This window comes from Marinobacter guineae (assembly GCF_002744735.1).
GTDB lineage: Bacteria > Pseudomonadota > Gammaproteobacteria > Pseudomonadales > Oleiphilaceae > Marinobacter > Marinobacter guineae.
Window position 1 is genome coordinate 1 of the sequence record NZ_KZ319339.1, and the last position, 230,686, is coordinate 230,686.

201 protein-coding genes, 4 tRNA genes, 3 pseudogenes and 1 riboswitch (1 of these 209 cut by a window edge) are annotated in these 230,686 nt (G+C 55.7%); of the genes and pseudogenes, 99 read left to right on the forward strand and 109 right to left on the reverse strand.

Annotated features, from left to right (window positions below):
- Positions 1 to 43 precede the first annotated feature (43 nt).
- Positions 44 to 520: pseudogene (locus CLH62_RS00005) on the reverse strand (cupin domain-containing protein); the annotation flags it as partial.
- Positions 521 to 587: 67 nt separating this feature from the next.
- Complete coding sequence (locus tag CLH62_RS00010; protein ID WP_099616123.1) at positions 588 to 1,118, reverse strand: isochorismatase family protein; 531 nt, start codon at positions 1,116 to 1,118, stop codon at positions 588 to 590.
- 50 nt (positions 1,119 to 1,168) lie between these two features.
- Here CLH62_RS00010 and CLH62_RS00015 point away from each other — a divergent pair, with 50 nt between their 5' ends.
- Both CLH62_RS00015 and CLH62_RS00020 read left to right on the forward strand, forming a co-directional pair.
- Complete coding sequence (locus CLH62_RS00015; protein ID WP_099616124.1) at positions 1,169 to 1,375, forward strand: DUF2905 domain-containing protein; 207 nt, start codon at positions 1,169 to 1,171, stop codon at positions 1,373 to 1,375.
- Positions 1,376 to 1,503: 128 nt separating this feature from the next.
- Positions 1,504 to 1,594 (forward strand) — tRNA-Ser (locus CLH62_RS00020).
- A 154-nt stretch (positions 1,595 to 1,748) separates the two neighbouring features.
- On the opposite strand, the gene cydB (CLH62_RS00025) is transcribed toward CLH62_RS00020, so the two are convergent.
- The 6 genes from cydB (CLH62_RS00025) to CLH62_RS00050 form a co-directional block, all read right to left on the reverse strand.
- A complete protein-coding gene (gene cydB, locus CLH62_RS00025) occupies positions 1,749 to 2,750 on the reverse strand; it encodes a cytochrome d ubiquinol oxidase subunit II (RefSeq protein ID WP_099616125.1) in 1,002 nt (333 codons plus the stop codon).
- Between the two features lie 2 nt (positions 2,751 to 2,752).
- On the reverse strand, positions 2,753 to 4,186 hold the full coding sequence (locus tag CLH62_RS00030) for a cytochrome ubiquinol oxidase subunit I (protein ID WP_099616126.1): 1,434 nt from the start codon (positions 4,184 to 4,186) through the stop codon (positions 2,753 to 2,755).
- A 34-nt stretch (positions 4,187 to 4,220) separates the two neighbouring features.
- Positions 4,221 to 5,981: a SulP family inorganic anion transporter gene (locus CLH62_RS00035; RefSeq protein ID WP_099616127.1), complete on the reverse strand. Its 1,761-nt coding sequence runs from the start codon at positions 5,979 to 5,981 to the stop codon at positions 4,221 to 4,223.
- Between the two features lie 12 nt (positions 5,982 to 5,993).
- The gene (locus CLH62_RS00040) at positions 5,994 to 7,256 is read right to left on the reverse strand and encodes an NAD(P)/FAD-dependent oxidoreductase (RefSeq protein WP_099616128.1); all 1,263 of its coding nucleotides are present in this window, start codon (positions 7,254 to 7,256) and stop codon (positions 5,994 to 5,996) included.
- 63 nt (positions 7,257 to 7,319) lie between these two features.
- Positions 7,320 to 7,736: a protein tyrosine phosphatase family protein gene (locus CLH62_RS21295; protein WP_099616129.1), complete on the reverse strand. Its 417-nt coding sequence runs from the start codon at positions 7,734 to 7,736 to the stop codon at positions 7,320 to 7,322.
- A 13-nt stretch (positions 7,737 to 7,749) separates the two neighbouring features.
- Positions 7,750 to 8,616, reverse strand: a complete 867-nt coding sequence (locus CLH62_RS00050) for an MBL fold metallo-hydrolase (RefSeq protein ID WP_099616130.1) — start codon at positions 8,614 to 8,616, stop codon at positions 7,750 to 7,752.
- Between the two features lie 304 nt (positions 8,617 to 8,920).
- Between CLH62_RS00050 and hemG the strand changes: the two genes are divergently transcribed.
- From hemG to CLH62_RS00080, 6 genes are all read left to right on the forward strand, one after another.
- Positions 8,921 to 10,330, forward strand: coding sequence for a protoporphyrinogen oxidase (hemG, locus tag CLH62_RS00055; protein WP_099616131.1), 1,410 nt, complete (start codon positions 8,921 to 8,923; stop codon positions 10,328 to 10,330).
- Between the two features lie 5 nt (positions 10,331 to 10,335).
- Positions 10,336 to 10,737, forward strand: coding sequence for a NifB/NifX family molybdenum-iron cluster-binding protein (locus CLH62_RS00060; protein WP_170005735.1), 402 nt, complete (start codon positions 10,336 to 10,338; stop codon positions 10,735 to 10,737).
- Positions 10,738 to 10,902: 165 nt separating this feature from the next.
- Positions 10,903 to 11,529, forward strand: coding sequence for a peroxiredoxin (locus CLH62_RS00065; protein WP_099616133.1), 627 nt, complete (start codon positions 10,903 to 10,905; stop codon positions 11,527 to 11,529).
- A gap of 170 nt (positions 11,530 to 11,699) precedes the next feature.
- Complete coding sequence (locus tag CLH62_RS00070) at positions 11,700 to 12,245, forward strand: rhodanese-like domain-containing protein (RefSeq protein ID WP_228152732.1); 546 nt, start codon at positions 11,700 to 11,702, stop codon at positions 12,243 to 12,245.
- Between the two features lie 94 nt (positions 12,246 to 12,339).
- Positions 12,340 to 13,959, forward strand: coding sequence for a tetrathionate reductase family octaheme c-type cytochrome (locus CLH62_RS00075; RefSeq protein ID WP_099617565.1), 1,620 nt, complete (start codon positions 12,340 to 12,342; stop codon positions 13,957 to 13,959).
- Complete coding sequence (locus CLH62_RS00080; RefSeq protein WP_099616134.1) at positions 13,956 to 14,558, forward strand: cytochrome b/b6 domain-containing protein; 603 nt, start codon at positions 13,956 to 13,958, stop codon at positions 14,556 to 14,558. Before CLH62_RS00075 ends, CLH62_RS00080 begins: the two co-directional genes overlap by 4 nt.
- Positions 14,559 to 14,569: 11 nt before the next feature.
- Here the strand turns inward: CLH62_RS00080 and CLH62_RS00085 are convergent, their stop codons facing one another.
- The 5 genes from CLH62_RS00085 to CLH62_RS00105 all read right to left on the reverse strand — a co-directional run bounded on the left by CLH62_RS00085 (position 14,570) and on the right by CLH62_RS00105 (position 18,540).
- On the reverse strand, positions 14,570 to 15,532 hold the full coding sequence (locus tag CLH62_RS00085; RefSeq protein ID WP_099616135.1) for an SLAC1 anion channel family protein: 963 nt from the start codon (positions 15,530 to 15,532) through the stop codon (positions 14,570 to 14,572).
- 71 nt (positions 15,533 to 15,603) lie between these two features.
- Positions 15,604 to 16,047, reverse strand: a complete 444-nt coding sequence (locus CLH62_RS00090) for a DsrE family protein (protein ID WP_099616136.1) — start codon at positions 16,045 to 16,047, stop codon at positions 15,604 to 15,606.
- 163 nt (positions 16,048 to 16,210) lie between these two features.
- Complete coding sequence (locus CLH62_RS00095) at positions 16,211 to 17,119, reverse strand: MBL fold metallo-hydrolase (protein ID WP_099616137.1); 909 nt, start codon at positions 17,117 to 17,119, stop codon at positions 16,211 to 16,213.
- Positions 17,120 to 17,584: 465 nt separating this feature from the next.
- The gene (locus CLH62_RS00100; RefSeq protein WP_099616138.1) at positions 17,585 to 18,187 is read right to left on the reverse strand and encodes a DUF938 domain-containing protein; all 603 of its coding nucleotides are present in this window, start codon (positions 18,185 to 18,187) and stop codon (positions 17,585 to 17,587) included.
- Positions 18,188 to 18,264: 77 nt separating this feature from the next.
- On the reverse strand, positions 18,265 to 18,540 hold the full coding sequence (locus CLH62_RS00105) for an acylphosphatase (protein WP_099616139.1): 276 nt from the start codon (positions 18,538 to 18,540) through the stop codon (positions 18,265 to 18,267).
- 84 nt (positions 18,541 to 18,624) lie between these two features.
- Here CLH62_RS00105 and CLH62_RS00110 point away from each other — a divergent pair, with 84 nt between their 5' ends.
- Positions 18,625 to 19,398 carry a fructosamine kinase family protein gene (locus tag CLH62_RS00110; RefSeq protein ID WP_099616140.1) on the forward strand — a complete coding sequence of 258 codons (774 nt, stop codon included), beginning with the start codon at positions 18,625 to 18,627 and terminating at the stop codon, positions 19,396 to 19,398.
- On the opposite strand, the gene CLH62_RS00115 is transcribed toward CLH62_RS00110, so the two are convergent.
- Positions 19,395 to 20,342, reverse strand: a complete 948-nt coding sequence (locus tag CLH62_RS00115) for an AEC family transporter (protein ID WP_099616141.1) — start codon at positions 20,340 to 20,342, stop codon at positions 19,395 to 19,397. The two genes, CLH62_RS00110 and CLH62_RS00115, sit on opposite strands and share 4 nt — an antisense overlap.
- Before the next feature lie 270 nt (positions 20,343 to 20,612).
- Here CLH62_RS00115 and CLH62_RS00120 point away from each other — a divergent pair, with 270 nt between their 5' ends.
- Complete coding sequence (locus tag CLH62_RS00120) at positions 20,613 to 22,673, forward strand: sensor domain-containing diguanylate cyclase (protein WP_099616142.1); 2,061 nt, start codon at positions 20,613 to 20,615, stop codon at positions 22,671 to 22,673.
- A gap of 18 nt (positions 22,674 to 22,691) precedes the next feature.
- Here CLH62_RS00120 and CLH62_RS00125 read toward each other — a convergent pair whose 3' ends face one another.
- Entirely contained in the window at positions 22,692 to 25,022 is a 2,331-nt protein-coding gene (locus CLH62_RS00125) for a xanthine dehydrogenase family protein molybdopterin-binding subunit (protein WP_099616143.1), read from the reverse strand.
- Entirely contained in the window at positions 25,019 to 25,480 is a 462-nt protein-coding gene (locus tag CLH62_RS00130) for a (2Fe-2S)-binding protein (protein WP_099616144.1), read from the reverse strand. Before CLH62_RS00130 ends, CLH62_RS00125 begins: the two co-directional genes overlap by 4 nt.
- A 161-nt stretch (positions 25,481 to 25,641) precedes the next feature.
- Between CLH62_RS00130 and CLH62_RS00135 the strand changes: the two genes are divergently transcribed.
- The gene (locus CLH62_RS00135) at positions 25,642 to 26,046 is read left to right on the forward strand and encodes a DUF1330 domain-containing protein (protein WP_099616145.1); all 405 of its coding nucleotides are present in this window, start codon (positions 25,642 to 25,644) and stop codon (positions 26,044 to 26,046) included.
- Positions 26,047 to 26,057: 11 nt separating this feature from the next.
- Here CLH62_RS00135 and CLH62_RS00140 read toward each other — a convergent pair whose 3' ends face one another.
- Both CLH62_RS00140 and CLH62_RS00145 read right to left on the reverse strand, forming a co-directional pair.
- Complete coding sequence (locus CLH62_RS00140) at positions 26,058 to 26,387, reverse strand: branched-chain amino acid transporter permease (RefSeq protein ID WP_099616146.1); 330 nt, start codon at positions 26,385 to 26,387, stop codon at positions 26,058 to 26,060.
- The gene (locus CLH62_RS00145) at positions 26,380 to 27,084 is read right to left on the reverse strand and encodes an AzlC family ABC transporter permease (RefSeq protein ID WP_099616147.1); all 705 of its coding nucleotides are present in this window, start codon (positions 27,082 to 27,084) and stop codon (positions 26,380 to 26,382) included. Before CLH62_RS00145 ends, CLH62_RS00140 begins: the two co-directional genes overlap by 8 nt.
- Before the next feature lie 168 nt (positions 27,085 to 27,252).
- On the opposite strand from CLH62_RS00145, the gene CLH62_RS00150 reads away from it, so the two are divergent.
- The 5 genes from CLH62_RS00150 to pgsA all read left to right on the forward strand — a co-directional run bounded on the left by CLH62_RS00150 (position 27,253) and on the right by pgsA (position 32,381).
- The gene (locus CLH62_RS00150; protein WP_099616148.1) at positions 27,253 to 28,872 is read left to right on the forward strand and encodes a methyl-accepting chemotaxis protein; all 1,620 of its coding nucleotides are present in this window, start codon (positions 27,253 to 27,255) and stop codon (positions 28,870 to 28,872) included.
- A 77-nt stretch (positions 28,873 to 28,949) separates the two neighbouring features.
- Positions 28,950 to 29,201: a hypothetical protein gene (locus tag CLH62_RS00155; protein WP_099616149.1), complete on the forward strand. Its 252-nt coding sequence runs from the start codon at positions 28,950 to 28,952 to the stop codon at positions 29,199 to 29,201.
- A gap of 100 nt (positions 29,202 to 29,301) precedes the next feature.
- Positions 29,302 to 29,961: a UvrY/SirA/GacA family response regulator transcription factor gene (gene uvrY / locus CLH62_RS00160; RefSeq protein WP_099616150.1), complete on the forward strand. Its 660-nt coding sequence runs from the start codon at positions 29,302 to 29,304 to the stop codon at positions 29,959 to 29,961.
- Positions 29,945 to 31,807, forward strand: coding sequence for an excinuclease ABC subunit UvrC (gene uvrC / locus CLH62_RS00165; protein ID WP_099616151.1), 1,863 nt, complete (start codon positions 29,945 to 29,947; stop codon positions 31,805 to 31,807). Before uvrY ends, uvrC begins: the two co-directional genes overlap by 17 nt.
- A gap of 7 nt (positions 31,808 to 31,814) precedes the next feature.
- Complete coding sequence (pgsA, locus tag CLH62_RS00170; protein ID WP_099616152.1) at positions 31,815 to 32,381, forward strand: CDP-diacylglycerol--glycerol-3-phosphate 3-phosphatidyltransferase; 567 nt, start codon at positions 31,815 to 31,817, stop codon at positions 32,379 to 32,381.
- On the opposite strand, the gene CLH62_RS00175 is transcribed toward pgsA, so the two are convergent.
- The 4 genes from CLH62_RS00175 to CLH62_RS00190 are packed head-to-tail and all read right to left on the reverse strand — an operon-like array spanning position 32,326 to position 35,874.
- Positions 32,326 to 32,967, reverse strand: coding sequence for an ABC-type transport auxiliary lipoprotein family protein (locus CLH62_RS00175; RefSeq protein WP_099616153.1), 642 nt, complete (start codon positions 32,965 to 32,967; stop codon positions 32,326 to 32,328). The two genes, pgsA and CLH62_RS00175, sit on opposite strands and share 56 nt — an antisense overlap.
- Positions 32,964 to 33,902 carry an MlaD family protein gene (locus CLH62_RS00180; RefSeq protein ID WP_099616154.1) on the reverse strand — a complete coding sequence of 313 codons (939 nt, stop codon included), beginning with the start codon at positions 33,900 to 33,902 and terminating at the stop codon, positions 32,964 to 32,966. The genes CLH62_RS00175 and CLH62_RS00180 overlap by 4 nt, the downstream gene beginning before the upstream one ends.
- Positions 33,903 to 33,907: 5 nt before the next feature.
- Entirely contained in the window at positions 33,908 to 34,705 is a 798-nt protein-coding gene (locus CLH62_RS00185; protein WP_099616155.1) for an ABC transporter ATP-binding protein, read from the reverse strand.
- 2 nt (positions 34,706 to 34,707) lie between these two features.
- Entirely contained in the window at positions 34,708 to 35,874 is a 1,167-nt protein-coding gene (locus CLH62_RS00190; protein ID WP_170005736.1) for an ABC transporter permease, read from the reverse strand.
- A 225-nt stretch (positions 35,875 to 36,099) separates the two neighbouring features.
- Between CLH62_RS00190 and CLH62_RS00195 the strand changes: the two genes are divergently transcribed.
- The 10 genes and pseudogenes from CLH62_RS00195 to CLH62_RS00240 all read left to right on the forward strand — a co-directional run bounded on the left by CLH62_RS00195 (position 36,100) and on the right by CLH62_RS00240 (position 51,671).
- Positions 36,100 to 36,175: transfer RNA gene (locus CLH62_RS00195), tRNA-Gly, on the forward strand.
- A 53-nt stretch (positions 36,176 to 36,228) separates the two neighbouring features.
- Positions 36,229 to 36,302: transfer RNA gene (locus CLH62_RS00200), tRNA-Cys, on the forward strand.
- 173 nt (positions 36,303 to 36,475) lie between these two features.
- The gene (locus tag CLH62_RS00205; protein WP_099616156.1) at positions 36,476 to 38,191 is read left to right on the forward strand and encodes an NADH-ubiquinone oxidoreductase-F iron-sulfur binding region domain-containing protein; all 1,716 of its coding nucleotides are present in this window, start codon (positions 36,476 to 36,478) and stop codon (positions 38,189 to 38,191) included.
- Between the two features lie 12 nt (positions 38,192 to 38,203).
- Positions 38,204 to 41,095 (forward strand): formate dehydrogenase subunit alpha, encoded by a 2,892-nt coding sequence (gene fdhF / locus CLH62_RS00210; protein WP_099616157.1) that lies wholly within the window; start codon positions 38,204 to 38,206, stop codon positions 41,093 to 41,095.
- Between the two features lie 18 nt (positions 41,096 to 41,113).
- Positions 41,114 to 41,624: pseudogene (locus CLH62_RS00215) on the forward strand (AAA family ATPase); the annotation flags it as partial.
- A gap of 276 nt (positions 41,625 to 41,900) precedes the next feature.
- Entirely contained in the window at positions 41,901 to 43,490 is a 1,590-nt protein-coding gene (gene dptF / locus CLH62_RS00220) for a DNA phosphorothioation-dependent restriction protein DptF (RefSeq protein ID WP_170005737.1), read from the forward strand.
- Complete coding sequence (gene dptG / locus CLH62_RS00225) at positions 43,487 to 44,830, forward strand: DNA phosphorothioation-dependent restriction protein DptG (RefSeq protein WP_099616159.1); 1,344 nt, start codon at positions 43,487 to 43,489, stop codon at positions 44,828 to 44,830. The genes dptF and dptG overlap by 4 nt, the downstream gene beginning before the upstream one ends.
- Entirely contained in the window at positions 44,811 to 49,934 is a 5,124-nt protein-coding gene (gene dptH, locus CLH62_RS00230; RefSeq protein ID WP_211285607.1) for a DNA phosphorothioation-dependent restriction protein DptH, read from the forward strand. Before dptG ends, dptH begins: the two co-directional genes overlap by 20 nt.
- Positions 49,924 to 50,484, forward strand: a complete 561-nt coding sequence (locus tag CLH62_RS00235) for a hypothetical protein (RefSeq protein WP_099616161.1) — start codon at positions 49,924 to 49,926, stop codon at positions 50,482 to 50,484. The genes dptH and CLH62_RS00235 overlap by 11 nt, the downstream gene beginning before the upstream one ends.
- Complete coding sequence (locus CLH62_RS00240) at positions 50,481 to 51,671, forward strand: DGQHR domain-containing protein (RefSeq protein ID WP_099616162.1); 1,191 nt, start codon at positions 50,481 to 50,483, stop codon at positions 51,669 to 51,671. The genes CLH62_RS00235 and CLH62_RS00240 overlap by 4 nt, the downstream gene beginning before the upstream one ends.
- A 288-nt stretch (positions 51,672 to 51,959) precedes the next feature.
- On the opposite strand, the gene CLH62_RS21610 is transcribed toward CLH62_RS00240, so the two are convergent.
- The 6 genes from CLH62_RS21610 to CLH62_RS00270 all read right to left on the reverse strand — a co-directional run bounded on the left by CLH62_RS21610 (position 51,960) and on the right by CLH62_RS00270 (position 60,015).
- A complete protein-coding gene (locus CLH62_RS21610; RefSeq protein WP_099616163.1) occupies positions 51,960 to 52,313 on the reverse strand; it encodes a DndE family protein in 354 nt (117 codons plus the stop codon).
- Position 52,314: 1 nt separating this feature from the next.
- On the reverse strand, positions 52,315 to 54,309 hold the full coding sequence (gene dndD / locus CLH62_RS00250) for a DNA sulfur modification protein DndD (protein ID WP_099616164.1): 1,995 nt from the start codon (positions 54,307 to 54,309) through the stop codon (positions 52,315 to 52,317).
- Positions 54,309 to 55,829, reverse strand: a complete 1,521-nt coding sequence (gene dndC, locus CLH62_RS00255) for a DNA phosphorothioation system sulfurtransferase DndC (RefSeq protein WP_099616165.1) — start codon at positions 55,827 to 55,829, stop codon at positions 54,309 to 54,311. The genes dndD and dndC overlap by 1 nt, the downstream gene beginning before the upstream one ends.
- A complete protein-coding gene (gene dndB / locus CLH62_RS00260) occupies positions 55,826 to 56,905 on the reverse strand; it encodes a DNA sulfur modification protein DndB (RefSeq protein WP_228152733.1) in 1,080 nt (359 codons plus the stop codon). The genes dndC and dndB overlap by 4 nt, the downstream gene beginning before the upstream one ends.
- Positions 56,906 to 56,995: 90 nt before the next feature.
- A complete protein-coding gene (locus CLH62_RS00265) occupies positions 56,996 to 59,593 on the reverse strand; it encodes a DNA phosphorothioation-associated putative methyltransferase (RefSeq protein WP_099616167.1) in 2,598 nt (865 codons plus the stop codon).
- A 38-nt stretch (positions 59,594 to 59,631) separates the two neighbouring features.
- Positions 59,632 to 60,015, reverse strand: a complete 384-nt coding sequence (locus CLH62_RS00270; RefSeq protein WP_099616168.1) for an HIT family protein — start codon at positions 60,013 to 60,015, stop codon at positions 59,632 to 59,634.
- A 285-nt stretch (positions 60,016 to 60,300) separates the two neighbouring features.
- Here CLH62_RS00270 and CLH62_RS00275 point away from each other — a divergent pair, with 285 nt between their 5' ends.
- Positions 60,301 to 60,660, forward strand: a complete 360-nt coding sequence (locus tag CLH62_RS00275) for a hypothetical protein (RefSeq protein ID WP_099616169.1) — start codon at positions 60,301 to 60,303, stop codon at positions 60,658 to 60,660.
- A gap of 44 nt (positions 60,661 to 60,704) precedes the next feature.
- Here CLH62_RS00275 and CLH62_RS00280 read toward each other — a convergent pair whose 3' ends face one another.
- Entirely contained in the window at positions 60,705 to 61,436 is a 732-nt protein-coding gene (locus CLH62_RS00280) for a DUF429 domain-containing protein (protein ID WP_099616170.1), read from the reverse strand.
- 228 nt (positions 61,437 to 61,664) lie between these two features.
- On the opposite strand from CLH62_RS00280, the gene CLH62_RS00290 reads away from it, so the two are divergent.
- Together CLH62_RS00290 and CLH62_RS00295 are read left to right on the forward strand one after the other, a co-directional pair.
- Positions 61,665 to 62,291 carry an SOUL family heme-binding protein gene (locus tag CLH62_RS00290; protein ID WP_211285609.1) on the forward strand — a complete coding sequence of 209 codons (627 nt, stop codon included), beginning with the start codon at positions 61,665 to 61,667 and terminating at the stop codon, positions 62,289 to 62,291.
- Between the two features lie 53 nt (positions 62,292 to 62,344).
- A complete protein-coding gene (locus CLH62_RS00295) occupies positions 62,345 to 63,685 on the forward strand; it encodes an NADH:flavin oxidoreductase/NADH oxidase family protein (protein ID WP_099617568.1) in 1,341 nt (446 codons plus the stop codon).
- Here CLH62_RS00295 and CLH62_RS00300 read toward each other — a convergent pair.
- Entirely contained in the window at positions 63,672 to 64,490 is an 819-nt protein-coding gene (locus tag CLH62_RS00300; RefSeq protein ID WP_099617567.1) for an SDR family NAD(P)-dependent oxidoreductase, read from the reverse strand. The two genes, CLH62_RS00295 and CLH62_RS00300, sit on opposite strands and share 14 nt — an antisense overlap.
- A 168-nt stretch (positions 64,491 to 64,658) precedes the next feature.
- On the opposite strand from CLH62_RS00300, the gene rhuM reads away from it, so the two are divergent.
- Positions 64,659 to 64,976 (forward strand): RhuM family protein, encoded by a 318-nt coding sequence (gene rhuM / locus CLH62_RS00305; RefSeq protein WP_099616173.1) that lies wholly within the window; start codon positions 64,659 to 64,661, stop codon positions 64,974 to 64,976.
- A gap of 114 nt (positions 64,977 to 65,090) precedes the next feature.
- Here the strand turns inward: rhuM and CLH62_RS00310 are convergent, their stop codons facing one another.
- Both CLH62_RS00310 and CLH62_RS00315 read right to left on the reverse strand, forming a co-directional pair.
- Entirely contained in the window at positions 65,091 to 65,624 is a 534-nt protein-coding gene (locus tag CLH62_RS00310; protein ID WP_099616174.1) for a CIA30 family protein, read from the reverse strand.
- Positions 65,625 to 65,703: 79 nt separating this feature from the next.
- Positions 65,704 to 66,447 (reverse strand): ZIP family metal transporter, encoded by a 744-nt coding sequence (locus CLH62_RS00315; RefSeq protein WP_099616175.1) that lies wholly within the window; start codon positions 66,445 to 66,447, stop codon positions 65,704 to 65,706.
- A gap of 87 nt (positions 66,448 to 66,534) precedes the next feature.
- On the opposite strand from CLH62_RS00315, the gene CLH62_RS00320 reads away from it, so the two are divergent.
- From CLH62_RS00320 to CLH62_RS00335, 4 genes are read left to right on the forward strand one after another with little or no spacing between them, the layout of a single operon-like run.
- Positions 66,535 to 67,317, forward strand: coding sequence for a hypothetical protein (locus CLH62_RS00320; RefSeq protein WP_099616176.1), 783 nt, complete (start codon positions 66,535 to 66,537; stop codon positions 67,315 to 67,317).
- Positions 67,310 to 70,249 carry a coiled-coil domain-containing protein gene (locus tag CLH62_RS00325; protein ID WP_099616177.1) on the forward strand — a complete coding sequence of 980 codons (2,940 nt, stop codon included), beginning with the start codon at positions 67,310 to 67,312 and terminating at the stop codon, positions 70,247 to 70,249. Before CLH62_RS00320 ends, CLH62_RS00325 begins: the two co-directional genes overlap by 8 nt.
- Positions 70,242 to 71,669, forward strand: coding sequence for a hypothetical protein (locus tag CLH62_RS00330; RefSeq protein WP_099616178.1), 1,428 nt, complete (start codon positions 70,242 to 70,244; stop codon positions 71,667 to 71,669). Before CLH62_RS00325 ends, CLH62_RS00330 begins: the two co-directional genes overlap by 8 nt.
- Positions 71,662 to 72,255, forward strand: a complete 594-nt coding sequence (locus CLH62_RS00335; RefSeq protein ID WP_099616179.1) for a condensin complex protein MksE — start codon at positions 71,662 to 71,664, stop codon at positions 72,253 to 72,255. Before CLH62_RS00330 ends, CLH62_RS00335 begins: the two co-directional genes overlap by 8 nt.
- Positions 72,256 to 72,268: 13 nt before the next feature.
- Here the strand turns inward: CLH62_RS00335 and CLH62_RS00340 are convergent, their stop codons facing one another.
- Positions 72,269 to 73,741: a DUF3336 domain-containing protein gene (locus CLH62_RS00340; RefSeq protein ID WP_099616180.1), complete on the reverse strand. Its 1,473-nt coding sequence runs from the start codon at positions 73,739 to 73,741 to the stop codon at positions 72,269 to 72,271.
- Between the two features lie 105 nt (positions 73,742 to 73,846).
- Positions 73,847 to 73,945, forward strand: a riboswitch (glycine riboswitch).
- 171 nt (positions 73,946 to 74,116) lie between these two features.
- Here CLH62_RS00340 and CLH62_RS00345 point away from each other — a divergent pair.
- Positions 74,117 to 75,334 carry a D-amino acid dehydrogenase gene (locus CLH62_RS00345; protein ID WP_099616181.1) on the forward strand — a complete coding sequence of 406 codons (1,218 nt, stop codon included), beginning with the start codon at positions 74,117 to 74,119 and terminating at the stop codon, positions 75,332 to 75,334.
- Between the two features lie 31 nt (positions 75,335 to 75,365).
- Here the strand turns inward: CLH62_RS00345 and CLH62_RS00350 are convergent, their stop codons facing one another.
- The 5 genes from CLH62_RS00350 to CLH62_RS00370 form a co-directional block, all read right to left on the reverse strand.
- Positions 75,366 to 76,925: an FGGY-family carbohydrate kinase gene (locus CLH62_RS00350; RefSeq protein WP_099616182.1), complete on the reverse strand. Its 1,560-nt coding sequence runs from the start codon at positions 76,923 to 76,925 to the stop codon at positions 75,366 to 75,368.
- Positions 76,915 to 78,513, reverse strand: a complete 1,599-nt coding sequence (locus CLH62_RS00355) for a glycerol-3-phosphate dehydrogenase/oxidase (protein WP_099616183.1) — start codon at positions 78,511 to 78,513, stop codon at positions 76,915 to 76,917. Before CLH62_RS00355 ends, CLH62_RS00350 begins: the two co-directional genes overlap by 11 nt.
- Before the next feature lie 8 nt (positions 78,514 to 78,521).
- Positions 78,522 to 80,126, reverse strand: a complete 1,605-nt coding sequence (locus CLH62_RS00360; RefSeq protein WP_099616184.1) for an FAD-binding oxidoreductase — start codon at positions 80,124 to 80,126, stop codon at positions 78,522 to 78,524.
- 129 nt (positions 80,127 to 80,255) lie between these two features.
- Positions 80,256 to 80,915, reverse strand: coding sequence for a transglutaminase-like cysteine peptidase (locus CLH62_RS00365; protein ID WP_099616185.1), 660 nt, complete (start codon positions 80,913 to 80,915; stop codon positions 80,256 to 80,258).
- Positions 80,916 to 80,923: 8 nt separating this feature from the next.
- Positions 80,924 to 81,574 (reverse strand): type II secretion system protein N, encoded by a 651-nt coding sequence (locus CLH62_RS00370; RefSeq protein WP_099616186.1) that lies wholly within the window; start codon positions 81,572 to 81,574, stop codon positions 80,924 to 80,926.
- Positions 81,575 to 81,740: 166 nt separating this feature from the next.
- On the opposite strand from CLH62_RS00370, the gene gspE reads away from it, so the two are divergent.
- The 11 genes from gspE (at position 81,741) to gorA (ending at position 91,625) form a co-directional block, all read left to right on the forward strand.
- Entirely contained in the window at positions 81,741 to 83,249 is a 1,509-nt protein-coding gene (gene gspE, locus CLH62_RS00375; RefSeq protein WP_099616187.1) for a type II secretion system ATPase GspE, read from the forward strand.
- A 3-nt stretch (positions 83,250 to 83,252) separates the two neighbouring features.
- On the forward strand, positions 83,253 to 84,464 hold the full coding sequence (gspF, locus tag CLH62_RS00380) for a type II secretion system inner membrane protein GspF (RefSeq protein ID WP_099616188.1): 1,212 nt from the start codon (positions 83,253 to 83,255) through the stop codon (positions 84,462 to 84,464).
- A 68-nt stretch (positions 84,465 to 84,532) separates the two neighbouring features.
- On the forward strand, positions 84,533 to 84,985 hold the full coding sequence (gene gspG, locus CLH62_RS00385; RefSeq protein WP_099617569.1) for a type II secretion system major pseudopilin GspG: 453 nt from the start codon (positions 84,533 to 84,535) through the stop codon (positions 84,983 to 84,985).
- A 6-nt stretch (positions 84,986 to 84,991) separates the two neighbouring features.
- Entirely contained in the window at positions 84,992 to 85,522 is a 531-nt protein-coding gene (gspH, locus tag CLH62_RS00390) for a type II secretion system minor pseudopilin GspH (RefSeq protein ID WP_099616189.1), read from the forward strand.
- On the forward strand, positions 85,519 to 85,890 hold the full coding sequence (gspI, locus tag CLH62_RS00395; protein WP_099616190.1) for a type II secretion system minor pseudopilin GspI: 372 nt from the start codon (positions 85,519 to 85,521) through the stop codon (positions 85,888 to 85,890). Before gspH ends, gspI begins: the two co-directional genes overlap by 4 nt.
- The gene (gene gspJ, locus CLH62_RS00400) at positions 85,887 to 86,654 is read left to right on the forward strand and encodes a type II secretion system minor pseudopilin GspJ (RefSeq protein WP_322868501.1); all 768 of its coding nucleotides are present in this window, start codon (positions 85,887 to 85,889) and stop codon (positions 86,652 to 86,654) included. The genes gspI and gspJ overlap by 4 nt, the downstream gene beginning before the upstream one ends.
- Before the next feature lie 6 nt (positions 86,655 to 86,660).
- Positions 86,661 to 87,668: a type II secretion system minor pseudopilin GspK gene (gene gspK / locus CLH62_RS00405; RefSeq protein WP_099616191.1), complete on the forward strand. Its 1,008-nt coding sequence runs from the start codon at positions 86,661 to 86,663 to the stop codon at positions 87,666 to 87,668.
- A 2-nt stretch (positions 87,669 to 87,670) separates the two neighbouring features.
- The gene (gene gspL / locus CLH62_RS00410; RefSeq protein ID WP_099616192.1) at positions 87,671 to 88,975 is read left to right on the forward strand and encodes a type II secretion system protein GspL; all 1,305 of its coding nucleotides are present in this window, start codon (positions 87,671 to 87,673) and stop codon (positions 88,973 to 88,975) included.
- Between the two features lie 4 nt (positions 88,976 to 88,979).
- Positions 88,980 to 89,510: a type II secretion system protein GspM gene (gspM, locus tag CLH62_RS00415; protein ID WP_099616193.1), complete on the forward strand. Its 531-nt coding sequence runs from the start codon at positions 88,980 to 88,982 to the stop codon at positions 89,508 to 89,510.
- Positions 89,511 to 89,565: 55 nt separating this feature from the next.
- Positions 89,566 to 90,237 carry a GNAT family N-acetyltransferase gene (locus CLH62_RS00420; RefSeq protein ID WP_099616194.1) on the forward strand — a complete coding sequence of 224 codons (672 nt, stop codon included), beginning with the start codon at positions 89,566 to 89,568 and terminating at the stop codon, positions 90,235 to 90,237.
- A 26-nt stretch (positions 90,238 to 90,263) separates the two neighbouring features.
- Positions 90,264 to 91,625, forward strand: a complete 1,362-nt coding sequence (gorA, locus tag CLH62_RS00425) for a glutathione-disulfide reductase (RefSeq protein WP_099616195.1) — start codon at positions 90,264 to 90,266, stop codon at positions 91,623 to 91,625.
- A gap of 49 nt (positions 91,626 to 91,674) precedes the next feature.
- Here the strand turns inward: gorA and CLH62_RS00430 are convergent, their stop codons facing one another.
- The 3 genes from CLH62_RS00430 to CLH62_RS00440 are packed head-to-tail and all read right to left on the reverse strand — an operon-like array spanning position 91,675 to position 96,786.
- Positions 91,675 to 93,618 (reverse strand): ATP-binding protein, encoded by a 1,944-nt coding sequence (locus tag CLH62_RS00430; RefSeq protein ID WP_099616196.1) that lies wholly within the window; start codon positions 93,616 to 93,618, stop codon positions 91,675 to 91,677.
- The gene (locus tag CLH62_RS00435; protein ID WP_228152734.1) at positions 93,611 to 94,591 is read right to left on the reverse strand and encodes an ABC transporter substrate-binding protein; all 981 of its coding nucleotides are present in this window, start codon (positions 94,589 to 94,591) and stop codon (positions 93,611 to 93,613) included. Before CLH62_RS00435 ends, CLH62_RS00430 begins: the two co-directional genes overlap by 8 nt.
- Positions 94,592 to 94,626: 35 nt before the next feature.
- Positions 94,627 to 96,786, reverse strand: coding sequence for a TonB-dependent receptor plug domain-containing protein (locus CLH62_RS00440; protein ID WP_228152735.1), 2,160 nt, complete (start codon positions 96,784 to 96,786; stop codon positions 94,627 to 94,629).
- 132 nt (positions 96,787 to 96,918) lie between these two features.
- Between CLH62_RS00440 and CLH62_RS00445 the strand changes: the two genes are divergently transcribed.
- Entirely contained in the window at positions 96,919 to 97,569 is a 651-nt protein-coding gene (locus tag CLH62_RS00445) for a molecular chaperone DnaJ (RefSeq protein WP_099616198.1), read from the forward strand.
- A gap of 14 nt (positions 97,570 to 97,583) precedes the next feature.
- Here CLH62_RS00445 and CLH62_RS00450 read toward each other — a convergent pair whose 3' ends face one another.
- The 4 genes from CLH62_RS00450 to CLH62_RS00465 all read right to left on the reverse strand — a co-directional run bounded on the left by CLH62_RS00450 (position 97,584) and on the right by CLH62_RS00465 (position 101,833).
- Complete coding sequence (locus CLH62_RS00450; RefSeq protein ID WP_099616199.1) at positions 97,584 to 98,579, reverse strand: bile acid:sodium symporter family protein; 996 nt, start codon at positions 98,577 to 98,579, stop codon at positions 97,584 to 97,586.
- 3 nt (positions 98,580 to 98,582) lie between these two features.
- Positions 98,583 to 99,260, reverse strand: coding sequence for a FadR/GntR family transcriptional regulator (locus CLH62_RS00455; RefSeq protein WP_099616200.1), 678 nt, complete (start codon positions 99,258 to 99,260; stop codon positions 98,583 to 98,585).
- Positions 99,261 to 99,339: 79 nt separating this feature from the next.
- Positions 99,340 to 100,830 carry a flavin-containing monooxygenase gene (locus tag CLH62_RS00460; protein WP_099616201.1) on the reverse strand — a complete coding sequence of 497 codons (1,491 nt, stop codon included), beginning with the start codon at positions 100,828 to 100,830 and terminating at the stop codon, positions 99,340 to 99,342.
- A 91-nt stretch (positions 100,831 to 100,921) separates the two neighbouring features.
- Positions 100,922 to 101,833: a LysR family transcriptional regulator gene (locus CLH62_RS00465; RefSeq protein ID WP_099616202.1), complete on the reverse strand. Its 912-nt coding sequence runs from the start codon at positions 101,831 to 101,833 to the stop codon at positions 100,922 to 100,924.
- Between the two features lie 113 nt (positions 101,834 to 101,946).
- Here CLH62_RS00465 and CLH62_RS00470 point away from each other — a divergent pair, with 113 nt between their 5' ends.
- Together CLH62_RS00470 and CLH62_RS00475 are read left to right on the forward strand one after the other, a co-directional pair.
- The gene (locus CLH62_RS00470; RefSeq protein ID WP_099616203.1) at positions 101,947 to 103,566 is read left to right on the forward strand and encodes an NADH-quinone oxidoreductase subunit L; all 1,620 of its coding nucleotides are present in this window, start codon (positions 101,947 to 101,949) and stop codon (positions 103,564 to 103,566) included.
- On the forward strand, positions 103,563 to 106,028 hold the full coding sequence (locus CLH62_RS00475) for a YbcC family protein (protein WP_099616204.1): 2,466 nt from the start codon (positions 103,563 to 103,565) through the stop codon (positions 106,026 to 106,028). The genes CLH62_RS00470 and CLH62_RS00475 overlap by 4 nt, the downstream gene beginning before the upstream one ends.
- A 33-nt stretch (positions 106,029 to 106,061) precedes the next feature.
- Here CLH62_RS00475 and CLH62_RS00480 read toward each other — a convergent pair whose 3' ends face one another.
- The gene (locus CLH62_RS00480; protein ID WP_099616205.1) at positions 106,062 to 106,334 is read right to left on the reverse strand and encodes a YebG family protein; all 273 of its coding nucleotides are present in this window, start codon (positions 106,332 to 106,334) and stop codon (positions 106,062 to 106,064) included.
- A gap of 132 nt (positions 106,335 to 106,466) precedes the next feature.
- The gene (locus tag CLH62_RS00485) at positions 106,467 to 107,435 is read right to left on the reverse strand and encodes a beta-ketoacyl-ACP synthase III (protein WP_099616206.1); all 969 of its coding nucleotides are present in this window, start codon (positions 107,433 to 107,435) and stop codon (positions 106,467 to 106,469) included.
- 178 nt (positions 107,436 to 107,613) lie between these two features.
- Between CLH62_RS00485 and CLH62_RS00490 the strand changes: the two genes are divergently transcribed.
- The 3 genes from CLH62_RS00490 to CLH62_RS00495 all read left to right on the forward strand — a co-directional run bounded on the left by CLH62_RS00490 (position 107,614) and on the right by CLH62_RS00495 (position 108,674).
- The gene (locus CLH62_RS00490) at positions 107,614 to 107,865 is read left to right on the forward strand and encodes an HP1242/YdcH family protein (protein ID WP_099616207.1); all 252 of its coding nucleotides are present in this window, start codon (positions 107,614 to 107,616) and stop codon (positions 107,863 to 107,865) included.
- 170 nt (positions 107,866 to 108,035) lie between these two features.
- Entirely contained in the window at positions 108,036 to 108,188 is a 153-nt protein-coding gene (locus CLH62_RS21050; protein WP_170005738.1) for a DUF1127 domain-containing protein, read from the forward strand.
- Between the two features lie 234 nt (positions 108,189 to 108,422).
- Entirely contained in the window at positions 108,423 to 108,674 is a 252-nt protein-coding gene (locus CLH62_RS00495) for a hypothetical protein (RefSeq protein WP_099616208.1), read from the forward strand.
- Between the two features lie 3 nt (positions 108,675 to 108,677).
- On the opposite strand, the gene CLH62_RS00500 is transcribed toward CLH62_RS00495, so the two are convergent.
- From CLH62_RS00500 to fabG, 3 genes are all read right to left on the reverse strand, one after another.
- Positions 108,678 to 109,571 carry a peptidoglycan-binding domain-containing protein gene (locus CLH62_RS00500; protein WP_099616209.1) on the reverse strand — a complete coding sequence of 298 codons (894 nt, stop codon included), beginning with the start codon at positions 109,569 to 109,571 and terminating at the stop codon, positions 108,678 to 108,680.
- A 109-nt stretch (positions 109,572 to 109,680) separates the two neighbouring features.
- Positions 109,681 to 111,681, reverse strand: a complete 2,001-nt coding sequence (locus CLH62_RS00505) for a methyl-accepting chemotaxis protein (RefSeq protein WP_228152736.1) — start codon at positions 111,679 to 111,681, stop codon at positions 109,681 to 109,683.
- Positions 111,682 to 111,952: 271 nt separating this feature from the next.
- A complete protein-coding gene (gene fabG / locus CLH62_RS00510) occupies positions 111,953 to 112,696 on the reverse strand; it encodes a 3-oxoacyl-[acyl-carrier-protein] reductase (RefSeq protein ID WP_099616210.1) in 744 nt (247 codons plus the stop codon).
- Positions 112,697 to 112,979: 283 nt separating this feature from the next.
- Here fabG and CLH62_RS00515 point away from each other — a divergent pair, with 283 nt between their 5' ends.
- The 5 genes from CLH62_RS00515 (at position 112,980) to CLH62_RS00535 (ending at position 119,580) form a co-directional block, all read left to right on the forward strand.
- Positions 112,980 to 114,440, forward strand: a complete 1,461-nt coding sequence (locus tag CLH62_RS00515; protein WP_099616211.1) for a malate:quinone oxidoreductase — start codon at positions 112,980 to 112,982, stop codon at positions 114,438 to 114,440.
- 40 nt (positions 114,441 to 114,480) lie between these two features.
- Positions 114,481 to 116,217, forward strand: coding sequence for an isocitrate/isopropylmalate family dehydrogenase (locus CLH62_RS00520; protein ID WP_099616212.1), 1,737 nt, complete (start codon positions 114,481 to 114,483; stop codon positions 116,215 to 116,217).
- 155 nt (positions 116,218 to 116,372) lie between these two features.
- On the forward strand, positions 116,373 to 117,737 hold the full coding sequence (egtB, locus tag CLH62_RS00525) for an ergothioneine biosynthesis protein EgtB (RefSeq protein ID WP_099616213.1): 1,365 nt from the start codon (positions 116,373 to 116,375) through the stop codon (positions 117,735 to 117,737).
- A gap of 16 nt (positions 117,738 to 117,753) precedes the next feature.
- Complete coding sequence (gene egtD, locus CLH62_RS00530; protein ID WP_099617573.1) at positions 117,754 to 118,668, forward strand: L-histidine N(alpha)-methyltransferase; 915 nt, start codon at positions 117,754 to 117,756, stop codon at positions 118,666 to 118,668.
- A 360-nt stretch (positions 118,669 to 119,028) separates the two neighbouring features.
- Positions 119,029 to 119,580: a PRC-barrel domain-containing protein gene (locus tag CLH62_RS00535; RefSeq protein WP_099616214.1), complete on the forward strand. Its 552-nt coding sequence runs from the start codon at positions 119,029 to 119,031 to the stop codon at positions 119,578 to 119,580.
- A gap of 21 nt (positions 119,581 to 119,601) precedes the next feature.
- Here CLH62_RS00535 and CLH62_RS00540 read toward each other — a convergent pair whose 3' ends face one another.
- From CLH62_RS00540 to CLH62_RS00555, 4 genes are read right to left on the reverse strand one after another with little or no spacing between them, the layout of a single operon-like run.
- On the reverse strand, positions 119,602 to 120,333 hold the full coding sequence (locus CLH62_RS00540) for a response regulator (RefSeq protein WP_099616215.1): 732 nt from the start codon (positions 120,331 to 120,333) through the stop codon (positions 119,602 to 119,604).
- Complete coding sequence (locus tag CLH62_RS00545; protein WP_170005739.1) at positions 120,330 to 121,922, reverse strand: DUF4118 domain-containing protein; 1,593 nt, start codon at positions 121,920 to 121,922, stop codon at positions 120,330 to 120,332. Before CLH62_RS00545 ends, CLH62_RS00540 begins: the two co-directional genes overlap by 4 nt.
- A 7-nt stretch (positions 121,923 to 121,929) precedes the next feature.
- A complete protein-coding gene (locus tag CLH62_RS00550; RefSeq protein ID WP_099616217.1) occupies positions 121,930 to 123,300 on the reverse strand; it encodes a TrkH family potassium uptake protein in 1,371 nt (456 codons plus the stop codon).
- Positions 123,297 to 123,950, reverse strand: a complete 654-nt coding sequence (locus CLH62_RS00555) for a potassium channel family protein (RefSeq protein ID WP_099616218.1) — start codon at positions 123,948 to 123,950, stop codon at positions 123,297 to 123,299. The genes CLH62_RS00550 and CLH62_RS00555 overlap by 4 nt, the downstream gene beginning before the upstream one ends.
- A gap of 262 nt (positions 123,951 to 124,212) precedes the next feature.
- Here CLH62_RS00555 and CLH62_RS00560 point away from each other — a divergent pair, with 262 nt between their 5' ends.
- A complete protein-coding gene (locus CLH62_RS00560; RefSeq protein WP_211285613.1) occupies positions 124,213 to 125,667 on the forward strand; it encodes a TrkH family potassium uptake protein in 1,455 nt (484 codons plus the stop codon).
- 270 nt (positions 125,668 to 125,937) lie between these two features.
- The gene (locus tag CLH62_RS00565) at positions 125,938 to 127,278 is read left to right on the forward strand and encodes a PQQ-dependent sugar dehydrogenase (protein WP_099616219.1); all 1,341 of its coding nucleotides are present in this window, start codon (positions 125,938 to 125,940) and stop codon (positions 127,276 to 127,278) included.
- Positions 127,279 to 127,489: 211 nt separating this feature from the next.
- Here the strand turns inward: CLH62_RS00565 and CLH62_RS00570 are convergent, their stop codons facing one another.
- From CLH62_RS00570 to CLH62_RS00585, 4 genes are all read right to left on the reverse strand, one after another.
- Complete coding sequence (locus CLH62_RS00570; protein ID WP_143752341.1) at positions 127,490 to 127,993, reverse strand: hypothetical protein; 504 nt, start codon at positions 127,991 to 127,993, stop codon at positions 127,490 to 127,492.
- A gap of 40 nt (positions 127,994 to 128,033) precedes the next feature.
- A complete protein-coding gene (locus tag CLH62_RS00575) occupies positions 128,034 to 130,730 on the reverse strand; it encodes a cation-translocating P-type ATPase (protein ID WP_099616221.1) in 2,697 nt (898 codons plus the stop codon).
- Positions 130,731 to 130,856: 126 nt separating this feature from the next.
- Complete coding sequence (locus CLH62_RS00580; protein ID WP_099616222.1) at positions 130,857 to 131,159, reverse strand: hypothetical protein; 303 nt, start codon at positions 131,157 to 131,159, stop codon at positions 130,857 to 130,859.
- Positions 131,160 to 131,352: 193 nt separating this feature from the next.
- Complete coding sequence (locus CLH62_RS00585) at positions 131,353 to 133,308, reverse strand: winged helix-turn-helix domain-containing protein (protein WP_099616223.1); 1,956 nt, start codon at positions 133,306 to 133,308, stop codon at positions 131,353 to 131,355.
- Positions 133,309 to 133,508: 200 nt separating this feature from the next.
- Between CLH62_RS00585 and CLH62_RS00590 the strand changes: the two genes are divergently transcribed.
- The gene (locus tag CLH62_RS00590; RefSeq protein WP_228152790.1) at positions 133,509 to 134,096 is read left to right on the forward strand and encodes a DUF1326 domain-containing protein; all 588 of its coding nucleotides are present in this window, start codon (positions 133,509 to 133,511) and stop codon (positions 134,094 to 134,096) included.
- A gap of 16 nt (positions 134,097 to 134,112) precedes the next feature.
- Complete coding sequence (locus CLH62_RS00595; RefSeq protein ID WP_170005740.1) at positions 134,113 to 134,871, forward strand: DUF2182 domain-containing protein; 759 nt, start codon at positions 134,113 to 134,115, stop codon at positions 134,869 to 134,871.
- A gap of 80 nt (positions 134,872 to 134,951) precedes the next feature.
- Here the strand turns inward: CLH62_RS00595 and CLH62_RS21615 are convergent.
- Positions 134,952 to 135,077: pseudogene (locus tag CLH62_RS21615) on the reverse strand (hypothetical protein); the annotation flags it as partial.
- A gap of 90 nt (positions 135,078 to 135,167) precedes the next feature.
- Between CLH62_RS21615 and CLH62_RS00600 the strand changes: the two are divergent.
- From CLH62_RS00600 to CLH62_RS00615, 4 genes are all read left to right on the forward strand, one after another.
- On the forward strand, positions 135,168 to 135,578 hold the full coding sequence (locus CLH62_RS00600) for an ACT domain-containing protein (protein ID WP_099616226.1): 411 nt from the start codon (positions 135,168 to 135,170) through the stop codon (positions 135,576 to 135,578).
- A gap of 1,423 nt (positions 135,579 to 137,001) precedes the next feature.
- The gene (locus CLH62_RS00605) at positions 137,002 to 137,754 is read left to right on the forward strand and encodes a VIT1/CCC1 transporter family protein (protein WP_099616227.1); all 753 of its coding nucleotides are present in this window, start codon (positions 137,002 to 137,004) and stop codon (positions 137,752 to 137,754) included.
- A gap of 286 nt (positions 137,755 to 138,040) precedes the next feature.
- Complete coding sequence (locus tag CLH62_RS00610; protein WP_099616228.1) at positions 138,041 to 139,684, forward strand: tetratricopeptide repeat protein; 1,644 nt, start codon at positions 138,041 to 138,043, stop codon at positions 139,682 to 139,684.
- Between the two features lie 475 nt (positions 139,685 to 140,159).
- Positions 140,160 to 140,564: a serine hydrolase gene (locus tag CLH62_RS00615; protein ID WP_228152737.1), complete on the forward strand. Its 405-nt coding sequence runs from the start codon at positions 140,160 to 140,162 to the stop codon at positions 140,562 to 140,564.
- Positions 140,565 to 140,781: 217 nt separating this feature from the next.
- Here the strand turns inward: CLH62_RS00615 and CLH62_RS21550 are convergent, their stop codons facing one another.
- Entirely contained in the window at positions 140,782 to 142,341 is a 1,560-nt protein-coding gene (locus tag CLH62_RS21550; protein WP_211285614.1) for an NAD(P)H-dependent oxidoreductase, read from the reverse strand.
- A gap of 264 nt (positions 142,342 to 142,605) precedes the next feature.
- Here CLH62_RS21550 and CLH62_RS00625 point away from each other — a divergent pair, with 264 nt between their 5' ends.
- The 3 genes from CLH62_RS00625 (at position 142,606) to CLH62_RS00640 (ending at position 147,318) form a co-directional block, all read left to right on the forward strand.
- Positions 142,606 to 143,346 (forward strand): tyrosine-type recombinase/integrase, encoded by a 741-nt coding sequence (locus CLH62_RS00625; protein WP_099616230.1) that lies wholly within the window; start codon positions 142,606 to 142,608, stop codon positions 143,344 to 143,346.
- Positions 143,347 to 143,498: 152 nt separating this feature from the next.
- Positions 143,499 to 145,775 (forward strand): DUF2254 domain-containing protein, encoded by a 2,277-nt coding sequence (locus tag CLH62_RS00630; RefSeq protein WP_143752342.1) that lies wholly within the window; start codon positions 143,499 to 143,501, stop codon positions 145,773 to 145,775.
- Positions 145,776 to 146,562: 787 nt separating this feature from the next.
- Positions 146,563 to 147,318: a Crp/Fnr family transcriptional regulator gene (locus CLH62_RS00640; RefSeq protein ID WP_099616232.1), complete on the forward strand. Its 756-nt coding sequence runs from the start codon at positions 146,563 to 146,565 to the stop codon at positions 147,316 to 147,318.
- On the opposite strand, the gene CLH62_RS00645 is transcribed toward CLH62_RS00640, so the two are convergent.
- Entirely contained in the window at positions 147,309 to 149,273 is a 1,965-nt protein-coding gene (locus tag CLH62_RS00645) for a hypothetical protein (protein WP_099616233.1), read from the reverse strand. The genes CLH62_RS00640 and CLH62_RS00645 overlap by 10 nt on opposite strands.
- Positions 149,274 to 149,525: 252 nt before the next feature.
- Here CLH62_RS00645 and CLH62_RS00650 point away from each other — a divergent pair, with 252 nt between their 5' ends.
- Entirely contained in the window at positions 149,526 to 150,833 is a 1,308-nt protein-coding gene (locus CLH62_RS00650; RefSeq protein WP_099616234.1) for an ATP-grasp domain-containing protein, read from the forward strand.
- A gap of 102 nt (positions 150,834 to 150,935) precedes the next feature.
- Here CLH62_RS00650 and CLH62_RS00655 read toward each other — a convergent pair whose 3' ends face one another.
- From CLH62_RS00655 to dctP, 4 genes are all read right to left on the reverse strand, one after another.
- Positions 150,936 to 152,210: a hydroxymethylglutaryl-CoA reductase, degradative gene (locus CLH62_RS00655; protein WP_099616235.1), complete on the reverse strand. Its 1,275-nt coding sequence runs from the start codon at positions 152,208 to 152,210 to the stop codon at positions 150,936 to 150,938.
- A gap of 24 nt (positions 152,211 to 152,234) precedes the next feature.
- Positions 152,235 to 153,557, reverse strand: coding sequence for a TRAP transporter large permease (locus CLH62_RS00660; protein ID WP_099616236.1), 1,323 nt, complete (start codon positions 153,555 to 153,557; stop codon positions 152,235 to 152,237).
- A complete protein-coding gene (locus CLH62_RS00665; protein WP_099616237.1) occupies positions 153,554 to 154,081 on the reverse strand; it encodes a TRAP transporter small permease subunit in 528 nt (175 codons plus the stop codon). The genes CLH62_RS00660 and CLH62_RS00665 overlap by 4 nt, the downstream gene beginning before the upstream one ends.
- A 65-nt stretch (positions 154,082 to 154,146) precedes the next feature.
- Positions 154,147 to 155,202: a TRAP transporter substrate-binding protein DctP gene (dctP, locus tag CLH62_RS00670; protein ID WP_099616238.1), complete on the reverse strand. Its 1,056-nt coding sequence runs from the start codon at positions 155,200 to 155,202 to the stop codon at positions 154,147 to 154,149.
- Between the two features lie 216 nt (positions 155,203 to 155,418).
- Here dctP and CLH62_RS00675 point away from each other — a divergent pair, with 216 nt between their 5' ends.
- Entirely contained in the window at positions 155,419 to 156,801 is a 1,383-nt protein-coding gene (locus CLH62_RS00675; RefSeq protein ID WP_099616239.1) for an aminotransferase-like domain-containing protein, read from the forward strand.
- Positions 156,802 to 157,052: 251 nt separating this feature from the next.
- Positions 157,053 to 157,427 carry a c-type cytochrome gene (locus CLH62_RS00680; protein WP_211285616.1) on the forward strand — a complete coding sequence of 125 codons (375 nt, stop codon included), beginning with the start codon at positions 157,053 to 157,055 and terminating at the stop codon, positions 157,425 to 157,427.
- Positions 157,428 to 157,513: 86 nt separating this feature from the next.
- On the opposite strand, the gene CLH62_RS00685 is transcribed toward CLH62_RS00680, so the two are convergent.
- The 12 genes from CLH62_RS00685 to soxC all read right to left on the reverse strand — a co-directional run bounded on the left by CLH62_RS00685 (position 157,514) and on the right by soxC (position 166,601).
- On the reverse strand, positions 157,514 to 158,449 hold the full coding sequence (locus CLH62_RS00685) for an MBL fold metallo-hydrolase (protein ID WP_099616241.1): 936 nt from the start codon (positions 158,447 to 158,449) through the stop codon (positions 157,514 to 157,516).
- 43 nt (positions 158,450 to 158,492) lie between these two features.
- Positions 158,493 to 159,230: a thiol:disulfide interchange protein DsbG gene (dsbG, locus tag CLH62_RS00690; RefSeq protein ID WP_228152738.1), complete on the reverse strand. Its 738-nt coding sequence runs from the start codon at positions 159,228 to 159,230 to the stop codon at positions 158,493 to 158,495.
- A gap of 53 nt (positions 159,231 to 159,283) precedes the next feature.
- Positions 159,284 to 159,799 carry a GlcG/HbpS family heme-binding protein gene (locus tag CLH62_RS00695; RefSeq protein ID WP_099616243.1) on the reverse strand — a complete coding sequence of 172 codons (516 nt, stop codon included), beginning with the start codon at positions 159,797 to 159,799 and terminating at the stop codon, positions 159,284 to 159,286.
- Positions 159,800 to 159,827: 28 nt separating this feature from the next.
- Positions 159,828 to 160,289 carry a DsrE family protein gene (locus CLH62_RS00700; RefSeq protein ID WP_099616244.1) on the reverse strand — a complete coding sequence of 154 codons (462 nt, stop codon included), beginning with the start codon at positions 160,287 to 160,289 and terminating at the stop codon, positions 159,828 to 159,830.
- A gap of 3 nt (positions 160,290 to 160,292) precedes the next feature.
- On the reverse strand, positions 160,293 to 162,050 hold the full coding sequence (soxB, locus tag CLH62_RS00705) for a thiosulfohydrolase SoxB (protein ID WP_099616245.1): 1,758 nt from the start codon (positions 162,048 to 162,050) through the stop codon (positions 160,293 to 160,295).
- 85 nt (positions 162,051 to 162,135) lie between these two features.
- The gene (locus CLH62_RS00710) at positions 162,136 to 162,441 is read right to left on the reverse strand and encodes a hypothetical protein (protein WP_099616246.1); all 306 of its coding nucleotides are present in this window, start codon (positions 162,439 to 162,441) and stop codon (positions 162,136 to 162,138) included.
- Between the two features lie 25 nt (positions 162,442 to 162,466).
- Positions 162,467 to 163,306, reverse strand: coding sequence for a sulfur oxidation c-type cytochrome SoxA (soxA, locus tag CLH62_RS00715; protein WP_099616247.1), 840 nt, complete (start codon positions 163,304 to 163,306; stop codon positions 162,467 to 162,469).
- 51 nt (positions 163,307 to 163,357) lie between these two features.
- On the reverse strand, positions 163,358 to 163,669 hold the full coding sequence (soxZ, locus tag CLH62_RS00720) for a thiosulfate oxidation carrier complex protein SoxZ (RefSeq protein ID WP_099616248.1): 312 nt from the start codon (positions 163,667 to 163,669) through the stop codon (positions 163,358 to 163,360).
- Between the two features lie 25 nt (positions 163,670 to 163,694).
- Entirely contained in the window at positions 163,695 to 164,183 is a 489-nt protein-coding gene (gene soxY, locus CLH62_RS00725; protein WP_211285618.1) for a thiosulfate oxidation carrier protein SoxY, read from the reverse strand.
- A gap of 19 nt (positions 164,184 to 164,202) precedes the next feature.
- A complete protein-coding gene (gene soxX, locus CLH62_RS00730) occupies positions 164,203 to 164,556 on the reverse strand; it encodes a sulfur oxidation c-type cytochrome SoxX (protein ID WP_099616250.1) in 354 nt (117 codons plus the stop codon).
- Positions 164,557 to 164,608: 52 nt separating this feature from the next.
- Positions 164,609 to 165,286 (reverse strand): c-type cytochrome, encoded by a 678-nt coding sequence (locus CLH62_RS00735; protein ID WP_099616251.1) that lies wholly within the window; start codon positions 165,284 to 165,286, stop codon positions 164,609 to 164,611.
- On the reverse strand, positions 165,270 to 166,601 hold the full coding sequence (soxC, locus tag CLH62_RS00740) for a sulfite dehydrogenase (protein ID WP_099616252.1): 1,332 nt from the start codon (positions 166,599 to 166,601) through the stop codon (positions 165,270 to 165,272). Before soxC ends, CLH62_RS00735 begins: the two co-directional genes overlap by 17 nt.
- 394 nt (positions 166,602 to 166,995) lie before the next feature.
- On the opposite strand from soxC, the gene CLH62_RS00745 reads away from it, so the two are divergent.
- Positions 166,996 to 167,865, forward strand: a complete 870-nt coding sequence (locus CLH62_RS00745; protein ID WP_211285619.1) for an MBL fold metallo-hydrolase — start codon at positions 166,996 to 166,998, stop codon at positions 167,863 to 167,865.
- A gap of 7 nt (positions 167,866 to 167,872) precedes the next feature.
- Here CLH62_RS00745 and CLH62_RS00750 read toward each other — a convergent pair whose 3' ends face one another.
- Genes CLH62_RS00750 through CLH62_RS00760 form a run of 3 tightly spaced genes read right to left on the reverse strand, consistent with a single transcriptional unit; the run spans position 167,873 to position 169,619 of the window.
- On the reverse strand, positions 167,873 to 168,481 hold the full coding sequence (locus CLH62_RS00750) for an ATP-dependent zinc protease family protein (protein WP_099616253.1): 609 nt from the start codon (positions 168,479 to 168,481) through the stop codon (positions 167,873 to 167,875).
- Complete coding sequence (locus CLH62_RS00755) at positions 168,478 to 169,053, reverse strand: acyl carrier protein phosphodiesterase (protein WP_099616254.1); 576 nt, start codon at positions 169,051 to 169,053, stop codon at positions 168,478 to 168,480. Before CLH62_RS00755 ends, CLH62_RS00750 begins: the two co-directional genes overlap by 4 nt.
- Before the next feature lie 23 nt (positions 169,054 to 169,076).
- Positions 169,077 to 169,619: a porin family protein gene (locus CLH62_RS00760; RefSeq protein ID WP_099616255.1), complete on the reverse strand. Its 543-nt coding sequence runs from the start codon at positions 169,617 to 169,619 to the stop codon at positions 169,077 to 169,079.
- A 251-nt stretch (positions 169,620 to 169,870) separates the two neighbouring features.
- Between CLH62_RS00760 and CLH62_RS00765 the strand changes: the two genes are divergently transcribed.
- Positions 169,871 to 171,283 carry a TrkH family potassium uptake protein gene (locus CLH62_RS00765; RefSeq protein ID WP_099616256.1) on the forward strand — a complete coding sequence of 471 codons (1,413 nt, stop codon included), beginning with the start codon at positions 169,871 to 169,873 and terminating at the stop codon, positions 171,281 to 171,283.
- A 10-nt stretch (positions 171,284 to 171,293) separates the two neighbouring features.
- Here CLH62_RS00765 and glgP (CLH62_RS00770) read toward each other — a convergent pair whose 3' ends face one another.
- The 6 genes from glgP (CLH62_RS00770) to glgC all read right to left on the reverse strand — a co-directional run bounded on the left by glgP (CLH62_RS00770) (position 171,294) and on the right by glgC (position 179,578).
- Positions 171,294 to 173,816, reverse strand: a complete 2,523-nt coding sequence (glgP, locus tag CLH62_RS00770; RefSeq protein ID WP_228152739.1) for an alpha-glucan family phosphorylase — start codon at positions 173,814 to 173,816, stop codon at positions 171,294 to 171,296.
- 36 nt (positions 173,817 to 173,852) lie between these two features.
- The gene (locus CLH62_RS00775) at positions 173,853 to 174,623 is read right to left on the reverse strand and encodes an SDR family NAD(P)-dependent oxidoreductase (protein WP_099616258.1); all 771 of its coding nucleotides are present in this window, start codon (positions 174,621 to 174,623) and stop codon (positions 173,853 to 173,855) included.
- Between the two features lie 22 nt (positions 174,624 to 174,645).
- Positions 174,646 to 175,005 carry a PilZ domain-containing protein gene (locus CLH62_RS00780; protein WP_099617577.1) on the reverse strand — a complete coding sequence of 120 codons (360 nt, stop codon included), beginning with the start codon at positions 175,003 to 175,005 and terminating at the stop codon, positions 174,646 to 174,648.
- Between the two features lie 100 nt (positions 175,006 to 175,105).
- Entirely contained in the window at positions 175,106 to 176,599 is a 1,494-nt protein-coding gene (malQ, locus tag CLH62_RS00785; protein ID WP_099616259.1) for a 4-alpha-glucanotransferase, read from the reverse strand.
- On the reverse strand, positions 176,596 to 178,323 hold the full coding sequence (locus CLH62_RS00790; protein ID WP_099616260.1) for a glycoside hydrolase family 57 protein: 1,728 nt from the start codon (positions 178,321 to 178,323) through the stop codon (positions 176,596 to 176,598). Before CLH62_RS00790 ends, malQ begins: the two co-directional genes overlap by 4 nt.
- A complete protein-coding gene (gene glgC / locus CLH62_RS00795; protein ID WP_099617578.1) occupies positions 178,313 to 179,578 on the reverse strand; it encodes a glucose-1-phosphate adenylyltransferase in 1,266 nt (421 codons plus the stop codon). The genes CLH62_RS00790 and glgC overlap by 11 nt, the downstream gene beginning before the upstream one ends.
- A gap of 190 nt (positions 179,579 to 179,768) precedes the next feature.
- Between glgC and glgB the strand changes: the two genes are divergently transcribed.
- The 3 genes from glgB to glgP (CLH62_RS00810) are packed head-to-tail and all read left to right on the forward strand — an operon-like array spanning position 179,769 to position 185,700.
- The gene (gene glgB / locus CLH62_RS00800; protein ID WP_099616261.1) at positions 179,769 to 181,655 is read left to right on the forward strand and encodes a 1,4-alpha-glucan branching protein GlgB; all 1,887 of its coding nucleotides are present in this window, start codon (positions 179,769 to 179,771) and stop codon (positions 181,653 to 181,655) included.
- The gene (gene glgA / locus CLH62_RS00805; RefSeq protein WP_099616262.1) at positions 181,652 to 183,115 is read left to right on the forward strand and encodes a glycogen synthase GlgA; all 1,464 of its coding nucleotides are present in this window, start codon (positions 181,652 to 181,654) and stop codon (positions 183,113 to 183,115) included. The genes glgB and glgA overlap by 4 nt, the downstream gene beginning before the upstream one ends.
- Before the next feature lie 32 nt (positions 183,116 to 183,147).
- Entirely contained in the window at positions 183,148 to 185,700 is a 2,553-nt protein-coding gene (glgP, locus tag CLH62_RS00810) for an alpha-glucan family phosphorylase (protein ID WP_211285621.1), read from the forward strand.
- Between the two features lie 18 nt (positions 185,701 to 185,718).
- Here glgP (CLH62_RS00810) and CLH62_RS00815 read toward each other — a convergent pair whose 3' ends face one another.
- Positions 185,719 to 186,378 (reverse strand): alpha/beta hydrolase, encoded by a 660-nt coding sequence (locus tag CLH62_RS00815; protein ID WP_099616264.1) that lies wholly within the window; start codon positions 186,376 to 186,378, stop codon positions 185,719 to 185,721.
- A 36-nt stretch (positions 186,379 to 186,414) separates the two neighbouring features.
- Positions 186,415 to 187,611, reverse strand: coding sequence for a 1-acyl-sn-glycerol-3-phosphate acyltransferase (locus CLH62_RS00820; protein ID WP_099616265.1), 1,197 nt, complete (start codon positions 187,609 to 187,611; stop codon positions 186,415 to 186,417).
- Positions 187,612 to 187,828: 217 nt separating this feature from the next.
- Between CLH62_RS00820 and recQ the strand changes: the two genes are divergently transcribed.
- Complete coding sequence (recQ, locus tag CLH62_RS00825; protein ID WP_099616266.1) at positions 187,829 to 189,697, forward strand: DNA helicase RecQ; 1,869 nt, start codon at positions 187,829 to 187,831, stop codon at positions 189,695 to 189,697.
- Positions 189,698 to 189,700: 3 nt separating this feature from the next.
- Here recQ and CLH62_RS00830 read toward each other — a convergent pair whose 3' ends face one another.
- On the reverse strand, positions 189,701 to 190,255 hold the full coding sequence (locus CLH62_RS00830; RefSeq protein WP_099616267.1) for a PaaI family thioesterase: 555 nt from the start codon (positions 190,253 to 190,255) through the stop codon (positions 189,701 to 189,703).
- A 192-nt stretch (positions 190,256 to 190,447) separates the two neighbouring features.
- Here CLH62_RS00830 and CLH62_RS00835 point away from each other — a divergent pair, with 192 nt between their 5' ends.
- Positions 190,448 to 191,389, forward strand: coding sequence for a hypothetical protein (locus CLH62_RS00835; RefSeq protein WP_407657749.1), 942 nt, complete (start codon positions 190,448 to 190,450; stop codon positions 191,387 to 191,389).
- 21 nt (positions 191,390 to 191,410) lie between these two features.
- On the opposite strand, the gene CLH62_RS00840 is transcribed toward CLH62_RS00835, so the two are convergent.
- Positions 191,411 to 193,297, reverse strand: a complete 1,887-nt coding sequence (locus tag CLH62_RS00840; protein WP_099616268.1) for a methyl-accepting chemotaxis protein — start codon at positions 193,295 to 193,297, stop codon at positions 191,411 to 191,413.
- Positions 193,298 to 193,490: 193 nt separating this feature from the next.
- On the opposite strand from CLH62_RS00840, the gene CLH62_RS00845 reads away from it, so the two are divergent.
- From CLH62_RS00845 to selD, 4 genes are all read left to right on the forward strand, one after another.
- Positions 193,491 to 195,011, forward strand: a complete 1,521-nt coding sequence (locus CLH62_RS00845) for a bifunctional GNAT family N-acetyltransferase/carbon-nitrogen hydrolase family protein (protein ID WP_099616269.1) — start codon at positions 193,491 to 193,493, stop codon at positions 195,009 to 195,011.
- A gap of 173 nt (positions 195,012 to 195,184) precedes the next feature.
- A complete protein-coding gene (locus tag CLH62_RS00850; RefSeq protein ID WP_099617579.1) occupies positions 195,185 to 195,583 on the forward strand; it encodes a hypothetical protein in 399 nt (132 codons plus the stop codon).
- Positions 195,584 to 195,624: 41 nt separating this feature from the next.
- Positions 195,625 to 196,293 (forward strand): helix-hairpin-helix domain-containing protein, encoded by a 669-nt coding sequence (locus CLH62_RS00855; RefSeq protein WP_099616270.1) that lies wholly within the window; start codon positions 195,625 to 195,627, stop codon positions 196,291 to 196,293.
- Positions 196,293 to 198,569, forward strand: coding sequence for a selenide, water dikinase SelD (gene selD, locus CLH62_RS00860; RefSeq protein ID WP_099616271.1), 2,277 nt, complete (start codon positions 196,293 to 196,295; stop codon positions 198,567 to 198,569). Before CLH62_RS00855 ends, selD begins: the two co-directional genes overlap by 1 nt.
- Here the strand turns inward: selD and senB are convergent.
- Positions 198,566 to 199,540 carry a selenoneine biosynthesis selenosugar synthase SenB gene (gene senB, locus CLH62_RS00865; RefSeq protein WP_265734796.1) on the reverse strand — a complete coding sequence of 325 codons (975 nt, stop codon included), beginning with the start codon at positions 199,538 to 199,540 and terminating at the stop codon, positions 198,566 to 198,568. The two genes, selD and senB, sit on opposite strands and share 4 nt — an antisense overlap.
- Before the next feature lie 202 nt (positions 199,541 to 199,742).
- Between senB and CLH62_RS00870 the strand changes: the two genes are divergently transcribed.
- From CLH62_RS00870 to CLH62_RS00880, 3 genes are read left to right on the forward strand one after another with little or no spacing between them, the layout of a single operon-like run.
- A complete protein-coding gene (locus CLH62_RS00870; protein WP_211285623.1) occupies positions 199,743 to 200,618 on the forward strand; it encodes a putative selenate ABC transporter substrate-binding protein in 876 nt (291 codons plus the stop codon).
- A complete protein-coding gene (locus CLH62_RS00875; protein ID WP_099616273.1) occupies positions 200,618 to 201,268 on the forward strand; it encodes a phosphonate ABC transporter ATP-binding protein in 651 nt (216 codons plus the stop codon). The genes CLH62_RS00870 and CLH62_RS00875 overlap by 1 nt, the downstream gene beginning before the upstream one ends.
- 16 nt (positions 201,269 to 201,284) lie before the next feature.
- On the forward strand, positions 201,285 to 202,751 hold the full coding sequence (locus CLH62_RS00880; RefSeq protein ID WP_099616274.1) for a PhnE/PtxC family ABC transporter permease: 1,467 nt from the start codon (positions 201,285 to 201,287) through the stop codon (positions 202,749 to 202,751).
- Between the two features lie 18 nt (positions 202,752 to 202,769).
- On the opposite strand, the gene CLH62_RS00885 is transcribed toward CLH62_RS00880, so the two are convergent.
- Complete coding sequence (locus CLH62_RS00885) at positions 202,770 to 203,081, reverse strand: hypothetical protein (RefSeq protein ID WP_099616275.1); 312 nt, start codon at positions 203,079 to 203,081, stop codon at positions 202,770 to 202,772.
- An 83-nt stretch (positions 203,082 to 203,164) separates the two neighbouring features.
- Complete coding sequence (locus CLH62_RS00890; RefSeq protein WP_099617581.1) at positions 203,165 to 203,638, reverse strand: hypothetical protein; 474 nt, start codon at positions 203,636 to 203,638, stop codon at positions 203,165 to 203,167.
- Between the two features lie 132 nt (positions 203,639 to 203,770).
- On the opposite strand from CLH62_RS00890, the gene CLH62_RS00895 reads away from it, so the two are divergent.
- Genes CLH62_RS00895 through CLH62_RS00905 form a run of 3 tightly spaced genes read left to right on the forward strand, consistent with a single transcriptional unit; the run spans position 203,771 to position 205,995 of the window.
- A complete protein-coding gene (locus CLH62_RS00895; RefSeq protein ID WP_099616276.1) occupies positions 203,771 to 204,691 on the forward strand; it encodes an ABC transporter ATP-binding protein in 921 nt (306 codons plus the stop codon).
- A 27-nt stretch (positions 204,692 to 204,718) separates the two neighbouring features.
- Complete coding sequence (locus tag CLH62_RS00900) at positions 204,719 to 205,480, forward strand: ABC transporter permease (protein WP_099616277.1); 762 nt, start codon at positions 204,719 to 204,721, stop codon at positions 205,478 to 205,480.
- Positions 205,477 to 205,995 (forward strand): DUF192 domain-containing protein, encoded by a 519-nt coding sequence (locus CLH62_RS00905; RefSeq protein ID WP_228152740.1) that lies wholly within the window; start codon positions 205,477 to 205,479, stop codon positions 205,993 to 205,995. Before CLH62_RS00900 ends, CLH62_RS00905 begins: the two co-directional genes overlap by 4 nt.
- A gap of 12 nt (positions 205,996 to 206,007) precedes the next feature.
- Here CLH62_RS00905 and CLH62_RS00910 read toward each other — a convergent pair whose 3' ends face one another.
- On the reverse strand, positions 206,008 to 206,799 hold the full coding sequence (locus CLH62_RS00910) for an enoyl-CoA hydratase (RefSeq protein ID WP_099616279.1): 792 nt from the start codon (positions 206,797 to 206,799) through the stop codon (positions 206,008 to 206,010).
- A 378-nt stretch (positions 206,800 to 207,177) separates the two neighbouring features.
- Here CLH62_RS00910 and CLH62_RS21055 point away from each other — a divergent pair, with 378 nt between their 5' ends.
- Genes CLH62_RS21055 through CLH62_RS00920 form a run of 3 tightly spaced genes read left to right on the forward strand, consistent with a single transcriptional unit; the run spans position 207,178 to position 209,085 of the window.
- Positions 207,178 to 207,321, forward strand: a complete 144-nt coding sequence (locus CLH62_RS21055) for a hypothetical protein (RefSeq protein WP_170005741.1) — start codon at positions 207,178 to 207,180, stop codon at positions 207,319 to 207,321.
- 28 nt (positions 207,322 to 207,349) lie between these two features.
- Positions 207,350 to 208,228: a DMT family transporter gene (locus CLH62_RS00915; RefSeq protein ID WP_099616280.1), complete on the forward strand. Its 879-nt coding sequence runs from the start codon at positions 207,350 to 207,352 to the stop codon at positions 208,226 to 208,228.
- A 53-nt stretch (positions 208,229 to 208,281) separates the two neighbouring features.
- Positions 208,282 to 209,085 carry an enoyl-CoA hydratase-related protein gene (locus tag CLH62_RS00920; RefSeq protein WP_099616281.1) on the forward strand — a complete coding sequence of 268 codons (804 nt, stop codon included), beginning with the start codon at positions 208,282 to 208,284 and terminating at the stop codon, positions 209,083 to 209,085.
- Here the strand turns inward: CLH62_RS00920 and CLH62_RS00925 are convergent.
- Together CLH62_RS00925 and CLH62_RS00930 are read right to left on the reverse strand one after the other, a co-directional pair.
- A tRNA-Leu gene (locus tag CLH62_RS00925) sits at positions 209,086 to 209,172 on the reverse strand.
- 88 nt (positions 209,173 to 209,260) lie between these two features.
- Positions 209,261 to 209,890: a class I SAM-dependent methyltransferase gene (locus CLH62_RS00930; RefSeq protein WP_099616282.1), complete on the reverse strand. Its 630-nt coding sequence runs from the start codon at positions 209,888 to 209,890 to the stop codon at positions 209,261 to 209,263.
- Positions 209,891 to 210,074: 184 nt separating this feature from the next.
- Between CLH62_RS00930 and CLH62_RS00935 the strand changes: the two genes are divergently transcribed.
- The 4 genes from CLH62_RS00935 to cydC are packed head-to-tail and all read left to right on the forward strand — an operon-like array spanning position 210,075 to position 215,825.
- Positions 210,075 to 211,502 carry a cytochrome ubiquinol oxidase subunit I gene (locus tag CLH62_RS00935; RefSeq protein WP_099616283.1) on the forward strand — a complete coding sequence of 476 codons (1,428 nt, stop codon included), beginning with the start codon at positions 210,075 to 210,077 and terminating at the stop codon, positions 211,500 to 211,502.
- Positions 211,503 to 211,504: 2 nt separating this feature from the next.
- Complete coding sequence (gene cydB / locus CLH62_RS00940; RefSeq protein ID WP_099616284.1) at positions 211,505 to 212,506, forward strand: cytochrome d ubiquinol oxidase subunit II; 1,002 nt, start codon at positions 211,505 to 211,507, stop codon at positions 212,504 to 212,506.
- A complete protein-coding gene (gene cydD / locus CLH62_RS00945) occupies positions 212,507 to 214,219 on the forward strand; it encodes a thiol reductant ABC exporter subunit CydD (protein ID WP_099616285.1) in 1,713 nt (570 codons plus the stop codon).
- Entirely contained in the window at positions 214,212 to 215,825 is a 1,614-nt protein-coding gene (cydC, locus tag CLH62_RS00950; protein ID WP_099616286.1) for a thiol reductant ABC exporter subunit CydC, read from the forward strand. Before cydD ends, cydC begins: the two co-directional genes overlap by 8 nt.
- 20 nt (positions 215,826 to 215,845) lie before the next feature.
- On the opposite strand, the gene CLH62_RS00955 is transcribed toward cydC, so the two are convergent.
- Both CLH62_RS00955 and CLH62_RS00960 read right to left on the reverse strand, forming a co-directional pair.
- On the reverse strand, positions 215,846 to 217,087 hold the full coding sequence (locus tag CLH62_RS00955; RefSeq protein ID WP_099616287.1) for a saccharopine dehydrogenase family protein: 1,242 nt from the start codon (positions 217,085 to 217,087) through the stop codon (positions 215,846 to 215,848).
- Between the two features lie 34 nt (positions 217,088 to 217,121).
- Positions 217,122 to 217,538: a hypothetical protein gene (locus CLH62_RS00960; protein ID WP_099616288.1), complete on the reverse strand. Its 417-nt coding sequence runs from the start codon at positions 217,536 to 217,538 to the stop codon at positions 217,122 to 217,124.
- A gap of 207 nt (positions 217,539 to 217,745) precedes the next feature.
- Here CLH62_RS00960 and CLH62_RS00965 point away from each other — a divergent pair, with 207 nt between their 5' ends.
- Complete coding sequence (locus CLH62_RS00965) at positions 217,746 to 218,075, forward strand: hypothetical protein (protein ID WP_099616289.1); 330 nt, start codon at positions 217,746 to 217,748, stop codon at positions 218,073 to 218,075.
- A 12-nt stretch (positions 218,076 to 218,087) separates the two neighbouring features.
- On the forward strand, positions 218,088 to 218,561 hold the full coding sequence (locus CLH62_RS00970) for a hypothetical protein (RefSeq protein ID WP_211285625.1): 474 nt from the start codon (positions 218,088 to 218,090) through the stop codon (positions 218,559 to 218,561).
- A gap of 10 nt (positions 218,562 to 218,571) precedes the next feature.
- On the opposite strand, the gene CLH62_RS00975 is transcribed toward CLH62_RS00970, so the two are convergent.
- The 3 genes from CLH62_RS00975 to CLH62_RS00985 form a co-directional block, all read right to left on the reverse strand.
- On the reverse strand, positions 218,572 to 219,411 hold the full coding sequence (locus tag CLH62_RS00975) for a putative RNA methyltransferase (protein WP_099616290.1): 840 nt from the start codon (positions 219,409 to 219,411) through the stop codon (positions 218,572 to 218,574).
- Positions 219,412 to 219,520: 109 nt separating this feature from the next.
- Positions 219,521 to 220,462: an electron transfer flavoprotein subunit alpha/FixB family protein gene (locus tag CLH62_RS00980; RefSeq protein ID WP_099616291.1), complete on the reverse strand. Its 942-nt coding sequence runs from the start codon at positions 220,460 to 220,462 to the stop codon at positions 219,521 to 219,523.
- Entirely contained in the window at positions 220,463 to 221,212 is a 750-nt protein-coding gene (locus CLH62_RS00985; RefSeq protein ID WP_099616292.1) for an electron transfer flavoprotein subunit beta/FixA family protein, read from the reverse strand.
- A gap of 417 nt (positions 221,213 to 221,629) precedes the next feature.
- Between CLH62_RS00985 and CLH62_RS00990 the strand changes: the two genes are divergently transcribed.
- Positions 221,630 to 223,282: an electron transfer flavoprotein-ubiquinone oxidoreductase gene (locus CLH62_RS00990; protein WP_099617583.1), complete on the forward strand. Its 1,653-nt coding sequence runs from the start codon at positions 221,630 to 221,632 to the stop codon at positions 223,280 to 223,282.
- 120 nt (positions 223,283 to 223,402) lie between these two features.
- Here CLH62_RS00990 and CLH62_RS00995 read toward each other — a convergent pair whose 3' ends face one another.
- From CLH62_RS00995 to CLH62_RS01025, 7 genes are all read right to left on the reverse strand, one after another.
- Entirely contained in the window at positions 223,403 to 223,864 is a 462-nt protein-coding gene (locus CLH62_RS00995; protein ID WP_099616293.1) for an FKBP-type peptidyl-prolyl cis-trans isomerase, read from the reverse strand.
- 199 nt (positions 223,865 to 224,063) lie between these two features.
- On the reverse strand, positions 224,064 to 224,630 hold the full coding sequence (locus tag CLH62_RS01000; protein ID WP_099616294.1) for a DUF1285 domain-containing protein: 567 nt from the start codon (positions 224,628 to 224,630) through the stop codon (positions 224,064 to 224,066).
- Between the two features lie 24 nt (positions 224,631 to 224,654).
- Positions 224,655 to 225,551 (reverse strand): radical SAM protein, encoded by an 897-nt coding sequence (locus CLH62_RS01005; RefSeq protein ID WP_099616295.1) that lies wholly within the window; start codon positions 225,549 to 225,551, stop codon positions 224,655 to 224,657.
- A gap of 46 nt (positions 225,552 to 225,597) precedes the next feature.
- Positions 225,598 to 226,047 carry a phosphohistidine phosphatase SixA gene (gene sixA / locus CLH62_RS01010; protein WP_099616296.1) on the reverse strand — a complete coding sequence of 150 codons (450 nt, stop codon included), beginning with the start codon at positions 226,045 to 226,047 and terminating at the stop codon, positions 225,598 to 225,600.
- A 24-nt stretch (positions 226,048 to 226,071) separates the two neighbouring features.
- Positions 226,072 to 227,139: an NAD(P)H-dependent glycerol-3-phosphate dehydrogenase gene (locus tag CLH62_RS01015; protein ID WP_099616297.1), complete on the reverse strand. Its 1,068-nt coding sequence runs from the start codon at positions 227,137 to 227,139 to the stop codon at positions 226,072 to 226,074.
- 65 nt (positions 227,140 to 227,204) lie between these two features.
- Complete coding sequence (locus tag CLH62_RS01020) at positions 227,205 to 227,696, reverse strand: STAS domain-containing protein (RefSeq protein ID WP_099616298.1); 492 nt, start codon at positions 227,694 to 227,696, stop codon at positions 227,205 to 227,207.
- 14 nt (positions 227,697 to 227,710) lie between these two features.
- The gene (locus tag CLH62_RS01025; protein ID WP_099616299.1) at positions 227,711 to 228,919 is read right to left on the reverse strand and encodes a PP2C family protein-serine/threonine phosphatase; all 1,209 of its coding nucleotides are present in this window, start codon (positions 228,917 to 228,919) and stop codon (positions 227,711 to 227,713) included.
- A 114-nt stretch (positions 228,920 to 229,033) separates the two neighbouring features.
- Between CLH62_RS01025 and CLH62_RS01030 the strand changes: the two genes are divergently transcribed.
- Positions 229,034 to 230,518: an HD domain-containing protein gene (locus tag CLH62_RS01030; protein ID WP_099616300.1), complete on the forward strand. Its 1,485-nt coding sequence runs from the start codon at positions 229,034 to 229,036 to the stop codon at positions 230,516 to 230,518.
- A gap of 6 nt (positions 230,519 to 230,524) precedes the next feature.
- Here CLH62_RS01030 and CLH62_RS01035 read toward each other — a convergent pair whose 3' ends face one another.
- Positions 230,525 to 230,686 carry the 3' portion of an NAD(P)/FAD-dependent oxidoreductase gene (locus CLH62_RS01035; protein WP_099616301.1) on the reverse strand. It continues 864 nt past the right edge of the window, so only the last 162 of its 1,026 coding nucleotides appear in the window; the start codon falls outside the window, past its right edge; the stop codon is at positions 230,525 to 230,527.

Genomic DNA, 230,686 nt, shown 5'->3' on the forward strand with positions numbered 1-230,686 from the left:
CCGTCCAATAGCACTAGATTCAAGATGGGGTCACCGGACGGTTACGAAACACTTCCTTTGGTGGCCATTTCACCAGAGCGACGTGCTCGTGCTCGAATTCATGCAGGGGCATGACCTGGAGACCTCCAATACCGGGGAGCCAGGGCGTGCCGGTGGTGTCGATGCGCACGGTTGACTGATCCCGCTCATCAAACTGATGCAATTTTACCAGCAGGGTACAACCATCCTTACTGAACGGGGCGTGGCCGCTTCCCGGCGGATTACGCAGGTAGGTCCCGGCCGGGTAGTCTCCTGTTTCATCCGAAAACACGCCTTCAAGAACCAGGATTTCCTCGCCAAGGGGGTGTTCGTGCCGCTGGAATGAGGCGCCTGGCTCATAACGAACCACACTGGTCGCATGGCCGCGCTCCGCTTCCTCTCGGGCGAGGGGTTTTCTGAGCACGCCGCCGGCAGGGCTGGGCACCCACTCCTGTTCGGCTGTCCGGATTACGACTTTCTGTGAAAAGTCCATATTGAGCATCGGAAACCTCAAAACGACCTGTGATTTGGAACCTCTGTTTACGTCGGCATCGTTGTGCCGGATGTATTCACTTGATCAGTGCCTGAATGTTTTTGAACTGTGGATGCCTGCAATGGCGCATCCACTCAAAGGCGACCATCTCAAGAGTCACAAGCCGCGCTCCGCTCTCGCTCAGGCGGTCTAGAGCCACATCGCGGTCAAATTCGTTCCGGGAACCAGTCGCATCGGCCACCACCCAGACCTTGTATCCGGCGTCCAGGAGGCTCAGCGCGGTTTGCATCATGCAGACATGGGTTTCGCAACCACCCACCACGATATGTTGCCGGCCTTCGGGAAGAAGATCCACGAGTCCGTCGGGGCAGGCGTCGAAATGGTACTTTGCCAGGATCTGATCACAAAGCTCCCGAACGGGCTCGACATTAGGGCCGAGTTTGTCGGGCAACTGTTCGGTAGCCACCACCGGAACCTCGATCAGGCCAGCAATAGTCGCGAGCGTGATACAGCGGTCAACCACCTCTTCCCCGTGGCTTATGGCCGGCATGAGTTTCTCCTGAACGTCGATCAGCAACACCATTGATTGCTCGGCTTTCATCAGCATTGTTATTCTCCTCGTGTCTAAGCCCGCTTCGCTGGATAAAGGTACGCATTATGGCACGCCGGTTCATTATTGCCGGCATCATACTGATTGTTGTCGGGGCTATCCTCCATTTCGCACCCGGTATCCTGAGCTGGTTCGGGAAATTACCCGGCGATATCAATATTCGTTCGGAAAATAGCCGGGTGTTTATCCCGATTACCTCCATGATCATCATCAGTGTTGTGTTAACCATAGTCCTGAATCTGTTTAACCGGTAAACAGAAAGCGAGGCGATTCCCGAAATTTTTTGACGATTTCACTTAAGGGAGTTGCCAAGCGCCCCCAAAACCATTAAAGTTTGCGCCCTCAAATGAGCGACGACATCGCTGATTTGAAACAGTTTATTGGAGAGGTGGCCGAGTGGCTGAAGGCGCACGCCTGGAAAGTGTGTATACGTTAATAGCGTATCGAGGGTTCGAATCCCTCCCTCTCCGCCAATATAAAACCCCAGCAGAAATGCTGGGGTTTTTTATTGGCCGATTGGCAGGGTAGAAAGAACCCTCGCGGGTTCCACCGAAGCCTGCACCGCAGGCTGAGGAACGTCGGAGCTATGCGACGACGGCCCCGGAGGGGTGAGGGCCGCAGGCCGAATCAGTGGTATCCCTCCCCGGCGTGTACCTTGCCCCGGAACACCCAATAGGTCCAGGCGGTGTAGGCCAGCACGATCGGAATCACGAACAGCAGCCCCAACAGCAGGAACAGCTGGGATTCATAGGCCGAAGCGGCATCCCAGAGCGTGTATTCCGGGGGAACCACATAAGGCCAGCGGCTGACCACCAGACCCAGATAGGTGGTGATGAACAGGCCCATCGTTGCTACAAACGGCATGCCTTCCTTGCGATCACGTACCGAACGGTAGATCTGGAGCGCACACAGCAAGGTCAGCACCGGCAGGATCCAGATCACGGTCAGATTCGAGAACCAGCGCTCGCGAACCAGCTCATCCACAAACGGGGTCCAGACACTGATAATGCCGAATACCACGAGTACCGCCGCCAACAGCGGCAGGGTGATTCTGTACGCCCACTGCTGCAGGTAACTCTCGGTTTTCATGATCAGCCAGGTGGAACCCAGTAGGGCGTAGCCGGCCAGCATTCCCAGACCGGTGAGCACGGTGAATGGCGTGAGCCAGTCCAGCGCTCCGCCAACATAAACCCCGTTCGCGGTCTCAAAGCCCTGAATATAGGCCCCCACCACGGCGCCCTGGGCAAAGGAGGCAACAGTAGAGCCGCCGGCAAAGGCCCAGTTCCAAAGGTAACGGGACGTGCGGGCCTTGAACCGGAACTCGAACGCCACGCCCCGAAAAATCAGCCCGGCCAGCAGCAGGAACACGCCGATGTACAGTGCCGGCAGGAAGATTGAATACACCATCGGGAAGGCCGCAAGCAAGCCAGCGCCACCCAGCACCAGCCAGGTCTCGTTGCCGTCCCACACCGGCGCCACCGAGTTCATCATGGTGTCCCGGCCTTCCTCGCTCGGGGCGAAGGGGAAGAGAATCCCCACGCCCAGATCGAAGCCATCCATCAGCACATACATGATGATGCCGAAGCCGATAATGAATGCCCAGATAAGGGGCAGATCGAACAGTTCCATAGTTAGTGCGCTCCCTGTCCTGCGGTGTTGCCTGAAATTTCGCCTTCTTCTGGTTCCAGGGGTACATGGGCGGCGGAGAAGGGACGCTTGGGACGTTCCGCTTCGTGCTCGTCTTCATCGTGACGATCCTCAAGACCGACGTAGAGTACCCGCATCAGGTAGTACACGCCGGCAGAGAACACCAGAGCGTACACCACGATATAGCCGATGAGCGTGAACAGTGCCATACCACCGGTCAGTGACGGGGTAAGCGCCTCCGCCTGGGTCATCTGGCCGTAAACCAGCCAGGGCGCCCGGCCGGCTTCAGTGACAAACCAACCAGTGAGCACTGCAATGAAAGGTCCGATGGTCATAAAGCGCATGCTTTGCAGGAACCAACGCTTACGAAAGTACCTCCCCCCAGGACGAAGAACCAATCCGGTGAGAGCAAAGAGAACCATCAGCATGCCGATGCCAACCATAATCCGGAAGGACCAGAACACGATTGCCACCGGTGGCTGCTCGTCAACAGGAACCGCGCTCACTCCTGGCACCTCACCGTCCCATTCATGGGTCAGAATGAAACTGGCCAGGCTGGGAATACCAATCTCGTAAAGGTTCCGCTGGTTCTCCTGATCAGGAATGGCAAACAGCAGCAACGGCACATTGCGGGAGGTGTCCCAGTTACCTTCCATCGCCGCCACTTTGGTTGGCTGATGCTCCAGAGTGTTCAGGCCATGGAAATCGCCTAGCACGACTTGTGCTGGTGCGATAAACAGCAGTAGCCACAGGCACATGGATAACGCTTTACGGTTAGCCTCGACCTCGCGACCCCGAAGGAGATACCAGGCACTCACACCGGCCACCACAAAGCCGCCGGTCAGGAAGGAGGCCAGACCCATGTGGGCAAAACGATAGGGGAAGGAGGGGTTGAAAATTGCTTCGCTCCAGGACGTTACGTAGAACACGCCGTCGCGCAGCTCGGTACCGGCTGGAGTCTGCATCCAGCTGTTGGCCGACAGAATCCAGAAGGAGGAGATAAAGGTACCCAGCGCAACCATGATGGCGGCAAACAGGTGAACGCCGGCGGGCACCTTGTCGCGACCGAACAGCAGCACGCCGAGGAACGCCGCCTCCAGGAAGAAAGCCGTCACCACCTCATAACTCAGAACAGGACCCAGGAAGTTGGCAGAGGCCTGGGCGAAGTTACTCCAGTTGGTTCCGAACTGGAACGACATCACGATGCCCGATACCACCCCCATGCCGAACACCACGGCAAACACCTTGGTCCAGAAGGCAGAGAGCTTCACCCACACCGGATTCTCGGTTTTGAAGGCCAGGCCTTCGAGTACGGCGATGTAGGAAGCGAGGCCGATGGTAAACACCGGAAAAATGGCGTGAAAGGAAACTACAAACGCGAACTGGATTCTTGAAAGAATCAGGGGATCTAATTCCATAGCGCGTACTCCAGTAGACACATAGGTGGTCAGACTATTGGGTTGAGGTTGCAGCCGGGTGTAGCTTGTCTCTTCCCCAATATGGTGAATGGGCGAGTGCTTTCCACGCGTGGTAAGTACTCATGAAAATTTGTCCAGACAACTCTTCGCAGAAATGCGTTCGGCTCAGGCTATCCATAACCGGCCCCTTTACCTCAGCAAGATGAAGCGCGATGCCCGAGTCCCTCATCCGTTTGTTGATTGCCTCCAGGCTCTCCAGTGCGGATGCGTCAATCACGTTTACGGCCTGGCACGTGAGAACCAGATTCCTTATTGCTGGCTTGCTGGCAATGAGCTCCAGGATGGTTTCTTCCAGATAGCGGGCATTGGCGAAGTAAAGACTCTCATCGACACGAAGAACGATCGTTTCATCATCTGTCTCGACGCTGTGACGCTCAATATTCCGGAAATGTTCGGTACCGGGTACGAGACCAACCACGGCACTGTGCGGGCGACTGGTACGGTACAGGTAGAGACCAATCGAGAGCCCGACACCGGCAAGGATGCCAGCTTCGACGCCCTCAACCAGCGTCAGCAGAATCGTTGCGAACATCGCCACGAAGTCGGCTTTCGAATAGTCAAAGGTTCGACGGATAGCCCCGAAATCGATCAGGGTGCTCACGGCAATCATAATGGTGGCTGCCAGCGTTGCCTTGGGTAGGTAGGCAAGCACGCCCGTGAGCGTCAAGGTGGCCAGGGCAATGCCGACTGCCGTGAACATGCCGGCCAACGGTGTTTGTGCACCTGCCTCGAAGTTCACAACAGAGCGTGAGAAACCACCGGAAACTGGAGACCCACCGCTGACGCCAGCGCCCACATTGGCTAGTCCGAGTGCAATCAGCTCAGAGTTCGGATCAATTCTCTGGCGTCTTTTTGCGGCGAGGGTCTGAGCAACGGAGACAGATTCCACAAACCCGACCAGGCTGATCAAAATGGCGGCCGGAACCAGAGTCGCCCAGATGTCGAACTCGAGAGGTGGGAGGCTGATTTCGGGAAGCCCGCTTGGCACCTGGCCAACCAGGTTTACACCGTCACTCCCGAGGTTGAATTGCCAAGCCAGGGCAGTTGTAACGATGACCGCTGAAACAGGTGCCGCTTTTGCAACCAAATCCGCAGCCCGCTGAGACAGGCCAAAACCCGAGAGGGTTTGTTTCAGGTATTTCCGGCAGAGGAATAGATAGAGCAGAGTGCCACCACCGATTGCCAGCGTAACGAAATTCGTTGCGGGCAAATCTCTGAGGAGGCCGTTTATCATTTCTATGAGATTGTGGCCGCCACCTTCGATACCCAGAATATGGCCAAGCTGACTACCGGCAATGAGAATGCCCGATGCTGTTACAAAGCCGGAGATTACGGGATGGCTCAGGAAGTTGGCCAGGAACCCGAGTCTTAATAGGCCCATTGCGAACAGGATCAGCCCAGAAAGGGTGGCCAGAACCAGTGCTGCGCCAACGTATTCCGGGGATCCAATCGCGGCGATACCACCAAGCGCCGAAGCTGTCATCAGAGACGCGACCGCCACGGGGCCTACTGCGAGAGTTGCACTGGTACCGAACAGGGCATAAACCACCAGGGGAATCATGCTGGCGTAGAGGCCAACTTCAGGCGGAAGTCCAGCCAACAGGGCATACGCTAAAGCCTGAGGGACGAGCATCAGCGTTACGATGATCGCCGCAAGGCCATCGCTGATCAACGCATCTGAACCATAGCCTTTCAGCCAGTTGATGATTGGCAGGTAGGCACCAGGATTTTTCACAATTTACCTCCCTTACGCTTCACGGGTGGCCGGCGCGGCCATCCATTCGCGACCTTTTAGCATCCCGTTCCAATAGAGCCAGGGAAGCTGTTTGGCTTTCAGGAACCAGGCCATCCGTGTCGCTTTGGTGCCATCATTGATCCACTTCGGGAAGCTGGGCTGAAGCGTGCCGCCGTAGCCAAATTCAGCAAGAACGATGCGGCCCCTCTCGACGGTCAGCGGGCAGGACCCGTAACCGAGATAGGCTGCGGTTAGTGGCCGATCATGAAGAGAATGCACGACATTCTGCGCAACAACCGGGGCTTGCTTTCTTACCGCCGCCATCGTTTTGGAGTTAGGTGTACCACTGGCGTCGCCCAGTCCGAAAATCGTCGGAAACCGTTTGTGCTGAAGTGTTTCCGAGTCGAGGTCTAACCAGCCTTCAGAATTGGCCAGGCCGGATTCCTCGATGAACGAAGGAGCACATTGAGGAGGCACGACGTGAAGCATGTCAAAGGGAACCTCGATAGGGTGCTGACCGTCGACGGTTGTTTTCAGGAATTGGGCAATTCGTTTGGGGCCGTCAACGCTCAGTAGCCGCTCGTCAAAGCAAAGATCGATCCCGTAAAGATCGATGTATCGTTGAAGTTCGGGGACGTAATCTTCAACGCCAAAAAGCACCTTCCCGGCGGAATGATAAGAAACATTGATGCTGTCCAACCGATGGTTGCGGCGCCAGTGGTCCGCCGACAGGTACATTGCCTTTTGCGGCGCACCGGCGCATTTAATGGGCATCGGGGGTTGCACGAAAACAGCGTTACCTTTCTCCAGCTGTTGCACCAAAGACCAGGTATAGGGAGCGAGATCGTAACGATAATTAGAGGTGACACCGTGTTGACCAAGGGTGTCCTCAAGGCCCTCAACGGCACCCCAGTTGAGAACCAATCCGGGGGCGATTACGAGCCGACTGTATCCGACCGAATAGCCGTCCGAAAGCAAGACCGTTTGCGTGTTGGGCTGCACGAATTTGGCAGACGCCTGATACCAGCTGCAGCCTTTCGGTATGACCGATTCTGCGGTTCGACGAGTGCTTTCGGCAGAAAAAACGCCACCGCCGACCATGGTCCAGCCTGGCTGATAATCGTGAGTTTCGCTGGGATCAATAACCGCGATATCCAGGTCTCCCTGGCGTTTCAGCAGGCTTGAAGCGGTCGCAATGCCGCCTGCTCCGGCACCAATAATGACAACGTCGTGGTGTCTGTGATTTGTCGCGGACTTGGGTTTGGAAAAAGACATGTAGAGTTAATCTCCGTTCGCTTCGGGGACCTCCTTGTCCGCATTAGTAAGTCATAATTGGCATCATTGCCCCAGAAGATCTTTGATAGGCTGCGGATCATGTCCGGCTTCATGGGCCGCTGTCAGAAGATCCGGGATGTTGCACTGTGGGCTCATTGCGCGGCTCTGGGCCCACATGTGGACCGCTCGGCGACCGGTCCTGCAGAAAGCCAGAATCGGCGAGGCTGATGTATCGAGGGCTTTTCCAAACGCCTCGATATCGCGCTGCGGATACTCACCCGATGCGACGGGAATGCTCACCCATTCAAGTCCGTGGGCCTCAGCTGCTTCTGCATATGCCCGTTCACCCTCGTAATCCTCTTCACTCTCCCTGCGATTGCAGATGACGGTTCGGAATCCTTGCTCTTTGACTTCGCGCATGTCGGCCGGATAGACCGCATCTGCAACAGCGAACTCGGGTTCAAGAAAATGAATTTTCATCTCAGTGCTCCGTTTAAAACAAATTAATGGGGACCTTCAGATAGACCTGGCCGTTTTCTTCAGGAGTCGGCATTTCACCCGCTCGCATATTGACCTGAACAGACGGCAGGATCAGGCGAGGCATGTTCAGCGTGGCATCTCGCTCTGAGCGGAGAACAACAAAATCCTGCTCGCTCATACCCTCGCCAACGTGGATGTTATTAGCCCGTTGCTCAGCTACGGTCGTCTCGTGCACAAACTCATCACGACCCGCCGCTTTGTAGTCATGGCAAAGAAAAATGCGTGTCTCTCCCGGCAACGCCAGTACTTTCTGGATCGACCGATACAAGGTGTGGGCATCGCCTCCCGGGAAATCACAGCGAGCCGTTCCGGAATCCGGTGCAAAAATGGTGTCGCCAACAAAAGCCGCGTCGCCGATTACGTAGGTCAAACAAGCCGGAGTATGGCCAGGCGTGTGCAATATCCGGGCGTCGAGAGCTCCAATCTGGAACGTATCGCCTTCCTTGAACAGACGATCGAACTGACTGCCGTCGCGGGCAAACTCCGTTCCGGCATTGAACGCTTTACCGAAAACTTCCTGGACCTCGACGATTTTCTCGCCAATGCCTGTCTTTCCACCAAGCTGGTCGTGCAGGTAGGGCGCCGCTGAGAGATGGTCAGCGTGCACATGGGTTTCGAGAATCCATTCAACGGTCAGATGGTTGTTCCTGACATACTCGATAATCTCATCGGCGGAGCGAACATCCGTTCGCCCTGCCGCGTAGTCAAAATCCAGAACAGAATCGATGATGGCGCAAGCCGAACTGTTCGGATCCTGAACGATGTAACTGAACGTGTTGGTTGGTTCGTCAAAGAAGTGAGTAACTAAAGGATGCCGCATGGTCTTGACCTCCACTAAGGGGCTTGTTGAACCGTGCAGCTAAAGTAACAATTTAATGGTTATAAGGATAGCTCCAAAAGGTATATCAATATTAATTGATGCTATAGCGTTAAGTGATTGCTTGTTAATGCGCTGATTTTATTTATTATTTTCCGGGGATGTCCGGAGTGGGGCGATCGAAAGTGACTTTGTCACTGAAAGGGTGTTTTGCGCGCGATAGGGTCATGTTCCTCTCATTCTTAGTGATTGATTGGGACGTTTAACGATCACACATGCTGAACCTGGATGGTTCATAGGGAGTTGTATGCGCGGCGACACCCAGACCGAACAACAGTCAGTTCTGATTGTTGGCGGTGGTATTACGGGGCTCTCACTGGCACTTGCGCTTGGGCGCCAAAAGAAAAGCGTGACCCTGGTTGAAGCAGACGAGCAACTAGGCGGTAATATCCGGTCGGTCAAGGAACAGGGATGGCACATGGAGCTCGGCCCGAACACACTTATGGCCAAGCCGTCACTGCACCATCTGCTAAAATCCTTGGATCTCAGTGACAAAGTTATCTTTCCACCTTTGACCAGCCGCAAACGTTATGTTGTCAAGGACGGGGTTCCCGTTGCGTTACCAGCTGATCTGAAATCTGCGTTAAGCAGCCCTCTCATTGGCATCGAAGGCTGGCGTCACTTGATTAGTGAACCTTTTCGCAAGGTAGCCAGCAGCGAAGAAACTCTGGCAGCCTTCGTTCATAGGCGCCTCGGTCAAAATATTCTCAATCACTTTGTCGATCCCTTTGTCTCAGGCGTTTATGCCGGATCGCCAGAAAAGCTTTCAGCTCAAGCCGCCTTCCCTCGGTTACATCGCCTGGAACAGAACAATGGGTCCCTGCTTCTAGGCGCAATCTCTCTAATGATAAATAGCAGAAAACAACGCATTAAGGATCGCGAAAGTGGGTTCCCCGACGCGTGGCGTGGAAAGATTGTGAGCTTTCCAGGCGGGCTTTCCACATTGGTTGAGGGAATCAGGGAGGAGTTGAGTCGGCTCGACAACGTCAGAGTGATAACCGGCTGTCGAGTGGAAAAGGTTGAGCAGAATGATCGAATGTGGCGCGTGGTCGACCAGCGGGGTCAAATGCGCGTTGCCCATCAGCTGGTATTGGCAACGCCAGCTCACGTCAGCGGATCACTCCTGGAACCGGTTAGCCCTGAACTTCGGTCAGAACTGGCCAGTATCGTCTACCCATCACTTGCTGCTGTTGCGTTGGGTTTCCCAGACGAGTCCATCAAACACCCACTCGACGGCTTTGGAATGCTCATTCCAAGTCAAGAAAAGAAGCAGACGCTCGGAGCTTTGTTTTCCTCCACACTTTTTCCGAACCGGGCGCCAGAGGGGCATGTGCTTTTCACCTGCTTTATCGGTGGTCGCAGGAACCCGATGGCTGTCGAAAACTCAGATCAGCAGTTGGTAAATTTAGTCAGCGAGGAACTGCGCGAGATGCTTGATATCCAGGCCCGCCCGGTCTTTACCAAGGTCGCACGATGGGCTAACGCCATTCCGCAATATGACGTTGGGCATTTAAGCCGTATAGCCAAGATTGACGACATTGCGGAGCGCTACAAGGGGCTTCATTTAATGGGTAACTGGCGAGACGGTATTAGTGTCGGTGACTGCATTGATAGCGGTTTTTCCATGGCGCATAGATTGATAACTGCTGAGCGATGATATCTGTGGAACGGTTGATTCGCCGTTTGGAGCTTCTGCAACCAGCATTAAATCCTGAGCTTAAACTCTCAAAACACCCGAATCGTGAGGATCTGATGAAAATAGCCGTAACAAGCCAGAATCGAAAAACCGTCACCCAGCATGCCGGCCGATGCAGGAAATTCTTTATCTTTCACATTGTAGAAGGGCAGGTGGCTAAAAAGGAGCTTCTCGAACTTCCCAAAGAGCAGTCATTCCGGGAGAGCTCGTCGCAGCTACCGCACCCATTGGATGATATTGATGTTCTAATCACCAGGGGGATGGGCTCTGGGTTGGCAATGCGCCTTAACGAAAAGGGTATTGAAAGTGTAATCACCGAAGATGAAGACCCAGAGAAGGCCGTTCGAAGCTATCTGACTATTTCATAGATAGGTTTTTGTTGCCTTACTTCTCCGTGAAGCCTTTTCTATTTGTTAAGCCTATTCGTTCTATAGATATAACCATATGGGCTAACGCCCTCCGGACGGGTTATTGTTATTCCGACATCAAGAGGCAACCCGCCTCCACCAGCAAAACCCGAGAGGAGATTCATCATGAGTTTATTGCTTGGCTCTACCGCCCCGAACTTCACCATCGACAGCACCGCCGGCCAGATCAACTTCCACGACTGGGCAGGCGATTCCTGGGTATTCTTCTTCAGCCACCCGGCCGACTTTACTCCGGTGTGCACCACCGAGATGGGCCGCACAGCTCAGCTGGCGAAAGAATTCGAAGCCCGCAACGTGAAGCCCCTGGGTCTGTCCACCGATACCGTGGAAGAGCACGTAAAGTGGATTGAAGACGTCAACGACACCCAGAACTGCAACCTGCAGTTCCCGATCGTTGCTGACGCTGACCACAAAGTGGCCGAGCTGTACGAAATGATCCACGCCGGCGAGAGCGAAACTGCCGCTGTACGCAGTGTGTTCATCATCGACCCGAACAAGAAGATCCGCCTGACCATGACCTACCCGATGGCGGTGGGCCGTAACTTCGACGAGATCCTCCGGGTTATCGATGCCCTGCAAACCGCTGATGCCAATAAAGTTGCCCTGCCGGCAGACTGGCGCAAGGGCGACGACGTGATCATTCCCCCCTCCATTTCCAACGAGGAAGCCAAGGGCCTGTTCCCGCAGGGCTGGAATGAAATCCGTCCGTACCTCCGCACCACCAAGTTGTAATCTGGTTCGCAGGTAGAAAAAGGGGGCTTGCCATTCGGCGGCCCCCTTTTTGCGTTTTGATCTCGATCAAGCCAACGCTTATATGCTTATAACTCTTATTGAGAGTAGCGGTCATACAGGCGTATGTTGAAGTAAGAACAGGGGACACCCGAATTCAGGAGGAAACCATCATGAAACAGATACTGACAGCTGTGCTTGCCACTTTCGCCATTGCCCTCAGCGCCCAGGCGGAAGAAGCACTTTCCCTGACCCCACAGGAAACCTATGACATGGTTCAGGAGCAGGGGGACGAACTCCTGTTTGTGGATGTCCGGGATCCGGTTGAAATCATGTTTATCGGATTCACCGATGCCGTTGACAAGAACATTCCGTTCAAGTTGGTGGACCGCTCGGCATTTCTGGCTGATAAAGGCCGGTTTGCCATGAACACCAATCCGGAGTTCGCGGCAGACGTGGAAAAAGCCCTTAAAGAAAAAGGCCTTAGCAAGGATGACCTGGTCATTACCATGTGCCGTTCCGGCTCAACCCGGGGCAAGCCCAGCGCGGAATATCTGCTGGAACGGGGCTTCACCAATGTGAAATACATTGACCACGGCTTCCAGGGCAGTGGCGCCAAAGAAGGCAAGAAAAAAGGCATGAGAATTGTGAATGGCTGGCAGAACGACGGCCTGCCATGGTCCATGACACTCAACCCGGAGAAGATCTATCGTCCGTAATCCGGATCGTCGGCCTTACCGACTCTGAAGTCGCGTTTGCAGGGAGTCTTTGTATATTGATTTGGTCCTTGAACAGGGCCAGGGAGTCAGAGACGTGAAGAATTTTGCATGGAACCGCTCCATCAACCGTTTTAGCGGGCTCTCTGCCCATGTGGCTCTGGCCGGAGCGTTGGTTTGCTCCGGCTTTTCTGTTTATGGGGCTCAACGCCCACCCGCCACTGCCGATCACAGCAAATTCGAGGCCCTTCAGGGCCCTTTCGAGAATGCACAGGAGGTAACCGAAGCCTGCCTGGGCTGCCATACCGAAGCGGGCGAACAGATCCGTGCAACCACCCATTGGACCTGGACCTACGAACATCCGGAAACGGGCCAGACCCTGGGCAAGAGCAAGGTGATCAACAGCTTTTGCGGCATGGCGATCACCAACGAGCCCCGTTGTACCTCCTGCCATGTGGGCTACGGCTGGGAAGACATGAGGCAACCACCACCCACCGCGGATAACGCCGTTGATTGCCTGGTGTGTCACGACACCACTGGTGACTACTGGAAGTTTCCCACTCTGGCCGGGCACCCCACCTACACGCCCCGGGAATGGCCGAAGGGCAGTGGTAACATGGTCCAGCCGCCAGATCTGGAAATGATTGCCCAGAATGTCGGCGCCAGTGGTCGGGCCAACTGCGGTAACTGCCACTTCTATGGTGGGGGCGCAGACGGCGTGAAACACGGCGATCTGGACTCCTCTCTGGTGGATCCACCCCGCTCCCTGGATGTGCACATGTCCCCGGACGGGCTCGATTTTGACTGCGCCGATTGCCATACCAGTTGGGGGCATGAGGTGGCGGGCAGCCGCTATCAGGTCAATGCCGCCGATACCCTGGGTATCGATGTACCGGGCCATACCGATCTCAGCCGTGCAAGCTGCCAGTCTTGCCACGGCGATTCACCGCACCCGCAGCAAAAGCTGAATGATCATGTGGACACCCTGGCGTGCCAGACCTGCCATGTACCCGAATTCGCCCGGGGCGGCGTCCCCACCAAAGTCTGGTGGGACTGGTCTACCGCCGGCCGGCTGGATGAGGACGGTCAGCCGATTACCGAATACGACGATCATGGTCATCCCAGCTATCTGAGCGAGAAAGGTGACTTCCGCCACGGCGAAAATGTCGTGCCAACCTACGCCTGGTTTGACGGCACGGTGAAATACACCCTGGTGGATGAAAAACTCGATGTGGCTCATCCTCCGGTTGAAATCAACCGCATTGAAGGCAGCCCTGAGGATCCGGGTTCCCGCATCTGGCCGTTCAAAGTCATGCAGGGCAAACAGCCCTACGACACCGAACGGAAAACCCTGCTGGCCACCCACGTTTTTGGTGCCGATGACAGTTCATTATGGAGCAATTTCAGCTGGCCCAAGGCACTCAAGGCAGGCAGCGAGATGTCGGGCATGCCCTTCAGCGGCAGCTACGACTTCATCGAAACCACCATGCATTGGCCCATCACCCACATGGTGCCACCGGCTGAAATGGCGTTGGATTGTGCCTCCTGTCACGCCCGTAACAGTCGTCTGGCCGGTCTTCCAGGCATCTATATGCCTGGCCATAGCGGTAACATCTGGCTGGACCGTGTCGGCTGGTTACTGGTGGCCATGACCCTGATCGGCGTTGTGCTGCATGGTCTGGCAAGGATTCTTCTGAAGGGGAGGGAGAAGTCATGAGCCGGGTAATGATCTACAAACGTTTCGAGCGTTTCTGGCACTGGTTCCAGGCACTGTTGATCTTCACGCTGCTGTTTACCGGCTTCGAAATTCACGGCACCTACTCGGTGATCGGTTTCGGTGAAGCGGCCCGGCTGCATACCCTGGCTGCCTGGGCGCTGATTGTGCTGTGGCTGTTTGCCATCTTCTGGCACATCACCACCGGCGAATGGCGCCAGTACATTCCCACAAGGAACGGCCTGTTTGCAGTCATGCGCTACTACCTGATCGGGACTTTTACTGGTGAGTCGCACCCCTACCGGAAGACCACCAGAGCCAAGCACAATCCGCTGCAGCGTTTGGCCTATTTGTTTTTCAAACTGATGATTACACCGGTCATCTGGCTCAGCGGGCTTCTCTATCTGTTCTATAACGACTGGCCCGTAACCCTGTCAGGCGCACTGGAGCTGGAAACGGTGGCTCTGGTTCATACCGGAGCGGCTTTTGCCATGCTGATTTTCATCATTGCTCATGTGTACATGGCAACCATGGGTCCGAAGCTCGCCAGCCTGATCAAGCCCATGGTCACCGGCTACGAAGATCTTGAAGAACACCGATAGAAAGTCTGCGGCTATTCTTCAATGCAGATCGCCCTGCGCTGAACCGCTTGGGCGGTCTTGCCGAGAAGAACTGCGATAAGCACCGTAAGCAGGCCAAGAAGTAAAACACCAAGCCCTTTGAAGAACACGAGTTGAAGCTCCTCGTACATTACGAAAGTGGCGATCGTCATGGCTGCCATTGGGAATGAGTACGCCCACCAGGAAAGAAAGAATTCTAGTCGGAGGAACCTGGAGGCCTGGGTAATCAGCATCAGGGTCAGAAAGATCGCAACGTAGTAAAGCACCCGTCCAAAGGCGTTCACTTCGCCAACCAGCTGGAACCAGGAAATAAAACCCACGGCAGGCGGGGCGATCAAAATGAACAAAGTGGGCAGGAGTTTGGCCGGAAGCGGCTGATGGAAAAACATCCGGTAGAAAATGATGGTTAACAAAACCAGCCAGAAAACCAGGCCAATGCTGAAGAAGAACCACGAGATTTCCACAGATGCATGCTGCACGCCTGCAATGGGTACGAGGATGTTACCTACGATGGGGATAAACCAGGCCGGGTTGATGTGGGCAACTTCAAAGTGGGTCTGGTGCAACCAGGCTGACAAAACATAGAGCGTAAAGCCAAGGTGAAGGGTCGCGCCAATGCTCCAAAGAATGAGTGACACAGCGCCGTTGTAGGGTAACAGCGCGATACTCAATAGAATCAGACCAATCGATATGGTGGGGAAGAAGTTCAGTTTGACCGGATGGGCAAACTCCGCTTTTACTGCGCAGGGGTATTTCATGACCTTGGCCAGATAAAGCATTAGCAGAGCAACAAACCCGATGATGGTCAGCCCGAGCAATATGGGGCTTGGCTTCCAAGAAATTCCAAGCAAGCCTTCCGCACGATGCCAAGCGATGGTAAATCCGGTCATTCCCATCACAACGGCGAACCATGAAATCGGAAAACTCTGCAATCGGGAAGGCCGAACTTCCGTCATCCGTCTACCTCCTTTTCTGAAGACTCAACCAGAGTTGCCCCGTACACCCGGGGCAACCCGAACCTCAAGGCTCAGAACGTGAACGTGCGCATCTTCGGGTTCAGCATCTGGCCGGCCATTTCCGGCGGCATTGCAACGCCGACGCCGTCAATCAGATCGTCCTTGCCGTAATCGCTGTTCGGAAGATACAGCGCACAGACCTTCGCCTTGCCACCCTGTTTGAGCAGGCCTCGCAGCATCTGCCCCGGAGTGACATCTTTCGGTTTGAGGGCGGGAGCTTCATAAGTCTTCAGCGCCAGGTCACCGGCCTGATCGCATAGTAGTACATTAACTTTTGCCCCTTGCTTGGCCATGGTGTTAGACAGGACCATCGCCATACCTTGGGTCTGTAGGGAATCGCTGGACAGGATTACAAGCACTTCCTCAACAGCGCCTTTGTGGCTGTCGGCATGAATGCTGAATGGCGCGACTGCTAACAGGGCAGCGGCGGCAAGGGCTTTGAATAATTTGATCATGGGGAGCTCCTCTTTGATGGATCGAAAGACTTCAACGCGAAGGTATCTCGACAGGATTCAACCGTCAGTGACAAAGTCACTTAAGCAGGTCGATTAATATTCAGTTCAAAAAAAGCCGGGCGTTTTCGGCCCGGCAAAGGGGTTGTGTGCTCAATCTCCGGGTTTATTCCCAAGCGGCACCCTCAAGTGCATCCAACGGAATCTTCAAGTACCGTTTGCCGTTGGCTTCGGGCTCCGGGAGCCGTCCACCCCGGGTGTTGACCTGCAGCGCATGAAGAATCAATTTTGGCATCGGTAGCTCGCTGTCACGGGTGTTTCGAAGCTCTACATACTCGGCTTCTGAAGTCTCAGCCAGATGCTTGTTGGCCTGCTTCTGCTCTCCAACTGTGCTTTCCCATTCGGGTTCACGGCCGCCGGGCATGTAGTCGTGACCTGTGAACAGCCGCGTCTCATCAGGCAGGGCGAGGATGGCCTGGATGGAGTCCCAAAGTTGATGGGCGTCGCCCCCGGGAAAGTCCGCACGGGCGGTGCCGAAATCCGGCTGGAAAATGGTGTCGTGCACGAACGCTGCATCGCCGATCACATAGGTGACAGAGGCCAGCGTGTGGCCCGGGGAGAACATCACACGGCCCTGCAGCTTGCCAACCCGGAACTCGTCGCCGGCCCGGAACAGATGGTCCCACTGTGAACCGTCGGCCGGAAAATCGGGCCAGTTATAGATGCCCTTCCACAGTTTCTGAACGCCAGTCACATAGCCACCGATCGCAGTCGGAGCGCCGGTCGTTTCCTTAAGATACTGGGCAGCCGAGAAATGGTCGGCATGGGGGTGCGTATCCAAGATCCATTGCACTTCAAAGCCCCGATCGCGCACGTAATCCAGAAGTTCGTCGGCGTGGTGCGTCGCCGTTGCGCCGGACTTTTCATCGTAATCTAGCACCGGATCAATAATGGCACACTGCTTCGTCTCCGGATCGCTGACCACGTACTGAACACTGAATGTGCGGGGATCGAAAAAACCCGCGACATCGGGAGTGTCGAGATGTTTCGCAGGTGATTGTTGGAAAGTCCTCATAAGTGAGTCCCCCTCAACGCTGAAAACGCGTTTTTGATTAATGTAGTTATAAGGATATAACTGAAAGATTTTAAGGGCTAATTGAGATGAGGCATTGAGCCAATGAGGACAACCTAACGGTGCCAAATTTGAGTGGGGGAGCGTGCGTCGATTCGATGGACTCAGTTCAAAAGGATATGGACTTACCCCGGTACGCATGACAAACCCGAGCCTCTAACGGGGCCTTTATGACTCGGATCTGAACGTCCGCTTTGCGAGCATTCCAGCCCTCCGGCCTCCACCGGATGACCTGTTTCCTTCCAACTTAACCGTTTTCAGATTACTAATGTTCAATTAACAGACATTACCAAGCAGTGAGCGGTTAAGTGATTGCGGGCAGGTCAGTGGGGCAAAATTGGGACAAAATCGTGTCCCTCCCTCTCCGCCAATTTGACCCCGGCAACGCTGGGGTTTTTCATGCGCTCATTAAAACCGCCGCCAAACAAGCAGCCGGTTGTTGGCCGGCATGTCAAAGTCCTGTTCCATCATCAAGCCTGTGGCCTCACCAAGACGCCGCATATCCTCGATATCCCGTATACCCATGTGCGGAGCCTGCGCTCTGAGGTGGCTGTCGAACCGCTCGTTGCTCGGGCTGGTATGTTTGCCCGCATAACTGAACGGACCGTAAAGGCAAAAAACACCATCTGTTGGCAAGGCCTTGCCAACGCCTCTGAACATCGCTTCCACCTCGGGCCAGGCCATGATGTGAGCGGTGTTGGCGGAGAAGGCCCCGCTGATGGCAGGTACCTGCCCCCAGTCCTGGCCGGTTACATCGAGGGCGATGGGCTGATTGATATTAGACAGCCTTGTGGCGTCGAGCCACGGCATGCAAAGTTGGTAGTTTTGCGGGTGATCACTGGGCTGCCAGATCAGGTGCGGCAAATGTTGGGCAAAGTGCACAGCGTGCTGGCCAGTGCCTGTGCCGATTTCCAGAGCCGTGCCCGGCTGTTCGAAAATGTCGGCCAGTATTTCAAGAATCGGTTGCTTGTTATTTTCACAAGCTTGGGAAAACGGTTTGTCCTTTAGCATGTCCGGACCTCTGAAAGGGAGTAGGTTGTGGCGGTAAGCCAAGTCCTGCTTAACCGCCACGGGCAAAATCGCATCAATCAGCGAACACTGAAGTCAGTGAAATCTCCCGATGGGGCCTCTTCCGTGACCTCGACGGAATCGACCCGGGCATCCGGCGGCCCGTTTTCGCACCAGGCCCGCAACCTATGCAGTTGGTGGTCCGCCCCCTCGGCAACCACCTCAACCCGGCCATCCGGCAGGTTACGGGCGTAGCCGGTGAGGCCCAACTCGTTAGCCTGTTGCTCCGTAGAGGCGCGGTAGTAAACCCCCTGTACTCGCCCGGAAATAAAAAGATGCCAGCGTTTCGTGCCCATCATTTGCCCCTTTAGATGCGTCGTGTCAGGCTTTGTTTCAATCTACCGTTTCCTGCAAGAAAACTTCAAGGAGTGCGGGTTCCCATGGCCGATACCCATCTTAAACACAACGCTACCGGATTTGCCGATGCCCTGATTTGCGAGGCTGAAGGTCTGGAATGTCTCGCCAAAGCCCTTGTTGAGGCCGGGGCGACCGGAATTGGGGTGCCGGAAGTTTACCAGGTCGATGAATCTGCACTGGAAATTACCGCCATCAACGCGGCGGCGGCCACCGAACCTACTCAGGAAACTCTTGGTGAAGGTCTGGCGCGAATGCATCGCCTGGAGCAGGGCGGTTATGGCTGGAGCCGGGACAACTACATTGGCCTTTCGCCGCAGCCCAACCGCTGGTGTCAGAGCTGGGGCGAGTTTTTTGTCCGGGACCGTCTCGGGTATCAGGTTTCCCGGGTGCGAGATGCCAGCCAGAGGGCCCGTTTTCAGGAAGTGCTGGATAAACACGGCGAAGTGCTTTCGGAATGGCTGGATGCTCACTGTAACCACCCGAGCCTGCTTCATGGCGATCTCTGGAGTGGCAACGTCCTGTTTGATTCTGATCGGCCCTGGCTGATTGATCCTGCCGTCTATTGCGGTGATCGCGAAGCGGATCTCGCGATGACACAGATGTTCGGAGGTTTCGGGAGGCCATTTTACAGGGCCTACGACAGGCTATATCCCCGCACGCCAGTGTATGACAGGAAACGTGAGGTCTATAACCTCTACCATTATCTGAACCATTACAATCTGTTTGGTGGGGGTTATCTTGGTGGCTGCCAGACCGGTATGGCAGCCATCGAGTCCATTGCCAGGGGCGATGGCTAGATCAGGCCAGCCCCGCGTAATATAAATACTCCGAGAGTCACGGTAATGCTGGCCATCAAAGTGGTCAGGGCGATGATGTTGGCCGCCAGCCGGTCGTTACCGCCGAGAAATTTGGCCATGACGAAACTGGCTGCTGCTGTCGGGCTGGCAAAAAACAGGAACATCAATCCCAGTTCAGGCCCTCGGAAGCCAGCCAGCCAGGCGGCGGCCGTGCACAGCGTTGGCAGCACCACCATCTTCATCAGGCTGGAGCTGAACGCGGTCTCGCTGTCGTTCCGGATGGCGCTGAGAGAAACGGTTGCGCCGATACAAAGCAAGGCCAGTGGCAGGGTCAGGGATGCAAAATAGTCACCACTGGTCATAACCCAGCCAGGCAACGTGATTTCCAGAGCGGCAAAGGGAATGGCAATGAATACCGCAAGGATAAGCGGGTTGCGAACAATATCGTGAAAGATCTTCCGCCAGTCTGTGGTCTGGCCGGGCTGATAGGCAACCAGTACGATCACGGACAACACATTGTAGGAAATAATCACCAGCCCAAGCAGGATGCCTCCGGCCGATAATCCGAAATCGCCGTACAGGTTGGCGGCGAGGGCCAGACCCACGATGCCGCAGTTGCCGCGAAAGGCACCCTGAACGTAAACCCCCCGGTCTTCCCGGACAACCCGCCACTGCGCCCAGAGCCACGCGACTGCGAAACTCGCCAGTGTCGCGCCCAGGTAGAACAGCAGAAGCCCCGGGTTGAAGGCCGTCTCCAGGTCCGCACGGATGATGCTCAGAAACACGAGGGTCGGTAGTGTCGCTTTGAATACCAGGGCAGAGGCGGTATTCACGAAATCGTTATCAATCCATCCGATCCGGCGCAGCCCCAGCCCGATAAACACCATTGCGAAAACCGGCAGTGTTGTCTCCATGGTTTGCAGGAAAAGGTCAATCAGGGTCATGGAGCGCGGCCGTCTGGAAAACGTTCGTCAAATGAGGTGAGCACCGATTATAAGCCCGGAGATAGCTAGCCTGCTATGGGAATTCCACCAAGGTCCTATATTCGAGCCGGGACTTGAAATTACCGAATAGTTGCCAATTTCACACAGTTCGTCACCGGGAAAGCTGTATACTTCATTTAATTCATTGCCGGATATACAGGGAGGTGGTGCTCCAGGGACGGGTTTTCGGTTAACTGTCTCACTGTTCTTTGGCTGGAGCCGCTGCTTACTTTGAAACCCGATCTCCTTCTCCAGGCTCCTGAGGTTACTCATTCGCCTGCTGCCCGCCTCGTACCGAATTCAGCTCTCAGTATCCAGCCCTGCGGCTGTTTGCTGGTCCTCGACAGGGAATTCACCCGAATAGTCCAGTGCAGTGCCAACACCGGCAATTTCTTGCGGGTAGCCGCTGACGAACTGCTGGATCAGAAGCCCGAGATTGCACTCGGAAAACGGCTGGCAGGCAGGGTTCGAAGTGAATTGCGATCAAGTGAGCGGCTCAGTGGTCCGCTATCTATCCAGAAGGATATCGACGGACGGAAAACTCGCTTGCAGGTGAATGCTTTCCGCTCCGGTATGGTGGTGATTGTCGAGATTGAACCGATTACGCCACTCGGCAACCGACGGCTGATGGGAACGGTGAACCAGTGGCTGACAAAACTGGCCAGGGCCGCCACACCGGGCGCGTTGATGGACATTCTGGTGGCGGGCGTGCGTGACATTACCCGTTTTGACCGGGCCCTTGTGTTCCATTTTGATGATCAGGGCCATGGAGTATGTCTGGCCGAAAACCTGGCCAAAGGACTGACGCCGGTGTTGGGCCAGCGTTTCGCGGCCAGTGATTATCCTGAGGAACAGCGGGCAAAGTTTGCCGAGCGGGAAGTCCGGAGCATTCCCGATCTGGGTGCCGATGCGGTACCGGTTTTCTCATCTCTCGAAATCCCCTCCGATGACGCAGGAAGGATTGATCTCAGTGGCACGGTTTTGCGGGCACCATCCCGCCGTCAGCGAAGCTTCCTTGACGATTTCAACGCCAGGTCCCTGTTATCGATCGCCATTGTCGGCCAAACAGGCCTTTGGGGCATGGTGACCTGTATTTCCGCGACACCCACACCGCTGACACCGACCTTGCGGGATGCCGCACGCACGGTGGTTACGATGGCGACCCAGCGGCTGTTTCTGCTCAAAGCACGCATAGAGTCCCGTTTCCTTCTGCAGGTGCAGGAATCGAGAGATTACCTGGTAGAGGATGTAAAAGCCGGCCTGTCGCCTTCGGCGATGCTCGAGAAGTACGGCAACGATTGGCTGACGTTTTTCAGGGCCGATGGCCTGGCATGCAAGACCAAAGGCGGGATATCCGGTTTTGGTGTCACTCCACCTCTGAAAAGCATTGCTCAGATTGCCCGGGGATTGGAACAGCGGCATGGGCAGGGAGTCTGGGCCAGCTTCCGGCTGAAGGATGAACCGGTCGCGGAAGGGATTGATCTGAAGGGGTGCTGCGGATTGCTGGCGGCGCCGTTACCAGGTGAGGATTCCGAGGGATGGTTAATGTTTTTCCGGCCGGAATGCGATGCCCTGGTCTGCTCACCGGCCAGTGAGCGGGACCTGCATCGCACCTTCCGGACCTGGCTGGAAGAAGTCCGGGGCACCAGCGAGCCCTGGAAACCGGTGGAGTGCCAGGCTGCGGGGGATCTCGGTGAGGATATAGCCCTTCTGGCATCGGCCAGTGAAATTACCCGGCTGAACGAAATGCTCAGGGAAGAGCAACAGGCCCTTGCCCGGGCCAATGAAAAACTTCGGGAGGCGGCCAGTCATGATTCGCTCACCGGCATCTGGAACCGGTACCGGACCGAACAGGAGCTTGATAAGGAGCTGGCGAAGGCGCGCAGGCACAAGTTACCGTTCTGCGTCCTGTTGTTGGACATCGACCACTTCAAACAGGTGAATGACACCTGGGGGCATGAGGCAGGGGACGAATTGCTCCGGCATATTGCCTGTACTGTGGATGGGGTTCTCCGGCAGGAAGACCATATTGGCCGGTGGGGCGGTGAAGAGTTCGTGATGGTTGCTACCGGTGCGTCGAGAGAAGACGGCGTGGTCCTGGCAGAGCGTATCCGTACGGCGATAGCCAATGTGCGCATAAACCAGATGCCGGAAGGCGTTACCGCCAGCATCGGAGTGGCTACGTGGCGTCCGGAAGACAAGCGAAAGGAACTCGTAGCCCGTGCTGACAGGGCCATGTACGCAGCCAAAACCGCGGGCCGAAACCGGATAGAAACAGACCAGGATCTCTGACGAGACCCTGGCGTTGCTTTACCCCTTCAGCTGATCACCGACCGGCAGGCGCCTGATACGCTTGCCGGTAGCGGCATAGATGGCGTTGCACAGCGCCGGCGCAACCGGGGGCAGGCCGGGCTCACCGACACCACCCATAGCTTCCTGTGGGTTGTCCACCAGGTGGACCCGTATAGACTTGGGTGCGTCCGGCATACGGGGTATCAGGTAGTTGTCGAAGTTATCCTGCTGCGCCACACCGTCTTTGAACGTGACCTCGCTCTGCAGCGCGATACCGATACCCATCACGCAGGCGCCTTCCAGCTGGGAACGGATGCGTTCCGGATTGGCCTGCTTGCCACAATCAAAGGCGATGTCTGCCTGGAGAATGGTGAGCCCGCCCTGATCATCCACTTCCACCTCAAACACGATCGCCGTGTAGGAGACAAAGCTGTGATGGAAGGCAAGGCCAAGCCCACGGCCTTCCTGCACGGACTTGCCCCAGCCGGCCTCGCTGGTGGCCCGTTCAATCACGGCCCGCATCCGGCCAATGTCGATGGGGTAAAGATCCGGATTCTCGCCGTAGTTCCAGCCATCTCCAACCGTCAGATTATGGATTTCACGGTCCGGACCGAGGAGGTCCAGTACATAATCCCGATGATCCCGGCCAGCAGCCACGGCCAACTCATGAGCAAAGCTCTGTATTGCCCAGGCATGGGGAAGATTATAGACCGAGCGGAACCAGCCGATACGCACGTGGGCCGGCGCTGGCGGATTCTCCAGTCGAAGAGCCGGCACATCAAATGGCATGGTATTGAAGCCCATGCCCAGTTCAAATTCGCCTTTGTGCTTCGGGTCCGGAGCGAAGAGTGAGCCGATGCTCGGTGAGAGTGTTCGGTGCAACCATCCGGTTGCGTTGCCATCGCCGTCAAGCCCGGCTTCCAGATGGTCGACGGACACCGCGTGAAAATAGGCATGGTGAATGTCGTCTTCGCGGCTCCACTGTAACCGGACCGGGCGGCCATTGAAGAGCTCGGCAATGCTGGCGGCCTCATTGGCAAAGTCTGGTTTGGATTTACGGCCAAAGCCCCCGCCAAGCAAGGTGACGTGCACCGTCACATTCTCCGTATCCAGGCCGAGCCTTTGGGCAACGGTATCCCGGGTTGCCTGAGGATTCTGTACCGGCGCCCAGACCTCGGCCTTGCCATCCTTGATCCGCACCGTGGCTACTGGTGGCTCCATGGGCGCCTGCGCCATGTGAGGCATGTAGTAGGTGGCAGATATCCGTTTGTCGGCACTCTCAAGGGCCCTGTCGAGATCGCCGTGATGACGAACGACCTTGCCAGGGCTTTGAGCCGCTTTCTCCAGGGATTGCCGATAGGCAATAGAAGTATAACCGGCATTTTCGCCAGCGGACTCCAGGTTCCAATCGATCTTGAGTGCCTTTTTCCCCTCCATCGCGGCCCAGGTATTGGAAGCGACCACCGCAACACCGCCAAGGGGACTGAATCCGGCTGGCTGACCGGTGCCTTCAACCTTCAGGACCTTTTCCACCCCGCGTACTTTGAGCGCTTCGGCGTCGTCGAAGCTCCTTACAGTGGCGCCGTAAACGGGTGGCCGGGCAATCACGGCGTACAAGAGATCGTCAAAGGGTACGTCAGCGCCGTACACCGCTCTGCCAGTTACAATGTCCTCGCCATCGATGGCTTTGGGGTGAGGTGATTCCAGTTTGCCGTTGATCAGGCCGGTTTCCTTGCCGATGAACCGGAGTTCGTTGTCCTGTTTCAGCACAAGTGCGTTACGATCAGGCACCTCAAGCTCCCGGGCTCTGCTGGCCAGCTCGCCAAAGCCAAGTTCCTTGCCTGACGGTTGATGAACCACTTTGTGGACCTGGGTTTTCACCTCATGGACCGGAACACCCCATTGACTGGCCGCGGCTTGCTCAAGCATCAACCTGGCAGCGGCGGCGGCCCTGCGCATGGGTTCGTACCAGTGGCGCATGCTGCGGGAGCCGTCGGTATTCTGGTTACCGTATTTGCTGTGGTCGCCTTCAGCCTGCCGTACCTTCACCTGATCCCAGTCAGCGCCCAGTTCATCGGCACCCACCATCACCAGGCTGGTGCGAATGCCCTGGCCCATTTCCGATCGGTTGTTAACGATGGTAACGGTGCCATCGGAATCTATCTGAATGAAAACATTAGGATCATCGACCCATCCCCCGGGCATGGCTCCGGCACCAAATTGTGCATTTTCACTGGCCAATGGCATATCCCAGCGGGCGGCAAGAACCAGGGCTGAGCCGCCGGCCATGCCCATCAGGAGGCGGCGTCGGCTGACGTTGGCGAGCAGAAGTCGGTCATTGGTTCTCATGCTTCACCCTCCTGGCCAGATGCGCGCTCGATGGCAGCTAGGATCCGGTTGTAGGTACCGCAGCGGCAGAGGTTTCCAGCCATTGCATCCACGATCTCACCGGTTTCCGGTTTCGGAGTCTTCTTCAAAAGGGCTGTGGCGTTCATGATCTGGCCGCCCTGGCAATAGCCACACTGGGCAACCCCGAGATCAAGCCAGGCCTGCTGCACCTTGCTGCCAATCGGATCATCGGCCATGGCTTCAATGGTTGTTATTTCACCGGTTGCGGCAGACACGGGCGTAACGCAGGAACGGATAGCGGTGCCATTGAGATGTACGGTGCAGGCCCCGCACTGAGACATGCCGCAGCCGAATTTGGTGCCCTTCATGCCGAGCACATCGCGGATGACCCACAGAAGGGGCATATTGTCAGGAACATCGAGCTCATGTTGCTCGCCATTGATCGTGAGAGTCGCCATATCGTCCTCTTATCGGTCGCTATATCGTTTCCTTCAAGGTAGCTGTACGCGGGGGAAAGGCAAAAAGCGCAGTCTGAATGAAAGGTAATGAAAACCCTTGCGTTCATGCATCAGGGCTAGGCTATAGTAGTCACCGGAACCACGAGTACACGAGGATAAGGATGGACGCCATTAATCCCACACCGGAGCAGTTGCAGAAGGTATTGGTAGATACCCCGAAGGACCAGCCAGTGGTCATGCTGAACCTGCTTCGTTTCCGTGATCGGGCCAATTACAAGGAAGAGGCGCCTGAGCGGTCTGGCCGGGAGGCCTACAAACTGTATATGGAAGAGGCAGCCGCCTGCGTGAAATCGGTCGGTGCCGATGTTATCTGGTCTGGCCGGAGTGTCGGCTCATTGATTGCGCCCCCGGATGAATCCTGGGATCAGGTCCTTCTGGTTCGCTACCCGTCAATTGATGCCTTCGTGGCCATGATCGAGAGCCCTGAATACAAGGGTGTGGTCAAGCACCGTACCGCCGCACTGAAGGAGTCCCGGCTGGTGGCAAATCTTGAGGACAGGCTTTAATCCGATTCGGGCTAAAGACCGGCTTGCTGGATTGCCATGTAGCTCAGGGTGCCCGCGACAATGGAGAGCAGGGCATTCCGACGCCATAAATGGATGATGACCACTAACGTGCCGGGCAACAGCGCGTCAAACCCCACCCATGCCCCTGACCAGTCCGCCGAGCGCTGCAGAAACACTGTGGCCAGCAGTGCCATAACTGCAGCAGGCAGGTATCGACCGAGATGGCGAACCAACGGGTGCTCCGTATGGCGCTCAAAAAACAGGAACGGGATCACCCGCGTGGCAAAGGTAGCGATCGCGGCCACCGCAATGAAAGCCGCAAGATAACCCGTCTCACCCATGGTTTCCTTCCTCCTGCAGATGCTGTTTGCGCGCCCTTCGGTATTCGATGAGCAGTACGCCGGTCACCAGGGCAATCGCACCGATCAATTGATGAGCCGGAGGAAGTAACAGCATGGAAACTCCCGCTGCCGCTGCGCCAATCCAGATCGGGAATCCCTCCCCAAGTGCTTTGAACTGCTCCAGGGTCAGCACGATAAACAGGGCAACCAGAGCGAATTCAATACCGGTGCTGTCGAATGCGACATTGTCGCCAAGCAGTGCGCCGATTGCGCAGCCAATTACCCAATAAAACTGATTGAAGCCGGTGATCCTGAAATCAACCTCCTGCTCGTAAGCGCGGTCGGCTCCCCTGGGTCGGCTGGTGAGTAGGGAGTAGGTCTCGTCTGTAAGGCCGAAAATCAGATAAAGTTTGCGCCAGCCGGCGCCGCGAAACTGCCCGAGCAGAGACAGCCCGTAAAAAAGATGACGGGCATTGAGCACGAACATGGCGACGAAAACTTCCAGAAGCCCCGCGTTTACGGCAAGCAGGCTGACTGCCAGTATCTGGCCGGCACCGGCGTAGATCAGAATGCCCATCAGCGGCGCTGCCCACCAGGCGTATTCCAGCTGGGTGGTAAACAGTACGCCAAACGCCATGCCCAGCGGAAGGTAGCCGAACAGGATCGGGAGTGTGAGGCGGAAAACGGACTGATTCATTAGCATCCAAACGGTCGTAAAGCGGCGATCATAGAGAATTCAACGGTTTTTTTGAAGCCGTTAACGGTTCCGACCTTTGCGAGTGTTGGAGGTCTGACGCAGTTGCCGCAATAAAAGTGTCATAAAACCGGCATACCATCCGCGGCATAGCCCGCTGTTGGAGTTGTCATGTTTGCCACGGTAAGAACCCGGATTCTGTTTTTCGCCTTTCTATCGGTTTTCGCTCTCGCAGGGCTGGCCACCCTGTCCTGGAGTATCATTCTGAAAGCAGAGGCCGCCTCGGAAACGCTGATCCGGAATAATCTTAGTGAATCCTGGCTGCTGGCGGATCTCGAGCAGGATCATCGCGAACTTCAGGATCTGGCCTACAAGATCAAGGCCCAGCTTCTGCTGTGGGATGAAATTGAGGCTGCGTTTAGCGAATTGGAGGCATCTCTGCCTGTGCACTGGAACAGCCTGGCAACCAATGACGGTCTGAAAAACTGGGCAGAAAAGCATCTGGCGGACTATGAACGGGTCCAGGCCCTTATGGCCGGAATGAAAGAAGGCATTGGTGAAAAAAGTTATTACCGGGTAGGGCAGGTTGTGGATTTCGAGCTGTTCCCCGCCATGGAGCCGATGCTGACGGCGATCACCGCTCGCCAGCGTAAAAGCCGGGATTCGGTATCCGCCGGGGCCGACGAATTACTGGCGTTTCTTTCAGGGCAGCAAACTTTTCTGATTGCCGGCTCAGTGGCCTTCCTGCTGATTGTGGTGGCCATGACATGGTGGCTCAGGAAGACCGTTATTCTCCGCCTGCAGGGCATGGAAAGCGACCTGGTGGCGATGGAGGAGAACGCCGATCTTACCCGTGTGCCAGTTCTCCGTGGGCGAGATGAGGTCGCTGGTGTGGCGAAGGCGCTGGGGGGCCTGGTGTTGAGGTTCGAGCATTTTATCGGCGATATTCGCACTGCAGCGGGCGGTCTCGATGAGCGTTCGGGGGCCCTGGACAGCGGTGCCGAGTCGCTCCAGGCGGCTTCCGAGGAAACCCGTAGTCAGATCCGCGATGTCAGCCAGTCCATGGCGGCAATTGCCGATCAGGCCTCGGCCATTGAGCGGGCCACAGACGAATCGGCCAGCACTGTGAAAACAGCGGTAGCCGCCAATGAGGAAGTTCAGCATCGTTTGACCGCCAGCGAGGCGGCGGCGGAGCACACCGTGGACGTAATTTCCCGTGTTTCAGGATCTATCCATGCCCTGAACGAGTCCACGGGCAAGATCGAGCAGGTGATCGGCGTGATTGCTGATATAGCCGAACAGACCAATCTGCTGGCCCTGAATGCGGCCATTGAGGCGGCTCGGGCCGGCGAACATGGTCGAGGCTTCGCCGTTGTGGCGGATGAAGTCCGGACGCTTTCCCGCCGAACCTCGGATTCCACCCGGGATATTTCGCAATGGGTTCAGGATCTCGTGTCCGGGGTCAGCAGCGTGGATGCCCTGCTGGATGAGATGCGCGAGGCGGGTACCAGCAACCGGGAGCATCTGGTCGCACTGAAGGCTCACCTGGCAACCCTGAAAGGCCAGTTTGTTGTTCTGGAAAGCCACAGCATGGAAATCAGTTCTGCGGTGGTGCTACAGCGGGATGAGATTGGTCGGGTTGGCCGCCGGTCTGGCGCACTGGATGAAAGTGCCGATTTCCTGATCCGGAGCGTGGAGCAGACCCGCACCATCAGTGAGGCTTTGAGGCAGGAATCGGTGTCGATGCGACAATTGATCGCACGGTTCAGAACGGCCAGGGAAAATACCTGAATTTATTCGTTCGATGCATCCGAGGGCTTCTACCTGACCGCCATTATCCATACTATGGTGGCCCCAAAGGAGGAAGCATGACAGAGAGCGCAGAGCAACAGGCTCAACCCGACCCCAGAGAGGAAAAGTTCGTTGTCGACAAAGAGTTATTGACAGAGGATCAGCTTCTGGGACTGGTGGAAGAGTACTGCACCCGATACCACGGCCTGAACGACACCGAGAACCCGATGGAGGAGACGAGTCGGGTGATTGCCGCAGTGCGGCGTGGCGATCTGGTGGTCTGGTTTGACCCTGTGGAGAATACGGCGGGTCTGGGTGTGCCCGCTTAGGCGGCATGTCCATCAGGGTATTTGGATTTGCACCTACCCGGGGCTTGAACTAAACGTTACAATCGCGCTGTTTTCCCGAAAGCCGTGTGCGAGGTGAATTTTGATCAGGGTACTGGTTGTTGATGACCATGAGCTAGTGAGGTCCGGTATTACCCGGATGCTGGCTGATAACCCGGACATTGAAGTCATCGGGCAGGCGGCATCCGGAGAGGACTCCATTGATTTCGTACGCCAGCAGCGACCGGATATTGTCCTGATGGACATCCGCATGCCTGGAATCGGGGGCCTTGAGGCCACCCGCCGCATTCTCCGGATAGACGATTCCATTCGCGTAATAGTAGTAACCGTTTGTGCAGATGACCCATACCCGACCAGGGTGATGCAAAGCGGAGCCACGGCCTACATAACCAAAGGCGCAGATATCAAGGAAATGGTTCGCGCCATTCGTATGGCAAACACTGGTCAGCGCTACATTAGCCCCGAAATTGCCCAGAAAATGGCGCTGAAACAGCTTGGCGGCGACCGGGAGGAAGACGGCGAACTGTCAATGTTTGAACGGCTCTCCGAACGCGAGATGCAGATTGCCATGATGGTAGTGGACTGCCAGAAGGTGCAGGACATTTCCGACAAGCTGTGCCTGAGCCCGAAAACGGTCAACAGCTACCGCTATCGGATTTTCGAGAAACTGGAAATTTCCAGTGATGTTGAATTGGCCCTGATGGCGGTGCGGCTCGGGTTACTTGATGCCGACAAGGTCTGACCCTGAGAGCGACAACATCGGGGAGTTTGACAGCAAGAGCTTCCTGAAACAGCTTACGGAGCGGCCCGGCGTCTACCGAATGTATGACGAGGGCGGCTCGGTGCTGTACGTTGGCAAGGCCCGCAACCTGAAAAAGCGGGTCGGCAGCTACTTCCGAAAGACAGGCCTGGCACCGAAAACCGAAGCGCTGGTTGCCAAGATCGTCTCGATTGAGGTCACCATCACTGGCAGTGAAACCGAGGCCCTGCTGCTCGAGCAAAACCTGATCAAGTCGTTACGGCCTCCTTACAACATCCTGCTCCGGGATGACAAATCCTACCCCTATATTTACCTTTCCTCCCATAGCGATTATCCGTCACTTACGTTTCGCAGAGGGCGTACCAAAAAAGGTGGTGGTACCTGGTTCGGTCCGTTTCCAAGCTCTGGTGCGGTCAAGGAAAGTCTTAATATTCTGCAGAAGGTATTCCGTATAAGATCTTGTAGTGAAAGCTATTTTCGGAACAGGACGCGGCCGTGCCTGCAGTACCAGATTAACCGGTGTACCGCCCCCTGTGTCGGCTTTATTACGCCAGAGGAATACCAACAGGACATTCGCCATGCGGCGATGTTCCTGGAAGGAAAGAACCCGGTCATCATTCATGATCTGATGAATGCTATGGAGACCGCCTCCAAAAACCTCGAATTCGAGAAGGCGGCTGCCTACCGGGATCAGATCAACCATTTGCGCCACGTTCAGGAACAGCAATCCGTAGACGGTGAAGGCGGGGATGCGGATGTGGTTGCCATCGCCCAGGATGCCGGGGTTGTCTGTATCGTGGTGATCATCGTTCGTGGCGGCCGGGTGCTGGGCACCAAGGACTACTTTCCGAGGTATTCCATCGAACAGACCGAAGGCGAACTGCTAAGTGCCTTCCTCGGACAGTACTATTTCGGTGGCAATACGCGTCGAGAGATTCCCCGGGACACTCTGGTGCCTGTTGAGGTGGAGGGGCAGGAACTTCTCGCCCAGGCGCTCACCGAGTCTGCCAACCGGGAAACCCGCATCCGGGGCAACGTTCGGGGGGAGCGCCGGCGCTGGCTTGAACTGGCCATGACCAATGCCCGTCAGACCCTGCTCACCCACCTGGCCAGCAAGGAGACGGTTTATCGGCGGTTGCTGGCCCTGCGGGATTTACTGGAACTGGCGGAAACACCCTCTCGCATGGAATGTTTCGACATCAGCCACAGCCATGGCGAAAATACCGTCGCATCCTGCGTGGTTTTCGATGAGAATGGCCCCCTGAAGAGCGATTATCGCCTTTATAACATTGAGGGCGTTACTGCCGGCGATGACTACGCCGCCATGCGCCAGGTGTTGAGCCGCCGGTATAAACGTATGGTGGCCGGAGAGGGCAAACGCCCGGACCTGGTGTTTATTGATGGCGGCAAGGGCCAGCTGAACATTGCCCGGGAAGTGTTTGATGAGCTGGAAATCTCGGATATCCCTCTGATCGGTGTCGCCAAAGGCGTAACCCGGCGGGCCGGTATGGAGCAGTTGATTGATGCTGTAACCGGCGATGTTTTCCGGGTTCCTGCGGATTCTCCCGCGCTGCATCTCATTCAGCACATCCGGGACGAATCCCATCGCTTTGCGATTACCGGGCACCGGGCGCGGCGGGATAAAAAGCGCCGGCAGTCTACACTGGAGGGTATCGAAGGTGTGGGGCCGAAAAAACGCCGCGACCTGATACGATATTTCGGCGGAATACAGGAACTCCGCAAAGCCGGGATTGATGAGATGACCAAGGTGTCGGGCATCAGCAAATCACTGGCGGAAACCATCTACGCAGCACTGCACGACGAGTAAGGACAGCATGAATTTACCTAATATCCTCACACTCTCCCGCATCATCATGATCCCGGTGTTCGTGGTGATCTTCTACCTGCCAGTGGAGTGGAGCTACCTTGTGAGTGCGGCGATTTTCGGACTTGCTGCAGCCACAGACTGGCTTGATGGGTACCTGGCGCGAAAACTGGACCAGAGCACCCCGTTTGGTGCATTCCTTGATCCGGTCGCCGACAAACTGATGGTTGCCGTGGCTCTGGCAGTGCTTATTGAGGAACATTCCGCGATTCTGTTGACCATCCCGGCTACAGTGATCATTGGGCGGGAAATCGTCATCTCCGCCCTGCGCGAATGGATGGCTGAAATTGGCAGTCGAGCCAGCGTGGCGGTCTCCTACATTGGCAAGATCAAAACCACGGCGCAGATGGCTTCCATTGTGGGGTTGCTGGCATTCCCGCCGGGAGTCTTCTGGTCCAATATTGCCCTGGTACTGCTCTATATCGCGGCCATTCTTACTCTCTGGTCCATGGGGCTTTACCTCAGGGCTGCCTGGGCTGATCTCTTTCCGGGTAAGACGGAAGGCCGCACGCCCTAGCCCATTGAATCACGCTGCTGGCCAGCTTGCCGGTAGCGGCGCCGAACCCTTCAACAATCTGCTCGATCCCGGTGCCTGCGGCAGGCTCCACGATCCTGAAATTGTCTGTGCACACGCTGGCCCGCGAGCGGTTGTGGATCAGCTGCATATGCAGTTCAATCACAATCTGTGGTGCACTTTCAGGATTCTCGGCATGAAAGGCGGTGAGCTCACTGATCAACGTAAGTTCTGCGTTGGCGGGATTGGTGTCGCTGATCACGCTGGCAAAAGCGTTGCTGCTTCGAAGCGCTTCCACCAGTGTGTCACGAAGCACCACTGGCACTGTGTCTCGCCAACGAACGTCGTCATAGGCCCGGAATTCCCAGGGTGTTGGCTTGGCCAGTACTCTCGTACTGTTGAACGGTTCCGATGCGTAGGGTGTATCAACCCGTAGAGATAGGGGGGATTCCTGAACGCCCTGATGCGTGGTTGCTGGTAATGCGAGATCCATAACCCGGGGCGGCTCCGGGTTCGGAAAAACCGTGCAGCCACTCACCACGGCAAGGCTGAGCAGGAGGGTCAGATTACCGATAGCCGCTAACTTCACTTCGACAACTCCTTCATGGTGTCCGTTCCGAATAAAATGCCCGTGGGATCCTCTTCCAGACGCCGGCTGAACTGATTAAGGTTCCGGAGCGTGGCCCTGAGTTCCCGCAGCGCCGGTGCCAGCTCACCCATTCCCTGAAGTCCCGAATCCATGGCACCCTGATTGGCAAGGATCAGCTGATCAATTCTGGCCATCGTGGTGTAAATGATGTCGAGGGTTTTATCCATGGATTCAAGAACCCGGCGACCGTCTGTCTGAAGTAGTTCACTCGCGCCATCAGACAACTGGGAGACCTTGATGGCCGCCTCTTCGGCCCTGCGTCCGGCTGAGTCGAATCGTTCCAGCATGGCAGATAGCTGTTCGCGGCGGGAGAGCAGGGCATCTGTTGCTTCTCGGGTGTTCTGCAATATGGCGGAAAGGTTCTCGATGTTATCTCCAGACAGCAGCCTGTTAGTGCTGGTGAGCAGTTGATCAGCCTTTGCGAGAAGCTGTTCGCTGTTGGCCAGAATACTGTTGAACGCCGAAGGCTCGGCGTTTATAACCGGCGGGTTGTCCCGGCTCCCTTCCAGTGTTGGTTGATCCGGGCTGCCGCCACTGAACTGAACATTCATGCTGCCGGTAATGTTCGCCAACACCAGCCCTGCCTTGGTGTTTTTCCGGATAGGTATTGTCTGGTCGACGCGAACCAGTACCCGTACCTGGCCGGGATTTTCCGGGTCCAGCTTCAATTCCAGTACATCGCCGATCTGCACGCCGCTGTAAAGCACCGGGTTACCTTCCGACAGGCCACTGACGGCCTGGTTGAAGACAATCTCATAGTAGGCCCAATCGCGGTCTGCCGAGGATTTTGCCAGCCACAGGGAAAAGATCAGGGCCGCCCCGAACGCCAGGATGGTGAACAGACCAATGATCAGGTGATGGGCTCTTGGCTCCATGTTAACTACTCCTGATTCCGCATGGGCGAATGGTTCCTGAAGGCGTAGCTCGCAGCGCGGCCACGGGGGCCGTTAAAGTAGTCCTGGACCCATTCATCGTCCGTGGCTGCCACGGCCTCCAGAGTATCAGCAACGAGGACCCGGCGCTGTGACAGTACCGCAACCCTGTCGCAGGTTGAATACAGGGTATCGAGGTCATGGGTGACCAGAAAAACGGTGAGCCCCAGCGCATCACGAAGGGTAACGATAAGCCGGTCGAAAGCGGCAGCACCAATGGGATCGAGCCCCGCAGTCGGCTCGTCCAGAAACAGTATTTCCGGATCAAGGGCAAGAGCCCTTGCCAGGCTCGCTCGTTTGACCATGCCGCCGGAAAGTTCGGCCGGGTATCTCAGAGCGGCCTCCGGTGACAGTCCGGTAAGCGCCAGTTTCATCCGTGCCAGCTGTTCCGCCTCAGGCCTTTTCAGGCCCGCGTGCTCAATCAGCGGCACGGCAATATTCTCCTGCAGGTTCAGTGATGTGAACAGGGCGCCGCCCTGATATAGCACGCCAAACCGTTGTTCGATCCTTGAGCGGGCGCGGGCAGCGAGTTGTATGAGGTCTTCGCCAAACACCCGAATATGGCCAGAAGCGGGCGTATTGAGCCCGACTATGCTCCTCAGAAGCACGGTTTTGCCGGTTCCCGAACCGCCGACCACCCCGAGAATCTCGCCCTTTAGGAGGTCAAGATCCAGATTTTCATGGACGACATGTTCGCCAAACCGGTTACACAGCTCACGCACTTCGATGACGGGTTCTGCTGACATAATTACCAACCCATTTCCATAAAGAATAGCGCAGCGATGGAATCCAGCAGAATGACCATAAATATGGATTGGACCACGCTGGAGGTTGTGTGTTCTCCAACGGATTGGGCGCTGCCAGCGACCTTGAATCCCTCGAGGCAGCCGATAACCGCAATCAGAAAGGCGAAAATCGGAGCCTTAACCATACCCACAAAGAAATGCTGCAATGGAATATCGCGCTCAACGATTGCCATGAACAGGGTGGGTGAAATATCCAGCACCAGGGCACATACCATGGCACCACCCACCATTCCCGAAATCATCCCTACAAAAGAGAGAATTGGAAGGCTGACCATCATGGCCATGACCCGGGGCAGCACAAGCAGTTCGATGGGGTTCAGCCCCAGTGTCCGGATCGCGTCCAGCTCTTCATTGACCTTCATTGCGCCGATGTGTGCCGTAAAAGCACTGGCGGTTCGGCCAGCCATGAGTATGGCCGCAAGCAGCACCCCGAACTCCCGAAGGAACGCGAAAGCCACCAGGTTGACGGTATAAATCGTTGCGCCGAAGTTTTCCAGTACGGTTGCGCCGAGGAAGGCAACCACAGCACCGACCAGAAAAGTCAGTAACGCAACGATTGGAAGTGCATTCAGCCCGGTGTCATGAACGGCTGCGACAAACGGGGTCATGCGCCAGCGCCAGGGTCTGGGCAGGTTCCAGGCCAGGGTGGCGAGGGTCTGGCCGATAAAGCCAACAAGAATCCAGAGCAGGCGGCAGATGCTTTCTACCTTCTGGCCGGCACCCATAACGAAGCTTTTGAGCAGGGAGGGTGTCGACGTGGCCGGCTTGGGTTGGTTCTCCATGGCACGGCAGACCGCCACAATCAGGGCGGATTTTTCGCGGGGCAATTGTTCTGACTTTGAGGCTGTCTCCAGTAACCGTTGCGGTCCGAGCAGTGAGGCAAGCAGGGAGGCTCCGGCCGTATCGATTCGTTTCAGGCCAGACAGGTCAATTTCACGCCTGCTCACCCCGGGTTTTGCCTTCGGGAGGACTATAGATTTCAGTTGTCGATAGTTGCTCAGAAGCCAGTCACCGGCGACCTGCAAAGTACCTGAGTCCAGGGACACGGATCCCGGAACGGGTGAGGCCGCTGGCGAATCAGTCTGCTCGGAATTACGGGAGCTGGGCACGTTATGTCGAATCCATGGGTGATTTAACTGGCCAGACACCAGCTTAGAGACTCGATTAACAGTCTGCCAGTCCCGCAGGTGCCTGTTTATCCTGAGAAGCTTAGATTGGCCAAACTTTGCTCACAAAGTCCGTTAAAACAGAAACTTGATAAAAAAGTATTGACGCCCGACCGGTAATCCGTAGAATACGCAGCCGTTGATGAGGCAATGCCTCGGTCACGAAGAGCGGGAATAGCTCAGTTGGTAGAGCACAACCTTGCCAAGGTTGGGGTCGCGAGTTCGAATCTCGTTTCCCGCTCCATTTCCAAGTCTCTCAATGCCTCCTGAGAGCAAAAGCCAGATCAAGGCTTACCCGGCGCGGTGGCAGAGTGGTTATGCAGCGGACTGCAACTCCGTGTACGCCGGTTCGATTCCGACCCGCGCCTCCATTATTTCCCCCCCGAATCTCAGCACTTCGAAGGTTTCTGACCCGGAACGTTTCGCTATCTAACGACTTTACGATCGTCTGGTGGCAACACAGCCTGCTATGCTTCTATGATTCATAAATAGTCAGGCCAGCCAACACGGCTGTCTTTTGTAATTCGGCGCCTGGTCAAAAACAATGAGAACAGACGAAAAGAACGTCAAACCCCGGCGCGCTTCACCTCGCGGCCGCCAACTGGAACCCCTCTTATTGGCGGAGCTGCGGGACCTGATCGGTGACGAACGTCTCGATTCGTCATTGCGCCGCCGCGATCGCCTGATCGAGCACCTGCATGCACTGCAGGACACCCACGGTTACCTCTCCATGCCCCGTCTCCGGGCCCTTGCGGCTTTCATGAACCTGCCCATGGCCGCCATTTATGAAACGGCTACCTTTTACGCCCATTTCGACGTTATTCATGACGAACAAGCACCTCCGCCTGCCTTGACACTCAGGGTGTGTGACTCGCTCTCCTGTCATTTGGCGGGAGCTGAGGCGCTGCATCAAGCGCTATCTGATGGAGTTGATCCCGAAACGGTGAGGGTAAGGCGCGCGCCCTGTATGGGGCGTTGCGACACGGCGCCCGTGGTAGCCGTTGGGCACCATCATGTGGTGAATGCCAACGCCCGGAATGTTGGGGCCGCGGTAGAGCTGGGGCAGGTTCAGCCAGAGGAGGTCTCCTGGCAACGTCTGGCGGATTATCGTTCGGCCGGTGGTTATCGGTTGCTGATGGATTGCCGTGAAGGCCGGGTGAGTTTTGAAACGCTCTCCAATGAGCTCGAGCTGGCCGGCCTGCGAGGTCTGGGTGGCGCTGGATTTCCCACCTTCCGAAAATGGCAGGCAGTGAGGGCCGAGCCGGGGCCACGCTACGCGGTGATCAACGCCGACGAAGGCGAACCGGGCACCTTCAAGGATCGTTATTATCTGGAGAACGATCCCCACCAATTCCTTGAGGGCGCTCTGGTCAGCGCCTGGGCGGTTGAGGCGCAGTCCCTCTACATTTATCTTCGGGACGAATATCCCGGTCTGTACAGGGTGCTGACCGATGCTATCGCCGAGCTTGAGTCGGCCGGCATTGTCGAGTCGGGCTTCGTCATCCTGCGCCGGGGCGCGGGCGCCTACATCTGCGGTGAGGAGTCAGCCCTTATCGAATCCCTGGAGGGCAAACCTGGCAAGCCACGCCATCGCCCGCCGTTCGTTGCCCAGAAAGGACTGTTTGGGCAGCCCACCCTGGTTAACAACGTCGAGACGGTTTACTGGATTCCGCGCATCCACGCCCGGGGCGCCGAATGGTTCGCCAGCCAGGGGCGGCATGGCCGTCGCGGCCTCCGCAGCTTCTCGGTCTCCGGGCGGGTCGCGCGGCCTGGGGTGCACCTCGCCCCCGCGGGCATCACCCTCAATGAGTTGATAGAGGAATACTGCGGCGGCATGGCGGAAGGGCATCGACTCCTGGCCTATCTGCCCGGCGGTGCTTCCGGCGGAATACTGCCAGCCAGCAAAGCAGACATCCCACTGGACTTTGACACCCTGCAGGAGCACGGGTGTTTTATCGGCTCCGCAGCTGTGATCGTTCTATCAGATCAGGACAATTTGGCCGACGCGGCTGCCAATCTTCTGGGATTCTTCGCGGATGAGTCCTGCGGGCAGTGCACTCCGTGCCGTGTGGGCACCGAGAAAATGCTCACCTTGCTGGAACGCGACACCTGGGATGAGGCGACACTCCAGCAGCTGGCCAGGGTGATGGCCGATGCTTCCATCTGCGGTCTGGGCCAGGCCGCACCCAATCCGGTGCTGAGCCTGCTTCGGGACTTCCGCAGCGAACTCGCCAGCAGCAACCTGATCGCCAAAGGTTAGGGGGAGACAGCCATGAGCCACCGAAAAACAGCCATGAGCGATGCGACTACAAGCTTTACCCTGACACTGGACGACGTTGAGGTTCAGGCTTTCCCGGGCGAAACCCTGTGGCAGGTCGCCAAGCGTGCCGGCGAGACAATCCCGCACCTTTGCTTCAAAGACATCCCAGGATACCGCGCGGATGGCAATTGCCGCGCCTGCATGGTGGAAGTTGAAGGCGAGCGGGTGCTTGCGGCCAGCTGTATTCGCGAGGCAACGCCTGGCATGGTGGTGCGAAGCGCAGCCTCCACCCGTGCCCAGGACGCCCGCAGGGCCGTGCTGGAATTGCTGCTGGCCGATCAGCCCGAGCAATCGCAAAGTCCGGACCGGTCCAGCCACCTGTGGCAGACGGCGGATCAACTGTCTATTGATGCCATTGCTGTTCGTCAACGTCTCCCGGCCCGCTCAGAGCGCGACGAGCCCACGGTTCACCACGTTGCCCCGCGGTCGGATTCGCTGGCCCACGCCCGAGGCCATGACGCCACTCATTCAGCCATGAATGTAAATCTGGATGCCTGCATCACCTGCGGCTTGTGCGAGCGCGCGTGCCGTGAGGTGCAGGGAAATGATGTTATCGGCCTGGCCCATCGTGGCGCGGCATCCAAGGTGGTGTTCGATTTCGATGACCCCATGGGAGACAGCACCTGCGTTGCCTGCGGCGAATGCGTGCAGGCCTGCCCGACCGGGGCGCTGATGCCCGCCACTCTGATTGATGCCGAGGGCCGCGGAGACTCCGCAACGGCAGACCGCACCGTCGACTCAGTCTGCCCCTACTGCGGAGTGGGCTGTCAGTTGACCTATCACGTTAAAGACGAGCCGGCCAACGCCAGAGCAGGGGCAGGCGAGCAGCGAGGACGTATCCTTTTTGTTGAAGGCAGAGACGGCCCCTCAAACCAGGGCCGGCTCTGTGTGAAAGGCCGCTTCGGCTTTGATTATCCCTCGCACCCGGCACGGCTCACCCGACCGCTGATCCGCCGGGAGGGCGTGCCCAAGGGGCTCGACCCTGACTTTGACCCGACCAATCCGTTAACTCACTTCCGAGAGGCAAGCTGGGAAGAGGCCCTGGATCTTGCGGCAAGCGGATTAACCCAACTAAAAGCGCAATACGGGCCGGATGCGCTCGCCGGCTTTGGCAGCGCCAAGTGCTCCAACGAAGAGGCCTGGCTGTTCCAGAAGCTGGTGCGCACCGGTTTTGGCTCCAACCACGTTGATCACTGTACCCGGCTTTGTCACGCCAGCTCCGTGGCCGCGCTGATGGAATGCCTGGGCTCTGGCGCAGTCACCGCCTCCTTCATGCAGGCGCTCGAGGCCGACGTGGTGATTCTCACCGGCTGCAATCCGGCGGTAAACCATCCGGTGGCCGCCACCTACTTCAAGCAGGCGGCACGAAACGGCACCAAGCTGATCATCATCGATCCCCGGGGCCAGGCGCTGGATGCCTATGCCTGGCGGAGCCTGCGTTTCTCGCCGGGTGGCGACGTGTCACTGTTTAACGCCATGCTCAATGTGATAATCAGCGAAGGACTTTTTGACCGGGCCTACATAGATGCCCACACCGAGGGCTTCGAGGCACTGGCCGCCAGTGTTGTGGATATGACGCCGGAGGTGATGAGCCCGGTCTGCGGCGTTGAACCAGAGGTCATTCGCGAAGTGGCCCGAGCCTACGCGGGTGCTGAGCGCGCGATGATTTTCTGGGGCATGGGCATCTCCCAACACGTGCACGGCACCGACAACGCCCGATGCCTTATTTCCCTGGCGCTCACATGCGGCCACACGGGCCGGCCCGGCACCGGGCTGCATCCTCTGCGCGGGCAAAACAACGTGCAGGGCGCATCCGATGCTGGCTTGATCCCCATGGTATTGCCCGACTACCAACCGGTAGGAGACGCCCAGTTGCGCGCTGCCTTCGAAGAACTCTGGGACACCGAACTTGACCCGGAGCCCGGGCTCACCGTGGTGGAGATTATGAATGCCATCACGGCGGGGACGATCAAGGGCATGTACATCCTCGGCGAGAACCCCGCGATGTCCGATCCCGATCTGACCCACGCCCGGGCCGCGCTCGGTGCCCTGGAGCACCTGGCGGTGCAGGATCTGTTTGTAACTGAAACCGCCCAGTTTGCCGACGTGATCCTGCCTGCTACTGCCTGGTCGGAAAAATCAGGCACCGTCACCAACACCAACCGGCAGATGCAAATGGGCCGTGCCGCGCTGGCACCGCCGGGGGAGGCAAAGCCCGACTGGTGGATTATTCAGGAAATTGCCCGACGTTTCGGGCTGGCCTGGAACTACGCCGGCCCTGAGCAAGTGTTCGCCGAGATGAAACAGGGCATGCACTCACTCGATCATATCTCCTGGTCCCGGCTGGAACGCGAAGGTTCCGTGACCTATCCATGTCCGGCCGACGACGCGCCGGGGCACGACGTTGTCTTCTCTGATGCCTTCCCACGGGCTGGCGGCCGGGCCAGATTTTCGCCCGCTTGGCCACTGCCGCCCGACGAGCCGGTGGATGAGGCCTATCCCACCGTTTTAACCACCGGGCGACTGCTTGAGCACTGGCACACCGGTGCCATGACCCGTCGCAGCCGGGTACTGGACGAGCGGGAGCCCGAAGCAGCTGCCTTTCTGGCACCAGCGGAGTTCGCTCGCCTGGGCGTAGCATCGGGTGATCCAATTCAAATTGCCACCCGGCGCGGCAGCATCACCCTGGCCGCGCGGGCCGATCAGACCATGCCTGAGGGCATGGTGTTCGTACCCTTCGCCTTTGTGGAGGCAGCGGCCAACCTGCTCACCAACCCGGCGCTGGACCCGTTCGGGAAGATTCCGGAGTTCAAGTACGCGGCTTGCCGGTTGAGCCCGGCCTAATTTCCGCTGCAAACTAGCCGCGAACGGGAAATCCGGGATGCCCGCCCGGACTATCTCCGACAGGATATCGAACGCTACCAGAATGCGGTCAATCACCGGCGCCAGACCCTGACACGTCGCCTGCAGGCCCTGCTGCAAAAGCACCTCAACCATTACCTGTCGGTGCTTTTCCCGGAAGCCTCTCTGGAAGTCGATGAACAGCTCCGGCCCGGCACCTTCAGTCGGGGGCACTGAACTGGGACAGGTCACCGAACTGAGTTTTGGGGCACGGGAACCGACGGGGTTGATCAGCCGCCTGGCCTATGCCGAGCTGCTGCGGGAAGCGGGAAGGCTGAGTTTGGTCATTCTGGACGACACCCTGGTGCACAGTGACAGCGACCGCCTGGAAGATATGAAACGCATCTTGTTTGATGCGGCGAGCCGCTATCAGATACTGCTGTTTACTTGCCATACAGAGAAACGGCGGAATCTAGGGGTAGAGTCCAGAGATCTGGAAAGCCTGAAGGACCAGGTGTTGGGGGCTCGTTAGTAGACACATATATTTCTTGTCGACGAAGCATTTAGGTTTGTACCTGAGGACTCGTTACTCTCGCTATGCTCCCAAGCATTCTGAGCATCCCTTGGATCTAAGCCTCGTTCATGATTTTTTTAGGTTTTTTAGCACTCGAAGTGCGCAGGTTATATCTTTAGCACGCTAGCTTTCCTTCAAATTGCCGCCTGTGGTAGCCTCGAATGACATTTGGTTCATTTTCTCTGCGTAATAAGAACCATTATTCCGATAAGCCGTTGATTAAGGATAAGAAACGTGCAGTTCAAACGGTTACTGGATACTCTCGCGAGGTCGTCGGCCCAAGCAGTAACAACGCTCGGGCAAGGACAAAAAGAAGAAGACGAGCTGAAAGAATATCTGTATGTCGAGACCGACATCGAGACTGACTTTAAGCGCCTATTGGACTCGAGTCCGCCTCCGGAAACGGTAATCTTCCTCTGCGGTTCTTCCGGTGACGGCAAGTCTGAGATTCTCAAGCGCTACCACAAGCGCTATTCCGATGAATTTCATTTCCACCTCGATGCCACACATGCTTTCAAGCCAGATCAGAACGCCATCCAAGCGCTCAACCAGCTTTTTGAGGAACAAAAAAGTTCTGAGAAGCCGCTGGTCGTAGGTATCAATGTTGGAATGCTCTTCAATTTTTCGTCTCAAGGCGATGTGGAGCACGAGGAGATACGAAGAGCCATCGAGGCGTACCTTCAGCACGGCGAGGAGGTGTCGCCCTCTTTTAAATTTCTAAATTTCGAGAAATACCCAAAGTTTAGCCTCGAAGATGGGGAGACTGGATCGGCATTCATCAGCGAACTAATAGAGAGAGCGGTTGCCGCCTCAGATGCAAATCCACTCTACAGGGCTTATATAGAGTCGATTGAAACATCTCAAGACAAGCTGACAACCAATTATCAATTGCTGCAAATTGAGGAAGTTCGTGAGCGTATCGTAAAGTTGCTTCTCTCCGCCCGGTTGAGGTTCGATCAGTTTTTGTCTGCTCGGGCATTACTTGATTTTGTCCACCATCTAATCACCGGTCCTGGCTTGCTTTTCGATAACCTTTTCGTCAGCGGCCACAATGAGCTGAGTGATGTCGTCAGTCACTTTGATCCTTGCTCCATACGGTCGCGACGAATTGATCAGTTCTTGATTCAACACCCCCTGGGTGTCAAAGAGCAGGCTTTCGAAGAGTTTCAGCAAAGCGTTGCGAATGACCTCAATGTTCGTGGCTTAGGTGCAGCTAGCTGGCTCCGTTTTTTTTATCTTCTGCAGGAAGTCGAAGTGGGTAACAACTTCCATCAGACTTTTGGCAGTGATTTCGAGCAGCCGCTATATGATCGCTATATTGAAATTTGGCGACTTCACGCAGCGTACGATGGTCGGGGTAAGACCCTTCTCCGTGAATTTTATAAGGACGAACTTTTTGCGGCATTGATGCGATTTGGGAACCGCCTCGAGCCTTCGCTAATAAAGCGAGGCCATATGTTTCTCTGTAGTAGGAACAAAGTTTCCATTTCTGCCCACGCCAAGTTGAGACCGGACTTCAAACAAATCGAAAAAGAGTCTGTAGCCAACATCCACGAGTTTCCGGTGTGTATAAAAGTCGGGGATCAACGCCTGAGAACATTCCATGTGAATGTAAGCTTTCTCGAACTGATCTCTAAAATTAACGATGGGTACCGACCCAATAAGCACGACAAAAACACCATCGTGATTCTCGAAGAAATCATTGCTGACGTCACAGGGGTTATCGTCAATTCTGATCGATTGCTGTTTTCTACAGCTCAAGGTCAGCTTGTCCTAACAAACGAAGTGGAAGATGAGGAATTTTTGGTCGGGGGTGAAGAGTGACGGTAGCTGAGAATCTTGCGGAGCTGGACGAACAGGAAGTTCAGGAACGTAATTTGGTAAACACTTTTCTCCCCTTCCGACAGCAGAGATCAAATACTGCCGGCTACGATTTCGACGCGATAGCTGGAAGCGTTCTAGCAACAGCCCTTCAAAAGCAGCTAACAAAAGGTTCGACCATAGAGTCCTTTAGGGATGCCGTTTTTGCTCGTCTGGCGCCCAAGCTAACAGATGACTCGATCAATGGACTGATTGAAACGATGTATTTTGAGGGTAATGCATCGGGGCTCTTTAAGGTTTCACCAGAATTCCTAATATTCAAAACCATACAGGCAGATGTCTCTACCAATAAGCATATCTCCCAGGTGCTTACCAACTTCATTCTGAACGAGAGAACTGAATTCCCAAGGTTGAGTAGCGACGTCAATTTTCTTGAAAAAGAGCTTGTGGAAGAATTTCAGAAATTCCTTACTAACTCGAGTAATGAGCCCACAGAGCATCCTTACCTGCCATTTCTCTCTAAGTTATTTTCAGAGGATTTACGTTTTCTTCTCGAACATCCCACCTACTTTCTTCAGAATTTGAGTTTGTTTTTCAACTTATACAACTTCCTGTATAGCGCCCAGCTCGCCCTGAACGTTAACGGATGGACGGAGACACCCGATAGTAAGCCGCTTTTCTTTATTCTGGATACAGAGAAGGCAAGTCTCGAAAGAAAGCAGGTTGGAGAGGCTTTTGACCAACTCATCGTGAAAGTGGCGGATTTATTTCCTGTTTTATCAATGCTGGAGTACCTAAATCAGCCCCAGAACAAGAAAGCGAAAAAATTTCCCTTGTGGCGCGTTTTCCAAGATATCGACGCCATGCCAGAGCTCCAAAAACTCGAGGTTCGTAACTCACTGGAGGCGTTCTGCAAAAGATATCGAGAAAAACGAAGTTTGGAAGCTTTAGATGGCTATGCCGCAACGGTAAAAGGAATGTTTGGACACCTTAGCGAAACAGCCAAAGAGATATTCAGCAGGCGAGGCACCAACCAATTCACAGTCAATAGCAAGTTCGTGAACGCTTTCGAGTACGAAGTTGCTTCCCACTTCATACAGGTAAGGGGACGCTCTGGGCGGGTGCTTACCGTTTCTCAAGATTATCTTCTGCTGCTTACAAACCTGTCTATCGGCGATAGGAAGCAGATCCAGTTTCAAGAGCTTCTTTCTGAGTTTAAAAAGCGGGGTGTATGGTTTGACCGGCAGTCGGAACAGGCAATCATTCGGTTTCTAGAGCGAATAGGGAACGTCGAAAGAATGAGCGATAGCGGAGATGCGGTATATGTCCGGAAAACACTTTGAAGCCTTTCTTGTAAAAAATTTGAGGGATTGGCTTGAAGAAAGAATTGAAGCGGGCGCCCGGTATCAGTTCAAGTCACCAGACCCTGAAAACACGAGAGGACTTGTCTCTGAATTGTTGGAGAGTCGGGACGGTGTTATCGAGGTCCAAGGCCAAGAGCTCTCTTATCTTTCCATTAATGGCTGCCGTTTGCTGGTGTCTGGCCACCTAGAACAACCTGATGTGGATAGTGGATGCTACACCGAGAACTATATCTCTAGCCTGCGGGATGCAGTTGCCGCTCAGGAATACCCTTTCGAAAACTGTGCGTTACTGATAATCCACAATAGCCTGCTTGATACGTTAATAAACAGTGCATTCGATCTCGCACAGGGAGAGGCCGTTTGGTCTCCGCGGCAAACAAAAGAAAAATTGGACGCTTTAATTTCTGACGATATGAATAGTCAAGTGGCGTCTCGTTGTCTTCTCGAGCACCAGGTGCGTGTCATCAACGAGGAGGGTTCCAGTGTTTTTGGATTTCGACATCTTCACGATGCCGTGATTGATGGAGATCTTCGTTTTCAGGAACTGGGGCTTTTTAACGATCCTCATGTATTGAGCAATTCCAACGAGAAGCAAGTTGCTCGTCGCCTCGAGGCGAATCGTCAACTTCGTGAAGAGATAGAGTTTGCCGTAGAGCACTTTCCTAACGATTTAGAGGATAGGCTCACCAAATTTGGCTCGAAATTTATACAGAAGCACTTTGGGGATAACCCAGAGGTTTCTTGGAAGGATCTGAATTACGGCGATTTTAGGGCGGAAGAGGATCGCCAAAAGAATCTTACTCTTGATTATGAGGGAGTGGAGGTTAACGGGGGCGAAGTTGAGGTCCGGGACAAAAAAGAGACAGCTGCTGGACGTCGAGATAAGCATCTCATAGTTAAAGTTCCTGCAGATCAAGAGTTTTTTAGTTTCAAGGTCAGGTTCGTGGGGCAGCGCCTAGAAAAGCGAGAGCTCGCGTTGCAGCCGAAATCTATGTCCGAGCTGATTGAAATAGATTTCTCATCCAGGGGCGACAAATCGACGTTCACTATTTCTGGCGGTAGCGGTATCGAGCCGTGGTTTTTCAGTTTAAGGCTCAATCGAGACTCCTCAAATGAGAAGTACAGCTTCCACTGTATGGTTATTCGCGAAGGAACGTTTCATTTGTCTGCATTTGATAACCGATTCCTCGTAGATTACCGCAGAAAGGCACTCGTGCTTCAGGCAGACCAGCATGTTCTCGAATTGAACCCAGACCTCACTTCATCGGTCGAACTCAAAGATAGCGGGCAAACGATAGCTACTACAGAATTTGGGAAGGTAGATTTCAGTCAGCTTTATGACGAATCCGATGAAGTCAGTTTTACTTTGACCAACGGTGAAGCGGAGCTCAAAATTTTAGTAGAGGGTGAGCCGAGCAAAGAAACGCTTAGGCTGCCCGTCATATTCGATACGAATAGATTCGCCCGGCTCTTCAAGAACGATGAATTCAACGGTATCTATAAACCTGGCAAAGACACAGTTGTATTTGATAATCAGGAGTCGGAGCCTTTATTCCTGAGAAAGTGGCTGTTGCAAGCTGAGTCGGCATTTGTGACTGAAAGTTGTGTTGAGTGGGACCATGATCGCAAGAAAGGAATCCCTAGTTCAGGCCTAGAACTTGCCGACTCTGCCTTACATGAAGCTTACTCCGCACTGATTGGATATTTCCAAGAACATAAAACGTTACCTTCTCTGGCTAGCTGGGGACCAGAGCTCGTGGCACTTGGCAAGAAATATGTCCGTGCCTGTATCGACTACTTAGAAAAAATTCCCACCGGTAAGTCATTAAGTTACTCCAACCGATTAGTGGTTCGGCTAGGGTTTGTGACGCTTAACCAAAAGCGATACCTCTCCCCATTTCATCCACTGGTGATGTCTTATTACGTCAACTTGGTAGAGGAAATTGTACTGGATGGTGATGCCAGGAGTTTCCGTCAGTTACCTGAGGTGACGAAGGGACGGCTAAACGCGAGGGGGCTGATACCTCACTTGTTCGATAAGGAAAACCGGTACAACTATACGCAAGCGGTGCCGGAAAACCCTTTTTGGCTAGAGATTGTGCCTCACCAGGAAACAAGCTTTGACTTCGTCACCAGTCTGGTTAAACACAAAATTGAAGAGTTCACTAGCACATTCAATCAGTTATTCCTTCAAGTAGACGATGCGCCACTCCTAATCAATTCAGTCAACAACGCGGAGAATACCGAACTTTTTCAGGGCCTCGTCTCGTATTATCAAGCCCACTTGCAGGAAGGCCTGCACATACATGTGAATCTCTACGATCAAGAACTTATTGAAACTGAATTCGATAAGTTCGCTGAGATGGGCATGTATGAAGAAATAAAGGCCACCTACAAACTAGACAAGGGCGCCGCGCGTCGTAACGCAGATGCGGTTATTGACTTGTTAAGAACCCGGATGACATTCAGCAAATTTCGTCATGATAACGTTGAGAAACAGGCATACGCTCACCTGACATTTTTCAAGAATGATCAGAAGGTAGAGGCTGTCGACAACAATATTAGCGAGCACCTGTCTGGCTTGGCATGCGGAGGCCTATTATCAGGTGAATCCTCACGGAGTGAGGGGGATCGGTACTTTACTGCCTTTGGGTTGGGTGGCGTAGATTACGATGACGTCCCCCATCTGAAACTGGCCAAGCTAGTAGGAACGTTGTGGCGACCGTCTCAGTCAAAAAATGATGTCTACCACGACCATTCTGCCATAAGCCTTGCCGTTAGCCAGGAGTTCATGGCGTTGCTCGAACGCTCATACGATAGTTCTTTGTGGACAACCATCATTGACCCCAAGGTTACGCTCAAATTCTTCGAAGCAAAGACGGGCGTAATCCTGATCCATTACTCAGATCAGTACACCAGCTCCTCTGGTTACGACGCCATTACTGTCACGAAGCAAATTGACCTGTATAAGAATGTACTAGGGAACGCGGGTAATGAATTGATTCGCGAGTTCAATGCCTTTAATGGTGAATGGCTGCTGAAGCTGATTACCGATCAGTCGAAGGAGAAAACTGCCAAAGAAGGGATCATTGGAGCTTACAAGGTTGTTAGCGCAATGCTCGCCCAGTCGGACATCACCTGGGTTCCAATATCGGTCGCAGAGATGATTCGTGTAGCTGGTAATATCGGTCTCGCGATGTCAGATAGTGATTTCTCGCGCCATAATCGAAACATCCGTAAGGGTGCCATCTCTGACGATATTTTGTTTGCGGGTTTCAAGGATGATCGTTTGTATTTACTACCCGTAGAGGTGAAGGCAGGCGGGCGCCCAGATTTCTTCAAAGCTAAGGAGCAGGCCGTAGAGTTAAAGCAGTACATGGGAAATAATCTGCTTGGCCCGAGCCCCGATACGCTTGAAGCCAAGCTCTACAGGGGCCTGTTTGTTCGTCAGGTGCTGCTTCAAATTGAGAAATATGAGCTTTATCAGGTCTTCGAAAGCGACCATTTTTCAGGTTTTTTGAGTAACCGGGAGGCATGGCTCGAAGGCAACTACAGTATCGGAGAGCTGCCTGATGATTACCCCCAAGCCTTGGTTGTTGCGCATATTAACAATGAATCTTGCTTTGAAGAGAAGTACGAGCTTAAAAATGGCGTGTTGGAGGCAGAAATACCCATGGGGCTCCTCGATCAATTGGTTCGGACACCCTATCAGGAGTTGCGAGACAAAATAGAGAATTCCTCACTTCTGCATGTTCCGGAGCAATATTTTTTGAAGCCTTTTACCCAGGAGGATTCTAAAACTCTTGGGCATGGGAATGGCGAAACTTCAAACAGCAGTCAAACAGGTAAGGTTGTGTACCCTTTTGCACAAGCCAAACTGGGAAGTTTTCATGCCGCGGCCGAAAATCCTCCAGAAGACGTTAATAGGGAAGAGGTTTACGGGCCTGTCAGCCATCTCACAGTCAAGTTTGGTACCGATGTGCAGACTAATGACGCGGTTTATTGGGAGCCGACGAACACTGATAAGTTGTTTAATACCAACACTGGAATTATTGGCACGATGGGAACGGGCAAAACCCAGTTCACGAAGTCCTTAATTACCCAGTTGGTGAGTAATCAATACCATAACGTTGACGGCGCTCCAATTGGCATATTGATCTTCGACTACAAGGCAGACTACATAACAGACGACTTTGTGCAGGCGACCAACGCAAAAGTGTTCGAGCTTGATTGTTTACCTTTCAATCCGTTTGCATTGTTTGGCGATAAGAAAAAGCTTCCAGTGCATGTGGCTGGACAGTTCATTTCTTCCATGACCAAGTCTTATGGCCTAGGGGTCAAGCAGCAAAGCAAATTAAGGTCGGTCATCCGTGATGCATATGAAGCCGCTGGTATCTACTCCAATGATGAGAGTACGTGGGCAAGACCTGCCCCAACTTTAGAAGATGTATGGGCGGAATTTCAGGAACAAGAAAAAATTGATCACGACTCGCTATACGCCGCACTGGAGGTGCTCTCTGCCTACGAGATCTTTGAGCCAGACACCCACAAAACTCAGTCGCTTTACGACTTGATTGACGGCGTTACCGTCATCAATTTATCCGGCTATGACCGCACGATTCAAAACCTAGTAGTCGCACTGACGTTAGACCTGTTTTACACCCAGATGCATCAGCAAGGCAGCTCAAAACTTGAAGGTAATTTCCGTCAGATTTCGAAAATGATTCTGGTCGACGAAGCAGATAACTTTATGTCGCAGGATTTCGAAAGCCTGAAGAAGATTCTTAAAGAGGGTCGAGAGTTTGGGGTGGGTACAATCCTCTCGACACAAGAGCTAAAGCATTTTAAGACAGGCGACAATGACTACTCTACCTTGATTCTTTCATGGGTCATTCATCAGGTTGCCAACATCAAATCACAAGAGATAAAGGCCATATTTAACACACAGTCTAAACAAGACGAAGAATATTTTATGGGCCAAATACGCAAGTTGGAAAAGCATTTTAGTTTGTGTATAGACGGCAAAAAGAAAGTAACCAAAATGAAAGATCTAGCATTTTGGGAACTTAAAAATGTTAAATAAAATTTGGGACGGGATTGTAAAAGTTTGGCAGCTAACGGCTGGGTGGCGAGAAATTTTTTCAGTCTTCCTCTCGGATACGCTAAAAATAATCATCAACCCAAGCTATGTGATGTTTTCAGGCATCGCGATAGCTTTAGCGACTCTGGGGATTTGGATTGAATTCTTACCTATGGGCTTTTCTGAAAAGCCGGAATGGTATCGACAGCTAAATAATACTTCAGTATTTACTTTCTGCATTGCCCTTTTGGGGAGTATGGCGGTGGAGTATATATTTGATAGTAAGGGAGAGGCTGGTAAGTATGATTCAGAAAAAGAGTTGCATAAGCATATGGCTTTCTTTTTCTGGTTTCTTGCGTTGATACTGTCATTTGCATCATTGAAAAGTGATTGGGGTGTCGTGGCTGGATTATCTTCAACAATATTGCTTTGGCTGTACGTGAACTCTTACCGGGAGAAGTTCAATAAGCAAAGTACTGAGGCCATAAATGCTCTTAACCCAAAGTTCAATAAGAAAGATGAGCCAGAGCTTGGCGGGGATGGATTGCAATGAGTGAATTTAAAATTCCTTGCTTTGCTCTTAGGCAGCCTATTGGTGAGTTTTATATCGCATCTGTAAACTCAAAGACGCTAAAGCGTGTTTGTTTTACAAAGACGGCCGAAATTGAAGAGGAATATATTTCGGGGAATCAACGAAGATTAAATGAAGATCGGGCTAAAGAAATTGCAAGCTATTTGAAGACTGAAAATGCGTCAATTCCGAATACTATTATTTTGAGTGCCAATTATGACATGAATGATAATTTGCTTGTTGACCCGGATCAAGCTTGGAGGTTTGAAGAAGGTCTGGAGTATGATGGAGTGCGTTTTGGAAAAATTGTCATACCAGACGGTTCCTTGAGGATATGCTCAGTTATTGATGGTCAGCATCGCTTGCAAGCATTCGACTTTAGTGACGAAGATATGGATCTTCCATGTTCAATATTTTTAGATCTTCCTCCTTCTTTGCAAGCATATATATTTTCCACTATCAACTTCAACCAACAAAAGGTTGATAAAAGTTTAGCCTATCAATTGTTTGGCTATCAGCTTGATGATAGCTCTGCCTCAAGCTGGTCCCCAGATATGCTGGCTGTAAATCTATCCAGAAGATTCAATAATGAGGGTCCTTTTAGAGACCGTATAGTCTTAATAAAAGGAGGGGATCAAAATATTAAAGACTGGAGTATTTCATCAGCTGCATTCATTGAGGGTGTCGTTTCACTTATTTCTGGAAATCCCAAAAAAGACAAATATAAAATTTCCAGGAAAAAAATTGTTGGCCATGGAAACCGTAAAGATTTAGAGGATAATCCGGGTTATCCATTGCGGAATTATTATATTCAGGGCAATGACAAAGCTATATCTGTAATCTTAAGTTTGTATTTTAATGCTATGAGCTCGCTTTTGTGGCGCGATCTGCCTCCAGATAACATTTTATTCAGGACTGTTGGAGTTTCTGCTCAATTCGACTTTCTTAAGTTTCTTCTGGTAAATAAAAAAGTTTCGATCTCTAAAGATGTGGATTTTAATAAAGAGTTAGCGAATTTAAAAGGACTTAATTTGACTGGAGAATATTTCAGCGCGAAGTCAGCAACAAAAAAACGAGTTGTAGATGCGCTAAAGCTAAAGTGTGGGTTCTCTGAAAAAGATGGTGTAAATGAAGAATTACTTGCTGCTCTAGGAGGTCAAATACAATAAATAAGCCTATTAGATCAAAAATTGGGACGGGAGTTGCGTCGTCTTACGTTGGTTTCGTTCAAAGCTTAAAGCGTGGGATTGAGAGCAAAGAAATTAGAGAGTTGGTTAGGGTGGATATGAAGAGTGGATAGGCCCGCCGGTTCATTTGAACCCACCTTTGAAATGTGCTGAGGCGAATGGCGTTAAAAAAACGATTAGTTTTGGTCGGGCCCAGGATCTATCAGTCTTTGTCTCTATAAGATTTTTAATTTTTCGATTCCTGTCTCGTAGATCGAAAATTTAATTACTTTAGGTAAATAAAGATTTTAGGTCTGATGCGCTTTTCATATGTCCGAGCTTATGGAGCCCGTTATCTATTAAAGAGCGAACGATGTCTTGTATTTCAGCTTCAATGTTTTGTTCCGTACAAAACTGTCGGATCAAGGCTTCATATGCTTTCTCGTGATCGCCGAATAAAACATCTCGATTGATGACATGGGTCTCTTCAGGCTTGTTCTCATTAACTGATGCAGTACGGATATCTCGGAGTGCCAGGGATAGTGCTATGCGAGCCACTACGTTCGGAGTGAGGCGAGTTTGGGTTTGAATATACTGTAGTCGGTCCCAAGTTTTTTTGCTCAAGTAGATACGAGTTGGGAACATTTTAACTTGCCTCCTTTATTTGCCAAAAGTACCCCTCACGGACACGCGTTGCTCCTGCTTTTGAGTCATATTCCAGCTTATAAGCCCGGGAGATATCCTGAGCAAGGTCGGAGTAGAAGGATTCGTCGACCTCTGTGTCGGTTGATAGAATGATCATTTGGTGGCTTGCTATTGGAAAGTAGCCTTCGATTAGCTTGGCCCTATGTTCTGAGTCCAGGCGCCCTAGGGGCGTATCAACGATCATTGGTAGTTGTCGGCCGGACGTCTTTGCAAGCGCCTCAAGAACGGCGATGGCGAAGATCTGTTTTTCACCCGCAGATAATTCGTCCTTTGCAATGCTCCTACCGTTGCCAGCGAGCAAATTGATTTGGAACGTTTTGGGATCAATGCGTATCTGCAATTCGAGATCTTCTTTACGCGCAAGCTTTGCAAAGCACTCGGTGAACTGTGATTCTAGGTCCCGGATTTTTTCGCTAGCTGTCTGGTCAACGTAGTCATTGAGCAATCCATTGGCATTATTAATGTAATCCAATACTCGCTGTTGGTCGCTGACCTTGGCTGCTGTCTCATATAGGCGATCCAGACGTCGACCATTTTCTAGAGCAGAGTTCGCAGCGTCTTTACCCGATTTACGAAGTGCGTCAATCTTTCCGTCCAACCTTCCGATGTTTTGCTGTAGCTGTTGGAGGTTTTCAAAATCATTGGCGATTAGAGTGTCGTCGGGTGCCCGTGCCAATGAGGCTCCTATCTGGTCTATAGCTGACTCTACTTTTTCCAACGCATCGAATAACTCTGCTACATCGGCTTTTTGTTTTTCCGCTTCATTAAATGTCGAAAATAGATGGCTAGCCTGAGCTGGGGTGAGGTCATGGGTCAATTCTACTGAGCCTTGATCTTTATCTGACAAGCTAAAGGCATCGATTTCCTTCAGCACTGTTGCTAAAGCGTCTTCTGTAAGCTGAGAGCTCAGGGAGTTAAGAAGTTTCTGTCGATACTGCTCATGGAACTTGCTCTCCTGAAGAACACTCTGAAAACCCAGGTCGCGATCTATTTGAGATTTGGTTCTGTCACAGAAGTCCCCTGCTAGCGCGATGGGGGCAGCGTCAGACATAAGATTATTTATGCGGGCGACTAGTTGGTCACGTTCATTCTGGAGGTCAGTAAGCTGTACTTCGAGCTCTTTTCTGGATGCTGAAAAGTGGCCGCCCCGATCATCTATATTCTTTTGAAGTTTGTCTGCCTGAGCTTGGACTTCTGCGCGCTGGGCAGCGGTGGTAGTGATTTGTTGGCGAATTGATTCTATTTTGTTTCGCCATTCATGAAGGTTGGCCTGTTCAGATTCGATTTGAGTTTTTATCTCTTGTGCTGTGGAGCGCTTTGTCATGTTTCGGTTAAGGACGGTTAAATCGCCTGAGAGTCTCTCAACAACATCGAGCCCTAAAAGCTTTTTGATGGACTGCTCCAGTGCTGCTCCACCAGTGTCGTCCGCAAGCTGCGCGATCTTTTCGCCATCGAAGAAGAATAGATCTGAGACACCAGCAGGGATCAATTCGTTAAGAAAATTCTGGGCTTGATCGTAGTTCAGTCCCTTAATTGGGCTACCATTTTCTTGGATTGTAAGCGCTTCTTTGACGCCGCTACCCTTTCGCTGCCATTCGCGCTTCACATGGTACTGGTTTTCCGTTCCAAGCTTGGCATAGGTGAAGGTGAGCTCTACCGAAGCCGTGTTGGCGGAGCGGCCGGTCTCTTTGGAGTGGTGGATGGCGTCTAGTAAAAATTCGTCGTAACGTTTCTGCGAGACAGAGGAGCCAAGGCATAGGCGACCGTAGAGCGCGAGCCTAACGCCCAAGAGAATACTGGTTTTTCCGGCACCATTGAGGCCGCCGAAGAGCACGATGGGCCGTGTTTTACCAAAGCGCTTTTCAGGCGCAAGATTGAACCGGTTAGTCCCTTCGTAAACTCGGAAGTCGGTTAGCGTGAGCTCTTTGATAAGCATTAGTTCAAAAACTCTGCAAATTCATCTTTCACTTCTTCAACGTGTGATTTGCCACGCTTTCGGAAGGATTGATTACGTTCATTGATGGCTTCTAAATCTTCCCAGTCGCGCTGAAGAATACTTTCCAAGCTATTCAAAATGCCGCGACGGTTGCCAAGTCCGGAGACCTGCAGCTCTGCTTCAAGCATCTTGCGAATGAGAGCAGCGGGTACTCCATACTTTTCGGAAAGCTTCTCCAGCGTCTCCGAATCCGCCCGTGTGAAAGCGCCTGCGTCGTCTTCGATCCAATCGAGGTCTTCCCCGTAAACCTCCCGATATATGCTTGGCAGAGAGTCTTCCCAATCGGGTTCGTTCGGATCTCTCAGCCATTCTCTTCTGATCATGTGAAGCTCGGGGCGAGTAATAAGTTCGATAGACTCGCCACCCTCATTAATCTCTTTTTCAATGGTCAATAATTCACGCAGAAACTCTTGGCGCTTTGACAGCCAATAAGGCCCAGGTATGTAGCTTGCTTCGCGAATACTGTCATCATCGATCTCACCTCTGTTGTAGGTGACCCGACCGGTTCTTCGCCGAAAGTTACGGTTTTCTTTAGCATTTTCTTTTTGTCGTGATTGATAGAGTTTGTTTCGGAACTTTAGCAGCGGTTCCATCCAGGTGGCGCCGGATTCAATGAGGCCATGCAAGGCTTTGTCGTCAGTTACGACTGTGCAGGTCCAACAGCCAAACCGGCTATTACCGCAGGATGGGGTGCTTGTATCGATAACTAGCGGGCACTCGCCCTGGTTAGATCCCTTATACAGTTCTAAAAGTTCCTGGTTTGAGCCGCCCCAGGGGCAAGGTGCGCTCATTAAATACATCCAAACTTCATCAGCCGACCAGCTTTCTATTGGCATGTAGGTGAAAGCATTGGGAAGAGACTTATGGCGACTTAACGCCGAACCGTCGATTTTGTGTTTTGCTATCACTTGAGCGCGTGACGCGCTCTCTTGGCTGCGGGAGCCCAAAACAACAATTGCTTCACCAAATTTTGCAACTTTGTCGAGAATAAACTCGCTCACAGGATCAATCTTCATTCGCTCTGTGCACCAGCGAAATTTTTGATTTGGAGCAGGGTACCCACGGCCCAATAAATTCACCCAAAAAGTTTGATCTGTCTTCGGCACAACACTGTGCGCACTAATTGGTAAGCCTTCTCGGGGTGCCGATTCGTTTATGGTGTTAATCACCTTCTTGATCATATCGACGACTACCGGTGTTTCTACCAGAGTATCGGATGAGACCACATAGATGTGCTTTTTGCGCTTTTCTGCAGGCAGTTGAAGCAGCGCCATATAAATTAGTGACAAAACGCAGGTGGAGTCTTTGCCGCCACTAAAGCCGATGATCCATGGCCGGTCATCTGAGCAGTATATTGTTTGAATTTCTCGAACCAGGTCCACGAGTGGACGATTTCCAAGAGAAAACTCTTGAATCATCGTTAAGTGATCCGGGTAGACGAACTGTTCTTGTGCCGTCATTTTTTGAACGACTCCTCGTATTCCTGCTCCGTGGGTGTAAGCGGAACACTAAGTTGCTGTTTGATGTAGTTGCCGGTCAGAACGACACTGCTTCGAGCTTTGCTAATGCGACCGTGATGCATTGCACGACCTTCCCAGTCGCCGTTTGCACGTGACCAGTCGATTTCCTGCAGGCCTATTAGAATCTTGCTCCATTGGGCTTTGGGCTTGAATAGCAGGTCTGCGCCAATTTGCCCCATAGCCTGCAGCATGACCCCGTGCGCATGAACGTATTGTTCTCGCAGGTCGCAAGTCGCTACTTTCTTCTCGAGGGCGAGCTGCCAGTCCCTCATGTTTACCGCTACTTCGTTCCAAAATTCGATCGCGAGGTCCTGCTCATCCTGCGTGATAGGATCATTTTTACCCTTCATGAGCATGGCTTTGGACGCATTTTTAATCGCTGAAAGCGTGAAAAGTTTACTGCTTCGATTAGAGATGCTGGACCTCTCCATCTCTGTTAATCGTGAGAAGACTTTCACTTCCTTCGCTACATTCCGCGCCAGCTCCGATAGGGCATCGCGATGATCATAGAGCGTGCTTATTGAATCACTTGGCCGCACTGCATGCTTGTTTAGGTCTGCGAACATCTGTTGACTACGCTTTAGGCCATCATCAATGAAAAAGAGCACTGGAACGTTGTCATAGCCAAGTTCAGGGTTCTGCTCGATTGCTTGAACGATTGCTTCTCGACGGTGTTGTCCGTCATTGATTAGAATCTTGGCATCCATTGGGATCGAGAGCAGTCCAAGATTTTGGCCAAGTCCAGTGTCCGTGCTGGGTTCAAATGAGACTTGTCCATCAACCGAGGCGGTAATGCCTGAAAGCGTATAGTCTGATGGATTGTCGACCAGGTAGCTGACAATGTCGGGAATTCTGGTTCTGTTTAGGACTCTTTGAGCTCTGAGTTCTGGCGGAACTTCTTGCCCGTCGAAAATGAAAATTTTTGGTACGAGGCGCAGAGGGCACATGGCAACGTAGCACGGCCTACCAGACTGTACGCCTCTTGCTGCAGGGAAAGTATGGGAGAACTCGTCCACGAGGGCCTCCATGCTTGGAAGTGAAATATCTATTGGAAGTGAAGTTAACGAAATTAAACTTCCAGGTCAATATCCTGCCGAGTGGAATTGCTAAATTGGTGTGGTTTGTAACTCTAGAAACTTTTCTCGGGAGTAGGACCTGGGGAGGAGCTTTTTGGCCATACCGCCACGCGCCATGACGGTCACTTGCCGGGTTGGTGACTCGCTAAAACTCAAATGAATCGGGCGATCCTTGCCGTAAAAATAAAGTCTGTCAAATTCGAGATTTTCCGCTATCCATTGGCTGACCTCAAACATATCCTCATCTTCGACGAGGAAGTCTACTGCGGCACCAAGTCTTTCGCAGATAGGGTTTCCCAGTCTGTTGAGCTCGTGAGAGGCATGCTGGTCGAGCTTGGGTGCGATTCGGCTCGAGATTTTTTTGTTCAATTCGGCAGAGCAGAAGCCATATGTGAGCTGGACCATTCCAAAGTAGTCAATAATCGGGTCTAACAGGTTCTTTGCTAAGTCGAAAAGAGCTGTGTAGGTTTCCGGTTGTTTAGGGCAATTTCCAATCTGGTGTGCTTCCTGGGTCTGTCCACACTCAATAAAGTCGCGATATTTAAAGTATTCAGCACAAGCGCTATCCAGCGATGGAATATCTCGGCTCCTTATCAAAGCGTGACCATAAATCGATAGCCGATTGTCTTGGAGGATTTGCTCAAAATCAGGTGGGGATGGACCGAAGCCGTTGAAATCCGCTACTCGCATTTCCTCCAGTTTTTCGTCGAACTGCAATTGTTCAGAATAGCCCTCCTGGTCCTCGTGGAGGTATCGGCTTTTCAGATAAAGGTTGGGAGGTTCGAACTCTTCCCCGTACTGATAAACGTCAACCCGCTGGTTCATCAGGTTAATTTTGGTGCGTTCCAACATTCGGGGGATAGCCTTCCCGTTGAAGTCGTCGAAACTCATCAGCGTCAATTTTCCTGAGCGTATGTGAATTTTAACGAGATCAGCCGAGTTTGGATCGCCATATAGACTGGATGCACAAGTAATGTAGATTCTCAGAGTTGGAGGCAGCCTGGGGATCAAATCCGTATGCAGTTGAAGCGAGTGACTATCGTCTAGCCAGCCGATACCTCTCTGAGCTGAGTCAGCGCACTCTGAATGGATCCTTGCTTTGTCCAAAATGCTAACCAGGTGCTCCTCTCCAACCGCTAGCGCATTTGCCTGGTTGCCGAAAAAATGCCTGACATCCTCTTTTAGGCGCTCGGGTAAAGGGCGAGGTAGGGGCTTTCGATAGAAATTGTGTTCAGCGAATTGAACAATCAGGTCGCTATTGCGCTGCTGTTGAGCTTTTTCCAGCATCGCTTCGCCTTCTTCACCCTTTTGCGTCACGAGTATTTTCAAGGCTGAGGGATAAGATCCTAAGCAATCTCGAATCTTCTCCAGGTCGTCGACTTCGTTTGGTTTGGGTTCTCTGCCCAGTTCAAGCCAGAAGGACCACAACCTCTCTAGTAACTCAGAGTTTTTTTCATATTTTCGTGTGAAAGAGGACACTCTCGTTCTAGTAGGTTGTGAGTGTCCTACTTTTCTCCTTACCGCAGCACTGATTGGGGTGCGACGCCGAGAGTTTTTACGATCAAAGAAATCTGCTTCGGCTTCAGAGGTTTTAAAGGTGTAGAAAACGCCAGGTGCTATGGGGACTGGCTCAGTCCTAAGGGTTGCCTCGATGTATGCAGCGAGTTCTGATTGGGAAAAGTATTTTTGGAAGGTGTTCCTAGATGTTCGAACGCCGTCTTTGTAGGGCATGCCGCTCCGCGCATTAGCGTTTTCAAGCATGGCAGAAACGACTAAACATTCTTCTGCAAGGTCAAATGCTGATTGAAGAGCAGCGCTGCGTTCTTCTGCATCTTCGATAACGTTTATTACGAAGCCCATATTGACGATATTGGCAGGCTCTTTTTTTGCGTTTGGCGCGTAATAAGGGTCCCAGCCCGCTGCTTTTACATCGTTTTCTTTCAGAAGCTGTAGGTCTCCACCTTTGCCGCATCCATAATCGAAAATGGACTTAGAACCATCTAAATATCCGTAACGGGCCAGACTTTGCATTGGTGCGGACATCTGGATTCTCGTCAGCGCCGTTAGATGTCTGTGGATCTGCTGCGATTCGTCATCCACCGGTTCTAGCTGCGAGTCTGTTTTTTGGTTAGCTATGGGGATCAGTGAGTGGTCGACTACTTCATAGCCTTTGTCTTTTAGTAGACGTTCCCATTCCTGTAGAAAGCCGATTCGCTTGGTGTCGTCAAATAGACCGACGCTCTCAGCTTCTTTTGTTAGAGCCGAAAAGCGCGGGATCTCATCGTGATCAGGTGTCAGCAGGAGTTCTTTTCGATGAAGAATCGGGGGGTTTAGTGATTCCGAGTAAACGCGGTCACGATAGTCCAGAGTCTCCAGGTCAAACTTCCAAGACTGCTCAAGAATCGGGAAGGCCTCTTCGAAAAAAGTTGGGTAATTCAAAAGGGTAAGGTCATCTGTTCGGGAACTTAATTTCACAACGTTGAAGTTCTTTCCAATGACAATGGAAGCTCTTGAGGCAGCATCAGCTATGCGTTGCTGAATCTCTGGTTCAAGCGCATGGAATGCAGAGTCATGGACGTAACGATACTCACCAACTCTCTTGCCTATTTCGCGATTGATTGCGCTCATTTATCTTCCCGCTTTCAGTGCAGAGGCCATCATCGGTTTCATTTCCAATACCTAGCCTTGTCCGGGAAGATCCAGCGAACACCACCTCGAGAGTCTTTTTGGTCCCCATTGAATCGGGGGATTAAGTGGATATGAAGATGAGGCACAGTTTGGCCAGCCGCTAATCCCGAATTGATTCCGATGTTGTAGCCGTCTGGGCCGAGTGAGCTATCCAGCAATCTCTTGCCCTCATCTACTAGTCGGAAGAGGTCAGTGCGAACGATTTCCGGAATTTCGAAGAAATTCGCATAGTGGTCGCTGGGGATAACCAAGCTGTGCCCAGGTGAGATCGGAAACCCATCATTAATGAGATAACCACTATCATTCTGCAGCAGGATGCGATCTTGGGTAATGCTACAAAATGGACAGCGTTCTTCCGTCATAGACCTACTATCTACCACCCGGTGAAATGTGCGTGAGAAACTGCCTCCAGACCTGGCTTGGCAGAATTTTGCCCTCAGTCAGAACTATAACCTTTAAGTGCGGATGGTTTGAATCATTCGGCGCCCTTGCTGAGGCAATCTCCGTGTGGAAAGGGTGCTGCCACAATTCATCATATTTCCGGACTCGGATTGTCCGATTTGATTACTAGTATCGAAACTCGGTAAGGGGGTTTTCAGTGATGCTGTTCACCTTGTTAAATCGGAATTAACTATCGAGGATGAGTGATGAAATCGAATCAATTAAACAGTTCAAATGTTGACTCCCATTTGGTGGTCTTGATGCAGGGGGCCAAAGAAGGTCGTCCAGATGCTATGGCTGAATTGAGGTATCAACTATCGAAATACAAGCACCCAAAGGCGATGCTCAAGCACCTCGCGAAACAGATTAAAAGGACCGAGGAGAGGCGAGAAGAAAAGCGCGCGTCCCAGGCTGTCGCGCGTGAAAGATATCAAACTAACAAGTTTGCTCCAAGCAATACTGTTTTCAGGAAATCGCGAGCGAAAAAAGGAGCAGGAAAAACAGATGCCTTCGCTTATAGAGTAGTCCTGTGTGGCGGATTTGAGATGAATAGGCGACGACATTAAAGGAATAGTTTTGGGCGGCCTGTGTCGATGTCCAGCAATGATGTTTAAACCGCGAAGTCGGGTACGACCACATAGCCGTCTTCAATATCGCCAAAGATCTTCTGAAGATGGTCGGATTGATAAAGAGCTGCGATATACAGGCAGACTACTGCATCAAGCACATCTTCATTGTGTTTGAGCGCGCAGCCTCGAAGACTGGCAATATGTTTCGAGTCGAAAAAGTGGCGAACGTCATCTGGAATGGTAAGGCCGATTGGGCCCGTATCTTTTAGACCAAGCAGCAATTCTGCAAGCGTTCGCTGGCCCTCCCGCTTTGCCGCTACTCTGCCTTTTTTGTATTTGAGTCGTTCGGGAAGTTGGAAAATCTCAATGATGGCAGGGTGCGGGTAACACTCTAGTTGCCATTTTTCTCCTTGTCGGCCCAAATGTTTGAAACCACGTTGTTCCAGTTCCGCGGAAATCCGAACACCATCCGCATTAGGATAGAGGGTAAGATTTGAGGCATGGCAGGAAGCATGTCTTGATCCATATTCTCGGCTCAGGGATCGCTCACAGGCCCGCTGGCCAGTCTCATTGTTAATAATTAGTGGGCCGTCGATAGCAATGCCTTGGAGCGACTGGGCGGATTGAAGCTCGGCTAATACCGACTGCGGACTGAAAATTCGTTCCTTTATCTCCGTCAGTTTAAGCACAGTACCTTCAAGCTCGCCAAAGGCTATCGCTGTTGGGTTTAGTGTGCTTTGCCACGCCAAATCTATTCCCGCAAGCACTACCATCGCGGATCTACCTTTTTCATATAGGATTCGTACGAGTATTCGTGTGCTTCTGCAAACATCGCTTTGACGGCTTCAGGGCTAGTAGCATCGGTTTTCACGGCCAGTTTTTCTGAGGAGCCTCGGTGGGGCATCTCGGTGCTTTGTTTAGGGCACCCCGGGTAGAGTGGGAGCGTATCATAACGGCCAAGGTAGACCTCGAGCCTGAAGGCAAATATGAAAGGAAACGTCATGCTTAAGCGGCAGGCAGCGCTAATTATCGCACTTTGTTCAATGTTCATACCGGCAACCACCATGGCGACAGAAGAAGCGGAATACACAGTACTCCTGAAGGAGGAGAATCTGGAAGTGCGTCATTATGAGCCGCAGATTGTTGCCGAGACGGTCGTTGAGACAGAATTTGAAAACGCGGGCAGTGAAGCTTTTGGTCGTTTGTTTAAATACATTTCCGGCAATAACCAGTCCCAGCAGGAAATTGCCATGACGGCACCTGTTGGCCAGGTGGCTGAGAGCCAGAAAATCGACACGACAGCCCCGGTAGGGCAGACCCAGGTTGGTGGTAAATGGGTAGTCAGTTTCATGATGCCTAGGTCGTTTTCGATGGACAGCATACCGAAACCCAACGACGAACGGATCGCTTTACGTTCTGTACCGGAGCAGACCATGGCAGCCATACGATACTCCGGGTTTTGGAGTGAGTCAGGCTACCAAAAGAACAAATCCAAGCTGGAAAAGTGGATTGATAAAAAGGGGTACATCGCAACTGGAGAGCCGATATGGGCGCGTTATAACGCACCGTTCATTCCGTGGTTTCTGAGACGGAACGAAGTATTGATTCCCATAGAACGGGCGCAATGAAACCTCAGATCATGATTCGAAAATCAACAAATTCAAACCATCAGGATGATGCCATGCCCCAATCGCCCCTCGCCCAACCCCTGAAACTTCCCTGCGGTGCAATCCTGCCCAACCGAATTGCCAAGGCTGCCATGACCGAGGGGCTGGCAGACGACCAGCTCCACGCCACCCACCGCCATGAAACCCTTTACCGGCGCTGGTCCGATGGCGGGGCGGGGCTTTTGATTACCGGCAACGTGATGATTGATCACCGGGTGCTCGAGCGGCCGGGTAACGTGGCCATTGATCCTGCGCCAGATCTAACAAAAGGGAAGGGCGAGCCGGAGGGTATGGCGCAGTTGCGTGCCTGGGCCGAAGCGGGCACCCGCAACGGCAATCATTTGTGGATGCAGATTTCCCATGCTGGTCGGCAGTCGCCGCGTTACGTTACCACTCGTCCGATGGGGCCTTCGGCGGTGCAGCTATCGCTGATGGGCAACTATGCCCGCCCACGGGCACTCACGGAGTCGGAGATCCTCGATTTTATCCAGCGCTTTGCCAATGTGGCCCGGATTGCCAAAGAGGCGGGTTTCACCGGTGTTCAGGTGCACGGGGCTCATGGGTATTTGTTGTCGTCTTTTCTGTCGCCGGTCACCAACCAGCGCACTGATCGCTGGGGTGGGTCGCTGGAAAATCGCGCCCGTTTCCTGCTTGAGGTGGTGCGGGTGACTCGCGCCGCTGTGGGGCCGGAGTTTCCGGTGGCGGTAAAGCTGAATTCTGATGATTTCCGTAAGGGCGGCTTTACGCTCGACGAGTCTGTGATCGTGGTGCGCTGGCTCAATGAGGAGGGTATTGATCTGCTGGAGGTTTCCGGCGGCACCTACGAACAGCCGCGGCTGCTCGGGTACAGTGGTGATGCCGAAACGGCGAGCGATGGACCGGCCATGCGGGACAGCACTCGCAAGCGGGAGGCTTATTTCCTGGATTATGCCCAGACGATTCGTGAGGTGTGCGATTGCCCGCTGATGGTCACCGGTGGATTCAGGACGCGCTCGTTTATGGAAGAGGCAATTGCCAGCGGCGAAACCGACGTGATTGGCCTTGGCCGCCCCCTCTGCACGGATCCAGATACGCCGAGGGATCTGCTTGAAGGGCGCATCGATAAGACCGTTTGTCATGAAGATCACATCAAGCTTGCCCAGCGAGGGTTTTTCTCGCCGGCAAGCCCGCTGATGCCAATCAAAATAATAAACGTGCTGGGTGGCCAGGCCTGGTACTACCAGCAGATTTTCCGGCTGGCGAATGACCAAGAGGCTGATCCAGACCTGGGTATCCTCAAGGCCGTTGGGGCATACGTGAAGGATGAACTGAGGCGGGCCCGGCGGGTGAAGAAGGCCCGGCTTATCTCAAGATGATTCTCTGGATCGACCGGGGAATAAACCGGGTGATAAATTCGGCAGCGTATGTCTGGGGTGTAACCAGATATCGAGGCTTTGGTCGTGTCGCTTCTGCAGCCCTGACAATCTTTTTCGCGACGTCCGACGCACTGGCTGTAAAAGGCTTGATTCTGGCGCCTGGCGCGAGCGCTGCCTCCATTGCTTTGTACTTTTCTCGGTGCACGGCGCTTGCCCGGCCAAGCAACGGCTGCAAAGCGGCCAGGGCATGTTCTCTGAACCGGGTCACCACGGGGCCAGGGAGCACCAGCGAGACACTTTCCAGGCTTTTGCTGCCTTGTTCATCAAACCAGAAGCTTTCATGGGCAGTGTTCATCGCGGCTTTGGCGGCACAGTAAGCGCCTTTCATTTTCTGGGGCGCGATGGAGAGAACAGAGCTAACCGCGATGACCTGCAAGGGTATTCCGTGTTGTTCGCAGAGCCTCAGGCAGACAGCAGCCAGCTTGATGGGGCCGAATACGTGGGTGCTGAATTGCTTTTGCCACATGGATTCGGACAGGTCGCGAAGCGCGCCGAATTGCCCGTAACCGGAGTTGTTGACCAGAATAACCCGCTCGGCACCCGCGATTTCGGTGTCCAGAGCGCCCGCAAGCCCTTCAATCTGCTCAAAGGATTCAAGATCCAGCGCTAGCTCCCGATCGGCTGACTCGACGCCGGTTGGCTGTCGGGACAGGGCGATCACCCTGTAGCCTTTTTGGGCAAACAGGGCACAGGTCTCATTGCCTATGCCGGCGCTGGCACCGGTTACCAGGGCGAGTTTGGTCATCGGCTTAACCTCCAAGGCGTTTTCTTTGCATAATTGCGAATCTGCTATAGAGCTTTAAAGTAGAGCTTAACGAAGCTTCCGGAAAGGAATTGATGGACGATTTTATAGTTGAAGCCACTAGTCGTATAGCAGGGGCTGATAGTGAATTTTCAAGGATGGAGAAATACCATGAGTGAAGAAAGCGATACGCCTATCGTTATCTATGAGAGTGCCGATCGGGCAGTGGAAGTTCGCCTGGATGCTGATCAAGAAACTGTCTGGCTGAGCCTGCAGCAGCTGGCAGATGTTTTTAGACGTGATAAATCGGTAATTTCTCGTCATTTGAAGAGCATATTCCGCGACGCGGAGCTGGACCGGGAGGCAGTTGTTGCAAAAAATGCAACAACTGCCGCGGACGGCAAAACCTATCAGGTTGAGTATTTCAATCTGGATGCGATTATTTCTGTGGGCTATCGCGTTAATTCCAGTCAGGCCGCGATTCTCTGAAGAGTGAGTTAATGGCCCGGGGTGAGGCGACCGAGCTGTTCGCTCGTGACCGGGGTGATGATCCGCTTGATCATGAATATGCTGGCAGAGGAGGGAGAGTGAACCACCCACAGCTCAATATAAAACCCAGTCCCGCATCCTGAGCTCAAACCCCCCAGGCTGTCGCCCGGAGATAAACAGGCTCGCGGAAGCCAAATGGGCGGTGTTCAATGGCTCTGCATCAGGCACCGTCCGGCCGCGCCAGGTCGGCATGAATTCACTGAACGGAAGCCGTATGCGGCTCCAGTTTTCTGTATCCGGTGTGAACGCATGCTGGTACACAATGCTGCGCCTGTCCGTGCTGTTGCGAAGCCCGATCTTGTAGGTTTTGCCGTCGCCCCGGGCAAGAAGTTCGATGCCGGTGTAGTGAGAGGCCTCAAAAGGTTCCGGCAGGTCCGCTTTAACGGAGGCAAATCCGCCGCCGTTATCCAGTCGCACAGTGCCGTGAAAGATCCCAACGCTGTCTTCAGCGCAATCAACGGTGCCGTCAGACTGCCCTCCCATCACGCGGTCACCGAGGGGCTGCCAGGTTAACTGGCTTGCCTCTGAATTGAACGAGACAAGTATCGGATGTTGCGTGGCGTCTCCGGAAATATCCCGTCTTTGCATGGAGTTACCTCCAATAGTTCATAAATGTATGAAGTTCTGCTGTCCGCAATAACGGGCTCGCGATCGAGTGTGTCTACTGTCAGCGGATGGCCACTTGGAAAGCCATCATGCCCAGAAACGCCAATACAATGACAACACCAACGGAGGATGACTCCAGCTTTTTGTTGGCATCCGGCAGAAGCTCTGAAAACACCATCCAGATCATGGCACCCGCGGCCAGACCAAGGCCGAAGGGAAGCACCGGTTTGAAGGTACTTACGAACAGATAGGCCGGAATGGCCATCAGCGGTTGTGGCAAGCTGCTGAAAATACTCCAGCCGGCCGCTTTTGTGACCGACATGCCTCTTGGTACCAGTATAAGTGCAATGGCAAGACCTTCCGGAATGTTATGAACGGCGATGGCGGCGGTGATAAAAACGCCGAGATCCCGACTGCCACCGTAGGAAACGCCGACGCCGATGCCCTCTGCGAAGGAATGGGCAGTCATAACGCCAACGATGAGCAATGCCTTTTTAGCGTCAGCACCCTGTAACGCACTGACGTCCGGGGCTCCCTGTTTCTCGATCCATCGGTAGGCCAGGTAGACCAGCACCAGGCCCGAAACCATGCCAGCGAGTGTGAGCCATTCCTGCTTTGTCAGGCCTTCTTCGATGAGACTATGGCTTGCCGCAAGCATCAGGCCGGCTGCGATCGCAGCACCGATGCTGAGCCATTTCTGATCGACTTTTTCACTAATCGCAAGTGGCAGCGCACCCAGCCCCGTCGTCAGGGCGGTGATTAGCGCTGCTATGAAAACCGTCGTGAGGGTAACTTCCAGAACCATTTGGACTCTTTTGCTGGCGTGTATGAGTTACACTCTTGGCTAAACACATTACCGAAAAACCAGCTCCAGAGTAACAGCGGTACGCCCTTGAACGACTACCTCCAAAAAATCCTCCTTGGCCAGCCCATTAACTATGAAGCCTTCCTGAAGAAGCTTCCGGATCAGTTTCGCCGGCGGCACCGGGATATGTTTGTGACTGAAAAAGTCCAGGCCAACCGGTGGCTGGTGACCGTTCAGGATGAAGCCGCTTTCGCAGAGTTGCAGAACGTGGCGGAGGCTCCGGTAAGCAGGATCGACGCGGCTAAAAAAGGTGACTCCCATCGCCATGGTACTGAGGTAAGTTTTCTTCTGGTTTACCATCGGGGGTTGGCATCCAGCCGGCCGGATGTGGTGGTTATCGAAAGCGATTCTGTTGATATCGGTTTTCAGCGCGCACGCTCCGTACTGGTCGTCGAGAACGAGCGTAACTTCTACCAATATCCAGAGATGCTTCAGTTTGCCGGTGAGGCGCTGGGGAGGGCGTTGCATCTGGCGGACTGTGATGTGGTATTAGGCGGTGGCAACCGTATTACCCGGGGCGCGATTCTGGACTGGTTGAAGAGCTACGAAGACGTATTCTGCGCATTCGATTATGATGCCGGTGGTCTGCAAATGTTCTCGACGATGGCTGTCTCTCTCGGTGACAAAGCCACGTTTGTGCAGCCGCCCGACTGGCAACCATGGCTGGCGTGGTTCCGCAATATACCGGACACCACCGAACGATTCACAAGGGCGATATCGTTGGCAGAGGGGCTTGGTTTTGTGTCCCTGGCAGAGGCCTTCCGGGCCACCGGCAAATTCATGGAACAGGAGATGATTCTGGATGAGTGACTCCCAGGTGAGCCCAGGCAATTTCAATTTTGGTATCCGCCGTCTGGTGTTGGTGGATTCCGCCGGCTTCTGTTACGTGGAAATTCCGGTGGACAACCATGGCCTGATCCTGGGCCCGGGCAACCTGGGCAAGTCCAGCCTGTTAAACAGCCTGCGCCTGTTTCTGCTGCCGGAAAACAATTTCAAGAACAGCCGCAAGAAGTTCGCTTTCCGCAATGCCAGTGCCGGCAGCTTCTACTCCAACGAGGAAAGCTATCAGCACTATTTTCCGAGCCAGTTCAGCTTCCTGATCATGGAGGCCGAGAACCCGGCCGGCGTGCATTGCCAGATTCTGTACCGGGACAGTGCCAGTCAGCTCAGCTATGGCCGCGCTTTCGTGCCGGTGGGTTACGACCAGCTGCGGCCGCTGTTCTGGAATGGAGATGATGAGGACGGAATCGGGCAGGCGGTACCGGAGCTGTCGTTCAGCCGTTTGTCGGGGGCCCTGAAGAGGTTCTCCAAAGATACCAGGCTGGTGAATGACCCGGCCAAACTCAAACAGATGCTGTACAGCAGCGAGCTGATGAACGCCGATGCCGTGCGTTATTCGGTGCTGCCTTTGGGTGAATCAGACGAGCGCCGGGTGCAGTCTCTGCGCACGCTGATCCTGTTGCTGTTTGAAATGAAGGCGGACGATCAGGCCATGGCGAATGCGGTAGCCAGCATTATCGAGGCGGACAAGAAGTTTGCCGACGATGCCTTTGATTTCAACATTGATGAGTTTCTCAACCGGCACGATCAACTGAAGCAACAGCAAATCCAGTTGAACCAGATTGAAAAAGAGCGTTCACGGTTCGAGAAGCTGCAAAGGGATTATCAGGCCTACCAGACCCTGCTTCGCAGTCAGCACGATTTCGCCGCTTTCCGGGATGGCGTCACCCATGCCCTGCAGGACATTGGCTCCAGGCGGAAAGCCGCGGTGGAGGCGTTCAATGAGCAGAACGAGACCGTGCGCCATGTCCTGCAGACGCTGAAAAAGCTGGAGCAGGACGCCAGCGGCCTGAAAGGCGAGATCCGTTCCGCCGACCGTCGGATCAAACAGGCGGAGCAGAATCAGAAAGATGGCGAACTACTGGTGTCCCAGTATGGTGACAATACCCTGCAGGAAATCGAGGACATCCAGAAAGAGGAACTTGAAGGAAAAAAAGGGCATCTGGCTGCCCTCAAGAGTGCCGCCCAGGCGGAAATCCGGCTGGAGCAGATTCAGAAAAAGAAACAGGAACTGGAGCGCAAGCTGGAATCCCTGAAAGATCGGGAAAGCAAGCAACATTGGCAGCTGCAGAACCAGTTGGACGAAGCCACTGCGGCACCGCTGCGGGCCGTGGACCCCCGGCTGGTGATGGCCAGCCCGGGCCAGGATCTGGATGCCGACAGCAAGGCGGCCATCGAAGCGTTCGCCCGGTTGTTTGCGCCCACGGATAAAGGCTTTGACTGGTTCGATGCCGAATACCCGGCCCAGCCAGCCCGGCAGACGGACTTCGCAGAGCAGCGCCGGCATATTGAAGGTGAGCTCCATGGCCTTGAAAAGGAGCGGGCCGAGCTGGCGGACACCGCCAACCAGGAACATGACCGGCCACGGTTGATCGAGCGCACCGAAAAAGAGATCCGCGCCATCGAAAAGGATCTGGATACCCTCAGCCGTTACCCGGCCGCGGCCACCACCCTGCGGGACGCCACTGAGGAAAAACAGGCGGCGGAGGAGCAGTTGGCCAAGCTGGAAGAACAGGCCCGGCTGGAACAGGAGAAGCAGGATGCCGTGCAGCATAAGGCTGCCAAAGCCAGGGCCGAGAAAGAGCGTATCGAAGAGCGGGAGCGGGAACTGGCGGGCCTCAGCCGGAGCGTTGGGACCGTGGAGCATCGCTTCCCGCATCTGAAAGCGGTGGAAGCCGAGCAGCCGCTGGCCATTGAGCAGGTGTCTGTCGCCGCGTTCGACGACCTGCAAACCCAGTTGGACGACCTGGAAGAGCGTCGGCGCAGTATCCTCGACCACCTGCGACAGTTCGTTTATCTGGGCATTCATGAAGATGCCGAGGGTGAGTTGCAGAAAGACAGCCCGGCGTCATCGGTTATCCGGGAAACGTTCAAGAGCCTGTCGGATCTGTTTGCCGGCATGGCCGAGCGCTGGAATGTGCTGGAGCAGCAGGTTGGTATCCACAATGAAACCGTGGCGAGCTACCGGCAGGCCCTGAAATCCAACCATGAACACATTGCCCGTTTTGAGGCGCAGCTGAATCGCGAACTGGACGGCGTGCGCATCAATGATCTGGTGGAAATCCGCGTCGACATCCACACCGATCCGAAATTCCGCAATCTGGTGGAAGAAGCCAACAACATCGACCCGTATGGCAACCAGCTTCAGTCCGATGCGTTCTACGACCGTCTGCGGGTGTTCGTGGCGGACTTTTTCGGGGAGGGCGGTAGCAAACGCCTGACCATGGACAAGGTGATCACCGGTATTTCCTACCGCACCCGCAAGGAAAACGCCGCTAACCTGGATAAGAAGGGGCAGTCCACCTCCACTACGGCGCTGATCAATCTGGAACTGGTGTACCGGTTGCTCAAACGGGTGCTGTATCCCGGCGTGCAGCTGTCGTTCCCCATGGTGCTGGACGAGCTGGCCAGCGTGGACATCAGCCAGATGCCCTCGCTGCTGGAACGGTTGCGCAAGCAGGGCTTCAATCTGTTCTCCGCCGCCACTCACAGCGCCAGCGCGGAAGTGATTTACCTGATCGGCCGGCACCTGGAAGTCGGCCAGATGCGCACCGCGCGACCCTACAGCCCGCAGCGTACCCTGGTGTTCTGGGGCGGGGCTGAGGGTTTCACCAACGGCGAGCCCCTGAGCCACTGGACTGATCAGACACAGAAAAGCCTGCTGGAGCCGGCGGATGAGTAAACGCTTCAGCACCCTGGACACCACCCGGCTGTTGTTCGAGCACCCGAAGATTCTGTTCCGGATGATTGAGCGGATGGACCGGAACGAGGCCCGGTATATTCGCGAGAGTGATCTGGTGACCGAGGTGATGGACTATACCGGCACCCTCGGCAAGGCCGACCGGGATCGGGTGCGGCTGGCCTTGAATACCGACAATCTGTTCCGAAGTGGTTTGGTGATCGACATCATCAAGGCCGAAGGCGAGCGGCGGCTGGTGTTCCAGGATGCGCTGATCAACCTGATGCGGGCCTGCAATGCGTCTTTGTATCAGGAACTGACCGATGCCCGTCTGCGGGGCCATCTGGTTACGTTGCGGGACGTGCGCAATCGGCTGGAAACCAGCAGCTTCAGCGACGCGGACCCGGACTACACCGAACTGCGGGACGACCTGAACGAGCGGGTGAGCCAACTCATCGGCCTGCTGCGCCAGAATGTCCTGCGCATGCAAACCATCAGCGCCCAGCTTGCGGATCTTTCCGGCGACGCCAGTCGGGCGCCTGAGAAATTTCTGGAGTTCCGTCAGAACCTGTTTGAGCAGATCGTTACCCTGTACGAACGCCACATCAAGCCGACCCTGGTGTTCCTGAACCCGGATACCCGGCTGCCTGATGGCAGCAACCTGTTCGAGACCCTGGAGGCTATGGTCCGGCTGCTGGAAGGCCACGGCGACCACAGCCTTGCAGACCAGTTGTTCCGTTCCTCCATCAGCCTGAACGCCTTGTACAAACCCATTCAGGCGGTGGCCCAGGAGGTGGAACACTTCCTGCGCAAGACCCGGCAGGGCATGGTCCAGTACAACGCCATGGAGCATTTCTACGGCAAGCTGCAGGAACTCAAGAGCGAAACCGAGACCCTCAGCCTCAAGAGAAAGTGGTTGGAGGGTGGGGATTTTGCCCGCAGTACCGGCTTCCTGGTGGGCTTGCGTGGCCAGCAGCGCCCGAAACACTACGCCTTCGGGAATTCGTCCAGCTACTACCAGTTGCTGTTCAGTGAACTGGAACTGCGGCTGAACGACCTTCGCCGTAAAGCTGAGGTGCCGGTTCTGCAGGAAGTAGAGGGAGGCGGCCGCCTTACACGCATTGATGTTCAACGCATCAACCAACTCTACAAATGGCTGGAAACCCTGGAGCTGCGGCCCACCACCGATCTGGTGCGGGAGCTGCACGGGCGCCTGGATGGCTTTATCCCCGGCTACCGTTTTCCGGATTTGCTGGCGGCCCTGAACCGGCTGGTGAACTCGCCACCGGAGGGCATGCAAGTGGTCACCACCAACCGTTTCAGAATCCTGGAGCAGTCATCGGACGGCGAGCAGTTTGTTTACCGCAGGCGTCGTCTGGAAACCGATGAGCCGGCCAATCAACAAGAGCAACACCATGCCTGAATTCTCTGACGCAACCACAAGCACCTTCGACCAGATTCTGCCTGCCCACAGCGCCGCTATCTACCGGGAATTCCAGGCCGGCCGGGTCGTTGTGCGTGATGTGTGGGACAGCAACCGCTCCGAGCTGCGCGCCAATCCGCTCTATAACTTACTGTATAACCACCTGTCTCACTTCCGGACCTTCTACGAACACCTGGGCAGCGAACTGGTGTTCAATGAGACCGGCGCGTTTTTCTTTCTCAAGGAAAGCAGTGACGACGAGAGCGAAGAGCACGATGAAAACGCCTTCCGGGTGCAGGTGATACTGCTGATCATCGGGCGTTATTTCGCGCGCAGCGGCCGGGATCTGGATTACCTTGGCCGCCCTGACGCCGGGCTGAATGAGCAGGACCTCACCGACTTGGCGGGCGATGAGGAATATCAGGAAATTCTCAGGGCTGCACGATTCGAAAAAGGCGCGCCCGAAGCGCTGGATTACCTGGAAAAACGCAATCTGCTGTTTCGTTCCGGCGCCAGCCGCTGCTTCCTCAGTTCCGCCGGTCTGTATTTTCTGCAGGAGCTGGTTCGGGAGTATGAGCAGGGGTAGGAGTTGGATTCATTCAGTGCTCTGGCTCCTGCTTGCTTTCCTTTTCCAGATCCGTTTCAAGCTGCCGAATGCACCGATCAAAGGCCCGGCTGATTCGGGTCTGATCGTTGATCATGGCCAATCGTGGCCAGGTGGCCTGTTCCCCAAGGCGGATATACATCTCCAGGTCGTCAGCATCCGGATTCGAAAGAACCTTGCCATAGAGTGCCGGCTTGAGCGGGAAATGGATGTTGATATCCCCTAGGTAGCGTTGGCTGGCCATGGCATACGCCTGCTCCACGAGGGGCCGGAAAATTCCTGGCTGAAGGCTCTGGCGAGTAAATTTCAGTGCCGTAGCAAGCTGGCCGTGGGCTACCGAGACTGCAGCCTGCTTGGCCCAGGCCTTTATGCCATGTTCCTCAGGATGGGTAATAAATGGCACCACGTGGGGGTTGGCCTGGCTCACGATGGTTTTGTTCACATTATGAAGGCGGGCCATCCTCATGATTGGCAGGTCGCCATGCACACTGCCGTCGATCCAGCTTTCGCTGGGCATGTAAGGTACGCTGCTGTCATTTCCGCCGTCCGAGTCCCGGGCCCGAAGCGTAACCGGTGGATAAATGCCCGGCACCGCACAGGAGGCCATCACCGCCGAATCTACCAGTACCGCGGGTGAGGACAGCCAATTCAGCAATCTTGGCTTTTGCTGGGTCCGGGTGGGGGAGACCGAAATATTCAGAGTTCGGCTGCTGTGTTCAAAGGCTTCCCTGAAACTGACGCTGCCGAGGTTGTATTGCACATGTTCCTGCAATTGTTTGGGGTCCATGGCGTGGCCTCTGCGCAGCGCCTCCGCGATACCCAGCCAGCGGAAGGCTTGGCGATGGATGCGTTCCGGGTGTTCAAAAAAGCTTGTCAGTTCCTGTTCATCACGGCAGCAAATGGCTCCCGCTACGATCGCTCCCATGCTGGAACCGGCAATCACGTCCGGCAGCAGGTCGTTGCGCCATAACGCCCGGGTGACCCCAATATGGTAAATGCCGAAAGCCGCGCCACCACTGAGCATCAGCGCTGGCCGGCCATAGACACGTTCGGCGTCACGGAACATCTTCAGCTTGCGGGCCGTTGTAACTTCCGGAATAGGGTGGTCGCAAACGAACGCCATGGAGGTCTCCACGGCGTCCAGAAATTCACCCACCAGACGGTTTGTGCCGCTGCGCGCTGCGGCGTACAGGTCCGGATTGGAAAGTTCACCAAGGTGCCGATAGAGACTTTCCTGCAGTACCCGGATCAGTCTTCGGGGGTCACCGTTTTGCCGGCACCGTTCCATGGTGGCCATGTGCTCCCGCATCAGGCTCCCGTGCAGCATTCCGGTTTCGTCCTGTTCGCGCCAGGCTAGCAGGCCGTCCATGTCGTCCAGGGCGGTGGCGGCCTCATACCATTCCTGGTAGCTGCGGGCCTGATCCAATTGTCGCTGGAGGTGTTTGCGGGTTTTGGCATCGTGATTCATGCCTCCCACAATAACTGATCCAGGCAAAGCTGTGGAGCGGCCGGTTTCATGGGCCCCGGTTATTTGCTATGTTTATTTTTGTTGATCAGCACTGATTGCAGATCAAACATGTCAGCGGGAGAGACTGAATCGCACAGTGAAGCGATCAGCGCCGAAGGAGCAACTGCCCCGGAAACTCTCAGGCAAACGGACCGCTGGTGTGAAGACTTTCCGAAGAGCTGTCGGCGACTGCGTCAGTCGGCACACCGAAGGAGCAAACGGCCGGTTTCGCTGAAGCAGCCCGTGAATCTCTCAGGTCCCGTGACGGAAGGGGTGCTTTCTACTGATTCAGGTAGAGAGGGAACCCTGGACGCCTCACGGAGCACAGAGATAATCATGAAGCGAATCGCTGTTATTGGCGGTGGTATCACAGGTATTACCACGGCTTACACCCTTGCCAAGCGCGGGCTGGATGTCACTGTTTACGAGAAACACCGTTATGCGGCAATGGAAACCTCCTTCGCCAACGGTGGTCAGCTTTCGGCCTCCAATGCGGAGGTCTGGAACAACTGGCAGACGGTGGTCAAAGGCATCAAATGGATGTCCCGAAGAGATGCGCCGTTACTGGTTAATCCCAAACCTTCCTGGCATAAATTGAGCTGGTTCGCCGAGTTCATTGCTGCCATTCCCCAGTACGAGAAGAACACCACCGAAACCGCCCGTTTGGCCATTGCTGCCCGGGACCACCTGTTTGCCTGGGCGCAGGAAGAGGGGATTGATTTCGATCTCAAGAAGCAGGGCATTTTGCATATTTATCGGGACAAGGCCGGTTTTGATCACGCCGCGAAAGTCTCACGGCTATTGTCCGCTGGGGGGCTGGAGCGACGCTCAGTCACACCGGAAGAAATGAAAGCCATCGAGCCTACCCTGGCAGGAAGCTATTACGGCGGCTTTTTCACGGAGAGTGATTCAACCGGCGATATCCATAAGTTCACCAACGGTCTGGCAGACGCCATTCAGCGCCTTGGGGTCAAGACCTGTTACGGGCACACGGTGACTGAACTGAGTGCGGACGAAAACAGTGCCTGGGTGACGGTGCACGATGGAGAAGAGCAATCACGGGATACTTTTGATGGCGTGGTGATCTGTGCGGGTGTTGGTAGCCGGGCGCTGGCGTCGAAGCTGGGAGACCGGGTCAATATTTATCCGGTCAAAGGCTACTCCATTACCGTGGAGCTGGACGACGAGGCCTCTCAGAAAGCAGCGCCAACGGTCAGTCTGCTGGACGATGCCACCAAGATCGTCACCAGCCGGCTCGGCGATGGCCGCTTCCGTGTGGCCGGTACCGCGGAATTCAGCGGCTACAATCGCGATATCAAGGATGACCGCATCCGTCCGCTCACCCGCTGGGTGGAGCAGTGTTTCCCCGGGGTCTGTACCCGGCGTGTTGTGCCATGGGCCGGATTGCGCCCCATGCTGCCCAACATGATGCCGCGAGTCGGACAGGGCCGCCTGCCTACCGTGTTCTACAACACAGGCCACGGCCATCTGGGCTGGACCCTCTCTGCTATTACCGCTGAGATGTTGGCGGACGCAGTAGATAGATCGTCATAAGGCCTGCCTTCAATCCGGGTTGTGGATTGTCTCAGCCCGGGTACCCGGTTATCTCCCTGATCTTCCGGTACAGCGGCTGAAGTTGCGGGTACATACGCAGGTACACCTCGGAATACAGTCTTTGATAAAGGTCCCGGGTTTTCTCGTTGGGGTAGAACACGTCCCCGACCCGGGTCATTTCCGCCACGGCAGTGTCAAAGTCCGGATGAAGCCCGAGGCCTACGGCCGCATCAATGGCTGCGCCCAGTCCTGACGTTTCGTAGGTGTGTGGACGCTCGACTGGCAGGCCGAAGACATCCGCGGTCAATTGCATGGCGGCATCGCTCTGGGATCCGCCGCCCGCTACGCGAAGCTTTTTAATCTTCACACCGCTGCGCTTTTCGATCTTTTCCTTGCCCTCACGCAGGGCGTAGGCCAGGCCTTCAAGAATTGCCCGGTAGATGTGAGAGCGGGTGTGGACATCCCCAAAACCAATAATGGAACCTTTCGCTTCCGGCCCAGGTTGGCGTACCCCGGGTGACCAGTAGGGTTGCAGCATCAGGCCCATGGAGCCCGCCGGAACGGACTCAACCAGCTCGTCGAACAGCGTTTCCGGCTCGATGCCCCGTTGTTCCGCAATTTTCTGTTCCCTCAGGCCGAATTCCCGTTTGAACCAGCTCACCATCCAGAAACCCCGGTAAATCATCACTTCGGTTGAATAATGGCCCGGGAGGGCCGAAGGATAGGGTGGCATCAGCCGGACAGGCTCTACGTAACGCTTGCTGGTGGTGTTGATGGTGGCGGTGGTGCCATAGCTCAGGCACCCGATGTCCGGCGTCAGGCCGCCCGAACCGAGAATCTCGCAGGCTTTATCCGATGCTGCCGCGATTACGGGTAATTTCCCGTTCAAGCCCAGATGCTGGCTGGCCTCGTCCGTCAGATACCCCAGGGTTTCTCCGGGTGAGACCAGTTCCGGAAGCATGGACGGGGTGACTGGCATGGTCTGCCATTTGAAATCTCGGGGGCCAGCCCAACGGTGCTTTTTGTAATCGAAGGGCAGGTAGCCGACCTGGCTGCCGGTGGAGTCTTTGAGTTCGCCGGTGAGGCGATAATTGAGATAACCGGAAAGCAGCAAAAAATGCCGGGTTCTGGCCCAGAGTTCGGGTTCGTTCTGGGCAATCCAGTTGGCCTGGGTCTTCTCCCGGAACCGGTTGATGGTGTCCTCAAGGCGGGCGAGTTTGAACAGCCAGCTCCAGGGCCCTTTAACCGGACCATCAACCCGTGCGTGGCGCTGGTCCAGCCAGATTATGGCCGGGCGCAGCGGTTGGCCGTTTTCGTCCAGATTGATCACAGTTCCCCGCTGGGTCGTCACGGTCACGCCGGCCACCTGGTCGGGCGTTGCATTGGTTGTGTCCCAAAGCAATCGACAGGCCTCGCCCAGTTGCTCCCAGAAGTACTCCGGGTGTTGTTCGGCCCAGCCAGGCTGCCTGGAGAAGTAGGGCTCAATCTCCTGTTTGCCTTTGCCAACGAGGTTGCCCCTGGTGTCAAAGAGCAGGGCGCGGACACTCTGGGTGCCATTGTCGATGGCCAGAATCAGGGGGTCAGCTGGCATCGGATGTTTCCTTTGGGGCCGAAGAATAGGCGCTCCAATAAATACCGAGGTACCGGGCCTCCTCGTCTGCCCAGCGCTGGTCGTCCCAGGCCAGCAGTGACTGGCAGCGGAGCTTGATTTCCGGTAACAATGACTTGCCACCCTCCGGCACTATCAGGCCAAGTCGTGTTCTTCGGAGCAGCAGATCGTCCAGATGTCGCACATCCTCAGCTTTGCAGGCCCATAACAGCTCTGCCCAGAGCAGATTCCAGGGGTGGTCTGGCACTACCGGCTCCATGGAACCAGATTCGATCAGCTGGTCCAGATCAGGCCCGTAAAATCCTTCCAGTCTCTGCCAGGTCTGATGCCCAACCTGTGGCGGCCGCACCAGTTTTGGCGCGGCCTGGAAAACGGGCTGGCTATCCGGCCGCAGGATGCTGTCTGACTTTTCCGCGAGCCCCCGCTTCAGCGCTTCCCGGGCAATTACACGGAACGTTGTCAGTTTGCCGCCGGCAATGCTGATCAGCCCCCGGTCTTCCCGAAGTGCGTGCTCGCGGTTTTCCCGGGATGGCGATTTGCCGGTGCCATCCGTGACCACGGGGCGAACGCCGGCCCAGGTGGAGAGAATGTTGGACCGGGAGATGTGGCTGGCCGGGAACAGGCGAGAGGCGATCTCAAGGAGGTAATCGGTTTCTGCCTCTGAAATGACGGGTTCCTGGTCCAGGTTACCTTCGTGGTCAAGGTCGGTGGTGCCAAGAACGGTTGTACCTTGCCAGGGAAACGCAAACACCGGGCGCCGGTCCTGTGGATGAAATAGCGATACTGAACAGGATACGGGCAAACAGGACCAGGGCAGAACCAGGTGACTGCCTCGCAGTGGTCGTATCTTCATCGCCTCGGCGGTATTTTCGCTGGTCTGGAGCCGATCGGCCCAGGCGCCCGTTGCGTTGATCACGAGAGGGGCGAAAACCTTTATCGGTGTGTCCTCCTCTTCCCGCTGGATAACCAGACCGGACACCATGCCGTTACGGCGTTGCACTTCCAGTGCCCGGGTATAGTTCAGACAAATGGCACCGTCCCGGCGAGCCTCTGCAATCAGTCGTTGCACCAGTCTGGAATCGTCGGTCACCGTATCAGTGAAGCCGCTGGCGCCGGAGAGGTTTTCGCTGGTGAGTCCCGGAACCCACAGCCCGGATTGGGTCGGGCTCAGGAAGTGCCGGCTTGGAGACTGCGCGATAAAATCGTAGACCCTGAGCAATAGCTGGAACAGGCGGGGGCCGGGAAACTGGCCTTTGAAATGGGGCATGATGAAGTGCAACGGGTCGATAAGCCCAGGTGCCTCCGCCATCAATCGTTCCCGCTCACGGACGGCATCCCGGGTCAGGCCATAGTGTCCGCTGCCCAGATACCGCAACCCCCCGTGAACCATCTTTGAGGAGCGGCTGGAGGTGCCCCACGAGAAGTCTTTCTGTTCAACCAGCAGGGTGCGCAGGCCGCTGCCGGCCGCTTCTCTGGCAACACCGGCTCCGGTGATGCCACCACCTACCACCAACACGTCGAACGTGGTGTTACCGGCTCGCAGTGACTTCAGAGTTTCGGCCCGAGTCATGGTTCGTCTCACTCCACCAGGGTCTTTGGATTGAGGATGGCGTCCGGGTCAAACGTATTGCAGAGTGACCGGATAGCCAGCATGCCCAGTTCACCTTTCTCCACCGGCAGGTAGGGCGCATGGTCTTTGCCAACACCGTGCTGATGGCTGATGGTGCCCCGGTTGTTCACAATCAGTTCGGAGGTACTGGTCTTGAGCCTTTGCCAGCGAGCAAGGGTTTCGTCATAACTGTCGCCTACCCGGAAGACGTACGTGGTGTAGATGCTGCAGCCCTGACTGTAGAAGTGAGACAGGTGGGTAAACACGTGGGTGTTTTCCTGTTTGTCTTTCAGGCCCTCCCGAAGGCTGGTTTCGATAAGCCCTGACAGGTTATCGACATTGTCCCAGTCGGTTGCCGTTTCCAGGGTGTCGACGGCATAGCCCATCTGCCACAGCGCTTCCCGTAGGTAGGGCATGGAAAATCGCTTGGCGGCCCATTTATCACCGAGCCGGGTGCCGGTATAGACCCCCTTGTGGGCTTTGCAGATACTTCGGGCCTCGAGCAGGGCATTTCGGCACTGGCGGTGACTTCCGGTAACGCCAAAGGTCATCATGCACTTGCCGGTTCCAGCACCCCGGAGCGAGAGGTAGCGTTCGAGCATGCCGATCAGCCGGGGGTGGCCTGCCAGGGCAAGTTGCGTTTCGGTCTCCATGGCATTACTCAGCCGCAGCATGGAAAGCTGGGTTCGATTTTGGACCAGCTTCCGGCTTGCGGTACGGGCGGTCTCCCAGTCCGGAAAGAACACAACGTGGAAGCTCTCGTGTTCCGGAAGCCGGGTAATTCGAACTTTCACCTCGGTAATGAGACCGATGCGACCTTCGGAACCCAGCACCATTTCCCGAATATCCGGGCCGGCGCTGGAGGCAGGAAAGGTGGGCAGGGTGAGCGTGCCTTGCAGGGTTTCTATACGGCCGCCGGCAAACAGCTGCTCAATACGACCATACCTCAGGGATTGCTGGCCACTTGAGCGGGAAGCCACCCAGCCGCCGATGGTAGAGAGCTCGAAGGATTGCGGGAAATGGCCGAGGGTAAAGCCATGGGCGCGAAGCTGGGATTCCACCAGAGGGCCCGGTGTACCTGCGCCAAATGTGGCGATCTGGCTGTCGGTATCCAGGTCCATCAGGCGGTTCATTTTGCCCAGATCCACTGTCAGCACCGGGGTGCCGTTATCGACCGGGTTAATGTGCCCGGCCACGCTGGTGCCGCCACCGTAGGGAATCAAATTGATCTTTTGTTCTGCCGCCCAGGCAAGCAGTTTCCGGACATCCTGGTTCGAAGACGGGTAGGCGACGGCATCCGGGAAGACCCCATAATCGCCGCTGCGCATGGCAAGCCAGTCAGCAAGACTTTGGCCGCGGGCGTGCCGTACCCGGGCCTCCGGGCTGGTGTCGATCAGAGCATCCAGTTCTGGCCCGGGCGTCAGACGGGTTTCCGGCACCGTGGCACAAACCGACTCGAGGGTTGCGTTAGTCAGCGGACGGCCAGTGCCGATCTTGCTGGCCAGAAAGTCATGGCCCTGTTCCGGCATTGCCAGATTGAATGTCTCATCGCCCCAGCCATTCCAGCGTCGCATCTGTGTTTTTCTCCCGGATTCAAAATGAATGTGAGGGCATTCTATAGAAGTTGTGTCCTGCGCCGGTGTCGGTTGGCGCCAGGCGCACTGTCATTTACCGCCAGAGCTTTACGTGATCGGCAGAGGGGCTCAGGGACGAAGGGATTCGGTCAGCCGACTATTGAGTTCCTGCCACCGGGAAAGCTTGCCCGCATCACCGATTCGCGTACGTTCTCCGCCGGATTGATTCAGCCAGAGGCCTTCGCCATTGAAGCTATAAACTGGTTCCAGGTCATCACGTTGTGACGCAGGCTTAATCTCGTTTATGAGGTTGTCGAGAATCAGCGGATCGGCGTCCGGCTCGGGATACCAGGCCAGCACCATGTGTGCCTGGTTCAGCTCCAGGGCTTTGACGTAGACAATACGCATTTGCTCATCCGGCACCCCCATGGACTTGAGGGTCAGGTACTTGGCAATGGAAAAGTCTTCGCAGTCGCCGGCATTGGTGGTGAGCAGTTCCACCGGTGTGGCCCAGTAGTCTTCCTCACCCCAGTGGCGGATATCGCTGACAAAGTTGGCCCGGTTGAAGAAGGAATTAACCAGTCTGAGCTGGCGATCCGTCGGGGCATTGCTGGCCAGCGCATGCAGTCGTTGCCAGTTCTCGAGCCGCTGGTGGGCCTCGGGGCCGAACTCGTCGAGTACGTAGTCCATCAGCTTTGGGCTAAGCTCAAACGCGCCCACGGCAAATGCCAGCAATAGAACAGGCAAAAGGCTGGAGCGACGGCGGATGTGGATAGCAGCCGTCTCCACGGAAGGCCTCAGTTATTGTTCCGGAGGCGTTCCCTGAGCTGCTCAAGGCGCCGGCGGATTTCCTCACGGCGCTGATCATCGCTCGTGGCGGTGGCTGGCGCGCTGGAGGTTGTCGTGGAAGCCGCAGGCTGGGTAGCGTTGACTGGTTCGGCCTCACGGTCTGCGGTGAATGACATCCCTTCGCGATCCTCCGATTGCGGGAAATACAGGTTCTCAAGCTTGCCGGCGCGTTCAATGATGACGCGGTTTGGGTGGACTGACCGAAGCTTCGCATTGCCGGGCAGTTCATCACCCACCAGGTAGGCTTCGGTTTTGCTTTTGTCATCTTCGATCAGTGCGCTGCCGGGAAAATCGCCGTCCGCCGCCAGCACGCCGCGCAGGAATAGCCGAAGGTTGGTTTCCGGAAGGTTTTCGGTATCAATCCCCGTCGGTGTGCTGTCTCCGGTGGCTGCCCCGAACAGGGCCAGGGATGAGAGGTCAACATTGGGCGGCTCCCGGGTGGGGTCGGACTCGGAGACCAGCGGCTGCGCATTGCCGTAATCATCCTGCCGGCTTTCCATCTGCCAGAAGCGGTAGCCCTGCCATGCGGTCAGAGCCACCATGGCCACCCCTGCCAGAAGCGCGAGAATCAGGGGAAGCCGTTCGTTGTTTAGGAACATCGATCATCCTGAATGCAAGTTTGTGGGCCACGAAAAAGCTCACAGGTTATCAGACTGCAACGTTTTATTGGCAGTATAGTGTATAGAGTTATTCAGCGGGTCCATATCCTGTGGTAGCCTTTCTGAATTGATTGAATCGAAAAGGGTTTCACGAACGAGGACGACCTTGACCACAGACACTGAACTTCAGCCGCAGGATGCTCCGCTGGGCCGTCTTCCTTTTACCTTTGCCAAGCGCAATGGAGTGATCCTGACCCGTTCGGATGCTGGCGAGCCGGTTATTCTGGTCAGGCCCGGGGCGTCCCATTCAGCACTGGCGGAAGCCAATCGCATCAGCGGCGGCCGCGCCCGTTTTGCCACTATCGACCCGGACCGGTTCGACCAGGCCCTGAACTCTGCCTACCAGAATGATTCAGCCGAAGCCATGCAGATGGTTGAAGGCATTGGCGACGACATGGACCTGGCCTCACTGGCTGATTCCGTGCCGGAAACCGAGGATCTTCTGGAGCAGGAAGACGATGCGCCGATCATTCGTCTGATCAACGCGATCCTGACGGAGGCGGTGAAAACCAGCGCCTCGGACGTACACATTGAAACCTACGAGAAGCGGCTCGTGGTTCGCTTCCGCGTTGACGGTGTGTTAAGGGAAGTGGTTGAACCCAAGCGGGCACTGGCGCCTCTGCTCGTGTCCCGTATCAAGGTTATGGCAAAGCTGGATATCGCCGAAAAGCGGGTGCCTCAGGATGGCCGTATCGCATTGCGAGTGGCCGGGCGTGAGGTGGATATCCGGGTTTCCACCATGCCGTCTTCGAGCGGTGAGCGGGTTGTTTTACGTCTGCTGGACAAGCAGGCAGGCGCGATCCGCCTGGAATCCCTCGGCATGGCCGGGCGTGACCTGAAAGTGCTCCGAAAGCTTATCCACCGGCCCTACGGCATTCTGCTGGCAACCGGGCCGACCGGTTCCGGTAAATCCACCACGCTTTACGCCGCCTTGCAGGAAATCAACGACCGCAGCCGGAACATCCTCACGGTCGAGGATCCGATCGAATACAATCTGCCCGGTATCGGACAGACCCAGGTCAACACCAAAGTGGACATGACCTTTGCCCGTGGCCTGCGCGCCATTCTCCGGCAGGACCCCGATGTGGTGATGATCGGGGAGATCCGGGACCTGGAAACTGCCGAAATCGCAGTTCAGGCCAGTCTGACAGGCCACCTGGTACTTTCCACATTGCACACGAACACGGCTGTGGGTGCCATTACCCGTCTGATGGACATGGGTATAGAGCCATTCCTCATATCTTCAAGTCTGGTGGGGATCGTCGCCCAGCGCCTGGTGCGGGTACTCTGCAAGGAATGCCGGGAGCCTTACACGCCCACTGAGGAGCACTGCGAATTCCTGCAACAGGATCCGGTTAATCCGCCGACAATTTATCGGGCTAAAGGGTGCTCCCATTGCAACCAGCTTGGGTATCGTGGCCGTATCGGTATCTATGAAGTGGTGGAAATCTCCGAGGAAATCAGTTCTCTGATCCACAAGCGCGCCGGGGAACTGGACCTTGAACGGGTCGCCCGCCAGCACGGCCCCAGCATTCATGCCGATGGGGTACAGAAGATTCTGGACGGTGTCACCACGGTGGAAGAAGTGCTTCGCGTCACTCACCGGGGGCGGTAAACCATGCCCGCATACGAATACAAGGCACTTGATGCCCGGGGCAAACAGAAGCACGGTGTGGTTGAAGCCGATGCGCCGAGGGCGGTTCGCCAGCAACTCCGGGACAAGGGGCTGACCCCTCTGGCCGTGGAGCCGGCAGTCGAAAAACAGGCCCAGAGCAATCCCTTGAGTAGCCGTGGCACTCTTGCTGCGGCGGACCTGGCATTGGTTACCCGCCAGCTGGCAACACTGATCCAGTCAGGCATTCCCATTGAACAGGCCCTGTCGGCGGCCTCGCAGCAATCGCCCAAGCCCCGGATTCGCAGCATGCTGATTGCGATCCGCGCCAAGGTTATGGAAGGCTACACACTGGCAGACAGTCTCGGCGAGTTTCCCAAAGCGTTTCCTAGGCTGTATCGGTCCACCGTTGCTGCGGGCGAGCATGCCGGCCATCTGGACCTGGTGCTGAACCGGCTGGCCGATTACACCGAGAGCCGCCAGGAAGCTCGCCAGAAAATTCAGCTGGCGGCGATCTATCCCATCATTCTCAGCATTGTTGCCATCGCCATCGTGGTTTTTCTGTTGACCTATGTGGTGCCGGACATCATTGACGTGTTCCTTAGACAGGGGCAGGAATTGCCAACGCTCACCAGGGCGATGCTGGCGGTGTCGGAATTTCTGGCGGATTACGGTGTCTACCTCTTTATAATGCTGGTTGGCGCGTTGATGGTATTCCGGTATTTCCTGACCAAGCCTGGTTTCAGAATGCGCTTTCACAAGCGTTTGCTGCATTTGCCGCTTTTTGCCGGGATGGTTCGCGGGGTGAACACCGCCCGTTATGCCAGCACCCTGAGCATTCTTACGACCAGTGGCGTGCCTTTGGTAGACGCCATGCGCATTGCTGGCGAGGTGCTCTCGAACGATTTCCTGCGCAAGGAGCTCCGGGACGCCGCCCGAAAGGTCAGTGAGGGGGGCTCACTGCATCGCTCGCTTGACCAGACCGGGTACTTTCCTCCCATGATGCTGCACATGATTGCCAGCGGGGAGGCCAGTGGTGAGCTCGACAGCATGCTTGAACGCACGGCGCGCATGCAGGAAAACACCCTGCAATCTAAAATTGCCGCCATTGTGGGGCTGTTTGAACCCATGATGTTGTTGGTGATGGGCGTGGTGGTGCTGATCATCGTTCTGGCCATCATGCTGCCGATACTGAATATGAGTAATCTCGTGGGGTAATACCCGCGCCGGGTTGTCAGAAGACCGGTCCGAACCGAATGGAATTCAAGCCAATGATGAGTGAAACAATGACGATCAAGAACCTGAATACACCGAAGCACAGCCGGGGATTTACCCTGATCGAGATCATGGTGGTTATGGTCATTCTTGGCCTGCTGGTTGCCATCGTTGCCCCGAATATCATGGGGCGCAGCGATCAGGCGAAAGTGACGGTTGCCGAAACCCAGTTGAACAATATCGCCAATGCCCTCGATCTCTACCGCCTGGATAACAGTCATTACCCCTCCAGCCAACAGGGCCTGGAAGCACTGGTTTCGAAGCCCAACGGCAGCCCGGAACCGAAAAACTGGAACCCCGACGGTTATCTCAAGAGCGTTCCGGAAGATCCCTGGGGAGCTCAGTATCAGTATGTGAGCCCGGGTACCGAAGGTCCCTACGATCTGTACTCCTATGGTTCCGATGGGCAACCAGGCGGTGACGGCGACGCTGCGGATATCAGTGTCTGGAAAACCAAGGGCTGAACCATTGTGCAGCCCAGAGCCCGGCATACCGGTTTTACGCTGATTGAGATACTGGTTGTTCTGGTGGTTGTGGGGCTGCTGGCGTCACTCGCGGTGTTTACCATGGGCGGGAGTTCTCAGCAGCGTGAATTGGAGAACGAAGTCAGCGAACTGTACCTGTTGATGCAAACGGCTTCGGAGCAGGCAGTGCTCAATAATCTGGAGCTGGGGCTTCGGGTGGAAGAGGGCGGCTATCAGTTTGTCGCGTTCCAGGACCAGACGGGCGACTGGAAAGCATCCGGAGAGCGTCTGTTTCGCGCCCGCAGCCTGCCGGAGTGGCTGACCATTACCAAGTTCATTGAAAGCGATGCCCCAAGGCTGGCCTCGGCCGAGGATCGTCTGCTGCCGGATGTGGTGTTTTTTTCCAGTGGCGAGACCACACCGTTTGAGCTGGAGTTCACCATCGGTAGCGGGTCGGATTACAAGCAGATTCTGGCATCTGATGGGGTGTCGCCGATGGAATGGCGCAAACCGGGTGAAGACGGGGGCGGCGGGTGAGGTCTCAGAACGGCTTTACGCTGATCGAAGTGCTCATTGCACTGCTTGTTTTCGGTCTGATTGCGACCGCCGCGGCCCAGGTCGGCAGCCAGTATATCTCCAGTTATGAACGGATCCGGGATAAAACCCTGGCCAGCTGGCTGGCGGATAACCGGATCAACCAGATCCGTCTGCAGGAAACCCTTCCGGGCATTTCCGAAACCTCCCGGGACACCGATTATGGGCCTCACCGCTGGCAGGTAACAACGGCTGTTCTGGCGACAGCAGAAGCCAAGATGCGCCGCGTTGAAGTTACCGTTGCCCGATACCGGGAGGATCGCCCCGCACCGGTTCCAATCCACACCCTCTCTGCCTTTGTGGGGGAATGATGAAGCTGGCGCACGCTCAGTCTGTCCCACGGTCGGAGGGCGGCTTCACGCTGCTGGAAGTGTTGATAGCCGTGACTATCACCGCGGTGATCGGGCTGGGGGTATGGCAGATGCTAGGCGGCGTGGTGAGTTCCCGTGACCGGGTCAACGAACTGGCGGAGCAATTCGACGGTCTCCAGAAAGCCATGCTCCTGCTGGAGCGGGATATTCTGCAAGTGGTAAACAGGCCCGCCCGTGATATCTATGGCGATTTCAAGCCGGCGCTATCCAGCCGTGAAGATGAGTTTGCCCTGCTACTGACTCGGCAAGGCTGGCGGAACCCATTGGGTATCCGGCGCAGTGGGCTTCAGCGGGTCGCATGGGAATATACCGGCAGCGAATTGCGTCGGCGCTACTGGCCGATGGTGGATCAGGGCCAGGAGGATGACAGCCGCGATGTGTTGCTGCTGGAGCGCGTAAATCGCCTGGAGGTCCGGTTTCTTGATGCGAATCGTAGCTGGCAGCCCCAATGGCCCACCGACGAAGTGATGGCCGGGTTAACCCCTGGAAGCCGTCCGGATATAACGCTTCCCCTCGGGATCGAGATTACCCTTGAGCATGAGCGTTTCGGAACAATCGTCAGAACTTTTGCCTTGCCGGACTTTGACCCTGCGGTTGCCCAGGGCGCCATCAACCAGGCCAATCAGGCGAGCGATGAGCCTGAAGAACAAACCACGGAAGAGCAGTCTGGCGGCAGCGCCGGCGTTCCGGGCCAGGGGGGCTGACCGGTGATGCGGCGAATCTCCGGTTTTCCTGGCAAGGGCCAGCATGGCGTGGCGCTGATCATGGTGCTTCTTGCCATGGCTCTGGTGGTCATGCTTGCCTCAGGGATGACCCAGCAGCAGAGTATCCGGGTGTTCAAGGCGGGTCACTACCTCGCTCAACAACAGGGACAGAGCATTGCACTGGGCGCTGAGGTCTTTGCCCGGCAGATTCTGAGCAGGGATTTCGAGGAAGACAAGGAAGAGAGTCTGATGGTCGATAGCCTGGATGAATTCTGGGCTGCCAACGCGGCGGTGCTGCCGCTGGATGATTACGGCGTGGCCGAAGTCCAGATCGACGATCTGGGCGGGCGCCTGAACCTGAACGATCTGGTTGGCGGTAACGGCCAGGTTGACGCGCTGGCACGAGACCGTTTTGTCCGGCTTTTTGCGGCGCTGGGAATTACCGCAGTGTCGGTAGACTCCCTGGTCGACTGGATTGATCCGAATGACCAGACGGTGACTGCCTATGGTGCCGAGGACGGCCAATATCTGATGGCCGATCCGGGCTACCGTGCCGGGAATCAGCCCTTTACCAGTGTGACCGAGCTGCGGCTGATTGAGGGCATGACCGAGGAAATTTATCAGGCCCTCAGGCCCCATGTCGTTGCACTTCCGGTGTCCGGGGCTGGCATCAACATCAATACCGCCACCGCAATGGTGATTCGCTCGCTGCATGAAGAGCTGACGGACGCTCAGGCTGCGTCTATTCTAGAGAAGCGGGAGGAAGAACCCTTCGAGAACCTGCAGGACTTTCTGGCACTACCGGAGTTTGCCGGTCTCGGGCTCAAGTCTGCGGGCCTCGGTTTGCAGACCCGTTTTTTTGAAGTTGCTTCGAGGATTACCTACGATAACCGTGTCGTTAATATGGTCAGTACCGTGTACCGGACCCCGGAAGGGGAGGTCCGGACGGTTCGAAGGGATACCGGGCAGAAAAACCGAATCACCAAAGAGCCTTTTACCATTTCAGAAGGATAACCATGTCTTATCGCCTTTACGTCCGCCCGATACCGCCTTTTGCGGACGCTGACCAGGATCCCGGTGCCCAGATGTTCAGTTGGGTGCTGCACGACGCCAGTGGCGATACCCAGGCCCGTGGAACCGGAGACAGCCGCGATAGCATTGAACAGACTCTGGGCCAGAACGCCCTGGACAACGTTTTGCTGATTGGCCTGATTCCCGGCGAGGAAGCACTGTATTGCCTTGCCGACATTCCTGCCAAGCAAAGCCGCTTCATCCACCAGGCTCTGCCCTATGCCGTTGAGGAGCAGATCGCCCAGGACATTGACTCCGTTCATCTGGCGCTGGGGAGCCATACCGATCGCGGCTACCGGGTAGCCGCGATCGACCGCGAACGCATGGCGCAGTGGGTGAACCTACTCAGTGGCTGGGATTATGTGCGCCTGGAAGCAATCCACGCGGACGCCTCGCTGCTACCACACACCGCTGGTGGCTGGTCTATCTGTCTGGATGGTGATACCGCGATGATGGTCAGCGAGCGGGGCGAGTGGCTGAGCATGCAATCAGCCAATCTTGGCATGTTTGTTCACACGCTCGCGGCACCCTCCGCAGAAGAAGTGGTGGCGGAAATACCCGTGACGCTCTATGGCACCGAGGACGAATTTGAACTTCATCAATCGGGCATTGCTGAGCTGAATGCTTCTGGCCGCCTGGTGCTCCAAAAGGAAGTTCTCGAGCTCATGCCGCTCGAATTGCTGGCTTACGCCCATCATCACCATCTGTGTGAACCGGTTAATTTGTGCCAGGGCATGTTCTCGGCAACGTCCGGCAAAACCAGTCCGCTGAAGCCCTGGAAACCCCTGATTGCGGTCGCTGCGGTCTGGTTTGTGATTCAGGTCGCGCTGCAGGCGGGGATGGGTTTCTATTATCAGAACCAGGCGGAAAAGCTGAGAAATGACGCCATGGCAATTTACCGCGACGCCTTTCCCACTGATCGTCGAACCCATGCCGGTAATGTCAGGCGCGTCATTGAGGGCCAGCTCAGGGTTGCCGGCACCAGTGGTCCGGAGGTGGACTTCATCACTCTGATGAAATACACCGGGCAGCAATACGCGCGCTTGCCGGGCAGCCAGTCCGTCAATTTCAATTCAGTGAACTACAGCCGCTCCCGGGGAGAGCTGATCGTGGATGTGCGGGCCGACAGCTACGATCGTCTGAGTGCCTTGCGCAATGGTCTGGCCAGTCAGGGACTTGAAGCCCAGATTGGCTCGGTAGTGAACGAATCCAGCGGTGCTCGTGGCCGCCTGACTGTATCCGGAGGTTAAGGTTATGCTTTCCAGAATCAAGGATCAGCCAGCGGTGGGCAAACTGATTGCCCAATACGATCAGTTGCCGAGGCGTGACCAGCAGGCTCTGATCGCGCTCGCGATCGCCGTCTTTATCGGAATTCTGTACTTTGCGGTCTGGCGCCCGTCGGCGGAGTTCCATGATCAGTCGATGAATGCCCGGGATAATGCCGCCGAGCTGCTGGCCTGGATGGAGACGAATGAAAAGACGATCCAGCGCTTGAGTAATTCCGGAGGGGGCACCCCATCATCTACTGCAGACAAGCCGCAAGACGGTCGCGCCCTGATGGCTCTGGTGACCCGTTCCGCTGGCGAAGCGGGATTGTCACTGCAGCGGTTTGAGCCTGGCGGAGAAGGCGCTATTCGGGTCTGGCTGGAAAATGCACCGTTCGCAGAAGTTGCGGCGTGGCTTGAGAGCTTGAAAACGAGCCATGGGGTGATGATTGATCAGGCCGCGATGGACAGGGCCAGCGAACCGGGGCGGGTTTCCGCTCGTTTTACGCTGACCATCTGATTCTGAAAAACAGATTCCGGGCCGTTGTCCGGGACTGACGCAGGAGAGGAAAGCGATGAGTAACGGAAGCGACAACAAGAATAAATCCGAGCCGGCTATTGTTCGCCTGGACGACAGTGCGCGCAATGAAGCCAGATCCATACTTTTCCATGCTTACCGGAATGAACCGACATTCCAGTATCTGTTCGATCACCGCCGGCCGGGCTACGAGCAGCGGGTCCGGGCCACCGTGCGCGAACTGATAGATCTGTATCTGGAGCACGACCAGGACGCCATCGGGGTGATGGTCGACGACACCCTCGTTGCGGTAGCTTTCATCGGTGATCCCGAACTGCGTATGAATCTGGCGGACCAGATAAGCTGGCGCATCCGTATGGTACTAACCACAGGTTTCGCATCCACGCGCCGTTATCTGGATTACCACGAGAAAATCCGCAACCTCTTGCCACAGCCCCAGGCCCATCAACTGCCGTTGATGGGGGTGAACCCCAAGTACCAGAACCGGGGCTATGGGCGGTTGTTGCTGAAAACGGTTGAGAAACTCTGTGCAGAAAATCCGCAGGGCAGCGGACTGGTCCTGGATACTGGCAACAACCGTTATCTGCCCTTTTATGAATCCGAAGGTTTCCGAAGCCTGGGCAAGATCCAGCTCGGAGATTTCGAGGATCACGTTCTGTTCCGGGAAGTGCATCCGGAAAGCAAAGCGGCCGCGCCAGGCCATGTCTGATTTTTTAACTCGTAACGGGAGAAGCTGTGTCTGACCAGCAGAAATTTGATCTGATTGTTATCGGAGCCGGCTCTGGCGGTGTTCGACTTGCCCGTATGTCGGCGCAACGAGGCGCCCGGGTTGCCGTGGTGGAATCACGGTACCTGGGAGGCACCTGTGTCAACGTGGGGTGCGTACCCAAGAAACTGTTTGTTTACGGTGCCCACGTACATGATGAACTGGAAGACGCGGCCGGTTATGGCTGGCAGGTCCCGCTGGATGATGTCCGTTTCGATTGGCCCAAGCTGGTCGCCAACAAGAACGCCGAAATTGAACGCCTGAATGGCATCTACGGCCGGCTACTTGAGAATGCCGGGGTTACCATAATAGAAGGCACCGCCATTCTGTCTGATGCCCATACGGTTATGGTCGGCGACAAGTCCTACACGGCCAAACATATTACCGTGGCCACCGGTAGCTGGCCGGTTATTCCGGACGTACCGGGAAAAGAGTGCATTCTGACCTCCAACGAAATGTTCTACCTGCCGCAGTTGCCTAAGCAGGCAGTGGTCTGGGGCGGCGGCTATATTGCGGTTGAGTTTGCCGGCATTCTGGCCGGGCTGGGCGTTGAGACCACGCTGTTGTACCGCGGTGATCTGTTCCTTCGCGGATTTGATGGTGATGTCCGCCGGTTCACGGAGCAGGAAATGCGCAAGAAGGGCATCCACCTGAAGTTCGGCGTGACGATCGAATCGGTTGAAGCTGAAAATGCCCATTACCGGGTACAGCTCAGTAACGGTGAGATCATGGAAACCGGCCTGGTTATGGCCGCGACGGGCCGGCGGGCTCTGGTCGACGGGTTGGGGCTGACAGATCTGGGCGTCCAGTTGAGTGCCTCCGGACATGTGGTTGTGGATGACCATTTCCAGACCGCCGTTCCCTCAATTACGGCACTGGGTGACGTGATTGGCACTCCGCAGCTCACGCCGGTTGCCCTGGCACAGGGCATGGTGCTGTCACGGCGGTTGTTTGGTGACGGCCAGGGTGAAATGGATTATTCCGCCATTCCCACGGCTGTGTTCTGCCAGCCCAACATCGGTACGGTTGGTCTTACCGAGGAGGAGGCCCGCGAGGCAGGACATCGCCTGCGGATTTACCGCTCCGAATTCCGGCCGATGAAATACACCCTCAGTGGTCGTGATGAACGGAGCCTGATGAAACTGGTGGTAGACGATGAAACCGACAGGGTGTTGGGAGCCCATATGGTCGGTCCGGATGCCGGTGAGATCACCCAGGGCCTCGCGGTTGCCATCAAGGCTGGCGCCACCAAGGCGCAGTTTGATTCCACGTTGGGGATTCACCCGACATCAGCGGAAGAGTTCGTCACCATGAGAGAACCGGTGGCCTGAATCGGTCCTGATTCAGCAAGAGGCGGCCAGGGAAGGGCGCCAACCCGCCTTAAAGCTGTATCCAGCGGTTCAGTACTTCGCGTAGATTTTCCTTCCGTACTGGTTTGGCCAGGTAGTCGTTCATTCCGCTGTCAAGGCAGCTCTTTTCGGTCCCTGGCAGTACATCCGCAGTCAGGGCAATGATCGGCGTTCCGGACTGACCGTTGCTCTTCTCCCATTCCCTGATGTACCGGGTTGCCTCGTAACCATCCATAACCGGCATCTGGCAGTCCATCAGAATGACATCGTATCCGTGGTGATTGGTGGTTACCTTTTCCAGTGCTTCCTTGCCATTGTCGGCGGAATCGGTCTGGAAACCCAACCGGCTGAGCATGGCGGTGGCAACCCGCTGGTTCACCGGGTTGTCTTCCACGACCAGGGCATGGCTGGTCCCGCCTACCGACTCCCGTGGCGGGATGCCGGCGAAATTTGGTTGGGCGTTGGTTTCTGCCAGCTCAAAAGGCAGTTCAAACCGGAACGACGAACCCTTGCCAAGATCGGTCTCTACCTGAATATGGCCGCCCATCAGTTCCACCAGGCGTTGCACCAGAGACAGGCCTAGTCCGGTGCCTCCGTGCAGCCGGGCGTTTCCGCCGTCGAGCTGTTCAAACGAATTAAAAATGTCGTGCAGGCGATCCACCGGAATGCCGGAACCGGAGTCGCTTACCGAGCAATTCAGGACGACGCAGTTGTCCTCAAGGGCGACGCAACCGGCCTGAATATTGATAAAGCCGTCACCGGTAAACTTGATGGCATTGTCGATTAGCCCGGCGAGCACCTGCCGAAGACGGGCGGGGTCGCCGGTTACCAGTGGGATATCGGGCCATTCGCCATAGAATGTGAGATTCAGCGCCAGGCCCTGTTGTTCGGCCACATGCCGGTAGGTAGCCGTGCAGTTCGAGATGAGCTGTTTGAGGTCAAACTCCTGGGACTCCAGCCTGAGAGTTCCACTGTCCATACGGGAATAATCCAGGATGTCGCCGATAACGGTGAGCAGATCCTCCGTGGACTGACGAGCCGTGGTGAGGTAGTCGCGCTGGCGGTTGCTGAGTGGTTCTTCCTGGACAAGGTCAACCATGCCGAGCACACCATTAAGTGGCGTACGTAACTCATGGCTCATGGTTGCAAGAAACTCGGATTTCGCCTGGTTCGCCAGTTCCGCCTTTTCGCGAGCGTTTTCAGATGCCGCCAGGGTTTGATCCCTGGCCGTCCGCAGGCCGTCCAGGTGTTTCGCGAGCTGATTCAGTTGCTCCTCAATGGCGACAACTTCCCGGGAAGTCTGATGGGTATTCAGCGGCCGTTCCTGATAATCGCCAGCGGTCAGTTTACCAATACGGCCTGCCAGGTCACGGATCGGAGAGAGAATGGCACTCAGGAAATGGTTGATGATCAGAATGGTGAACAAAAGCAATGCCACACCGACCGCCGTGGATGTCCATAGAATGTCCTGGCGTCGGTCGGCTAGCACATCGGTGCTGACACCGACCTGCACAGTTCCCACCCTCAATGAGCCGGAGCCAAAGCCATAATCCGGTTCAAACCACTCCGATGTTCGCTCTGAACCAAGCTCCAGGGGCTGCTGGAGAATTTCTGCCTCAAATATCTGAAAACGTTCCGGATTCTCCCGCAAGTTCACCGGTTCGTGGGCGACGAAGCCGATCTGTTCGCCCAAAACATCCGATACCCGGATCCAGTCCGCCCTGCTGCGGCGCAGGGTTTGAGAGAGAATCTGGTCCAGGGCTAGGGTGTTGCCGGATACAACCGCGTACTCCAGGGCCGGAGCAAGACTGTCTGCGAGCATCTGGCTGCTGTCTGACAAGTCGCGCCGGGCATCTTCCAGACGGGCCGAAGTGAAAAACACCATCAGTACCAGAAACATGACAACGGCAGGCAATGCCCCTAGGAGCAACAGCTTGCGGGACAACGGGCGTTGGGGTCGGGGTGTATTATTCATCAGACACCTCCCCGTTGACGGTCAGTTGTCGATCCACTCGCTCGGCAACGTCCTCCCGGCTGGGTAATGGGATGTTCAGGGAGCGCGCCACCTGCTTGTTTATTGCTACCCGGAACTGATCCGGGTAGGAGGGAGGAGGGAACTCGCCAGTCTCAAAGTAGGTTTCCAGAAATTTGCTGGCCAACTGAACCATCTCGGGAAACGGTGCATAGCTGGAGGCCAGGGACCCCGCTTTCACATAAGCCTGGGTTGGTCCGATGACAATCTGGTTACGGCGATAGGCAGTCAACAGGATATGTTTGATGGTTCTCGGGTTGTAGATCGCACTGTCGGGGGCGGCGAGCACGAAATCCCCATACCCGAGCGCCCTTACAAGCGTCGGGATCAGATTGTCGCTTTTTTCAACGAGGAAAACCTGGGCAGACATACCAAAGGCCGGGAGTTCATCTAGCAAGGGTTCATAGAGCTCCACCGAATCCGCGGTTGCCAGCAGGGCAATCTTGGTCGCCTGGGGCAGGATCGCCTTTCCCGTCAACGCCTGGCGGATCAGGGGAACATCGTAGAGAACGCCGGAAATCTGGCCTGGTGAGCGGTCGGCAAATGTTGAAATAAACGACTTCTCCACTAGCATTGCAAGAATGGGCGTCGAGCGGTTGACCTGGCGAACCCGGGAGAAGGCGGCCGGTCCGATAGTGATGACCGGGGACTTTTCAATCATCGCCACCTGGTCTTGGGTGACAGGGCGGAGGACAGTGCCGTCCGCGAGCTGTGCCTCGAGCAGGGTTGTCAGATGCTGGTCAAGAGCGCCGTTTCCAGATCCCACCAGATAGACAGTTCTGCCAGCCCCGTTATTCTGGGCATGGGTCGTATGGCTGAACGTGAGTAGAAAAAGCACGAGGCAGAGCCCAACGGTGAGTTGCCGGGCGATCCCCGTGGCCTGCTTTTCCTTCAACCGGGTTACTGTGTGTGTCATACCGTCCTGGGTCAGATGCTTTCCATGGTCGTGGTTCAAAAACGTATTCCGGCCTCAACAAAGAACTGGTTGTGGTCTTCGATTATGTTATCCGGGCTGGTGGCCGGATCCCTCACCAGATAGTGCTGCATAGTCAGCGCAAGCTCATAGCTGAACGTTGGCTGGTCAATTCGCCTGCTAATACGGAAATCCGCCCGCTCGAACTGATCTCGACGAAACTCGTCGGTCCAGTAGAGCACGGCCGCCCCACTGAATCCCATCGGTAATTCCTGGATCCAGGCCACGCTGCCAGAATGCCTCGCTGAGAGCCGACCAAGCAAGTCAACGACATACTCCTGGTCGTCCGACACCAGTTTATTCGGGTCGCCAGTGTACTGGCCTCTCTGGTGCAGATAACCGTAGGTTGCCCTCAGGGTGGTACCGGCAAGCTCAAGCGAGGTTTCCAGCTCAAAGCCTTCCTGCTCAAGTGCCACGTTGTTATCGATGAACCAGTCTTCTTCGTTAATTACGCCACTGATCATGTCATCAAGGTCGTCATTGAAGTAGCGGAGCTCTAGCAGGAACAGAGCTTTATCCAGATTAAACTGGCCAAAATAGCTTATTTCCCGAGAGGTTATGCGCTCCTCTTCAAGTTCTTCACCAAATGTTGATGGCCTGTCACTAAAGGTCTGCACCAGATCCTCAACCAGAAACCTCTGATTTTCCAGGGCCTGGAAGGGGGGCTGGACGTTGCGCACTGTGTAAGACCAGTCCGGGTTCTGCTCAAAGGCATCCGGCGTCCTCACAGCCTTGGAGAAAACGAACCGGAGCGCGTGATTGTTCTGAAAAATGAAATTTGCAGCCACTCGGGGTGAGAAATAGCCTTCATGGGTTGTGGTGGTCTGTTCCCAGTTACCGCCGGCGTTCAGGGTTAACCAGCGGCTGGGGCTGAATTCGAGATTGCCGAAAGCCCGGCCCTGGTAATTATGACCGCGGCCATTAAAGAAGGTCTCTGAACGGTAGGTGTCTTCCCGATAACCGAGCCCGGACACCAGCTTGAGGTTCGGAGTGAAGATCAGCGTGTCCTGTACCTCGAACTCGAGACGGGATTCTTCAATGTCTTCGTTCAGATCTGCTACGAAGGGTCCCTGATTGGTTGGAAACGACGGAGACCCTGGTGGCAGTATGGCTGCGAACTCGTTGGCCGGTATCTCAACAGACCAGCGCTGACGTCTTTTCTGATTCTGGTAGCTGACCTGAACATGGTAAAAATGGTCATCCGAGATGTAGCCATCGAAGCGGGTCTGAAGATAATAGTCATCCATCACAATGTCCGGGTTTGTGGTGGCACCCAGCTTGCCGGATTTGAACTGGTCCTCCTGGTTTACCCCGTCCACCACACCTGCTCTGAGTTCAAGCGCATTGTTACCGGCCAGCTTCAAGATACTGTCAAAATTGACGTTGTTAGTGTTGTAGCCGTCGTGAAATGGAATTTCTTCTCCACCCTCAACCTGCGTATCAAAACCGTTGGATTTGCGTTTTTCGTAGGCCAGCCGCCAGCTGCCGTCCTGGTTGGCATCACCGACAGAGGTGAAAGTTCGCAGGTGACCGCGGGAGCCAACGGAGGTGTAAGCTTCAGCGCCGGCGGTATCGGCAGGGGATCGGGTAATAATATTGATGCTGGCCAGAAACGCATTGATGCCGTAGGCGGCCGAGTTTGGTCCGCGGCTGACTTCGATGCGCTCGATCAGCTCCAGGGCAACGGGCATGGCAATCCAGTCCATATCCGACAGGCTGGCCCGGTAAGCGGTTCGGCCATCTACCTGAATCTGGAGTCGGCGTTGTTCATAATGCACCGTGCCGTGGTAGCTTGTGACAGGCGTATTGCTACCCACTTCAGCCACAACCATCCCCGGTACAAGCCGAAACACCTCAACGAGGTTCATGACCCCAAGATCCCGGATCATGTCGCCGGTTATAATGGTGGTTGAGCCCGGAACGCGGGTTTTGGACTGGCGAAGTCTGGTGGTGGTCAAGACTTCGGGCGGAAGAACCTCATCGTTCTGGAATTCGGGAAAGCTGCTGGAAAGAGTTTCGTCCGTATACTGTGCCCAGGCAGCCGTTGGAGTCAGAACCGCAATAGCACAGGCGGAAACGAGGCTGGCAACGAGAGGGCGGTCTTTCAGCATTGCAGCCGTTTTTGTCGATAGATGCATGGTTGACGTTCTATAATCTGCCGAGATAGAGGGAAAGCGCGATCTTATTATCATTGAAGTCTATCGTAGGGGACTACAGGCTTTTTGTCTCTCTAAAATGTAATGAATGTCAGGCCCGGGAGTTGCAGCTGTATGAATTGTTGGGAAATCCTTGGAATTGAGCCCACCGGCGATCGACAGAGGATCCAGGATGCGTATGAGCAGCAGCTCAAGTTTGCCTCTGATGACGAAGCCCGGCGCCTCGAACAGGCGTTTCGGGAAGCGGTAGGTGATGTCCCGGAGCCACCGAGGGACGAGCCGGTAGCCGTTCAACCGGCAAACCAGGACCAGGCCGGGGGCGAGGAAGCTCAGCGTCCACTTGATGCCAACGACGGCCAGGTTGTGCGTGAAGTGGTTATCCAGATCAACGCGCTGCTGAACGACCCCTCACGGAGCAAGGATGTCGGTATCTGGAAAGCGATTCTTAAGGAACCACCCGCGGATCAGGAGCCCCTGCGCCGCGAGATCGGTCGGCAGCTTGAGCCGCAGCTGCGTCCAATGGCTGAAAACGGCACGTTTCCAGCTCCCGTCGCTCAGTTTATGGGGGACTGGTTCGACTGGTTCAGTGTCGAGCAGGTCCCGGACCAGGATTTGCCGGATGACCGCAACACTGAAGATTCGGGCCTGGCGGAAGCGCAGGAAGACTTGCCACCCCAGATGGTCAATTTCTGGCCCGCCATTATTGGCTGGATTGTGGGTCTGGTCATCCTCGCTGCATTGTTTGGTGGAATGGGTGGCGGTTAAGTCCGTCACCCTGGTTATTCTGCTTTTTCTGCATTGGCCTGTTCGATCTTCTCCCGGTATTTCTGTGCAAGGATCGCCCCGACGATTATCTGGATCTGGTTGTAACACATGATCGGCAAAACGATCATCCCGAAGCCCGGGTGGCCAGAGAACAGTACCTTCGCCATGGGCAATCCGGATGCCAGGCTCTTCTTGGAACCGCAAAACACCACGGCCGCCTCGTCTTCGAGGCTGAAGCCGAATCTCCGCACCAGAAACCTCGCAAACACCATAAACAGCAAAAGCAGACCCAGACACAACGCGATAGCGAACAGGATTGCCTGCAGCGGCAGTTTCTGCCACAGGCCGCTTTCCACAGAGAAGGAAAAGGCCGAGTAGACGATCAGCCAGATTACACACTTATCGTAGCGCGCCATCAGGCCTTCATTCCGTGCCAGGTAACCGCCCAGCCAGGGCCGCATGGCGTGGCCAACCGCGAAGGGGAGCAGCAGCTGCAGGACAATGTCTTGCAGCGCTTCGACCACTGAAAAGTCTCCGCCCCCAGAGGTGCTCACCAGCAGCAGAAGCAGGAAAGGTGTCAGCATCATGCCGAATACATTGGAGGCGGCGGCGCTGCAGATAGCCGCCGGTACGTTACCCCGGGCCATGGCCGTATAGGCGATGGAAGAGGAAACCGCGGATGGCAGTACGCCCAGGTACAGGAAGCCAAGGCCCAGGTCTTTCGGCATCCAGGTCGGCACAATGCCGCTGAGCCCGTTGATGGGCAATACCGCCAGCGGGAAAAAAATAAACGTCAGCGAGGCGATCAGAATGTGCAGGCGCCAGTGGGTGGCCCCGGCAATGATCTGCTCCCGGGACAGTGCCGCGCCGTGGAAGAAGAAGAGCAGGGCGACGGCCACCGTCCCCGCCGTCGCCAGAATGCCTCCCGCCTTGCCGGTGGCGGGCAAAAAGGTCGCCAGAACAATGCCGCCGAGCAGCAGCAGGGTAAAGGTATCGATCCGGAATTTCATGGCTCAGGACTCCTGCCGCTTGAGCGCCTGAAGGCTGGGTTTCAGCAGCGCTCTGGCGAGGTTCTCTGCCTTGTTCTCATCCTGCCGACGAACTGCCGCGAGCAGGAGTTCGTGATCTTCCTGGGACGGCTCGGGCAGATCGGTGTTGGTTTCGGTTTGCTCAATGGTCTGGCTAACGGCGTGGGAGAAGTAATCGTAGAGTTCAACCAGTGCCGAATTATGGGAGGCTGCCACCAGGGCATGATGAAAAGCTTCATCATGGCGGATGCGGTTTTGCAGATCGTCACCGGCTTTGGCCCGGGCATCCAGGGCACCGGTCATGTTTCGCAAATCCTGTTCAGTGCGCCTTGCCGCAGCCAGTTTGGCAGCTTCCGTTTCCAGCATGATGCGCACTTCCAGCTGATCCGCCAGTTGAGTGCGGCCGATTCTGCGGAGTGTTTCGCCAGCGTCCCGGGTGGCGCGCACGTAGGTGCCGTCGCCCTGCCGGGTCTCGAGCATACCTACATGTACCATCACCCGAACGGCCTCACGGACGGTGTTCCGGCTAACCCCAAGCGAATCTGACAGCTCCGATTCCACGGGCAGACGGTCGCCGACGCACCAGTCGCCTTTCTCAATGGCATTTCTGAGGCTTTCTATGGCGGTTTCCACCAGAGAACCTTTACGGATACGCTCAAGCATATGTCTATCATCCTTCAAACCGATGAACCAATCATCCTATGAATTAGCGAAAGCTTCAAGCATGGGTAAAGCTTTGGGCTCACTGAGAGGGCTGTGACGGATAGATAAACTGGTAATCAGCGGTATCCGCCCGTCGGGTCGCGAACCGGTAGGTGAAGGTAAATCCGGGCCAGTTAACGGTATTCCGGCCATTGGCGTCGAGATACCAGGAAGTACACCCGGCATTCCAGACGGTGTCTTCAAGCCCGTGCTGGACAACATGGGTAAAACGGTCCTGCCTGTCCTGGCGAACGTCCATGGCGGAGCCAGGGTACTTCCCGAGCGCATCCAGACAACCGAGAACATAACGGAACTGTGACTCCAGCATATACAGAATGGAATTGTGGGCCAGGTTGGTGTTGGGACCATACAGCATGAACAGGTTGGGAAAGCCGCTGACGGTGATGCCTTTGAAGGCGGCTGCGCCGCTTTTCCAGGCTTCGTTCAGCGTTTTCCCACTGCGGCCGGTTATCCGGATGGGGGAGAGAAATTCAGAAGCCTGGAAACCGGTCCCGCAGATGATGGCATCCACCGGGTGGTGGTGGCCGGCGCGGGTGACCACACCGGTTTCATCAATATGGTCAATGGGGTCGGTAATCAGGTTCACATTTGGCCGGTTAATGGCCGGGTACCAGTCATTGGAAATCAGAATGCGTTTACAGCCGATTTTGTAGTCGGGGATGATGTGGTTCAGCTTTGCAGGGTCGGTGACCTGCTTTCTGGCTTCCCGTTTTGCCTGGTTGGCATAGAACTCCAGCAATCCGCTGAATCTGGTGAATGCCAGGGCCCGGCTCTCGTTTTTCCAGTAAATCAGGTAACGGTAGATCCGGTCCCAGAGGGGAATCTTCTGGAATAAGACCTGCTCCCAGGGTTTGAAGGGGCGATCCGGCTTGGGCAGCACCCAGGCGGCGGAGCGCTGGAACAGGTCGAGCTGTTTCACCTTGGGGGCAATCTCGGGCACGAACTGGATAGCGCTGGCGCCTGTGCCTATCACGGCTACCTGTTTGCCAGTCAGGTCGTAGTTGTGATCCCAGCGGGCTGAATGGAACATCGTGCCCTGGAAGCGGTCCAGGCCATCGAGCTTTGGCCACGCCGGCTGGTTAAGCTGGCCTGTTGCCGTGATCATGACGTTGGCTGTCAGTTGTTCTCCGGTAGTCAGTGTGACGGTCCAATGATTGGTGCTGTCATCAAAAGCCGCTTCCTGCACTTCCGAATTGAAACGGATGTGGTCAGCGAGCTGGTATTTGGCGACGCAGTGTTCCATGTACCCGAGGATTTCCCGCTGCAGACCAAATTTTCTGGACCAGTCGTGCCTGGGTTCAAACGAGTAGGAGTACAAGTGCGACTGCACATCGCAGGCGGCGCCAGGGTAGGTGTTATCCCGCCAGGTGCCACCCACCCGGTCGGCCTTTTCCAGCAGTGTCAGGTTGGTGTAGCCCGCCAGTTTCAGTTTTATGGCCATTCCGAGGCCACCGAAGCCGGTGCCGATAATCAGAATGGACGGGCGTGCACGTTCGCTACGCTGGGTCATGGAGGCTTGTCCGTCGTTGTTGTTGTGGTTTTTCAGCTCTCAGTATACGGGTGTAACTGGCCCCGATGGATGACTTTTCTGGCCAGACTGGCTAGTCAGAATGATCAAGCTGTGGCCGGGCGAGAAAATTATCGGACGGTTGCGCCAGCAACTCCCGGAGTGCTGGTGTCTCGAACTGGCGCCGGATGCTGATGGCGTAGAATTCCTCGAAGACGCCGGGCAGGGCGCCATAATCCGCCAGGGCGCCGCTTTTCAGTTCGTCCCGCACCACCACCGGTGGCATGATCGCAAAGTGCCCGGTGTCCCTTGTCAGCAATCGCATCATGGCCATGTCGTCCACTTCAGCGGCAATGCGCGGCCTGAGCCTGTGGTACTCGCAAAGCTGATCAAACGCCTGGCGGATGTTGTTGTCCGGCCCGGGAACAATCAGACTCCGGCCCCTGAGTACCTCAGGAAATTCTCCCTGCACCTCCAGCCCCACCGGGCCGATGATACTCACTGGCTGTTTTGCGATCAGGCGGGATCGCCAGGGATTCTGCTCATCCCCTTGTACTGCCTGATTGGAAAGAATCAGATCCAGCCGATGGGCTGAGAGCCTTCTCAGTAATTCATCAATGTGGCTACTTTGCAGGCTCAGTTCCAGATCTTCGCGGTTCAGCAAGGGCTGCAGAAATCCCTCCTGGAAATTCCGTGACAGGGTCGCAACCGCGCCAATTCGAAGAATTTCCCGGTTTGGTTGTGCGCCAGAGGCAAACAGAGCCGACAGCTCCTCACCTTGCCGGAAAATCTCTTCGGCGTAGGAGAAAGCCATGCGCCCCGCCTCGGACAGCTTGAGCCGGCGCCCTTCACGAATAAACAGGTCATGGCCCAGGCTTGCCTCCAGTTTCCGGATCTGCCCGGAGAGGGCGGACTGGGAGATGTGCAGCGAATCCGCTGCCCGGGTGAGATGGCCGGTACGGGCGACCTTCCAGAAGTAATACAGGTGGTGGTAATTGAGCTTCATCGCCAACTGTTCTCAAAAACAGAATGAAGTGATCAGTATAAACTATTTTTTATATCGGTCGAGCATGGGCAAAGTACTGCCAAACGGTACCGCCATACAGAAGGTTTGCCCCTATGAATCCAATCGCTGAATTTTCTTCGCTACTGGTACTGGCTATCTGGCTGATGCTGCCGGTGGCCCTGTTCGGTCTGGCCGGATTGAGTGGCTGGCTGAAAAGCCCTCTGAAGCTGAATCACTGCTGGCACATTGCCGGCTGGCTGATGGTGCTCTCAATGGCTGCGTCTTTACTGGTTGCCACTTTACTTGTTATTCAGTCCGTGGCCGGTGGCGACAGCAACAAACTGGCTACCCTCGGCAGTCGCTTTGGTTTGTACCCGGATGGTATCGCCGTCTGGATGGCCCTGATGGTGGCGTTCGTCGGGTGGGTGATTCTGCGGTTTGCGAACAACTATCTGAGCCAGGATCCGGGCCGTGATCGCTTCCTTCCCTGGTTCCTGGTGACAATCGCTTCGGTTCTGGTCCTGGTCTTCACCAATAACCTGGTGATTCTGGCGGGCGCCTGGATTGGTGTCAGCCTGGCTCTGCACCACTTGCTTACGCTTTACCAGGACCGGCCACAGGCCCGAATGGCAGCAGTTCAGAAGTTTATCGTCAGCCGCGCCGGTGACGCTCTGGTGATTTCTGGTGTGGCGTTGCTGTATCTCCACTACGGCACCTTTTACCTACCAGAGATGGTGGCAAGCGAGACCGCTCGTACAGGCGGTTCGCTGGAGCTGACCATGGCCTCGGTGGCCCTGGCTCTGGCGGCAGTTCTCAAGTGTGCCCAGATTCCCTTCCATGGCTGGCTTATCCAGGTAATGGAGGCGCCAACACCGGTTTCCGCTTTGTTGCATGCCGGCGTGATCAACCTCGGCGGGTTTCTGTGGCTGCGCCTGTTCCCGGTGTTTGACGGTTTTACCGCCGGACACCTGATACTTCTGGTGATAGGCGGCCTCACAGCGGTCGTTGCGATTCTTACCATGATGACCCAGTTCTCCGTGAAACATGCTCTGGCCTGGTCCACCTGTGCCCAGATGGGCTTCATGCTGTTTGAAATCGGCATGGGCGCCTACACCCTGGCGCTGCTGCATCTGTTGGCTCACTCGCTTTACAAGGCCCACTCTTTCCTGGCATCCGGGCGCACGGTAGTGGTGTCGGCAGCGGGTGGTTTTCCCGAATCTCCGGTGGCGAGCCGGCTACTCTGGGCGGGCTCAACCGGCCTGGTCGCAACCCTGATTCTGTTTCAGGCTCCGTGGATTGTAGAGCACAACCCGATTTTCGGGGCGCTGCTGGTGTTTGCAGTGGCCGCTGCGGCCATGGGCATACCGGCAGGTGCAACTGCTTCAGTAAAGCTCAAGCTGGCCGGCATGGCGGTGTTTCTGGTTCCGGTTTATTCACTGCTGCATACGCTGGTGGGGCCGGCCGTGCCCGTGCATGAGGGATTTGCCGTTCCTCCGGTCGGGTACGCACTGGGGGCAACCATGGTCGCGTTGCTGGCCCTGTGTTCCCTGCTGATTGTTCTGGGCGCCCGTTTCCGGGCAACCCGTTTGCTCTGCGCCCACTTCCGGCAAGGGCTCTATCTTGAGCTACCGTTTGACCGGCTGACCCGTCAGCTTGCGGCGGAAGCGCTAAGGGTGCCGTCCATGTTTCGTAGGGTTCCCCATCATCCGTTCAGACTGGAGGAAAGATCATGACCAATTTATCGGTATCTGTGCCGGAGTTGCAGGTAAGGGATGATGGCTGGCGCGAGTCCTTCCGTAAGGCTTGCGATCTCATCGCCCCGGTCTGGCCACTGGATCAGTGGATTGCGGTAAACCCATTCTGGGGGCTCAGGCACCTGCCGGCAACGAGGGCAGATCAGGTTCTTAACGAGCGTGGCGGGATCAATATTCTGATGCCCGCGGAGTATTACCAGGAAGCCTGGGAAGGCGGCCGGATCCGGGACGAGGATCTACGGGCGAGCATCGGGGAGCTTTGCGACGAGCCGGATCCTGCGGGGTATCTGGACTGGCTTGGTCGCAGATTAAACACCTCTGCGCCCTTGCCGGGTTCGATTCCTGGTGCGCTTCCTGGAAACTCGACTGATTCAGCTGACAACAAAGAGCAGAGGCTGGCTGAGGTTGTTTGTGATCAGGTTTCGAAAACCTGTGGCGCTTTTTTTGACCAGCGCCAGGGTCGTTGGTCTGCAACCAGTGGCGGATACGACACGGATCTGTTCGGTTTCTGGCTTGAGTCGGTTCGCGAGGATCGGTCGCTGGATTTCAGAACCGGTCTGGCTGGTGCCCGGGCGTTTTTCAAATCCGTGCCGGATACCATGAATGAGGCGATTGCGGAGTCTATCAAGGGCATCGGGGTTTCTGGTCAGGAGCTGGAGGCTCTGTTCCACAGTCTGTTGCTTCGGGTAAACGGCTGGGCATCCTGGTGCCGTGGAGAGGACTGGCGGGCTGGCCTGGAGGGGGCATCGTCTGATCGCTGCGCAGAACTGCTGGCCATCATGCTGGTCTGGGAGTCCTTCGGTGTTGGCTTTGCCTCTCCCGCCCAAAAAGCCGACTGGCAGAAACGGCGAACCCGGGCACGTCGTGCCGGCGACCAGAACGATCGGAGCAGGCTCTGGGTATGGCAGCGCGCGTTTGAGCTCGGTTATCAGCGCACTCTTTGGCAGGCGCTTGGATTCGGACGAGCGGCTGAGACGGTTTCGGTTTCAGAAAGCGAGACGCCGGATGCCCAGGCCGTGTTCTGTATCGATGTCCGGTCTGAAGTGATGCGCCGGCATCTGGAAGTCGTGTATCCGGGTTTGCAGACACTGGGCTTTGCAGGCTTTTTCGGAATGCCCATCGCACACCAGAAATACGGGCCTTTCGCGCCGGTCCGGCGTCTGCCGGGGCTGTTGTCAGCACCATACCGGTTAATCGATACCAACGGCAGCTTGCGGGAAGACCTCGCTGAAAACAGGGCCCTTGATCAGAAGGAAATTGTTCGGGAATCGGTGAGGAAGGCGAAATACAGCAGCCTTTCAACATTCACCATGGTGGAAACTACCGGGCTCGCATGGGCCTGGAAACTGCTGAAGGACAGCTTGAAGCGTGGTCAGCACCGCAAGGGTGGACACAGTCCTGAAGGGCGGTTGGTTCATAACCACGGCGGTGATCCACTTGCAGATTCGGAAAAGGTAGCGCTGGTTGAAAACATGTTCCGGGGCATGTCGTTAACCGGTGGTTTTGCGCCCCTGCTGGTGTTTGTTGGCCATGGCAGCCATACCGATAACAATCCGAACCAGGCTGGCCTGGATTGCGGCGCCTGCGGCGGGCAGAGTGGCGGTGTCAACGCGCGCCTTGCCGCCCGCCTGGTTAATGAGCCTCAGGTCCGGGCTGGGCTGGCCGCCCGGGGTATCAGAGTTCCCGACTACACCTGGGCCATCGCTGCTGAACATTGCACCGCGACAGACAAGGTGACCATTGCGGATCGCCACCTGGTTCCGGACTCCCACCTTCAGAAGCTGGCTGATTTGGAGGCCGGGTTTGAGGAGGCGGGCGTTCGGGTTCGCAAGGAGCGGGCAACACCACTGAAACTGAACGGGTTGACTGATGACCAGCTGAAAGAGGCCATGGAGACACGAGCCATAGACTGGTCGGAAGTGCGGCCTGAGTGGGGGCTGGCGAACAATGGGGCCATCATTTTTGCCAAACGGGCAAGAACCCGTGGCCGGAATCTTGCCGGCAGGGTATTCCTGCACGACTATGATCCCGCCCTGGATGGCGATGGCAGCCTTCTGGAAGGGCTTCTGGCCGCTCCGATGATCGTCGCCAACTGGATTAACCTCCAGTACTTTGCCTCGGTAACGGTCCCGGAGGTGTATGGCTCCGGGAACAAGCTGCTGCATTCAGTCATTGGTGGCAATGTGGGCGTGGTTGAGGGCAATGGGGCGCATCTGAGGATTGGCCTGCCGCTGCAATCGGTTCACGACGGAACCTACTGGCGCCATGAACCCGTTCGGCTGACCGTGCTGATTGATGCTCCGGCGGAGCGTATTGAATCGGTGATTCGACGACAGCCTGACGTCGCGGCCCTGGTGGAGAACCAGTGGGTCTGTCTGTACCGGATGAATGGGAGTGGAGCAGAGCGTTACGACAACGGGGAATGGAAACGTGTAGCGTGAGGCAGGGCGGCCGTTACCGGTCGCCCTTCGCTGTTATTCCTGCTCGGCGTTAAGCAGGTCAGGCTTTTTGAGCGCTTTCTGAAACAGATCCTTTTCCTCAGCGATGGCCATGGCGCAGCGTTCAGCCAGGTCATCGCCCAGACCTTCAACCTTGCGGCTGAGAAATACCTGAATCTCTTCGGCCAGCTCCAGAACCTTGTCCCGGGCATCGGCTTCGGCTTTTGAGGTGAACAGCATAGTATCAGGATTTTTCAGTGCCATATCCAGGCCGTCCCTATCGGAAAAGTAGACTGCTTGTACTGCCATGGTCATTCCTCGCAGTGAGCGTTAGTAGTACTGTATAAAAACACAGTCTATCCGACCGGAGGTGGTCAACACAATGCCGATCGGGCTTCAGCGGTTACCGAAGCCCGGAAAGAGAGGGTACGGAAAGGGAAATCAGTATCTCAGTAGTGCGGAACCCCATGTGAACCCGCCACCGAAGGCCTCCAGCAGGATCACCTCATTGCGCTTGATTCGTCCGTCGCGTACGGCGACATCCAGCGCGAGGGGTATCGAAGCGGCAGAGGTGTTGCCATGCTGGCCGACGGTAACCACCACCTGGTCCATGGACATATTCAGTTTTCTGGCAGTAGCAGAGATGATTCGCAGGTTGGCCTGGTGCGGCACCAGCCAGTCAATATCGGATTTCTGCATCTGATTGGCTTCAAGGGTTTCGTCAACGATCTTGCCGAGGGTGTTCACCGCCACCTTGAACACTTCGTTTCCCTTCATCTCCACGAACGCTCGTCCGGCTTTGACCTGATCATAACCATGGGCAATGCCGCAGGGCACATGAAGTAACTCTTCATATTGGCCGTCGGCATGAATGTGCGTGGAGAGAATTCCGGTTTCCTCATCGGCTTCCAGGATCACCGCACCGGCACCATCCCCGAAGAGCACACAGGTGCCACGGTCTTCCCAGTTGATGATGCGGGAGAACACCTCCGCCCCGATGACGAGCGCCTTCTTGCTGCTGCCGGTTTTGATGAACTTCTCAGCTGTTGCCAATGCATAGACAAAGCCGCTGCAGACTGCCTGAATATCGAAAGCCGGGCAGCCATGGATTCCCAGCCGGGCCTGCAGAATGCAGGCGGAGCTCGGAAAAATCTTGTCCGGGGTCGACGTGGCGAACACAATCAGATCAATGTCTTCAGCGTTGATTCCAGCCGCTTCGATGGCGTTCCGCGCAGCCTGCTCGGCGAGGTCGACCGTAGTCTGGCCCTCTACAGCAATATGCCGCTGCTCGATTCCTGTACGCTCGCGAATCCACTGGTCTGTGGTGTCGACCATTTTTTCAAGGTCTTTATTGGTAACGATATTGTCTGGCAGGTAAGAGCCGGTGCCGGTAATTCGTGCAAAGGTCATTCGCGAGTGTCCCGAGGCGTAACTGGTTTAACGTTTTTCAATGCTATACCTATGCAACGTCGCGCGTAATTAGCGATTTGTCAAAGACGCCACGAAACTGGCAGGCTCGTCTATGCTGAAGGTGATCACCTTTGATCGAAACAATGCATAACTCTGCACAGAAAAGGAGAGCAAGACGATGGGCATTTCCAGCCATGAGCTTCACAAAGAATTTCCCCAATACAGCGACCTTATTGATGAGCTAAAGAGCAACGACCCGGGGTTCGATGAGCAATTCCGGGAATACGCGGAGCTGGATCAGGAAATAGAGGGGCTGGAAAAGAGGGATTCGCCCATCAGTGACGACAAACTGCATCGCATGAAACAGAAGCGAGCTCAACTTAAAGATAATCTTTACCGGGCGTTGGTTTCAAACGGCAAATCATCATAAAAACGCAATGATTGTGTAACCTGAATTTCACTGAAAAAATGCTGAGAGCCCCGTGTGTAGGGGTTTCCAAGTATTTAGAAAACTCCTCGTCAACTCTAGAATAGGATCCTACTTAAACAAGGTCCCGGTTTTAAATGACCGACTTTTTGCGTTGACTCAGGAGTTTTGAAATGAAAAGGGCAGCTTCTCTCTATAAAGGCTGGCGGATGAAGCGCAACTTCGTCCATCTGGTTATGACTATGGATCGCCGTTTGCTGAAGGACGTCGGGTTTCCCCCTGAACTGGTTGAACAGAAACTGAGCACTCCTTTCTGGAAATACTGATCCGGAAGAACTGACCGGCAATTGCACCGGTAACCCGCTGAACTGGTGGGAAAATCACCAGTTCAGAGTTTACGCAATGTCACAAAAATGTAATATGCCATTGTTCTTAAAGCGTTTTTATCTCGAAAAAGTATAAGAAAATTGATCTGAATCTGTATTTTCTATGAACGGATCGGTCTATAGTTTGGCTACCTCCAGAACCCCACCGGTTCACCCTGAAAGGAGAGCTCGACGATGATCCAGGAATTCCTGAAAAGCACCTTACCTTTAGACTCTTCCGTTACCCTCAAACGTTCTGAGATTATCCCTGATAGCGAAATTGCAGCTGCCCGCAGCGAGGCATTCGAAATCGTCTCCGACGCCGGCGAAACCGTAGGCTTCGTGAAAGCCTGGGAAGAAGACCCCAGCTTCCGCGGCTACGTTCATTTCGATTCGGACGGCAACGTGATCGACTGGAAGGTTTTCAAGGGCCGGCTACAGAGCTGACGGTCATACCAGCCAGCCAAAAAAGAAATCAAACAACACACTGAAGAAGCCGCCACCGGTGCTCCGCCGGGGTTCGTTGACAGGCGGAGTGTCAATAGATGTGTTGTCAATGCTATCAGCTTGTTCAGCAACCGCTGTTGCCGCTTCGGAATTGTCTGCCTCAACCGTCGCTACTTCAGCAGCCGTAACAGTTTTCGTGTTGGCGGGTAATGAGGAGTCAATGACCTTGGTTTCAGACTCCGGGGCGGGGCTGGTTTCAGCGACTGGCTCGGATACTACCGTCAAGGTAGCCGGGATCTCTGAAGGTTCATCTTCAGAGGAAGTCGAGGTTTCCGTTATAATCGACTGATATTCCTCTTTATCTACAGGTGATTTGGCCACCGATTTTGCGGATTTCTTGATAGTTGGCCGAGCCACAACAGTGGCCTCTTCAGCGCCGGAATCCTGGTTGGTTTGGTAAAGCTGGGCCGGGAGTTCAGGTTCGGGCTTCGGTTGTGGCTCAGTTTTCGTCACAGGCCGGGGGGCCGAGCGCAGTTCCAGCTCTGGTAAGCCCAGTGCTGCCACAGCGTCTTTACGACTGGCAACAGCATTGCTGCTGATTGGTGCGTTGGCGGTGGCCTTTACGCCAAGCGCCTTCAGGGTTTGCGAATCCAGATCTCCACTGGTGGCAAGGCCGGTTTTGTCCTGATAGTCCCGCACAGCGCCCCGCAGCTTATTGTCATACCAGCCGTCCGCTCGCCCGATGTCATAGCCGGCGCCGTAAAGGGCATTTTCCGCTGAAAAAATAACTTTCACCGGGCTTGCCGCATGGGCAGCACTAAGGCCCATGGCCGCGGTTAACATAACGGCGGCTTGAGTACGAAAACCAGGAACCTGGCAATGGCGTGAGCGTTTCATGGCGGAATCCCTCCGGGGCTGTCCGTATACGTTTACATTTCGTAACGTGAGCCCTGAAAGTATCAGCAATATCCGGGGCCGCCTATGACACAGTTAACAACCGGAATAATTAGCTGACCTGGAACCGGCGAACGAGACTGTCCATCTCTTCGGCCATACCCGCAAGTGCCTTGCTGGAATTGTTTACGTGAGTAATGTCTCCAGTGAGTTCGTCAATCGCACCGCTGCTGGCCTCAACATTCTGAGTCATTTCAGCGGCGGTCGCCCGTTGTTGTTCGGTGGCGCTCGCAATCTGTGTCGTCATGTCCACAATCCGGTTCACTGCCGCCAGAATGTCCGATAGCGCCGTCCCGGACTTGCCTGCCTCTTCACTGGCCTCCTCAGCCATCTGTCTGGCCTTGCTCATATCAACCACGGCTCCTGCGGCACCACTCTGGAGATTCGATACAATCCGCTCAATATCGACTGTCGAGTCCTGAACCCGTTTGGCGAGCCCGCGGACTTCATCGGCAACCACTGAGAATCCTCGGCCCGCTTCACCCGCCCGAGCCGCTTCAATGGCCGCGTTTAGCGCCAGGAGGTTGGTCTGCCCGGCGATACTCTGTATCACTTCAAGGACACCACCAATTTCACCGGACTCCTGTTCCAGGCGTTGAATGCGTTTGGACCCCGTTTCGACCTGTTCCGCAAGTCGGGTTACCGACTCAATTGCATTGGTCACCGTTGCCTGTCCGGTATCGGCCAGTTGCGCTGCCTGCCGGGCAGATTCGTCTGTGTCATTAGTGTTGGATGCGATTTCATCGGACGTGGAAACCATTTCCTGCATCGCCGCAGAGACCTGGGTAATCTGATCTCTTTGTTGCTCAGAGTTAGTCGTCGTCCTGTCAGTAATGCCGGACAGGGACTCTGATTCGTTGGTTAGCCCGCGTGATGCTGAGGCGATCTTTGAGATTATGTCCTCAAGGGTCTCCAGAAACGAATTGACGGCTGAAATGAAGTCCCCGATTTCATCAGGGCGGCCTTTGGTAAGCCGGGTTGAGATATTGCCTCGATTGTTGCCAATGTCCTCCAGGTATCCGAGGATTTCGCTGCGAGCGCGTTTCACGCTGGCGGCCATCATCCGGCTAAAGAGGAAGGCAACCACCAGCCCTAGCACTACGGAGGTGATGAAGGCGGCCAGAGTGAAGCGCAGGGCAGTGTCGGTTTCTGATTCCGCTTCATCTGCGACGGCTTCCAGCGCAACAAATATCTTTTCTTCCAGGTCTCTGGCAAGTTGCGTGATTTCCGGGCCTAGAACATCCAGTTGTTCTGTTTTTATTCTGTTCATGGCGTTTTGATGAAGCAGGAGATCGCTCACTGAGACCTGATATTTTTCCAGCGCCTCGATGGCCGTATCGAGATATTGGCGGATGAAATCGGGCACGGCATCCATATCAAGAAAGGATAGGGCAATCGCAACATCCTCCATGGCATAACCCAATGCTTTCTCGGAGTTTTCAGTGCCATCGGCAAAATATCGTTGGGTTGCCATTCGCATCAGGAGTGTGTCGTGGATCAGCTGCTCAAGTGCGACCCGGAGCGGGCTATCCGGCTCCCGGTTTGTGATGCCGTCTATCGCCCTGCGCAAAGCTTCGGAAGCGGCCGGGCCATACTCGTCCAATTCCTCGGCAACAATTCGCTGTACTTGCTGTTTGGCGGGCACCAACTCCTCTTTGAAGATACCAACGTACCGAGTCGTGGCCTGCTCGATTTCCTTGACCAGCCCGATGCGTTCCGGGGCCCGGATGTTTGCCTGAGCGTTTGCGAGGTCATTGAAAAATTCCGACTCGAGCTGCTCAAGACGGGAGAGGGTTTCCTGATTACCCGTGGCGTAATAGTCGAAAACCCAAAGTCTCAATCGGTAAAGGTTGATGAGCACACCTGTCGCAACCGCCGTTTCCGGCGCAAGGTCTCTGGCGACCGTGCCCATACGATCATCCAGGCTCCGGAATTCGCGAACACTGTAAAAAGTAACGAGCGCAAACAGCATCAGGATAAACACGGGGGCAATCAGCAGTTTGCCGCGCACGCCGAGACGACGCTCAATAGATTCAAAAATGGTGGCAGTCACTGTACAACCTCTTCGAAAGTGCTCGATACCTCAGTTAACGACCGAGGGGGGATTGTCTGGAGTGAAACGTCACGATTTAGTCAACAAAGTTCGCCTGCATTGCCTTGAGGTCTTTTTGATGCCGGAGGTGGCGGGAAACAGGATGAGGAAAGCCGAAGAGCGCTAAGGGAAGCGTAATCAAAGTAGTTGAGACTGAGCCTCGTCAGAACGCACCATACCGTATTGGCACCGGCGCGTCTGATGAGGCTCAAGCAGGCAGGATTACATGCAGCTACATATAGACGCCGCCGTTGACATTGATCTGTTGGCCGGTGATGTAGTCTCCATCAGCAGCTACGAACACGACGGCTTTGGCAATTTCTTCAGGCTGGCCAAAGCGCGCCATGGGTACACGGGCGATTATTTTCTGGCGAATATTTTCCGGAACCTGAGCAAGCATTTCGGTTTCGGTAAAGCCCGGCGCAATGGCGTTTACAGTAATGTTATGCCGGGCTCCCTCCAGCGCCAGCGTTTTTGTAAACGCAATGATTCCGCCTTTACTGGCCGCGTAATTCGCCTGGCCAAAGTTACCGGCCTGTCCCACGAACGAGGTAATATTGACGATGCGCCCGAACTTCTGTTCCATCATGATCGGCAGCACTTCAGAGCAGGTCGCGTAGACACTCCCCAAGTTGGTATCTAGAACTTCCGTCCAGTCCTGATCGGTCAGGTTTTTCATGGCCTTGTCGCGGGTGATGCCGGCATTATTGACCAATATGTCGATCCGCCCCCATTCGTTCTGAACCTTGCGTATCAATTCACGGCCTGCTGACATCTGTGAAAGGTCTGCCTTGAATGCCAATGCACGCACACCCAGATCCTCGAGCTCCTTTACCACGGAGTTAGCGTCAGCTTCCCGGGAGACATAATTGATTGCCACGTCAGCGCCGCGCCTGGCGAGTAGTTTGGCAATTTCTTTGCCGATTCCACGGGATGCGCCCGTAACAATTGCAGTTTTACCTTTGAGATCTTCCATGGTGCTTTCCTCTGCCGATCAAAGCCTTTTCCAAGGCGTGTAGGTCTTGTTTTAACGGTAGGGCAGTTATGTTGTTGTAAGTCATGGTTGACTCAATAAAAGCTAGCAGAGCGAATATCACTGCACAAGAATTGAACTGGAAGATAAGTCGTCATTTCTCGAACGAACAGGGGCTGGCTGGGGGTGCGGTAGGTGTGCAGGGTATGCTGGAAACATGGTACTTTCGAGCCAGAAGATGTTGTTAACCAATGTCAGGAAAATTCAGACTGGTGAGTAGACGTTTATGAACGTAATAGTCATAGGTGCGGGTATTATGGGTACCACTTTTGCCACATTGGCAAAAGAGCTGGCACCCGAGTTGGATGTCACCATTCTGGAACGACTGGACCGAGCCGGGGCGGGAAATTCATGGGCATTTTATAACGCTGGCACGGGACACGAGGCAAACTGTGAGCTGAACTATACCCCCGTGGATGAAGAGGTCATCTCGGTTGAAAAAGCCTTGAAGATCCATGCCCAGTTCAACGTTGCCAAGCAGTTTTGGGCTTACTTGATAGACAAGGGTGTAATCGAAGATCCCCAAACGTTTATCAACCAGACCAAGCACTGCACCATTGTTTCCGAATCCGCCATTGAAGAGCTGAAATTGCGATTCAAGGAAATGTCAGCTCATCACTTTTTCGAGCAAATGCGTTATTCGGAAGAGTTCGATGAAATTAAAAGCTGGATTCCCTACACCATGGAAGGACGCCCTAGCCATGAGAAAATGGCCGCTACCGTTATTGAAACAGGCACGGATGTTAACTTCGGTGCTTTAACGGAGCAGATGGCGGCGTATGCAGTGCGCGACCTGGGTGTAAAAATCGAGTACGGAACCCATGTCAAGCGCGTGCACAGGAGCCCGACGGGGCGTTGGGTTGTTGAAGCTGAAAGCAAAGGCGCCAGGGTTCAGCATAGGGCGGATGTGCTCTTTGTGGGCGCCGGTGGGGGCGCATTTCCACTTTTGAAAAGAAGCCACTTGCCGTTCAGGAGTCGATTTGCCGGCTTCCCTGTAGGCGGGCGTTTTTTGCAGGCTTCGATCAGCGAAGAACAGGCCGCGCATTACCGGGCCAAAACCTACGGCAAAGCAAAAGTCGGCGCGCCTCCCATGTCGGTGCCCCATCTGGATTTGCGAGTGGTGGATGGCAAACACTATTTACTTTTCGGTCCTTTCGCATCATTTAAACCGGTTCTCGAGAGAGGCCGTGGTTTTTTGGATTACCTTACCTCAATTCGTCTGCATGATATCCCGGGCTTGCTTAACGTCGCTCTGGAGCATTTTCCGCTGGTTAAATATCTGGTTTCAGAGACCTTCAAAGGCGAGAAGAGCATGTTCGAGGAGCTCGACAGCTTTGCTCCGGGCCTGAGTAAAAAGTTCGATTGGAAACCGGTTCAAGCCGGCCAGCGGGTGCAGATCATTAAAGACGGGGATTTGCAGATGGGCACAGAAATCCTCGTATCCAAGGACAAAACTTACGGGACGTTACTGGGGGCATCGCCGGGGGCGTCGGTTTCGCCCGAGGTTATGTTGCGCTGTCTGGAACAATTGATACCGTCTATCTTTTCCAAAGAGGAAGCCAAAAAGAAAAGGAATGAGATCTTCCCCGAGGATGATCTGGAGACCCTTATCAACAATCCGGATCGGTACCGGGAGATTCGTGATGCAGTCAATAAACAGTTGGGGATAAATCAGTCCAGGCCGTAATAAATTCGGCCCACACGGCCAGTCCCTCAGGGAGAAATCTATGGACCACAGGATTTCTGTAAAGTCGCCTTTGGTCATCCTTCACGGTGATGAAATGGCCCAGGTTGCTTTCGAGCAGATTCTCGAGAAGTTCGTAACCGCGCGCCTGGACATCCAGCTCGAAGAAATCGACCTGTCCGCAGAACACCGCCTGCTGACCAACGGCCAGGCAGTAATTGATGCCATCGATGCCCTTCAGCACCATGGCGTGGGGGTCAAGAACGCTGGTATGACCGTCAACCGCCAGCAGCTGGAGGAACTGCTCCACAAGCATACCAATGTGGACTCCCGCAACCTTCACCCGCTCGCCACCAAATCCCCCAACGGCGCCATCCGCAAGGGTATCAGCGGCAACATCACCCGCGAGGACATCCAGTTCCGCAACCTCAAGATCAGCCGGCCAGACTGGATCGGTCGCGACATTGAAGTGGATACCATGGAGTTCGGAGGAATCAAGGACAGCTTCAACCAGCTCTCTCTGGCCACGGGCGTGGTTAAACTGATGTTTGTGGGCAGCAGCGGCGACCCGGTGGAGTTGCACCGCCGCGAGATCCGCAAGGGGGACCCCTGGCTGTTGGCCACCAACGATATGGAGGATGTCAAAGCCTGGGCTCACCGCTTCTTCCAGCGTGCCATCGACGAGAAACGGGATGTCTACCTGGGCCTGAAAGACACCGTCATCCCCGGTTATGACGGCGCTATGCGCACGGTGATTGAGGACATCTACCACAAAGACTACCGCCAGCAGATCAAGGACCTGGGGCTGAGCTACTACTACGAGCTGATCGACGCCCAGGCGGCTCGCATCGTCTCCAACCCGCCAGAGCGGGCGCTCTGGGGTGTGCCGGACAACACCACCGGGCGCAAACTGTTTAAACTGGTGAACCAGCTGCGGGAGTTCGGCATTCCCAGCCGTGGTGCCCACGTTTCCATTTCCCGCATGAGCGCAGGCGGTGGCGACCAGTACGGCAGCTTCAACATGCCAGCGCAGGAAGACGGCATCCTCAAGGTGATCGTTGATGGCCAAGAGAAACATGCCCGCCGGGTCAGGGAAGGCGATCCAATACTGCTCATGTCCAATGACCGTGAAGCCATCAAGGACTGGGTCGCCCAGGTGTTCCGCGACGCCTCCCGCAAGGACAAAGAGGTCTACTTTGGCCTCAAGCGCGAATACATGGAATACGACGAAGTCTTCAGCGACGTTATCACCGAAGTGCGCCGGGAACTGGCCCGGGAGCACACGCCACCGCCGTCCTTTATGATTATGCGGCCCTCAAGCCAACTCAAGAAGATGATCACCGACCCCCCGAGGAACGCCCTCTATCCTTCTCAGAACCTGGATGGAGACATCTTCTCAGACATCTCCGCTGCTCTCGGCGGCAGCCTGGCCACCGCCAGCTCCATTATCGAGAGCAAGGACGGCACCATGCTCTTCGAGGCACCCCATGGCACCGCCCATGACCTCTACCTGAAGTACCTGGAGAGTGACGGCCGAGACGCCCACTTTAACCCCTCCGCCCTGATTTTCGCCCTCGCCAACGCCCTTGAAACCCTGGGCGAGCGTGAGGACAACGCGCCCCTGAGTGAATACGCCGTCAACCTCAAGGCTGCGCTGACCGACACCGTCGACCGAGGTATTGTTACCGCGGACCTCAAGGGCAAGACCGTGGACCCGGATTCGGAACAAGTCGTGGATATGTATGGTTTCCTGAACGCTGTAGAAGCTGCGATTCAGTAATCTTCGAGCTTGACCGATGCTTATCGGAGGCCTTTACTTGAAACAACGGACCTGCCGGCAGGCGCCGCTCTACTCGGTGGTGCCACGCGGGATTCCGGTACCGGTGGTTGGCCATTGAGGGCCACGGGCAATACCCAAAACCAGGGAACGCCGCCATGTCAAACGCAGAACCGCTTTACCCGGCTCCAGCCGGGGAACCCAGTGCGCCGGAAGGCTGGCTGAATGCCTTCAGGAACGTTCGTGCTGTTTCGGAACAGTTGTGCAGTCCCCTGGAAACGGAAGATTACGTCATCCAGAGCATGGACGACGTCAGTCCACCGAAATGGCACCTGGCCCACGTTACCTGGTTCTTCGAGACTTTTCTGCTTAAGCCGTTTCTGAGGGGGTATGTGCCCCTGAACGAGACCTATGATCATCTGTTCAATTCCTATTACGAAACCCACAGCAATCCTTTTCCGCGACCCCAGCGAGGTCTGCTGTCCCGGCCAACCGTAGCCAACGTCTATCGTTACCGGCATTACGTGGATGAAGCCATGGGGATGTTGCTCAACCGCCCGCCTTCGGAGCATCGCCACGCCATCGCAGAGCGAGTCTGTCTCGGCATTCACCATGAACAACAGCACCAGGAACTGCTGGCCATGGACATCAAGCACATCCTGGCCCAGAACCCGTTGCGACCGGTTTACAGCAAAAGCCTGCAGATTCCGCCGGAGCGTCAACCGCTGCCCATGCGCTGGCGGGCCTATAAAGGTGGATTGGTGTCCATCGGGATGGAGCCGGGCAGAGAGGGGTTTGCCTTCGACAACGAACGGGCGGCCCATCGCCAGTATCTGGAACCTTTCGAACTGGCGAGCCGTCCGGTGACCAACCAGGAGTATCTGTGCTTCATGGAGCAGGGCGGTTATCAGGACCCGGCCATGTGGCTTTCGGACGGCTGGCACCTGATCCGGGAGAACGGCTGGACAGCACCCCTGTATTGGGTCAAGGATGGGGAGCAGTGGTACCACTTCACCCTGGCCGGGTGGCGCCCAGTGGATCCCAATGCGCCGGTATGCCATGTCAGTTTTTACGAGGCTGATGCTTTTGCCCGGTGGGCCGGGGAACGCTTGCCCACTGAAGCGGAATGGGAGCAGGCCGCAAAAAAGGCCCGGCACTGGAATGGCAACTTTGCCGAGAGCGGCTATTTGCAGCCAGTTGCCGCGGAGGCTGTCACGGCGAGCAACCCGCACGAGGCGCTGTTGCAGATGTTTGGCGATGTCTGGGAGTGGACTGGCAGCGCCTACCGCCCTTATCCGGGGTTCAGGACGCTCTCCGGCAGCCTCGGCGAGTACAACGGCAAGTTCATGTCAGGGCAGATGGTGCTAAGGGGAGGGTGCTGTGCAACTCCCGCCAGCCATATCCGACCCACGTATCGCAATTTCTTTCCCCCATCGGCCCGTTGGGCCTTTTCCGGATTCAGGCTTGCCAGGGAGGCTACCGGTGAACCTTGCAGAGATTCATTTTCACAATCAGCTGTCTGAAGACAAATTCCCGACCATGGCGGAAGAAGTACTCGCAGGACTCACCTCGAAGCCGAAGTACTGTTCCCCAAAATATCTTTACGATCAGAAAGGTTCAGAGCTTTTCGAGAAAATATGTGAACTTCCTGAGTATTATCCCACCCGCACCGAGGAAGCTATTCTGACAGATGCAATGGCTGAGATCGCGGCTTTGGCTGGCGAGGATGCAACCCTGGTGGAATTCGGCAGCGGTGCGAGTCGAAAAGTGCGTCTGCTACTGGAGTCCCTTTCGATAAAGCGTTATCTGGGTATCGACATATCCCGGGAGTTCTTGATCGAGAGCACCCGACGTCTGGCAGCAGATTACCCCTGGCTGGAAGTCCACGCCGCCTGTGCTGACTTTACCCGGAACGTAGCCCTGCCAGAGGCGATCGAACCCAAGCGCCTGGTGGGTTTCTTTCCCGGATCGAGTATCGGCAATTTTACCCCGGCAGCTGCAGAGGGCTTCCTCAATAGCCTGCATCGATTGCTGCGGCCGGGCAGCGGACTGTTAATCGGCGTTGACCTGGTGAAGGACCATAAGACACTTGAAGCCGCCTACAATGATGAACAGGGCCTTACCGCCGAGTTCAACCTGAATCTGCTGGACCGTCTAAAGCGGGAAATGGGGTTAGCCTTCCACCGGGAACGGTTCCGTCACCGAGCCTTCTTCAACGCAAAAAAATCCCGCATTGAAATGCATCTGGAAAGCCGGATTGCTCAAGTATTGCAACTGAATGGGCACACCATCCGTTTCCGCGAGGGTGAATCGATCCACACGGAAAACTCCTACAAATACTCCGTGCCGGGCTTTCAACGCCTGGCCGTCCGCGCTGGTTTCGCGAGCCGCAAGGTTTGGATAGATGACCAGGGGTTGTTCAGCGTGCATTACTTAACGACGTCCCCGAGCTAATAATGCCTTTGGGCGAGTAAAGGTGGGCACGTCTTAGCGGAGGCAGAGTGAACACACAATGGCTGGTTGTGATGGGGGCCCCGACAAAGGCCCATGCGGTGTTTGGTAATTGTGCGGTACTGGTTACGAATGCGAGCTCTGTCCGTGAAGACCAGTAAGCCTAAAGTCTTGGAGGATCGATTAAATGCCCTACAACAGCAATGTGGGTTGTCTTTTTTCTATTGCCAGACCGTCATTAGATAAATCACCCTGGCCCTGCTAGCGTTATTGCTAACGTGATCGCTTTGACATCGCGTACAGATATCCCGGCCTCCAGGTGCGGGGTAACCTACAGGAGTTCAGCAAATACAGGAGTTCACTATGATGCGCGCACGTTTGATTCGGGCAATGGGTCTTTCCCTCGTGGCCGGTTCCATGGCCATCAGCCTGTCGGCCCATGCGGCCCAGGGGCTTTATTCAGCGGATGACTTGATGGACGCAGACGTCTACGACAGCAGCGGTGAGGAGGTCGGTGAGGTGGAGAATATCCTCATGGACGACAACATGTCGGTCCACTCATTGGTGATCAAGACCGGTGATGTGTTGGGCATGGGTGGCCGTGATGTAGTAGCAGAGCGCGGCACGTTCACTTTGCGCTCGCGTACGGAAGACGGCGGCGACGACGAGTTTGACGATCAGGATTACGAGGTCCACATGGAAGCGACCCAGGATGAGATCAAGACGTTGCCAGAATACGATGAAAGCTGGTGGAACCAGACCAGTGACGCTCTGAGCCAGGCCTGGGAAAACACCAAGGAAACCAGCCGCAGCGCCTGGGAGGACACCAAGCAGGCCACTTCATCCGCCTGGCAGAATATCAAGCAGGGCGCGGAGCGTATGTCTGATGGAGCAGAGGATGAGGTTCAAAATTAATCCGCTCTGATCGGCTCCGATTCAGGGCCTGGCTGCGGTTTCCATAAACCGGTAGCCAACGCCCGGTTCCGTCTGGATATAATTTTGCTCTGTGGGGTCATCACCCAGCTTTTGCCTGAGTCTACCGATCAGGATTCGCAGGTAGTGTGTATCTTTAGTATGGGTGGGACCCCAGATATCCTTCAACAGTTGCGATTGGGTGACGATTTTCCCGGATGCCAGCATCAGAACCTTCAACACTGCAAATTCTTTGGGGGTTAATCTGACGGGCTCTCCATTCACCGTGACCTTTCGCATGGAGAGGTCAATGTGCAACGCGCCATCATCAAAAATCACCGTCGCTTCATTGGGCGGTCCGCCATTGCGGCCATAATTGCGCAACTGCGTTCTGACCCGGGCCAACAGTTCATCCACACCGAAAGGCTTGGTTACATAATCATTGGCGCCGAGATCGAGAGCCTTTACTTTTTCCAGCTCCCGGTCCCGGACTGACAGAATGATGACCGGGACGGGCGACCATTCACGCAGCGCGCCGAGCACATCAGAGCCATCCATATCCGGCAGCCCCAGGTCCAGAATCACGAGATCCGGCGAGTTCCTGGCGCATAGGCCGAGTCCGATTTCGCCATTTTCCGCTTCCAGAAGCTCGTACCCCTCGGTTTTCAGACTGATACGCAGGAAATGACGAATCTTCGGTTCGTCGTCGATGATCAGGATGCAGGGCTTTTCCCGGTTTTGCACTGGAGCAGTCATTCGGAGGACTCTGGGTTATTCTCTTGTTCCGGTGATTCTATCAGTGGAAGAGCAATTTCGATGGTGGCTCCCCGATTATTCGGGCCTGGCAGTGCGCGAATACGCCCGCCATGGGCGGCGACCATGCCGTGACAGATGGCAAGTCCCAGACCGCTGCCATGGGGGCCTCGATCGCCTTCGCCACCTGTGAAGAACATATCAAACACCTGATCCCTCTGATCTTCCGGTATGCCCGGGCCCTCATCGGATATGGCGATAAGGAGCTCATCCGCCACCTTTTGGGCACGAATGCTCAGAGTGGATGCGTCCGGGGCGAACTTCGCTGCGTTTTCCAGGACGTTTACCAGCGCTTGCTCAATCAAGGCAGGGTGCACGAACAGCAGGGGTAAATCATCAGCCACATTTCGCTCTACCCGAACCTTGGCCATCAGGTTTCTGGTGCGTCTCAAAGCCGAAGACAGCATGTCAGTCAGCGCGATCCAGTCTCTTTCAATCTTCAAGGTGCCGTGGCCGAGCTTGGTCATATCGAGCAGGTTTCGGATGTAGCGATCCAGTCTTTCTCCCTCGCCAAGAACAGAGTCCAGCAGGCTTTCCCGGTCTTCTTCCGACAGGCGACTCGACATGGATTTTAATGTGCTCGCTGACCCGATCATCGATGCAAGAGGTGTGCGAAGATCGTGCGATATCGATGACAGCAGGGCAGAGCGAAGTCGTTCGGTTTCTTCGGCGACCCGCGAGGCGGAGAGATTGGCGGCCAGCTGAGTTCGAAACCACGCCAGTCCCAGCTGGTGCACATAGACACTGATTGCGAGTCCCCGATAATACTCAGGTGTCATATCGTCTACCCATAATCCCAGAACTGCGTACACTTCGCCATCCGCCTCGATAGGTTCGAAGCGCCACGGCAAGCTGTTCAGGGTATCCGAGAAAGCGCCGCTGGATTGTATGTTCTGCATTGCCCTTTCAATCGCCGAATAGGCGGCTTCATTCAGAGGTTGTGCCGCCCCCCCACGGTTGACCACTTCAAGGTCACCGTTGTCCGGGCTCCTTTGAACAATAATGATCGGTATCTCCAGTTGTGCGTAAAGCGCTTCGGCCGCTTCACTCCGCACGGATCGGATATCAGGCGCAGAAGCCAGGCGACGGGTGAATCGGAGGTGCGCGTCTATCAGTTCATTTGATGCGCGCAACAGCTGAACCTTGTCTCTGAGGCTGCCTGCAAGGTTCCCGCCGGTGACCGCAATGACAAGGAAGAGCACGACGGTCAGCAGTTCATCCGTATCCGCCATGTGGAACGTCAGCCGGGGTTCTGTAAAGAAATAGTTGTAAGTCAGAAAGCTCAGCACAGCGGTAAACAACGCGGGGCGAATTCCTGTTCGGGTTGCAACCCAGAGAACGGATGTCAGGAAGATCAGGGACAGGTTGCCCAGCGGTAGCATGTTCTCAAGTCCCATCGAGACCGCCGTCGCGGCGCCGACGCTCGCAACAGCCCAAGCGTACTCGGTCCATCTTGTCTGCGTGCCGGAGTCGCCAACCGCGACCAGATATACTTCCCGATTGCCTTTGGATTTGCGCTCATTAGATCTCATAAAGCTACTAGCCGACGGGGAATTCGGTTTTCGCGAAGCGCACATGGGATTTGCGCCGCACGGTGAGGGTGTATCCCAAAGTGAGAGGGCCAAGGCGGCCAATCAGCATCACCGCCATGATTACCAACTGTCCGGCCGTGCCAAGCTCACTGGTTGTACCACGAGACAGGCCAACGGTGCCGAACGCGGAGACCACTTCAAAAGCGATGTCGAGAAAATCGTCCTCGACCAGAATACTAAGGGTCAGCACCCCAACGAAGACGGTTGCCATGCCGATGGTCACCGTCGCCAGTGCCTTAAGTACGGTTTCACTGCTGAGAGAGCGTCGAAAAAAACTGACGTTCAGGTTGCCCCGCAGGAAAGACCGGGTGGCGGCGAGAAGGATAACGAAGGTAGAGATTTTGATGCCACTGGCCGTGGAGTTGGGTGCGCCGCCGATGAACATCAGAAGCAGCATCAGCACGCTGGTTCCGGCGGTCAATGCGCCGATATCGAGAGTGTTGAAGCCGGCTGTTCGTGGCGTCACACCCTGAAACCAGGCTGCCAGAGCTTTATCCCAAAAGCTGTCCAGTGCACCGAGCGTTGCCGGATTGCCAAACTCAAGAAGCAGAATGGCTGCGGTCGCGACCAGGTTAAGAAGCAGGGTGGCCAGCAAGATGACCTTTACGTACACCGACAAACGCGACCAGCAGCGTTTGTCTACGAGTTCCATAATTACGATGTAGCCCAGACCACCTGTAATGAAAAGGGCAGTAACGGACAGGCTGATACCCGGGTGATCGACGTAAGCGGAGAGGCTGTCTGGCGACAACGCAAAGCCAGCATTGTTAAAGGCGGAAATCGTGTAAAACAGCGCCTGGTACAGTCCTTCTGTCCAACCCAGTTCAGGCACAAAAAACAGCCCCAGGAGTACGATACCGATAGTTTCAGCCGTCAGCGCAAAGAGAGCGATCGACCCTCCGGCTCTTCTGGCGGTCTGCAGCGAAATTTCGTTGAATGCTTCCTGGGCGACCAGTTGGTGTTGCAAGCGAAGTTTGAAGCCCAGGGCGAGAGCCGTCAGTACCGCAAACGTCATCAAACCCAGGCCGCCGAGTTGAATCAGGGTCAGAATCACCAGTTGGCCGAATAGAGTAAATTGGCTGCCGGTGTCGACAACGACAAGACCGGTAACGGTAACTGCAGAAGTGGCGGTAAACGCAGCCTCCATCCAGGTAACGGGTTCAACCGCGGCGAATGGCAGTTTCAGCAAACACGCACCGATACCAATGAGTACCAGAAACGATTCAAGCAGGAGCCGGGGAGGGTTGATACGTCGCTCACGGTGTGCCCCCGTACCCGACCTGCGATGGGATACCAGATCCAGAAATTGCGTTCTCATAGGCGGTTGACGAGCTCTCTCAGATCGTCAATCCGACCACCCAGAACAAGACGGTCGCCACTGCGGATCTTCCAGGTATGATCCGGGTGGGGGTGCGCCTCTTTCATCCGCTTCACGACCAGGGCTTCAACCGGTGCACCGTCAATGAGTTCCCCGATAGTCTTGTCCACAAGGTCCTCCGTGGTATGAAAATCCACCACGAAGTAATCATCATCCAGGCTTAGATAATCATGCACCATCGGGTAATTCAGTTCCTGTGAGATCCGGACGCCCATCTCGTATTCAGGTGCGATGATACGGGTTGCTCCAAGGCGCTCCAGAATCCGGTGGTGCTGGTTGGTCAGGGCCTTGGCCCATACCTTTTTCAACCCCAACTCCCGAAGTTGAAGGGTTGCCAGCATGGTGGCCTCCACGTTCCTGCCAATCGCCACTACAGCGACGTCGTAGCTGCCCGCGTTCAGCTCAATGAGGGAGTTTTGATCCGTTACATCGGCAATAACGGCGTGGGTGATTTCTTCGGCCAGCCTGTCGACACGCTGCTCATCGGAGTCAATGCCAAGAACCTCATGCCCGAGGCGGGTAAGCTCGCGCGCGATCGTAGCCCCAAAAACACCAAGGCCTATGACGATGAATTGCTGTTTCTCAATCATGAGCGTTGGTGTCTCCTTGGCTTCCTGGAAAAAAAGGGGTATAACCGCAAATCCTCGCATAGACTGATGGAGGGTTTGCTTTCAACCCCGTAAAAATACCGTAAAAATTCATCGGACGCCGTCCTAAATTTTCCGGAGATATGGTTTGCTTACGCCTTCGAATGCAAACCCGGCCGTAATCAGAGGAGCCCCAAAGAGAGATGGCCGCAACTGGAATGGTAACGGCGAAGATGATTCGTGAAAGTCCCGGGCGATCCTGATTATGGCGCTGTTTAATATATTGCCTGTTGTTCAAATCCTTGGATTCCTGCTGATTTTGCTCAGCTTTCTGATGACGCTGCCGGTAAACCTGTTGATGTTCGGCAACACGCCGGATTGGCTGGCGTTCGTGAAATCGGCCTGTATCTGCTTTATTGTCGGCTTTATCTGCTTCCTGAGTGCTGGGCGTAAACGGCATGCGCTCAAGCAGCGCCAGATGTTCATCCTGACTGTCTCGGCGTGGGTCGTGATTCCCTTGTTTTCCAGCCTGCCACTGTTGTTGAGTGACCTGAAACTCAGCGTTACCGATGCCTTTTTCGAGAGTATCTCCGGTGTCACAACCACCGGTTCCACCGTTTTGAGTGGCCTTGACCATCTGCCGGGCGACATTCTGCTTTGGCGCTCCATCATGCAGTGGATGGGAGGCATCGGAATCATTGGCATGGCCGTGGCGATCCTGCCGTTTCTGAGAATTGGTGGTATGCGACTGTTTGCCACCGAATCCTCCGAGTGGACCGAGAAAGCCGTGCCACGTACTAATCGGCTGGCCCGCGGACTGGTGTTCAGCTATCTGATATTAACCGGTAGCTGCATAGCCGTGTATTGGCTACTGGGCATGGACGTGTTCAACGCGCTCAATCATGCGCTGACTACGGTGTCGACCGGCGGCTATTCCACCTCCGACAACTCGATGGGGCAGTTCGATCAGCTTTCTATCCTTTTTGCGTCGAGCATCTTCATGATGCTCGGGGGCATTCCGTTTTTCCTGTTTGTCAGGCTCTTGAATGGCCAGGCTCAGCCACTTCTGAGAGACCAACAGATTCATTTTTTCATCAAATTCCTGTTGATTGTTGCGGGACTGATTGCCCTTTATCGGGTAGTGAATGACGGAACGTTTCCTCTGGATGCCTTTGTCCACGCCTTATTTAATGTGACATCCGTGGTGACCACCACCGGATATGCTTCTCAGGATTACTCGCTATGGGGACCCTTCGTGGTTGTTGTGTTCTTCTTCCTGACATTTGTCGGTGGCTGTTCGGGATCGACCAGTGGTGGCATGAAGATCTTCCGTTTTCAGCTTTCCATGCTGTTGTTGCGAGAGCAGGTTCTCAGGCTGCTGCACCCAAACGCCGTTATCGCGAGACACTACAACGGGCGGATCATCAGTGATGAAATCGTTGCCTCCAGTGTCGCGTTTTCCTTCATTTTCCTGGCGACACTGGCCGTTGTCGCAGCGATTCTGGCGGCCCTGGGGCTGGATCTGACAACGAGCCTGACCGGTGCAGCAACCGCACTGGCGAACGTCGGACCGGGATTGGGTGACACCATCGGCCCGGCCGGAAATTTCCAGCCATTGCCTGATGCAGCGAAATGGGTGTTGATGATTACCATGCTGCTGGGGCGGCTTGAGCTCCTGAGTGTGTTTGTGATGTTTTCACCTCAGTTCTGGCGCAGCTGAGTAGGGCGAACACCCACACAAAGTGCCAGACAAACTGAAGGTAGAGTCCGTAACTCCGGATTTCTGCCGGTTCAAACCAAGGTTGGCAAAACTACTGGTTATTCGGACTTTCCCTAGCGAAACTTCAGGGCGTTGCTATAGTTCATCCAACTGGGCCTGCTTTCAATATCGACCATCAATTTCGTTTAGGCCGGGCGATGACCACTGACGAATTGAGCGAAATCACTATCAATATTGATCTGGACATATTCCAAATCCTGGAGGCCGCCGATGCGCGGCTTTGAACGGCGCGGCGGGTGGCCGATTTCCTTGGCATTGCTACCCCTGGTTGTCCTTTTGTCCGCCTGCGGAGGGCATGCACGGTTGCCAGCGCAAGCCGGGACCGGCGCTAATCCGGAATTGCCGCCTCCCAATCCCACTCTGATTCCCACCGTCGAGATCGCGCCGGCGGTCGGGTGGCCAGACGGTACCACTCCCACGCCAACCGCGAACAGGGAGGTGACGGCTTTTGCCAAGGGCCTCGACCACCCGCGTTGGCTGTACGTCCTGCCAAATGGCGACGTACTGGTCGCCGAGACCAACGCACCACCAGGGAAAAGCGGAATCGGCGGCATTAAGGGATGGGTGATGAAACGAGTCATGGAACGCGCCGGGGCCGCGGTGCCGAGCGCCAACCGCATCACCCTGTTGCGTGATACCGATGGCGACGGCAAGGCCGAATTCCGCAGTGTGTTTCTCCAGGGTCTGCATTCGCCGTTCGGCATGGCGCTGGTCGGGGACACGTTGTACGTGGCCAACGCCAATGCATTATTGAAAGTGCCCTATCAGAGCGGTGAGACGACCATAACCGCCGCTCCTGTCAAGGTGATTGACCTGCCCGGCAAGGGCGAGGAGTTGAACCACCACTGGACCAAGAGTCTGCTCGCCAGTGCCGATGGTGCCCACCTGTATGTGGGCGTCGGAGCCAATAGCAACGTCGCCGAGAACGGCATGCATGTCGAGCACATGCGCGCCGCGATACTTGAGATTGATGCCGCTACCGGCGCTATGCGGGTATTCGCTTCAGGGCTCCGTAACCCGGTGGGTCTGGACTGGGAGCCGCACACGGGTGCGCTATGGGCTGTTGTCAACGAACGAGACGAACTTGGCAGTGATCTGGTGCCCGATTACCTGACCTCGGTCCGCCGGGGCGCTTTCTACGGATGGCCCTACAGCTACTACGGCCAGCACGTCGATGAGCGCGTGAGCCCCCAACAACCAGAGCTGGTGGCTCGCGCAGTCTCGCCTGATTTTGCCCTCGGCGCGCACGTGGCGCCGTTGGGCCTGGCTTTCAACAACAGCAGCGTGGCCGGCTTGGGTGAGGGCGCGTTCGTCGGTCTGCATGGTTCCTGGAACCGAAGGCCATTGAACGGCTATGAAGTCGTCTTTGTGCCGTTCACCGATGGTCGCCCGACCGGCCCAATGCGGGTCGTGCTGTCGGGCTTCGTGGACGCGGACGGCAACGCCCGCGGGCGGCCTGTGGGGGTGTCGTTGGATGGGCGCGGAGGTCTGCTGGTGGCCGATGACGTTGGCAACTCGGTATGGCGCGTAACAGCCTCTAGACACAGGTAACGGGTTTAACGGCGGAAAAGCGCAGTTTCGGCAAGCGGACACCGATCCCGATGATTACCAGAAAGGGTTCAAGTAAGAGCCGGGGAGGGTTGATGCGTGGGGCAGGGTGTGAGCCCGTGCCCCAAGTTCGATTCGAGACCAGATCAAGAAATTCCATTCTTATCGTTGGTTGATGAGCTCTCTCAGATCGTCAAGCCAAGCTGGAAAAGTTCTAGCGCTGCAGCTCCTGGTACTGCCACATGTGCTGCATTAACTGCTGCATCATCTCCTGATTCTGTTCCATTTGACGCATGCGTGCGTCTTCCTCACCCGCGCCCGTGGGCGAGGTCTGATTCATCAGCTGCATGCTTTCTTGGATCTGCTCCCGATACTGGGCTCGTAGTTCCCGGCGGTTATCAGGGTCCTGGGATTGTTGGATTCGGTCATGCAGTTGGTCCATGGTCTGCAGATGAGTATGCATCTGGTCCTGTAACTGGTCCCGATCCATCATGCGGTCCTGATCCTGATCCTGATCCTGGTCCTTGTCCTGGTCCATCATGCGGTCCCGATCCGCCATACTGCTTCCACTCCCCGACTGGGCGCCGGAGTGACCATTGCCTCCTCCGCCAGCTTGCCCACCCTCAGACCGGGCCAGTTGAACAGACGTCGCGGACTGCTCCTCTGCAGTAGCGGCCAGCGGCACAGCCAGGCTCGCTAATAGAGTTACGGTGGCCAAAGCACCACCCAATTGGGTGCCGACCATGGTTTTTGAAAAGCTATAGTGTTGGGCGCCTCTGTATCTCCCGCACTATTTGTCCCGCCAGCAGGGGAATGACGCTCATTGCCAGAAGTAGAAGCCAGGGCTGCCAGCCCAGGGGCTGGGTCCGGAGCAGGCCAGAGAGCAACGGCAGGTATGCCGCGGCCGCCAGCAACACGATGCAAAGCGCCAATGCTGCCCATACCCAGGGATTGCGCGTTATTTCGTTAAGCAGAATGGGGGACTTCGGGTTCCGAAGAACGAATGTAAACCAGAGCTTGCCGAAAGCGAGAGTGAGAAAAGAAACCGTTACCGCTTCCAGCTCCGTCAATCCCAGCCAGTGATCTGCCAGCAGGAGAGCGCCCAGCACACAGACTGCCAGGAGGGCAGCAAATCCTGTGATCTCCGTCCAGTGGGCCCGGGTCAGCACGGATTCCCGGGGACTGCGGGGTGGATCTTCCATCTCATTTCCGCTGGCCGGGCCCAGCCCCAGAGCGAGAGCGGGAAAGACATCGGTGAGCACATTGAGATAGAGAATCTGCAGAGGAAGCAGCGGCAGTGGCCATCCCGCGCCAATGGCTACTGCCACCGCCAGCACCTCGGCCACATTCGTGGTGAGCATGAACACGACGGACTTGCGGATGTTGCCGAAAATGACCCTTCCCTGCCGCACCGCGGCCACGATAGTTTCAAAGGCATCATCCTTCAGCACCATGTCGGCAACCTGCTTGGCCGCCTCCGTGCCCCGTTTGCCCATCGCAATGCCGATGTCGGCCTTTTTCAGTGCTGGTGCGTCGTTGATGCCGTCACCGGTCATGGCCACGATCTCGCCCCGATTCTGATAAATGCTCACCAGATCGAGCTTCTGCTCAGGGCTCACCCTCGCAAAGATGTTGGCACGGTAGATCTTCTCCTGCTGATCCTCGTCAATATCCTCGGGGGAACCGATATCGCGTCCCAGCATGCCGACTGTCTCCGGGTCATCCTTGCCCCCGACGATCCCCACGGCCCGGGCGATCGCCGTGGCGGTCTCTATCTGATCGCCGGTCACCATCCCCACCCGGATACCCGCCGCTTGACAGGTGTCTATCGCCTTTTTGACGTTTTTGCGGGGTGGATCAAGCAACCCGGCAAGGCCAAGGAAGCACAGATCTTCATAGGGATCGGAATCCTTGGTTTCCGCCCATTTCTCGGCCATTGCCAGAAGTCGCAAACCCTCGCCTGCCAGTTGGCTGGTGCGTTCGACCCATTGGCGGCGTGTCTCGTCATCTAATGGCTCGGTGCCGTCATCCGTCAGGATGTCGCTGCAGACATCCAGCACCGCCTCGGGGGCGCCTTTTACCGCCACGTAATACTGGCCCTCATCGCGGTGAAAGGTGGCCATCTTCTTGAGCCGGGGCTCGAATTGTTCCACCCGGACCTCGGGCCGCTCTTGCAGCAATGATTCCCGTTCCAGTCCCAGGGCTTTGCCTCCCGCCAGAAGCGCGACTTCAGTGGGATCCCCGCGGGGGTTGTCCTCTCCCTGTTGCTGATCGAGGGAAGCGCCATTACAGAGCAGGCCCACCTCCAGGACGCGGCGAACCCCCTCCTTGTTCGCCAATGCCTCGCCGGCCCCGGTTTCCCCAAGCACAAGCTCGCCGGTGGGGGTGACGATTTTCTGCAGCCGCATCCGGTTTTCCGTAAGGGTGCCGGTCTTGTCCGAAAAAATCACCCCGGTTGCCCCCAGGGTTTCCACCGCAGTTAGCTGGTTTACCAGAGCATTGCGGGCGGCCATCAGGTACATGCCGCGGGCGAGGGCAATGGTGGCTACGATAGGCAGGCCTTCAGGAATGGCCGCCACACCGAGGGCCAGTGCCATTTCGATCACCAGCGCGGCTTCTTGATCCCGCACCAGAAAACCCACTGCGGCGACCGCGATGGCAATAAAAATAGTCAATACGGCGAGGCGACGCCCCAGTTGATCCAGTCGCTGCTGCAATGGTGTGACGGTACCCTCGGCCGATTCCGCAAGCGCCGACACCCGGCCCAGTTCCGTCTCCGAGCCAGTGGCTGCCGCAGCGCCCACTGCCGTGCCGTCGGCGATGCTGGTGCCCTTGTAGAGCATGTTATTGCGATCGGCGAGGTCCGTATCCGCTGCCAGGGCATCGGTTAATTTACTTACCGGAACGGACTCACCAGTAAGGGGTGCTTCGTTGACCCTCAGGTGTTCCGCCTCTAGCAGCCGCAAATCGGCGGGGACCAGGTCGCCGGCCTCCAACAGTACGATATCGCCGGGCACGATTTTCGATGCGGCAATCTCCCGTTCACTGCCATCCCGCCGGATTCGGGTCATATGTTCTCCCAACCGGCGCAGGGCGGCCATGGATCGTACGGCCTTCCATTCGCTGAAAAAGCCGATAGCGGTATTGACCAGCAGCACCGCCAGGACCGCGAAACCCTCCGGCAGGCGACCGGTGGCAAACGCCAGAACGGCGGCGCCGCCCAGCAGGTAGATGACGATACTGTGAAACTGCCCCAGAAGAATACGCCACCAGGGCCGGCTTTCCGACACCCGCAGCTGGTTCGGCCCGTAGCGCTTCAACCGCGCCTGCGCCTCGTCGTCCGTCAATCCATTTTCCTTACGGACGTCGAGTTCCGCCAGAGTGTCCTCGATCTCGGCAGCATGCCAGTTGTGTTTGTCGGGGGCGTTCCTTTCACCTTCGCTTTTCGAATCCATTGGATCGACCTCACTCATTCAACTGTGGCATTTCTGCTGCTGCGGCTGAGGAAAACCTTAAAATTCTGTCCGGGCTTAGTTGACGACTACATTCGTTCCAATCCGACCACTTCAACATGGTCCCTATCAGATAAAGTTGCGTGGAAAAGCCAAATCCCAGTTGGGGCTGGTGACCTCAAGGTCGATCTCCTCGATGCGATAGCATCCGTTGTCTTTGATGACCTCTAGGATGGAGAGATCTTCTGCCAGATCCCTATGAACCAGCCAGTTGTGATGGGCAGGCTCAATGAGGGTAATTGCAATCATGACGTCCGGGAACTGCCGCTGCGGCGACGCAAAACCATTCTCAAGTCGGCCTTTGAGTTTGCCGATCCCATCCGCTATCAGGCTTCGCAGCCAAGCGCCAGTTTTGTTCCGCAGCCGTTCCATCCGGGTGATCCGCCCCTGGTGCCATCAGCCGATCCAGAAAGCCCTTGAGCAGGGCAGGAGCGTTCGTCCTGAACGCTTTCCTACGGTTTTACATGATGTCGGCCCCGATCATTCATCTGAGGCTGAGATTACTTGTTCTGATATATCAATTAGCCAGCTACAACTTCCCAATAAACGGGGTTGAACTGAGGAGTCAGCTCGGGCGCAAGCGATAGCCCACACCGGATACCGTCTCGATTCGGTCCGCCCGCGCCCCTAGCTTGCGACGCAGGGTGCGCACCACCGCATCTACCACATTACTGCCGCCTTCATAGCGGGTGCCCCAAACATCCCGCAATAGCTCTGTGCGGGATACCGCTTTACCCTGACTGGCCTGAAGATGCTGCATCACGCCGAACTCCAGAGGGGTTAGTGCCACCCGGGCGTTATCCAACAGCAGCTCACGCGCCTCGGGATCCAGCAGATCCAGTTCCGTATGGACGCCCAGTTCATTGGCGGCAAGCTTTGCCAACCAGCCGTCCACGGAAGCCGGACCGAAGTCGAGAACGGCACTGGGGTAGAGATTGCCGTCGAGGCTAACCTCCCTCCCGGCCAGCACCTCAATGCCCAGGCGTTGGGCTACCGGTGCATAAGCAGCCAGGTTACGGGCGGTGAGATACACCCGGCGCAGCGCCGGTCGCAGCTCCATATAGGTGCGCTTGAGATCCAGCCACACTGCCGCCTGGGCCTCGCTGGGTGAATCCCCCTCGTCCAGGCTCAGCCAGCGACGACAAAACAGGGCAAGCTCACCCCCGGCCATGGGCTTGTCGCGCAGGTGACGGCACCACTCACGGGTCACTGGGTCGTCCAGCAACCAGCGAGGTTCAACCTGATCCGAGCGCAACTTGCAACACAGCCCCAAGGCCTCGCCGTCCGCTCCCCGCACCACGGAAAAGGCCGGGGGCATTCGACGCCACCACTGCACCATCGCCGCAGCGGCCTCTTCACCCTCATGGGCCCGGATGATTGCGGTCAGTGCTTGGGCATCCCCGGGTTGGGCGACCTCCACCGAAAACTGTGGAGTTCCGCTTGGAAAGAAGGCTTCCCGGACTACCGGGTTCTCAATGAGATACAGCATATCGGCGGTGTAACGCCAGAGGTCACCGCTGGAGGCAGACTCCGCTTCCGCACGCAACTGGTGCCAGGCAGCTCTCCGGTAGGTAAGGTGGCGACTGGGATCACTGGCATGGAGTGAACTGGCAATGGCTTCGCGAACGGCATCATGAATGATCAGACCATCGCTGGTGGTGTCCACGAACGGCAGCTTGCGCAAACGCTCGTACCCATCATGGGGCACCAGCTCCGGAAACAGAGCCCCTAACAACGATACGGTGGTCCGGCGGGTAATGGCTGCACCTTCGAGGATCTGACGGGTAGTCGTATCTTCCACGTCCTTTAGGAAGATGTGGGTCAGCTCCTCCAGGGCATGTTGCAACGGTGCCTGTGGCAGCCAATGGGTGAACGGCTCCTCCCTTGCTGCGGCGGCGGCCAGCTTCAGTGCCAGGGGATGACCGTGGGTGGCATGAACAATCACGGAAGTAGCCTCAGGCTGGACACCCAGAGAGGTCAGAAGCTTGGCCGCTTCACAGCCGCTGAGGGGCTTTACCGGGACCGATTTCAGTAACCAGCCCCAGCCCGGAGTCGCATGCCAGGCCGCCAACGGCCGTTGGCGGGCGAAGAACAGCACCCGTACATTTTCAGGCAAATCCGGCACAAAAACCTGTCGCAGCCAGGTGTCGAGAAGCCGGAAAACCTCGTAGGTATCGAACGCCAGCACCATAGTGCCCCCGATGCTTTCCAGACGCTCGAACAGCGTCTCGACATCCGGATACACGCCGCCCATGGCTTCCCCCAAGGCCTGCAGCAGCCCCGGTTCTGTCGGTTCCACATTGCGGCAGTCCAGGTTGATCACGGTTGCGCCCCGGTTTCTGGCCGCGCGGGTAAAATGGTCTAGCAGCGCTGTCTTGCCAATGCCGGCGATGCCATGCACATGCAATACCCGAGGGCCTTCCGGGTCCAGCACTGAGAGCAGGGCCGCTATCTCGTCCTCGCGACCAACGAAGTTTCTGTGCGCCTGAACTGCCAACAGATCTGACATTCGCTGCGACATAATGGGTCCCTCTGCTTGACCATTATAGGTCTCAGGCTTCCTACCCGCAGCATTTGTTCATTTTATAGCCGCCAGAGAATTGAAATTCTCACAATATCCTCATGATTCCATCACCCTCCCTCATGATTTCAGCGCTATAACAGGTATAGCAGTAAAAATTTCAGATATAGGGGATCAACGTTATGTCCACACAATGGCAAATGCACGGTGATTATCTTGAGAGTTGCAACTGCAAGGGAGCTTGTCCTTGCCTTTTCTTAGGCTCGCCCACTGAAGGCAACTGCACGGCCCTGGTGGGATGGCACATCGCCAGCGGACGTTACGGCGATGTCGATTTGGGGAATCTGAACGTGGTGGTTGCACTGGACTCTCCGGGACCTATGGCCGAGGGCAACTGGAAAGTGGTGCTCTATCTCGATGAGCGGGCCAGTGACAGCCAACAGGAGGCCCTGGGAGCAATATTCGGCGGCCAGGCCGGTGGCCATCCGGAACTGTTGGGATCGATGATCGGTGAGGTCCTTGGAGTTGAGCCGATGCCCATCGATTTCGTAATTGAACAGGGTCGGCGACACCTCAGAATTGGCGAATCGGCAGGAGCCGAAATATTCGCCATTGAGGGGCAGGGTGGTGAAGAAGTGGTCATACGCAAGCACCCCTTGGCGGTAGCGCCGGGGCAGGATCTGATTGTTGCCAAGTCCCGGGCCCTGCGCCATCAATCCCATGGCATCAACATGGACGTTAGTGAGCGCACGGCGTACTACTCCCCGTTCAGTTACACCGGGCCCTGATCAGGAGGGGATGATCATGGAACTGACAATGACGCGGATACAGTCGCGGCAGCGAATACTCATTGGCGCCGCCCTGGTGGCGCTGACGCTCCTCGCCTGGGCCTATCTCCTGATGCCGGGGGGAGAAACCACCATGGGGGAGTCCATGGCCAACAGTCTGACCATGCTGGCACTGAGCGTCATCATGTGGAGCGTCATGATGGTGGCGATGATGCTGCCCGGAGCTGGTCCCATGATCCTGACCTACGCCAGAATACACCAACAACGCGAGGCCAATGGAAGCTCAACCGTACCCATCTGGGTGTTCCTGGCGGGCTACCTCACCGTCTGGGTGGGCTTCGGAATCTCCGCAGCCGTGCTGCAATGGGGCCTGCACCAGAGCGCGCTGCTGAGCTCCGCCATGGGCAAGGTGGGGCCGCTGCTCGCGGCTGGCCTATTGATCACGGCAGGGGCATTTCAGTTCAGTCACCTCAAGCAGGCCTGCCTGAGCAAGTGCCGCTCGCCCCTGAGCTTCCTGATGACCGAGTGGCGCGAAGGCACTGGGGGTGCACTGGTCATGGGTATCCGCCACGGCGTTTTCTGCACCGGCTGCTGCTGGGCGCTGATGCTGCTGATGTTTGTGGGCGGTGTCATGAGCCTGGGCTGGATGGTCGCGCTGGCGCTGTACTTCCTGGCAGAGAAACTGCTGCCCGGCGGTGAATGGATCAGTCGACTAACCGGCGTTGCACTGATGGGCGCCGGCGTTGCAATGCCGTTGGTGGCGGCAATGACCTGACTGGAGGCGAACAGGAACTGCCCCGCAGTGATTGGGGAAGCGAGCACTCCGGCGCTGTCGTGCAGGCCGGAGTGCCAGGCGTATCGCCCCGGCCGGTTGAAGGTGGCCACAATCCGTACCACCTCGCCCGGCTGCACTTTCACAGTATCCTTCCAGCCGGCCTCGGTGGCGGCGGGAGGCTGCGGTTGGCGTATATCAGTATCCATGGGCGGAAAATAATATTTTTGCTCTGGATGACGACAGAAAGTGCTAAGTTTACGGTTACGAAGACGACATTTGGCTAAAGGATAGTAGAGATGATGCGAACAGAGTTTCTCCAGAATTTGATCAAGCAGCTTTCGCCAAAGCTGGACTCGACGACCTATGTCTACTGCACAGTTCCCAAGGCAAAATACGGCGAACTGGAGCACCTCAAGCCCATTGTGAGCATTGCCGAACTGGAGGGGCTGACACTGGTCATTCCTCTCGAGCAGGCTAAAGCCGAAGGCCTCGACTACTACAGAATCTTCCGCCGCATCACTCTTGAGGGCCACTCCAGCCTCGAAGCGCTGGGACTCACTTCTGTAGTAACAAGCCTGCTTGCCGAACGGGGCATTACCACCAATGTCATCGCAGGGTTCTATCACGACCACATTTTTGTACCCAGCGATCGAACCGATGAGGCCTTGAAAGCGCTTCATGAGTTGGCCAGTAATCCCACTGGGTGAGGACCGGCAACCAGCCATATTTTGCGCCGGCAGCGAGGAGTTTCTGCTCTACTTCTTAATAGTCTGCGTTTTGCCGGCGGCATATCTGAGCGCAACGGCCAAAGTGAAGAATGCCGCCAAGCCACCAAATAGAGTAATCACAGGGATAACGTTCATAGGTTGTAAATCCTCCAGTGGTTTTATCGTCAAGGACAAATCCTCGAGTGCTGTATTGTGTTCAAGCTCATCATTAGTGTACGAGGAGAATGCTCGCTAGGGCGTATGCAGAAACCATTATTGCCGGTATGCAAATACCCGTATCTTTGGACGATCACATAAAGCACTAGACCTGCCTAACTCGTGGAACCGGGACACCTATTAGACAGCCAGAGCTTGGCGGGAACTGCTAAGGAACAGCGAATTGGCGATGAACCAGGACGAAAGGACACACCACCGAGTCGCACCAAAACTTGCATCGTTGGCGGTTCTTTTGCTGGCTACCCTTGCGATGTATGTAAGCCAGGGGTTGACTCATACGCTGGCCCCGCTTGGGCTCGCTCTTGCAAGACACGCTCTGGCAACCATTCAGCGTCGCCGCAATCACCTTGTGCCTGGCCGCCGTACCGGTACTGTTCTGGCGCACTGATGCGCCGCCAATCCCCACCCGTGCTCCTGCTAGCTGGAGACGTATCACAAGCGTCTCGCCAGTCAGTCTGGTAACGGCCTCTGCGGCCGGCTTTTCCGGGGGTGCGTTTACCGCGCTGGGGCCAATCTACGCCGTCTCGTTGGGCCTGGACATGTCCGGCGTCGCAGCTGCTAATGAGCGTGCCCGTTATTGTTGGCCTTAATTCTGCAATGGCCCGTGGGAGCGCTGTTGGACCGTTAGGAGCGCCGCCGGGTAATGTCTGGCGCAACCCTGGTCTGCGCCAGCTTCGCAATCACCCTTATCTGGGGCCAGAGCCTCGGTCTGGCTGCAGTCTACTGTCTTCTGGCTGGCTTCCTGGGCATTCTGTACGCGCTTTACCCACTTGCCCTAGCCCATGCCAACGACCGCGTCGGAACTCCCACCGATACCGCTGATATCGGCGCTGGGCTGCTGTTGTGCTATGGCATTGGCGCGGCGGCGTCGCCCTTGCGGTGGGGCCAGAATCGGGTTTCCTGGTGGCCACGGCAGCTCTGGCTCTCACCCGCTTCTACATCCTGTAGGATGTTCACCGCCATGCCCGGATCGCCATCGTTGATAAGGGCGCTTACACCAACCTCCCTTCCTCAACCCCGGAAGTGTTTGAACTGGAGCCGCGGACGGTCCCCGATCCCGTGCTTGAAAACGACCTGACCACTAGCAGCCCGGATAAGTCAAAGAACCCGGAATTTTAATCAGACCGATATCCTGGTTGTGCATATACTTTTATGGTTATTCATCCGTTACCGAGGAGGTTTGAAAATGCCTACTCCCAGCCGCGAGGAGCTTCTGGATGAGCACCAACCCCAGGCGGTGCACGCCCGGCTGGCAAAGCCAATGCGAGCATCAACACTACCTGATGCTGTTCTCGGAGGTATTGATGGCTGTGTCACTACCTTTGCGGTGGTTTCCGGTGCTTTCGGTGCGGGCTTCTCGCCACAAGTTGCATTAGTCCTGGGTTTCGCCAATTTGGCTGCCGATGGCTTCAGCATGGCGGTGAGCAACTATGAGGCTGGCCAGGCACAATTGGCTCAGATTGCCAGCGCAGAACAGATCGAACATCAACATATCGCCCTGGTGCCAGAAGGTGAGCGAGAAGAGATTCGCCAACTGTTCCAGGCGAAGGGGTTTGAGGGAGAGCTGCTTGAGCAGGTAGTCGAAGCCCTATGTCATGATCCGGAGGTATGGGTCTCTACCATGTTACGAGAAGAGTATGGGCTTTCGGCTGCTGGAATGAGTCCTTTGCGATCGGCTCTGACCACCTTCGCGGCATTCCTTTTGATCGGAGCTTTGCCCCTATTGCCCTATGCTCTGCCAGGGTTCAGTAGCACAACTCAATTCCTGGCCAGTCTTGGTGTCGCAGGGTTGGTGTTTTTAGGCATCGGTATGCTGAAGAGCGCGGTCTATGGTGTGCCGGTTTGGCGTTCTGGGCTACGCACATTGTTAATGGGTACTGCAGCAGCCGGGTTAGCTTTTGCTACCGGCTTTTTCGCGCATGGGTTACTTGGTGGCTGAGCATTCAAGTTCTGATTTAGCTGGGGCAGGTTACAGTTGTAGGTGAGGGAACTCGTCTTCAGTCGGGATGGGGTTATTGATGAATCGTTCCGCTCGCATCCTGCGGCGGAGCCGAGACTTAATCGTCTTATGCAACTTCGATTTGCAGGTGCTATTCTTGAAGTTAACCGGAGGAATGGTTGTTTTGCAGAGGTACCACTGAAAACCCTGTTTACCAGTGTTTATCTCCCGGCTCTTCAGTGTTTTCCAACATGCCTGTCCAGGTTTTGCCTGCAGCGAGGAACTCATGAAACCGTGCAAAGCAATAGCAATGATAGCCGTGCTTATCTTTACAGCTCCTCTGAATACACTTGCCCAAAGCGACACCAGTCGCGTGCCATTATTTGAAGGGCTGGGCGGTCACCAGCACTCCATCACCACTGACTCCGAGCTGGCGCAGCGTTATTTTGACCAGGGCCTGGTGATGGCCTTTGGCTTTAACCATCCCGAAGCTCACCGGTCCTTCCTGCAAGCCGCCGAACTCGACCCGGATGCCGCCATGGCCTGGTGGGGCGCGGCCTGGGTACTTGGCCCCAACATTAACTCGGCCATGAACCCCGAGAATGCCCCGAAGGCCTGGGAATTACTGCAAAAAGCCCAGGCTACCGCAAGCAAAGCCAGTGCGCGGGAGCAGGCCTATATCAATGCACTGGCAAAGCGCTATGGGCCCGAGACCATGGACGACCGATCCTCGCGGGATGAAGCCTTTGCCAAAGCAATGGGGGAGGTTGCTGCAAACTACCCCGACGATCTCGATGCCCAGGTAATCCATGGCGAATCGTTGATGAATTTAACACCGTGGGATTATTGGCAGGAGAACGGCGAGCCAAAGGCGCAGACCGAAAGGATTCTCAATACCTTGAAGAGTGTCCTGCAACGTAAGCCTGACCATCCTCACGCGAATCATCTACTTATTCACACGGTGGAGGCCAGTGATCCGCGCCAGGGGCTGGACGCAGCCAAGCGCCTTGAGGATCTGGTGCCCACTGCCGGCCATTTGGTACACATGCCGGCCCACATATACATGCGAGTCGGTCAGTACCACAACGCCACTCAAGCCAATCTCCGTGCCATCGAGGCCGACCAGCGTTACCTGGAACAGGTGGATCTACAGAGTGTCTATCAGCTGGGTTACGTACCCCATAATTATCACTTCGGCTGGTCCACCGCCACGCTTGAAGGTCGCAGTGAGCTGGCAATCCGGCTGGCACAGGACATGGCAGGCATGGTCGATACCGAAACCATGCGCCTGCGCCCGCTGACCACGCTCCAGCACTACTGGATAACGCCGGTATACGCCTACGTCCGGTTTGGCAAATGGGACAGGATCTTGAACCTGGACGAACCGGCCGAGGACCTGGTCTACCCCCGGGCGGTCTACCACTATGCCAGGGGCATGGCCTATACCCGCCAGGGCAATCAACAAGCCGCCAGAACTGAACTGGGGAGACTGGATGAGCTACGGACTGATCCGAGTCTGAAGTGGGTGACTGTCTGGGGTATCAACCAGAGCCAGCACATTCTGGAAATCGCCGCCCACTCGCTTTCGGGAGAAATCGCAGCCACTGAGGGGGACTTTGAAGTCGCCATCGACAGGCTTGAGCGCGCGGTAGAACGCGAAGATGCCCTGAACTACGACGAACCTCCGAGCTGGTATTACCCGACACGCCAGGCCTTAGGCGCAGTCTTGTTGCAAGCCGACCAGCCTGAACGTGCAGCGCAGGTGTACCGGCAAGACCTGCTGAAATTTCCTGAAAACGGCTGGTCACTGTTCGGCCTGATGAAGGCGCTTCGACGACAGGGGAATGTACAGGAAACCGAAAAAGTACAACGCCGCTTTCTCAACGCCTGGCAACACGCTGATCTGGTTCTTACCGACTCGCGGCTCTAACAAGCTGCATAAGTACCGGTGGCCGTTAAATCAATGTCCCAGTACATCGGTTTCGTTTTTCTTCGCGTTTTTCTCCTTCTTTTTTTCCTTGGCGGTTAAAAGCGGTTTCTTTTTTGTGTCTTTCTTTCTGTCCTGGCTTTTACTCATGCGATCTGTCCACCTCTGACTGTGGGTGATTTGGCGTTAACGCATCTGTCTGATGCATGTTTTCAGCATCCAGTATGAACCCAATTTCGAGTAACTGATAGGATTTGGAGCGTGGCTCACACATTGGCAATCGCTCATCCGACCTGGCACTCGTGAGGGGCTTTCCAGAACGCAGCCAGACTCCAATTTTTTCAGTTTTCCGAAGCTCCGCTGGACCGTGTGCCATTTTCGTGAGCTTTTGCCGACTGAGCAGGTCAGCCGTGGAATTGGCGCACCGGCTTCACTTGAGTACGGCCTCGATGAGACCGGCAAACGCGGAGCCATGTCCATGACCAAGTCTATGACGGGCCTGCCTGCGGAAATACTCGTGGTTGAAGGAAAGCTGGACGACAATGCACTGGTTTCCTCCATCGTTCCAGAGCTTGCCGACAGTGCATTCGGATCCGCAACCGTCCGGCAGGTAATGGATATGACCACCGGGCTTGCCTATAGCGAAGACTACTCCGATCCCGACGCCGACATCTGGATATACTCCAGGGCGGCCAGCCCGTTACCAAAGCCTACAGGCTATGAGGGGCCCGATGGCTACTTCGAATACCTTCAGACTGTTAAACCCGAAGGCGATCATGGTGATGCGTTCCATTATAAAACGATCAACACAGATGCCCTTGGCTGGATAATCTCCCGTGTATCCGGTTTGCTTCCTATCCAACAGCGAAGAACGGAAAGATAGATCCGACTTCCTTGCCAGCTTACCAGGCGGTGGCCGAGTACCTGTTGTTGGGGCGGTAATGGAAGACCACAGAAAGTACCAAACGCCCCCTAACGACAAATCAAATGCTTGCGTGGCTTATTCCACGCAAAGTACTAAATTCGTCGTCCAACTCAAAAGTTCTATACCTATGCTGAAAACGGTTAGTCTGGAGGGGAGCAGGTCACCCCGGCGATATTTAAGATAGTGCCAACCTCAGTAGTGGAACCAGCCCAAACCACAACACATAGACAAGCGAAGTAACCATCAGCTTATCAATACGACCGGGCGCGCGATCAACTCGAATATGTCGAGACAACAGCCACGTCAGCACGGCGGCGTGAGGGACGACTAGCCACGTAATGCCGGTGTAGGCGCCACCGGCCAGTCCCCAAACGTCCCATGCCAGCGCGGCTGCAGCGGAGAGCAGGACAAACAAGAGCGCGATACGCAGCGCGTTCTTGAATCCAAGGCGTACCGCCAATGTGCGCTTGCCCGCCGAGGCATCCGCATCAAGGTCCGGTATCCCCGACAGCGTGATGGAGGGCAGTATTCCCAATAACATCGGCACGCTCAGAAGCCATGGCGTGGGGTCGTGCCAGACACCGCCCAGGAATATGAAGCCGCACAGCAGCACCCCGATACTGTGGGTGACCGCCACGTCCACCTCGCCCAAACCACGATAGCTGAGCTTCAACGGCGGCGCCGTGTAGCCGATGGCAAGGACGGTCAAGACGCCAAGCACCACGATAATGGCAGCGGGAGCCGCCGGGGACAGCGACAGCAGCCAGATCGTGCCGGCCAACAGGCCCGTTAGCGCAACCCCAATCCCGGCCTTGACCTCCCGCAGACTTAGCGAACCGTCAACCAGTACACGCGACCCGCCGGTGAAGGCGTTGAAGTAGCGATTGCTCCGGTCCGTGGGCAGATCGACCACCTCATTGATCAATACGGTTGCCACTTCCAGCAGGAAGAGGCAGAGGTAGCCGACCCAGAATACCGACGTCCCTAGCACTGGGTTGCCGGGAGAAGCCGCGAGAGCGCCGATGGCATAGGCCACCCACGACATTGGATAGAACTGCAGCCGCAGGCTTCTCAGCCAGGCGCCAGTTTTGTGCTGCAGCTGTTCCATCGGGGTGATCCGACCTTGCTGTAGTTGCCGGCCCTGTCGTTCGGCGCGGGCGAGCCAGGCCTTGCGTTGATCCGCGCTGGCGTTCTTGACGGAGCCAAATACCAGCGAACGCACCGGCCGTATGCCACAAAACCCCAGGGTCGCCCGTGCCAGGGCATTCTTACCGGGTTGCCGGTACAGCAATCGATGCACAAGGGGAGGAGTGTCCATGGTGGTGATCAGCTGTGCGGAGCGGTCTTGCAACAGCCCTTGATAGCCGATGCCGCCTTCGCAGGTTCTGAAGGCGAAGCCTGGTGCCATGAGCCGATCCAGAAAGCCCTTGAGCAGGGCGGGAGCGCCACCCCACCAGGTGGGATAGACGATTACCAGATGATCCGCCCAAAGAAAGAGCTCCCGCGCCCTGCCCAGGTCGTCTTCAAGCGGCTGATCGTTGGGGGAGGGCGTGTGCAAGTGAGGATCGAAATCCAGTTCTGACAGGTCTAGCCTGCGCAGCTGCATCCCTGCCGCGCGTGCGCCGCGGCAGAAGGCCTCCGCCAACGCTCCGCAAAAGCTGTCGGCGCGGGGATGCCCAAGAATAACCAGCACGTTTATCGGCCGTTCAGTCGGTCCGAGTCCCTCAGTCAGCATGATGTTCGTCCTGAACGCTTTCCTTTGGTCTGTGGCGGTTCTTTACACTTTCTGTAGTCGTCCACATATCTCACAGCTGGTTAAAGTTTAGCCAGCAACTCATCTTCTGCCTAGTTTCCTTGCAGTTGACGTTACCCTATAGTTCGTCAACCGACCCCGGTTTCTTGCGGTTTTTCGGGCTCTTGCCATACTGAAGAAAGCGGAATAGGGCGTTTTATCAACCCTGTAATTCCTCCCATGAATTGACAGAACCCCGAAAAGGAAATGTCAAAATCCATCACCAGCGCGCGATCATTTCCGCGCCCGTCTCGAAATACGCGTTCGCTCGGGTTTCAGGAACGCCCCCTGGTGTCGTTCCCGATCACCGAGGTGACCATCGATTGGGACCGGCTCATCGACAAGCGGCCCCTGTTGTTGGAGACCCTCGACACCATGCCCAAGTACCTGCTCAAGCCGGAGGTGCTGACGCTGTTGGAGGCCGAATCCCACCCCATGCACCGACTGATCCTGGATCTGATGTGGTGCACCGGCGCGCGGGTCTCCGAGGTCCTTGCGATCACGCCGGCCAGCTTCCGCGACGACGGCTACGACTTCGGGGTAATCCTCAAGACGCTCAAGCAAGGGGCCGGGCGGCCGAGCAAACGCAGCCTGCAACGCTCGCCCAAGCGCTTCATCCCCATTCTTGATAGAGACTTTCAGACCCGGATCCAGAGCTACTTGTGGATGGGGAAGTTTCGGAAGGACGAGCGGATCTTTCCGATCACGCGCCAGGCGGTCAGTGCTAACATCGACCGGTTAATGGAGCAGGTGGGGGGAGAGCCGCCCTTCAAGATTGGGTGTCACACATTTCGGCACAGCTTTGCGGTGCACCTGCTCCTGCACGGGCGGCCGCTGAGGTTTGTGAGCCAACTGCTCGGGCATCGAAGCGTCGAATCTACAGAGGTATACACGAATGTGCTCACGTTCGACGGTGCGCATTTCCTAGAAGGGGTGGAGTTTCATTAGCTTCGTGTTTTCCGAAAGGGGGGCTGAAAATTTACGGGGCTCCAAATCTGCTAGTCATTGATTAAGAGACTAACATGATCAGGTCATTAATTTTAAGGATATCCAGAAAACCCTAGGTAAATATGGCTAAAACGTATAGGACTCTTGAAACTGTGATAAATAAAGCACTTGCGACGAAAAAACGCACTAAGCTGAAAATAAGAAACACTATAAAAAGAGCAAAAAAATCTTTGGTTCTTTTGCAGGCTAAGACCTTTCAGCGTTTATATTACATACAGAACTTAGTGTCCCGTTTAAAGTCAATTTATGGTGGAAAGATAGCCTTCCTAGCTTTAATTTCGCTTTTAGTTATAAGCGTATTTTTTACACCGTTACTTCAACTTTATATTGAACCGTACTTCTCAAAAACAGGCAGACTTGATCTACTGCGGGAATTTTTTCTTTCTCTTGGAGGTGCTCTTATAGGTGCTACGGCGATCGCATTTTCACTAATCATGTTTGCAATGCAAGTAAACGTTGAACGTATGCCTCACGGACTATTCAGAAAATTCAGTTCTGATGCAAAGCTGCTTGGATCCTTTATTGTCACGTTTTCACTGGCTATCGTTATTGCTGGACTGTCATTCCTACCTGAAACGTCCTGGGTCGCTGGCGCTATTGTGACAACAGTTTTGTGCTCGTTTTTAATTATATTGCTATTTGTACTAGCATACCGTCGAGCACTTACCTTGATAAGCCCCACAATGCAGTTGAGCTTATTGGTCAATGACACAAAAAAGAGCTTCAGAAAATGGGACAGAGCCGCAAAACGCACAACGCCTATATTTCAAGAAAAAGATAAAAATCAATCAGAGCTTGGGGACGTCAGGGGCGAATTCGACATGTACCGTTTGACCTATTTTCAGTTGCATCCAAACTGGACATCATCTGCTGAGCAAGCGATTTACTATTGCATTACCTTCGCAAGACGATACGCAGAGCAGGGAGACCACGAAGTATCCCGAGTAGCCCTTAATGGAGTAGTTGCAATCAATTCTTTCTACGTCAAAGCGAAAGGAAGAACATTTTTTTCGAACAACTATTTTTTCGAAAATCTCCTGGCATCTGACAGCTTTTTATTAGGGACACTTGAACATTTCAGACAAAATATTCAAATTGGAATATCGAGGAAAGACGAACAATTTATTGAACAGAACTATCAAAGCTTGTTCCAGCTAACGCGAATTTATTTATCCATAGAATATGGAGATTTAGTGTCCTCAAAATCTCATGCACATTTGGTTGCAGGCTACCTGGAAAAGGCAGTAGAAGATACCATTCCACACAATATGGCTGATGTGTTAATCCAAGGTGTTTCAGTACTGGGAAGTACGGCTAGGCTTATTGTTGCCCATGACAGGAGTGTACATATCGGCTCTATCTCAGAAAAGATTGGATTCGCTGGCTGTACAGGGGTTGTAAATAAAAACTACCAGGCAGTGTCTCAAATAGCAGTTAAGCAGCTTGCCACTCTTACGTTTGATTTGCTGCGCAGTAGGTCTGCGGATATAGATTTTGCCATAAAACAAGTAAGAAACCAGATAAAACTAATTGCGGAAATGTACCTTAGTACACCTGACACGCCGCTGATGAGTACTCACAGTTCGAGCCTGGCCCCTTACTACTCTGGGACTAGCGAGAATTCCTTAATGGCTTGGTTGACAGAATTGACCAATGCCTTATCAGAAGCTGACTCTAATAATAAGGATGCAAATCTTGTTATAGGCAATATTTCTGAATGGGGAAGTGACCTCTACCAAACTGAAAAAGAGCTACTATTGCTATCAATCGAGAAAAAATCTCATCTCACATTTGACCTTGTTCATTGGATTGTTTACATCACAAAATTACTGTTGGCGATTTCTTGCTCAAAGGCTTGTGATCATCATCATACAGACAAGCTCAGAAAGTCTGCTATGTGGCTAATTTGGGTACTTTCTTGGGTGCCTGGTGATGAAGAGACCATTAAATTTCTAGAGACTTTTCGTATTGCCGACACCATATTTGAATCTGCGGTTGATGCCCATAAGAGAGACTGTGCTACCGAGGCTCTAGAGGTTAGAAAATTACTTCTGAACTGGACACATAAGTCGGGTAAATATCAGACTGGGTGGGCAACTTTGGAAAAAGCGTGCTGTGGCTTAGCCTGCTTAAACATTATTCTTGGCCTCGCTGATGATTTACTTTTAGACGAAATTGATGCTTACCTTACTACACAAGAGGCGCCTAGTGTTGATATCAGATCTCGAACTGCCAGAGACCTTCATCAGGAAGCAGAAGAATATCGAGAAGGGTATGGGCATGGCGCGATAGATCTGGCGATGTCAGCAGTAGATCAAGAAATACTGAGAATACTGTTGCACAAAATAGCTGATCATTTGTCACCTTAAACTGGCCACTAGGATCTTCTGACCGAGAACCTGAAGAAAAGGTGTTGTCCTAAATCCTAAGGGCAGCAGAGACGGATTTGGCGCCATTCCGCTTGGTCGTTTACTGGATAAAATTTATTGTGTTCCCTTATTTTTCTGGGCCCCATATAGGAGTCCAGCATCTCCAAGGGCTTCTTTGAGCGACTCCTCCGGAAGCTCCTCGTATATTAAAGTGGTTGAAGGTGACACATGGCCCGCAATTTTTTGAGCAATTTTCACGGACCTTCTTTGTTCATGGATAATGTTCGTCATCAGCGTTCTTCTTCCGCTATCAGGGCTGACGCTATTTCACAATCGAAATTAACCGCTAGAATCCTAGACATTGATCGTCCTAAAGGCGCCATTCGAGAAAAAACCGAAAACGTTCAGAATCATCGAGATATCGAGTTGATGAGTAGTTTAGTGGTTTGCGTGAAAGTTTAGCTCCTTGTGTGGAAAGGTTTAGCACTTTGTGTTGTCGTTCATAAAATCCGTAATAATGTTATTTCAACGCATACTAAACTGCGCATAATGTATATTATGTTAAATACAGCATGTGCTTCGATAACCGTTGCCTAGATCAGGCTGAAATCCTGACTGGAAAATCATGGAACCCACACCCGACTGGGAGAAGGTCTGAATGGCCTCGGAGCTGGATCGGATTAACTCGGATCAATTCTATATGCTCGGTACCACACAGCACCCTTAAAGCTGTACTATATTTTACATGATTTTACGTTTTACCGGTTGGCACAGGGAGGACACCGGGATGGCGACGGAATACGCATTTTCGTTCGATAATCAGAAACCGCAACCAAATCACCTGCTAGCCGCACTACAGGCAGACAGCATGGCGCGTCTGCGCCCCCATCTGAAGTTCGTTTATCTTCCCTTGGGGGAAGTGCTATACGAGCCTGGCCTGAAAATGCACCATCTCTATTTTCCGACTGATTCCATCATTTCACTGCTGTACGTTACCCATGATGGTGCGTCCACCGAAATCTCAGTGGTTGGCAATGAAGGTGTGCTTGGAGTGCCCTTGTTCACGGGTGGAGAGAGCACCCCGATCGGGGCTATGGTACGAAGCGCGGGTGGAGCCTATGCGCTGCCAAGAGAGATACTCAAGGAGGAGTTTGCTCGCAACGGCAGACTCATGGAACTCCTGCTGCATTACACACAAACGCTGATCACCCAAGTGGCACAGACTGCAGTCTGCATCCGGCATCATCATATCGATCAGCAATTATGCCGCTGGTTGCTCATGTCCTTTGACCGACTCCCAGGTAATTCTCTGCTGATGACACATGAGTTAATCGCCAACATGCTGGGTGTCCGGCGTGAAGGCGTGACCGAAGCCGCAGGGAAACTCCAGAAGCTTGGTGTGATCAGCTACAGGCGCGGCACGATTGAGGTGCTGGACCGCGAGAAACTGGAGTCCCTGTGTTGTGAATGTTATGCCGTGGTAAAGAAGGAAACTGACCGGTTGCTGAACTGGGGAATCCCTGAAAAAGCCCCCTACTCATAACTCGCAGCCCAACTGTTACGGCCCAACTCTGTGGCGCGTGTCACGTCTGTTTCAGGAACCACGGTCATATCCCCCAGTTCCCTGGTGTCGTAATGAAACACACATAGGCGTGAAGCAAACTCAGCGAACGGCAGTGATGCTTCGCCGTGGCGCTCACCATGACTCTCTGTCGAGCAGTTAATACCCTGGCCCCAATTCTGGCCACTGTCGTTATTGGGGTTAAAAAAGTAGATGCGCATATCGCCATCGCGATCAAGGTTGACCCGGAGGATGGTTATGGCATGGCGTCCAACGAGGCGCCCTCCACTATCAGTGACAGCGATGCCAGCGGGTTGCGGATGGATGATCGGTATGTTGCCGTTGTAATAAGGGTGATAAGAGGCATAAAAATGGCGGATGAAGTCCTCATACTCATGGATTTTGCCTGTTTCCCGGCTTATAACACTGAGAAAGCCATGCCCTACCCACCAGCCGTACATCTCCGGGTTGATCCAGCGATGCAGGTCGTCGTCGCGTACCCCGCACAATCGCCCCATCTCGCCATAAATGCGGTCAAGATGAGGTGTCAGAATCAATGAAACTGGATCGACGTCGGTTGGAGGTACTTTCGCAAGGCCTGCTTCCAGGTGTTGCGAGGTAATATATTGTCCTTCGAATCGCATGATGACATCGTCATCTCGGGCAGCCCAGGCCACCAGCTGTAACAGAAAATCGGCGTCGTTAAAGGACCACATGGAAAGGCCGATGACTGACTGACACGTCGGGTTATTGCCCTGGCCCACACCTAACGGCTGGCCCAGAAGGCTCAGTACACCGGCCAGTAAATACACCCGTGGAGGATGCGCTTCACCGAAAACCGCGCTCAGCCTGTCGGACGCCGCCGGGCACAGTTTCAGTTCGAGTTGCCGCCACAGGCCTGCTGCTAAAGGCGGTGTGAACAGGGATCCGCGTTCAAGAAACATGGTAAGGCCATAGACAGCCTGACTGGTTTCCGGGTGAACGACCTGGTCAATCAGTTCGAGCACGATCTGACGGTAGCATTGAAGCACATCGTTGCCGGTGATGCTCAGGCCCAATGCCAGCGGTATCAGGTCATCCCGGTGGCCCCGCAGGTGCCGTAACAACATGGGATGATAAGGAGAAACCATGCCCGTCTCATGCATCGCACTGGCAAAGCCTTGCGCCTCCTCAGATAGAGCGAGTTCGTCCATGGTGGCCAGACGTTCGCCGTAGACGGCAAAGCCCGGATCGTCGCGGCACCCTTTGGTTGGTCCAAACAAAGCGCTGACTAGCCGCGCCGCTTTGTCCATGCCTGAGGTTTCAATTTCCGGATCAAACAGGCATTTGGCAATCTGGCTGACCATCTGCTTGATGCTGTCTGTCTGTATTGGGCGCTGGGCCAGCAAGCGCTGCACTTCATCCACCAGGCTGTCGAGAATACTTTCATAACCCAGCCTGTTGAGCAGGTATTGGTAAAGCGAATTGACGATCTGTCCGAGCCCCTGCGGACGTTCCCGATCCGCTTCGCTCATCTGGCCAGACAGCAGGTCCAGATTCAGTGCCGTCACCTGAGTCAGAAAGTGTCTGGCCTGCTCCGCTGAAATTCCGGGATGAAGGTAATCACCCATGGCTACGGCAAGCAGACGAAGCTCACTCAGGGCTTCGATGGCAGTGAAATCCGGGGCCCCCTGGCGTAACGTTCTTACGGCAAGTGCGGGTCGCAGGATGGTAGGCTGGTCCCAGTCACTGCTGGTAAATACGCCGGTGGCCTCCATCTCCGGTACTCGGGCGTACAGCGCGTCCAGACCGCCAGGCACCTCCATAACATGAAGTGACGCTTCCAGCACTTTTGTGTTGCGGGTTGCGGGCTCGCTCTGCCGAGCAAGAGCGAGCTGTTCCAGAGCCTCGTCAAACCTTGCAACAGAAGGGTTGGTAGCTAAATCAGAGCCGGGCATAGTCACGATACCTTCCTTGTTTACGCAACAGACAGTTTGTGGTCTTTCAACGATGCTCCCAAGGGCATTCGGATGCAAATGATTCCGGGTCTTTCGTTTCCATTTGTAACCAGACCGACTATGTTAGTACTTGGGATTCGCGTGACCAGCTATTCAATCCCCTATAAACGACACTGCATGAAGGCTCAGTTTACCTGGTGCGCTCCAATGTCTGCGCAGTTTGTCTGGGTTAACCAGCAAGGAGAACATCGAATGTCGATATCATCAGAAAAGCAAATGCCCGAAGCGGTAGCAGCCTGGCGCGATCCGGAAATGGACTCGGTCAAAGGAACCGAGACCCCGAAGGATCCGAATAAAGGCTACATAGCCCTCCTTGGCTGGAGCGTCAATGCAATCAAGGCTGCACAGAAGTTCGACCGCCGCTATATCGTTGTGGCTCCGGAATGGGCTACGGATTTCTGTACCGCAAACAACATACCCTTCATCCCGTGGGATTTTATCCGTCTGAATGACAGGTCCCTGGAGATTGCCGAAACGTTGAAGGCGGAAGGCGTTGATGTCGCCATCCCGTTGTTCGAGGAAACCGTTGAGTGGTCTGGTGCCATCAACTCTGTCCTGCTCGACAGCCCTCGTATGTACGGGCAGTCGATTCTGTTTCGTGACAAGGCTCTGATGAAGCGCAGGGCGCAGCTTGGCGGTATTCGTGTCGGGATCTTCGAGGAAGCGCACGAGAAAGAAGACATCGTCCGCTTCATGAAGCGCGTTAACCAGACATTGCTCAAGCTTGATGGTGACCCTGACGATCCGATTCACGTCAAGGCATTCGACAAGGCCGGCTGCCTGGGCCACCGAATGATCCGCACGGTAGAGGAAATCGACCAGATTCCGGCCGAAGAATATCCATTGCTGATGGAAAGCCACCTGAGTGGTTGGGAATTTGCTGTTGAAGCCTGGATCCACGATGGCAAAATCAAGTTCCTCAATATTTCAGAGTATGTAACTCTGGGCTACTCGGTGTTCGTACCCGCTACCGAGCAACTCGAGAGCTGGCGAAACGCGATCACCAAGCAGATCGAGTTACTGATCAAGACGTTTGATATCAAGTTCGGCCTGATTCATCCCGAGTACTTCGTCACTGCAGACGGTGAAATGTACTTTGGTGAGGTTGCCTACCGCCCGCCCGGGTTCAAGGCTTTCGAGCTCATCGAGATGGCCTATGGCTTCAACGCCTATCAGGCATCGATGTTGGTATTCGACCCCAAGAGCACAAAAGAGGAAGTGGATAACTTTTTCCCCCGCGAAGTGGTCGATGCGAAAGGCTACGCAGGTTGCTTCGGCGTGTATCCACGCCGTCGTGTGGTCAGCAAACTGCAAATGCCCAAAGAAACGATTGAGCATCCCTATTTCGTGTCCCACGAATTGCATGAGCCGACTGAAGAGACCGTTCCTGACCGGTCAGCCTTCGGCACTCATTGGGGCCTGGTCTTCTTCTTTGGTGACGACCCCATCAGGATGCGGGATCTGCTGAAAGCCCAGGAGGACCTGGACTTTTATGTCTAGAAGCCCCCTTATTCAGTAGTAGCAAACGCGACGTCCATGGTTCTGGTAAGAGGGACTTCAGAATCATGGACGGTCTTGGCCCGGTCGGGAAAAGAGCAAAAATTATCCCCTCCGCATGGATTTTAATATCTCTTCAGCGATATCCACCCGAACCTTGCCACGATTGACCAGTTCCTTTGCTACTGATTCGACTTCGACGCCGATTGCACCTGCCATTACGGCAATATTTTTAGCATGCAATGCCATGTGACCCTTCTGGATTCCGGTGGTTGCCAGAGCTTTAAGAGCAGAAAAATTCTGTGCAAGTCCGACAGCGGCAAATGTACGCGCCAGATGCTCTGCTGAGTCGATACCCATGATGTCCAGTGAGATCCGCGCGGTAGGATGAGATTTGGTCGCACCGCCAACTAACCCTACGGCCATCGGCATTTCAATCATGCCGGTAAGGTTGCCATTACGGTCGGTTTCCCAATGGGTCAATGAGCGATATCTTCCAGTTTGTGCCGCATAAGCATGGGCACCGGCCTCTACTGCTCGGGTATCATTACCCGTCGCCAGCACTACGGCACTCACACCGTTCATTATGCCTTTATTGTGCGTGGCAGCCCGGTATGGGTCGACGTCGGCAAAGTTGTAAGCCGCAAGAATGCCATCACGCACCGCTTCGCCCCCGATTGCATCCAGTGTCCAGGTCGCTCTGGCTCTGGCAAGCCTCCGGTCAGCGAGATTGGACAGAATTCGCAGATAGGTCCGGCCGCCTGTCCATTGGGCAATCATCGGCGCAACGGCTTCCGCCATGGTGTTTACGGCATTGGCGCCCATTGCATCACGGGTGTCAACGATCAGATGTGTGATGACCATTGGGGCCGCGTGTCTGTCTTCCAGCACTCTTACTTCAATGTCGCGGAACCCGCCACCGTGTTTGAGAAGCACCGGATCTGTCTCATCACATACTTCTTTGATATCGCTTTTGTTCTCTAATATCTGCAGGCGTGCGAATTCTGGATTGGGGACGTCTATCAGTTGAACCTGAGCGATCATCAGTGAGCCAGACATGGAGGTGATAAAGCCGCCAGAGTCTCGACATTGCCGTGCAGCATTGCATACAGCAGCCACTACGGAGGACTCCTCCGTCGCCATGGGAATCAGCATTTCACGCTCATCCACAATCATGTTGGTAGCAACGCCAAGGGGGATATTCATAGTGCCAATGGCGTTTTCGATCATGGAGTCAGCTATTCCGGCTTCCAGGTTTCCGGTGTTGGCCAGATGGTCTGCTGCTTCCCTACCCAGGCCTGCAATTTCAATTACCTTGTCCCGGCGCTCACTCATCGACAGGTTGTGAAAGCCGGAAATACGCGAACTTTGGATGTGCATGGAATCAATCTCCGTAACGAAAAATCAGGATACAAGGCGCTGGGACAGCTGGTTGGGTAACCATGTCACCAGATCCGGGAATAACATGAACAGCAGCAAGGCCAGCAACTGCAGCACCAGGAATGGAACAATGGCTCGATAGACGGTTTCCATACCGATTCCCGGTGGCAATACACCCTTGATGTAAAACAGCGTGTAACCAAACGGCGGTGTGATATAGGCCATTTGTGCTGTGATCAGGAACAGCACACCAAACCAAATAGGATCAAAATCAAACGCGTTGATAATGGGAATAAAGACCGGTACACACAGCAGGATGATGCCAATTTCATCCAGAAATAGACCGAGCAACACCAGGATGCCCATCATCGCCAGTAGCACCATCCAGCGATTCAACTCCAGATCCTGGATGAACATCAGAAGTGAATCTGCCCCGCCGGTGCCGGTAAAGATTGAAACGAAAATCTTTGCACCGATCGTTATCCACATGATCATCGTGGTCACCCGCAGGGTATCCATAGCGGCATCCCTGAGATTGACTACTGTAAGCGTGCTCTGGAGGGCTGCTGATACCATCGCACCGACGACCCCAACCGCAGCTGCCTCGGTCGGCGTGGCAATCCCGGCGTAAATACTGCCCAACACGCTGAACACGATCAGCGTTGGCAGCACCAGAGATTTCAGCGACCCGAACATTGCCAGCCAACTGATATCAGTTTGCTCCGGAGCCGGCGCAACACTTGGTTTTAACATGGTCTTAATAACCACGTAGGAAATGTACAGGCCCGCCAGAACCATACCCGGGACAATACCCGCAGCAAACATCTTGCCCACCGAGACCTGAGCGGTGGCGGCATAAACAATGGTGATAATTGAAGGCGGAATCAGAATGCCTAGCGTCCCACCTGCACAGATGGTTCCGAGCGCCAGCTTTTCGTCGTAGCCTCGACGAAGCATGGATGGCAGCGCCAGGATGCCCATGGCGGCCACAGCCGCTCCAACTATGCCGGTCATGGCCGCCATCACTGTGCAGATCGCGATGGTGCCAACGGCCAGACCACCAGGTATCTGCCTGAACCAAAGCTCCATGGCCTTATACAACGCCTCAATAATGCCTGATCGCTGAAGGACGCTGGCCATCAGGACATACAGCGGGATGGCCAACAATACATCGGATGTCATCACGTCGTAGGTCTGAAGCACCGTCAGTACCAGTGCATCTGTTCCCCACAACAAGATAGTGAACACCACCGCCAGGGACATCAGAACAAAGGCGAGGGGCATCCCGCTCAGTAACAGAAGCAACAGGGAAATGAACATTGCAGAAAGTACCAGGGTAGAGCTCATGTCCTGACCTCCCCTTCGACTTCAGCGCGCTGGCCGATGCGACGGATCGAAAGGAGCGTTTCGGCAATCGTTTGCAGTAATAAGAGACTGAAAGCCACCGGTATGAGGGTTTTTACCGGCCAGATGGCGGGGTTCCAGGACGAGAAGGACGTCTCGCCGGAGTCAATTGAATTCAATGCAACCGGAATACTCTGGTAAATGAGAACACAGCAGATCAGTCCGATAACCGGATAAATGCAGGTATCTACTATCGCCGCCATACGGGGCGATAGTTTGCTGTGGAGAATGTCGACATTGACGTGGCCCGCAGTATGCAGAATATAGGGCCCCGCCAACATGAAATACGGCCCCAGTAAGAGTGTCGACAACTCAAGCGCCCACACAGTGGGGGCATCAAAGAAATAGCGGGCAACGACTTCGTAAGAGATGGCGGCAACCATAACGAAGACCAGTAGCGAGGCCAGAATAGCGAGCCATCGGTTGATCTCGGTAATGGCGTTGCAATAACCGTTAACGATAGACATACATGACCCTCAAACCGGGAGCCAGCCCCTGAAACCGGGCTGGCTTTGAGTTACAACCTGCTGCGTTACTCCAGCAGTCCCAGTTCCCTCATGAAGTCCACCTGGCTTTGCAATACCTTGTTGGCGAGTTCGTCGTCACCTGCCGCTTCCTTCCAGGCCTCCATGGCAATCGGACGTCCCTCAGTAACAATGGAAGGATCGAGGTGGATTATTTCGGCGCCCTGCTCTTCGAACTTCTTAAGAGCAACAGCATCCTGAGCCAGAATGTGCTGACGAAGAGAAGACGAAATTTCTCGGGCAGCCGTTGCCAGAGCCGCTTTGTAGGAATCGGGCAGCTTGTCATAAGCGCGCTGGTTTGCCACATAGCTAGTGGCTGTGGTCGGCTGATGGAAGCCGGGGACGATGACGAATTTTGCCACTTCCCCAAGCCCTGCTTCCAGGTTTGCAGTTAGGTCGCCCCGGTCGGCAAGGTCGATAACGCCTTTCTCCAGTGCCTGGTATACCTCAGCTGTCGGGAGTGGCGTCGTGGAGACCCCGAACTTGCTCATGACGGTACTGGCGAGTCCAACGAACCGCCCTTTCTTGCCTTCAACGTCCCCAAGCTTGTTGATCGGGAACTTGGCGTGAATAGGTTCCTGACCGTAGACGGTGGGAGCAATGTAGAAGAGTCCTGCTTTAGCGTAGGCTTCGCGCGCATATTCCAGCCCTCCTTTTTCGTAAAACCAGGCTTCGTATTGATCAGACTCAGGAAAGCCAAACGGAACAGTACTGGTAAACGCGAACGCCGGAACAGAGCCAGCTTCGTAGCCATCGAATGTTTTCATCATTTCAAAGGCGCCACCACGAACCGCTTCAAATGCCTGGGCCGAAGGAACCAGTTGTCCGCCACCAAAGAGTCGGATAGAAAACTTGCCATCGGTAAGTTCAGACACCCGCTCAACAAACTTCTTTTCGAACTCATAGGGAGTTGTTCCTGCATCCCAGAGTGCTTGCATACGCCAACTGACAGACGGTGATTCGGCCGCTGTGGCCAGTCCGGAGGATAGCAGCACAGCACTGAGGAAACCGGTAAAGGTACGACGGATTCCCGTCGAAGCTCTCTGGCTGATTAATTCTTTCATTTTGTTCTCCATCTAACTGGTGGCGAATTCGCCAACGGTTACCGTCAGGAATACGCTCTGTTGTTTTTGTTAGCACCGCCAGGCCGACAACTGATTGACCAAGAAAACGGCATGCCTGTACAAATTAAGACAGTGGCTTAGAATGGACAAGTGACAGTTACAACATCTGTACCACGGACTGTACCAGTCCAACTGCTGGTACAATTTGGAGTTGATATGGCAGGGTACATCGCTCGTGCACAACAAATTGCTGACACCCTGATTCAGCAAATCGAATCCGGACGGCTGGCCCCTGGTACGAGGCTACCCTCTATCAGGGTGGCGGCCGAAGGCCACGGTGTCTCGAAAAACACAGTTACAGATGCCTATGACAGATTGGTAGCGACCGGGTTTATCAGCCCCAGGCGCGGTTCCGGATTTTACGTTCAATCTGCAAACCCGTCCCAGCCGGCGCCAGCTTCCGAGCATGTCACCGAAGCTGTCGACCTGGTGTCCCTTTTAAGGGAACAGTTGAATCAACATTATGAGGTTCGGGCCGGAGATGGCCGTTTACCTGCGAGCTGGATGGAGAGTTCAGAGATTGGTCGCTATCTGAAACGCACATCAAATGTATCGGACTACGCCGATGATTTTGAGTATGGCCGCCCTCAGGGTCTTCAGGCGCTGCGAGAAGATGTCGCTCGCGCTCTCGCCGAGCGCGCGATAAATGCTACCCCAGACCAGGTGCTAATGACGTTTGGCGCCAACCACGCTCTCGACTTGATCGTTCGCCATTTCGTTGACGCCAACGACGTCGTGCTGGTTGAAACCCCGGGTTATTACCCGATGTTCGGTAAGCTGAAGCTTCAGAAGGCTCGAGTTGTCGGTGTGAATCGGGAAACAGACGGACCAGACCTGGACATGCTTGAGGAAAAGATCCGTCAGTGGCGCCCAAAACTGCTTTTTGTCCAGCCAATGGCACATAACCCGACCGGAACGTCTATGTCGTTGCAAAAGATGCATCGGCTGCTCACCATTGCAGAGAAGCATGACCTGGTAGTTATTGAAGACGATCCATTTGCGGACATCCTGCCTAAATCCACACCTCACCTTGCCTCCCTGGATGCCCTCAACCGGGTGATTTATGTGGGCACATTTTCGAAAACCTTGTCAGCCAGTCTTCGGTGTGGGTATATCGCCGCCAGCCCTGATTTGATTGACTCCCTTACGGACATAAAGATGCTGACGGTGGTCAGTAGTTCTGGCATAACAGAACGAATCGTGCATGAAATGATTGTTCGTGGGCGTTATCGGCGACATCTGAAACGTCTACGAGACCGAGTCGCCAATGCCAGTATTGACGCAGTATCTGCCCTGGGAAGCCTTGGGGTGAACAGCATCGAAAGCCCGACTGACGGCTACTATCTCTGGTGCCCGCTGCCAGCAGGGATTGACGGTATGGAATTAGCCCACCAAGCGGCTAAGCAGGGTATTTTCCTGGCGCCCAGCAACCTGTTCCATTTATCCGAAAACGGCGGCTCCAGCGCATTGAGAGTCAATATTGCACATGCTAATAACCACAAGTTCCTCAGTTTCATGAGAGGCGCGTTGGCTTCATGAAATGAGATAAAGCTTCGAAAGCAGGTATAAATTTCATAGTTTTTAATGCCTTGCACGGAACCCTTCATAAGCATCCTCAACAACCCTTGAATTTACAGAAATCTATCTTTCCCGTGACAAGGCACTAAATTGCCTAAACATACATTTTCATCCCATATTTCCTACAATAGCCACGCGTCTTGGTCTAAGTTTATTAACGAGGTGGCAGTATTTGGTCAAGACCATTGGCAGTAATCTCGAACGATAAATTGATGATCGAACGAAAGGAAGCCGATATGAAACGGATAATCGTATCAACTGCGCTTGCAAGCTGCCTCGGCCTCGGCTCTGTAACGGCGCTGGCAGAATCCCATGGAAAAAGCACCATGCAACTGGCTGAAGAAAAACAGTGTATGGCTTGCCACACCACCAGTGACGAGCTACCCCGGTCGCCCTCTTTTCAGAGCATCGCCCAGAAATATACCAAGGACGATGCAGACAAGCTGGTTCAGGTTGTTATGAAAGGTGGCGAAGCACACTGGGGTTCCGCAAAGATGCCCGAAATGGATGCTCGTGCTGAAGTCAGCGAGAAGGAGGCAAGAAAGCTGGTGAACTGGATCCTGGATATGCGTTCAGAAAAAATGTGAATATTCGGGAGCTGGGAAACTGAACCAGGCCGGTGGCAAATGAATTGCCCCGGCCTGTATTTCCGCTCAAAAGATTCGATTGAAAATCAGAAATACTCGAACTCGAGGTCCTGATAAACGCGCCCCGCATTTTTGCCCGCAAGCTCTTCGAAGGTATCGAGGTAGGACCACTGGGACTGGTCGATCTGATAGGCATCATCCAGCCCACCGCCCTGCTCCAGAATCTCAATCACAGCGTTACGCAGGAACACCAGATAGCCACGCGTTTCCTTGGTAACCACATCGATGGTGGTTGGCTCACCATGACCGGGAATCACAATGTCCGGATCCAGCTGCGCTGTCATCTTGTCGAAAGACTCGACCCATGCGCCGGTATCCGTATCTTCAAATACAGCCAGCAAACGCTGATGGAAGCCGAGATCGCCGGTTATCAGCAGCTTTTCCTCGGGGACCCAAAGGGCGAGATCGCCCGGCGAATGGCCCGGACCAAAATAGTGCAGCTCGATAGTGACGTTGCCCATGTCCAGGTCGTAACGTTCCTCAAACCCGATATCGGGCACGGCGACGTAGGTCCCCTCGGCTTTTTCCTCATTCCGGCGCTGCATGGACGCCAGTTTGGCTTCTCCCTGGTGTTCGAACTCCGCGATTGCCTCATTCTGGGCGATGATCGGAACGCCCTGGTCGCGCCAATAGCTGTTGCCCAGCATGGAGTGACCCTGGGCGTTTTCATTCACCACGTATTTGACGTCTTTGTCGGTGACGCTACGAATGGAGTTGTGGAAGGACTTCGCCAGCAGGTAGTTGTCACCGCCATTGAACACCACCACTCCCTTCTCGGTGATGATGAAACTGAGGTTGTTGTTGTGGCCGTGGTTCTCGTAGGTGCCCGGTGCAGTCGCACCTATGGCCGAGTATACCCGGTCCGATACCTTGGTAAGTTCCAGTTGCTCCGGAATCCCATTGCTTGCAGCAACAAGTCCCGGAAGTATCAATAAAGTCAGAAACAGCCCTCGAAAACCCATTGTTATTCTCCTTCTGTGGAACGCGCCGGCGCGATTAGCCACGCTATTCCGGATCTCTGAAAACCGCCTCGGATAACGCCGAGTCATCAGGCAACCCGACGATCTTGCGTATTGCTCCATCCCGGTCTTTGTAGAAAACCGATGGCGTTGCTGCCACGAACAGACTTTCCATCAGCTGGTTATTGCTTTGGACGAGTCGCCGCAGGTCCTGCGGAACATTCTCTTCGGATTCCAACCAGTCTCTCGGGAACTGACTGTCATGGAATTCAAGTTTCTTGACCGGATCCTCCGCTCCAAGCACGCTGGCCGCCTTGGCCAGGCTGGAGGGTTGAATGATTCCTACCATGATGTGCCGCAACTCGATGCCCCGCTCCAGAAAAGGCTGGGCCTTCTCCCGGAACACCACACAGTAGCCGCAGTTGGGATCTGAAAAGACATAGACAATGCGTTTGGCGTCACTGGGGCCTTCTGACACCCAGGCCGAATCCGCCAGTTCTTGCCAGGCACCGGTCAAATCCGGCTTGGGCAGCCAGTTTCTAAGGTGCTCGGCGCTGAGGTCCTGGCCAAAACCATCCACCATCTTGCCGATAACGACGTGTTCGCCGTCCGGCATAAGGTACAGCGAAATTGAATGTCCGTTCCTGCGGCCGACAAAGCCTTTCAGCCCCCCCGGCGCATCGAAGCTGGCTTCTACCTTGAGACCTTCATCAACCAGTACCTGGACTGCGTCCGGATACGCCGCCATGGCCAGCGAAGGTAACAGAAGCAACGGGGAAATCACTTTAATAAAACGTCGTAGAATGATGATCCCCCCGGCCTTTCCAGATAAAATAATCAAAAAGACGCCATTTCCAGATCCATTTCCACCGCGGCAACGCCTGCCAGGGCACAGTTTTCATCCGTCTCGCCGGAAGGTGCGCCACTCACACCGACACCACCAACCGTTTCACCACTTGCCTGGATGGGGACGCCCCCGGCCGACAGCAGAACCTTCTCGAGTTTGCCGACGGAAAACGGACCGGTGAAACGGTCTTCCAAAGACGACGTGGTGCTGGCAAAGGTCATGGCGGTGTAGGCCTTCCGATAGCTGACTTCAAGCGACAGGTCCATCGCAAGAACATCCCGCAATACCACCTGGGGATGCCCGCCCCGGTCCACTACCGTGACCGAGACCTGAACGCCCTGCTCCCGGCAGGTGTCGATTGCCGTTTTCGCGATGGTCAGTGCGGTGTCCATGGAGAGTCTCTTGATCTCCACCATCACCGGCTGATCATTTTCCTGGGCGCCAGCAATACCGGTGGCAGCAAGGGCCGAGACGAACACGAGGGGTTTTGACAATTTGGTCTTCATGGCACGTTTCCTTTATGAGGCCAGACGATCATGGGCGAACGAGAACATAGCCTGCCTCGACTTCGTCCAGGATATGGGCAACCCCCACGTCGACCGGGATGCTTTCAGGATGGAGATCCGGACGGGTTCCGGTGTCTCTCTCGATGGTATTGATGGTGTTCATGCAGACGGTGAACCGAACGCCCTGGGCCATGAGGCTGCTGATCTTTTCCCGCCGGGTGTTGTCTAAGTACATCAGGCGCACACCCGGCCCGAATGTGGTTATCTCGATATCAATCGCATCCGGGCCATAGTATTCCAACAGGTTGGCAGCAACACTGAGCACCTTGTCCTGCTTCTCCTCCTCACCATCACTCAATTGAAGAAGCAGGAATTTCTCGGCAAACGGCTTGCTCTCGCTCATTGGTTCCGCGTGAAGGGTGCCCGCTCCTGCCAGGAGCATCAGGCCTAGCAACACTGCCATGGATCCGACCAAGAAATTCCTGCTCATCACTTATCCTGCGTAGTCTTCAATACCTGGATTGCCCGCTACATTCTTGAGCGTCGGTGTGTTGAACTTGTCGATCCTGACTGTCTTCTCCGACCTCAGGTAGTCAGCAACCACGTCCCAGATTGGTGGGCCGGGTGCCCGCGAATTCACTGTGGCCCAACCAGCGACCTTGTACATCTTGTTGGCTTCAATCCGCTCGCCGTTATCCAGGCGCATGTCCGAGATTCGTCCGTTCATGCTGGCTGTTGGATCACAGGTGTAATCCATGCCGCCAACACGCACCATGTCGCCGCCCTGTTGGTAATACGGATCCTTGTTGAACAGGTTATCGGCCACATCTTCCATGATCAGCATAAGATCGGCGCCTGACATTTCCCGGACATAGGTTTCCGGATAGGTAATGGCCGTGGCGTTCATTACGTCATCCATAGTGATGGAATCACCCGGTAGAACACTCGTACCCCAACGGAAGCCCGGTGACAGGGAGATCTGGGCATCGAGTACCTTTCTCTGGGCGTCGCAGATCACCTGGTCCATGGTGCCGTTGAAGTTGCCCCGGCGATAAAGCAGTTCGTCGGTGATGGCCAGTTTTTCTCCGAGCTTGTCCAAGTATGGTGCCCTGACTTCCTCAATGAAGCTGGTCATGGCAGGATCGGGTTTGATGAGATCGGAAAACACCGGCAACAGTTTGTATTCGTAGCCCCGGACACCGTTATTGCCGATATCCAGATCCAGTACCGCGACATATTTACCGTTGGTGCCGGCGTTGCTTACCAGGGTTTTTCCGCCCGGGTTTGTCACTTCGGTGGGTTGCGGGACCGCGTCATGGGTGTGGCCACCGAGAATGGCATCAATCCCGGTCACGCGGCTTGCCATTTTCAGGTCCACGTCCATGCCATTATGGGAAAGGACCACCACCGCATTGACCTTTTCCTTTTCCCGGATGTCGTTGACCAGTTCCTGCATCTCGGATTCCCGGATTCCCATCCGCCAGTCAGGAATGAAATACGACGGATTGGCAATCGGTGTATAAGGAAAAGCCTGGCCGATGATCGCAATGCGCTTGCCGCCCAACTCCCGGATGGTATACGGCTTGAAGACCCGGCCACTGGCTTCGTCGTAGGATTCCGCCCCCATGAACATAGCTTCGTCAGAGAGGAAAACGTTCTGCGCCAGGAACTCTCCCTTGAAGGCACTGAGGTTTTTGCGAATTTGCTCTTCCGGATAGGTGAACTCCCAGTGAGCCGTCAGGATATCGATGCCAAGACGGTTGCTGGCCTCCACCATATCCTCGCCCTGGGTCCAGAATGCGGTTCCGGATCCCTGCCAGAGATCGCCCCCGTCGAGCAGCAGCGAATTGCCGGCACCGGCCTGCTCCCGGAGTTGATCAATGAGGGTTTTGAGATGGGCAAAACCGCCCAGCTTTCCGTATTCCTGGGCGGCTTCGGTGTAATTGAGATAGGTGAATGCGTGGGAGCGCCGAGTATCCAACGGAACTCCGAAATGATCCAGGAAGTGCGTTCCGACCAGGTGCGGAACCTTGCCCTTGTTGGGGCCAATACCCAGGTTCACGTTGGGTTCGCGGAAATAAACCGGAGACAGCTGGGCATGAATGTCGGTGAGATGAAGCAATCGGGCATTGCCGAACTTCGGTGCGTCGTACAACCCCTCGCCACCTTTTGCCAAAGCAAGTTTCGGAGCAAGACCGGCAATGGCTGCCGCCTGCATGGCCATAAGGAAGTCTCTGCGGGAAATTGTCACTGCACTCTCCTTTCTTTGTCGTTATTGGAGTCAACCGGCTTCCCCGGGTCCTTCCGGGAAAGGCGGTCAGATTTCGCGCCCAGCGTCAGTTTCCTATGGCAACATTGCGCCAGACCTCCTGTTGCTGTTGACGCTGTGCGACGGATTCTTTGGCGAGATTCAGCGCCTCCTGGGCCATGGATCTGGCCTTGTCGAAGTCGCCGTTTTCGGCAGCAGACTTTGCTGCCTTCAACCGGTCCGAGGTGACGGTCCACTGGAAAGTGCCTGCGTCCTCATGGGTGCTTTGGGCCTTCGAGTAGACGTCATTGAAGTCCTCTTTGGGGCCAGCCTGGGCAGCCACCGGTGCGGACAGTGCAAGCGAGATACCGATTGTCAGTAAAGGCTTGTTCATTGCGATTCTCCCTCTCCATAGCTGACTACGGCCGGGTTGCCGGTCCGACGACTGGCAGACCATTGCTCATATAGGTCAGGAAGTACTCGAGATTCCGGTATTCCTCACTCTGAGCTGGCAGCGGTTCTGCCCGAACATTGTTATTGCAGCCGGCAAACCGGCGATGCAACGTACCGAGCTCGCCCCATTTCGAACGGTGCACCGGAAAGTTTGCCGGTTGGCCCACGGTCGGCGACAGAAAGTCTGCCCGAATCCATTTGCCCGGATTCTGGACATGGCAGCTGGCGCAGGAAAAATTCAGTTGTCCCCGACGGCTATAGTAGAACTCCTTGCCATCCTGGTAGGCAGTCATCGCATCAGGGTCATCCGGCACCTTTATGTTGATGGGGTTGCCCTGGGAGGTGGATGCCATGTAAGCGGAAATTGACGCGATCGCCCCTTTCTTCCATCTCAGGGGCTCCTCACCATTGGCTTCGCGGCAGCGGTTTATGGCGAGCTCAAGGGTGATAACTTCGTTCTTCTCCGTGTCGAAGTACGGATAGTTCTGCCGGATCCCGATGCCACCGTTTTCGAAACAGCTGGCGTAGGTCTTGCCATTGGCAAACGGGGTCTCGAACATCTCCTGCCCCTCCGCAACCGCAAATTCATAGGGCGGGAAATCCTGCATGGATTCCCACTGGCTGCGGCGGTCTTCGTTCAGCGCGTACTGGCCGTTCACGAAGTCCTCGAAAGGGACTTCCGGGAACATTTGCTTGAAGTATTCAACCGTTTCCTTCCGATCTTCTTCCGGTGTCGAACCCGCCAATGCCTGGGGCACTGCCAGTGCCGCTCCGAGAGCGACCAGAATGATTTTCGCTTTCAGCATGTCCAATCCTCCTCTTCGGCGGTTCAGGATGACCCTGCCCGCCGACAATCTTCAGGCGATCGTTGCGGTGGTTGAATCGCTTTCACCCTCGTTATCGATCCAGCTGATGGTGAGCTCGTCACCTTTTTTGGCCCCTTTGAATCGACACTCCAGGAACGGATCCTTGGATACCGCCGGGCCCCATTGGGCAACAAATACGTCCTTGCCATTATGGGAAACGGTCAGAACCTGGATGAAATGGGCAGGAATGACATTGCCCGCTGAATCCTTTACAAACCCTGAATCCATAGGGTGTCGAACCAGGGCTTTCAGCGATGTCACACCGCCACTCTCTACTGCACGAACTCTGATACTGGACGCCATTGTTCTTCTCCTGTCCGGTTGGCTGTTAGCCGCCGCAGCCGCCAACGGTAACTTTCACGTTCTGGGTCGCCTTGTAGGCTTTGCCATCTGAAATCACGACTGCCACCACATCTGTCGTTTCCGCCATCTTCAGGCGGTTCGAAACAAATGGCAGTGTGCCTTCCGGAATTTCGAAAGAGGCCGCCAGGGCATTGGGGTTCTTGGCGACCAGCAAGGCAATGCCGGTTACGTTCGGAAGCGTGGTCTCAACAGTCACAGGTACTACTGCGCCGTTCTGGGCAATGGTTGGCAGGTCCATGGTGATCTGATCAGATTCTGTGGCCTCCATCCCGTAGAGCTCGGCAATGGTTGCATCAACCCCCGGTGTCTTGAACGCCTTCTGTGGCCAGTCGGACGCATCAGGGGCTGTCGCTGCCTGGACGCGCAATGGCACAATGCCGGAACCCAGTGCAAAGCCAGCAACGCCAGCGCCCAGCATCCCCTTTAAAAAACCTCTTCGCCTTTGGTCAGTCACGGTAACTTCTCCTCCGCATTTAGAGCGTATACAGGTAATCAACAATCCGGTTTATTTCTTGTTTGCCCAGGATCATGTGTCTTCCGAATGGCGGCATCACCGTCGTCGGATTGAACTGGGTTTCGTCCCAGATACGTTTGAACAGAATCTCCCGGTCCGGATAACGAGTCTCCATATCCGCCAGTTCCGGGCCGATGTTGCCGGCCAGCTTGCCGTCATCCATCTGGTGGCAGGCCAGGCAGTTGCCATCCTTCCGGCTGAAAGCGAGTTCCTTTCCCCGGTCAATGTCAGCCTGGGTCGGTTCGGCGAACACTGGCGCAGTTGCACTCAGTGCGAGTGTGGTCAAGCACACGGAAATCAAGCCCTTTCGCATCACGCAGTCCTCCTCGGCACGCGTTTTGGAGCCTTGTGCTCCTGATCAGCCTTTACTGTGTTATCCCCTCATCGAGGGGGCCGGTTGTGCTTGGTGTCAGGTTCTTGCCCGCCGCGGAGTCGGATACGGTTGCCTCCTCTTTGCAATCCTTCATGCAACGATCGTTGTTCACGACCGGCCGCGGATCGTCCCAGGTGAAGTTATCGTGATTGGGCATCACCACCTTCGGCAGTGTTTCCTTATTGGCGACGAAGTCGCCGTCCACGATGTAATTGAGATTCAGCACGTAGGCCGTTAAGGCATAAACCTGGTCATCGGTCAGGGACTGGGGGGCAAAGAACGGCATCGCCCGGTGAATGTAGTCCCACAGGGTGGAGGCGTAGGGCCAGAAACTGCCCACTGTTTTTTCCGGTCGGTCCTCGGTAAGGCTGCCCTCCCCACCCGCAAGCTTGGGATAGCGCCCCATGCCTTCGCCGAAGGAACCATGACACGACGAACATTGCGTCTCGAAAATGGCCATGCCTTCGTCGACAGTGCCGCTGCCTTCGGGCAGTCCCATGCCGTCGGGGCGAATATCGATGTCCCAGGCGGCAATCTGTTCATCCGTTGCGGGTTCACCGTACCCGTAGCGCCCGGTCTGCTCTGCAGCGCCGACAAGGGGAATTGAGGCCAGAAGGACACCGCAACAGGTACTGGCAATCAGGCGTGGGGTTTTATGAAAGCTGAACATTGACCACACTCCCGTCTGCGTTGACTTGCCAGGTCTGGATCGAGTTCTTGTGATAGATCGAGTTGGTGCCACGAGCCTCTATGAGCTGAGTCAGCGTTGGCTGCACATACCCGGTTTCATCTATCACCCGCGACTGCAGCAACGCAGGGGTGCCGTCCCACTTCCACTCAAGGGAGAAGCGGGTCAGCGATTTTGACATCACCGGTTCCCGCAGCTGCGCCTGCTGCCAGTTCTGACCACCATCGACCGATACATCAACCGCTTTCACCTTGCCGCGGCCGCTCCAGGCGAGACCTTCAATCTGGTGGATGCCGTTGCCAGTTAACGGCATTTCAGGGCACGGCGATGTAATAACTGACTTGGCTTCCATAACCCAGGTGAAGCCATGGGCTGTGCCGTCCGGCATCAGATCCGTGTACTTGGACGTTTCCTCACGCTGCATCCATGGCTTGTCGCCCACTTCCAGCCGGCGCAGCCACTTCACATGGGTATTTCCTTCCCAGCCCGGCACTACCAGGCGGATTGGATAGCCCTGCTCCCGACGCAGAGCCTCACCGTTCTGGGCATAAGCGACAATCACATCATCAAGGGCTTTCTCGAGAGGAATACTCCGGGTCATGGCGGCACCGTCTGCGCCTTCTGCCAACAACCACTTTCCCTCCGGCTTGATACCGGCTTCCTGCAGCAGCGTGGAGAGCCGAACACCGGTCCATTCGGCACAGCTAACCATGCCGTGAAGGAACTGGAGAGAATTGAGCTGGGCACCACGCCATTCCATGCCGCCGTTGGCAGGACACTCGATAAAGTTGATCTGCGAAACGCTGGGGAATCGCTGCAGATCCTCCATGGAAAGAATAATCGGGCGTTCTACAAGGCCATGAATCATCAGGCGGTGTTGCTGAGGGTCGATTTCCGGTCGGCCGGCATGATGGCGCTCGAAGAAAAGACCGTTTGGAGTGATGATGCCTTTCAGGTGCTGAAGTGGAGTAAAGCTGATTGACGAGATTTTGTCGGCGGTTAGCCAGGGTACGTTCCTACGGATGACCTCCTTTTCGAAGGGAGAGGGAACACCGTATGGATCGGTAACCACGCCTGATCCGAGAGTTCGGGTCCACGATGGAATTTCTGGCGGATACTGTGTCGCCGCCAGAGCCCTCGGAGCAATGCCTGCGAGGGCACCTCCAACCATGGCGCCACCGGCAGTGAACAGGCCGCTTCTGAGAAAACGTCTGCGTTCTGATGAGGGTAAACGTTCTGACTCTTCCAGGGCCATTTTGGATACACCCTGGTTGAGTCGGCGGAGTTTGCCGAGCATATTATTTTTCTCCTCCTTCGATACCCTTTCGGGGCAGTCGGCCGACATTCAGTACAGGACTGACAGACGGTCTTGTTGTTTCTGTTATAAGGATATAATTTATTTATAGACCCCTCGCGATCAGGTTACAAGAGGTTTCTGAACCCTGATTCACAGGATCTTCATCGGGAAAGCTGTCTTTTGAATACTGGGGAATTGACATTAATCATGGCTAAAACAGACACTTATAGGCCCTGCAAATGCAAAAGGAGAGGCCGAGATGTTGGCAAAAAAAATTAGAATCAGTATGACATCTGCCGGAATAGCTGCCGCAATGCTGACCGGGTCCGTAGCTCTGGCGGCCGGATCCTCTTCGGGATATGCCCCTCTCTCTATTTCAATTGAGGCAGAGCCAGTGAGCGCGGACAACGTTTACTATTTCTCTGGTCAGTCGGGGGTTCCGGGTAAGCAGAACGAAGGTTTCACGGCCAATGCAGGATTTGTAATAACCGAGGAGGGTGTCGTGGTGTTCGATGCCCTGGGAACACCAAGTCTCGGTGCGGCAATGATCGATAAAATACGAGAACTGACGGAATTACCCATAAGCCATGTTGTGATCAGTCATTATCATGCGGACCATGTATACGGTCTCCAAGCCTTCAGGGAGCTGACCAAAGCGAAGGTCATTGCCCAGGAAGCGTCAAGTCTCTATATCAACAGCCCGGATGCGGGCGAACGCCTGGAACAGCGTAAACAGGCGCTCTCACCCTGGGTAGATGACAACACCACGGTAATCGCTCCTGATGTTACCTTTGAGGAGGAAATGGTGCTGGATTCCGGTAATTACCGGTTCCGTCTCGTTCATGCGGGGCCGGCCCATTCACCGGATGACAGCCTGATGATGGTGGAGCCTTCCGGTGTTCTGTTTTCCGGCGATATTATCCAGAATGAACGGGTTCCGTTCCTTGCCAGCTCCGAAGTTAATACCGCGAACTGGATGAGGGCCATCGAGAAAGTCAGGGAACTGAATCCGCGGGTCCTGATACCCGGCCATGGCAAGGCATCGGAAAATGCCATGGGCGCCCTGAATTTCACCTATGACTATCTGGCGTATGTCCGGGACCGCATGGGCACTGCCGTTGAGGCGTGGATCGAGTTCGAAGATGCCTATGAACAAACGGACTGGTCCCGCTACGAAAACCTGCCGGCATTCGAGGCGTCCAACAAGGCGAACGCTTATCGTGTTTACCTCGAAATGGAAAAAGCGGCACTGGGCGGGGGTTAGACAAAGCTCAGCGGATTACCTGAGCTTGGCTCTCCTCTGCCAGTTCCTCGAGGCTACTGTAATCGCATTCTTTGCTGGCCATGAAGCTGTCGGTGGAGTCCACAAGAATGTGGTCATCCCGCATGAAGCGTCGACCAAGCAGTACGGGGTAGGAAAATCGGCCCCGGTCGGCCAGTGAAAACTGGGTTTCGTGAATGCTACCCCCAATACAGAACTCCATGCGCACCACGTATCGTCTCTGGGATGGCGCACCTTTGCGTTTGATCAGAACGGTTCGCTCAACCGGGCGCTCAAACTCCAGGATGATGCTCTCGTGCTCTATCTCGCCTTCGGTGGGCTGATCTTCGTGGTCGCCAAGGGGAATCTGAAAGCTCACCCATTCTTCACCCTCTTTTTCAAATGGCTCCACGTTGACGGCATGCAAGGACGACGTTTTGGCGCCGGTGTCCAGGCGGGATTTGAGCCGAAGGGCGGTATCTTTCATTACCACCCATTCAACAAAACCGAGGACTTCCGGAGTGCGGTTCTCACGGTGTTCGTCGGAGTCTGCTGAATACAGTAACGTCGAAAAACAGAACAACGCTGTAACCAGCACTGTCTTGTTCAAAAACCTCATTCAATATCCCCTGCAAACTTCTGTAAATCCGGAAAAAACGAAAGAAAATTCTGTTCCAGCTCAGCCTGGTTCGCCTGGATCTCCGTGATGATACCGGCAAAACTGTTGCGGAAGCGGATGCGATCCGCAACGCGATCAAGGGCGTAGCCTACCCGCTCCAGGTCCTTGTAGGCACCAAACCAGTCGTACCCGACCATCCTTCGGGTAACCCTTGCCATGGACGACGGCATCAGGTGCTCGTGCTCCTGCAATTCCCAGTAAATGAGGTGGATAAATTGGTCTTGCTCAACTTCGCTGAACCGGCTCCAGTGCTTGAGGAGGAAGTGGTCGTAAAGAATATCCAGAGCAACGCCTGCAAACCGCCGACGTTGCCGGGAGAAAACCTGTTTGCTGGCGAGGACATCGGGATGCTGGTCCGTGAAACTGTCCACCGCCCGATGGTGGCGAACGCCCCGCCTCACCGCGTCCGGGAGTGCCGAGATATCGACACCCCTGGCAAAGTCACCGAGGATACTTCCCACCCGGGCTTCGGGTGAATCAGGCGCAAGAAATACGTGGGCCAGATGGTTCAAGCAGTCTCCCCGGTGATCTGGTCTCAGAAGTTGAACTGAATGCCGACACCCAGACCATCAATTTCGGCATCGCTGTCCTCATAGTAACGCATATACTCGAGGTTTCCGGACAGGTTCGGGGCAAACTCCATGTTCATGCCGATGCCGTAGGAAACATCGGATTCATCCTCCGTTGCAGTACCAAAGGGTGAGTCCGCCTCAATTTCAACCCGGGTAAAGCCGAGAACGGCATAAGGCGTAATTGGAGACTCGTTTACGAGGTTAAAGGTGGCGTAACCACCGAAGAAGTTGTCTAACGAGTAATCTACCCCGCCAATCCGGTCATCATCCACACCAAAGCCACCGCGGGCTTCAATGCCGAGGAACGGAGTCGCCATAACTCCGACCTTGGCCGAGAGCGTACCGACATCGGCATCCGCGTTGCCACTTTCTAGGCTCATGAAGGTGTAGTTGAGTCCCGTGTAGAGTCCGCCAACACCAGATTTGTACATATCCTGGGCGCTGACAGTGCCCGCAGCCGCCAGGCTGGAAGCAAATACAACGGCGAGTGAACGTGCATGTTTCATTATCGTTTCTCCTTTACCGAATCATTCGGTGTACAAGAGTGAACTTGCACCAGACTCACGGTATTTGCCATCAGGAAGATCCGCATTTACCCGAAATTTACACCAATTTAATTCCCCGGTAATTCCCGGTTGCGCGGGCCGTTACCTTGCGGTTACCCAAAGCCACAGGTATTCTGACGCCGTCCCCCGGTATCAGCTGACTCGAGCTTCCATTGAGAAATCTTTACCCCGTCATTTTCATTGTCAGCGTCATGTTTGTGCTACTCAGCATATTCATGACATTGCCTGTCATTTTGCTTGCAGGCTCCGTAACACCGAATGCCCTGGCATTTGCGGAATCGGCTGCTATTGTCTGTGGCCTGGGCATTCTGGGCATGGCCACAACCTACCGGAAACCCCGGGATCTGAAGCCTCGTTACATGTTTGTGCTTACGGTTTCGTCCTGGTTGATTATTGCGCTGTTTTCCTCTCTGCCTTTTTATCTGAGCGATCTGAAAATTTCTGCAGCAGATGCGTTCTTTGAGGGCACGTCCGGTATAACCACCACTGGCGCAACCGTGTTCAGTGGGCTGGATACCATGGATAAGGATCTGCTGATCTGGCGTTCGATTCTGCAATGGATCGGTGGTATAGGGATCATCGGCATGTTCGTCGCGGTTCTGCCATTCCTGCGTGTGGGCGGCATGCGCCTGTTTGCCACTGAATCCTCCGAGTGGACAGACAAGGCCCTGCCAAGGATGAAAACCCTTAGCCGCGGCCTGTTGCTGGTGTACGTGGCGTTCTCGATTATTGCGGTGGTAACTTACTGGTTCTCTGGCATGACGTTGTTCGATGCGTTCAACCATGGCCTTACCAGCATTGCCACAGGCGGCTTCTCCACCTCTGATTTGTCCATGGGCAAGTTCAGTGATCTGATACTGATGGAAGCCACCATTTTCATGATCCTTGGTAGTCTGCCCTTCTTCCTGTTTGTGCGGGAGTTACACGGCCAGCACGGTGTGCTTTTCCGGGATCAGCAGGTTCGTCTTTTCCTGGCGATCCTGTTCATTGTGCCTATGCTGTTGACGTTGTACCGCTGGCTGGTATCTCCGGTTCCCTTCGACCCACTGCACAATTACGCCGCGACTCTGTTCAATGTGACGTCCGTGGTAACCACCACAGGGTACGCCTCTGAGGACTATTCCGCCTGGGGACCGCTGGCGTTTGTCCTGTTCTTCTTCCTGATGTTCGTGGGCGGCTGCTCAGGCTCCACTGCCGGTGGTATGAAGATTTTCCGGTTCCAGTTGTCGCTGATTATTCTTCGTGAGCAACTGATGCGCTTGCTGCATCCTCGTGCGGTTTTTACCCGTAATTACAACGGTCGCGCGGTAAGCGATGAAATCATATCGTCCATGATCGCCTACACCTTCATTTTTCTGCTTTGCCTCTTGCTTATTACGGTAGCCCTTGCGGCCATGCAGCTGGATTTCATTACATCGCTTTCCGGCGCCCTCACCTCGCTGACCAACGTTGGCCCGGGCCTGGGAGATATCATCGGGCCGGCAGGCAATTTCGGACCACTGCCCGATGCCGCCAAATGGGTGCTTTCAGTAGGCATGCTGATGGGCCGTCTTGAGATTCTGAGCGTGGTGATTGTGCTGTCGCCGGCGTTCTGGCGCACCTGATTGGAGACTGTTACTTTAGCCAGAGTACGGAGGGGTTCTCCAGGGGAAGATTCAGGCGTTCATCATGCACCCGCAAGCGCGGGGTATAGTGCCCTTCCGGGCGTGACGGTACCGAACACTCGTACAGATAGCTGTGGGCCGATCCACTGAGCGGGCGCTGCATCGCCATGGCAGTCACTGTTCTTGGCCCGTATTCAGAGGCTTCCGCCACCAGTTCCACAGCAATTCGCTGCTCATCGATACCATCCAGGTACACCTCTACCGCGTAGGTCTGGCTGCCCGCCGACTCAGTGACATTGAACACGCTGAAGCGCAGTCGCGGCCAGTGCCTCGCGATCTCCCGGTGTTCACTCAAAATTTCTGCCGCTGCCTCCGGGCTTCGCTGTTTCCCCTGTTCCGCCATTGGCAGGTAGAACCGTTCCACATATTCCCGAACCATCCGGTTCGCTGAATAGGTGGCCGTGAGCTGGTCCATACTGGCGCGGATCCGTTGGAGCCATTTCCGGGGCAGACCCTGCGCGTCCACATCATAGAAACCGGGAATCACCTCGTGCTCCAGCAAATCGAAGAGTTCCCGGGCGTCCGTATGATCATGCTCACTGGAACTGCGCAGCTCCTCGAAGGTGGCACCCGGGCGGATGGCCCAGCCCACATCAGCGCTCCATGCCTCCGCCCACCAGCCATCGTACTGGGACAGGTTCAGGCCACCATTGACGAGCACTTTCATCCCGCTGGTGCCGCAGGCTTCCCAGGGATGGCGCGGGCAATTCAGCCACACGTCCACGCCCTGGATCAGCTGATTGGCCACGCCGAGATCGTAATCTTCGATGAACACCACTTTGCCTTCCACATCCGGCCGTCTTGAAAAGGCCTTCCATTGTCGGATGATCTGTTTGCCCCGCTGGTCATAGGGATGAGCCTTGCCCGCGAGAACGATCTGTAGAGGCCGGTCGCGGCTCGCCAGCAGGCTGAGCAGCCGCTCCTGGTCTTTCAGCAGCAGGTCGGGCCGTTTGTAATCAGTGAAACGACGGGCAAAGCCCAGTGTCAGAGTTTCATGATCCAGCAACAGCCCGCAAGCGGCGGCGTGGTTGTTGACCGGGTTCTGCTCGCAATGCTGGCTTGAAAGCCGTCGACGGAGGTAGCCAATCAGCCGGCTTCGCTGCAGCCGTCGCATCTCCCACAATTCGTCGTCGGTTATTGCCGACATCGGGCAGGACATCTGCAATGGACGGCGCCAGCGGTCCTGACCACAGGCCCGGGTCCAGATAGCATCAGACTCCGGTGAATCCCAGCTGGGTGTATGCACGCCATTGGTCACAAAGTCTGCCGGAATGTCTTCCGCCGGCCAGCGTGGAAAAAACGGTTGAAAGATGGTTTGTGTGACCTTCTGATGGATGCGGCTTACCCCGTTGATCCGGCCGCTCATATTCAAGGCAAGCAAAGCCATGTTCAGCCGTTGGTCGTCAGCATCCACACCCTTTATGGCACGCTCACTGCCCAAACCTAACAGTTGATCTGGATTCAGATCCCGGTCTTCAAGCCAGGGCGCGAGGTAAAGCCGGAGGAGTGACCCAGAGAAGTGGTCAAAGCCGGAGGCAACCGAGGTGTGCGTGGTGAACAGATTGGTTGCCCGGGTGGCCGTACGGGCCGTCTGAAAGTCGCTCTGGTGGTCCTCCTGCCAGCTGAAGGCCCGCTCAATGAGGGCCAGAGCACAATGGCCTTCGTTAAGGTGGCACAGGCCGGGTTGCCGGCCCAGTTGTCTTAGCAGACGCCAGCCGCCAATGCCCAGCACCATTTCCTGCTGCAGGCGCTTTTCCGGGTCGCCGGTGTAAAGTTCACTGGTAATCCCCCGGTCGCCGGGCTCATTGCGGGGGTCATTGCTGTCGAGCAGCAGCAGTTCGCAGCGGCCCACCTGAGCTTTCCACGCTCGCAGACGTACGTGCCTGCCCGGAAAGGGTACAACCACCCTCACCCACTGGTCGTCTGCATCTCTGAGTGGCGAAACGGGCAGCATCGTAGGATCATTGTAGGGATAGAATTCCAGCTGTTCGCCATCGGTACTGATCGCCTGGCGAAAGTAGCCCTGTTGGTAGAGCAATCCCACGGCAGTCACCGGAAGTCCCAGATCGCTGGCAGCCTTGAGATAGTCGCCGGCAAGAACACCCAGCCCGCCGCTATAGAGTGGCAAGGATTCGCTGAGGCCGTATTCCATGCAGAAATAGGCGATGCCCTGGCCCAGATCCCCGGCACAATCGTCCGAATACCAGGTGCTGGCATTAACGAATTTGTGGTGGGCAGCTAGCTGTTGGAGGTAGCGTTGCTGAAATGAAGGGTCCTGTGCCAGTTCCTCCAGCCTGTCACCGGACACGCTGTTCAGAACCAGCCAGGCGTTGCGGGTCGTTTCCCAGGTTTCCTCATCGAGGGCTCGCCACAGCTCGTCGCTGCCGTGGTGCCAGGTCCACCGCAGGTCCAGTGCCAACTGAAAAAGTCCGCTCAGGGATTCCGGCAAGGACCGCGGAGTATAGGCTGCCAAGGTCAAGGTTTAGCTCCGGTCAGGTCAGTGGGAACACTAATGGGCGGTGTAACCGCCATCAATCACCAGTTCACTGCCGGTCACGAATTTGGATTCGTCAGAGGCCAGATACACTGCGCCCCAGGCGATATCATCAGGCTCTCCCATATGACCTACGGGATGGAGCGCAGCGGTGGCTTTTCTCGCTTCTTCCGGATCTTGCCCGGTAGATTTCAGGTGGCCCTCCACCAATGGTGTCCAGATAAACCCGGGATGGATGGAATTGGCGCGAATGTTTTCGGTGGCATACAGCATGGCATCGGTTTTGGACATCAGCCGCACTGCGCCCTTGGAGGCATGGTAGGGAGGAATGTCCGGGGCGCTTACCAGGCCATAGATGGATGACAGATTGATAATGCTGCCCACGCCGGCTCTTTTCATGTGGGGAATGGCGTGTTTGGTACAGAAAAATACCCCTTTCACGTTCACATTCTGGACAAGGTCCCACTCTTCCTCGGTCAGTTCGTGAGTGGGCTTGTTAGCACCTGCAATTCCCGCATTGTTAACCAACACCGTAAGGCTGCCAAAAGTCTCTGCAACCTTGTCCAGCACCTGTTTGACCTCCTGCTCCTTGCTGACGTCGCAATGCCAGTAACCAGCCTTGAGACCACGATCCGTAAGCTGGCTGGCCAGAGCCTCGCCATCCTTGTCCTGGCAATCGAGTATGGCTACAGCCGCTCCCTCTTCTGCCATACGGGTTGCTGTAGCGGCTCCGATTCCTACCGAGCCTCCAGTGACAACGGCAACCTTACCTTTTAATCGTTCCATGGAAATCCTCCTTGATGACATTTCAGTAGGCTTGTTGGCGAACCGGAAAATAGTTCATCGCCATATGATGTTTTTTCAGCCACTGCATTAACGAAGATATCGTAAAACTATCGTTCTCAACTCCCTCGAAGTCCACGCCAATGCCCTTGTCGGATTTGCGGACAACATGGGCCTTCAGCCTTCGAAACTGTCTTTCCTGTTTGTCCGGAAAGCGAAATTCAAGTTCAACTGTCTGGTTTAACTGCACATCGGTATAGTCGGTTGCAATGAACAGGCCCCGCTTTGATGCATCCCGGATCAGGCCGGTTGCTACGGGCATTCCGCGCTTATACACCAGCAGGCCAAGCTTTCCCTGTACGCGTTTACTGAGTCTGTGTTCCATGTTTTCCCCCATGACTCATCAAGAACCGCTAATTGTTAAAACTGCCTGTGTTTTATATCGAAGTATTGGGGGCGCCTTTTTGATGCTGATCAAAAAACGATCAGTCTCGCGGCAGGCGCCCATGTTGCCGCACGGAATCCGCAATAGTTTCTGACAGATCTTTCCGACAAAGATTCCAGTCCAGTTGCCATATCCAGTTGTTTACCACAGTTCCCGGTGTGTTAAACCTGGCCTCGGTTCCAAGCCCCATAAAATCCTGCATCGGGACGATGGCCAGTGAGCAGACCGACCGGAAAGCAGCGTCAATAACCGGCCATGGCATGCCCTCCCCGGAGGTGCCGAGGTAATTGTTGACGTTGCGCCGGGTATGGTCGTCGAGGCTCTGGTACCAACCCAGTGTGGTGTCGTTATCGTGGGTCCCGGTGTACACAAGATCCCGCGGATGATGGTTGTGTAACAGGTGGGGATTATCCGGGCTGCCATCAAAGCCGAATTGCATCACCGTCATCCCCGGCAACCGGAACCGTTTGCGAAGCTCTTCAACGTCATCGCTGATAATACCCAGGTTCTCGGCCACCAGGGGCAAATCCGGAAACCGGCTGAAACAGGCCTCAAGAAAATGGTCCCCGGGGCCTGGCACCCAGTAGCCGTATTTGGGCTCTGGTGTCTCCGCCGGAATCTCCCAGTAGGCCTGCAGTCCACGAAAGTGATCAATTCGGATCAGGTCAAACAGGTGACGTTGGCTTTCAAGACGCTCAAGCCACCATTGGTAACCGTCGCCAGCCATGGCTTCCCAGTTAAAAAGCGGGTTGCCCCAGTGCTGGCCCTCCACAGAAAAATAGTCGGGCGGCACGCCGGCAACTGCCTTGGGCTCTCCTCGCTCATCAAGCTTGAACAAGTGCCGGTTGGCCCAGACATCGGCGCTGTCGTGGGCAACGAAGATGGGGATGTCACCAAACAGCAGAATGCCTTTTCCCCGCGCATAATCCCGCAAAGCCTGCCATTGGTGCTGGAACAGAAACTGCTCGAACCGGATCCGGGCGAGCCTGGAGCGGTTCTGGTCAATAAAATCCTGCAATGCTTCCGTATCCCGGTCCCTGAGAGATTCAGGCCATTGCAACCAGGCCGGAAACGCCTGCACCTCCCGGATTGCGCAGAACAGGCAAAAATCGTCAAGCCAGTAGTCGTTGGTTGCCCGAAAGCGCTGATAACCAGCCTGATCAAGGCCGCTCAGGCCCGTACCATCATTATTGAAAAAGCGCTCCGCAGCGAGGGTCAGCAATTGGTGGCGCACTTCGGGTGCGGGCTGCGAAAGTTCTCGCTCTGACAGGAGGCCAACCTCAACGAGTTCCAACAAATCGATGAAGTCAGGATTGCCGGCGTGAGCGCTGAGAGACTGATAAGGCGAAAGATCCCGGTGTGTTGGCCCGATGGGCAGCGTTTGCCAGACGCTCAGGCTGCTGTCAGCCAGGAAGTCGACAAAGGTACGGGCACTCGCGCCGAGAATACCCCAAGGCCCCGGCAGGCAGGTTGGATGAAGTAAGACACCGGCCCGGCGGGTGCTGAACAGATCGTCGGTTCTGGCCGAAGTCATGCCGGTTTATCCGCCTCATGCCCTGGGCGCATGGCGCCTCCCCGAGCCGGCTCGCCGCTGCCCTGGCTCAGCTGCTGGAACACGGACGGGGGGGCCGGATAACCGATCATCTCGTACAGATTCACCAGGTGGCGGCGGTACAGATGCTCGAAATCGCTGACAACCTGCGCCGGGTTGTAGTCGCCGAACCACCAGAACCAGTCGGAGCCCTCACAGATCGCCAGCTGCTGACTCGCAGACTCTTTCTGTTCCGTCTTGAGGCTGCCGTTATCCATCACCCGATCGTAATGGATCTTTGCCTCACAAAGCAGGTCCCAGGCGCGGTTTTTGTCCGGGTCGCCAATCCAGGTGGAAAAGGTGCCATAAATCCAGCTTCCGGCCACCAGGTGCGGCAGACGAACCGGCTCAGCGACAGGATGTTCGATCAGATCGCTGTAGGTAGTCAGTTTCAGCCTTGGATGGTGGGAAAGTATTCGATACAACTCATCCAGAAAATGAAAGCCATTCTCGGGGTAGTATTCCCAGGCGTTTTCACCATCCATGATGACGGAAATCACCGGTCGGGACTTGCCCCTGGACTGCCCGGCAATGTTTTCCATGTGATGGACCAGGTCGCCCACGGCATCCCTGGCGTGCCAGTCGGCGTAATTGAAGCCGATTAAATCAGACAGGCCATCGTCCCTGAAGAAAACGGATACCGAAGAATCACCGAAGGTGTATGGCTGGTGGATGCCGGAATCCGGCAGATCCGGAATCTCTTCGCGTGCAAGGTTCAGGCTGTTGTGGGCCACAGAATCCCCACTGGCGGTCCAGCGAAATCCCTGGTCATCCAGTAACGCCAGCGTGGCCTGGCTAAGGCCCCCTTCAGAGGCCCAGCAGCCGGCCGGCTCAACGCCGAAAAACCGCTTGAATACTGTTTTCGCCTGTTGGAGCTGCCAGCCTGCCCGCTCGTTTCCACCGGGGTAATTGTTGTGAACGGGCAAACTAATGTCCGGCATTGCTTCCCGGGCGGATTCCAGTTCCAGCAGCAACGGCAGCATGGCGTGGGTGTAGGGGCTGACGGACAGCTCTACCTGGCCTTTTTGTGCCAGGTGTCGGTATCTCGGCCCAATGCCGGACAACACATCGAAAATGACATTCAGAAGGGCTCTTCGGTCGTCCATGGTGAAGTTGTGGCCTTTTTCCTGAAGGCTCTGAATGCAATGGTTTTCACGGCGAATGGTTTCACCCATCCAGCCCAGGTGATACCAGACCAGGAGATCCGACAGAAACCGGCTGGAGATATATCGTTGTAGTTCCGGTTTTTTCCGGTAGACATCGGTCAGCTCGGCCAATCGCGCGAAGGCAGGATAGCGTTTGATGATTCGGTCCGGGTTCGCGCGCAGGCATTTCTCAATGAGTCCGAGGAACGCTGGCGTGCCGGTTTCCGGAAGCTCCTCTGCCACCAGGGCCGCAAGTAAGGGGTCGCCGATCTCCCCTGCACCGTGGCGCCATTGTTCTATCTGTACCAGGTAGGTTTCGATCTGTTCAAGCAGAACCGGGGCAAAATTGACCACCGCCCTCGCCTCGGGCTCATTCTCGAGGTGGGCCGCCATATCGCTGTAGTCCTTGATGGTGTGCAGATACACCCAGGGAAACAGGAACTGGCCCGTGCGCATATCCTGATAGGAAGGCTGGTGCATATGCCAACAAAGCACAACCGGGATTTTGGTGTCAGAGACCATGAGGGTAATCCTGCCCGAGCATCTCGGGCGTGATCAGCACAATACCTTTGGGAGACACATGGAACCGCTTGCGGTCTTCCGCTTCATCGAAACCGATGCGTGTTCCTTCCGGGATGCGGCAGCCGCGATCAATCAGGGCTTTTCGGATGTGACAGTCGCGGCCAATATCCACATCCGGATAGATGACCGAGTCCGAGATATCACTATAAGAGTGAACCTTGACCTGCGAGAACAACAGGGAGTGTTTCACCAGGGCGCCAGAGACAATGCAGCCCCCCGCAACCATGGAATCCACTGCGGTCCCCCGGCGGTTCTCATCATCGAAGATAAACTTCGCTGGCGGCAATTGCTCCTGGTATGTCCATATCGGCCAGTGGGAATCGTACAGATTCAGTTCAGGGCTGATGCCGATCAGCTCCAGGTTGGCCTGCCAGAGAGCATCAATGGTCCCTACATCCCGCCAATAGGCAGGCTTATTCTGTACCGGATCCCGGAACGGAAAGGCCACTACCCGCAGCCGCTTGATCACAGATGGAATAATATCCTTGCCAAAATCGTGGGACGACTCGCCGTCCATCTTATGGTCGCGCATCAACTCATCGAACAGCACCTGGGTACTGAACACGTAGATACCCATGGACGCCAGCGCCTTACCGGGCTGGCCGGGCATGGGTTTGGGTTGCGCAGGCTTTTCCTCGAATTCGGTGACTCGGAGCTCATCGTCTACCGACATAACGCCGAATGCCGAGGCCTCGTCGATCGGGACCTCAATGCAGCCCACGGTGATATCGGCATCATTCTCAACATGGGCGGCCAGCATAGTGCCGTAGTCCATCTTGTAGATATGGTCACCGGCGAGAATCAGGACATATTCCGGGTGGTGGCTGCGGATGATATCGAGGTTTTGCAGCACGGCATCCGCAGTGCCTTCATACCAGGACGTTTCGATCCTTTGCTGGGCCGGTAACAGCTCGACAAATTCGTCCATTTCACCACGAAGAAACCCCCAGCCTCGTTGAATGTGCCGGATCAGGGAATGGGATTTGTATTGGGTGATTACGCCAACCTGGCCGATGCCTGAGTTGATGCAGTTCGACAATGGAAAATCGATGATCCGGAACTTGCCGCCGAAGGGAACCGCCGGTTTGGCTCGCCACTTGGTGAGATCGTGAAGGCGGGAGCCCCGGCCTCCGGCTAAAACTAACGCGAGGGTTTGACGAGTAAGACGACTGACGAAACGTTGGGCCGTTTGCATATCTGCTTCCCTGAACAAAACTTTTCCTGTGACCGGTCGTTCAACCGCAAGGGGTTGCCACGGTTTTGACGTCTGTAATCATATTAGAACACTATCACGGAATTATGACGTAAACTTGTTTGGAGTCATTTTTTAAACGGGCTCAGTAACGTCCAATGGAAGCTCCACCTGGTTAGGAAAAGCACGGTCTATGGATAGTCCAACGCTCAGCGAATTCGACCTTCATCTCTTTGCCGAAGGCAGGCATTGGCACATCTACAACGTATTGGGCGCTCACGTCTGCAAAAGCGGGGGTGTTGAGGGTGTCCGGTTTGCAGTGTGGGCCCCCCATGCGAAAGCGATCAGCGTTGTCGGCGATTTCAATCACTGGAAAACCGCCAGCCACAGCATGAAACTGCACGAAGGCATGGGGGTGTGGTCGTGCTTTATCCCAGGCATCGGTACCGGAGCCCTATACAAGTTCGCCATAACCACCGACAAGGGCCGTCAGCTTTTGAAAACCGACCCCTATGGCCAGGCCTTTGAGTTGAGGCCCGCCACCGCCGCCGTGGTGACTGAGCGTGGCCACTTTGGCTGGGGCGATGGCGACTGGATTGCCCGGCGGGGCCAGTGGAATTGGCAGGACTCACCCATTTCAATCTACGAGGTACATGCCGCTTCCTGGCGTCATCACGGCTCCGGGCGTTGGCTGACCTACCGCGAACTTGCCGACCAGCTGATCCCTTACGTTGTGGAATTGGGCTTCACCCACATTGAGCTGTTGCCGGTAACCGAGCACCCGCTGGATGAATCCTGGGGCTATCAGACCACCGGCTACTACGCGCCTACCAGCCGCTTCGGCACCCCGGACGACCTGCGTTATCTGGTGGACCAGTGCCACCGCCACAACATCGGCGTTATTCTGGATTGGGTTCCCGGGCACTTCCCGACCGATGAACACGCCCTCGCCCGATTTGATGGCAGCGCTCTTTACGAGCATGAAGATCCACGCAAGGGCCAGCACCAGGACTGGGGCACCCTCATTTACAATTACGGCCGGCATGAAGTCCGGAACTTCCTGATCGGTAGCGCCCTGTTCTGGCTGGACGCCTTCCACATCGATGGTTTGCGGGTGGATGCCGTAGCCTCAATGCTCTATCTGAATTACTCCCGCAAGGAAGGCGAATGGTTGCCCAATGTTCATGGTGGCCATGAGAATCTGGAAGCCATCGATTTTCTGAGGGAACTGAACCGCGTTTGCCAGAGCCGATTCCCGGGCACCCTGGTCTGTGCCGAGGAATCCACTTCCTGGCCACGTGTTACCCGCCCGCCGGAAATCGGCGGGCTCGGCTTCAACCTGAAATGGAACATGGGCTGGATGCACGACACTCTTGATTACCTTCAGCAGGACCCTGTGTATCGCCAGTACCACCACGACAAATTGACCTTTGGCCTGCTGTACGCCTTCACTGAGAATTTCCTGTTGCCGCTGTCCCACGATGAGGTGGTCCACGGCAAGGGCAGCCTGATCAACAAGATGACAGGAGACGAGTGGCAGCAGCGGGCTTCACTACGATTGCTGCTCACCTACATGTACGGCTATCCCGGTGCCAAGCTGCTGTTTATGGGCGGCGAATTCGGCCAGCGCCGGGAGTGGAGTGAATCCCGGGAACTGGACTGGTCGTTGCTGGCCTATCCGGAGCACCAGGGCCTCAAACGCCTGGTACAGGATCTTAACGGCCTCTATCGCCGGGAGGTGTCCCTGCATGGTGAGTGTTTCAGGCCGGAAGGATTTGATTGGATCGACTGTCACGACTCCCCCCAGTCTGTCATCAGCTTTCTGCGAACGGCCAAGGGCGAAACCTCGGTGATCGTGGTGAATTTTACGCCGATGCCCCGGCATAACTACCGCATCGGACTGCCACAGGGCGGAAGCTGGCGGGAAATCTTTAACTCGGATTCTGAATATTATGGTGGCAGTAACCTCGGCAACCCCTACCCCATGATTGCGGACGAACAGGCCTGGATGAACCGGAACTGGTCAATGGAGCTGACTCTGCCGCCACTAGGCGCGATTGTCCTGAGGCCGACGTTATGATCCGGGTGCTGTTTGCCACCAGTGAGGTTTTTCCACTGGTGAAGACCGGTGGCCTTGCTGATGTGTCTTCCAGCCTGCCAGAAGCTCTTTGCCGGCTTGAACACGATGTGCAGATTCTGCTGCCGGGCTACCCAGATGCAATTAAGGCCGCCCGAAAAGCCGGATCCCGGAGAAAGTCGCGATTTCAGATCGGGCAATACAGTGTCAGCCTCTGGCAAACCCGGCTCCCTGGCACGGCAGTAACACTCTGGCTGGTGGACTGTCCGCCGCTGTTTGACCGGCCGGGAAACCCCTACAAGAACGAGGAAGGGCAGGACTGGTGGGATAACGCCCATCGGTTTGAACTGTTTGCCAGGGTCGGTGCGATGATAGCCATGGGTGAAGCCGGGCTGACCTGGAAACCGGATCTCGTGCACTGCAATGACTGGCAGACCGGGCTTATTCCGGTTTTTCTGGAGCCATACCCGGATCGGCCCGGCACTGTTTTCACCATCCACAACCTCGCCTACCAGGGCGTCTTCTCTCACGAAACCTTCCGGGCCCTTGGTTTGCCGGATTCACTCTGGCGGCTGGACCAGTTGGAATTCTATGGTCAGTTGTCCTTTATCAAGGGCGGCCTGGTGTTCAGCGATCGCATTACTACCGTCAGCCCCGGTTACGCCCGGGAGATTCAGAGCCCGGAATTTGGCTGTGGCCTTGATGGCTTGCTCCGGCATCGGCGGGCGGCGTTAACGGGAATTCTCAACGGCATTGATACCCGCGTATGGAACCCGGAGGACGATCCCGAGCTTGCCTTTCACTACGGGCGCGAACATCTGAAAAACAAAACCCAGTGCCAGGCCCATCTTCAGCAGGAACTGGGCCTTGAGGTGAAGGGTGGTCCGTTGCTGGGATTTATTGGCAGGCTGGTGGAGCAAAAAGGCGTGGACTGGTTAATTGGGGTGATGCCGGATTTGCTGGACAGGGGTTGCCAGTTTGTGATTCTCGGATCCGGTGAGGCCCGCTACGAAGACCCCCTGAAACTGCTGGCACGGCAATGGCCTGAGCAGATGTCCCTGACGCTCGGTTACGACGAGGGGCTATCCCACCGAATCACCGGCGGTTGCGATCTGTTCCTGATGCCATCCCGGTTTGAGCCTTGCGGCCTCAACCAGATGTACAGCCTGCGTTACGGCACGGTACCGGTGGTGCATGGAATCGGCGGCTTATCAGACACCGTGAAGGACCCTCAGGAAGTCGGCATCGACAAGGCCAATGGCTTCCGGTTCAGCGAGGCCAGTGCTCCGGCACTGCTGGATGCGGTCAACCGGGCACTGGAGTGCTTCAGAAAGCGGAAACAATGGCGCCGGCTGCTGCAGAACGGCATGGCAGGTGACTATTCCTGGAAACACCGGGCCCGTGAGTATGGCGACCTTTACCAGACCATTCTCAACGAACGTCAACATCAGCCGCAGGATTAGTGCGAGCGTATGTCCGCCTGGAGGCAATCAACATGCATAGAGCAACGGAATTCCGACTTGAGGCCCACCCCTTTATTCCCGAGGCACTGGAACGCCTTGAAGAGCTGGCCAACGATCTGTTTTACAGCTGGGATCACGGCGTTCGCAGCCTGTTTGCCCGGATTGACCTTCGACTCTGGCAGAAAGTTGAGCATAACCCGAAGCTGTTCCTGCGCCGTGTGGCCCAGGACCGGCTTGATGAGGCTTCGGAAGACCGGGCATTCCTGGCCGAATACCGCCGGGTACTGAGCAGTTATGATGCCTATCTGGAGGCAGGTCCCGGGCCGGAAGTCACCGAAAAGCTGGATCCTGAAAATGCGTTGGTGGCTTACTTCTGTGCCGAGTTTGGCTTCCATGAGAGCTTCCCCATCTACTCGGGAGGCCTTGGCATTCTCGCTGGCGATCACTGCAAGGCCGCCAGTGACCTGGCCCTGCCTTTCGTGGCTATTGGCCTGCTTTACCAGCAGGGATACTTCATCCAGAGCATCGACGCACTGGGCCAGCAGATCGCCCGATATCAGTCCCATTCCAGTGACGAACTGCCGATAACGCCGGTGGAACAAGACGGCAAAGTACTCAAGGTGTCCGTGCCCTTTCCCGACCGCGACGTGGTAGCCCGGGTCTGGGAAGCTCGAGTCGGTCATATACGGCTGTACCTGTTGGACAGTCACACTGAGGAAAACAGCCCTGAAGACCAGGAGCTGACCCTGCAGCTCTACGGCGGCGACGAGTCCACCCGGATCAGCCAGGAGATGCTTCTGGGCATTGGTGGAACCCGGGTACTGGAAGCACTGGACCTGAAACCAACAGCCTGGCATATCAACGAGGGCCATGCTGCGTTCCAGATCCTCGAGCGTTGCCGGCACACCATGGCCTCCGGCCTTAATTTTGAGGCGGCGCTGGAAGCCGTCGCCGGCGCCACCCTGTTCACCACCCACACGCCTGTGGCAGCCGGCCACGACATATTCCCCAGGGATCTCGTTCATCACGCCCTGGGTCGTTACCTGGAGGAATCCGGATTGGACTTCGAAACGGTGTTTGCGCTCGGGGCCAAAGCGGGCGGTGACACCTTTAATATGACAAGCCTGGGCCTGCGGGGCTCACGATTCCACAACGGGGTCAGCCGCATCCACGGCAGTGTTGCCTCCCAGATGGAGGGGGATATCTGGCCCCAGGTCCCGGCGGAAGAAAATCCCCTTGGTTACATCACCAACGGCGTACATGTTCCCACCTTTCTGGCCCCGGAATGGTCAAGCCTGTTTGATATCCAGGCGCCGACCTGGAAGAGTGAGTTGAGAAACCAGCAGTTCTGGGAATTTATCGACAAGATTCCAGACTATCACTACTGGAGCGTGCATAAAGCCCTCAAACAACAGATGGGCGAATTCATTGTTCGGCGCTTGAAGCGACAGCACAAGCGCAACGGAACCGGGCACTCGGTGACCGACAGGATGACCCGGCAGCTGACTTCTTCAGAAAAAGACACCCTGGTGATCGGGTTTGCCCGGCGATTTGCCACCTACAAGCGTGCCACCCTTATCTTCTCCGATCTTGATCGGCTGGAACGCATTCTTACCAACCCGGACAAACCAGTTGTACTTGTTTTCGCTGGCAAGGCCCACCCACGGGACAAACCCGGCCAGCGCCTGATCAAGGTGATCCACGATCTTTCCATGCACCCTGCACTCATGGGGCACCTGATTCTGCTGGAGGATTACGACCAGGCCATGGCGAGGCGCCTGCTCAGTGGCGTGGATGTCTGGCTCAACACGCCGGAGTACCCCAAGGAAGCCAGCGGCACCTCTGGTGAAAAGGCCGCCCTTAACGGCGCCCTGAACCTCAGCGTGCTCGATGGCTGGTGGGGTGAAGGTTACGACGGCAAAAATGGCTGGGCGATTCCGCCCAGAGACACGGAGCTCGATGCCGAATTCCGTAACGAGGAAGAAGCCCGGGACCTTCTGGATCTGCTGGAGTTCGAGGTGGTTCCGCTCTACTACGAACGGGCCTCCCAGGGCTTCTCAAGAGGCTGGGTAAAGCGCTCGAAAGCCTCCATGAAAACGATTACGCCCAGATTCAACAGCCAGCGCATGGTAATGGATTACGTCACCAATTATTATCAGCCAGCCTCAAGCCAGGGAGCACTCCTGATGGCCGAAGGGGGCAAGGTGGCGACCGGGCTGGCGCACTGGAAAGCAATGGTTCGGCAGGCGTGGCCGGGTGTTGAATTACATGTGGTGGGCTGTGTCGAGGCTCGCTGCCCCCACAACGACATGGTCGAGCTTCGCGTAGAGGCAGTACTCAACGGTCTGAGCCCGGACGATGTGCGGGTTGAGTGCCTGGTTAGCCCGGAGTGCACGGGAACCCACAGGAGCCCGGGGCCAGACAGTTTCTTTCTGGAAAAAGAGAGTGAGGCTGATGGCAGAACGGTATTTTCTACTCGGGTCCAGCCTCCCTACCCCGGGCTCCAGACCCTCAGGTTGCGGATGTACCCGCATCACGAGGCGTTAACTCATCCGCTGGAAATGGGCGCCATGCTCTGGGTCTGAACCCGGGCATGGCAGGTCTTACAGAACGTGTCGGCGGATGAATCGGCCAATATCCTGCACTTCCTCAAGGCACACGCTATGTTCCATGGGAAAGGTCTGGTACGTGGGCTCGTAACCCATGCCTTTCAGGGTTTCGACACTACGCACACCCAGCGATTCCGGAACCATCGGGTCAAAGGTGCCGTGGTAAACGCTGATGGGAATATCGGCGTTGGCTTCGGAGCGCTGAACGGAATCCGCCGTGGCGAAATAGGTCGATAACGCCAGAATACCACCCAGGCGTTCCGGGTAGCTGAGCCCCAGTTCATAGGCAACCGCCCCGCCCTGGGAGAAACCGGCAATGATAATCCGGTTGGCGGGAATGCCCATTTCGATTTCCCGTTCCACAAGCTTGCCGACAGCCTTGGCCGATGCCATCAGCTGTTCGGTATCCACCACCCGGTCGATATCCATCGCCTTGATATCGTACCAGGCTGGCATTGTCATCCCACCGTTAATGGTGACCGGCAGGTTGGGGGCGTGAGGAAAAATAAACCGCACCGCCGCGTCCTCCGGCAAGCCAAGCTCAGGTACAACCGGCTCAAAATCGTGTCCGCTGGCGCCAAGGCCGTGGAGCCATATAACCGACGCTGTCGGATTTTCTCCGGTCTCGAGTTCAATATACTGAAGATCTTGCACTGGGCTACCTCTTGTCAGAAAAAATGTAGGGCGGGGTCATTCCGAACCGTCAGACTTCTCTGCGTTGGCTTCAAGGGCCGTCACCACCGGATTGGCATACATATCCAGCAGGTAGGGTCGAATCGCCGGGTCGCAGGCATCCAGACGCCGTTCCATTTCCGCCTTGGCCGCCTCCATTTCAGCAGGCGACCAGGTTTCGGCCGTTACCACGGAATCACTTACGGTATCAGGTGTGGCGTGGGCCTCGGGATGTAGCCCTCGCTGCTGATACGCCACCAGATTGGAAGCATGAAGATGATAGTTGGCGTGCATTTCACGATCTATCCGGGTTGCAAGGTCCTTCGGATTCTCCGGTGAATCGTGGATGGGGGCACCAAAATGCACATGCACATGGCCCTTGAAGCCGGTCATGCCCTTCATGATCTGTTCAGTATCCTCACCGTCCCTCTTGATGTACTCGCCGGTGCGGGCCCGGGTTTCCAGCTCCTTGGCCTTGTCGGCATCGCAGGGGTCGTACTCGTAGGCAATAGAGACAGGCACAATGTGCAGTCTGTTCATGGCTTCGGCGAAACTGACCCCGCTCTTTTTGCGGCTCATGTAAAACATCTTGATGATGGCAGGATCGGTGAAATCAAGACCATCCTTCGCCCGGCCTTCACGTTGCGCAATCCAGATGCTGCTGTTGGTATCGATGCTGTGGTTGATGAAGCCGGAGAGCGTAATGTAGGCATCCCGCATTTCCCGCGGGCTGGTCATGTTGCGACGCACTACGAAACTCTTGTTCAGCCGCATCATCTCGGCAAATACGCGGTTCGCCAACAGGTTGTCGCCGATGGCGATCCTGGTGGTGTGGAAACCGTTCTGGAACAGCAGATAGTTCACCACCATCGGGTCGAATACGATGTCCCGGTGGTTTGAAATGAACAGGTGGGCGCTGTGCTTGCTGAGGTGTTCCAGGCCACTGGTGGTCACCCGTGTGGTGGTGTTGTCCACCAGATCACCGACATAGCCGGAGAGCCCTGCCTGCAAGTCATCGATACGACGGAAGTGCCCGAAATGGCTGGCCAGCCAGCGGCGGATAAATAACCGCAGCACGGCAGGCGCCCAGCGGGAAAGTGTCGGCGACTTGAAGCGACCGACCATATCCAGAAATTCCTGATCATTGACCAGGCGGTTAATAGCAGCGCCGGTTTCTTCGTCCGAATAGGGACGGATGGCATCAAATTCCTGCATGGAAGCCCTGTTATTATCGGTGTCTGTCACAGTATGGCGTGAACCGGTGGTTCAAAAACGCGGTATTGTAGCGTTTCTTCCACTACTTTGCCTCTATCCGGATACCCGGTTTGCTGGCCAATCGACAGGGTTAATCTGGTATCATTGGCCACCGCGCCGAACTGCGCATCTTACCTGCACCAAAACACCGGCTCCTTGCCGACTAACCGGTTACCCTATGTATCTTGATCAGGATTTCGAACAGCTTTCCACCGAGCGCCCCACCACCTCAGGCAGGGACCCGGAACAGGTTCTGCACGAAGTCTTTGGCTATGAAACCTTCCGGCCGCTGCAGGGTGACATTATCCGGGAAGTTTCGGAAGGTCGGGATGCCCTGGTACTGATGCCTACCGGGGGCGGTAAATCCCTGTGCTATCAAGTGCCGGCCCTGGTACGGTCGGGAACGGCAATCGTCATCTCTCCACTGATCGCATTAATGCAGGATCAGGTTGCCGCCCTTAAGGAATTGGGCGTAAAAGCCGCATTCCTCAACTCCACCATGGATTTCGAGCAGGCCCGCGCCACCGAATACGCGCTTATGACAGGCGAACTGGATCTGCTTTACTGCGCCCCGGAGCGACTGATTCAGCCCCGCACTATTGAGTTGCTGCACAGCGCGTCCATCGCCCTGTTTGCCATTGACGAGGCCCACTGTGTTTCCCAGTGGGGGCACGATTTCCGGTCTGATTACTTACAGCTGAGCATGCTGGCGGAGGCCTTCCCCGGCATTCCCCGGATAGCCCTCACAGCGACCGCCGATGAGCGAACCCGAAAGGAGATTGCAGAACGACTGTCGCTGACCAAAGCGAAGCACTTCGTCAGCGGCTTCGACCGTCCGAATATTCAGTATCGCATTGCGCCAAAGACAAATGCCAACAAGCAGTTACTGGACTTCATTAAAGCAGAGCACGAAGGTGACTGCGGTATTGTTTACTGCCTTTCCCGGAACAAGGTGGATGCGACAGCCAAAACGCTGGCCCAGAAAGGTTACACGGCTCTGCCCTACCATGCCGGGCTTCCCGCTGAGCAGCGGTCCCACCATCAGGAACGTTTCCTGCGGGAAGATGGCGTTATCATCGTTGCCACCATTGCCTTCGGCATGGGCATAGACAAGCCCGATGTGCGTTTTGTCGCCCACCTTGACCTGCCCAAAAGCCTTGAGGCTTATTACCAGGAAACCGGCCGGGCCGGACGTGACGGCAAGCCCTCCACCGCCTGGATGGTCTACGGCCTGCAGGATGTAATCAAATTGCGGCAGATGCTCGAGGGTTCCCAGGGCAACGACCAGTTCAAGCGGGTAGAACGCCAGAAGCTGGATGCCATGCTGGGCCTTTGCGAGGTCACCAGTTGCCGCCGGCAGGTGCTTCTCCGCTACTTCGGTGACGAACTCGATGAACCATGTGGCAACTGCGATACCTGCCTGAATCCCCCGGAAACCTGGGATGGCACCGTTGCCGTGCAGAAGGCGCTATCCTGCGTATTCCGCACCGGCCAGCGGTTTGGTGTGACCTACCTCATCGACGTACTGCGAGGCTCTGAAAACGAGCGCATCCTGCAGTCCGGGCACCATCAGGTATCGACCTATGGGATCGGAACCGAGCTTAGTGTCAGCGAATGGAAATCGGTATTCAGGCAGTTGGTGGCAAACGGTTACCTGCGGGCGGATCCGGACGGCTACGGCGCGTTGCAGCTAACCGAACAGTGCCGGCCCTTGCTGAAGGGCAAGCACACAATCGAGCTGCGAAAAGATCCGGCGGTTAAAAAGACATCAAGTCGCGCCTCCGGTGGCCGTGCCAGTTCGCCGGTAAAAGACCAGATCACCGACCAGGCCGGCTGGGAAGCCCTGCGAGCCTGCCGCAAGGCCCTTGCCAATAAACAGGGTGTGCCGCCCTACGTGATCTTCCACGACACTACCCTGTTCGGCATGCTCGAGCGCAAGCCACGCACGCTTGAAGAGCTGGCGGAAGTCAGTGGTGTGGGTGCCGCGAAGCTCGAGAAGTACGGTGAGATTTTCCTGGAAACAATTGCAGGCCTGGAGCCGGCCTGAGTTTCATGCCTCGCCTTTGAAGCCTTTTTTCCTTACCCGATAGTGCGCGATGGATGTGGCAACGTGATTGCCGTCCTGATCCACCAGCTTTCCTTCCAGCGTGAATTTCGCCCGGCCGGTTTCATCGGCATCGGCGAGAATGGCTGCCAAGATTTCCGCTGCCAGCGAGAACTCCACCGTTACGTCGGAATTGGCCGGTTGCAGGAACTGCAGGGTCATTTCCTTTAGAATCGGCGTGTAGGAAGGCCCCAGATCAAACAGCGTCAGCACGCCACCGGGAATCTCCGCAACCAGGAAATAGGCGCCGGCATAGAGGCTGCCAAAATGGTTTTTGTTGCCCTTCAAACGAATTCTGGCCCGGACATAACCCGGCCGCACTTCCTCTACCCTGAACCCGTTCCGCGGCGCAAAAGGAATGGAAAAACCGATAATCCTGTTGACCGCGGCATAACCGCCGGTTTTCTTGAGCCAGGCCAGTGGGCTGGCCAGAGTAGCTTTTGGGTCTGAACTTGCTACCCATTGGCCAGTTGCACCAATCAGGTTGTCAATAAGCGCCATCACCGTGCTCCATAATTGAATCGATGCCGATGATTGCAACGGGCCTCACTGATCGCAAGAATCTTTTACAATTTTTTTGAGCACAATCCGGTTTATTTTTGAATTTCTGTTCTAAAGTGTGTGTCTTGTGCCCGTATGAATAACCACAACCACTCGGGCCGGATTCTTCCGGATTAAGAAAGGACTTCTGTTTTGGAACCTTGTCTGACCGCCCTCAAAATCCGCGCCGGTGTCCGGCAATCCGCTCTCCGTCTCGCTACCCTGCTTTTCTGCTGCGTGCTGGCATTGCCGGTCTCGGCCGGGACGGCCCCGGTCAACAGTCGCGATTACATTCTGTGGTATCGGAATTACGACAGCCCGGCTATCCGGGCACTTGTTGAGCTTGCGTTGACCAAAACCCCGGAATACGGCGCATATCAACTTATCCGCAGTGAGGAGCTAAGCCAGGGGCGGGTTCTCCGGGAGCTGAATGACCGCCAGTCCCGTCTGGTCGATATCGCCAATGTCGCCACATCCAGTGAACGGGAGAACTTCCTTACTGCGGTCCCTATCCCGGTTGATGGCGGTTTACTGGGTTTTCGGGTGTGCGTGGTTTTGCCGGAATCCCTTCCACTATTTGAGGGCATCCGTAACCTGCAGGATCTGAAGCAAAGCGACATCCGCATTGGCCAGGGGTCGCACTGGCCGGATACGCCGGTGCTGGAGGCCAATGGTATTCGGGTGATAACCCATTCCAGATACGAAATCCTCTTTGGAATGCTGCGTAATGAGCGTTTCGAGTGTTTTGCGCGAGGCGTGAGTGAGATTCTTTACGATCTGGAAGATCAGCAGGACCCGGACCTGGTGATTGAACCGAACCTGCTGATAGCCTACCCCATGCCGTCTTATCTGTTCGTAGGCCCCCACGATCAGCAAACCGCCCTTCGCCTGCAACTGGGGCTTGAAAGGGCCATTCACGATGGCAGCTTTGGCCAGTTTCTCAAAACCTACTACGGCCGTGCTGTCGAGGTTCTGGATCTGGACAAACGTTTTGTGATTACGCTTGAGAACCCTTTCCTCAGCGAAGAATCACGTTATGTTGGTCGCCGGACACTGAACAATCTGCGCCGGCGCCTCGACATCCTCAGCCGTTGAGGCTGAATCCCAGCATCCAGCTCAGACGCGGAACCGGGACGCGTTCTGATTGAGCGTATTGCCAATACTTTCAATCTGGCCGCTGTAGACATCGTTCTCACTTGCAGCGGCCGCCGCTTCCTGGCCCTGATCAGCAATCCGGGTGATTGATGAGTTGAGCTCTTCCGTTACCGACGTCTGCTCCTCCGACGCTGTTGCAATCTGCGAGGTCATCTGGCTGATGGATGTAATAGCCTCGGCAATTCGACTCAGTGCCTCCATTGCGTCCTGGGCTTTTTCCATACTGACGTTGGAAACCGCCGTTGAGGCCTTCATAACCTCCACTGCATCATTCGCGCCCTTCTGCAGGCGCTCAATCATGTTACTGATTTCCTCGGTGCTGGACTGGGTGCGCTGGGCCAGGTTGCGTACTTCGTCGGCAACTACCGCAAAACCGCGCCCCGCCTCACCAGCCCGGGCGGCCTCAATAGCTGCATTCAGTGCCAGCAGGTTGGTTTGCGCGGCAATGCCCTGAATTACGTCCAGCACTGTGGTGATGGAGCTTACATCCTTGCCAAGGGTATCGATAACTTCCGCAGCGGCGTTGATTTCTTTCGACAGTTTCTGAACTGCATCCCGGGAGGCTGCGACCGTCTCCAGTGATGCCCGGCTTTCGCTGTCGGCCGTATTGGCGGCGTCTGCGGTCTGCTGGGCGTTCTGGGCAATTTCACCGGCAGCGGCAGACATCTCATTGATGGCCGTAGCCACCATATCAATCTCGGCCTGCTGGCTCTCAACGCTGGCGCGGCTGGCACTGGCGGTATCTCTTAGAGAACTGACATTTTCGCCCAGATCAGCGCTGCCCTTTTGGACATCGCGTACAACGGTCTGGATGTTCTCAACGAACCGGTTAAAGCTTTTCGCTAACTGACCAAATTCATCTTTGGCGCTGTCGTCCAGACGCTGGGTCAGGTCCGCATCGCCGCTGCCGATATCCGCCATGGCATTATTCAGGCCGCGGACCGGAGCCATAAGAATCTTGATGCCAAGGTGCAGAATTACCAGAGAAACGATCAGGCCGATAACGGCCATGACCAGGCCTGTCATCCGGGCACTCTGTACCGGCGCACTGATCTTGTCGTCATTCACAAAGGTACCCAGGTACCAGTTCACGCCTCGGGCTCCACTGATGGGGTGGAAACTGGCGCTCCAGGTACCTTGTTCGTCTTCATAAACAAGGGCATTGCCATCCAGGTTCGGTTTGCCACCGATCAATCCTCTGATATTCTCACCGACCAGTTCCTGGCGGGGATGAAACAGAACCGTGCCCCGTTCGTTGATCAGTGCAGCGTAGCCCGTGTCGGCCAGGGTAACGGTGGACAGCGTTTTGGCGATCGCGCCCAGTCCGATATCGGCTCCAGCTACACCTTCATAGTCACCCCGTTTCACCGGAGCGAGGGTGGAGATGATCATGTCGCCGGTGCTGGCATCCTGATAAGGTTCGGTGAATGAGGCACTGCCCAGGCTCATGGCTTTCTTGTACCAGGGGCGCTGGCGGGGATCGTAGTCTGCGGGCAGAGTTGCGTTGGCTTCGGGGGACTTCATCAACATGTAGCCGTCGGTCCGACCCACATAAACGTCCCTGAATCCGCCCCCGGTGGTGATAGCCTGCAAAACCATCCGGGCCTCCTCGTCATTTTCGGCGGTCTCCAGTGCTTTGGCTGTGGCTTCGGTCATTACCAACCGGGTATTGAGCCAATCGGCAATGCTCGACGTACTCTGCTGCACCGCGTCGTCGATCAACGCGTCTACATAGGTTTCTGTGGTGTTCTGCAGTCGTAAATCGCCTGAGAGCGTAAACGCCCCCATGACCAACAGCAGCAAGATACCGAAAGCCGTCAGGAGCTTTTGCCCGAATGTCAGCTGCACATTCAAATCCTCTGGAATAAAAAGTGGGTGGATGCACGGAAAGCGATGAAGGGTACACCCGGCAGGAATTGATATCCGTTAAGTCTTGTTTCGGCCCGTTATGCGAAGTCTTTAGCGGCTTCTGATAAACTTTCAATGTATTGGGGGTTCCAGCCCTTTTATTCTCTTTTTATTCAAACGGGAGCCGAACTGAATGGCCCATGAAGAACTGCATCTTAACCTCCGGAATCTGACTCTTGAGGACTATGATCAGCTCCAGAAGCTGATGGACAGGGTCTACGATGACATCGGGGGCGCCTGGCCCAAGGACACCATCAAGGCATTGGTAGAGCAGTTCCCGGATGGACAGATCTGCATTGAGGAGAGTGGGGAACTGGTGGCGATAGCGCTGACTGTACTCGTGAAGTACGAACGGTTCAGCAACCCCCACACCTATGACGACCTGATCCTGCGGAACGAAAAGATCTGGCATAACGCCAACGGGGATTCCCTGTACGGGCTGGATGTATTCATTCACCCGGATTACCGCGGTTATCGCCTGGGGCGTCGGCTTTATGAAGCCCGAAAAGAGCTCTGCCGCTCCATGAACCTCCGGGCGATTCTCGCAGGCGGCCGTATCCCAAACTATTTCAAGTACGCCGAGCAGTACTCACCGGAAGAGTACATTCAGCGGGTAGACCGCAAGGAAATCTACGATCCGATCCTGAGCTTCCAGCTTTCGAACGATTTCCAGGTTACCCGGCTGATGCACAAATACCTGCCAGAGGATGAAAAATCCCTCGGTTATGCCACGCTGCTGGAATGGCGGAATATTCTGTACACTCCGCCATCGTCGATTCTGAACGTTAAAAAGACTCAGGTTCGTCTGGGTGCCGTACAGTGGCAGATGCGTGAGTTCACCTCCGTGGAGGAAGTGCTGAAACAGGTGGAGTACTTCGTTGACGCGCTCTCCGATTACAAGAGCGACTTCGCCCTGTTCCCGGAATTTTTTAACGCCCCGCTGATGGGCCTGACCGACCAGATGGACCAGACCCGGGCCATTCGTTTCCTGGCCGGGTTTACCCAGCAGTTCCGGGAAGAAATGTCCGAAATGGCAGTCAGTTACAACATAAACATAATCACCGGCTCAATGCCGCTGATTGAAAATGACCGGGTGTATAACGTCTCGTACCTGTGCCACCGTGATGGCCGGGTGGACGAGCAGCGCAAGATTCACATCACGCCCCACGAACGCCGTGACTGGGTCATCGAGGGTGGCAACGAGTTCAAGGTGTTCGAAACCGACGCCGGCCGGGTTGCCATCATGATCTGCTATGACATCGAGTTCCCGGAGCTGGGCCGTATGGCTGCGGCCCAGGATGTGGACATTATCCTTGTGCCCTTCTGGACCGATACCAAGAACGGTTATCTCCGGGTTCGACACTGCGCCCAGGCCCGGGCCATCGAAAACGAGTGTTATGTCGTAATCACCGGCAGCGTCGGTAACCTGCCGAAAGTTGAGAATCTGGACGTCCAGTATGCCCAGTCCTCCGTATTCTCGCCGTCTGACTTTGCCTTCCCCCACGATGCGGTAATGGCAGAGACAACGCCGAATACCGAGATGATCATGTTCTCGGACATGGATCTGGAAAAGCTCACACTGGTGCGTAACGAAGGGTCCGTCACCAATCTGAAAGACCGCCGTGTTGATATGTACGAACTGAAAAACAAGTAATTTGGCCCGAACAACCAGGTAAAGCTGTTAAAAAACTGCCTTAGGGGTCCATCGTATGGCACTGACGGCGTTGCAAAACCAAAAGTCAGTGTCTATTGTTTAACCAATATCCAGCCTGTCTCCCAATGAGGCAGGTTGCTGTGGATACGGAAATCACCAGAGAACCTGAATTCATGAACGACGCATTGCCGGATCTTGTAGCCCGTTTCAGAGTCAGGCAGGGCCTTTTCAGGAAGGAACTTGTCGAAGCCTCCCTGTATGAACTGGATGGCTATGGGTGTGTCATGAAAACCGACAAGGTGTTCAACCCGGGTGATACCGTGGTGCTGGATCTGGTCATGGATATGCCCTTTGACAAGATTCGTGCCGAAGGTCTGACTGGTCTGGTGACCGAGCGCAGAAAGCATTGTAGCAATTATTTTTATTCCATCGATTTTGTGGAGTTCGACTCCAACGGAAACTCTTCCCCCGCTGAGAAACTTCGCAGGATCCGGGAAGTGCTTTCCAAAAAGCAGTCGCTCAAATCACGTCGTTCCTCAGGCTCCGTACCCGGTTTCCGGCAAATGGCCTGACCCTGATTGTTTGTTGAAACCTGTCTGTAAGGAGACATTACATGGCGAAGAAAGCCAAACAGAACGTTGATAAGATCGTCAAAAAGGTCAATAAGGAGTTTGAAAAGACTTCTTCCCAGATTGAAGGCCTGGTCAACGATGCATTGAAGCAATTCGACAGCCTGCAAAATCAGGTTCAGGAACCGGTGCGCAAGCTGCTGAAAGAAATTGACGAACTGCGTGACCGTGAGATGAAGCGGTTCCACGAAGAGTTCGAGCGTCGCCTGAACGAGTTCCACGAGCTGCAGAGCAGCATCCTTGAGCGCCTTGGCGTTGCCTCCAAAGAGGCTGGGAAAGAGGTGAAAAAGCTGACCGATGAAGTCAGCAAGGAAGCCAAAACCGCTGCCAAGGATGCCGCGCCGAAGAAGACCACCAAGGCATCCTCAAAAGCAAAAACGGCTACCAGCCAGCCAGCAGCCAAGAAGCCCGCTGCCAAAAAACCGGCCACGAAGAAAGCACCTGCCGCCAAGGCCGCGAAGCCGGTGGACAAGAGCGACCTCACCCTGGTCAAGGGTATTGGGCCGGCGACCGCGAAGAAGATGAAGGATGCGGGCATCACCTCCATCGATCAGATCGCCAACCCTTCGGAGGCAGACCAGGAAATGCTGAAGGCCTTTTCGAATATCAAGGGATACAGCCAGCTGTCTGCTGAAGCCAAAAAAGTTAACTGATGCGGACGCCTGACCAGCCTGTTTTACGGGACATAGTCCTGATTGGCGGCGGGCACAGCCACGTCGGGGTCCTGAAGCGGTTCGCCATGAACCCGGTCCCCGGCGTGCGTGTTACGCTCATCTGCCGAGACACCCACACCCCCTACTCCGGCATGTTGCCCGGTTATGTAGCGGGCCATTACAGCTACGACGATGTCCACATCGATCTGAGTCGACTGGCGGAATACGCCGGAGCCCGTTTCTACCGGGCCGAGGCCATCGGCATTGACCGTGATCGCAAGCGGGTTACCTGCCGCGGCCGGCCGGATGTGCCGTACGACATTCTCTCCATCAATATCGGTTCGTCTCCCCGGGTTAATGACGTTGACGGTGCTTCAGACCATGCGGTTCCGGTGAAACCGATTACCGGTTTCAACAACCGCTGGCTGGCGCTGCTCTCCCGCATTGAAAATCACGAAGGGCCGCTCACGGTGGCCGTTGTTGGTGCCGGTGCCGGCGGTGTTGAACTGACTCTGGCCATGCAGTTCCGCCTCAGGAACGAGCTGCAACAGCGAGGCAAGGACCCCGGCCAGCTGCACTTCCACCTCTTTGACGCTGCTGACGAAATTCTTCCCACCCACAACCCGAAGGTTCGGGAGGTATTCCGGAAAACGCTGTCTGAGCGTGGCGTGAAAGTTCATCTTGGGACCCCGGTTACCAAGGTTCAGGAAAACCTGCTGATTACGGAAGCGGGCGAAACCCTGCAAACCGACGAGGTACTCTGGGTAACCCGGGCCGGAGGTCCGGAGTGGCTGAAGGAAACGGGCCTGGCCCTGGATGATGGCCTTTTCCTACGGGTTAGAGACACCTTGCAGGTAGAGAACGACGACAATATTTTTGCTGCAGGCGATATCGCCAATGTAACCAACCACCCCCGGGAGAAAGCGGGTGTGTTTGCGGTGCGGCAAGGACCACCCCTTGCAGACAATCTCAAACGCCTGGCAACCGGCAAAGGCCCGAGAGATTTTTACCCGCAGAAGAAATGGCTGGCGCTGATCAGCACAGGGGACAAATATGCGGTAGCGTCCCGTGGTGACAGACAGTTTGACGGCGCCTGGGTGTGGCGCTGGAAGGACTGGATTGATCGCCGGTTCATGAAAAAATTCAACGATCTGCCTCCCATGGAGGAAGAATCGAAACTGCCGGATACGGCCGCCGCTCAAAACGCTGAGGAAGCCTCCCAGGCCATTTCCGCCGTAGCCATGCGCTGTGGCGGATGTGGCGCAAAAGTGGGAAGCACCGTGCTTTCCCGGGCCCTGGGCGAACTCAAGCCCATCGAACGGGACGACATCCTCATCGGCCTTCACGCTCCGGATGATGCGGCGGTTCTCAAGGTACCGCCGGGCAAAGCGGTGGTTCATACCGTGGACTTCTTTCGGGCCTTCATCGACGATCCCTACGTATTTGGCAAGGTGGCTGCCAACCACAGCCTTGGCGATGTCTTTGCCATGGGCGCGGAAGCCCAGAGCGCTACGGCAGTGGCCACGGTGCCCTATGGCATTGAATCCAAGGTTGAAGACGTGGTCTACCAGATGATGTCTGGCGCCGTGGAAGTGCTGAACGAAGCAGGCTGTGCCCTGGTGGGCGGCCATACCGGTGAAGGCAAGGAGCTGGCGCTGGGCTTTGCGGTAAACGGCCTGATCGACCCGGAAGACGTGATGAGCAAGGGTGGGTTGAAAGCCGGTGATGTGCTGATCCTCACCAAGCCCATCGGCACAGGAACACTCTTTGCCGCCCATGCCCGGCTGGCTGCCAAAGGTCGCTGGATCGACTCTGCCCTGGCTTCCATGATTCAGTCCAACAAGGCTGCAGCAGATTGTTTGCGGAAGTTCGGTTCCAAAGCCTGCACGGATGTGACCGGTTTTGGTCTGCTCGGGCACCTGGTCGAAATGACCAAGCCCTCAGGGGTGGATGCAGAGCTGGATCTGTCTGCCATTCCGGTGTTACCGGGCGCCGAAGAAACCGCAGCCGCAGGCATTCTCAGTTCTCTGCAGCCGGCTAATATACGGTTGCGGCGCGGTATCCGTGATCAGGATAAATGGGTAGATCATCCCCGTTATCCGCTGATTTTTGATCCCCAGACGGCGGGGGGGCTGCTCGCCAGCGTCGCTGCTGACAAGGCTGAGGAGTGTGTCCGGGAGCTGAAGGCTCTTGGATACCCCCACACCGCCATCATTGGCCGGGTCACGGGTCAGGACGAAAGTGGTCCCATAGAGCCCATTTCCCTCCGGGATTAAACCCTCTCTGAGCAGCGCTGTACCGCAAGGTTCAGCGCCTGCTCCAGAGAGGCCTGCTCCCTTTCCGGTACAAAGCGCCCAGCCAGTTTACTGACCTGGGCCTGCAGGGTTGCAAGGAAATCCGGATGCTGTTCCGCACGGTAAAGCATCTCCGCCAGGACCTTCTCATCATTCACTGGAAAATACCCGCGATAATCCTTTCCAAGCAATCCGACGTTACCAGGAATGTCTGAGGCAATCATCGGCAGGCCGGCCCGGCAAGCCTCTGAGACAACATTGGCACCACCCTCCATCACGGAACTGATCACCATAAGACGGCTGTTTGCCATCAGCTGCCGGGTTTCGTCTTGCTCCAGTTCGCCCAGCCAGCGGAAACGGGGGTTCCGCTCCATTTCCTGCTCGGCCATTCTCTGCCATTCTTCGTTATGGGGTTTGCCAGCGCACCAAACCTGTATTCTCGAATCATCTGGAAGCAACCTCGCCGCGTAAGCCGCCCGCAGGGAATCCTTTTCCTCTCTCAGGTGACCAATCACACACACGCCAAACCCGGCATCCTCCAGAGCTGGCTGCGGTAAAGGATAGGCTTCAGGCCCCTGCGCTGACTGGAAGAGCGTGACCAGTTTGGTGGCGAATCGGGCGGGTATGTCCCTTGCGACCAGTTCATGCAGCCCGATCAGCGCGTCCGCTTCCTCCATGGAGTAAAGCGTGTCTTCCGGAAATTCATGCTGGTGCAAATAGATGTCGGTTCCGGTCAATGCAACGATCAAGGGTTTGTCCGGCCAGGACTGCCGAATCTGGCGAATCGCTCCGACGCTGCGCCAGGCGTGCAGTGCAATGAAAACGTCACAAGCCTCCCCGTTGTATTGCGTAACCACCGAGACGCTGTGCCCGGCTTTCTCCAGCAGCAGTTCCCAGCGTTCTGCCGTGGCTCGATTGCCCGCTTTTGATCCAGGCTGTGCTGGTGTAATCATTATTATTTTCATGGCATTCGCTTGGGACTGAATGAGTGAAAAATAAGGCGCCAGACTCTGAGCCAATTAAACCCGCAAATCGTATAGCTGTTCAGAGTTAAGGTAAATCAAGGTATCCTGCGGACACCGGGAATCGTTGGTTTCCCTCGATTCAAAACCCAACGTTGCAAATCCAAACTGTCTGGCAATTCAAGGAACAACCATGGCTCTTAATCTTATACGGAAATTGATGATTTCCAGTCTTTTCTGTTTCACCGCAGCATCGGCGTCCGCTGAAACCTTCGTGTTCACAGCCATCCCCGATGAGGATGAAACAAAACTGGTAGAGCGCTTCAAAGGTGTTGCCGATTACCTCTCCAGTGAGCTGGATGTCGAAGTCCGCTACATTCCTGTTAAATCCTATGCTGCAGCTGTTTCTGCGTTCCGCAACAATCAGGTTCAGCTGGCCTGGTTTGGTGGGCTTTCCGGTGTGCAGGCGCGCCGTCTGGTGCCAGGCTCCGAAGCGATTGCCCAGGGCGTGGAAGATCAAGCGTTTGAAACCTACTTCATTGCCAACACCAGCACTGGCATCAAGCCTGCGGATGAGCTTTCCTCGCTGGAGGACGAACTCCGGGGCAAAACCTTTACCTTTGGCTCCAAAGGCTCCACCTCCGGACGTCTGATGCCCGAATTCTATATCCGGGACGTGTTTGGAGCCCAGCCCGAAGACTTTTTCTCCCGCGTGGGCTTCAGTGGCAACCATACCCGTACCCTGAGGCTCGTGGAAGCCGGTACCTATGAAGTGGGCGCCCTCAACTTTCAGGTCTGGGAGAAAGAACTGGCAGACGGCAATATCGACACCGACGCGGTTCAGGTCATCTGGACAACACCAGCCTACCCGGACTACCAGTGGACAATCCGCGGTGATGTCAACGAGCGTTTCGGCGATGGCTTCAAACAGCGCGTTACCGAAGCCCTTCTGAACCTGGACGATCAAAAGCTACTCGAGAGCTTCCCGCGCTCCGACTTCATTCCTGCCTCCAACGACGATTACGAGCCAATTCGCAAGACTGCGGAAGAGATCGGAATCCTCGATTGATGTCAGGCTTTGACCTAACGGGCCTCACGGCCTCTTTCGGCGGTGAGCGGGTTATCGGCCCGCTCTCACTGAGAGTTAAACAGGGTGAAAAGGTCGCTCTGGTTGGCAAGAGCGGTGCCGGCAAGTCCACGCTCATCCGTTTGATTCACGAACGCGTTAATCGCGAGTCCTCCCTGGTACCCCAGGATCTGGGCCTGGTGAATGCACTGCCGGTATTCCATAACGTGTTTATGGGCCAGCTCGACAAACACTCCACCTGGTACAATACGGTTACCCTGGTACGCCCATTTTCCCGGGACCGGGACGAGGTTCGCAAGCTACTGAAAGAGCTGGGTATGTCGGAAAAACTCTGGATTCCGACTGCATCGCTCTCCGGGGGCCAACGCCAGCGTGTTGCCATTGCCCGGGCGCTGTACCGCAATGCGCCGGTGTTGCTTGCTGACGAGCCGATTTCCGCCCTCGACGGCCCCATGGCGCACCAGGTAATGGAGCTGCTCAGGGAGCGGTTCGCCACGAGCATTGTGGCACTCCACGATGTTGAAATGGCGCTGAAATACTGCAACCGGATCGTCGGAATACAGGACGGACAGGTTGCCCTGGACGAAACCAGTGATCGCCTGACGGCTTCAGACATCATGTCTCTCTATTAGGGAACCGGCCAGTTTCATGCTCTCTTCCCCGACGGTTCGCACCAGCCTGATATTTGTCGCAGTAGCCCTGTTTTCGCTACTGTTCGCAGACATCGCCATAACCGCATCAAACCCCTGGCGGGATCTCGGCAATTTCTTCCTTGGCGTGATCACTCCGAATTTCTTCAGCAGCGAAGGCTTGATGACCGCGCTTCTGAGAACGGTTGCCTTTGCCTTTGTGGGGGTGGCACTGGGTAGCGTTTGCGGGTTTTTACTGTCTCTCGTCTACCGCTTCCTGCCGGTCCGGATATTCTGTGCCTTTATCCGGGCGATCCATGAGCTTTTCTGGGCGCTGATTTTCCTTCAGTTCTTCGGTTTCCACCCGCTCACGGGTGTGTTGGCAATTGCCATTCCCTACTCCGGGATTTTCGCCAAGGTCTATTCCGAGATACTGGATGAGGTGGATCCGGAACCGGGCCGACTGCTTCCGCCGCGCACCGGGGTTATCGCGGCGTTTCTCTATACCCGGATTCCCGATTGCTGGGTACAGTTGCGGACCTACACCGCCTACCGCCTGGAGTGCGGCCTTCGTTCCAGCGCCATTCTGGGGTTTGTCGGCCTGCCCACGCTCGGCTTCTACCTGGAATCGTCGTTTTCCCAGGGACTCTACTCCGATGCCGGGGCAATGCTGATCCTGTTTTACGTGTTGATCGCGACCATGCCCCTGTGGGTACGACCACGGCTTTTACCGGTTTATGTACTCGGAGCACCGTTCTTTCTGGGCGAAGGACTGCCTATTGTCTGGGGCAACGTTGAACGATTTTTCACTGAAGACATCGTGCCCAGCCCCCTGAGAGACGGTGAAGGCCTCGGGGGCCTTGTGCCCTGGTTGAGTGAGCTGATGGTCAACGAGGCCCTGCCCGGCATCTGGAATACCGTGATTCTTACCCAGATTGCCCTGGTGGCTACGGGCATACTGACGCTTCTGGCCTTCCCGCTGATCTCCAATCATTTCGGCGGCCCGGTACGGCGCACATCGGGGCACGTTTTTCTGGTGATCGCCCGGTCTACACCGGAATACATCCTCGCCTATATCCTCCTGCAACTCTGGGGACCATCCATGCTGCCCGCGGTGGTGGCACTGGCACTTCACAACGGTGGCATTATCGGCCACCTGATTGGCCGCCAGACCAATACCATACGCCTGCGCCCGGATGCGCCCACCGGTTTCAACCGTTACAGCTGGGAACTGGTTCCGAGGGTCTACCGGTCATTCCTTGCGTTTCTTTTCTACCGGTGGGAAATCATTATGCGGGAAACGGCCATTCTCGGAATTCTGGGTATCTACACGCTGGGCTTCTATGTCGACAGCGCCATCCAGAACATCCGGTTTGACCGCGCCATGATCCTGATCCTGATCACCGCCCTGCTGAACATCGGCATCGATACCCTGGGCCGTTACATTCGCAGAAAGCTGGCCCTGCAGACCATGCCAACCTGCTGATCTGATCACCACCAAGGTTTATTTGGCGGCCTGCTTCGGCGCTGTTTGAAGTACCCAGTCGGTACCCAGGGCAACCGGTTCGGCGTGGTCCTGTTCATCTGCCCGGGTGCCGGTAATCTCAGGGTGTGTGAACCCGCCGTCATCGGTATTGGCCATGCTGTCCACATCGACGGAGCGCACAACATAGGTGACGCCGCCGGCAAGTACTTTCGCCCGGTGGCTAAGACCGAAGACAAAACGGCAATAATCGAGTTTCAGCTGGATCAGATCCTGCTCAGCCTTGCGGATTTTCCTGAGCAGTACCTTCTGAACGCTATCTCCGTAATCCATCACGTGGTCCCTGACATTGGCGATTTGGTCATTTTACACAATCCCGACCGCTTGTCAGCCGACCGACGCCCGGTTTGCGGCTCTCAGCGTGGTTCGGCCTGAAATACCAGCTTTAGCGGAACGTCACCAATCGGCTCCTGGCCCTGCTGCAGATCCACACGCCAGGTCATGGTGGCGTCCACAGTGCAGAAAGGCGCGGTAAAGCGTGCGGAATACTCATTTTCAGTGCGGTTTCCCAAAGGCACCGGGTACTCGCCCATATACATGGATTCGCCTCTCAGAACCGCCAGAAACCGTGCAGGTCGCTCGGGTGTGGTAACTGTGAGTTGGTATTCAGTACCCTGCTCACCCTCGCCTAACGTTTCCAGAGCCGCTTCCCAATGACCGGCCGTGGTCGTCCACTGGCAGGGCCCCGCGAGAAGATCGCACTCGGCCGTGGGCTGTCCGCTCTCGCCTTGTTTACCGCCATCACCGGCATCGCCCAGCATTCGCGGGCCATAGACCACTGCAGCAGTCAAAGCCAGGATCAATCCCACCACTGTTATTCCGCGTAACATAACGGCGCTCCGAATAAACCAGCCCGGCATTATGGTGGTTTCTCCTGCCAAGGCAAAGGTTTCTAAACTGGCGTCAGTCATGAGAAAATACTGCGCCTTCAATTCGACCCATTCTGACCACAGGACACGCCCGTGCAGCCGGATATTTCCGTTAAGCACCTAAGCAAGGTTTATGGCGATGGCTTCCAGGCCCTGAAAGACATCAACCTGGACATCAAGCGTGGCGAGATTTTCGCCCTGCTCGGCCCCAATGGCGCCGGCAAAACCACGCTGATCAGCATTATCTGCGGCATCGTCAATCCATCGACCGGTGAAGTAAAAGCCGCCGGTTACGACATTATAAAAGACTACCGCAAGGCTCGTGAGACCATTGGCCTGGTACCCCAGGAGCTGAATACCGACTCCTTTGAGACCGTCTGGAATGCGGTATCCTTCAGCCGAGGCCTGTTCGGCAAGCCGCCGAAGCCCGCGCACATCGAGAAAGTGCTGAAAGACCTGTCCCTGTGGGACAAGCGTAACAACCGGATCATGTCACTTTCCGGGGGCATGAAGCGCCGGGTGATGATTGCCAAGGCGCTCTCCCACGAGCCCCAGATCCTGTTTCTGGACGAGCCCACTGCGGGCGTTGACGTGGAATTGCGCCGGGACATGTGGGAAATGGTCCGCAAGCTCCGGGAAAACGGGGTCACCATCATCCTGACTACCCATTACATCGAAGAAGCCGAGGAAATGGCGGACCGCATTGGTGTTATCCGGAACGGCGAAATTATCCTGGTGGAAGACAAAGCCCAGCTGATGACCAAACTGGGCAAAAAAGAACTTCGCCTGCAGTTGCAGCAGAAGTTGGACAAGATGCCCGGCGAACTCATGCTGGAGCCAGTAGAGCTGTCGGATGACGGTTACGAACTGATTTACACCTTTGACTCCCAGCAGGAACAGGCCGGCGTGGCCCGGCTACTTCGCACACTCGGTGATCTGGGGATTGAATATCGCGACCTGCAAACCCGGGAAAGCTCCCTCGAAGAGATATTTGTCGGCCTGGTGCACGAATAAGCACCCGCCGGCCCATTGGAGAAAGGCATGAACCTTTACGGTATTCGCGCAATCTACAACTTTGAAATGGCACGCATGAGGCGAACCCTGATGCAGAGCGTGCTCTCGCCGGTGATCTCCACCTGCCTGTATTTCGTCGTCTTCGGCTCGGCCATCGGCTCACGGATGGGCGACATCGACAACATCGCCTACGGCGCCTACATCATTCCCGGCCTGGTAATGCTCTCCCTGCTGATGCAGAGCATCTCCAACGCCTCCTTCGGCATCTACATGCCCAAGTTCTCCGGCACCATTTATGAAGTGCTGTCGGCGCCGGTGTCCTACGTGGAGGTGGTGCTCGGCTACGTGGGCGCCGCCGCCACCAAATCCGTCATCCTGGGGCTGATTATTCTGGCAACGGCAAAGTTCTTTGTGGATTACGACGTGCTGCACCCGTTCTGGATGTTCTCCTTCCTGGTTCTGACATCCGTAACCTTCAGCCTGTTCGGATTCATCATCGGTATCTGGGCAGACGGGTTCGAGAAACTGCAGATCGTGCCCATGATGATCGTAACGCCCCTGGTATTTTTGGGCGGCACCTTCTACTCCATCGACATGCTCCCGGAGATATGGCAGACCATCAGCCTGTTCAACCCCGTGGTCTACCTGATCAGCGGCTTCCGCTGGGCGTTCTACGGCGTTTCAGACGTTCATATCGCCATCAGCGTAGGCATGACCCTGGTGTTCCTGACGGCGTGCATGGCAGGCATCTGGTGGATCTTCAAAACCGGCTACAGGCTGCGCTCTTGAAGCCTCGAAGCGGCATGCTCCACACGCTGAAGTTCTGGGCGATACTCGCAGCCGGTTCCGTCATCCATGGCTGCTCCTCCGGGGTAGCCGCGCCCCAGGAAGGACTGCCGGTGATCGACGCCTGTTTCGTGTCCGAGGCCGGCTCGATCCCCATAAAACTGGAAGTGGCCAGCACTGCGGAACAGCGCAGTAAGGGACTCATGGGCCGCACTTCCATGGCACCGGATGCCGGCATGCTGTTCAAATACCGCAAACCCAGGGACGCTGATCACGGCTTCTGGATGTACAAGACCCTGATTCCACTGGATATCGCCTACCTGAATGGAGAAGGCGTGATTGGCAGTATCCGGCACATGGTGCCCTGTGCCTCTGCCAGCGGTGCCGGATGCCCCAGCTACCCCGCCGGCGTGCCCTTCATCAATGCCGTGGAGATGAACGCCGGGTTCTTCCGGGAACACCGAATCCAGACGGGCGATCACCTGTACCTTGGCGCAGAAAACTGCCCGACTCGATAAGCCGGGCCGTACTCAACTGTCTTTCCACTCCGGCTTGCGCTTGTCCAGGAACGCACAAATACCTTCCTGGGCATCGTCTGCCATCATGTTCTCCGCCATCACCTTTGAGGTGTACTCGTAGGCATCCGCCAGAGGCATCTCCAGCTGACGATAGAACGCCTCCTTGCCAATCTTCAGGGTGTGGGCGGATTTATCGGCAATGGTGCTGGCCAGCTTGTAGACGGTCTCGTCCAGAACCTGGTCATCCACTACCTTATTAACCAGTCCCAGCCGCTCCGCCTTTGGCGCGCTGATCAGCTCGCCAGTCAGCAGCATTTCCATGGCATGCTTGCGCGACACATTGCGCGACAGCGCCACCATCGGCGTTGAACAGAACAGCCCGATATTCACCCCGGGCGTGGCAAACCGCGCAGTATCCGCCGCTACCGCCAGGTCACAACTGGCCACCAACTGACAGCCCGCCGCAGTGGCAACGCCGGCCACCCGGGCGATCACCGGTCTTGGCAGATTCACAATCTGCTGCATCACCTTGCTGCACTGGTTAAAAAGCTCCAGCTGGAACTCATGGCTATCGAACTGATCCCGGACTTCCCGCAGATCGTGCCCGGCGCAGAACACGCTGCCCTTGGCGGCGAGCACCACAACCCGGGTTTCCGAATCCGCCGCAATCGCCTCCAGCTCCGCAGACAGCGCTTCCAGCATGGCCATAGACAAACTGTTGCGCCGCTCCGGCTGGTTCAGCGTGAGCGTGGTGATTCCGTTTTCACTGTGTTTCTGGACCAGTGGTCCTGATTGTTCTGACATGAGGGTTCTCCAGTTTCAATGAACTTCGGTGCACCGGGCAGTCCGGCAGATGCTCCCAAAATACGCTGTAAATACGTCCTTGTACGCTCGGCTCCGCCCTTTAGCGCTTATTGCTCCTGCGTCGCGCTAAAGGTCCTGGGCAAGCCTTCCATGGCTTGCCCGTAAAGCCCTCCGTGCTTTACCCCTGGCTCCGCACGATTTTGGGAGCATCTGCCGGACTGCCCTCTCCGCTAACTTAGTCAAAGTATTGCCGAGACCGCCTATACTGTCGAAGCGACTTTTGTAGGATGCTCAGTTTTACGGCTTTGAGGTTGTTATAGGCGCCCACTGCCCATAGTCTCTTACCAGACGCCAAAAAGATCCAAAGAGGAGCCATCCATGTCGAAATCGATCATCCTCAAGGTCATCGTTGCCATTGCCATCATTGGGGGCGCCATCTTTGTGATTATCAAGGATGAGCCAGCAGTACCATCCGGCGACATCAACAGCATCCAGCCTCTGCCAAAGCAGGACAATCCCTGACCAGGCCCATTGAACAGGCGAACCTGATTTGCAGACAACCCGAATCAAAGGACTGACCATCGCAGCCCTGGGCGTGCTTTTTATCGTCCCGGATGCGCTGCTGGTGAAGATCACCTCCGTAGACCCCGTGGTCTTCCTGTTCTGGCGGGGCCTGTTGCTGGCCATCAGTTTTTTTGTGATCAGCTGGGCCAGATACCGTTCACGCCTGGTACCCGAAATCCGAAAATGCGGCCGCAAAGGCCTGTTCTGTGCTGGTGCCTTTGCCATAAGTACTCTTGGGTTCGTGGTGGGCATGAAAAACACCGCCGCCGGCAATGTGCTGGTCATCCTGAACACCGCGCCAGTGATTGCTGCGGTAATCGCCTGGGCCGTGTGGAAGGAAACCCTGCCCCTCAGAACCTGGATTATCATACTGGTGTGCGTTTCTGGCGCTACCCTCATGGCCGTCGGTGAATTCGGCAAAGGCGACCCCCTGGGTCTGATGATGGCCGTGGTCGCCGCGACAGCTCTGGCCTCAAACCTCAATGTGGCCCGCTCCAAACCCGAAAGCGATATGAGTGTGATGCTGATGTTCGGCGCTCTGGCACTTGCCGTTGTTGCTGCCCTGCTAGGCGGGGCGCAAACACCCTCTTCCCGGGACTTTTTCTTTATCGCCCTGCTCTGCCTGGTGTTCCTGCCAACGGCCTGCATTCTGATCCAGATTGGCCCGCGCTACATTCCGGCGGCGGAAGTCAGCCTTATGTTATTGCTGGAAACCGTATTGGGCTCATTCCTCGTCTGGCTGTTTCTCGGAGAAGTGCCCCCGAATCTCAGCCTGATCGGCGGGGTAATCGTGTTCTCTGCCCTCGCCGTTCATGGCTGGACGGAAGTGAGCCGGTATCGAAAGGCGCGGGTGGCAGTTGATTAACGGGGTTCGAGCGCGCGAAGATACGCGCTGAACGACAACAAGGAACCGCAACAATGACCACCGTACCCAAACTCACCGACGCAATGCTGACCCTCGAAAACCGGGTAGCCACCCTCACCCTGAACCGCCACGATCTGCGCAACGCTCTGACAGGCTCCAACCTGATCGAGGACATCGTGACCACCGCAGAATGGGTGAACCAGTGCGATGAGGTTTCGGTACTGGTGATCACCGGCGCCGGTTCCGCGTTCAGCGCAGGCGGCAATATCCGCGACATGGCCAACCGCAGCGGTGATTTCGCCGGCGACGTGGCCGAATGCGCAGACCGCTACCGCAAAGGCATCCAGCGGATCCCCCTGGCCCTGCATAATGTGGAAGTCCCCATCATCGCAGCCGTAAACGGGCCTGCCATCGGCGCTGGCTTCGACCTGGCCAACATGGCCGACATCCGCATCGCCTCAGAGAGCGCAAAATTCGGCGAAACCTTCCTAAACCTCGGCATCATCCCCGGCGACGGCGGCGCCTGGTTCATGCAACGCCTGATCGGTTACCAGCGCGCTTTTGAGCTAACCCTCACCGGCCGCGTGATTGATGCCACCGAAGCCAAGGAACTGGGTATTGTTCTGGAAGTAGTGCCCGCCGAAGAACTGCTCAACGCCGCGAACGCCATGGCCAGCCGGATCGCCAGTCAACCACCGAAAGCCACACGGCTAACCAAACGACTGATGAAAATGGCACCGCGGATGGAGCTGAAGGATTTTCTGGACGTGTGTGCGAATTTCCAGGGAATGTGTCACAACGAGCCGGAGCATCTGGAGGCGGTTAATCGGATGTTGGAGACTATGGCGAAGAAGTAATGGTGCCCGGAGCCGGAATCGAACCGGCACAGCCTTGCGGCCGAGAGATTTTAAGTCTCTTGTGTCTACCAATTTCACCATCCGGGCATTCGGAGGGAGGTTTTAACGGGCGGAATTGTATAAGGCCGCGTTCGGTAACGCAATTCGGATTCCGCCTTTGCCCTCTCCGTGCTATTCAGGCCTCTACGGGCTTGATGGCCCTGCCCTTATAAATGTACCCGGCGATTTTCGGCGCCTTGGGGATGTAGAGGTTTTCCAGTTCCAGAATCTCGAAGCCGGCGTTGCGGATCAGGTCTGCGATGTGGCGGTTCAGGTGGCAACCGCCGGCGAGTTTCTTCCAGCCGGGGGTGATACGGTGTTGCCACTTTCGGGTGCCGTCGTGAGGTGATTCGCCATGCTCCAGGAACAGTAGCTCTCCGCCGGGTTTGAGTACCCGCCTCATTTGCTGGAGCGCGGTGTGCCAGTCCGGGATGGTGCACAAGGTAAAGGTGAGTAGCACGGTGTCCACGGAGTGGTCTTCCAGGGGGATTTTCTCTCCCGGGAGGTCCAGCCACTCTACCTTGATTGGGGAGCGGGCGAGATTGGGCTGTGCCTTGCGGCGCATTCCGTCTGAGGGCTCAAGGCCGTATACCATCTCAACGTGGTCGGGGTTATAGAATTCCATGTTGATAGCAGACCCCATGCCGACTTCCAATACCCGGCCTTTGGCGTGGGGTACCACCTGGCTACGCAGCTTCATAACCTGGCCCATTGAGCAGGCGCGGTCTATGATATGTGGCAGTATCCGGTCCTCGTAAAAGCTCATTGGCCTCACCATACTTGTGCTATATCAAGGGGTGCGACAATCTGCCCTATCGGGTTTGTCGCCATGTTTAGTAGCATGATTACCATCTGCCGGTAATAACAACACAACAAAATGAGCTAAGGCAGCGGCTGAACGGGTTTGCTAGGCCCGTTTGTTTTGATGTGAACGTTACCGGAGGGTTCCCATGGAACTTGATCCTCTCATCCTATCGCGAATCCAGTTCGCGTTTGTGGTGTCATTTCACGCCATTTTTCCGGTGTTTACCATCGGCCTTGCTTCCTACATTGCGGTACTCGAGGGCCTGGCCTTCAAAACCGGGAACCCGGTGTGGGTGAAGCTCTCTGCCTTCTGGACCAAAGTGTTCGCCGTAGTGTTCGGTATGGGGGTGGTTTCCGGCATTGTGATGTCGTTCCAGTTCGGCACCAACTGGAGCAACTTTGCCCAGGCCTCCGCCAACTTCCTTGGTCCCATTCTGAGTTATGAGGTGATCACTGCTTTCTTCCTGGAAGCAGCGTTCCTCGGTGTACTGCTGTTTGGCCGTGACAAGGTGCCAGCTGGCGTGCACCTGTTCGCGGCGATCATGGTGGCAACGGGCACGTTTATTTCTTCCTTCTGGATTCTGTCCGCCAATAGCTGGATGCAGACACCGGCGGGGACAGAACTCCGGGATGGAGTGTTCCATGTGACCTCCTGGAGCATGGCGATCTTCAACCCGTCGTTCTGGTACCGTTTCGTCCATATGGCTCTCGCCTCCTTCCTGACCGGCGGGTTTGTGGTTGCGGGGGTAAGCGCCTGGTATCTGCTCCTCGGGCGCGAAGTGGAAGCCAATCGTAAGGCGCTGTCCATGTGCCTGTGGCTATTACTGATTATTGCTCCAGCACAACTGGTAGTTGGGGATTTCCATGGCCTGAATACGCTGGAGCATCAGCCCACAAAGGTAGCGGCAATGGAAGGGAACTGGGAAACCTCCCGGAACGTGCCCCTGCTGCTGTTTGCGATTCCTGATCAGGAAAACCAGACGAATCACTTTGAAATTGGCATCCCCAGCCTGGCGAGTATGATCCTGACTCACGAGTGGGATGGCGAGGTGCCGGGTCTCAATGCGGTGCCGGTTGAGGAACAACCGCCGGTGGGCATTGTGTTCTGGTCGTTCCGAATTATGGTCGGGCTCGGTATTCTGATGATCCTGTTCGCGCTGGCAGGCTTGTTCCTGCGGCCTCAAGGTCGCTATGCACGAACTACATGGTTTTTGCAGGGCCTTCGATTCATGAGTATCGCGCCGTTTTTCGCGGTTCTTGCGGGTTGGTTTGTCACCGAGGTGGGCCGAGCGCCTTGGCTGGTATACGGCATCATGACCCAGGCCGAGGCGGTTACGCCCTCGCTGACTGGCGGCATGGCATTGTTCACCCTTATTGGCTATGTCGTGGTGTATGCTCTGGTGTTCTCCGCCGGTGTCTACTACCTGATGCGGGTGCTGTACGTTGGCCTTGAGGATCAGCAAGAGCACGACCACGAGGCGGAACGCCCGGCACGGCCGTTCTCCGCTGCCCACGTGCCGTTTGAATACGCCGATGATAACTCCGCCAACCCGGCCAATCAGGGAGGTCACTGATTATGGAACTGTTTGATCTGCCCCTTATCTGGGCATTCATTATCGGCTTCGGCATCATCATGTATGTGCTGATGGACGGATTTGATCTTGGGGTTGGCATCCTCTTCCCCTTCGCTCCCAACGAGGAAAGCCGGGACACCATGATGAATTCCGTGGCCCCGGTTTGGGATGGCAACGAGACCTGGCTGGTACTGGGTGGCGCGGGCCTTCTGGCGGCCTTCCCGTTGGTGTACTCGATCTTGCTGCCCGCGCTCTATATTGGCGTGTTCCTGCTGTTGGCAGGGCTGATTTTCCGGGGCGTGGCGTTCGAGTTCCGGTTCAAGGCCCGCACCTCCCGTTACCTCTGGAACTGGTCGTTTGCCGGCGGTTCTACTGTTGCTTCCTTTGCCCAGGGTGCCGTGGTTGGCGCCTACATTCAGGGTTTTGAAACCGCCAACGGGGTTTATGTGGGTGGCGCCCTGGACTGGCTGACGCCGTTCACCGTACTAACTGGCCTGGGTATGCTCGCCGGCTATGCCTTGTTGGGCTCTACCTGGTTGATCCTGAAAACCGAAGGACGGCTGCAGGAGTGGGCTTACCGAATCACCTTGCCGCTGCTCGCCGCGGTACTGGTGGTGTTTGGCATTATCAGCGTCTGGACACCGTTTGTGGACGACATGGTGCGACAGCGCTGGTTCTCCAACCTGACCGTTATCTGGATTCTGCCGGTGCTGACGTTGCTCTGCGCTTTCCAGATCTTCCGTTCGGTTCGCAATCGGTTGGAGGGAATGCCGTTCGTGGCCACCATGGGGCTGTTCATAACCACCTATCTTGGCCTGGTGGTCAGCCGCTGGCCTTATGTGGTTCCACCGGAGTACACCCTCTGGGATGCCGCCTCCGCGTATGAATCCCAACTGTTCCTGTTAATTGGCCTGCTGTTCGTGATTCCCATTGTGCTGGTGTACACCGCCTGGACGTACTGGGTATTCCGCGGCAAGGTTCGCGCCGGCGAGGGCTATCACTAAGTGGCTGAGCCACGGGCTGACGGTGACGGAGACACAACCTCCGCCACCAACCAGAAAGCCGTCAGGCAGTGGCTTTTGGAACTGGCCCGTGGCAATCGTCTCTGGATACGGAGTACGGTTGCGGCGGGAACGGTTGCCGGTATTGCCACGATTGTTCAGATGTTTCTGCTCGCCCGGATTATTCATCTGGGTGTGATTGACGAAGTTCCGGTTGCGGAACTGACTCCCCTCTTCCTTGGCCTGATTCTCGCCATCGTCATCCGTGCCATCGGCCAGGGCTTTCAGGCCCGGCTTGCCGCCCGTTGCAGCGAGCAGGTGCGCCGTGATGCCCGGCGCCGGATTCACAAGCACTGGCAGGCAACTGGCCCGGTTGAATTGGGCCAGTCTTCAGCGGGCACCCTGGCCCGGGAATGGATAGATCACGTTGAGGCCCTTCACGGCTACTTTGCTCGGTTCCTTCCGCAAATGAGCCTTGCGATCATTGTGCCTTTGCTGATCCTGGTTCTGGTTTTCTGGCTGGATTGGCTGGCAGGGATCTTTCTTCTGCTCTCCGCCCCCCTTATTCCGCTGTTCATGGCCCTCGTGGGCATGGGCGCGGAAAAGCTGAACCAACAACATTTCGAGACCATCAGCCGGCTTTCCGGGCAGTTCCTGGACAAGGTTCGTGGGCTGACAACCCTGCAGCTGTTTGGCCAGACCGCCGGTGCCGCCGAGCTCATCCGCAAACGCTCGGACCACTACCGGCGCATCACCATGAAAACCCTGCGGGTGGCGTTCCTGTCTTCGGCGGTGCTGGAGTTCTTTGCCTCTGTGGCCATCGCCGTGATCGCCATCTACATCGGGTTTGGCCTGCTGGGTTACATCACCTATGGCCCAGCCGATCAACTGACGTTGTTTTCCGGGCTGCTGATCCTGCTGCTGGCTCCGGAGTTCTTCCAGCCGCTGCGGATCCTGTCCCAGCATTATCATGATCGTGCCGCGGCCATGGGCGCCGGTGCGGAGATTCTGGAACGACTGAATCTGCCGGTGGACAGCCATCGCCCGTCGGAATTGGCGGGAAAGGTCAGCGCCAGGGACGTTATTGAACTGGATTCGGTGTCGAAGGCGTTCCGGGCCGATCATGAGGTTCTGCTGGATCTGTCACTAGTAATCCACAAGGGCGACGTGATTGCCCTCACCGGCCCCTCCGGCGGTGGCAAGTCCACCCTGTTGCATCTGCTGGCCGGGTTTATGGTGCCGGAAAAGGGCCGGATCCAGCTGTTTGGTGAGTTGCCCGGTAGTTTCCGGTTTGGCTGGCTGGGTCAAAAAGGCTTTCTGGTTCAGGGGACCTGGGCCGATAACCTTCGCCTGACCACGCCGGATGCCTCCGATGTTGCCATTGCCACGGCCCTGCGCAACGTTGGCCTGGGCCCGTTGCTGGACAGCCGGAAAGATGGCATCTACAGCGCGGTGTCCGAAGAAGGCCAGGGTTTGTCCGGTGGCCAGGCGCGGCGCTTGAGCCTGGCCCGGATCTTCGTGGCTGATTACGACCTGATCCTGCTGGATGAGCCCACGGCAGGCCTGGACAGCGACAGTGAAGTCTTCGTTCTGGAAGCGCTGCGCAAACTGGCGGTCGCTGGTAAAACCCTGATCTTCTCAACCCATCACCACGCGCTGCTGACCCTGGCCAACCGTGTGCTGTTGGTCTCCGGTGGGGAGGTGCGCGATGCGTGACCTTAAACCCTGGCTGGATCTGATTTTCAAGCGCCCTGGCCGCCTGATGGTTGGCGGAGTTCTGATTCTCGCCACACTGATTTCCGGTATTGCCCTGCTCGCCGTTTCCGGCTGGTTTATCACTGAAACGGCCCTGGTGGGACTGCTGCTGGCCGCCGGTGTTGCCGCCTCCATCAATCTGTATGTGCCCGGCGGTGCCATCCGGTTCTTCGCGGTGTCCCGCACCGTGTTTCGGTACCTGGAGCGGGTTTACAACCACGATACGGTGTTGCGCCTGCTGACGGACATCCGTGTCGCGCTGTTCCAGAGGTTATCCCTGGCCAGTCGCAGCCTAAGGGGTGAGCTGAGCGGGGCCCAGTGGCTTTCAAGGCTGACCAGCGATGTTGATGCCCTGGACACTCTGTATCTGCGGTTGATCGCGCCCACGGCGCTGGCTGCCCTGGTTACCTTTCTGGTGGTTGTGCTGGCATCGGTGCTGTTTGATATGCGGACTGCCCTGCTGGTAGGTCTGATACTACTGGTGGCGCTGGTTATTGCCACGGTTGGTGTCTATCTGAGGACACGGCACCTGGCAGCACGGCAGAGCGACCGCCAGGAAGCGCTGCGAACTGCTGTAATTGAGCACATTGAAGGCTTTGCGGAGCTGACTGCGGCCGGCAGGACCGGCAAACACGCGGCCTGGCTTATGCGCCAGGCCCACCAGGTAACCTCTGAGCAGGCCAAGGCTGACACTCGCGTGGGCTGGCACCTGGCAGGATCTCATCTGCTGATCAATCTCTCGGCGGTGTTTGCGCTCTGGGCCGGTTTTGCCCTGTTCCAGGTCGGCGCAGTGTCCGGGCCGGTGCTGGTTCTGTTGCCGATTGCCTTGCTCGGGATTGCGGAAGTCTATGCCATGCTGCCGGATGCGTTTGCCAAGCTGGGAGCCACAGTCGCTTCCGCCCAACGCCTGAATCGGGATTGCAGGGCGAATGTAGCCACGGCTGATGTCAGTACTGTGGATCTTCCGGCCGATACGGCGCTTCTGGCAGAAAATATCACCGTAAAACATGCTGGTTACGCGCCATTATTCACACATTTCAACCTTGAGGTTCAGGCGGGGGAGCGACTTGGCATCATTGGCCATTCCGGAAGTGGCAAGTCCTCTCTGGCGGACACTTTTGCCGAGCTTTTGCCTGCACAGGGCAAGCTGGCGTGTCGGGACCGGGTGTATCTGACCCAGAAAACCGTGCTGTTCGAGGACACCCTGAGAGCAAACCTGTTGCTGGGCTCCCCGAATGCCAGTGATACCGACCTGTGGCGAATCCTGGAACTGGTGGAACTGGCACAGCGTTTCGCCTCGGAACCGGACCAGCTCGACACCTGGCTGGGCAGCGCAGGCAACCGGCTGTCCGGTGGTGAGGCCCGGCGGGTGGCGTTGGCACGAGTGCTGCTGAATCCTGCTCCTTTGGTGATTCTGGATGAGCCGTTTACCGGCCTGGACGCGGAAACCCGGGCCCGGATTTCCAAACGTATGGATGGTCTTCTGGAAGGGAAAACAGTTGTAAGCCTGGCTCACGGGCCGGATGCCCTTCCGGGCACCGACCGCGTGATTTATCTGAGAGGTTGAGAGGCTAACCGGTTGAAAATTCAGCGGGTTTCAACCACCTCAAAGGTCAGGCCAGCCTTGCTGGTCAATCGGTCCATCAGTTTGCCGTCCAGCAAGGAAGCCGGGGTCCAGAAACCGCCGGGCTGATCTGCCGGGATGTCGAAAGCCAGGCACACGCCTGCTTCGCCCAGCATCTTGCCGGTGGAACCGTAACCCGGGTCCTGATCGCCGGTCACCTTGGTAATGATGGTCTTGCCATCTCCGGTGCGGCCCACAAAGCGCAGATCGTAGAATCCGGATTTCTGGGCTTCCGGGCTCGGGCCTTCGCCGGGCTGGGGCACGAACTTTTCCACCAGCCAGCGGGTCGGCTTGATGGCAGAGGCGGTAAAGAACGCCGCCAGGCCACCGGTGATGGCGTAAGCAGCCAGGCGCCCCTTGGTACCGCGGCCGGTCATCATGGCCTCGTCGTAGGTGAACTCCTTGCCGTACCGGGCATTTTGCAAGGCGTTGGAGCGATGCACCACCCGGGTGTTGATCGCTCCCATCACAAACGGCGCCAGCCAGGTATTGAAGGTTCTGTCGAACTCCGCACCCTTCAGGCTCGGCTGACGGGCTTGCGAGCGGTGCTCCGGCGGGCAGATAGAGAACGGGTTGGCCAGTTCCTTGCGCAGTTTCGGATCCGCCGCAGCTTCCTTCGCCACGTTCATCATCGAGGCCACAGTGCCGCCTGAGAACTCCCCTTTGGCAACCTTCACCCGCATGCGGACATCGAGGCAAGGCGCGCCAAAGATCTTTTCAGCCTCGTTCTGCAGGAACCAGACACCCATATCCGACGGGATGGAGTCGAAACCGCAACAATGGACGATGCGGGCGCCGGAAGACTTGGCTTCTTCCTCGTAGCGTTCGACCATTTTACGGATCCACTGCACTTCGCCGGTCAGGTCGCAATAGTCGGTTCCGGTGCGCACACACGCCTGAACCAGCGGCTCACCGAATAGCGCATAGGGGCCGACGGTCGAGATGATGACTCGGGTCTGTTCACACATGGCCTCAAGGGATGGTTCATCCGAGGCATCGGCCAGAATCATCGGCAGATCGTCCGCGGTATCACCGAGTCCGGATTTCAGGGAGTTCAGTTTGCTCTCGGAGCGCCCGGCAATCGCCCATTTCATCGATTGACCCACTCCGTAGGTGTTGAGCAAGTAACGGGTAAGAATCTGGCCAACGAAACTGGTGGCGCCAAACACCACCAGGTCGTAGGTCGTTTCTGCTGATTTAGTCATTGCTCTTCCTTAATCAGAAAAATCCGTTGGGTATTTATCGGAGGCCAGCTGCCGGTTTTGCACCCATCAGGCGCATGATCACGGCAACGCCAAGGCCCCAGAAACCGTTGAGAAGAAGCCCGCCAACCCAGGTCTGGGCAGACACATCGAGCCCTTTCAGGGGAAATACCACCAGCATGGCGACTGCAGTCGGGCCTATTGCCCCTACAATGACATGACCAAGCCAGAACTTCACCCCGGCCAGGCGCCCGAGAATAAGCCATAAAACCATGCCCCACAGGCCACCGAAAAAGGCCAGGGAGACAACCGCCGGAACACCCAGCGGCGGCACCGGTGACAGGTTGAATGGTGCCATGGGCACTACGCCACCCAGCCAGAACAGTGCAAACAGGCCCTGGTGAAAGACCAGAGTCGCAAGAAAACCACTTACAAACGCCTTGAACCAAACCATGAACAATCCCCTGTCGGTATGAATAGTCGGCCTTAACTCGTTGATTCTGTGTAGCTCATTGTGCAACTTCAAGCGATATTAACAGTTTTGAGCGCCGGTTCTACTTTCCCGGCGACACGGGAAAATCCGTCGTCACGGCCAATCGTTTGTCACACTCTGTAGGGCACACTGGACGGCAGTGCACAGAACGATTCCCGGAGGTTCGAATTGATCACCTTTCTTACGGTACTGAGCGTGTTGCTTGTCCTGTTCAGCGGTTTTGTCTGCTGGCAGGTGCTGGAGCAGCGTAAAGTGATCGCCCGAATGATGGAGAATGACGATATCGCAGAATCAGATCAAGAACCGGAGCTGGTTATTACGCTGCGGGTACTGGATCCGATCGCCCTGGCCAAGCGGGAGTCCCGTTCCGCCCGGGTACTTGCGGACAAACTTCCGGTGATGGTTCGCAAGATGGTGTACCAGGAAGTAATGAAAGAGCTTGAAGAAGAGATGACCGAACGAGAAATCGATGTGGACATGCAGATCGAGTATCGATAGGAGCGCAATGTCATGGTCTCTACAACTATCGTGTTCGCTCTGCTTTTTCTGGCCCTTTGCGGGTTGTGTGTCGCCTACTGGCAGTTGCTGCTTTGCCGGCGACAGGCCCGAATCCTCAATTCGCATCGGGCGGCTGCTCACAGCGCCATCCAGAGAAGCAGGATGGACCTTCTTGAAGTCCGGAATCGTGCCAGACTTCTTGAGGATTCCGTTTCCAGCGGCGCCAGCGCGGTGGAGAAACTGCACAAGGCCATTTCCAATACCACTTTCGGGCTGATCGATCTGTTTTCGAAGGATGAGGAGTTCCGCAAGACTGCGCGGAAGGCACGGACAACCCATGACGAGACCAGCCAACAGATCTATCGCACAGTGCGAACCACCAACAAGGCACTTCACATTCTCGCGGACACCCTGATTATCGGCAAAGCGGAGAAACGCATTGCCTCCCGTAAACGCGGATCGATGCCGGGTGAGGATAGTCAGTAGGCCTCTTCCACTATCGCTTTTCGAAGCGCTTGAGGATCACGTCGACAGTCACATCCAGTGACTCAAGTTCCGCTGCCTTCTCAAGGCCGGCAGAACTGGCCCGGTATAGATGGGGGGTCATTGCCAGCAGGTCGGCAATCGTGTCCCGGTCAGTAAGGGATAACGGAAAACGCACCACCGTTGAGTCGAGCAGCCGAAAACCCTCCGGTACTGCTGTCGCGCTGTCTCCGGGTGGCTTCAGTTCCGGATAGATGATTTCACGAAGTTCCCGGAGATGGTCGGCACCGGCATCTACTTGTATCAACTGCCCCCCGGCCCTAAGTACCCTGAAAAATTCGCTGTAAACCGGGAATCCAAACAGGCAAAGCACCAGATCCAGTGAGTTCGGCAATACCGGCAGGTTTGCGTTGCTGCCTACCACCCACCGGGTTTGCTTATTCTGTTTGGCCGCAGCCAGCACCGCCCATTTGGAGATATCAACGCCAATCATGGCAAGGGTTCGGTCACCAGCCGCGCCCGCCAGATGGCGGAGGTAATAGCCTTCACCGGAGCCGGCGTCCAGTACCGAGGCAACGCCTTCACCGGGCAGCACCTGCAGCGACAGGTTGCTTACGGTGTCGACGATCCTTCCGTAGAACCCGGCATTGAGGAACCGTTGCCGGGCCGCCACCATCTCCTTGCTGTCGCCGGGGTCCAGAGTCCGTTTCTTCTGCACCGGCAGCAGATGTACATAACCCTGCCGTGCGACATCAAAGCTGTGTCCATTCTCGCAACGCCAGGTCTTGTCCCTGGGCGCCAGAGGGCAGCCGTCCAGGGGACAGGCCAACGCATCAAACGGTATGGTGGTCATCGTTCGTGTGTCCGGTTTAACAGCCAGGGCTGGGTATCATGGCAGGTATTTTAGGGGCACCCAAAGAAAAAGGCACCCTTGGGTGCCTTTTCTCAAGCCTGTCAGAAAGTTACAGAACTTTCTTCAGCTCTTCTTCAAGTTGCGGAACCGCTTCAAACAGGTCCGCTACCAGGCCATAATCGGCAACCTGGAAGATCGGCGCTTCCTCATCCTTGTTGATCGCAACGATCACCTTGGAGTCAGACATACCGGCCAGGTGCTGGATAGCACCGGAAATACCGACGGCAATGTACAGCTGCGGCGCAACGATTTTGCCGGTCTGGCCGACCTGCATGTCGTTGGGAACAAAGCCAGCGTCTACTGCGGCGCGTGAAGCACCAACAGCAGCACCCATCAGATCGGCAATCTGCTCCAGCATCTTGAAGTTCTCGCCGTTCTGCATGCCACGACCACCGGAAACCACGATACCGGCACTTGCCAGATCCGGACGGTCAGACTTGGCCAGCTCTTCCTTGACGAACTGGGACAGGCCTGCATCTTTTACAACGTCCAGGGTTTCAACTGTGGCGGAACCACCTTCGCCAGCAACCGGATCAAAGGCGGTCGGGCGAACCGTGATCACCTTGATGCTGTCGCTGGACTTCACCGTCGCGATAGCGTTACCAGCGTAGATCGGGCGAACGAAGGTGTCTTCGGACTCCACACGCATGATGTCGGATACCTGGGCAACGTCCAGCAGCGCGGCAACCCGAGGCATGAAATCCTTACCAACGGTGCCAGCGGCGGCCAGAATATGGCTATAGCCCTTACCTACTTCGGCAACCAGCTCGCCCAGGTTCTCACCCAGAAAGTGGCCGTACACGGCGTTGTCGGCAACCATTACCTTGCTAACGCCTTCAGCCTTGGCCGCTGCTTCGCCTACCGCTCCGCAGTTCTCGCCGGCAACCAGTACGTCGATGTCGCCACCGATGGCCTTGGCAGCAGCCACAACGTTCAGGGTTGCCTGCTTCAGCTCGCTGTTGTCATGTTCAGCAATTACAAGGATGCTCATTTAGATCACCTTCGCTTCATTCTTCAGTTTATCGACCAGCTCGGCAACGTCGGCCACTTTCACACCCGCCTGACGGGAAGCGGGCGCTTCAACCTTCAGGGTAGAAAGGCGCGGAGCGATGTCGACACCCAGATCGGCCGGGCTCATGTTGTCCAGCGGCTTCTTCTTCGCCTTCATGATGTTCGGCAGAGAGGCGTAGCGCGGCTCGTTCAGACGCAGGTCTGTGGTGACAACGGCAGGCAGGTTCAGGGAAAGGGTCATCAGACCACCGTCTACCTCCCGGGTTACGTTAACCTTGTCGCCTTCAACAACCACTTCGGAAGCGAAAGTGCCCTGACCCATTCCGGTCAGCGCGGCCAGCATCTGGCCAGTCTGGTTGTTATCGGAATCAATGGACTGCTTGCCGAGAATAACCAGCTTCGGCTCTTCCTTCTCAACAACAGCCTTCAGCAGCTTGGCCGCTTCGAGAGACTGAACCTCCTCGTCTGTTTCGACGTGGATACCACGGTCCGCACCCAGTGCAAGGGCAGTACGGATCTGCTCCTGGCAGGCTTTCGGGCCAATGGAAACCACCACGATTTCACTGGCAACACCCTTCTCTTTCAGGCGAACCGCTTCTTCAACAGCGATTTCGCAGAACGGGTTCATTGCCATCTTGACGTTGGCGAGATCAACACCGGTATTGTCCGGCTTGACGCGCACCTTTACGTTGTAGTCGATTACTCGTTTTACAGCGACCAGAACCTTCATAGATTCCTCGTTCTTCTACGATGGGTTTATGACTTGCAGTCCTCACGCGAAGCCTGCCGAAATTCGATGCGCACTAATGATGGAGGCAACGCTCAGCAGAATCAATAGCCTTAAACGACGCGTCAGGACAGATGTTTCAGCCAATTCCCGGTATTGACTGGGAATGGCAGTGAGACGATACTAGATTTCGACTCAAAACACACGATGTTTCAGTGTGCTCTTACAATGCCAAAGGTCAGGCCGGATTTCAAACAAACGTTTGTTTGATTCTTCAAATACGGTATCCTTTGTTATAAGCAAGTCGTTGAATTCGGCTTGTGGCAGTCGTCTATAGGCAGTTTTACCGGTATGATGGCGACCCAGAAAAACTCGCCTGCGGGCACATAATATCCATTAAAGATGTTTGAGGAGACCAACGTGGAACGCGAATCGATGGAATTTGATGTTCTGATCGTCGGCGGCGGCCCGGCGGGCCTGTCAGCAGCTTGTCGTGTCATGCAGTTGGCACAGGAAGCTGGCGAGGAACTCACCGTATGCGTGGTAGAGAAAGGTTCTGAGATCGGCGCTCATATTCTGGCCGGTACCGTATTCGAGCCCACTGCCCTCAACGAACTCTTCCCGGACTGGAAAGAGAAAGGTGCCCCGCTCAACACGCCGGTTACCCGTGACGACATTTTCCTGCTGAAAAACCAGGAAAGCGCCACCAAGATTCCGAATGCCTTTGTGCCCAAGAACATGCACAACCACGGCAACTACATCATCAGCCTGGGCAACCTGTGCCGCTGGCTCGCCGAGCAGGCCGAAGGCCTGGGCGTTGAGGTTTATCCCGGCTTTGCCGCTTCCGAAACCATTGTTGAGGATGGCCAGGTAAAAGGCATCATCACCGGCGACATGGGCGTTGCCCGTGACGGCTCCGAGAAAGACGGCTATATGCCAGGCATGGAACTGCGCGCCAAATACACCCTCTTTACTGAAGGCTGCCGTGGTCACCTGGGCAAGCGCCTGATCAATGACTTCAAGCTGGATGAAGGCAAGGATCCGCAGCACTATGGTATCGGTATCAAGGAGCTGTGGGACATTGATCCTGCCAAACACGAGCCGGGCCTGGTTGTTCACACCACGGGCTGGCCGCTGAAAGAATCCGGCTCCACCGGTGGCTCCTTTCTGTACCATCTTGAAAACGGACAGGTTTATGTGGGCCTGATCACCGATTTGTCCTACAGCAACCCGCACCTGAGCCCGTTTGAGGAATTCCAGCGTCTGAAGCTGCACCCAGAAGTGAAAAAATACCTGGAAGGCGGCAAGCGCGTTTCCTATGGTGCCCGCGCTATCACAAAAGGGGGCTACAACGCCCTGCCAAAGATGAGCTTCCCGGGCGGATTGCTGCTGGGTTGCGATGCCGGCACGCTGAATGGCTCCAAGATCAAGGGTTCCCATACCGCCATGAAGTCTGGCCTGCTGGGTGCCGAAGCTGTATTTGAAGCGCTGAAAGAAGGTAAGAACGGCGAGGAAATCACCAGTTTCCAGAAGCGGTATGAGGGCAGCTGGCTATACAAAGAGCTCTACGCGGAGCGTAACTTCGGCCCGGCTATGCACAAGTTCGGCAACATCGTGGGTGGCGCCATTGCCTTTTTCGAGCAGAACATCCTGCGCGGTAGCCTGCCGATGACCTTCCATGACACCACTCCGGATTACGCCACGCTGAAGCCGGCCTCCGAGTGCAAAAAAGTGAGCTATCCGAAACCGGACAACAAGCTGACTTTCGACCGTTTGTCCTCGGTGTTTATTTCCAACACCAACCATGAGGAAGATCAGCCGGTTCACCTGAAGCTGACCGATCCGGACATCCCGATCAAGGAAAACCTGCCGAAGTACAACGAACCGGCGCAGCGCTACTGCCCGGCTGGCGTTTACGAAGTCATTGATGCCGAGGATGGCAGCGGCAAGAAGTTCCAGATCAACGCCCAAAACTGTGTTCACTGCAAGACCTGTGACATCAAGGATCCTGCCCAGAACATTACCTGGGTGACTCCGGAAGGTGGCGGTGGCCCGAATTATCCGAACATGTAAGCTACCAAACAGGCGGTGAACTCGGGGTCAGATGAACTTTTCATCTGACCCCACTTTTAGCAGTTTCAAAAAAAAACGGCTCCCGAGGGAGCCGTTTTTCGGATAACACTTCAGAAAAGCTTAGTGAGCGTGACCGTGCTCTTGCTCTTCGTCAGTCGCTTCGCGGGCTTCTACCACTTCTACGTCGAAGTGCAGAGTCTGTCCGGCAAGCGGATGGTTGGCATCGATGGTAACGGTCTCATCGCCAACTTCAACCACGCGAACAACCTGAGGGCCGCCCGGAGTCTGTGCCTGGAACTGCATGCCCGGCTCGATACTATCGACACCTTCAAATGCAGAACGCGGTACCGGCTGAACCAGCTCCTCGTTTACTTCGCCGTAGCCTTCAGCAGGTTCTACAGACACCTTGACCTGGTCGCCTGCATTCTTTTCGTTCAGTGCACTTTCAAGTCCACCGATAATGTTCTGTGCACCTTCCAGATAAGACAGAGGCTCGCGACCTTCTACACGGGAGGAGTCAAGCTGCTCTCCCTGATCGTTGGTGAGCGTGTAATGGATGGTGACAACACGAGGTTGGGCCATGAGATCTCCTTGCGTGTCGCAATGACTGTTTAATTGATTTAGGCAATCGAAAGTGATCGTGAACAGCCAGACTGCACAGAGGGACTAACGACCACCGGGCCTCGTTAGAGAGCCAGGCTCATAACAAGTATGAAAACACAGTTTAACAAGTGACATAGTGCGTTTTCTACCGTAATTTCTGGGGGCGCGGTAGAAGTTTTCAACCACTCTGCCCGATTTTGTAGAAAATTCCGTGGCTAAACACGCCCAGAACCGGATGACCACCTTCGTTTCGCTCGACCACGTGCTCCGCCAGATCGTAATAGGCCGCCGTGACCAACCGGGCCTCTACGCCATGTCGCACCATCACAACCGGACGAGGCTCTTCTGAACCGGGATAGGTGCCAACCGCCAGCGGATGATTCTGGCCGATTTCAAGGGTTTCGCCCACGTTGGTGGTCAGGGAAATCACCTGCCGGTCCCCCTCACCGGTTACCTGCAGGGAGTGTGCGAGCAACGGCGTGTCCTCCACCTGGATCCGCCATTTCTCCACCGGCGTCACCAGGTAATACTCGCCGTCTTCCTCCCGGCGTAGAATGGTGGAGAACAGGCGAACGATCGCCTCCCGGGCCAATGGCTCGCCCTTGAAGATCCACTGACCATCCCGGCCAATTCGCAGATCCATGTCGCCCGACAGCTCGGGGTGCCACTGATCAAGAGGCGGGTTTGCGGGATCTTTCACGGTTTCCTGAACCTGTTTTGCAAGATTTTCCGGATTCGTGTCCATGGCGATGGCTCCCGGTCCGTTGAATTACAACCCGCGCATCCATTCCGCCCGAAGCGGCGCTGCTCCGGGATTGGTGATGGCGAGGTTTACCTGATCCAGCATTTTCTGTTTGTCCCGGCCCAGGGTGCCCTTGAGCACCAGATAATTGGAAGCGTGATCGCTCCGGAAGATGGTTTTTTCAAGCTCCAGGTGCTCGAGGAAAAGACCAATCTCTTCAAACAGGCCCTGCTGGGAGAGTGGCACGAAGTCATCGCCGAAGCCCTCCCGGAAGCGCTCCTCGCCCTGCGGGAAGCTCACCACCAGAGTCGATAAATAATCCGGCTGGGTTTCGTTGCAGAGCGTGGCGGTGTTGATGGCGTGTTGGCGGGATAGGCTTTCACCCCCCAGACCATTCAGTACCATGACTGAACTGGTCAGACCCGCATCGCGGATTTTCAACAGCGCCGAACGGGTGGATTCCCAGGTCTCGCCCTTGTTGACCCGGCGCAAGACTTCGTCGTCGCCGGATTCCATGCCGATGTAGAGAATCTGCAAGCCCGCGTCCTTCAGTTGTGCCAGCTCCTCCACGCTCTTTTTTGCCAGGTTACGTGGCAGGCAGTAACTGGAAACCCGCTGCAGATCCGGGAAGGCGTCCCGCAACTGGCCTAGAATCTCCAGAAGCCGACGGGTTGGCAGCACCATGGCGTCTCCGTCCGCCAGGAAAACCCGGCGAACACCGCCCAGGCTGCGTGCCGCATTCTGAATGTCCTGCGACACCTCATCCGGCTTGCGGGCCCGGAATTTCTTCTGGGGCTGGGTGTACATCTCACAGAAGGTACATTTATTCCAGGAGCAACCGTTGGTCACAGGCAGAATCAATGATTTTGCTTCACTGGGGGGCCGGAAAACCGGCTCGACATAGTCAATCGGAAAACTGTACATAGTCTGGCTCGATTCGTCTGAATTCAATTAGCGAATGTTCGGAGTATCAGGGCAGAAACTGCGCTTTCAAGTCTGCACAGCCCGGCCCCACCACAGGCATGTCCAGCAGAACCGCCTGGGAGGTCATGAAGGGTATGCCCCGGCGATGGGCATCTACCAGAAGTGTGGCGAGGCTGCCAACCAGCGGCATGTGGGAAACAATCATCAGAGGCGATTCATGATGCTCGATCAGGGCATCAAGGCAGTCCCCGGGGTCGTCGTCCGGCGTGATGAACATTTTCTCTTCAACCGGGCAATTGAGTATTTCAGAGACAATCGCGGCGGTTTGCCTGGCCCTGACAAAGGGGCTGCTCCATATCAGTTTTGGACGCCAGGGGGACTCGGCAATCCGTGCTGCCACCTCCGCCACGCCCCGGCGCCCCGATTCGGTCAGCTCCCGCTCTTGATCAAGTGTGTGCCAACCGGCTTCACCGTGGCGCATGATGAGCAATTGCAAAGGCAACCTCCGCTAATTAGCCGGCTACTGGGTTATGATGCGGGGTAGTATGAATTCCACGTCGGAATTCTGGACCGACATCATCAGGCTGTTGATGACGGCCGTGATGGATGCAGATCCATACAGAATCTCATAAAGACCCCGCACCAGCGGCATATAAATGCCAATGGCTTCAGCCTTTTCCTTCACCAGTTTCAGGGTGTAAATGCCCTCGGCAACCTGCCCCAGATCCGCTACGGCATCGTCCAGGTTCTGGCCCTGGCCCACGGCATAACCGACACGGAAGTTCCGGCTCTTGGAGGAGGTGCAGGTCACGATCAGGTCACCGACCCCGGCCAGACCCATGAAGGTCATCGGGTTGGCGCCAAGGCTTACGGCGAACCGGCTCATTTCCGCCAGGCCCCGGGTAATCAGCATGGCCTTGGCGTTCTCCCCCATCTCCAGGGCGGAAGCGAGGCCAGCGACGATGGCATAGATGTTTTTGAGAGCGCCGGCGAGTTCTACGCCATAAATGTCGACGTTGGCATAGACGCGGAAATACTCGCAGCCCAGCAGGTCCTGCACGGTCCGGCGTACGTCCGGATCCTTGGCGGCAATAACGGTGGCGGTGAGGTCGCGGTTCACGATTTCGGCGGCCAGGTTCGGCCCGCTGAGTACGCCGATCCGGCAGCGCGGAATCTCCTCCTGGAGAATCTCGCTCATCAGCTTGAAGCCGTGTTCCTCGATGCCCTTGGTCAGGCTGACGACAATCTGGTCGTCGCGGAATTTGTCACTGTTTTCCCGGATTACGGCCCGAAACGCCTTGCTGGGAATGGCAACGAACACAATCTCGGCCCTGCTGACGGCGTCTGCAAGGTCGTTGGTGGGCTGGATATCGCCGGTCAGTTCAATGCCCGGCATATACCGGCTGTTGATACCGGTGGCGCGGATTTCCTCGGCCTGGGACTCGCCACGCATCCAGAAGTGAACGCGATGGCCATTTTCTCCAAGCACCTTGGTCATGGCGGTGCCAAAACTGCCACCGCCGAGAACCGCTACATCATGCACCGGGCCTGTTGCCCCATTATCCTGAGGCGTTGTTTTCTCAGACATAGTTCTTCCATTTCTTTCAGATCAGGTGTGAAACCGGTGTCGCCAGGCACAGCAAGCGGGTGGCGTTAACCGGGCTCTTCACATTCCAGAGCGCGCACCAGATTCTTGAACTCTTCCCTGTTTCGATTGTTCAGGCCCATCAGCACCTTGTGGGCATCGAGAACCTTGTCCCGAACCTGCTGTTCGCTGGCCCTGAGAACAGGAATTTCTTCAAGTTCTTCAATGCGGGACGCCGGTTCACGGACAATGATAAAGATCTTGTCGAACCCCATGGACGTGATAATGCGGGTAATGTCAGGATTGGTGGAAATCAGCGTGGGCAGGAAATTACTTTGTTTCTGGGCCGCCATGGCAATTTTGGCCAGCAGGCCGAGGGTGGTGCTGTCGATGATCTCGGTTTCGGTAAGATCGATCACCACGGTCTTGAACTGGGGGTCCTGAGTAATGGACTCAACCAGATTATCCAGCGTCGAACACAGGTTCAGCCGGATTTCCCCAATAAACTTCAGGACGTAAATACCCTGTTTTTCAGCTTGCAGGATCTTGTAACCAGCCATGTTTCACACTGCCACTATTTCGACGAGGTGTTATCTGCTCCATCCATGGTATCAGTAACCGACACAATAGCGATATCGTCCGGCAACTCCGTAATCTCCTCGAGATTCAGAGCTTCGCTAAGAGCTGCGATAGTGTGACGACCTCCTGATACGAGTTCAAGTAGTGTCCGTTCCTTTTCATCAAGACTTTTTTCCCGGATGACCTCCAGAATTCCATCGGAAAACAGAGTCAGGTGGAATGGTTTGTCCAACGGCACTTCGTAAACTTCCCATTCAGGCGCCTCAAAAAGGCCCACCGGTAGTCCACTTCCCTCCAGGAAAGCCGTTTCGCCACCTTCAAAGGAAAGGATAGGCATCGGGAAATGCGCCCCTACCGCATACCGTAATCTACGTTCGCTGACGGAAATGATGCCAACAAATACGGTGACGTGTTTGCCGAGACCGGTATCCAGCAATTCCGAGTTAATTCGTTCAAGGAAGCGCTCAGGAAACAGAATGTCGTCACTGGACCCGCGGCGAAGGTTGCGCTGAAGCCGGTTGGTGAGGTTTTTCAGCAACACCGTAACGAACGCGGAACTAGCGCCGTGGCCGGATACATCGGCAATGTAGACCAGAACCTTGTCGTCGGAGATCCGGAAGTAGTCCAGAAAATCACCGCTTAGGTACAGCGACGGTTTGATCAGGTGATCTATATGCAGGCCACTCACCACCTGCTCGCGTTCTGGCAGCATCCGCAACTGAACCTTGCGGCCGGCGCGCTGGTCGGCCCGAAGCTCGGCGATACCGTCACGCAGATCCCGGTTGGCCTCTTCCAGTTCATGACGGTAAAGCTGGTTCAGGCGGTTGACCCGAACCCGGTCAAACAACTTGCCAATGACATCGTCCAGTGCACCCTTGTCGTCGTTGCAGGGTTTGAGAACAAAATCTGCCGCCCCGGCCCTCAGCACACTGACCACATCAGCACTGGACTCACTGGTCGAGCAGGCAACGATGGGTGTGAAGGTTTCGGCTTCTTCAAGCCGGTTAGCCAGATCCCGGATGGCATCTGGGGACAGGTCTGCAAAGATGACGTCGGGGATGTTATCGTCGAACAGTGCCTTGGCGGCCGCGAGGTCCGGATAGCCGGTAACGTAAAAGCCCCTCGCTTCCAGATAACGGGCGAGATCCGTGCGGGCCTTTTCATTGGCGTCAATAATCAGTATGCGCTCGGTGCGCGAAGTCATGGCGACTGCCCTAAACTACCAGCGATAAACGATAAATTGGCTTGATAAAGCCTATTCTGGCACGCCCCTGTGATATAACAAGGCCAGTTTTATGAAATTGGGAGATTCCTGCAGATGAGACGTGCCGTTAATGATCTTCTCGGAGCCTATGACAAGCTGATCATGGATCCGGTTCACGGTGGCATTCCACTTTACCGGCACGAGATCCAGGTTATTGACCACCCCCTGTTCCAGCGGTTGCGAAACATCTGCCAGAACGACATCCTGAGCCTGGTATTCCCCGGCGCCACCCACTCCCGCTTCCTGCACAGTATTGGCGTCATGCACGTGGGCACCCGCATGTTTCGCTCAATGATCGATGCCTACCTCCGGGAACGCCAGCTGAGCGAGCAGACTGACCTGAGCCTGAGCCAGCTGGACGCTATCGATTACCTGGCCAAAACCATCCGCCTTGGCTGCCTGCTGCACGACAGTGGCCACTCCAGCTTTTCGCACCAGTTCACCCAGGCGCGGCAGATCCGGGAACTGATGTCCCGGCCCGGACGATTCCGGGATCTTTGGCGGGGCGTGGATTATTCGGTCTACCATCCGGAGGAGCCCGATGAACTGGAACACGAACACTATTCGGTGCGTGTCGCTCACGACGTTCTCTGTGCCGTTGACCTCGAAAGTGCCGGCCTTCATGCCCGGGATGTAATCGGAATTATGGAGACCACGGACGTGAGGCCCAGCGAGACTTTTTGCCGGCACGCCAGAACCTTCTGGGCGTTTATTGCCGGTGAGGATGCCGCAGCAGGCTCTCCCCTGAGCGATAACATTCCAGGTCTGGTTATGGATCTGTTGTCGTCAATCGTTTCCGGCGAAATCGATGCAGACCGGGCCGACTACATGCTGCGGGATGGCTTCCATTCTTCAGTGACCATCGGCGGCTTCAACCTGGACCACCTGTTGAGCAACCTGCGTTTTGGCTGGGATGTGTCCGAACCCTGGCTGGGCCTGGCGATTACCCAGAAAGGTCTGGGGGCACTGGAGGACTTCGTTTACAGCCGCCACCAGATGTACCGCAAGGTGTATGCCCACAAGACTGCCCTGGGCTTTGACTGGCTGCTGCGCGAGGCTATTAATGAGGTTCTGGATGACCCCGACAACTTCGAGTGGGTGGATACCTGCCTGAGCGACATGTCCTACTTCGCCGAGCTGACGGATAACTTTTTCTGGGAGGCGTTCCGGAAAGTGGCCCGGAGGCACCCGAAGAGCTTTTCGTTCTGCATTGTAAACCGGGTCAAACTGAACCATCTGGATACCCGGGAAGACCTCTCAGCCAGGGGCATCGAACGGCACAGTGCCTGGCTGGCGAAGGAACTTGCGCTGAATCCGGTCCAGGTAGTCACCTGCTCGATGCGCGCGCGGTTTTCGAACATTCAGGATAATTTCAACGGCATCAAGGTTCTGGTTCGGGAACCCATTCACCGGTCCCGCTCACTGAAGAAAATCACTGATGTCAGTGCCTTCTTCAGCAAGTTCAGTGACGGCACTATCACCCACTTTTACACCCGCCCGGACGTCACAACCGGTATCCAGGACTCTCTTACCGAGTAGAACTTCTCACTGCGCAACAGGTAAGGCATTGAGTTCTGCGACCAGGCCACAAGCACTGTCGAACGCGCCTTCGACCCTGCCTCCACTGAGCCAGTCGCCTGCAAGGCCAATATTTTGGTCCGGAAACCAGAGATGGCCTGGCTGCTCTCCGCCCTCGGATCGGGCGTA

Excerpts from the sequence above, each read along its gene's own strand:
- CLH62_RS00560 (WP_211285613.1), top strand. The coding sequence starts at position 124,213 with ATGGCGCTGTTTAATATATTGCCTGTTGTTCAAATCCTTGGATTCCTG.
- CLH62_RS00435 (WP_228152734.1), bottom strand. The coding sequence starts at position 94,591 with ATGACACACACAGTAACCCGGTTGAAGGAAAAGCAGGCCACGGGGATC.
- soxA (WP_099616247.1), bottom strand. The coding sequence starts at position 163,306 with ATGCTGAAAGCGAAAATCATTCTGGTCGCTCTCGGAGCGGCACTGGCA.
- CLH62_RS00850 (WP_099617579.1), top strand. The coding sequence starts at position 195,185 with ATGAACGACGCATTGCCGGATCTTGTAGCCCGTTTCAGAGTCAGGCAG.
- gspG (WP_099617569.1), top strand. The coding sequence starts at position 84,533 with ATGACGATCAAGAACCTGAATACACCGAAGCACAGCCGGGGATTTACC.
- CLH62_RS00760 (WP_099616255.1), bottom strand. The coding sequence starts at position 169,619 with ATGAAACATGCACGTTCACTCGCCGTTGTATTTGCTTCCAGCCTGGCG.
- CLH62_RS00565 (WP_099616219.1), top strand. The coding sequence starts at position 125,938 with ATGCGCGGCTTTGAACGGCGCGGCGGGTGGCCGATTTCCTTGGCATTG.
- soxX (WP_099616250.1), bottom strand. The coding sequence starts at position 164,556 with ATGCGAAAGGGCTTGATTTCCGTGTGCTTGACCACACTCGCACTGAGT.
- CLH62_RS00325 (WP_099616177.1), top strand. The coding sequence starts at position 67,310 with ATGAGTGACTCCCAGGTGAGCCCAGGCAATTTCAATTTTGGTATCCGC.
- CLH62_RS00920 (WP_099616281.1), top strand. The coding sequence starts at position 208,282 with ATGACCACCGTACCCAAACTCACCGACGCAATGCTGACCCTCGAAAAC.
- CLH62_RS00910 (WP_099616279.1), bottom strand. The coding sequence starts at position 206,799 with ATGTCAGAACAATCAGGACCACTGGTCCAGAAACACAGTGAAAACGGA.
- CLH62_RS21550 (WP_211285614.1), bottom strand. The coding sequence starts at position 142,341 with ATGCTGACTGAGGGACTCGGACCGACTGAACGGCCGATAAACGTGCTG.
- CLH62_RS00985 (WP_099616292.1), bottom strand. The coding sequence starts at position 221,212 with ATGAAGGTTCTGGTCGCTGTAAAACGAGTAATCGACTACAACGTAAAG.
- rhuM (WP_099616173.1), top strand. The coding sequence starts at position 64,659 with ATGAGTGAAGAAAGCGATACGCCTATCGTTATCTATGAGAGTGCCGAT.
- CLH62_RS00490 (WP_099616207.1), top strand. The coding sequence starts at position 107,614 with ATGGGCATTTCCAGCCATGAGCTTCACAAAGAATTTCCCCAATACAGC.
- glgB (WP_099616261.1), top strand. The coding sequence starts at position 179,769 with ATGGATAGTCCAACGCTCAGCGAATTCGACCTTCATCTCTTTGCCGAA.
- CLH62_RS00135 (WP_099616145.1), top strand. The coding sequence starts at position 25,642 with ATGGACGCCATTAATCCCACACCGGAGCAGTTGCAGAAGGTATTGGTA.
- CLH62_RS00480 (WP_099616205.1), bottom strand. The coding sequence starts at position 106,334 with ATGGCAGTACAAGCAGTCTACTTTTCCGATAGGGACGGCCTGGATATG.
- malQ (WP_099616259.1), bottom strand. The coding sequence starts at position 176,599 with ATGACTTCGGCCAGAACCGACGATCTGTTCAGCACCCGCCGGGCCGGT.
- CLH62_RS00470 (WP_099616203.1), top strand. The coding sequence starts at position 101,947 with ATGAATCCAATCGCTGAATTTTCTTCGCTACTGGTACTGGCTATCTGG.
- CLH62_RS00875 (WP_099616273.1), top strand. The coding sequence starts at position 200,618 with ATGTCAGGCTTTGACCTAACGGGCCTCACGGCCTCTTTCGGCGGTGAG.
- CLH62_RS00015 (WP_099616124.1), top strand. The coding sequence starts at position 1,169 with ATGGCACGCCGGTTCATTATTGCCGGCATCATACTGATTGTTGTCGGG.
- CLH62_RS00335 (WP_099616179.1), top strand. The coding sequence starts at position 71,662 with ATGCCTGAATTCTCTGACGCAACCACAAGCACCTTCGACCAGATTCTG.
- CLH62_RS00640 (WP_099616232.1), top strand. The coding sequence starts at position 146,563 with ATGGCGACGGAATACGCATTTTCGTTCGATAATCAGAAACCGCAACCA.
- CLH62_RS00685 (WP_099616241.1), bottom strand. The coding sequence starts at position 158,449 with ATGGGTTTTCGAGGGCTGTTTCTGACTTTATTGATACTTCCGGGACTT.
- CLH62_RS00700 (WP_099616244.1), bottom strand. The coding sequence starts at position 160,289 with ATGAGCAGGAATTTCTTGGTCGGATCCATGGCAGTGTTGCTAGGCCTG.
- CLH62_RS00445 (WP_099616198.1), top strand. The coding sequence starts at position 96,919 with ATGAATTGTTGGGAAATCCTTGGAATTGAGCCCACCGGCGATCGACAG.
- CLH62_RS00440 (WP_228152735.1), bottom strand. The coding sequence starts at position 96,786 with ATGCATCTATCGACAAAAACGGCTGCAATGCTGAAAGACCGCCCTCTC.
- gspL (WP_099616192.1), top strand. The coding sequence starts at position 87,671 with ATGTCTTATCGCCTTTACGTCCGCCCGATACCGCCTTTTGCGGACGCT.
- CLH62_RS00595 (WP_170005740.1), top strand. The coding sequence starts at position 134,113 with ATGGAACTGACAATGACGCGGATACAGTCGCGGCAGCGAATACTCATT.
- CLH62_RS00300 (WP_099617567.1), bottom strand. The coding sequence starts at position 64,490 with ATGACCAAACTCGCCCTGGTAACCGGTGCCAGCGCCGGCATAGGCAAT.
- CLH62_RS00295 (WP_099617568.1), top strand. The coding sequence starts at position 62,345 with ATGCCCCAATCGCCCCTCGCCCAACCCCTGAAACTTCCCTGCGGTGCA.
- CLH62_RS00710 (WP_099616246.1), bottom strand. The coding sequence starts at position 162,441 with ATGAACAAGCCTTTACTGACAATCGGTATCTCGCTTGCACTGTCCGCA.
- pgsA (WP_099616152.1), top strand. The coding sequence starts at position 31,815 with ATGAATTTACCTAATATCCTCACACTCTCCCGCATCATCATGATCCCG.
- CLH62_RS00010 (WP_099616123.1), bottom strand. The coding sequence starts at position 1,118 with ATGCTGATGAAAGCCGAGCAATCAATGGTGTTGCTGATCGACGTTCAG.
- gspM (WP_099616193.1), top strand. The coding sequence starts at position 88,980 with ATGCTTTCCAGAATCAAGGATCAGCCAGCGGTGGGCAAACTGATTGCC.
- CLH62_RS00350 (WP_099616182.1), bottom strand. The coding sequence starts at position 76,925 with ATGCCAGCTGACCCCCTGATTCTGGCCATCGACAATGGCACCCAGAGT.
- CLH62_RS00590 (WP_228152790.1), top strand. The coding sequence starts at position 133,509 with ATGCACGGTGATTATCTTGAGAGTTGCAACTGCAAGGGAGCTTGTCCT.
- CLH62_RS00615 (WP_228152737.1), top strand. The coding sequence starts at position 140,160 with ATGACCAAGTCTATGACGGGCCTGCCTGCGGAAATACTCGTGGTTGAA.
- CLH62_RS00340 (WP_099616180.1), bottom strand. The coding sequence starts at position 73,741 with ATGAATCACGATGCCAAAACCCGCAAACACCTCCAGCGACAATTGGAT.
- CLH62_RS00500 (WP_099616209.1), bottom strand. The coding sequence starts at position 109,571 with ATGAAACGCTCACGCCATTGCCAGGTTCCTGGTTTTCGTACTCAAGCC.
- CLH62_RS01005 (WP_099616295.1), bottom strand. The coding sequence starts at position 225,551 with ATGTACAGTTTTCCGATTGACTATGTCGAGCCGGTTTTCCGGCCCCCC.
- CLH62_RS00880 (WP_099616274.1), top strand. The coding sequence starts at position 201,285 with ATGCTCTCTTCCCCGACGGTTCGCACCAGCCTGATATTTGTCGCAGTA.
- CLH62_RS00580 (WP_099616222.1), bottom strand. The coding sequence starts at position 131,159 with ATGGAACGGCTGCGGAACAAAACTGGCGCTTGGCTGCGAAGCCTGATA.
- CLH62_RS00960 (WP_099616288.1), bottom strand. The coding sequence starts at position 217,538 with ATGGTTTGGTTCAAGGCGTTTGTAAGTGGTTTTCTTGCGACTCTGGTC.
- CLH62_RS00420 (WP_099616194.1), top strand. The coding sequence starts at position 89,566 with ATGAGTAACGGAAGCGACAACAAGAATAAATCCGAGCCGGCTATTGTT.
- CLH62_RS21610 (WP_099616163.1), bottom strand. The coding sequence starts at position 52,313 with ATGTTCCCAACTCGTATCTACTTGAGCAAAAAAACTTGGGACCGACTA.
- CLH62_RS00450 (WP_099616199.1), bottom strand. The coding sequence starts at position 98,579 with ATGAAATTCCGGATCGATACCTTTACCCTGCTGCTGCTCGGCGGCATT.
- CLH62_RS00290 (WP_211285609.1), top strand. The coding sequence starts at position 61,665 with ATGCTTAAGCGGCAGGCAGCGCTAATTATCGCACTTTGTTCAATGTTC.
- CLH62_RS00520 (WP_099616212.1), top strand. The coding sequence starts at position 114,481 with ATGGACCACAGGATTTCTGTAAAGTCGCCTTTGGTCATCCTTCACGGT.
- CLH62_RS00040 (WP_099616128.1), bottom strand. The coding sequence starts at position 7,256 with ATGTCTTTTTCCAAACCCAAGTCCGCGACAAATCACAGACACCACGAC.
- CLH62_RS00735 (WP_099616251.1), bottom strand. The coding sequence starts at position 165,286 with ATGTTCAGCTTTCATAAAACCCCACGCCTGATTGCCAGTACCTGTTGC.
- CLH62_RS00330 (WP_099616178.1), top strand. The coding sequence starts at position 70,242 with ATGAGTAAACGCTTCAGCACCCTGGACACCACCCGGCTGTTGTTCGAG.
- CLH62_RS00655 (WP_099616235.1), bottom strand. The coding sequence starts at position 152,210 with ATGCACATCCAAAGTTCGCGTATTTCCGGCTTTCACAACCTGTCGATG.
- CLH62_RS00085 (WP_099616135.1), bottom strand. The coding sequence starts at position 15,532 with ATGACGGAAGTTCGGCCTTCCCGATTGCAGAGTTTTCCGATTTCATGG.
- CLH62_RS00065 (WP_099616133.1), top strand. The coding sequence starts at position 10,903 with ATGAGTTTATTGCTTGGCTCTACCGCCCCGAACTTCACCATCGACAGC.
- CLH62_RS00660 (WP_099616236.1), bottom strand. The coding sequence starts at position 153,557 with ATGAGCTCTACCCTGGTACTTTCTGCAATGTTCATTTCCCTGTTGCTT.
- CLH62_RS00360 (WP_099616184.1), bottom strand. The coding sequence starts at position 80,126 with ATGCGACGCTGGAATGGCTGGGGCGATGAGACATTCAATCTGGCAATG.
- CLH62_RS00870 (WP_211285623.1), top strand. The coding sequence starts at position 199,743 with ATGGCTCTTAATCTTATACGGAAATTGATGATTTCCAGTCTTTTCTGT.
- dctP (WP_099616238.1), bottom strand. The coding sequence starts at position 155,202 with ATGAAAGAATTAATCAGCCAGAGAGCTTCGACGGGAATCCGTCGTACC.
- CLH62_RS00605 (WP_099616227.1), top strand. The coding sequence starts at position 137,002 with ATGCCTACTCCCAGCCGCGAGGAGCTTCTGGATGAGCACCAACCCCAG.
- gspK (WP_099616191.1), top strand. The coding sequence starts at position 86,661 with ATGCGGCGAATCTCCGGTTTTCCTGGCAAGGGCCAGCATGGCGTGGCG.
- CLH62_RS00180 (WP_099616154.1), bottom strand. The coding sequence starts at position 33,902 with ATGGAGCCAAGAGCCCATCACCTGATCATTGGTCTGTTCACCATCCTG.
- CLH62_RS00790 (WP_099616260.1), bottom strand. The coding sequence starts at position 178,323 with ATGGTCTCTGACACCAAAATCCCGGTTGTGCTTTGTTGGCATATGCAC.
- CLH62_RS00665 (WP_099616237.1), bottom strand. The coding sequence starts at position 154,081 with ATGTCTATCGTTAACGGTTATTGCAACGCCATTACCGAGATCAACCGA.
- CLH62_RS00830 (WP_099616267.1), bottom strand. The coding sequence starts at position 190,255 with ATGGCGCTTATTGACAACCTGATTGGTGCAACTGGCCAATGGGTAGCA.
- CLH62_RS00885 (WP_099616275.1), bottom strand. The coding sequence starts at position 203,081 with ATGGATTACGGAGATAGCGTTCAGAAGGTACTGCTCAGGAAAATCCGC.
- CLH62_RS00475 (WP_099616204.1), top strand. The coding sequence starts at position 103,563 with ATGACCAATTTATCGGTATCTGTGCCGGAGTTGCAGGTAAGGGATGAT.
- gspJ (WP_322868501.1), top strand. The coding sequence starts at position 85,887 with ATGATGAAGCTGGCGCACGCTCAGTCTGTCCCACGGTCGGAGGGCGGC.
- CLH62_RS00975 (WP_099616290.1), bottom strand. The coding sequence starts at position 219,411 with ATGACCACCATACCGTTTGATGCGTTGGCCTGTCCCCTGGACGGCTGC.
- gspF (WP_099616188.1), top strand. The coding sequence starts at position 83,253 with ATGCCCGCATACGAATACAAGGCACTTGATGCCCGGGGCAAACAGAAG.
- CLH62_RS00240 (WP_099616162.1), top strand. The coding sequence starts at position 50,481 with ATGAGTGAATTTAAAATTCCTTGCTTTGCTCTTAGGCAGCCTATTGGT.
- CLH62_RS00540 (WP_099616215.1), bottom strand. The coding sequence starts at position 120,333 with ATGACTGCTCCAGTGCAAAACCGGGAAAAGCCCTGCATCCTGATCATC.
- recQ (WP_099616266.1), top strand. The coding sequence starts at position 187,829 with ATGTATCTTGATCAGGATTTCGAACAGCTTTCCACCGAGCGCCCCACC.
- CLH62_RS00270 (WP_099616168.1), bottom strand. The coding sequence starts at position 60,015 with ATGACGGAAGAACGCTGTCCATTTTGTAGCATTACCCAAGATCGCATC.
- CLH62_RS00765 (WP_099616256.1), top strand. The coding sequence starts at position 169,871 with ATGTTTGTGCTACTCAGCATATTCATGACATTGCCTGTCATTTTGCTT.
- glgP (WP_211285621.1), top strand. The coding sequence starts at position 183,148 with ATGCATAGAGCAACGGAATTCCGACTTGAGGCCCACCCCTTTATTCCC.
- CLH62_RS00370 (WP_099616186.1), bottom strand. The coding sequence starts at position 81,574 with ATGTTCCTAAACAACGAACGGCTTCCCCTGATTCTCGCGCTTCTGGCA.
- fabG (WP_099616210.1), bottom strand. The coding sequence starts at position 112,696 with ATGGAAGATCTCAAAGGTAAAACTGCAATTGTTACGGGCGCATCCCGT.
- CLH62_RS00185 (WP_099616155.1), bottom strand. The coding sequence starts at position 34,705 with ATGTCAGCAGAACCCGTCATCGAAGTGCGTGAGCTGTGTAACCGGTTT.
- CLH62_RS21055 (WP_170005741.1), top strand. The coding sequence starts at position 207,178 with ATGTCGAAATCGATCATCCTCAAGGTCATCGTTGCCATTGCCATCATT.
- CLH62_RS00315 (WP_099616175.1), bottom strand. The coding sequence starts at position 66,447 with ATGGTTCTGGAAGTTACCCTCACGACGGTTTTCATAGCAGCGCTAATC.
- CLH62_RS00555 (WP_099616218.1), bottom strand. The coding sequence starts at position 123,950 with ATGATTGAGAAACAGCAATTCATCGTCATAGGCCTTGGTGTTTTTGGG.
- dndD (WP_099616164.1), bottom strand. The coding sequence starts at position 54,309 with ATGCTTATCAAAGAGCTCACGCTAACCGACTTCCGAGTTTACGAAGGG.
- CLH62_RS00455 (WP_099616200.1), bottom strand. The coding sequence starts at position 99,260 with ATGCTTGAGCGTATCCGTAAAGGTTCTCTGGTGGAAACCGCCATAGAA.
- CLH62_RS00080 (WP_099616134.1), top strand. The coding sequence starts at position 13,956 with ATGAGCCGGGTAATGATCTACAAACGTTTCGAGCGTTTCTGGCACTGG.
- CLH62_RS00610 (WP_099616228.1), top strand. The coding sequence starts at position 138,041 with ATGAAACCGTGCAAAGCAATAGCAATGATAGCCGTGCTTATCTTTACA.
- CLH62_RS00515 (WP_099616211.1), top strand. The coding sequence starts at position 112,980 with ATGAACGTAATAGTCATAGGTGCGGGTATTATGGGTACCACTTTTGCC.
- CLH62_RS00090 (WP_099616136.1), bottom strand. The coding sequence starts at position 16,047 with ATGATCAAATTATTCAAAGCCCTTGCCGCCGCTGCCCTGTTAGCAGTC.
- CLH62_RS00855 (WP_099616270.1), top strand. The coding sequence starts at position 195,625 with ATGGCGAAGAAAGCCAAACAGAACGTTGATAAGATCGTCAAAAAGGTC.
- CLH62_RS00115 (WP_099616141.1), bottom strand. The coding sequence starts at position 20,342 with ATGACCCTGATTGACCTTTTCCTGCAAACCATGGAGACAACACTGCCG.
- CLH62_RS01025 (WP_099616299.1), bottom strand. The coding sequence starts at position 228,919 with ATGACTTCGCGCACCGAGCGCATACTGATTATTGACGCCAATGAAAAG.
- CLH62_RS00970 (WP_211285625.1), top strand. The coding sequence starts at position 218,088 with ATGGTCTCTACAACTATCGTGTTCGCTCTGCTTTTTCTGGCCCTTTGC.
- cydB (WP_099616284.1), top strand. The coding sequence starts at position 211,505 with ATGGAACTGTTTGATCTGCCCCTTATCTGGGCATTCATTATCGGCTTC.
- CLH62_RS00070 (WP_228152732.1), top strand. The coding sequence starts at position 11,700 with ATGAAACAGATACTGACAGCTGTGCTTGCCACTTTCGCCATTGCCCTC.
- CLH62_RS00280 (WP_099616170.1), bottom strand. The coding sequence starts at position 61,436 with ATGGTAGTGCTTGCGGGAATAGATTTGGCGTGGCAAAGCACACTAAAC.
- CLH62_RS00780 (WP_099617577.1), bottom strand. The coding sequence starts at position 175,005 with ATGGAACACAGACTCAGTAAACGCGTACAGGGAAAGCTTGGCCTGCTG.
- selD (WP_099616271.1), top strand. The coding sequence starts at position 196,293 with ATGCGGACGCCTGACCAGCCTGTTTTACGGGACATAGTCCTGATTGGC.
- CLH62_RS00130 (WP_099616144.1), bottom strand. The coding sequence starts at position 25,480 with ATGGCGACTCTCACGATCAATGGCGAGCAACATGAGCTCGATGTTCCT.
- CLH62_RS00105 (WP_099616139.1), bottom strand. The coding sequence starts at position 18,540 with ATGGGCACGAAACGCTGGCATCTTTTTATTTCCGGGCGAGTACAGGGG.
- CLH62_RS00145 (WP_099616147.1), bottom strand. The coding sequence starts at position 27,084 with ATGAATCAGTCCGTTTTCCGCCTCACACTCCCGATCCTGTTCGGCTAC.
- soxC (WP_099616252.1), bottom strand. The coding sequence starts at position 166,601 with ATGCTCGGCAAACTCCGCCGACTCAACCAGGGTGTATCCAAAATGGCC.
- CLH62_RS00750 (WP_099616253.1), bottom strand. The coding sequence starts at position 168,481 with ATGAGGTTTTTGAACAAGACAGTGCTGGTTACAGCGTTGTTCTGTTTT.
- CLH62_RS00095 (WP_099616137.1), bottom strand. The coding sequence starts at position 17,119 with ATGAGGACTTTCCAACAATCACCTGCGAAACATCTCGACACTCCCGAT.
- CLH62_RS01015 (WP_099616297.1), bottom strand. The coding sequence starts at position 227,139 with ATGTCTGAGAAAACAACGCCTCAGGATAATGGGGCAACAGGCCCGGTG.
- glgC (WP_099617578.1), bottom strand. The coding sequence starts at position 179,578 with ATGCAAACGGCCCAACGTTTCGTCAGTCGTCTTACTCGTCAAACCCTC.
- senB (WP_265734796.1), bottom strand. The coding sequence starts at position 199,540 with ATGATTACACCAGCACAGCCTGGATCAAAAGCGGGCAATCGAGCCACG.
- CLH62_RS00430 (WP_099616196.1), bottom strand. The coding sequence starts at position 93,618 with ATGAATAATACACCCCGACCCCAACGCCCGTTGTCCCGCAAGCTGTTG.
- uvrC (WP_099616151.1), top strand. The coding sequence starts at position 29,945 with ATGCCGACAAGGTCTGACCCTGAGAGCGACAACATCGGGGAGTTTGAC.
- CLH62_RS00050 (WP_099616130.1), bottom strand. The coding sequence starts at position 8,616 with ATGCGGCATCCTTTAGTTACTCACTTCTTTGACGAACCAACCAACACG.
- cydB (WP_099616125.1), bottom strand. The coding sequence starts at position 2,750 with ATGGAACTGTTCGATCTGCCCCTTATCTGGGCATTCATTATCGGCTTC.
- CLH62_RS00820 (WP_099616265.1), bottom strand. The coding sequence starts at position 187,611 with ATGCAGGAATTTGATGCCATCCGTCCCTATTCGGACGAAGAAACCGGC.
- CLH62_RS00695 (WP_099616243.1), bottom strand. The coding sequence starts at position 159,799 with ATGAAGACCAAATTGTCAAAACCCCTCGTGTTCGTCTCGGCCCTTGCT.
- CLH62_RS00205 (WP_099616156.1), top strand. The coding sequence starts at position 36,476 with ATGAGAACAGACGAAAAGAACGTCAAACCCCGGCGCGCTTCACCTCGC.
- CLH62_RS01020 (WP_099616298.1), bottom strand. The coding sequence starts at position 227,696 with ATGGCTGGTTACAAGATCCTGCAAGCTGAAAAACAGGGTATTTACGTC.
- soxZ (WP_099616248.1), bottom strand. The coding sequence starts at position 163,669 with ATGGCGTCCAGTATCAGAGTTCGTGCAGTAGAGAGTGGCGGTGTGACA.
- CLH62_RS00680 (WP_211285616.1), top strand. The coding sequence starts at position 157,053 with ATGATCGAACGAAAGGAAGCCGATATGAAACGGATAATCGTATCAACT.
- CLH62_RS00345 (WP_099616181.1), top strand. The coding sequence starts at position 74,117 with ATGAAGCGAATCGCTGTTATTGGCGGTGGTATCACAGGTATTACCACG.
- CLH62_RS00100 (WP_099616138.1), bottom strand. The coding sequence starts at position 18,187 with ATGCTAAAGGACAAACCGTTTTCCCAAGCTTGTGAAAATAACAAGCAA.
- dndC (WP_099616165.1), bottom strand. The coding sequence starts at position 55,829 with ATGACGGCACAAGAACAGTTCGTCTACCCGGATCACTTAACGATGATT.
- CLH62_RS00110 (WP_099616140.1), top strand. The coding sequence starts at position 18,625 with ATGGCCGATACCCATCTTAAACACAACGCTACCGGATTTGCCGATGCC.
- fdhF (WP_099616157.1), top strand. The coding sequence starts at position 38,204 with ATGAGCCACCGAAAAACAGCCATGAGCGATGCGACTACAAGCTTTACC.
- CLH62_RS00265 (WP_099616167.1), bottom strand. The coding sequence starts at position 59,593 with ATGAGCGCAATCAATCGCGAAATAGGCAAGAGAGTTGGTGAGTATCGT.
- CLH62_RS00890 (WP_099617581.1), bottom strand. The coding sequence starts at position 203,638 with ATGTTACGCGGAATAACAGTGGTGGGATTGATCCTGGCTTTGACTGCT.
- CLH62_RS00310 (WP_099616174.1), bottom strand. The coding sequence starts at position 65,624 with ATGCAAAGACGGGATATTTCCGGAGACGCCACGCAACATCCGATACTT.
- CLH62_RS00545 (WP_170005739.1), bottom strand. The coding sequence starts at position 121,922 with ATGAGATCTAATGAGCGCAAATCCAAAGGCAATCGGGAAGTATATCTG.
- CLH62_RS00650 (WP_099616234.1), top strand. The coding sequence starts at position 149,526 with ATGTCGATATCATCAGAAAAGCAAATGCCCGAAGCGGTAGCAGCCTGG.
- CLH62_RS00355 (WP_099616183.1), bottom strand. The coding sequence starts at position 78,513 with ATGACTCGGGCCGAAACTCTGAAGTCACTGCGAGCCGGTAACACCACG.
- CLH62_RS21050 (WP_170005738.1), top strand. The coding sequence starts at position 108,036 with ATGAAAAGGGCAGCTTCTCTCTATAAAGGCTGGCGGATGAAGCGCAAC.
- dptH (WP_211285607.1), top strand. The coding sequence starts at position 44,811 with ATGTCCGGAAAACACTTTGAAGCCTTTCTTGTAAAAAATTTGAGGGAT.
- CLH62_RS00955 (WP_099616287.1), bottom strand. The coding sequence starts at position 217,087 with ATGACTAAATCAGCAGAAACGACCTACGACCTGGTGGTGTTTGGCGCC.
- hemG (WP_099616131.1), top strand. The coding sequence starts at position 8,921 with ATGCGCGGCGACACCCAGACCGAACAACAGTCAGTTCTGATTGTTGGC.
- CLH62_RS00460 (WP_099616201.1), bottom strand. The coding sequence starts at position 100,830 with ATGACCCAGCGTAGCGAACGTGCACGCCCGTCCATTCTGATTATCGGC.
- CLH62_RS00775 (WP_099616258.1), bottom strand. The coding sequence starts at position 174,623 with ATGGAACGATTAAAAGGTAAGGTTGCCGTTGTCACTGGAGGCTCGGTA.
- CLH62_RS00155 (WP_099616149.1), top strand. The coding sequence starts at position 28,950 with ATGACAGAGAGCGCAGAGCAACAGGCTCAACCCGACCCCAGAGAGGAA.
- egtD (WP_099617573.1), top strand. The coding sequence starts at position 117,754 with ATGGCGGAAGAAGTACTCGCAGGACTCACCTCGAAGCCGAAGTACTGT.
- CLH62_RS00465 (WP_099616202.1), bottom strand. The coding sequence starts at position 101,833 with ATGAAGCTCAATTACCACCACCTGTATTACTTCTGGAAGGTCGCCCGT.
- CLH62_RS00645 (WP_099616233.1), bottom strand. The coding sequence starts at position 149,273 with ATGCCCGGCTCTGATTTAGCTACCAACCCTTCTGTTGCAAGGTTTGAC.
- CLH62_RS00575 (WP_099616221.1), bottom strand. The coding sequence starts at position 130,730 with ATGGATTCGAAAAGCGAAGGTGAAAGGAACGCCCCCGACAAACACAAC.
- CLH62_RS01030 (WP_099616300.1), top strand. The coding sequence starts at position 229,034 with ATGAGACGTGCCGTTAATGATCTTCTCGGAGCCTATGACAAGCTGATC.
- egtB (WP_099616213.1), top strand. The coding sequence starts at position 116,373 with ATGTCAAACGCAGAACCGCTTTACCCGGCTCCAGCCGGGGAACCCAGT.
- CLH62_RS00485 (WP_099616206.1), bottom strand. The coding sequence starts at position 107,435 with ATGACCTTTGCACGAATTACCGGCACCGGCTCTTACCTGCCAGACAAT.
- CLH62_RS00845 (WP_099616269.1), top strand. The coding sequence starts at position 193,491 with ATGGCCCATGAAGAACTGCATCTTAACCTCCGGAATCTGACTCTTGAG.
- CLH62_RS00495 (WP_099616208.1), top strand. The coding sequence starts at position 108,423 with ATGATCCAGGAATTCCTGAAAAGCACCTTACCTTTAGACTCTTCCGTT.
- CLH62_RS00600 (WP_099616226.1), top strand. The coding sequence starts at position 135,168 with ATGATGCGAACAGAGTTTCTCCAGAATTTGATCAAGCAGCTTTCGCCA.
- cydC (WP_099616286.1), top strand. The coding sequence starts at position 214,212 with ATGCGTGACCTTAAACCCTGGCTGGATCTGATTTTCAAGCGCCCTGGC.
- glgA (WP_099616262.1), top strand. The coding sequence starts at position 181,652 with ATGATCCGGGTGCTGTTTGCCACCAGTGAGGTTTTTCCACTGGTGAAG.
- CLH62_RS00275 (WP_099616169.1), top strand. The coding sequence starts at position 60,301 with ATGAAATCGAATCAATTAAACAGTTCAAATGTTGACTCCCATTTGGTG.
- CLH62_RS00625 (WP_099616230.1), top strand. The coding sequence starts at position 142,606 with ATGTCAAAATCCATCACCAGCGCGCGATCATTTCCGCGCCCGTCTCGA.
- CLH62_RS00980 (WP_099616291.1), bottom strand. The coding sequence starts at position 220,462 with ATGAGCATCCTTGTAATTGCTGAACATGACAACAGCGAGCTGAAGCAG.
- CLH62_RS00900 (WP_099616277.1), top strand. The coding sequence starts at position 204,719 with ATGAACCTTTACGGTATTCGCGCAATCTACAACTTTGAAATGGCACGC.
- CLH62_RS00585 (WP_099616223.1), bottom strand. The coding sequence starts at position 133,308 with ATGTCGCAGCGAATGTCAGATCTGTTGGCAGTTCAGGCGCACAGAAAC.
- CLH62_RS00550 (WP_099616217.1), bottom strand. The coding sequence starts at position 123,300 with ATGAGAACGCAATTTCTGGATCTGGTATCCCATCGCAGGTCGGGTACG.
- CLH62_RS00675 (WP_099616239.1), top strand. The coding sequence starts at position 155,419 with ATGGCAGGGTACATCGCTCGTGCACAACAAATTGCTGACACCCTGATT.
- CLH62_RS21295 (WP_099616129.1), bottom strand. The coding sequence starts at position 7,736 with ATGAAAATTCATTTTCTTGAACCCGAGTTCGCTGTTGCAGATGCGGTC.
- CLH62_RS00995 (WP_099616293.1), bottom strand. The coding sequence starts at position 223,864 with ATGGCCCAACCTCGTGTTGTCACCATCCATTACACGCTCACCAACGAT.
- CLH62_RS00930 (WP_099616282.1), bottom strand. The coding sequence starts at position 209,890 with ATGAGCTTTTACGAGGACCGGATACTGCCACATATCATAGACCGCGCC.
- CLH62_RS00030 (WP_099616126.1), bottom strand. The coding sequence starts at position 4,186 with ATGGAATTAGATCCCCTGATTCTTTCAAGAATCCAGTTCGCGTTTGTA.
- CLH62_RS00935 (WP_099616283.1), top strand. The coding sequence starts at position 210,075 with ATGGAACTTGATCCTCTCATCCTATCGCGAATCCAGTTCGCGTTTGTG.
- CLH62_RS00125 (WP_099616143.1), bottom strand. The coding sequence starts at position 25,022 with ATGAGAACCAATGACCGACTTCTGCTCGCCAACGTCAGCCGACGCCGC.
- CLH62_RS00140 (WP_099616146.1), bottom strand. The coding sequence starts at position 26,387 with ATGGGTGAGACGGGTTATCTTGCGGCTTTCATTGCGGTGGCCGCGATC.
- CLH62_RS00235 (WP_099616161.1), top strand. The coding sequence starts at position 49,924 with ATGTTAAATAAAATTTGGGACGGGATTGTAAAAGTTTGGCAGCTAACG.
- CLH62_RS01000 (WP_099616294.1), bottom strand. The coding sequence starts at position 224,630 with ATGGACACGAATCCGGAAAATCTTGCAAAACAGGTTCAGGAAACCGTG.
- CLH62_RS00535 (WP_099616214.1), top strand. The coding sequence starts at position 119,029 with ATGATGCGCGCACGTTTGATTCGGGCAATGGGTCTTTCCCTCGTGGCC.
- CLH62_RS00150 (WP_099616148.1), top strand. The coding sequence starts at position 27,253 with ATGTTTGCCACGGTAAGAACCCGGATTCTGTTTTTCGCCTTTCTATCG.